This window comes from Rhodococcus sp. BE178 (assembly GCF_050433545.1).
GTDB lineage: Bacteria > Actinomycetota > Actinomycetes > Mycobacteriales > Mycobacteriaceae > Prescottella.
On the sequence record NZ_JBNPXA010000004.1, the window covers coordinates 1 to 230,686 of the forward strand.

Genomic DNA, 230,686 nt, shown 5'->3' on the forward strand with positions numbered 1-230,686 from the left:
GGCCGCGCCCAGGGCACCTGCTCGGTGCGGACCCCGCAGTTCGGGCAGGCCACCCGCCGGATCTGGTAGACGAGCCAGAGCCGTCGGGTGCCCAGATCGAGGTGGCGCCAGCGGCGGCGGGCGCGGTCGTAGCCGGCGGCTCCGGTGTGACCGCAGGGGCAGGTCGAGCGGCGGGCTCTCAGGCGTAGTTCGACCTCGACATCGGTTTCGGTGATGGACACCGCAGCAACCGATGCGCCGGGAATTTCGAGCAGCCTGTTAAATGCAGTATTGACGCGCACGTGTAGCGGAGCCCCTGGGTTGAGGTTGGTGTGGTAACCCCGAAACCTAGAGGTGCTGCACGTGCGCGTCTTCTATCTCACCGGCGAAACGCCGATCAATGCGTCCAACAACACAACCCGCCCTGAACAGGGGAAAGGCGCCCACGCAAACCCGAGGAGCGCCACATCAGTTCGAACTAGACTGGCAGTATGAATCCGGGGGGAATCATCGAATCAGGCGCAGCTGCCTTACCGCTGCACGCCGAGGACGTGCGCGCGCTCCCCGAATCCGAGCTCCTGGCCGCCGCGGTCGCCATCTCCCGCGAGATCGAACGCCTCGAAACACTCCGCGTCGCCGCGGTCGCCGAAATCGACGAGCGCGCAGTCTCGTTCGACGCGATCGGCTTCCGCACCGTCAAACTCTGGCTCGCATCGACGACCCTGCTCGAAGTACCCGCCGCCGCACGGATCCTCGCCCTCGGTAAAGCCCTCCGACGCCAACCCGAGATCGCCGACGCCTACGACAATCTGTGCATCTCCGCCGACCACGCCGGTTTGATCGCCAAGTTCTGCGAGACGCCGCCCCGCGGCATGCCCGACGAAGCCCTCGATTCATGCCGAAACGTGCTGCTGGACTGCGCCACCGGACCCGCCGCCACCACCGACACCGTCCGCGGCGCGATAGCGAAACTCGAGCGGATCTTCGAATCCGACGACCTGCCCGCCAGCGAAGACACCGACCGCAACGAACTCCACGCCTCCAAGACTTTGAAACGGGCGCGTCGCCGTCAAAGGCGACTTCGACTCCGTCACAGGCGAAATGCTCCTCACCGCACTATCGGCCCTCACCAAACCGAGGAACCCGGTCGACGACCCCGCCGGCATGCGCATGCGCACCCCCGGACAACGACGCGCCGAAGCATTCACCAAGATCCTGCGCCACTACCTCAACTCCGGCGACGCCCCCGCCGAAGGCGGCGAACGCCCGCACCTGTCACTACACGTGAACGCCCGCGACCTCGCCCGCACCGAGCCGAACACTGACGACCACGCCGACACAGGCAGCAGCACGCCCACCGATCACGCGGACATGGCGGGAGACAAGGACGTCGCCTGGATGCCGTGGATGGGACCGCTCACCATCGCAACCGCCCGCCGCATCGCCTGCGACTGCGACCTCACCCCCGTCGTCATGGACGACGGCGTACCACTCGACCTCGGCCGCACCACCCGCACCGTATCCAAGAAACAACGCCGAGCCCTCGCCGCCCGCGACAACGGCTGCGCCTTCCCCGGCTGCGGCGAACCACCCGCCCACTGCGAAGGCCACCATATAGAACACTGGGCAGACGGCGGACCCACCGACCTCGACAACCTCGTACTCCTGTGCCGCTACCACCACCGACTACTCCACCACTCGCACTGGGAAGTCGAGATCGGCACCGACCGCCACCCGTGGTTCACCCCACCGAGTTCGGTCGACCCGTACAAGAAGCCGATACCAGCGCACAATCGCGCAGGACCACTCGCCGCGTAGGAGCGGGAGAGACGTTCTAGTCCTCTGTGTCCGCGAGCCGACGCCGCAGGTGCTCGCGCTCGGGTTCGGTCCCGGCCAGTTCGAGGGCGCGGCGGTACGCCTCGGCGGCCTCCTCGCGTCGTCCGACCCGGGCCAACAGTTCCGCGCGCGCCGCGGCGTACGGATGGTGGTCGCGCAGACGCGGTTCGTCGGCCAGATCGTCGAGCAGCGCGAGACCCGCCTCCGGCCCGTCCCGCATCGCGACCGCCACTGCCCGGTTGAGCGCGACGACCGGAGACGGAGTGAGCGCGAGCAACACGTCGTAGAGCCCCACGATCTGCGGCCAGTCGGTGCTCGCGACATCAGCGGCCTCGTCGTGCAGCGCGGCGATCGCGGCCTGCACGCCGTACGGTCCGGGCCGTCCCCCGGTGAGAGACACCAACACCAGGGCGCTGCCTTCCTCGATCATCACGCGATCCCACCGGTCACGGTCCTGATCTTCGAGCAGCACCTGCGCACCGCCGGGCCCCGTGCGGGCGTCGCGACGGGCGTGGGTCAGCAGCATCAGCGCGAGGAGACCGGACACCTCACGCTGGTCCGGCATCAGCCGGTGCAGGATCCGCGTCAGGCGGATCGCCTCGTCTGCGACGTCGACACGCTGCAGGTTCTCCCCGGCGCTGGCGGCGTAGCCCTCGGTGAAGATCGAGTACAGGACCTGCAGGACACCCGGAAGGCGCTGCGGCAGCTCGTCGGCGCCGGGAACCCGGAACGGGATCCGTGCCTGCCGAATCTTCTTCTTGGCCCGAACGATCCGCTGCGCCATGGTGGCGGTGGGGACGAGGAACGCCCGCGCAACCTCACCGGTGGTGAGCCCGGCGAGGCACCGCAGGGTCAGGGCCGTCCGATCCTCGGCCGGCAGCGCCGGGTGCGCGCACGTGAAGAACAGTTGCAGCCGGTCGTCGGGAAGTTCGCTGCCGACGTCCGGCGGTGGCGTGGAAGCTGCGCGATCCGCCTCGACCTGGAGGACCGCGACACGGGCGGCGAGCGCCTGGTCGCGCCGCAACCGGTCGACGGCCTTGCGCCGCGCCGTCGTCAACAGCCAGGCACCGGGCTTGGACGGCACCCCGTCCACCGGCCAGTGCCGCAGCGCCGACTCGATCGCGTCGGAAGTTATCTCCTCCGCCAGGTCGAGATCACCGAATCGGCTCACCAGCGCGGCGAGCAGGCGGCCGCGTTCCTCCCGGAAGACCGCCTCGACGGACGCATCCGCGCCGGAGGCCTCCTGGTCGGCCCCGCGGCCACCTGCCTGCCCGTCCATCGACGGTCAGTTCCCGAAGTCGGCGATCGGACGCACCACGATCCGGCCGCCGCCGCGCGAGCCCGGGCAGCGGGCCGCCCAGTCGAGCGCGACGTCGAGGTCCGGCACGTCGATCACGTAGAAGCCGCCCAGGACCTCCCGTGTTTCCGCGAACGGGCCGTCGGTGGTGATCGTGCGGTCGCCGCCCCGCCCCACCTGCACGCTCGTCGCGGTGGTGAGATCGGCCAACGACTCCCCCGAGACGAAGATGCCGGCGTCCTTGACCTCCTTGTCGTAGACCATCCAGTCCTCGGGGGTGCAGCCGGCGGCACCGGCGTCGGCGGATTCGGCGTTGATCAGCAGCAGGTACTTCATGGTTGTGGCTCCTTCGTTTCGAGGCGGGTTGAATGCCGTACACCGTGACGACGAACGGACCGCGGCCGAATCGACAGGTCCTCCGAGATTCTCCGAACTTTCTCCCCCGGTCGGTCAGTCGAGCCCCGCCAGGAATTCGAGCATCGCTGCGTTGACGCGTTCCGGCGCCTCCATCTGCACGAAATGTCCGACGTCCGGGATCACGTGGGTGGACACGAGGCCGGGGACCATCCGGCTCATCGTCTCGAACGGATCCTGGCCCATCATCTCGAGCACCGGGTCCTTCGCGCCTGCCACGAACGTGACGGGGACGGTGATCGGACGATCGTGCAGCTCCTCGTTCTGCTCCCACACGTAGTCGTCGGCGCGATACCAGTTCAGTCCGCCGGTGAAACCGGTCCGCGTGAACTCCCGTACGTAGTAGTCGAACTCGTCTTCACTGAGCCACGACCACGGCAGTGCGGGCGGCTCGGGCAGCACGTCGAGGTACCCGTTGCCCTCGGACGGGAAGTCCCAGCAGTCGAGATAGCGGTAGGCACCGCTGAGCGCGTGGAAGATCTTGGCGAGGAACGCCTTCGGGTTGCCTCCGAGCTCGCGGTCGGCCGGGCCGTGCTCCTGGAAGTAGTGCAGGTGCACGAAGTGCTGGGAGGCGAGGTACCGGAATCCGATCGTCGGCTGGATCGGCTGGCGCGGCATGCGCGGCACGCTGAGCTGCATGAGCGCCCGCACGCGGCCGGGCGCCCACGTGGGCAGGTCCCACACCAGCTGCGCACCGAAGTCGTGGCCCGCGAAGACCGCGTCCTCGATCCCGAGGGCGTCGAGGAGCCCGACCATGTCATCGACGGTGTGCCGGCGATCGTACGAACGCGGATCCGACGGCGCGTCGGTGCGGCCGTAGCCGCGCATGTCGGGGGCGATCACCCGGTAGCCCGCCGCGGCGAGCGCGGGCAACTGATGCCGCCAGCTGTACCAGAGACCCGGGAAGCCGTGACACAGCACGACGGGTGGGCCCTCCCCCTGCTCGGCGATATGCATGTCGATGTCGCCGACGCGAACGCTCCGGTGGCTGAGTGCGCTGACAGGATCGGTCATTTCGGGATATTACGTCACCTGCAGGCGCGGGCGGAGCCAATCGACGACGTCGTCGAGCACCTTCTCCTGTTCGGGCTCGTTGAACACCTCGTGGTACAGACCGTCGTACGCCTTGAACGTCAAGTCCTTCGATCCGGTGCGAGAGGCGATCATCCGACTGCCGGAAATGTCGGCGAGATGATCCTCGGTGCCGTGCATGACGAGCATCGGCAGGGTCAGAGACGGCAACCGGGCCGGGAAACTCTCGGCGGCGATGATCATCCCGCGTGCGATGCCCGCCTTGACCTTTCCGTGATAAACCAGCGGGTCGGACTCGTACGCCGCGACCACGGCAGGGTCGCGCGAGACCGCCTTCGCATCGAGGGTCTCGACGGGTACACCGGGGGCGAAGCGTCCGAGGAGCTTCCCGATCTCGATCACGACCTTGGGCTTACCCGTGGCGACGTCGACCGCCGGCGCCGACAGGATCAGACCCGCCAGCTCGTCCTGATGGTCGAGCGCATACGACAGCGAAATGGCGCCACCCATGCTGTGGCCCAGCAGGAATCGGTCGAGGCCCGGATTCTCGGTGATCGCGATCGCGGACAACCGGTGGAGATCGTCGGTGAATTCCGACCACTCGCGCAGCTCGATCGGCCTGCCACCCGACCGGCCGTGACCGCGATGGTCGGGCGCGTACACCACCAGACCCAGCCCGGTGAGCCGCGCGACCACGTGGTCGTACCGGCGAGCGTGCTCGCCCAGACCGTGCGCGAGCAGGAGGATGCCGGTCGGCGGGCCGTCCGGCCGCCAGACGTCGTACACGATGCGGGTGCCGTGCACCCCGGTGAATTCCGACTCTGTGTGCTGCACGAATGCGAGTGTAGGTCGGTCGACGCCGACATGGGGCGCTTGTCAGTCGCCGGTTCGGCCGGGCACGATGAAAATGTCCCCGAGGAGTGGCGATGAGTGCAATCGATGCGCCCTGCCTGCGGTACACCGACCAGACGGGGTGTCCGCGCGAGTTGACGCTGTCCGTGGATACCCCGCGGGTGACGGTGGGCCGCTCGTCCGAAGCGGACGTGGCGCTGGTGTCGGATCCGGAGGTGTCGCGGCTGCACGCGACGATCGAATGGATCGGCACCGACTGGACGATCGCCGACGACGGCCTGTCCCGCAACGGCACCTTCGTCAATGGTGAACGCATCTCAGGCCGACGACGGCTACGCAACGGCGACAGCATCCGGATCGGCAACTCGGCGTTCGTGTTCCGCGACCTGTCCGGGCAGGGTGGGGACCCGACGCGCATCGCCGTGGACATTCCGACCGTCCGTTCTCTGACGCAGACGCAACGGACCATCCTGGTCGCCCTGTGCCGGCCGTACAAGCACAACGCGGCGTTCGCGAACCCGGCGTCCAATCAGCAGATCGCCGACGAGGTGTTCCTCAGCGTGGATGCGGTCAAGACACACCTGCGGGCCCTGTTCGCCAAGTTCGGCGTCGAGAAGCTGCCGCAGAACCAGAAGCGACTCCGGCTGGTCGAGAAGGCACTGCACAGCGGCGTGATCACCGAGCACGATCTGTGAGGGGCTCAGGCCGCCGGTTCCACGACCCGGGGTGACTGCGCCCGGAGTCGGCCGAGTGCGCGGTGCTGCGCGATCCGGACCGCCCCCGCCGTCGTGCCGAGGGCCGCCGCGGTCTCCGCCGCCGACATCCCCCACATCACCCGCATCACCACGACCTCGCGGTACCGCTCCGGCAGCGAGTCGACGAGCGCGCGGGCATGCGCGCCGCGTTCGGAGGCGATTGCCCGCTCCGCGGGGCCGGCGTCCGGGCAGACAGGGTCGGTGGCCTCGTCGAGCGGGTCGCAGGTTCGTCCGGCGGCGCGGCGTGCGTCCACCACCTTGTGCCCGGCGATCGCGTACACGTAGGTCAGGAACGACGCGCCCTGCTCCCGGTACCGCGGCAGCGCCGTCAACACGGCGACGCAGACCTCGTGAGCGACGTCCTCGGCGACCTCGCGCAGCGCCCCACGCCCCAACCTGGCGTAGCAGTAGCGGCGCACCAGGGGGTAGACCACGGCGAGTACTTCCGAACGCGCTTCGTCGTCGCCTTCGACGGCGCTGGGCACCCAGTCCTCCAGGACCTCGCGGGCCCGAGCGGCGGTGATCTCACCGATCCGCTTCGTGTTGCAGACGATCCCGTACATGTCGTTCTCCCTCGCCGGGCGGCACGGTCGACCGCTCCATACATTCGATCCTCGGCGCGTCGCGGCCGTCCCGACAGACACCCTCGGGTGGGAGTCGCACACCCCGCCGACGTCGAGCTGTTCCGCTTGTCGGGGGGCGCCACTAGGGTTCGGGACATGACCGTTGAGCAGAGCGTCGACGACCAATTCCTCGCTGCCGCAGATCCTTACCGGCGCGAACTACTGGCGCACTGCTACCGGATGATGGGGTCGATCCACGACGCCGAGGACCTGCTGCAAGAGACGCTCGTGCGAGCGTGGCGTGGGTACGGCAACTTCGACGGCCGGTCGTCGATCCGCACGTGGCTGCACCGGATCGCGACCAACACGTGCCTGACGGCGCTCGAGGGCCGGGCCCGCCGCCCGCTGCCGACCGGCCTGGGCGCGCCCAGTTCCGACCCGTCCGACGACCTGATCGAGCGCGGCGAGGTGCCGTGGCTCGAGCCGATTCCGGATTCGATGGTGTGGGGCGATTCGGGCCGGGGTGCGGACGATCCCGCGACCGTCGTGGCGGAACGCGAATCGGTGCGGCTGGCGTTCGTCGCGGCGCTGCAGCACCTGTCGGCCCGTCAGCGCGCGGTGCTGGTGCTGCGGGACGTGCTGCAGTGGAAGGCCGCCGAAGTGGCCGCCGCCCTGGACACGTCCACGGCGGCGGTGAACAGTCTGTTGCAGCGGGCCCGAGCACAACTGTCCGAGGCGACGCCCACCCCGGACACCCTGGTCGAACCCGAGTCGGACGAGACCCGCGAACTGCTGCGCCGGTACGTCGACGGATTCGAACGGTACGACATCGACGGGCTGGTGGAGATGTTCACCCGCGACGCCGTGTGGGAGATGCCGCCATTCGTCGGGTGGTACGTCGGTGGTGCCGACATCGCGCGCCTCATCAAGGAGAAGTGCCCCGCTCAGGGCGCCGGCGACATGCGGCTGCTCCCGACGTCGGCGAACGGGCAACCCGCGCTCGGCCTGTACATGCGGGACGAGGACGGCATCCACCGACCGTTCCAACTGCATGTCCTGGACGTCACCGAGCACGGGGTCGCGCACGTCACGTGCTTCTTCGACACCGAACTGTTCGACAGATTCGGCCTGCCCGCCCACCCCTGACGGCTACTGCCCGGTCGCGGCCGGATCCATCCACATGACCTCCCACACGTGGTTGTCGAGGTCGCGGAAGGACCGCCCGTACATGAACCCGTGATCCTGCGGGTCCATCCACTTCGTTCCGCCGGCCGCGATGGCGGCGTCGACCAGCGAGTCCACACCCTCGCGGCTGTCGGCGGAGATGCACGTGAGCACCTCGCGGCTCTTCGTGGTGTCGCAGATGTCGTCGGCGATGAAGTCGCGGAAGCGGCTCTCCTGCAGCAGCATGATCCACGCCGAGTCATTGACGGCCATGCACGCGGTGCTCTCGTCGCAGAACTGCTCGTTGAACTCGAAGCCGAGGTCCCCGAAGAACTTCCGGGTGGCAGCGACGTTCTCGACCGGCAGGTTCACGAAGATCAATCGGGACATCGGGGGTCTCCTGACTCGAGGGGGATGTTCGGGTGGGGTGAGCCTGCGAGATGCTCACACCAGGACAGACCTGTGCCGCGCGAAAAACTCATCGCACGCACCGGACGGACCAGGGAAAGGGGTATGCACACCGGCGTCGCGGTGGTGTCATGGATTCATGAGTGAGGACAAGCGCCACTTCGTAGCAAACCGACTCGACGGCATCATCCACACGCTCGAGCTGAACGCACCGACCGAGGACGAGCCGTCGCCGGTGCCCACCGCGAACGGCTTCACCGGATCGCTCGCCGAGGCACAACGCCACCGCGCCGAGCTGGAATCCGCGACCCCCGAGCGGGTGGACCAGATCGCCGCGGGCTACCCGGAGATCGCGACGGACTGGGCGCAGAAACAACCGACCTGACGGCCGCGACACGGCAGTCGGTACCCCCAAGTCAGTACCCCAGGCCGTCCGGCAGTCCGAGATCGTCGAGTCTCTTGATCCGGCGGTGCTCACGCAGGACCAGTACCGGCCCGACCACCAGGCTCACCGCGCAGATCGTCCCGGCGATCCACGCCCAGCCCTGGAACCCGTAGCCTGCCGCGACCAACGCCATACCGAGCGTCACGATCCCGATCCCGACCAGCGCGTAACCGGGCCAGTTGCGGGTGTCCTCGATCGCTTCGCCCGGATGTTCGTGCACCCGGCCGGAGGAGTTCCGCGGGTCGTCTTCGAAGTAGTTCACAAAAGCCTCCCGGTCCGACGTTCCGTTTGCGCTCTCGTACTGCACTCGTGGTGATTGTCCCCCTGCACCGGAACTCTGCGCACGATTACCGACAGTTCGACAACCCACCCGAGGTGTCCGCCTCCGCCACCTCGGTGAGTCCGCGCCATCCCCCGGGCCACTGTCCGCACCGCGCCCCACCCACGAGATTGGTAGATACACACCACCTCGACCCGGGAGGGCGTCATGACCACGAAGCGCAGCACCGACGCCGACCACGGTCGTCGGCACATCGTGCAGTCCGAGGACGGGGTGGCGCTCGCGGTACGTGAGTACGGGCCGTCCGACGCACCGGTGACCGCGGTGTTCGTGCACGGGCACTGCCTGCACTCGCATTCGTGGGCGCGACTGCGCTCGCACCTGGTCCGCGAGTGGGGTCCGTCGGTCCGGATGGTCTTCTACGATCACCGCGGCCACGGCGCGTCGGGCAGCGCGCCCGCCCACACGTACACGATCGACCAACTGGGACGCGACCTCGACGCGGTGATCCGGGCGACCGTTCCGACCGGGCCCGTCGTGCTGGTGGGTCACTCGATGGGCGGCATGGCCGCGCTGGCCTACACCCGTCAGAACCCGGCCGCGGTCGGCTCGCGCGTCGTGGGCGTCGGCCTGCTGTCGACCGCCGCGAGCGACATCACCCGCTCCGGGCTCGGCCGGTTCCTGCGGCACCCGGTGATGTCGCTGTTCCAGTTCGGTGTCGAACGGGTGCCCCGGCTGATGCAACGCGTCCTGACGCACACCCTCGACAACCAGACATCGGTCGTGACGATGTACGGATTCCTCCGGTCGTTCGTCGGACTGGACGAGTCCGGTTCCCTCGCGGCGCTGCGCACCATCCCGTCGCTCGTGCTCGGCGGCACGGCCGATCTGCTGACACCGTTCGAACATTCGGTGGCGATCGCGGCCGATCTACCGTCCGCCGAACTGGTGCGGCTGGACGACGCGGGGCATTCGGTGATCCTGGACCAGGCCGCCGACGTCGCGCACGCGCTGGTCCGGCTCGTCGCCCGGGCCGGCGACCACTACGCGGCCGCACCGTCCACGACACGGCTCTCGGCGGTCGTGTGACGGCCCCGCGACGTCGCCTCGAGTGCGTCGGATTCGGCACAGTCCCTGAGCAATTCGGACCGGTAGTACTCACCGGGTTCGTCGGCGCACGCACACTGCTCGACGCCCTTCGCGAGCTTCCCGCCGGACGACCGCGGAAGCTCGTCCACGACCACGAGATGCTCGGGGTGGAGCTCCTTGGAGACGGCGGGATGGGTCTCGACTTCCTGCCCCACCTGCGGTGCCGAGATGTTCTTGCCTCCAGGCCTTCGCCGCCGGCACACAGGTCGCATGGCTCGCGGAACTGTTCGCCACCAAGTCGCGCGCCGCGGGCATCGGCATCGCGGTCTCGCTCGCGGCCGCGATTTTCGGCGGCACCGCGCCGTATCTCAATTCGTGGCTGACGTCCCGTGGCATCCCCGACCTCTTCACGTGGCATGTCGTCACGCTCGCCCTGTGCGTCGCGCTTGCAGCCTTCTTCACCCGCGAGACCAAGGGCGTGTTGCTGACCGCGATCGAGTCCCCCGAACAGGTCCCTCACACCTCCTGAACCGCGTCGGCGATTCCCCGCCTGCACCCGGAGGGTTGTGGAAGTATTTACTTGACGTGCACGTGGCCTCGAATTGTGGTCACGTGCACGTTCAGGGTTTCGTGGGGGCACGATTCCGACCATCGACGAATGTCGGTGGACGACTGGGGGTGTGTGAGTGGGACCGCAATACGAACAACCGAGTCCGGGCCGACAGCGCGACCGTGCACGAAGATTCCTGCTCGATCGCCCTCGGCTGTTCGCGCTGATATCGGAACTACCCGCCTTGACCGTTGTTCGTGGGCCCCGCGGCGCAGGGAAGACCGCCTTCGCGACGACCTGGATCGCATCCGCGCAGCGCCCGTCGGGGCCGATCGTGATGATGGACACCCCCGCACCACACACCGCACCGGACGACTACTGGAACACCGTGGCGGCCCGCGTCGACGCGGCACTCGAATCCACTCCCGCGGCGGCCTCCGACCCCGTCGTACTCGTCCTCGACGACATCGATCGTCTGCATGATCCGGCGGCCGAACTCCGCATTCTCGGACTCCTCGACCTGGATCCGCGGTTGCACGTCGTCGCGACGACGCGGGATTCGTGCGTCTTCAGCGACGCGATGCTCGACGTCGACCATGTCGCGATCTCACCCACCGATCTGCTGTTCACGCTCGACGAATCACGTGCGGTGCTGTGTGCGCACGGCACCGAAGCGGCACCGCACCTTCTGGCGATGGTGCAGGACCTCACCGGGGGCTTCCCGCCCCTCGTGCAGGCCGCCGTGGCCGTCGTCCGCCCGTTCGGCATCGACTTCGAGCAGAGCCGAGAACTCGCCCTGAGCGCCCTCGAACGATCGATCGACCGCTTTGTCGATCGGGAGATCCTGCGCGACGAGGAGCTCTCGGAACTGCGGGACTTCATGCTCACGACGTCGGCGGCGAAAACCCTCACCGCCGAGATCGCCGCGATGCTGACCGCGGACCACACCGCCCACGACATGCTTCGGGAACTCGAAGCAGCCGGCGTGCTCGTCCGCCTGCCGTGGCCGAAGGACACCGAGTGGCAGTACCCACCGCCGATCCGGGAGTCCCTGATGCGCGATGTCCGCAACGAGGCCCCGGAAGGTCCGCTGCGCGCATCGAGCGACCTGGCTCGATGGTTCCTTCAGCAGGACGATGTCGCTCAGGCACTCGTCTACGCCGTCGAGGGGCGGGACTGGGACCAGGCGGTGTCGATTCTCAAGGCCAACTGGGTGGTGCTGATCTCGCGGCACTTCCGCCTGGTCCGCGAAAGCCTGGCGGCGCTGCCCGAACACGCGGTCGCCGACGACCTCACGATCCGAGCGGGCCGGGAGCTGTTCCTGCGGTTCGGCGCCGACTCGGCGCAGCTGCCCGATCTCGCGCCGCCGACCGTCGATGTCGATACGGCGGCGCGCGGCCCGGCGATCGCGGACGTGCTCGCGGTGAGCAGCGTGCAGTCGTTCATCCTGCGGATCGCCGGCAATCTCACGCAGGCGTCCGAGCTGACCGTGCGCATGTCGGAACTCGGTGATCGCGCGCTCGAGTTGCAGCCCGACACGGTGTCCGCGTTCCTTCCCCTGCTGCGGCTGCAGTGGGGTATCACGCAGCAGTTGCACGGCGACCTTTCCCGATCCTCTGCCGAACTCCGCCGTGCCTACAACAGCAACCGTCCGGCCGGAACCGACTTCGTCGCCCGCAACGCCGCCGGAAGCCTCGCACTCAACTACGCCCTGATCGGCGAGTTGGGCCACGCCGAGACCTGGCTCGAGCGGGAACGCCGACACGAGGACGCCGCGGCCTGGGTCACCGCGATGGTTCGGGTCGGCGGGCTCGTAGCAGGCGCGCTGGTCGCCCTGGACCGGATGGAGCTCGACGTCGCCGCCAAGATCCTCGCCGAACTGGGCGACCTGCCGGACGACGAGGAGCTGTGGGCGTTCGCGCTGTACGCGCACTGCCAGCTGGAACTCGTGAGCGGGCAGGCCGGAGCGGGACTCGACCGGATGCACCGGGCGAGCGCGGTCTACGAGCGGTGGTTCACTCCGGGATCGATCGCGGCGGCGCTGCTCACGGCGACCGAGGCCGACCTGTACTCGGCGCTGGGGCGAGGCAACGAGGCGTGGCGGACCGTCGAGAAGACACCCGGCCGAGGACCGTGGACGTCGATGGCCCGTGCACGCATGAACCTCTCGAGCGGACACCCGGCAGCGGCACTGGCCGACTGCGTGCGGCCGACGGTCACGGACTGTGCCCATCCGCGGATCCGGATGGAGTCGGCCCTGGTCCAAGCCGCTGCACATCTCGAGTTGTCGCACGAGCCCCAGGCCCAGGCGATGCTGCAGCGGGCCGTCGCACTGTTCGACCAGACCGGGTTGGTCCGACCGTTCGCGTCCCTGCCGGTCGGTCGCATCGCGCAGATGTCGACGCTGGGCGTGGCGCTGCCGGAGAAATGGCTGGCTGCGGTTCCGCCTCCGGAGTCGGGGGTCTTCCCGGACCGAATCCGGTTGGTGGATCTGAGCGACCGCGAGTCCGCGGTGCTGAACGTCCTGGCGTCCACGTCGTCGGTCGCCGAAATCGCCACCACGCTGTTCGTCTCTCAGAACACCGTCAAGACGCAGCTGCGGAGCGTCTACCGCAAACTGGGCGTCCATTCGCGGGCCGACGCGCTCCTCACAGCGGCCCGGCTCGGGCTCATCGGTCCCCCACCCGGCACGGCAGGCTGACCCAGGGGCTGGTCTCGGGGCCGATCTTCGCTACGCCCCGACCGGGTGGGGAATAGATCCGTTCGTGCGGTGTTGAGCTACGGTGAACTAGTTGAATCCTCAACTAATAGATCCGAGGAGGGCTCCATGCCTGCCGTGACCGTCGACAACATCCTCGCGCTGCCCCGCATCGAGGCGGCCGACCCGACTGCGGTCGACCGTCCCGTTCTGGGCATCGCCACCGCTCCGGTCGGATACGAGGGCGAGGGCTTCCCCGTCCGCCGCGCATTCGCCGGGATCGACCTGGCCCACCTCGACCCGTTCATCCACATGGACCAGATGGGCGAGGTCGACTACGCACCGGGCGAGCCCAAGGGCACCCCGTGGCACCCGCACCGCGGCTTCGAGACCGTCACCTACATGATCGACGGGATCATGGAGCACCAGGACTCCAACGGGGGTGGCGGCACCATCGGCGGCGGCGACACCCAGTGGATGACCGCCGGCGGCGGCATCCTCCACATCGAGACCCCGCCCGAACACCTCGTGATGAGCGGCGGCCTGTTCCACGGCGTGCAGCTGTGGGTCAACCTCCCCAAGAGCAACAAGATGGCCGCGCCCCGCTACCAGGACATCACCGGCAGCAAGGTCGCGCTCCTCTCGAGTCACGACGGCGGCGCACTGATCCGGGTCATCGCGGGCGAGATCGCCGGGCACCAGGGCCCGGGTTCGACGTACACCCCGATCGCGCTGTCGCACACGACCGTCGCACCGGGCGCGAGCGTCACCCTGCCGTGGAACCGCGACTTCAACGCGATCGTCTACGTGCTCGCGGGCGACGGATACGTCGGCGCCGATCGCCGACCGATCTCGTCCGGCCAGACCGCGGTCTTCGGCCGCGGGGACTCGATCACGATCGCGGCGGCCGGCACCCAGGACTCGCGCACCGAGGCGTTGGAGGTGTTCGTTCTCGGTGGCCAGCCCATCCGCGAACCCATCGCGATGGCCGGTCCGTTCGTCATGAACACCAAGGCAGAGGTCATGCAGGCGTTCGAGGATTTCCAGGCCGGTCGACTCGGCTCGATCCCCGCCGCGCACGAATCACTCGGCTGAGTCGACAGACCGACACCAAAACGACTGGCGGGCAACCGATCACGAATGACGGCGATTTCCTCGCCGTCGTGATCGGTTCGCCCGTCACTCGTCCGTGAACACTCCGAGACCGATTCGACACCACTGATTCGGCGCCGACGGGTTCCACTTCGTACGCTGGTGACGCGACAGCGCGAAAGCCCCGAACGCGACTGTCACCGAGGAGGACCGCATGCCAGCTCTCACCACGCCCCACATCGACGTCCACCGCTCGGGCGACCGCCTGAAGACCCGGATCCAGTGGTTGGACTCGAAGCACTCGTTCTCGTTCGGCCATCACTACGACCCGGACAACACCCATCACGGACTGCTGCTGGTGAACAACGACGACATCGTCCAGCCTGGGCAGGGCTTCGACACCCACCCCCACAAGGACATGGAGATCGTCACCTGGGTGCTGCGGGGATCGCTGGTGCATCAGGACTCCATCGGCCACTCCGGCGTCATCTATCCCGGCCTCGCCCAGCGGATGAGCGCGGGCACGGGAATCCTGCACTCGGAGAAGAACGACTCGTGGCGGCTGCAGGGTGACGAGCACACCGAGCCGGTGCACTTCGTCCAGATGTGGGTCGCGCCCGACGAGCCTGGGATCACCCCCGGGTACGAACAGCTCGAGATCGACGACGAACTGCTGTCCGGCGGGCTGGTACCGGTGGCGTCGGGCATGCCGCAGCATCGGGACCACGCGGCGATCCGCATCAAGAACAAGTACGCGTCGCTGCACGCCGCCCGCCTCCAGCCGGGCAAGGCGGTGCGGATCCCGGAGGCGCCCTTCGTGCACGTGTTCGTGGCGCAGGGCACCGCGGAGATGGAGGGCGTCGGGACGCTCTACGAGGGTGACGCCGTCCGGCTCAGCTCGTCCGGCGGGCAGACGATCTCCTCCGAGATCGGCGCGGAGATCCTGGTGTGGGAGATGCACGCCCGTCTCGGCGGCTGAGATTCCGACGGTCCCGCATGCCTCCGCTTGGTGACGAGGAGGGTATGACACCGGTGGCCCGCACCACCCACCTCGATCTCGAGACCGGGACCGGCATCACCACCGGCGAGGTCTGGGACTCGGCGGGGCAGGAGACGCACTACGGCCCGACGGCCCCGACATCACCGTCACGTCCGAGGTGGTCCGGGCGGGACGGCGTCTGGCCCTGATCGAAACCCGGCTCACGACGCCGACGGCAGCCTGCTCGTGTCGGCTCGCGCGAGCGCGCAGGTGGGATAGCGGTTCGGCACCGTCGAGCGTTGGTGGTACACAGGACCGATGACCGCGACAGCCGACGACCTCCACACCCGCAAGCCCGCCCCCGAGCGGGTCGACCGGCTCAACCTGTTCATGGGAGTCGGGGCGCGGGAGATCCGGCGCGGGCATCTCGTGCTTGCCCAGGAAGTCGGCGCCCGCTTCCACGACCACCGCGGGCAGACGATTCTCGGCTCGGTCGGTGTGCTCGCCGACGCCTGCCCCGGCGGCGCGCTGGGCAACTCGATGCCCTCCGACGCCGGCATGGTGCTCTCGCAGATCTCCGCGACGCTGGCCGCGCCGATGCCGGCCCACGGAATGGTCGTCTCGACCGGTGACGTCGTCAACCTCGACGTCGACGCCGGCATCGGACTCGCGGCCGGTGCCATGCGCGACGGCGACGGCAACATCGTCGCCGTCCTGCAGTCGCGCGGCGTCTTCGTCACGCGCCCCCGCGCGAACGCCGACGCGGTGCTGAGCGGCGAACGCCTCCCCGTGCCCGCACCCGAGCCGTGCGCGGCACCGGACGAACTGGCCGGACGTGCCGGCCTGGACATCGTCGACGGCATCGCATCGGAGCGGATCGCGCGCGGCCCCCTCGCCGGGCTGCTCGACGTCCGCCTCACCGACGTCGAGCGGGGCAGCCTCACCGCGACGTTCGCGCCGCGGGACTGGATGAGCAACTACCTGGGTTCGATCCAGGGCGGCATCCTGATCACCGCGGCCGACCTGGTCAACGGCCTTGTCGCCCAGACTCTCACCGCGATCGACCAGCAGTACCGGATCCTGGACCTGCGCATCGACTTCGTCCGCTCCCCCGCCACCGACGGCCCCGACATCCGGGCCGAGGCGGAGGTAGTCCGCGCCGGGCGACGGCTGGCGCTCATCGAGTCCCGGCTGGTCGACGACTCGGGCCAGGTCCTGATCCGGGCCGCCGCGAGCGCGCAGCTGCTGTAACGCTCACAGCCGACTCCCAGCTGGTATCCAGCCTCACGGCAGTCGTCCGACGCACGATGATTCTCGAAGCAACCGCAGCGAGGAGGATCTCGAGTGAACAAAGACGTGGAACTGAGCCGCCAACGGATCAGCCGGCGACGGGCGCTCGCCCTGGGCGGGACGATCAGCCTGGGCGGGCTGATCGCCGCGTGCAGTAACGGCGGCGGCTCCGGCTCCTCTGCCACCGCCCCCGCGACCGCCCCCGCGACCGCTGCCGCGTCGGGCGGCACTGTCGACGCCCAGTTGCTGGCGCTGCTCGACCAGGCACCGCGGTGCGTCATGGCGGTCGAGGAGACGCAGGGCCCGTACTGTTCGACGTCGACTCCATCCGCAACGACATCCGTGAGGACCGTCCCGGTCTGGAGCTGAACCTCGCGATGCGCGTCCAGGATCTGACGAACTGCAGCCCGGACGGCAGTGCGACCGGTGTCGCGAACGCCGTCGTCGAGATCTGGCACTGCGACGCCGGCGGCGTCTACTCCGGTTTCGAGTCCGGCTCGCAGGCCGCCAACCAGGGCGGCGGCATGGGTGGCGCCATGGGTGGCGCCATGGGCCGGCCGCCGCAGGGCGGCCCGGGCGGCGGTATGGGCATGGGCGGTTCCGGCGAGACGTCCGACGGCTCGTACAGCGTCGGCGATCAGGAGGCCACCACCACCGACGACGGCACCTACCTGCGCGGCGCCCAGACCACCGATGCCGACGGGATCGTCCAGTTCACGACCGTCTTCCCCGGCTGGTACACGGGCCGGACCGTGCACATCCACCTCAAGGTGCACATCGACAAGAAAACGGTGCTCACCACCCAGCTGTTCTTCGACGACACCTTCACCGACGAGATCCTCTCCACCGTCTCGCCGTACGCCGACCACACCGGTCGCGACACCCGCAACGCCTCCGACGGCATCTTCGACGAGGCCGGTCTGATGGCCACGTCGCGGCAGTCCGATCGGGTCCTCGCCGCGATCAACCTCGGTATCGACGCCTGATCCCCTCGCCCCGCCTCCGGCAGGACCGGCCACGCGCTCGCGGTCGGTGTAAAGATGGAGCGATGACGACTGCGCAGCATTCCGGCATCGACCTCACCCATCTCGACCCGGGCACCCGCCCGCAGGACGACCTGTTCGTGCACGTCAACGGCAAGTGGCTGGACGAGTACGAGATCCCCGCCGACCGGGCGGTGGACGGCGCGTTCCGCACGCTGTACGACAAGGCGGAGGAGGACGTGCGGACGCTGATCCAGGAGGCGTCCGCGTCCGGCGCGGCGCCCGGCACCGACGCGCAGAAGATCGGTGACCTGTACTCGAGCTTCATGGACGCCGACGCCGCCGAGGCGGCCGGGATCGCCCCGATCGCCGACGAACTGGCCTCCGTCGCGAACGCCGCGAACCTGAGCGAGCTCGCCGGGATCGTCGGACGCCTGCAGCGCACGGGTGTCGGCGGCGCGATCGGCCAGTACGTCGACACCGATGCCAAGAACTCGGCCCGGTACCTGGTGCACTTCACACAGTCCGGGATCGGGTTGCCCGACGAGTCGTACTACCGCGAGGACAACTACGCCGAGGTGCGCGACGCGTACCTCGCGCACATCCGGAAGATGTTCGAACTCGCCGGTGTCGAGTACGACGCGCAGCGCGTCTTCGACCTCGAGACCAAGCTCGCGGCCGGACACTGGGACGTCGTCAAGCGCCGCGACGCCGAGCTCAGCTACAACCTCGTCACGCGCAGCGACCTGCAGTCCCGGCACGGCGGATTCGACTGGGCCGCCTGGATTTCCGGCCTCGAGGCCACCCCCGAGCAGCTGGCCGAGATCGTCGTCCGCCAGCCCAGCTTCGTCGAGGCGCTCACCGAGCTGTGGACGTCGCAGCCGATCGAGGACTGGAAGGCGTGGGCCACGTGGCGCGTCCTGCACTCGCGGGCCCCGTACCTGACCGAGGCCATCGTGGCGGAGGACTTCGCGTTCTACGGCAAGACGCTCAGCGGCACGCAGGAGAATCGTGAGCGTTGGAAGCGCGGCGTCTCGCTGGTACAGGACCTCCTCGGCGAGGCGGTCGGCAAGCTGTACGTCGAGCGGCACTTCCCGCCGGAGTCCAAGGCCCGGATGCAGGAGTTGGTCGCGAACCTGCAGGAGGCGTACCGCCGCAACATCTCCGACCTCGAGTGGATGAGCCCGCAGACCCGGCAGGCCGCGCTGGCGAAGCTCGAGAAGTTCACCCCGAAGATCGGCTACCCGGACAAGTGGCGGGACTACTCGGCCGTCGAGATCGACCCGGCGGATCTGGTGGGCAACTATCGCAGCGGGTACGCCGCGGACCACGACCGCGACATCGCCAAGCTCGGCGGCCCCGTGGACCGCGACGAGTGGTTCATGACGCCGCAGACGGTCAACGCGTACTACAACCCGGGCATGAACGAGATCGTCTTCCCCGCAGCGATTCTGCAGCCGCCGTTCTTCGACGCCGACGCCGACGACGCCGCCAACTACGGTGGCATCGGCGCCGTCATCGGACACGAGATCGGCCACGGCTTCGACGACCAGGGCGCCAAGTACGACGGCGACGGCAACATGGTCGACTGGTGGACCGACGACGACCGCACCGAGTTCGGCAAGCGCACCAAGGCACTCATCGAGCAGTACAACGAGTTCGAGCCCAAGGACCTGCCCGGCCATCACGTCAACGGCGAGTTCACGATCGGCGAGAACATCGGCGACCTCGGCGGTCTGTCGATCGCGCTCGCGGCCTACCGGATCGCGACCGAGGGCGCCGACGCCCCCGTGCTCGACGAGCTCACCGGCCTGCAGCGCGTGTTCTTCGGCTGGGCGCAGGTGTGGCGGACCAAGGCCCGCAACGAGGAAGCGATCCGACGGCTGGCCGTCGATCCGCACTCGCCGCCGGAGTTCCGCTGCAACGGCGTGATCCGCAACCTGGACAGCTTCCACGAGGCGTTCGACGTCAAGCCCGGTGACGAGCTGTACCTGGATCCGGACAAGCGCGTCAAGATCTGGTAGGCGGCTTCGCCGCCTGTGCGCCTTTCTGGTGGACCGACCAGAAAGGCGCACGGGCGCGCAGCGGCTACCGCGCGTACATGATCACGCCGACGCCGCACAGGCAGATCGCCGCGCCGATGATGTCGTACCGGTCGGGGCGGAACCCGTCCATCACCACCGCCCACAGCAGCGACCCGGCGACGAACACGCCGCCGTATGCGGCCAGGATGCGCCCGAAGTTGGCGTCGGGCTGCAGCGTCGCGACGAGTCCGTAGATGCCGAGCGCCACCATGCCGGCGCCCACCCACAACCAGCCGCGATGCTCGCGGATCCCCTGCCACACCAGCCAGGCGCCGCCGATCTCGAATAGCGCGGCCAGGACGAACAGCAGGATCGAACGGGTCACGGTCATGGGACGGATTATGCGCGAGCCGTCAGCGCAGCCGCTCGCCCGAGTACGCCGAGAAGAACCGGATCTCGTCGAGCTTCGGCAGCAGATGCAGCCGCTCGCCGGCGCTCACCGACACCTTCCGGTCCACGCGGACGACGACCCGTCCGCCCTTGCTGGACCAGGTCTCGTCAGTGGGGTCGGCGTTCACCGCGTGGACGAACGATTCGGCGCCGAGTTCCTCGAACAACTCCGCGACCACCGTGAGCGAGCCCTTGCGCCACTCCCCCACCAGGGTCCACGACTCCGGGCGCACCCCGACGACGACGCGGTCCTCCCCTCGCGCCGACGCCGGCAGCGGCACGCGCAGATCCCCGAGCACCGCGGTGGTCCCCTCGACCGGCGCCTCGAGCAGACTCATCCCGGGTGATCCGATGAAACCGGCGACGAACGTGTTGACCGGATCGTCGTACAGCTCGCGCGGGCGGGCGATCTGCTGCAGTCGGCCGTCGCACATCACCGCCACCCGATCGCCCATCGTCATCGCCTCGACCTGGTCGTGGGTGACGTAGACGGTCGTCGTACCCAGCCGGCGCTGCAGCCCGGAGATCTGGGCGCGGGTGCTCACCCGGAGCTTCGCGTCGAGATTGGACAGCGGCTCGTCCATGCAGAACACCGCCGGGTGCCGGACGATCGCCCGCCCCATCGCGACGCGCTGCCGCTGCCCGCCCGACAGCTTGGCGGGCTTGCGGCCCAGCAGCGGCTCGAGTTCGAGCATCCGCGCGGCTTCGAGGACGCGCGCGGTGCGCTCGGTCTTGTTCACCCCGGCGTTGCGCAGCGCGAAGCCCATGTTCTCGGCGACGGTCATGTTCGGGTAGAGCGCATAGTTCTGGAAGACCATGGCGACATCGCGCGCTTTCGGCGCCAGCCCCGTCACGTCCGCACCGCCGATGCGGATGTGGCCCGTCTCGACGGATTCGAGACCGGCGAGCATCCGCAGGCTCGTGGATTTTCCGCACCCGGACGGTCCGACGAGGACGACGAACTCGCCGTCGGCGATGTCGAGGTCGAGTCGGTCCACTGCGGGCCGCTCGCCGCCCGGGTAGCGGTGGGTGACCGCCGAGAACTGCACGTGTGCCATGGTCTTCCTTCTGTCGTCCTGCTACTGGGGCAGCTTCGGGGCGATCTGCCGGTCGATCGTCTGCTGCAGCTGCGCTGCGACGGACGCGAACGTGGACTTCACGTCGGCGTTCTGCAGCGCGATCTGCTCGAGTCCGGTGCCGATGACCTGGTCGCCACCCGGGACGAACACGCGGGCGTAGTCCTGCGACCGCGTGTGCGCCAACTGTTCGACGGCCGTGCGCGAGTTGGGGTTCGCATCGAGGAACGCCTTCATCGACGGCTCCTCCACGGACGACTTGCGCACCGGCATGTAGCCGACGTTCTGCGAGAAGTACGCCGTGTTCTCGGTGTTGGTGATGAAGTCGATGAACTTCAGCGCGTTCTTCTTCCGGTCGTCGGAGATGCGCGACGGGATCGCCAGCCCGGCACCGCCCGTGGGGCAGCCGGGTCGGCCGTCGGACGCCGGCAGGAACGCGGTGCCGAAGTCGAACGCCGCGGTCTTCTTGATGCCCGACAGGTCACCGGTCGACGCGATCGTCGAGGCGAGGATCCCGGCGGCGAACTCGTTCGCGATGTCACTCGACACCGCTGCATACTTCTTGCCGAAGACCATGTCGCGCAGGAAGTTCCCGGCCTCGATCGTCCTGGGATCGTCGAACTTCAGCGTCCACTGATCGGAGTAGGCACCACCGAAGGTCCAGATCGGGCCCTCGTACGTCCAGCCCAGGTAGTTCTTGGCGTCGCCCCACCCGTGCGCGAGCTTGCCGCCACCCACCACACGCTGCAGTTCGGGGCCCCACTGGTCGAACTCCTGCCACGTCGCGGGACCGCGGTCGGGCAGCCCGGCCTGCGACCAGATCTGCTTGTTGTAGTAGAAGATCGGGGTGGAACGGGCGTACGGCAGCGCGTAGTGCTTGCCCTGGAACAGGTAGTCGGCGAGCAGCGAGTCGACGTAGTCGGACGTGTTCACGCCCACCTCGCCGAACAGCGGATCGAGCGGCTCGATCGCCCCGGTCAGCGCGTAGTTGAACCACCAGACGTCGGACAGCACGACGACGTCCGGAAGCGCACCGCCCGACAGTGCGGCGTTGAACTTCTGCGAGACCTCCTCGTAGTTCTTGCCGCCGTCCACGAGATCGACCTTCAGGTCGGGGTACTTCGCCTCGAAGCGCTTGATCAGTTCCCGCTCCACGTCCTGCGACTTGCCGGGATGGTTGGACCAGAACGTGATCGTGTTCGTCCCGCCCGACCCGGACGCGCTCGAATCCGACGAGCCGGAACCCGATCCCGAACCCGCGCACGCGGTGAGGGCGGCCCCGGCCGCGAGTGCCCCGGTCAGTCCGAGGAATCCGCGACGGTTGATGTGTGCCATGTCTTCGTGCCTTTCCATGCCTGGTCCGAAATATCGTCAGCCCTTGACCGCACCGGAGGTGAGGCCCTTGATCATGTGTCGTTGCAGCAGAAGGAAGATCACGAGGATCGGCAGCATGGCCAGCACGGTGGCGGCCATGACCGGTCCCCAGTTGGTGAGCCCGTCGTTGTTCTGCAGCTGGGTCAGCCCGATCGGCAGCGGGGCGACCGAGGCGTCGTCGGACATGAGGAACGGCCAGAGATACTCGTTCCACTCGTTGACGACGGTGATGATCGCGAACGCGACCATCGTCGGCCCCGACACCGGCAGCACCACCCGCCACAGCAACCGGACGTGCCCCGCGCCGTCCATCCGCGCCGCCTCGATGATCTCCGACGGAATCGACAGGAAGTGGTTGCGCATCAGGAACGTCCCGAAGGCGACGCCGGCGAGGGGAACGATGATGCCCTGGAAGGTGTTCCGCCACCCCCACTCCGCGACCAGCGCGTAGTTCGAGATCACCGTGATCTGGTTGGGCACCATGAGCGCCGCGATGATCGCCAGGAACACGAAGTTCTTACCCGGGAACCGCAGGAACACCAGCCCGTACGCGCTGAGGACACCGAGCACGAACTTGATCGCCGCCAGCGCGGTCGTGATGATCACCGAGTTGCGCAGGAACGTCGTGAACGGCACCGACGTGAGCGCCTCCCGGTAGTTCTCGGGATGGAACGTGCTGGGCCACCACGTGACCGGCTGGATGTAGATGTCCGGCCGTTCCTTGAACGACGTCATGACGATCCAGAACAGTGGCAGCGCCACCATGACGAGTGCACACACCATCGCCGCGTACCCGAGGGTGGTCAGCACGCGTTCGCGACGACGCTGTGCCCGCGCGGCCGGGGCGACGATCTCCGTCGGCAGCGACGGGGCGACCACATGCTCCTCGAGCGCGGTCACGACCGCTCACCCCGATCCATCACGCGCACCTGGTAGACGGTGACGGCGAGCAGGACGAGGAACATGACGGTCGCGACGGTCGCACCGTAACCGGCCCGGAAGTTGCGGAACGACTCGTTGTAGACCTGGTAGACCATCGTGGTCGTTCCGGTCCCGAGCGGGCCTCCGCGGGTCATCACGTTGATGATGTCGAACACCTGCAGGGAATTGAGCATCACCGTGATCGACAGGAAGAAGGTGGTGGGTCGCAACTGGGGCAACAGGACTCGGCGGAATCGGGTCCATCCGCTCGCGCCGTCGATCTCGGCGGCCTCCGACAGCTCGGGACGAAGGCCCTGCAGCGCGGCCAGGTAGATGACGAACGTGTAGCCGAGGTTCTTCCACATGTACGTGACCGTCACCATGAACAGCGCCCAGCCGGGCTCCTGGTAGAAGTCCGGCACCGAGGTGAACCCGATGCGGTGCAGCAGGTCCTGGACGAGGCCGAAGTTGGGATCGAACACGAACTGGAACGCGACGCCGATCGCGGCACCCGAGATCACGAACGGCGCGAAGATCGCCGAGCGAACCAGGTTGCGCCCCACGAGCTTGCGGTCGAGCAGCAGCGCCAGCGCCAGGCCGAGCACCATCGATCCGACCACCGTCGCCAGGGTGAACACGACCGTGTTGGTGACGATCTGCCAGGTGTCGTCGCGGCTCCACCATTCCCGGTAGTTCTCGAACCCGATGAAGGTCGCCACCGGATCCGAGATGTTCCAGTCGAAGAACGAGAGCCGGATGTTGTCCATCAGTGGCCGGTACGTGAACACCGCCAGCAGCACCAGGTTGGGTCCCACCAGGACCGCGAAGAGTGCGTAGTCACGCCACGGGCGGCCGAGCAGTCCGCGGCCCGGTGGCTGCGGCAGGGTTCTCTCCGGACTCGATGTCACCGCAGCAGTGTTACCGCCGACTGCGAATGGCCGGTGAATGCGCGCGAGATGGGATCTGAACGTCGCGAGGCGATCGGAATCGCAACTGTTTGCGCACGAAAAAGGCGCTGCGCGAGTGGTTCTCGCGCAGCGCCTTCGGGTCCGGTCGGGTCAGCGGTTCCAGTCACCCAGTCCGTCGCTGCCACTGAGGATGCCGCCGGCGGTGTTCTGCACGATCACCGGGTCACCCTTCTTCGCGTTCTCGTAGAACCACTTGCCGTCCTCGGTGCTGACGTTGAGGCAGCCGTGGCTGACATTGCTGTGTCCCTGCTGTTGCACCGACCACGGCGCCGCGTGAACGAAGATGCCGCTGTAGGAGATTCGGGTCGCGTACTCGACGTACGTGCGGTAGCCCTCGGGGGCGTCGATCGGCACACCGTACGTGGACGAGTCCATGTACATGTCGCGGAACTTCTCGCCCACGATGTACGTGCCGTTCGGCGTCTCGTGACCGGGCTTGCCGAGCGACGTCGGCATCGTCTTGACCACCTCACCGTTGCGGGTGACGGTGATCTGCTTGGTGTTGTCGTCCGCGACGGTGACCAGGGCGTCGCCGATCGAGAACGTCGAGTGCGAATCACCGGCGTCGACGCTCACCTGGATGTTCGCCGGCCAGAACTGTTCCGGCTTCCACCGCACCTGGCTGTCGTTGATCCAGTAGAAGTGTCCGGCAACCGGCGGATTCGTGGTGACCCGGATGGCCCGCTCGGCGACGGCGCGGTCGCCGACGGCCTCGTTGAACCGGATGATGATCGGTTGCGCGATGCCCACCACCTCACCCGGTGCGGGATTGAGCGACGGCGCCGAGAAGTTCGCCGGACCGATCGGAGCGAGCGCGGGCGTGGCCGGCATGAGCGAGCCCGGGGGCAGCGCCGCCCGCACCTCCGGCGGCAGGTCGAATCCGGGCGGGAGCTGCAGAGGCGGCGTCGGGATCTGGGGCAGCTCCACCCGCGGCAGCTCGAAGGTCGGCATCTGGAATCCCGGGATCTCGGGTCCGCCGGGGAACAGCGGCGCGGCCTGCGCCGGCCCCACCAGCGCGGCACCTGCTGCGGTCGCTCCCACGACGAGGGCTGCGGCCCGGGCGAACCAGCGCCGGGTCCTCGAACCGTGTCCTGCGATCGACTTCCCGGTCATGCGCCCATCCCCTCGTTCGACGACACCGTGTCACGGGCACCACCGCGATCGGCGGACGCCCGATACATCTTATTTAGACATATCGGGCGGTCACCGACAACACCGACCCGCCGTCAGCCGGCCGCACCCTCGCCGCGGGCGGCGTCGAGCATCGCGGCCAGATCGACGATCTTGGTGCGGGAACGTCCGCTCTCCGCTCCGAGCGCGCGTTCCTTCTTGTCGATACGCTGCCAGCCCTGGAAGTCGATGACGTCGGGCTGGCGCCCGCCGATCAGCTCACCGAGCTGCTCGCGGTCGCTGCCGGGCTGCCCGAGCAGTCCGGCGGAGAAGTCCGACACCAGCATCTCCACGGTGGCCGCGGAGCAGTGCTTGTTGGTGCCGATGACGCCGGTGGGTCCGCGCTTGATCCAGCCCGCGACATAGACGCCAGGGATCGGCGTACCGGTCTCCGGGTCGATGACGCGACCGTTCTCGTTCGGAACGACGCCGCGGCGCTCGTCGAACGGCAGGTCGGCGACGGGCAGGCCCTTGTAGCCGATGGACCGCAGCACCAGACCGGTCGACAGTGTCTCGGTCCGGTCGGTCGCGTGCGCGGACAGCTTGCCGGCATCGTCGGCGACCAGTTCGTTGCGCACCAGGCGCAACTCCTCGACACGGCCGTCGCCGCTGATCTCCGCGGGCGAGGCCAGGTACCGCAGCACGATCCGCTTGCGACCGTCGGAGGTGGTCCGCTTCGCGAACTCCTCGACCTGACGTACCTTCAGCTTCTCGGACGGCTCGGAGTCCGGCCCGTCGACCCACGCCCGGCTGGCGGCGTCCAGGATCGCCTCGTCCGGGTCCACGACGATGTCGACGTCGGCCATCTGGCCGAGCGCGATCAGCTCGGGGTTGGTGTACGCGGCCTGCGCGGGTCCACGACGGCCGACGATGACGACCTCGCGAATGTTGCTGTGCCGCAGCGCCTCCACGGCATGCTCCGCCATGTCTGTCTTGGCCAGCTCGTCCGGATCGGTGACGAGGATGCGGGCGACGTCCAGCGCGACGTTGCCGTTGCCGATGATGACCGCACGCTCACCCGACAGGTCGAACGTGTGGTTCGCGTAGTCGGGGTGGCCGTTGTACCAGGCGACGAACTCGGTGGCGGCGTGCGAACCGGGCAGGTCCTCACCGGGGACCCCGAGACGACGGTCGCTGGCCGCGCCCACCGCGTAGATGACGGCGTGGTGGTGCGCGAGGAGTTCGTCGTGGCTGACATGCTGCCCGACCTCGACGTTGAAATGGCACTGCACGGTGCGCTTGCTCATCGCCGACCGGAAGACGTCCGCGACACCCTTGGTGCCCGGATGGTCGGGGGCGACGCCGGCACGGACGAGGCCGTAGGGGGTGGGCAGGCGGTCGAACATGTCGACCTCGACGCGCGGGCGGGCGGTGAGTTCGATCGCGGCGTAGCAGGCGGCGGGACCGGAACCGACGATCGCGACGCGCAGCGTCCCCAGCGCCGGGTCCAGCGGCTTGGGCTGGGTCAGCTCGGGCCAGTCCGGACCGATGGGGTGCTTCTCGAAGTACGCGGCGTTGATCTCCGGGTACAGCGCGTGCGCCTCGCTGAGCTCGTTCTCACCGAAGATCGCGTCGACGGGGCACTCGTCGACACACGCGCCGCAGTCGATGCACGTCTGCGGATCGATGTAGAGCATCTCCGTCGTGGCGAACTCCGGCTCGTCCGGAGTCGGATGAATGCAGTTGACGGGACAGACGTCCACACACGATGCGTCGTTGCAGCATGCCTGCGTAATCACATAAGCCACAGTTCTTCCCTACCTGTGAGTGCCCGGACCGAAATCTCTCGATCTCGACCCAAGACTATAACGTGTTTCAGTTTGGGTCGAGGCTCCGTTGTACCGGAAAACGATCGGGTGTGCCCCCGGGGTCGCTCGAGTTCATTCCAGCCGGAAACCGACCTTGAGCGTCACCTGCGTGTGCGCTACGACCCCGCCCTCGATGTGACCGCGGGTCTCGACGACCTCGAACCATTCGAGATTGCGCATCGTCTCGTGCGCGCGACCGACGGCGTTCGCGATCGCGGCGTCGACACCGTCGGGCGACGATCCGACGATCTCGATCACCCGGTAGACGTGATTGCTCATCGCCAGTCCTCCTTCACGAACGCATGATCGCCTGTGCCTCGGCGCCCAGCTTGGCCAGTCGCAGATCTCCGAGCGCGGAGACCGCGTTGCCGAGTCTGTTGGTCACGAACGCCAAGGCCAGACCGGTCTCGGGGTCCGCGTACGCGCCCGATCCGCCCACCCCGTAGTGACCGAGGCCGCGGGTGGGCTGCGTGCGACTGGCCAGGATCGGAGGGTGGTAGCCCAGGCGCCAGCCGAGCTTGACGCCGAGCACGTAGTCGCGGTCCCGGGTCTGCACGGCCCCCATCTGTTCGAGGGTCTCGGGCTTCAGGAACCGGGCGCCGTCGATGACGCCTCCGTTCGCGATGGCCGCGTACATCCGGGCGAGGGATCGGGCGCTGAACACGCCGTTCCATCCGGGCATGACGGCGTCGTGCACCGCGGGGTTCCGCACGAGCTCGTCGAAGCCGTCCGGCATCGCGGCCTCGGCGAGTCCCCGCAGGGGACCCACCCGGGACAGGACCGACGCCGTGAGCTGCCAGTCCAGTCCGCCGGGGTTGATGTGCGGGAACAGCTTCGCGATCCGCGGTCTCTGGGCCTGCGGGACCTGGTACCAGAACTCGTCGATCCCGAGGGGTTCGGCGATCTCCTCGCGGACGATGTCGACGAACGGTTTGCCGGTGGCGCGCGAGACCGTCTCCGCGACCAGCCATCCGAACGTCACGGCGTGGTAGCCGGGCCCGCGCAGACGACGCGGATCCGGTGCCGCCGCGGCGAGTGCCTCGACGACGGTGTCGTAGTCGAGCAGACCGAGGCGGCCGGGAACCAGTCCACGGACCTTGTGCAGACCGGTGCGGTGGGTCAGCACGTCGCGGATGGTGATCGCTTCCTTACCCGCCGCCGCGAACTCCGGCCAGTACGTGGCGACGGGGGCGTCGTAGTCGACGATGCCCCGCTCGGCCAACCGGTGCGTGACCGTGCTCGCGACACCCTTGCCGGTGGAGAAGGACAGCGAGACGGTGTCCCGGTTCCAGCGACGATCCCGGTCCGCGTAGCCGGCCCAGATGTCGAGGACCTTCTCGCCGTGCACGTAGGCGACCAGCGCACCGCCACCGTTGTGGGGCTGGCGGTACATCGAGAAGAAGCGGTCGGCGAGCGGCAGGAACCGCGGGTCCACCACCATCTCGGTGCGTGCGTGCGCGGTTGCCGGCGTGCCTGCCGCCGGCGCCACCGGGACGCGTTCGGGGGCTCCCACCGCCGCGCGCGATCCGCTTCCACGCTCCACCTGGATCGTCATCGCGACCTCCGATCCCACTCCTCACACCATTGTGATTGGCGCAGCCTACGGGCGGAAGAGGCCGCCGCGCGGAGAAACAGACATTCGAGATAAGCGGGGCTCGAAAACGTCCTGGTCAAACGCTCGAATTGGTCCATATCTGCTGTCCTCACCTTGTGCCCGGGTCTCAATGGTTGATCACACGGAACTGCAGGAACTCGTCGACGGCGCGGCCACCGATCATTCCGAATCCGCTCGCTGCCACCATTTCGAACGGCGATGTCGCGTCGGTGACCTCGTGTCGATTCACCGACACGGATTGGGCATCGACACGTTCGGCGACCTTGGCCGCTCGGTCGATGTCGGTCCCCCATACCGATGCGCTGAGAGCGTGTGGTGGTTCGCCGATCCACCCGAGGACCCGGTCGAGGTCGTCGAAGCCGACGACGGTGAACACCGGCCCCGCGGCCGCCGTCTCGACCGCGGCACCCGGGACACCCGCATCGCGGATCTCACGCAGCAGCGTCGGTTCGAGGAAGTGCCCGGGGAGGTCGGTGCCCCGCCCGCCGCCGTGGACGAGAGTCGACCCCGCGGCCACGGACCGGGCGAGGAAGTCCTCGACCACCCTCAACTGACGCGCACTGTGGAGCGGACCGATCGACGTCTCCGGGCTCGACCCGTCGCCGACGGTCAGCATGCGCATGTTTTCCGCGAGCGCGTCGCAGAACTCATCCACCATCCCGGTCGGCACGTACGCGCGCGAGGGGCCACCGAGAGTCTGCCCCGCATTGAGGAATGCGCTGCCCGCCAAGGAGGTTGCTGTCGCGTCGACGTGCGCATCCGGGAGAACCACCGCCGCACCGCCGCCCCCGGTCGTCGTCGCGACGGGCGTCAGGAGCCGAGCGGCCTTGCTGATGATCTTCCGGGCACCTCCTCGGGAGCCCACATAGGAGACCCGACCGATCCCGGGATGGCCCACCAGGGAGCTTCCGGTGTCGTCGTGGCCGACGGATGTGCCGAGGACCCCGTCCGGCAGCACAGCCTCGAGGACATCGACCACTCGCGTGACCGACAGCGCCACGGTGGGCGGCGTCTCGACGATGACCGTGTTGCCGGCAACCAGGGCGGGGGCGATCTTCGCGACCATGCGGAGGATCGGCAGGTCCCACGGGATCAGTACCGCGACGACTCCGACCGGCCTGTATTCGATGACCGCCGTGCGGTTTCGGCCGGCGCACACGGGAGCGTCGTCATCCCAATCGATCCGGGCCGTGTCGGCAAGGAACTTCGCGGCCGCCCGGATCTCACCGGCGGACTCGTCGAGGGGCTTGCCGTGTTCCATCGTGAGCAAAGGGGCGAGGGCGTCCGCGACACCGAAGAGTTCGCGCGAGCAGATCGCGAGGAGCTTCTGTCGCGCGTCACGGTCACCGCGCCATGTCGCGAATGCGCGCTGCGCCCGCGAGACCAGGCCGTCGATCTGTCGGGCCGTAGCGATCTGGACACTACCGATCGATTCCAGGGTCGCCGGGTTGACGCAGACCCGAGCCTGCGGCCCGGGGCACACCCGGGCTTGCGTGAGAATCGTCGAGACGCGGCCCGTCTCGCGCTGGTACGCCACCCGACCGAACCTGTCGCCGTCCTCGCGCGGTGCGGGGAATCTGGTCGTGTCTCGATTGTTCATCGTGCACTCCTTGTGCATTCACCCGCAGCAGCGCGAGCACCGGACGAGAAGAAACCGGGTAGGACCCCTCGGATCGGGCGATTCGAAACGGCCTCACGATTAACGTAACGGGTTACTATGTAATAGTGAAGTCTGAGATTTCCGCCCGCACAGGGCGTCCTCGCGACCCGGGCAAGGACCAAGCCGTGCTCGCCGCGACCCGTCGCCTGCTGGCGACGGTCGGCTATCAGCAGACGACGATCTCCGCGATCGCCCGAGCCTCCGAAGTGAACACGCCCGCCATCTATCGACGGTGGCCGTCCCGTGAGGCGCTGATCGAGGAGGCCGTGCACGGCACCGGCGGGCATCCGCTACCCGAGGAGACCGGGGACCTGCGGGCCGATCTGGCCACGTGGGTGCGCATCTTCCTGGCCCGCGCTGCGCGTCCGGCGGCCCGTGCCGGCGTCCCGGGCCTGTTGGCCGACTCGCGGTCCGAGGACGCGCGCAGACGCCTCCTCGCCATCGGAGCCCCCGTACGCAAGGCCTTCTCCGACCTACTCGAAGGGGCGGTCACCCGCGGGGAGATAGCCCCGGGGGCGGACCCGATGTTCCTGTTCGACCTGATGTCGGGCACCACGATGATGCGCGGACTCATGCAAGGCGCCGAGGGCGCCGATACCTTCGTCGATTCGCTCGCCGACGCCCTGTACGTCCTGGCGCGCACGCAACCGAATCGGCGGGCACCAGCTAGCACCACCGGCACCTGACGGGCCACCTACTCCAGGAGAACTCGATGGCACTACCGATCGATGACGATCAGCGCGCTCTTGCAGACTCGGTCGCGGCCTTTGCCCGCCGCACCGCGCCGATTGCCAGTACCCGCAACCAGTTCGACGCCTTCTCCACCGGTACCGGCCCGGACCCGGTGTGGGATGCGGTGGTGCGACAGGGCCTGCACAACATGCATCTTCCGGAGTCCGTGGGCGGCTCGGATTGCGGGCTGCCGGCGCTGACCGTCGTGGTCGAGGAGTTCGGCAGGGCCCTGTTCCCCGGACCGTACGTTCCCACCGTGCTCGCCAGTGCCACAGCGTCGACGGCCTCGACCGGTGCCGACGATCTGCTCGCCGCCTTCGACGGCGGCGCCACCGGCGCTCTCGTCGCCGGGAACCGGCTGACGGCCAGGGCTGTGGACGGGGGGTGGGAGGTCGAGGGGACCTCCGATCCCACGCTGGGGCTGCCGGGCGCCGACCGAGTCCTCGTGCGTGCCGCGCTGGCGGACACACCCGGCGAGGACCTGTGGTTCTGGCTCGACCGAACCGAACTCGACGGGTCCACGACCACGGCGAAGGTGGCGTCCTGCGAGGCAGTCGATCTGACGCGATCCGTGGGACGGCTCGAACTCGCCCGCCACCGGATCGGCCACGACCGGGCCCTGTCCGGACTCGACCCGGACCGGGTCGATCTCGTCGTCGCCTCGCTGTTGGGAGCGGAGGCCGGCGGGATCGCCGCGTGGTGCCTGGAGACGGCCGTCGAGTACGTACGCGCCCGCCACCAGTTCGGGCGCCCGGTCGGCAGCTTCCAGGCAGTCCAGCACAAGGCCGCACTGATGCTGGTCCGCGCCCAGGTCGCCTGCGCGGCCGTGTGGGATGCGGCCCGTGCCGCCGACGGCGCTTCCGACCAGCAGCGTCTCGTTGCGGCGCAGGCGGCGCTCACCGCGGCCCCGGCGGGCGTCGACCAGGCACTCGACTGCATCAGCCTGCTCGGCGGTATCGGATTCACCTGGGAGCACGACGCGCACCTGTACTGGCGGCGGGCGGTCTCCGTCGCCTCCGCGGTGGGTACCGAGGACGCCTGGTCGACTCGACTGGGAGAAGCCGCGCTGCACACTCGGCGCGACTTCTCGTTCATCGACGCGGACTCGCTACCGGAGGTGCGAGCACGGGTCTCGGGTGTGCTCGACGACGTTCTCGCACTTCCCGAGGACGAGATTCCGACGGAAGGGTGGGCACCGTCCCGGGGCGGCGCCCGCCGGGCCCGACTGGCGGCCGAGGGCCTGACCGCACCCCACTACCCGGAGCCGTACGGCCTCGATGCGGGCCCGGTGGAGCAGGCGGTGATCGCCGACGAGTTCGCCCGGCGCGGACTTGCCCAGCCCGACACGGGAATTGCGGAGTGGGTGCTTCCCACCCTCATCGCCCACGGCAGCGAGGAGCAGCAGAAGCGATTCGTGCCCACGACCCTTCGCGGTGAACTCGTCTGGTGTCAGCTGTTTTCCGAGCCGGGTGCCGGATCGGATCTCGCGGGCCTGTCCACCCGGGCCCGCAAGGTCGACGGGGGCTGGGTGCTCTCGGGACAGAAGGTGTGGAACTCGCAGGCGCGGGAGGCGGACTGGGGCGTGTGCCTCGCCCGGACCGACTCGGACGTACCCAAGCACGCCGGCCTGACCTATTTCCTCATCGACATGAACAGCACGGGCGTCGACGTGCGTCCGCTTCGCCAGGTCACGGGAATCTGGGAGTTCAACGAGGTCTTCCTCGACGAGGTGTTCGTGCCCGACGACTGTGTCGTCGCCGGCCCCGGTGACGGATGGCGGTTGGCCGTCACCACCTTGTCGAACGAGCGACTCAAGATGGGCACCGCCAAGTTCGGCCACGGTTCCGCGGACATGGTCCGCCGGTTGCTCGACGGGGGCGAGTACGGCAGCAGCCGGGACGAGGTTGTCCGAGTGCTCGGCCGCAACACCGCACGCGAGCTCTCGGTGGGAGCGATGAACCTGAAGACCGTGCTGCAACGGCTGCACGGGTCCGAGGACGCCACCGGGTCGGCGACCAGCGTGCAGAAGGTGTTCCACGCGATCGCCCAACGCGAAGGCTCCCGCGCGCTGGTCGCGTTGCTCGGCCCGCTCGGTTGTGTGGGCAGCCCGGAAGAGCCGTATGTTCAGGACTACCTGGGAGTCCCGGCCGTCCTGATCGGCGGCGGCACCATCGAGATCCAGCTCAACGTCATCGCACAACGCGTGCTGGGACTCCCGCGCTGATCGCTGTTTCGCCGTTCTGGAAGGAGCTCTACCGATGACAACCCGCGATGACATCGTCGCCCGACTCACCGCTCCCGGCCAACCGTTCGAGATCGGGATCGAGGACGTGCTCGGTCAGCCGCTTCCCGTCTATACCCGTCGGCACCGCTCGCTCGGCGAACTGCTGCACGCATCAGCGAAGTTCGGGGACCGCGACTACCTGGTGACGCGGGAGAGCCGACTCACGTTCGAAGAGCACCGGTGTCGCGTCGCCGCGCTGGCCGCGGCGCTTCGCACCGAGTACGACGTACGCCCCGGCGACCGGGTGGCGATCTGCGCCGCCAACAGCCCGGAGTGGATCGTCACCTTCTGGGCCGCCGTCTCACTCGGCGCCGTCGCGGTCGGCATGAACTCGCTGTGGACCGGACCGGAGATGGCCCACGCGCTCGCACTGACCGAACCCAAGGTTCTCGTCGCGGATCGCATTCGGATGGATCGAGTCGGTGACAGCGGTGTGCCGACGCTGTCGGTCGAGACTGACCTGGACCCGATCTTCGTCGCTCACGCCACGGATCGCCTGCCCGATCACGTTGCCGCCGAAGACGATCCGGCGGTAATCCTGTTCACCAGCGGCACCACGGGACACCCGAAGGGCGCGACGCACTCGCATCGCAATGTCCTCACGGCGCTCTGGTTCCATCTTCTCAACGACGCGGTCGCCACCGAACTCGGTGCGGCGCCGGCGAATCGCAGGTTCCTCCTGGCGACGCCGCTGTTCCACATCGCCGCGCTGCACAACCTCGCGGTGGTGCGTCTCGTTGTCGGCGACACCGCGGTGATCCACCAGGGGCGGTTCGACGCCGACACGGTTCTCGGTCTGATCGAACAGGAACGGGTCACGAACTGGGGCGCCGTCCCGACGATGCTCTCGCGGATTCTCGAGGGTGACCTGAGTCGGTACGACCTGTCGTCGTTGCGCACGGTCACGGTGAACAGTGCGCCCTCGTCGCAGGCGCTGCGGGAGAAGTTGCGTGCAGCGCTGCCCGAGGCGGGCCGATCACTCGGCACCAGCTACGGAATGACCGAGTCCTCCACCGCTGCGACGATCGCGTCCCCCGCGGAACTGCTCGCCGATCCCGCAACCGTCGGGCGTCCCATCCTGACGATGCAGGTCGAGGTTCGTGACGCCGACGGCAACCGGGTCCCCGACGGCGTCGAAGGCGAGATCTGTCTGCGCGGGCCGGGAATCATGCTCGGGTACTGGAAGAATCCCGAGGCGACCGAGCAGGCGACCGCCCCGCACGGCTGGTACCGCACCGGAGATCTCGGCACCATGAACGGCGAATACCTGAGCGTGTCGAGTCGGCGTTCGGATCTGATCCTCCGTGGCGGCGAGAACGTCTACCCCGCCGAGATCGAGAATCGGCTCGCCCTGCATCCCGAGATCCGCGAGTGTGTGGTGCTCGGGGTCGATCACGAGGACCTGGGGCAGGAAGTCGCGGCCATCGTCGTGGTCGCGGATCGCAGCACCGTCACCGAGGCCGAGTTGACGGAGTTCACCGGCGCCGCACTGGCGCGCTACAAGGTGCCGACCCGTTGGACGATCAGCACGGAGGATCTACCGCGCAACGCCACCGGGAAGGTCATCCGCGCACAGGTCGAGTCGAGGGTATGACCGTCGAACTGATCGCCGACGGCCTCGGTTTCACCGAGGGCCCGGTCTATCTGCCCGACGACCGGGTGGCCGTGGTGTCCATGAGTCGCGGATCGGTGATCGTGCTCGATCGGGACGGAACCATCGTGGTCGAGCACCGGGTGGGAGGCGGCCCGAACGGCCTCGCGATCGGCCCCGACGGCGCACTCTATGTCGCCCAGAACGGTGGGATCTGGGCCGCCCAGAGCACCGCCGAACCTGGGGTCCAGGTGATCCGCGATGGCGAGGTGGGGTACCTGGCGAAGGGGATGGGGGCACCCAACGACCTGGTCTTCGGACCGGACGGGCGGCTGTGGGTCACCGACTCGCGCGAACAGTTCGACTTCTCCCGACCCGATCGGGCACTGCCCGGTCGGGTCTGGGCCGTCGACATCGTCAGCGGGGACAGCGAACTGCTCATCGAGGGGCCGATCTTCGTGAACGGCATCGGATTCGACACCGATCGAACGCACCTCTATCTGACGGAGACCGTCAGCGCCGACATCACGAAATACGATGTCGTGGGTAATCATCCGGAGGGTGGAGCCCTTCTACGGACCCTGCCCGATGCGAACCCGGACGGGTTTGCGGTCGATGCCTCCGATCGTCTCTGGGTCGCGACCACGAGCGGCGACCGGATCGACGTCGTCGGCCCGGACGGCACCGTCGAGGCAAGCCACCCGCTGCCCAAGGGCAGCATGCCCACCAATGTCTGTCGCGGACACCCTGACACGGACGAATTCTTCGTCACCGCGGCCGGCGCGGGGGCCGTCCTCAGGCTCACCCGCCGCCGACCGAGTCGACGCACTCGGTGATCCGCCTGGGAAGGATCGAAGATGGTTCGTGACGCCGTGCGCCGTGCGCGCGAGCTGCTGGCGGCAGGTGATCAGGAGCTCGCGCACGAAATCCTGACTCTGGCGCTGGACGCGCAGAGGTTTGCCGCTCAGGACGTGGAGGCGATAGCGGTGGCTGAGGCGACCGGGATGATCGTCCGGATCGAGGCGCCGTCCGGACCACGCGATGCCGTCGAGCGGCGTATCGCGAGGATGGCCGAACTCACGGACGGCTTCGACGCCGACGCCGTCCGGGAGGCGCGCGCGTTCGCTGAGCTCGAGGCGATCGAGTGGGTCCACCTGTACGAGCCCGATGATGCGATCGTGCTGGTCGATGTGATGCGAGCGGCGGAGTCGTTCGCATCGCGTCACATCGGGGAGGATCAACCGCTCGGTGTGCGGCAGGCACGAGGGGAGGCGATGTACACCGCCGAGATCTTGCGACGGCACCTCGGACGAGATCGCCATCAGGTGGCGGTCGGACTCGAGACGCTGGCGCTCACGCTCACCGCGGAATCCGACGAGCGGTTGCGTCACTTGCGTATTGCAGCGCTCTATCAGGCGGCGCAGATCCGCTACGACAGCGACGATGACGTGGAGTCCGCGATCGCGCTGATGCACCGCGTCATCGCCGAGTCCGAGTCTCTCCCCTCGGCGCGGGCGCTCCTGCATGCCGCATCTCTCCGTCTGGTCGACGACGAGATCGGCCGCGGGGTACCGGCGGCGACGGCGATTGCCCACGGCCTGCGCGCCCTGGATCTGCCCGTCGAGCCCGGCTTCGAGACGGTCACCGAACAGGCCCGGCATCTCGACCGGGTGCTCGAGCGGCTTCCCGACACCGAGCGCGACCTCGCCGCCGTCGAGCACTCCGCCACACTGGTGGACCGGTATGCCACCTGTGCGTCCGAGGATGCGCGTGAGGCGATCCTGTGGTGGGTACTCAGGCGTGTTCGCGAGGACGCGGGGACCGCGGCCGATCGACAGGTCCTCGCCCACACCGACCACGCGTTCGCCACCGACACGAGTCCGGCCACGACGGCGGCACGGGTTCGCGTGGCGTCACGGCTCGCCGAGTTGACCTCGCGCCTCGGGGACCCCGAGAGTGCCGTGCGACTCTATGAACAGCTCGATGCGCGATTCCCTGGGCACGAGCACGACGAGCGTCTCGTCGTGCCGCTCGCCCTGGCGATGGTCGACCGGGCACTTCGTCTCGCCGACATCGGACGTCGCGACGACGCACTCGCTGCGCTGGCGAAGGTGCCGCACCGCTACGCAACTGCCGCCGGTGTGCCCGGAGTCCCGGCCGCGATCGCCCAGGCGATGTACTGGCGAGGACGTCTACTGCGGGAGGCAGGCGAGCTCGTCGCGTCTCGTCGCGTCATCAACGACACCGTGGATCGCGCGGCCCCCGACACCGACGCCGACGTGCGCCTGTGGGCGGCCAACTCACTCTTCTCCGTGTGGCAGTCACCCGGGCTCAATCCGACCGAGATCGATAGTGCCCTGAATCGTTTCGCGGACCTGTTTGCCAACGATCCGGACGTGCGCATCCGCCGCCTGGACGCCCGGCGCCGCCTCACTCAGTCGACACGCGCGGCAGAACGAGGCGAACGCGAGATGGCGGCGACCCTGCTGCAGGGGCTGGTGGCCGCCCACGCCGACAGCGACGACCCGGACGTCCGCGACACTGTCGAACTCGCGACCGAGAATCAACGGATCCTCGCGATCTCCTCCCCCACCGATGCGGTCCCCGCCTCGGCGGGAGAGGCCCGCTACCGCGATCTGCGCGAACGCCTGTACGAGGCCGACAGGGCGGTCGACGACGGGAAACCCGCGGAGGCCGAAAGGATCCTCGCGGCGATTGCGGCCGACACCGGCGCGGACCCCGACGAGAACATCGTCATGCTCGGGCTCGCGGCGTTGGACGTGCTCGGAGGTCTGCTGCTCGACGCCGGGCGGTGGGAGGAGCTCGTTGCCGTGGCACGCAGCGCGGCCCTGCGCCGTCCCGGTCTCGACACCCGGGCACGCCGGGTGCACGCACGCGGTCACCTGCGACTCGGCATTGCGCTCGGCCGGCTCGGCGAGGAGCATGCAGCGATCGAGGCCTACGAGGCGCTCGAACGGCTCGCCGACGGAGCGACCGACGGCGACATCGTGAACGCCCGCGAGGTGGCCGCCTACAACCGCGCCGTCATGGTCGACGGACTGGGCGACCCGGTCGCCGCGATCGCCGCCTACGACCACGTCCTCCGGATCCACGACCTGTCCGTCGACTCCGCCGAACGCCGGCTCCGCCGCGTCAAGACACTGCGCAACAAAGCGCTACTCCTGACCGGTCTCGGACGCCTACCCGAGTCGATCCACGCCCACCGACTGATCCTCGACATCGCGGGCGCCTTCCCGGACGCCGAGATCGCCGAACGAGGCCGCAAGTCTGCCTTCGATCTGGCGGCCTGCTACACGCAACTCCGCGAGTATCGTGCCGCGTCGGACCTCTACACCTGGATGCGATCCGCCCATCACCTCGGATTCGCCCGAGACGAACTCGCGAGCATCACAAGATCCGCCAAGACGGCAGCCCGCGCAGCCAGACGCGCACGTCAGTGAGCGCATTCAGCTCGTGGTACAGCGCCGGCCCGCAGAGTGCCGGACCCGCGGAGGTCCCATCCGAGCTGCACCGGCCATCTGTAAAAATTCCCCAGCGCCCTCCCCTGAACCGTGGCACACTGGGCGGCCGGCCACACGACCAGGAAGGGGAACACTCGGATGCACACCACCTCATACCCGCAGCGCATGTCGCAGCCGATGATCCGAATCCTGGATCGGACTGCCGAAAACCCCGGCAACACAGCCGGATTCAGCGTCCCCTGACGCCCCTCCTCTCGGGGCGCACCTGCCCCGAAACCTCGGTCGCCATGAGGTGACCTGCCGGCCGACCGGCCACCACGGGCCGTTCGCACCCCGAGAACCCGCCACTCCCCCTGGGAGAGAACGAGGTTGTCGATTGCCATGGCCCGCCCATCCACCACCGCCGTCACCACCCGAACCTGGATGAACACCCGTGTGCGCGTGCTCAACGCCACCTACGAGGACTTCGACCTCGTACCCGCCGCCCGCGCGGTTGTGACGCTCGCCGCGGAACTCGCCGTCACCTTGGTCGAACACACCCCGCGGTTCCTGGTGCGTTCCCAGCACATCGCGATCCCACTGCCGCGCACGATCCAGCTGCTCGAGTACGTTCACACGCCGCCGCGGCCGGGCGTCGACGACGACACCCGAGCAACGTTCCCAGCGATCCTGGCGCGCGACCACCACCGGTGCGCGTACTGCGGTGGCCGGGGCGCGAACACCGTCGACCACGTTTACCCGCGCAGTCGTGGCGGCGGCGACACCTACGGCAATCTCGTCGCCGCCTGCGCGGACTGCAACGGCCGCAAGACCGACCGGACACCGGAGGAGGCCGACATGCCGCTGCTGTGGATCCCCCGAGCTCCGCGGGATGACGTCAAACGGCAGCGCGCGATCTGGCGCGACCTGGCCCCGACACCGTGAATCGTCTTGAAAGGAGGCACAACCGATGACCATCATGATGACCTTGGCCGAGCTGCTGCCGGCCACCGACGGAAGCACCGACTGGGACGAGGCCGCCTGCCGGGGTGATCGTCACCCCGACCGCTGGTTCCCGGACCCGAGCGAGCCCTTCGACTACGCCGCCCTCGTCTGCGCCCGCTGCCCGATCGCCGCGGCCTGCGGCGAGTACGCCGCCGGCACCCGCCAGTCCGGTGTGTGGGGCGGACACGAGTACCTCCGCGGCAAGCTGATCCGGTAAGCCGGAGGGCATTTCACGACGGGACACCAGTGAGCCGAGTCCGCCGAAGCACCACACCTGGGACGCAGTCTACAAACCGCGCAGAACTACGAAACCGAGTCGAACTCGCTGCGGTCGACCGAGACCAGCAGGACCAACGAGTCGGCGGTGCGGGCACAGAACGCATCGGCGTCGACGAGTCCGTTGGTGAGGCCGCGCACGATGGTGGCGGAGACCAACAGGTCGAAGGCGGCGTCCGCCGCCGCGGCCGTCTCGTCGGCGGACCGGTCGGGGAACTCGGCGGCCACGCGTTCCGCGAGAGTCACGCGTACCGGATCCTCGGCGCTGAGTATCAGACGCTCGTACGCCCCGTGATCGTGGAGATAGGCGGAGAGCAGGCCCGGAATGGCTGCGCGGGCAGCAGGTTCGGCGATCTGATTGAGGAACAGCCTGGTCCACGCCAGCAGGTCGTCACGCAGGCTCGCGGTGGCCGCGGGCAGCGAGGCGTCGGGCCCCCCGAAGACGGCATCCTCGACGATCGATTCCTTCGTGGCCCAGCGGCGGTAGATCGCCGACGTACCAACCTTCGCGCGTCGGGCGATCGCGGTGATCGTGGTCTTCTGGTACCCGCTCTCCACGAGCACTTCCCTGGTTGCAGCGAGAATGGACCGGTCGACTTGAGGGTCCCGGGGCCGGCCCACACCGACCACTCCGGGCCGGCGATCGCTGCTCGTCTTCACACAACCGGACAGTACCGGACGAGTTTCGCCGAATCTATTACGTTGCAGAGCGCTCCGTAATAGATTCCGGGTAGGTCAGCCAGCCATCCACCGAAAGGACGACTCCCGATGATCACCCCGCACGACGAACTGCTCATCCACCAGCTCCCCACCACCCTCGACCACGTCTCGCAGAGCGACCTGCGCTGGACCGAGCGCATCGTGATGTACGGCTTCGACAAGTCCGGCGAGATCAGCATCATGACCGGCCTGGCGAAGTACCCGAACCGCAACGTTCTCGACGCCTACGCGATGGTCACCCGCAAGGGCGAACGGGCCCGCGTCGTCCGGATGTCGACCGAGCTGAACCCGCAGACCGGCGCCCTGAACGCATGGAGCGTCGGGCCGTACACGTACGAGATCGTCGAGCCGTTGCGCAAGGTGCGCTCCACCGTCGAGTCCAACGAGCACGGCCTGAGCCTGCAGCTCGACTTCACCGGCGACTTCCCGGTGTACGAGCAGACCGCAGCCTTCCACCGCAGCCGTGGCCGGGTCCGCGAGGACGCCCGCCGCTTCTACCAGAACGGCACCATCACCGGCTGGATCGAGATCGACGGCGAGCGCATCGAGATCGACCCCGACAACTGGTGGTTCGGCCGCGACCACTCCTGGGGCGTGCGCCACGGCGGCGGTGGCGGCAGCCTGCCCGAGGGCGGCAACATGCAGCCCTCGGAGGTGCCCGCCGGCGTCTTCTACTACATGGGCATCTTCCAGTTCGAGGACGAGGTGGTGCACTTCGCGCAGCGCGAGACGCACACCGGAGAGCGCTGGCAGTTCGAGGGCGAGGTGCTGTTCCCGATCGACTCGGGCAAGGACCCGCTGCCGATCATCGACGTCGAGCACGACCTGGATTTCCGCGACGACCTCCGCGTCGTCAAGTCCGGCACGTTCACCGTGCACCGCGCCGACCGCAGCACCGACGTCATCGAGGTCAATCCGGTGTGCGACTTCTGGCCGGGCCTGGCCGGCTACGACGAGTACAACGGCTACGCGTCGGGCATGTACCGCGGCAAGGACTTCAGTGACAGCTTCGACGTCGACATCACCGACGTCGACGAGATCCGCAAGGTCAGCATGCTCAGCGAGACGCTCTGCGAGGTCCGGATGGGCGACAAGGTCGGGCACGGGCTGGTCGAGATGGTGTTCATGGGCGTGAATCCGCGCTACGGCTACACCGACTGGAGCGCCAACCGATCCGGTGCGAACAATGGCTGAGCGCGTCGCCGCGGAAGACCTGGCGGCGGCCCTCGAGCCCATTGTCCGGCAGCGCATTCCGGGCGCGCAGAACGCGAAGATCGTCAACTGGATGCGCACCGAGCGCGGGTTCTCCACCGAGACCTACCTGTTCGACCTCGAAGGTGCCGAGCACGAGTCGGCCGGGTACGTCTTCCGACGCCCGCCCGAGGTCTCGCTGTTCCCCGACTACGACCTCCGGCGCCAGTACCTGGTCTCGGAGCGGCTCGCACCGACCGATCTCCCGGTCCCCGCCGTCCGGTGGATCGACGCCGGCGACAACCCGCTCGGCACCCCGTACTACGTGATGGACCGCATCGGAAATGCCGAGGCGCCCAGCGACTTCCCCTCGTACCACACCGCCGGCAACTACTTCGAGGCCGACGAGCAGGGTCGGGCGAAGATGTGGTGGGAGTGCGTGGAGACGATGGCGCGGGTGCATCTCCTGGACCCCGACGAGCTCCGGCTCGGGTTCCTCGCGATGCCCGAGTTCGGGGACAAGCCGGTCGAGCAGATCGTGAACTACCTCGACTGGGCCGTGCGCTGGGCGGCACCGGAACTGCCGCCGGTGATGGAGAAGGCACTGACCTGGCTCGGAGCCAATCTCTACGACCCGGAGCACGTGACGTTGGTCTGGGGCGACGCCCGCATGTCGAACATCCTGTACACGCCGGACCTGTCGGTCGCCGGCGTACTCGACTGGGAGATGGCGTATCTGGGTGACCACGAGGCCGACCTGGCCTGGGTGCTGTTCCTGGACTGGGCGTGCAGCGAGTACGAGGGACACCCGAGCCTGCCCGGCACCCCGACGCGGGAGGAGACCATCGCCCGCTACGAGCAACTGACCGGCTGGAAGGTGCAGAACCTGCTGTTCAACGAGGTGCTCGCGGCGGTGCTGCTGTCCGTGCCCCTGTTGCGTCTGTCCACCCATCTGAACCTCGGCGACAACGTGAGCATCACCGGGTTCTGCATGGCGCGCCTCGAACAACTGCTGAACGCCGACTGACGGTCCCCGGCGAGTAGGTCGAGCCCGGCCGGTCAGTCCTTCTTCAGGTCCCGGTCGCGGCTCGGCTGCACCCGCTTGGGCTCGCCCGGCATCTTCGGATAGTTCGGCGGGTACGGCATGTCACCCAGCCCGGCCGCGAGGTCACGCTCGGCCATCTCGAGCAGCCCGTCGAGCGAATGGGCGACGTCGTCCAGCGTCGCCATCGGGTCACCGCGACCCGCGAGCAACGCCGGCACCGTCGCGATGGTGAAGTCGTCGGGCTCGACGGACGCCAGTTCGTCCCACGTCACCGGGGTGGACACCGTCCCGATCGGGGTGCGGCGGGCCGAGTACGCGGACGCGACGGTCTTGTCCCGGGCGTTCTGATTGAAATCGAGGAAGATGCGCCTGCCGCGTTCCTCCTTCCACCACTTCGTGGTCGCCCGGTCGCCGCTGCGCCGCTCGACCTCCCGGCACAACGCGATTCCGGCGCGCCGTACCTCCACGAAGTCCCACCGCTGTTCGATCCGGATGTACACGTGCAGTCCGCGTCCGCCCGACGTCTTCGGGAACCCGATCAGGCCCAGTTCATCGAGAAGCGGATGCAGGACGTCGAGCGCGACGCGACGGGCGTCGTCGAAGTCGGTGCCGGGCTGCGGGTCCAGGTCGATCCGCAACTCGTCGGGATGCTCGACGTCCGGGCAGCGCACCGCCCACGGGTGGAACGTGACGGTGCCGAGGTTCGCGGCCCACACGATGTCGGCGGCGCTGCGCACCCGCAGCACGTCCGCGGTGCGGCCCGACGGGAACGTCACCTCGCACGAGTCGACATGCTCGGGCCGTTTCGCCGGCACCCGCTTCTGGTAGATGTCCTCGCCCTCGACGCCATCCGGGAAGCGCTGGATGTGGGTCGGCCGGTCCCGCAGCGCGCGCAGCAACTCCCCGCCCGTCGCGACCCTGCGGTAGTACTCGACGAGGTGCCGCTTGGTGCCGCCTTCCGCGCCGAGCCGCGGGTAGTAGATCTTGTCCGGATTCGACAGCCGGACGGCCACGCCGTCGACGTCGAGCTCCTCTGCCGGAGAACGCTTGGTGGCAGCCATGGTTCAGCCCTCCCCTGTCAGGACGTCGGCGAGGTCGTAGCGGAGCGGAACCTCGAGTTGCTCGAACGTGCACGACTCCGGCGCCCGGTCGGGGCGCCACCGCAGGAACCGCGCCGCGTGCCGGAACCGCACCCCGGCCTGGCTGCCGCGTTCGCCGAGCCCGCCCTCCATCTGGTCGTACGCCACCTCGAGGACGCGCTCGGGGCGGAGCGGAATCCAGCTGCGGTCGGCGCTCGAGCGCCAGCGGGTGGCCTCCCCCTCGGCCACGACGTCGTCGCCGACCCGCAACGGTTCGAGTTCGGCGAACAGCTCGACGCGACGCTTCGCGGTGAAGGCCGACGCGCCGCCGACCATGTGCAGCTCGCCGCCGTCGTACAGCCCCAACAGGATCGATCCTATGCCCGGCTGACTCTTGTGCGGCCGGTAGCCGATCGCGACGACGTCGGCGGTTCGAGAGTGCTTGACCTTCACCATCTCCCGCTTGTTCGGCAGATAGTGGCCGTCGAGCCTCTTGGCGACGACGCCGTCGAGTCCCGCTCCCTCGAACGTCTCGAACCAGCGCTGCGCGGTGGCACTGTCGAGGGTGGCCGCCGTGACGTGACAGCTCGGTCCGCCGCCGACCGCATCGAGCAGTGCGTTGCGGCGTTCGGCGAACGGGCGCGCGGTGAAGTCGTCGTCGCCGAGCGCCAGCAGATCGAATCCGATGAACTGCGCCGGGGTCTGCTCCGCGAGCAGCTTCACCCGGCTGTCGGCCGGGTGGATGCGCTCGGAGAGCGAGCCCCAGTCCAGCCGGGTCCGGCCGCCGATCTCCCGGGGGACCACCAGCTCGCCGTCGACGACGCAGCGTGGCGGCAGTTCGGCCCGCACCGCCTCGACCATCTCGGGGAAGTACCGGGCCAGGTCCTTGCCGCCACGCGAGCCGAGCACCACGTCGTCGCCGTCGCGGAACACGATGGCGCGGAATCCGTCCCATTTGGGCTCGTACGACCAGACGGATTCACCGGCCGGTTGTTCGGGCACTCCGGACGCGGCCTTGGCCAGCATCGGCTGCAGCGGTGGTGCGATAGGCAGGTCCACGGCGTCCATAGTGACACCCGCACCCGCTGTTCGCGCGCTGTTCGCCGCGGCCGGTGCCCCCGATCAGCCGTTTGCGGCGGGCGTCTCGAGGACCGAGGTGACCGGAGTGGGGTTACGCGTCAGGTCCAGAACAGGGCAGTGCGCCTCGGCCGCCTCGTGCAGTTCGAGGTAGCGCTCCCGCGACTCCGGGCCGGTGACGTTCACGACGACGCGGACCTCGCCGAAGCCGGGCCGCACGGTCTCGTCGAACCCGAAGAAGCCCCGCACGTCGAGGTCGCCCTCGGCGCGGGCGGTGATGTCGTCGACCCGGATACCGAGCTTCTCGGCCCAGAACCGGTACGTCACGACGTGGCACGACAGCAGCGAGGCCAGGTAGTACTCCACCGGGTTGGGGGCGGAGTTCTCGCCGCCGAGCGCCGGCGGCTCGTCCACCTCGACCGTGTACTTACCGAGCGAGACGGTGCTGGCAACGGCGTCGTGGGCCCGGGCCGACGCGCGGAAGACGACGTTCGCCTTCGCTGCGTCCCGGGAGACCGCGTCGGCGGTGGCGGAGACGATCGAGGACAGGTGTGAAACGGATGCAGTGGTCACGGGTGAGATCCCATCGTTCGTGTGCGTGAATGCCGAGTGCGTGATCACGGCGCGTGCGATGACGGCGCGCGTGAAGTGATCCCGGCGGCGAGACACTCGCGCCGGGGGGCGGGTCGGATCAGACCCGCCGACACCCGGACGTACACACGTGCGCGAAATCGACATGGCGGCGCCGCGTCAGCAGCTCACCGGAGTCGATCGCGCGAAGTGAGGTCACGCCTGAGACTGTAGCCGGACCGCCCGGCCCGGTCTACAGCCAGCCGCGACGCTTGAAGATCGTGTACAGCCCGGTACAGGTGAGCACCATGAGCATCAACGCGAACGGATACCCGCCGGCCCAGTGCAATTCGGGCATGTTGTCGAAGTTCATGCCGTACACGGTGCCGATCAGGGTGGGCGCGAACAGGATTGCTGCCCACGCCGAGACCTTCTTGATCTCCTCGTTCTGCGCGTAGCTGGCCTCGGTCATGTTGCGCATCTCTTCGTTCTGCGCCTGCGAGACCAGCGTCGCGTTCAGCGCGAGGATGCTGCCGAGCAACTCCCGGAAGCCGTCGACCCGTTCGACCACCGTCGTCGCGTGGTCGGTCACGTCCCGCAGGTACTTCTGCAGTTCCTCGTCGGTGTTGTACTTGTCGAAGCCCGCGGACAGTGCGCGCAGCATGCCGAGCAGCGGCTTGGTGGCGCGCTGGAACTCGACCACCTCTCGGGAGAGTTCGTAGATACGCCGGGACACCATGGGGTCGCCGCTGAAGACCTCGGTCTCGATCTCGTCGATGTCGTTCTGCAGACCCGCGACGACGGGCGCGTAGCCGTCGACCACGGCGTCGAGGATCGCGTACAGCACCGCCTCGGGCCCCAGCTTGAGCAGTTCCGGGTCGCCCTCCATGCGGTCCCGGACGGCCGACAGGTCCGGGGACTCGCTGTGCCGGACGGTGAGCACGAACGTCGGGCCGCAGAAGATGTGCAGTTCGCCGAAGTCGACGCTCTCCGATTCGTCGAGGTACCGCGCGGCGCGCAGCACGACGAACAGCGTGTCGCCGTACCGCTCGAGCTTGGGCCGCTGGTGCGCGACGATCGCATCCTCGACCGCGAGCTCGTGCAGGTCGAATTGCTCTGCCGCAGCGTTCAGTTGAGCGTCGTCCGGACGGTAGAGACCGATCCAGGCCATCGACGACTCGTCGGGCAGGCTCGCGAGTGCTTCCGCGAGGGTCGCCGGCGAGGAGATCCGGCGGCCGTCGCGGTAGACCGCGCTGTTGACGACGCTGGACTCCACGACGCCGGATTGGGCCGCGGCCGGTGGCGTCTGCCCCGGGTGTCGCGGTGCCATCGAATGCTCGGGCGAGACCACGTCGTCGGCGGTACCGGCGGCGCGGCGAGGGAGGATCGAGCGAATCGGACGCTTTTCACGCATACGAATACAGCTTTCGGGAAGGTCCGCGATCCGGACCGCCGATCGCGGTCCCACGGACACCAGTCGAACGCCATCGGAGTGGATGGCGTGGATTGTCCTGTTTAACTGGTACTCGGAGGTTGGCTACTCATTACTAGCCCCACCTCCTCTTCCTCGAACCCCGCAGATCCGCGGGCGCGGGTCGACCCGAACGACGACACCCTACTCCGGCAGCACCGGACGCGACAACCGGAGCGGTCAGTCGATGCGCTCCATGTCCGACCGATACCGCGCCGCGTTGGCCACGTACGTGGCGACACCGCGACGCAACCCCTCCGCGAAGGCGTCCGGATCAGGATGCGGCGCAACGGTTGCCGGTGCGCCGAGCACTCTCGATCGGGGCGGGACGACGGTGCCCTCGGTGAGCAGCGCGGTCGCGCCGACGAGGGTGCCCGTGCCCACCACCACACGCTGCAGGCTCGTGGACATCGATCCGATGAGGCACCGGTCCTCGACCACCGCGCCCTCGATGTGCGCGTTGTGCCCGACGACGCAGTCCGCACCGGGACGCCTCGGCGCCGATCGTCACGGCCCCGACCACCACGACGTCGGGATGCACGAAGGCGGTGGGATGGATGTCGGGAACCAGGTCGCCCAGTCGGTAGATCGCCACGCGGCAAACACCTTTCGTCTCGGGGATGTCTGTCCCGAGTGCATCTACCCGCTGTTCGACGGACCTGCCACATCGGCCTGCCGCTCGCGCACCGCGGCGACGAACAGGTCGAGGTAGCCGCAGGCACCGTGCCCGGCGCGTGACTCGTCGCGTCGCTCGATGGCCTCGACCACCCGCTCGTGGTGGGCCGCGCCGAGTGCGGGTTCGTGGACGCCGTCGGTGAAGTCGTAGGTGGCCCGCAGCGGCTCGGCGATGCCTGCGAACAGCTCGTCCAGCACGGGGTTGTGGGCGGCCGCGACGACGGCGACGTGGAAGGCCAGATCCGCGTCGGCAAAGTCGGCGCCGTCGCCGGTGCGTCCGGTCCGATCCCGGAGGTCGAGTGCCTCGCGCAGGCGTCGGACGTCGTCGTCGGTGCGGCGCAGGCACGCCAGTCGCACCGCCTCGAGCTCGAGCGCGCGGCGCACCTCGTAGACGTGGAGCATCTCGGATACCGCGACCTGGCGGGTGAGCAGGCCACCGATGTCGGTACGGGCGCGGACGAACGTGCCCGACCCGCGACGGATCTCGAGCATGCCGGTGGACGTGAGGCACTTGATCGCCTCGCGGAGCGTGTTGCGGCCGACACCGAGCAGGGTCGCCAGCTCCGGCTCCGTCGGGATGCGCTGGTCCATCGGCCAGTCTCCGGTCGAGATCCGGGCACGCATCCAGTCGAGCGCCTGCTGATACGCCGATTCCTTCTGCACCACCGTCACCGGTTCATCCTCACACGAGCCGCGGACACCTTCCCCGTCCAGCATACATAGGACGTCCTACGTAGGATGTCCTCGTGCGCCCAGCCACCGACCTCCGAACGCCGCCCGTGACCGACCCGACCGACCGCGCGACGAGATCCGCCCGACGGTGGCCGGCGCGGCACTTCCACGGGCTCGGGTACGTGCTGGTGATCCTGCTGGTGGGGGCGAACATGCCGACCGCGCTCTACGGCGTCTACCGCACCGAGTTCGGGTTCAGCCCGGTCACGCAGACGGCGATCTTCGCGGTCTACGCCGCCGCCCTCGTGCCGGCGCTCTTCTTCTTCGGCCCGTTGTCGGACCGGATCGGGCGCCGTCCGGTCCTGATCGCGGCACTCGCCTCGGGCCTCGGGGGCATCGCCGTCCTCGCGTTCGCGGAGTCGACGGCGTGGCTGTTCGTCGGCCGCATCCTGCAGGGCCTCTCCGTGGGTGCGTGCTCGGCCGCCGGGACGGCGGCACTGCTCGAGCACGTGCCCGGCCACAACCCCGTGCGGGCCGCCCGTGCCGCGACGGCGAGCACGGCGGCCGGCGCGGCCCTCGGCCCCCTGATCGCCGGCGCCGTCGCCGAGTACCTGCCGCATCCACTCGTCCTCCCCTACACACTGTTCGGACTCGCGCTGATCCCGGGACTCGTCGCGCTGCTGGTACTGCCGACACCCGAACGCGCCGAGCCGTCGGCCGCCTCGCCGCACCCACCGCGGCGGCGTCTGATCGAGATGCCACGGATTCCACGCGCGATCCGGTCCGTCTTCTTGCTGGCAACGGTCCCGGCCGCGATCGCGTGGGCGGCGGTGGGCCTGTTCCAGTCGGTGGTGCCGTCCTGGATCGCGGAGATGCTCGGCATGTCGAACCTGCTGGTCGGGGCGGCCACGGCCGCGCTGGTGATGTCGTGCTCGGTGGTGGCGCAGCTGGGCATGCGTGGCCTCGACCCCCTCGTCGCCCAGCGCCTCGGCCTCGGCCTGATGTGTGCCGGGATGCTGGGGCTGTCGGTCGTCGACCGCGTGCCGAGCCTGGCCCTGCTCCTCGTCGTGACCGCCGGCGTCGGCATCGGACACGGACTGGCGTTCACCGGCGGCATGCAGCGCGTCAGTACCGCGGTCGCCCTGCACGCCCGCGAGTCCAGTGGCGCGGTCCTGGCCGCGTTCTTCACGCTCACGTATGTCGGGCTCGGCGTGCCCGCGATCGCCGCGGGTCTCCTCGTCACCTACCAGGGCATGTCGACCGCGGTGGCCGAGTTCTCCCTCGTTGCCGCCGTCAGCTGCCTGATCGCGTTGGCGCTGAACATGATCCGACGGTCCGACGACGCTACGGGATGAGCCCCTGCCGCCGTGCCTCGACCACGGCCTCGTGCCGGCTGCGGACCTCGAGCTTGGTCATGATGTTGCGCATGTAGCTCTTGACGGTGTCGAGGCGCAGACCCAACCGCTCGCCGATCTCCGCGTTGCGGCAGCCGAGCGCGACGTGGACGAGTACCTCGAACTCGCGGGGCGACAGCGTCACCCTCGCGGGCTCGGTCGCCCCGACGGTGAGCCCGCGCAGCTTTCCTTCCACCGCCCTGACCTCGGCGCCGAGGGCGTCGTCGTCGAGGCGGTCCGCGATCGCCCGCAGAGCCAGGTAACTCTCGGTGATGCCCGCCGAGATCTTCGGGTCCCGGTACGCGTCCGGTGCCGTGCGCGCATTCTCGATCATCGCGACCCGGCGGTCGACCTCGTCGCGGATCTCGATCTCGTGGGCGAGTTTGCGCGCCGACCGCATCACCGATTCGGCCATCACGTCACCGATCGGCAGGTTGGCGCGCAGGCCGCCGTACACCGCGGCGCGGGTGGTCCCGCGCACCACGACCGGCGCCGCGAGCAGCGACTCGATCCCCTCGCTGGCCACCTCGTGGTCGTAGTCGTGGGTGATGTGCCGGGAGTTCGCGTAGTCCTGGACCGCACCGGGCCGCTGTTCGGCGATCACCCGACCGCCCAGTCCGCATTCGGTGTCGATCACGAGATCACGCAGCATCGCACCGCGGGTCCCGACGAAGCCCGACAGCCGCATGCTGGGCCCGTCGACCATGCCTCCGAACAGCACCGGCAGCGTCGTGCTGGTGCGCAGATATCGGAGTTCGGCGCGGATCGCGTCCTCGTCGCTCGGCCTCAGGATGTCGGTCATCAGTTCGTTCGGTGCGCTGTTCGTCGGAATTCCGGGCACCCACCGCGGATACCCACTTCAGAGGGTAGCGGCCGCCGGACTGTGCCCCATAGCGTCGGATCCGGCGGTGTGTAACGCCCGTCACTTGCGATCACCACGGAGGTACTCGTGTCCGAACTGTCCGCCTCGGCGAACCACACACCGCTCAGTCCGCTGCGCTTCCTGGACCGCTCGGCATCGGTGTTCCCCGACAAGACCGCGATCATCCACGGGGACCGCCGCTACACGTATCGCGAGTTCGCGAACGAGGTGGCGCAGCTCGCACGGGTGCTGCGCAGCCGCATCGAACCGGGCGACCGGGTCGCCTACCTGTGCCCCAACACCCCCGAGATGCTGATGGCGCACTTCGCGGTGCCGCTGGCCGGCGGTGTGCTGATCGCCCTCAACTCGCGACTGGCCGGACCCGAGCTCGAGTACATCCTCGACCACGCCGGGGCCCGGATCCTGTTCGTGGACTCCGAGCTGGTGGGCTCGGTGCGCACCGTGCGGGAGAACGTCGGCAGCGTCGCCGAGATCGTCGAGATACCGGACTCGACGATCCCGCGCCCCGACGTCCCCGCCGGTGTGACGACCGCGCAGTACGACGAGTTCCTGCGCAGCCGCGACGGCCTGTCCGACGAGCCACTCCGCTGGGGCGTCGACGACGAGCAGCAGGTCATCGCCATCAACTACACGTCCGGCACCACCGGAAAGCCCAAGGGCGTCATGTACTCCCACCGCGGCGCCTACCTGAACTCGCTCGGCGAGACGTTCCACAACGGCTTCGACGGCAACACCAAGTACCTGTGGACGCTGCCGATGTTCCACTGCAACGGCTGGTGCACGCCGTGGGCCGTGACCGCCGCGGCCGGCACCCACGTGTGCCTGCGGGCGGTGCGTGCCGACGCCATCTGGGACGCGATCGACGACCTCGGAATCACCAACCTGTGCGGCGCCCCCGCCGTGTGCACCACGATCGCCGGCGCCGAGCAGGCGCACCCGGTGGACGCGCTGCGGATCACGACCGCCGGCGCTCCCCCGTCGCCGACCGTCATCGCGCAGCTCGAGACCCTCGGCGTGACCGTCGTGCACGTGTACGGCCTCACGGAGGTGTACGGGCCGTACACGATCTGCGAATTCCAGGAGTCGTGGAACGACCGGTCGCCCGAGGAGCGGGCCGCGCTGATCTCCCGGCAGGGTGTCGGCATGCTGCAGGCCGAGAACGCCCGCATCGTCGACGACAACATGGCGGACGTGCCCGCCGACGGCGAGACGATGGGCGAGATCGTGTTGCGCGGCAACAACGTCATGCTCGGCTACTACCGCGATCCGGAGGCCACCGCGCAGGCGTTTGCCGGGGGCTGGTTCCACACCGGCGACCTGGGCGTCATGCACCCGGACGGCTACATCCAGCTCAAGGACCGCGCGAAGGACATCGTCATCTCGGGCGGCGAGAACATCTCGACGGTCGAGGTGGAGCAGGCGATCATCGCGCATCCCGCCGTGCTGGATGTCGCCGTCGTCGGTGTGCCGCACGAGAAGTGGGGCGAGCGACCCAAGGCGTTCGTCATCGTCAAGCCGGGACACACGGTGACCGCCGAGGAGATCGTCGAGCACACCCGCGCGCTGCTCGCGCGGTACAAGGTGCCCGAGGAGATCGTCTTCCCGCTCGACCTGCCGCGCACCCCGACCGGCAAGGTGCTCAAGTTCGAGCTGCGGAAGTCGCACAGCTGACACGGGTGGTGCCCCGCCGGTCCACCCGGCGGGGCACCACTCGACCGGGAACCACACTGTGCCGCGGAGAAAATCTGTACGGAGTGCGAGGTTTTGTACAAAACGGCGGACCACGGAATTCTGTCTGTCCGGCGCGATCCCCCGTTCGGTGGCCTACGGTCCCGGTCGAGTCGGTCAGCCCCGCCGCTCGAGATATCGCGCCAGCGCGGGACCGATCACCGCGACCGAGTCCGGTTCGATCATGTCGTTGTGCCCGCAGTCGACGGGGCACTCCTCGATGTCGCCGGTGACGAGTGGCCTCCACTCCCCCGCGGACCGGTCGCCGCCGCCGTCCTGCCCGCGGGCCGCCGGGAACACCAACAGGTCTCCGTCGAACACACCGGGCACGAATCGGTGCACCAGCAGCCGCGAGTTGGCGTATCCGTCGTTGATCCGTTCGAGGTGATCGGCAGTGACAGCATCGGCGGTCCCGAAGTGGGAGTTGAGCATTCGCGCGGCGCCCGCATAGTCGATCGCATGCTCCGAAGCCGGGAGTTCGAAGCCCAGACCGCGCAGCAGGTCAGCCAGATCGAGCCGGCCGAGAAGGGGATCCGAACCGTCGTCGGGATAGGCGTCCATGACCGCCAGCGCCGCGACGGACCTCCCCCGCCGCTGCAGTTCGACGGCCATCGCGTGGGCGATCACGCCGCCCAGCGACCAGCCGAGCAGGTCGTACGGCCCGTCCGGCGCGACGGCGGTCATCTCGTCGACGTACCGCGCGGCCAGCTCCTCGAGCGAGTCGTACTGCGGCCCGCCGGCGATCACCGGCAACTGCAGTCCGAAGACCGGCCGCTCCGACGGCAGGTACTGCACCAGTCCCGTATACCCCCACGACAGCCCGATTCCGGGATGCACACAGAACAGCGGGCGCCCGGACCCCGTGCCCCGCAGCGGGATCAGGGGGCGAAGGGCGTCATCCACCCCGCCGGAGGTGGTGTCGGCGATCCGTCCGGCGAGACCCGCCGGCGTCGGATCGAGGAACAGTGCCTGCAACGCGACGGTGGGTCCCAGGCGGGTCCGCAGCTCGGTGACGACCTTCGTCGCGAGCAGCGAGGTCCCGCCGAGATCGAAGAAGCTGTCGTCCAACCCGATCCGCTCGACGCCGAGGACGTCGGCGAACGTGTCCACCACCGCCGTCTCGATCGGGCCGCTCGGCTCGCGGAACACCGTCGCCGGCGACATGAACTGGGGCGGCGGCAGCGCGGTGCGGTCGAGTTTGCCCGTCGGTGTCAGTGGGATCCGGTCGAGGACGGTCACCGACGCGGGAACCATGTGCGCGGGCAGGTGACGCCCCACGTCGCGGCGCAGATCGTCGGCGTCGACGTGGGCGTTCTCGACCGGGCGCACGTACGAGCACAGCAGTGTGTTGCCGGCCGGTCCGGGACGCGCGAGCGTGACGGCGAATCCGACGTTCGGCTGCGCAGTGAGCACCGCGTCGACCTCGCCCGGCTCGATCCGGAAGCCGCGGACCTTGACCTGGAAGTCGCTGCGCCCGATGTACTCGAGGGTGCCGTCCCCGCGCCATCGGACGAGATCGCCGGTGCGGTAGATTCGCCCGCCGCTCCGACCGAACGGGTCGGCGACGAAGCGGCCGGCCGTGAGCCCGGGCCGCCGGTGGTAACCGCGGGCCAGCGCGGAGCCGGCGATGTACAACTCGCCGACGACCCCGCGCGGGACCGGGTGCAGACGCGGGTCGAGGACCAGCTCGGTGACACCGCGGATCGGACCGCCGAACGTGACCGGCTCGCCCGGCCGCATCCGTGCGCTGATGTTCGCCATGATCGTGGTCTCGGTGGGGCCGTACGCATTGAGCATCGTGCGTCCCGGAGCCCAGCGCATCACCAACTCCGGCGGGCACGGTTCCCCCGCCACCACGAGCGTCCGCAGACTCTCGAGCCCGACGGGGTCCACCGAGGCCAGCGCGGTCGGTGTGACGAATCCGTGTGTCACAAGATCGGTTTCGAGCAGCGAGGCGAACTCGGTGCCGCCGTACACGTCGGAGGGGACGACGACCATCGCGGCGCCCGCGCTCAGGGCCATCACCGTCTCGAACACCGACGCGTCGAAGCTCGGTGACGCGAAGTGCAGGGTCCGCGCCTGCGGCGTCACGCCCAGGCGTTCCCGCTCCTCGGCCGCCAGGTTGGCCAGCCCCCGGTGCGTGAGCACGACACCCTTCGGCGTGCCGGTCGAGCCCGAGGTGTAGATCAGGTACGCGGGGTGATCGGCACGAAGCGGGTGGATCCGCTCGGTGTCGGAGATCGGTGTGGCCGACTCGGCCGCGACGGCGGCCGCGACCTCGGGATCGTCGAGGACCAACCAGTCGACCGAATCCGGCAGTCGCTCCCGGCACGACCGCACCGTCACACCCACTCCGGCACCGGAATCGGTGAGCATCCGCTCGATGCGCTCCGTCGGGTAGCCCGGGTCCACCGGCACGAACGCCGCACCCGTCCTCGCCACTGCCCACACCGCGAGCACCGACGACACCGAACGTGACAGCCCCAGCGCGACATATGTTTCCGGGCCCGCTCCCATGGCGATCAGGAGCCGGGCCAGCCGATTCGACTCGTCGTCGAGTTGCCGGTACGTCACTTCACGGCCGTCGCACACGACCGCGACGGCGTCGGCGTTTCGCGCCGCGGACTCGAGCAGATCGGCGAGCAGGATCGTCGGCGCATCCGGCCCGCCTCGCGCGGGGGCCAGCCCCGCCAGCTCGTGCGGGTGCAGGATCTCGAGGTCACCGACGGGCCGGCCCGGATCTGCCAGCGCGGTCTCGAGGATCCGCACGAAACGCTCGGCGAAGCCTTGCACGGTGTCGCGGTCGAAGAGATCGGTCGCGAACGCGATGCCCCCGGAGATCCCCGCGGGCGCACCGTCGCCGTCGAGCAGTTCACCGAGCACGAACTCGAGGTCCTCCTTGACCATCCCGGCGCCGATCGACAATCCCTCGAGCGTCAGCCCGGACAGCTCGAGTCGGGCGCTCTCGAGATTCTGGAACTCGAGCGCGACCTGGAACAGCGGTGAGTACGCGGTGGATCGGGCCGGATCGAGCTTCTCGACCACCCGCTCGAACGGCACGTCGGCGTGTGCGAAGGCTCCGAGATCGATGTCCCGGACCGTCGCCAGAAGCTCCGAGAACGATTGCCGTGCAGCGATCCTGGTGCGCAGCGCGAGTGTTCCGACGAACATTCCCACCAGCTCGTCCAGTGCGCGCTCGCCGCGCCCGGCGATGGGGGTGCCCACCACGATGTCATCGGTGTCACCCAACCGGGCGAGCAGCACCGCGAGGGCCGCGTGGATCGTCATGAACAGGCTTGTTCCGTGGTCACGTGCGAAGGTCAGGAGTCGTCGGTGCAGCCCAGGGTCGAGCGCGAACTCGACACGGTCGCCACGGAAGGACTGCTGAATCGGCCGCGGTCGGTCCGTCGGCAGCCCCAGCAGGTCGGGCGCCCCGGACAGCGTCTCGGTCCAGTAACCGAGCTGCCGGGACTGGACCGATCCGGGATCGTCCTCGGCGCCCAGAAGGGCCCGCTGCCACAGCGTGTAGTCGGCGTACTGCACCGGCAGAGGATCCCAGTCCGGACCGTGCCCGACGGTGCGTGCGACGTAGGCACGCATCAGATCACGCGCCAACGGCCCCAGCGAGTAGCCGTCGATCACGATGTGGTGCGCCACGAGAACCAGCACGTGCACGTCGGACCCCACCTCGAGCAGCGCCCCCTCCACCGGAACCCGCTCGGTCACATCGAATCCCGTGGACACCATGGCACGGGTGCGGTCCCGCAGTTCGGCCTCGCCCGCGACCACGACCGGGTCGAGAACGACCGCGACCTCGGCGACCGGACGGACGTCCTGGATCGGCCCGGCGGCGCCGACCGGGAACCGCGTGCGCAACGACTCGTGCCGCGACAGGACGTCGTCGATCGCCGCTCTCAGCGCGGGCGCGTCGAGGGCACCGGTCAGGCGCACCGCCAGCGGCACGTTGTACGCGGGCGACGACGGGTCGAACTGGTTGATGAACCACATGCGCTGCTGCGCCGCCGACAGCGGGATCTCCGCCGGGCGCGGCGCCACCTCGAGCACCGGGCGACCGGAGGGGCCGGTGTCGGCGTGTTCGATCCGCTCGGCGAGCGCGGCCGCCGTGGGTGCCTCGAACAGCGCCCGCACACCGAGGTCGATGCCGAGGGATTCGTCGAGTCGCGCCACGGCCCGCGTCGCGGACAACGAGTTGCCCCCGATGTCGAAGAAGCTGTCGCCGGTGCCCACCCGGTCGACTCCGAGGACCTCCGCGAACACCGCCGTGATCGCCTCCTCGACGGGATCGGTCGGGGCGCGGAACACCGTGGTGGTGAAACCGAACTCGGGTTCGGGCAGCGCGCGGCGGTCGAGCTTGCCGACCGGGGTGAGCGGGATGTCGTCGAGCACGACGAACGCCGTCGGCACCATGTACTCCGGTACCCGCTCGGCCAGCCGCGCCCGCAGATCGTCGATGTCGATCCGGCGGCCGTCGTGCGCGACGACGTAGCTCACCAGCACCGTGTCGCCGCCCGGCCCGCGGCGGCCGAGGGTGGCCGCGAACCGCACATCGGGATGCCCCGTCAGGACGGCGTCGATCTCGCCCAGCTCGATCCGGAAGCCGCGGACCTTGACCTGGAAGTCGCTGCGCCCGCGATACTCCAGCTTGCCGTCGGCCGTCCACGCACCGATGTCCCCGGTGCGGTACATCCGCTCGCCCGGCGCACCGAACAGGTCGGGCAGGAAGCGGGCCGCCGTCAGTCCCGGGCGCCGATGGTAACCGCGGGCCAGTCCGGGCCCGGCGATGTAGACGTCGCCCGAGACACCGACGGGGACCGGCTGCAGGCGGGAATCGAGCACCGTCTCGGTCACCCCGGCGATGGGCCGGCCCAGGGAATGCGCTGCCTCCTGGTGCGCGACGAACTCCTCACCGTTGACGACGATCGTGGTCTCGGTGGGGCCGTAGACGTTCAGGACGCGGCACTGCGGCAGCCAGTCGTCCACCAGTTCCGGGGGCCAGGCCTCGCCGCCGACCAGCACGCACTCGAGGTCGTCGAGCCCGGACGGATCCACCGACGCGAGCGCGGCCGGGGTGATGAACGCGTGCGTCACCCGCTGCTTCCGCAGCACCGCGGTCAGTTCGGAGCCGCCGTAGACCGTGCGCGGGACGATCACCATCGTCGCGCCGACCGCGAAGCACAGCAGATACTCGAGGACCGAGACGTCGAAGCTGGGCGACGAGAAGTGCAGGGTCCGTGCCTCCGCGGTCACACCGCTGACGTCCCGCTGCGCGTCCGCATAGTTGCCGAGGCCCCGGTGTGTGACGGTGACGGCCTTCGGTCGTCCCGTGGATCCGGACGTGTAGATCAGGTAGGCGGGGCTGTCGAGCCGCAGCGGCGCGGTCCGGTCGGTGTCGGTGACCGGACCGGGGGACGCGTCGGCGCACTCGGCCGCGAACGCCTCGTCGTCGAGGACCAGCCATCGCGGGCCGTCGGGCAGTCGCGCCCGGTGCTTGGTGGTCGTCAGGGCGATGTCGGCGCCCGAGTCGGCGAGCATGGCCGAGACCCGCTCGGCCGGGTAGTCCGGATCGACGGGTACGAACGCGCCGCCCGCACGCGCCACCGCCCACATCGCGACCACCGACTCGATCGATCGCGGTATCCCCAGCACCACCCGCGATTCCGGCCCGACACCGCGGGCGATCAGCGTCCGCGCCAGTCGGTTGGACCACGAATCGAGCTCGCCGTAGGTGACCTCGCGACCGCCGTTGACGAGAGCGGTCACCTCCGGGTCGCGGGCCGCGGCGGCGTCGAGGATCTCGGGGAGCGTGCGGAGTTCGGACCGCGGCCCGCCGCGCACCGGGACCAGGGCGCGACGCTCGACACCGGTCAGGAGGTCGAGGTCCGCGAGCCGTCGCTGCGGATCGTCGGCGAGTTCCGCGAATGCCTGCAGCACCCGCAACAGCCGCGCGGCGATGCCGGCCACCGTCGCGCCGTCGACCAGGTCCGGGCGGAACTTCATCGTCACGTGCAGCCGGTCGGGCGCCGACGCGACGACACTCAGCGGGAAGTGTGCGGAATCGCGAGCCTCCACATCGGTCAGCCGCATCCCGTCGAGGTCGGTGTCCGCCGCCACCGCACCACGGGCCGGGTACGACTCGAACACCGTGAGCGTGTCGAAGATCGAGCCCGGGCCGGCGGCGCGCTGGATCTCGGGCAGCCCGACGTGGTGGTGGTCGAGCATCGCCGACTGCGCGGCCTGGACCCGGTCCAGCAGCTCGCCGAGGCGCGCGTACGGATCCAGCCGGACCCGGACCGGAATCGTGTTGATGAACAGCCCGATCATGGTTTCGATGCCCGCGACGTGCGGCGGGCGGCCCGACACCGTGGCCCCGAAGACCACGTCGTCACGTCCGGTGAGCAGCCCCAGCACGATCCCCCACGACGCCTGGACGACGGTGTTCAGCGTGACGCCACGGGCCCTGGTGAGTTCCCGGAGCCGGTCCGACGTCGCGGCGTCGAGTCGGTACGCGAGGTCACGCGACTCGGTGTACGCCTCGGTGGCCGCGGCGCGGCCCGGCAGCAGCAGCGTGGGGTCGTCGACGTCGGCGACGGCGCGCACCCACGCGTCGACCGCGGCATCCCGGTCCTGCCGGGCCAGCCATTGGAGGTAGCCGCGGTGCGGGCGCGGGCGCGGCAACGCGTCGTCGTCGCCGCCCGTCAGGTACAGCGTGACGAGCTCCTCGAGCAGGAGCGGGGTGGACCATCCGTCGAACAGGATGTGGTGATTGGTGAACACCAACCGGTGCGCGCCACCGGGCATGTGCACCAACATGATTCGCACGAGTGGAGCGACCGTGACGTCGAACGGGGTCGCGCGGTCCTCGTCCAGCAGCTCCGTCAGACGTGTGGCCGCGGCCCGCTCCCCGAGGACGGAGAGGTCGATCTCAGTCCACCGCGCCTCTCCTCCGCTGCCCACCACCTGCACCGCGTCGCCGCTCGGTAGTCGCGTGAAGGCCGTCCGCAGGTTCGGATGGCGGCCCAGCAGCGTCCGGCTCGCGCGGCGCAGACGGGGTCCGTCCACCGCACCCTCGAGGGTCAGGATCAGCTGCACCAGGTACGCGTCCGTGGACTCCTCGGCCAGTTCGGCGTGAAACAGCATGCCGCGCTGCATCGGCGAGAGCGGCCACACGTCGGCCAGGCCCGGGTACCGCTGTTCGAGACGGTCGATCGCCGGTTGCCCCAGTTCCACCAGATCCAGGTCGGACGGGGTCGATCCGCCCGCCCCGGGTGTGCGCGCGTGTGCGGCGAGCGCGTGAGCCGCGCGGCTCCACAGCTGCGCCAACCGCTCCACCTCGCCCGATGTCAGGACGCCCCGCGGGAAGTCCCACGTCGCGGCCAGGCGAGGTCCGTCCGGTCCGGACAGCGTGACGGCGTTGACGTCGATCGCGAACACCACCGGCAGGTCCGGAGCGACGACGCCACGCAGGCCGGAATCCTCGACGGGAAGCCAGGTTCCGATGCCGCGATCGGGGGTACCGGTGTCGAACCGGCCGAGGTAGTTGAAGCTGATGTCCGGCAGACGACGCGGCGCGAGTACGGCCGCCGTCGCGTCGTCCAGGTAGCGGAGCATGCCGAACCCGATGCCGTGATCGGGAATTGCCCGCAGCTGCTCCTTGACCGCCTTCACCGCGGCGCCGATGGCATCGCCGCCGCCGGCCGCCCGGTCGATGTCGATCCCGGCGAGGTCGAATCGCACGGGGTACAGCGACGTGAACCAGCCGACGGTCCGGGACAGGTCGGCACCGGGCACCACCTGCTGCTCCCGGCCATGGCCTTCGAGAGCGACGGTGACCGTGTCGCCGTCACCCCCGCGCTCGCGCCGCCACTGGACCAGCGCGAGGGCCAGTGCGGTGAGCAGCCCGTCGTCGACCGATCCGTGGAAGAGATCGGGCACCGCGGTCGTGAGGGCGCGCGTGACGTCGGCCGGCAGTTCCACCTCGACGCGGTCGAGCGTGGACGCGACGTCCACGTGCGGATCCAGGTCGCGACCGACCGGGCACCGCCCGTCGGCGGCGGTCGCCGATCTCCACAGGTCCAGCTCGGACACCCGAGACGGTGCGGCCGCCGCGAGTCCGTCCGCCCACGTCCGCATCGACGTCCCGACCGGTGGCAGAGCCGGATCGGTGCCCGCCGCCACCGCGGAGCAGGCCGCCGCCAGATCCGGGACCAGGACCCGCCACGACACGCCGTCGATCACCAGGTGGTGAGCCACGATCAGCAGCCGCGCGCCGTCGGCCGCGGCGAACCGCACGAGCTGGATCATGCTGCCGGACAGCGGGTCCAGTCGATCCGCCGCCGAGTCCAGGGCGGTGCGGGCGGCCTCGGTGAAACCGGCACCGGACACCGTATCGACGGGAACGACCCGGACGATCGCGCCGGCGTCGACCGCTCCGGGAGGTCGCACCTCGATCCGCCGGCCGGTACCGGATCGCTCGTCGGGACGCAGCCGGGACCGCAGCATGTCGTGGCGGTCGAGGACCGCGCCCATGCCCCGGGCCAGGACGTCGGCTCCGATGTCGGGCGGAATGTCGAGCAGCACCGACTGCGAGTACCGGCCGAAGTCCCCGCTCCGGTCAGCGAGCCAGTGCACGATCGGAGTGGTGACGACGTCGCCGACCCCGGCACCGGGAAGCTCCGGCAGCGGCGGCGGCCCCTCCCGTTCGGCGAACTCCGCCACCTCGGCGAGACCGGTCACGGTGCGCCGTTCGAAGACGTCCCGCGGCGTCAGCGTCACTCCCGCGGACTTGGCGCGGGCCACCAGCTGGATCGACATGATCGAGTCGCCGCCGAGCCCGAAGAAGGAGTCGTCGGCGCCCACCGATCCGATACCGAGGATCTCCGCGAACAACCCTGCGAGAATCCGCTCGACGTCGGTGGCGGGTGCGCGTCCCGCACCCGCGCTCGGTGCCGGAACCGGTAGTGCGGCGCGATCGACCTTGCCGTTCAACGTCATCGGGAACGCGTCGAGCACCGTGATCGCGGCCGGCACCATGTAGGACGGAAGCCGCTGTCCGACCGCCGTGAGCACCTCTTCCTGGTCCACCACGTGGCCGGCTTCGGGCACCACGTACCCGAACAGCCTCAGACCGCCGGCATCCTCGGCACGGCCGAGCACGACGGCCGTCGCCACGCCCGGCACCGCCAGCAACGCCGACTCCACCTCACCCGGCTCCACCCGGAACCCGCGCAGCTGCACCTGGAAGTCCCTGCGCCCCAGGTACTCGAGCGCCCCGGATGCGGTTCGGCGGACCCGGTCGCCCGAGCGGTACATCCGCTGTCCGGCCGCGAACGGGTCGGCGACGAAGCGGGACGCGGTGAGACCGGCACGACCGCGGTAGCCCCGCGCCACCTGCGGACCGGAGACGTACAGTTCGCCGGCGACGCCGGGCGGCACGGGATGCAGACGATCGTCGAGCACCCGGACGCGGACGCCGGGAAGCCCGACACCGACCGTCGACCCCAGCGGACGCTGCGCCCGGTCGGCGCGCACCGCCGCGGCGTCGATCCGCTGCCAGGTCACGTGCACGCACGTCTCGGTGATGCCGAACATGTTGACCAGGGCGGGGGTCCGGTCGCCGTGGCGCTCGATCCAGTCGGACAGCCGCGCCGCGTCCAGCGCCTCGCCGCCGAACACCACGTGGCGCAGCGCGAGATCGCCCGCGGAATCCGCATCGGCGTCCGCGAGCGGGTAGAAGGCCGACGGGGTCTGGCTGAGCACCGTCACGGACTCGTCCCGCAGCAGTCGCAGCAGCGCGTGCGGGTCGCGCGCGGTGTGGTAGTCCACGACCACCACCCGGCCACCGAATCCGATCGCGCCCCACAGTTCCCACACCGCGAAGTCGAACGCGAACGAGTGGAACATCGTCCACACGTCACCCGGCCCGAGCCCGAGGACGTCCCGGGCACCGGTCAGCAGCGTCGCGACGTTGCGGTGGCTCACCGTCACGCCCTTGGGTCGCCCCGTCGAGCCCGAGGTGTAGATCAGATACGCGGGCGAATCCGGGTGCAGCGGGCGAGTTCGGTCGTCGTCGGTGACGGGCACGGCCGGGTGCCGGTCGATCTCGTCGCGGATGCCGGGCGCGTCGAGGCACACGATCGGGAGGTCGTCGGGCAGCTCGACGTCCACCCGCTCGCGGCGGAACGCCTCGTCCACCACCGCGCACGCGGCCCCGGCGTCCTCGATCACGAACCGGATCCGGTCGGCGGGGTATCCGGGGTCCACGGGGAGGTAGGCTGCGCCGGCGCGCACGATCCCCACCAGGGTCGTGACGAGGTCCGCGGTCCGGCCCATGACGACCGCCACCACCGATTCGGGCCCCACTCCGCGATCGATCAGCCACCGCGCCAGTCGGTTCGAACGCTCGTCGAGTTCCCGGTAGCTGATCCGCTGGGCGGCGGCGACCACCGCGTCGGCGTTCGGCGTGGCGGCCGCGGACGCCGCGAACAGGTCCGCGAGTGTCGTTGCGGCCGCGATCGGCGCCGCGTCCTCGGATGCGGTTCGCGAGGGCGCACCGGTCAGGTCGAGGTCGCCGACCGGTCCCGCCGGGTCGGCCGCGACCGCTGCGAGCAGGCGGGCCGTCAGATCGGCCAGTCCCGCCACCGTCGAGTGGTCGAAGATGTCCGAGGCGTACAGGATTTCACCGGACAGCCCGGCCGCCCCGTCGCCGCCGTCGGAGGTCTCGCCGATCCCGAACTGCAGATCGAACTTCACCTCGCCGGGGTCCACGTCGAGCGCCTCGACGCTGAGACCCGGCAACTGCACTCGTGGTCGATCGACGTTGCGGAACTCGAGCATCACCTGGAACAGCGGCGCGTACGACGTGCTGCGTCCCGCGCCGATGCGTTCGACGAGACGCTCGAACGGCACGTCGGCGTGCGCGAACGCATCGACATCGCCATCGCGGACCACGTCGAGCAGATCCGCGAACGACGCCCCGGGATCGACCTCGGTGCGCAGCGGCAGGGTGTTGACGAACATGCCGACCACATCGTCCAGTTCGGCCTCGCCGCGTCCCGCGACGGGAGTGCCGACCACCACGTCGTGATCGGATCCGATCCGGGACAGCAATGCCACCAGCGCCGCGTGCACCACCATGAAAAGGGTCGAATCATGCTGCCGTGCAATGTCGACCAGGAAGCGGTGGATGTCGGGCCCCACCGTGAACGAGACTCGCCCGCCGTGCGTCGACCGGCGCACACCCCGGGGCCGGTCGAGCGGCAACGCCGACACGGGAGGCGCACCGCTGAGCCGCTCGAGCCACCACGACTCCTGCCGGGCGAGCCGCGACCGAGGCTCGTCGGGCGCCCCGAGGACCTCTCGCTGCCACAGGGCATAGTCGGCGTACTGGATCGGCAACCGATCCCACGCCGGTGCCTCGCCCGTCACCCGGGCCGCGTACGCGGTCGCGACGTCGCGGGCCAGCGGTCCGATCGAGAACCCGTCCGCGACGATGTGGTGCACCACCAGGACCAGCACGTGCACGTCGTCCGCCACCCGAAGCAGCGTCACTCGGACCGGAACCTGCTCCGCCACATCGAAACCAGGACCCACCAGATCAGCGACCCGGGCCGTCACGTCCTCGGCGGCGACGAGCCGGGGAGTGAGGGTCCCCACCACGTCGTCGGCCGGCACCGTCACCTGGGTCGGCCCCGACGCCGACACCGGGAACACCGTCCGCAGCAGCTCCTGCCGCTCCACGACGTCGACGAGCGCGGACCGCAGCGCGGCCACGTCGATCGTCCCCGACAGCCGCAGCGCCATCGGCACGTTGTACGCGGCGGACGCCGGCTCGAACTGGTTGACGAACCACATCCGCTCCTGTGCCCACGACAGCGGAATCCGTTCGGGCCGTACGCCCGCGCGCAGCGTCCGCCGGTCGTCGGCCGCGGCACTGCCCGCGCGGTCGGCGAGCCGGCCGGCGGTGCCGCATTCGAACAGGTCCCGCACGTCGAGCCCCGAGCCGAGGGACCGGTTGATCCGCGCGACCGCCCGGGTCGCGCTGAGCGAGTTGCCGCCGAGCGCGAAGAAGTTGTCGTCCACACCGACTCGCTCGACGTCGGTGACCTCCGAGAAGACCGCCACCACGTGTTCCTCGGCCGGTGTGCTGGGGGCGCGGAACCGCGTCGCCGCCGACGTGAAGTCGGGTTCGGGGAGGGCGTCGCGATCGAGCTTGCCGACGGGTGTCAGCGGGATCTCGTCGAGGACCACAACAGCGTTCGGCAGCAGATGTCCCGGGAGCCGCTGGGCCGCGAAGTCGGTCAGCGCCGACACGTCGATGTCATCGCCCGTACCGGGCACCACGTACGAGACCAGCAGCGGATCCCCGGCGCTGCGCCGGTGCGCCGCCGTCACCGCGTGTGCCACCGCGGGATGCGCGACGAGGACGGCGTCGATCTCGCCCAGTTCGACGCGGAACCCGCGCACCTTGATCTGGAAGTCGCTGCGGCCCAGATAGTCCAGCGCACCGTCCCGGCGTCGGCGCACGACGTCACCGGTGCGGTACATGCGGGTGCCGGGCGGTCCGAACGGACACGCGACGAACCGTGTCGCGGTCAGTCCCTCCCGGCGGTGGTATCCGCGCGCCGTGCCCGCCCCGGACAGATACAGCTCGCCCGGAACCCCGGCCGGGACCCGGCGCAGGAACCCGTCGAGCACGATGGCGTCGGTACCGCGAACGGGTGTGCCGATGGGAATGTCGGCGCCGGGGACCAGCGGTGCGCTGATCGTGGACAGCACCGTCGATTCCGTCGGTCCGTAACCGTCGAGCATGATCCGCCCCGGAGCCCAGTCCGCGACCAACTCCGGGCCCACCGCATCGCCCGCGACGACCAGCACATCGAGGTGGTCGAGGCGCTCGGGTTCGACGGTCGCCAGGGCCGCCGGCGTGATGCACGCGTGAGTGATCCGCTCGCGGCGCAGCAGGTCGCGGAGCGGGTCGCCGCCGTAGACGTCGGGCGGCGCCACCACGAGCGTCGCCCCCGCCGCGAAGGCCTGCAACATCTCGAGCACGGAGACGTCGAAGCTCGGCGAGCAGATGTGCAGGCACCGCGCGTCGGCGGTGATCGGGTAGCGCGTCTGCTGCTCGGCCAGCAGGCTCGCCAGTCCGCGGTGGGTGACGCTCACCCCCTTGGGTCGGCCCGTGGACCCCGACGTGTAGATCAGATAGGCGACGTCGTCCACGAGCATCGGGCGTGAGCGTTCCTCGGCGGAGATCGTTTGCGCGGCAACGCCCTCCGGCGGGTCGTCGAGGACCAGCCACCGCACCGAGTCCGGCAGTTCCGCGCGGTGGGCGCGAACCGTGACACCGACGCTCGCCCCGGAGTCGGTGACCATGTGCTCGATACGCGAGCGCGGGTAGGTCGGGTCGACGGGCACGAACGCCGCGCCGGTCTTCGCCACCGCCCACACCGCCAGCACCGATTCCACCGATCGAGGGAGCGCGCACGCCACCACCGCGCCCGGCGACGCCCCGGCACCGATCAACGTGCGCGCCCATCGGTTCGACAGTTGGTCCAGGTCCCGATACGTCAGGCGGCCGTCGCTCGCGTCCACCGCGACGGCGTCCGGCGCGCCGACGGTGCCCGGGACGGCCGCGGTCAGGAGATCCGGCAACAACCGCGGCGGCAGCGGGGGCCCGCCCCGCGCCGGCACCCGCGTCTCCCGCTCCCGACCGGACAGCAGGTCGATGTCCGCCACCGGACGCGCGACGTCGTGGGCGATCGCCGTGAGAGCGAATCGCAGTCGCGCGCCGATGGACTCGGCCTCGGCCGAGGTGACACTGCCCACGCGGTGCTTCAGGGACACCTGGAGGCGCTCGGTCAGACCCACCATCACGGTCAGCGGGTAGTGCGTGGCATCGAGACCCTCCACCCCGACGACGCGCAGGCCCGCGATGTCGGTGCCGTGTTCGAGCGCCGACCGGTCCACCGGATACGACTCGAACACCGTGAGGGTGTCGAACACCGCGCCCGGTCCGGCCGACTGCTGGATGTCGGCGAGTCCGATGTGGTGATGGTCCAGCAGCGCCGACTGCTCGCCCTGCACGCGGGCCAGCAGATCCCCGATGGTTTCACGTGGATCGAGCCTGACGCGCACCGGCACCGTGTTGATGAACAGGCCGATCATGGTCTCGATGCCGGAAACCGACGGGGCACGGCCGGATACGGTGGCACCGAACACGACGTCCGACCGGCCCGTGAGGACGCCGAGCACGAGCGCCCAGGCCACCTGCACGACGGTGTTGACGGTGACACCGCGTTCCCGCGCCGCGTGCGTGAGCGCCGCGGTCTCGGATGCGCTCAGTGCCACCTCGGTCACCGCGACGTCGTCCGTCTGCTGCTCGTCCGCATCGCCCGGGGGGGACGTCAGCACGGTCGGCTCGGTGGCGCCGGTGAGGGCGGCACGCCACGCCTCGACGGACCCGTCCTGGTCCGCCAGCCACACCAGGTAGTCGCGGTACTCGCCGCCGCGCGGCAACACCGACGCATCGGCCTCGGCCGCGTACAGCGTCAGCAACTGCTGCAGCAGAAGCGGGGTCGACCAGCCGTCCAGCAGGATGTGGTGGTGCGTCACGAGCAGCCGGTACCGCCCGGGAGCGAGGCGCACGAGTGCGAACCGCATCAGCGGGGCGCGGTCCATCGGGAACGGAGTCGCCCGGTCCTCGCTCAGCAGCGCCCGCCAGCGATGCTCGCGCGCGGGCTCGTCCAGCCCGGACAGGTCAATCTCGATCCACGGCACCGCGACGTCCGCCGCGATCACCTGGAGCGTCTCACCCGCACCGTCGTCCACGAAGCACGCGCGCAGGTTCGGGTTCCGATCGAACAGTGCGCGGGCCGACGCGAGGAGCCGTTCCCGATCGGGCTCGCCGCGCAGATCCACGACCAGCTGCACCATGTAGGCGTCCAGGGAGTTCCCCGCCATGCGGGCGTGGAACAGCAGCCCGGCCTGCAACGGCGTGAGGGGCCAGACGTCGACCAGCCCGGGACGCTGCGCCTCGAGGGCGTCGATGGAACGCTGGTCGAGGTGGACCAGTGGGAGGTCGGACGGCGTGAGCCCGCCGGCGTCGGGCGATCGCGCGTACTCGGCGAGCGCCCCGAGCGCGTCCCGCCACAGCTGTGCGAGCCGGCGGACGTCGGTCTCGGCGAACACCCCCGTCGCGAACGACCACGACGACTGCAACGCGGGACCGCCGGGGCCCGAGCCGATCCCGGCGGAGATGTCGAGCGGCGCCGCCACCGGCATGTTCGGATCCTGCGCACCGCCGAGTCCGTCGCCCTCGACCGGCATCCATATCCGCGATCCGGTGCTGTCCCCGGCGGCGAGACGGCCGAGGTAGTTGACGACGATCTGCGGCGAGCACCGGAGCCGAGTGCCCGCCTCGCCGTCGAGCTCGGTGAGCAGTCCGTAACCGATGCCGCGGTCTGGGATGGACCGCAGGTGCTCCTTGACGAGTTTGACCGCGCTGCCCGCGGCGGGCCCCCCGCCGAACGCGTCGTCCAGGTCGATCGACGACAGAGCGGGCCGCGCCGGGTGGATCGACGTGAACCAGCCCACCGTGCGACTCAGGTCGACGCCCGGTACGACCGTCTCCTCCCGCCCGTGACCCTCGATGCCGAAGAGGGGATCGATTGCGGCGCGGCCGCGTTCGGTGTTCCATCGGCCCACCGCCATCGCGAGGGCGGCAAGCAGGACGTCGACCGCGGTGCCGTGGATCGCGGTCGGCAGCGCCGTGAGTAACGGGGCGGTGAGGTCGGCGGGGAGGTCGACCGGCAGCACCTCGACCGTCGCATGGACGTCGCGGCCGGGATCCGCGGCACGCCGGCCCAGTGGCGGATCGCCCGCGCCGACGATGCCCTCCCACAACGGAGTCTCCCGGCGTCGGCGCTCCGCGACGGACAACAGTGCGTGGGCCCACCGGCGCATCGACGTGCCCACCGACTCCAGTGCGGGGGTGCGGCCGCTCGCGGCCTGTGCCCACGCGGACGCCAGATCCGGCACGATCACCCGCCAGGACACCCCGTCCACGACGGTGTGGTGCACCACCACCAGCAGCCGGCCGCCACCCGCCGGTCCGTCGAACCACACGACCCCGACCATCCGCCCCGCCCCCGGGTCGAGTCGGTCGGCGGCGGCGGCGAGTGCGGCGCCCGCGAGGCTCCCGAGGGTGTCCCCGTCGGACGACGCCACCGGGATCCGGGTGAACGTGTCCTCCGCGCGGATGCTCCCGATCGGGAGAACCTCCATCCGCCAGCCTGTTTCGTCACCCGAATCACGGGTCAGCCGAGCACGCAGCATGTCGTGACGATCCAGTACCGCCTGCACCGCGTCGACGAGGTCGCTCTCCCGCACGTTCGGCGGCAGGTTCAGCAGCACCGACTGGGAGAACCGGCCGATCCGGTGGCCCGCACGCCGCAGCAGCCACGCGAGGACGGGGGTCAGCGGCACCTCGCCGATCCCCGCGCCGTCGAGTTCCTCGACCGTGTCGGCCTCGGCGCCGCCCCGCGCGGCAGCGACTGCGGCGAGCGCGGCGACCGACCGGTGGTCGAAGACGTCGCGCGGTGTGACCGACAGCCCCGCGGACTTCGCCCGGGTAACCAGCTGGATCGACATGATGCTGTCGCCCCCGAGGGCGAAGAACGAATCCTCCACGCCGACCGCGTCCAGCCCCAGCACGTCGGCGAACAGGCGGGACAGGGTCGCCTCGGTGTCGGTCGCGGGTGCTCGCCCGGTCGACACCTCGGCGCCGAAATCGGGGTCCGGGAGCGCGCCGCGATCGAGTTTGCCGTGCACGGTCATCGGGAGTTCGGGCACCACGGTGATGTGCGCCGGCACCATGTACGACGGTAGCCGCGCGGCGAGCACGTCGTGCAGGTCCGCGGTGTCGATGTCGGCGCCGGCCGCGGGCACCACGTAGGCGATCAGGCGCTCCCCGATCCGCCCCACCCGGCGGACGTCCACGACGGCGTGCCCCACGATCGGCTGTTCGGTCAGGGCGGCCTCGACCTCCCCGGGATCGATCCGATAGCCGCGTAGCTTGATCTGCCGATCCGCGCGTCCCAGGTACATCAGCGAGCCCGAACCGATCCAACGCACCAGATCCCCGGTGCGGTAGAGCCGTTCACCGTCGCGTCCGCTCGGATCGGCCACGAACCGGGACGCGGTGAGCGCGGGGCGTCGGTGGTATCCGCGGGCCAGCGCCGGACCCGCGAGGTACAGCTCGCCCGGCGCGCCCACCGGCACCGGCTGCAGTCGCGGGTCGAGGACCAGCGCGTGGAATCCGGGGGCCGGACCGCCGATCGTCACGGGACCGTCCGGCACCAGGCGATCGCTGATGCTGCCCACGACGGTGGTCTCGGTGGGACCGTACGCGTTGTACATGACGCGGTCCGGTGCCCAGCGCGCGACCACGTCGGTCGGACACACCTCGCCGCCGGCCAGCACGCACCCGAGATCGGTGAGCCCACCCGGGTCGGTGGCCGCCAGCGCCGTCGGGGTCATCAGGCAGTGCGTGACGCGCTCGGCCGCGAGCAGCGTGCGCAGTTCGCCGCCGCCGTACACCGTGGGCGGGGCGATCACCATGGTCGCGCCGGCGCCGACCGCGAGGACCAGTTCGAGGATCGACGCATCGAAACTGGGCGACGCGAGGTGCAGGACGCGGGACGAACACGTCGCCGCGCAACGCGCCTGCAGGTGGGCGGCGAAGTCCACGATCCCCCGGTGGGTGACGGCCACCCCCTTGGGAACTCCGGTGGATCCGGACGTGTAGATCAGATACGCGACATCGTCGAGACGCACCGGCGAGACCCGCTCGGCATCCCCGACGGGCCCGTCCGACCACACCGAGAGGTCGTCGCCGTCGAGCAGCCACCACGGCACGGACCCGGCGAGTTCGGTCCGCACGTCCCGGTCGGTGAGTCCGAGGCGGGCCTGGGAGTCGGCGAGCATCAACGCGATTCGCTCGGGTGGGTGCGCGGGATCCACCGGCAGGAACGCGGCGCCGGTCTTCGCGACCGCCCACAGTGCGATCTGGTAGTCGGGTCCGCGCGGCATGCCGAGCGCCACGACCGAGCCGGGTCCGATACCCGCGCCGATCATCCTGTGGGCCAGCCTGTTCGACCGGCGATCGAGATCGCCGTAGGAGAGGTCGACGCCCCGGTAGCGGATCGCCGGCCGCTCCGGGTCGGGCGCGGCGGCCGTCGCGAGCAGCGCGGCGAGCGTCCGCGGCACGGCGCCGGGCGAGCCGCGGACCGGTGCCAGCGCGGCGCGTTCGGACGGATCGAGGATGTCGATGTCCCCGACGATCACGTCGGCCGAGGTCGCCGCGGCCCGCAGGATCCGCACCAGCCGGTCGGCCAGGCCGCGGACCGTCTCGACGTCGAACACGTCGGTCGCGAAGACGAACCCGGCCGACATGCCCGCGGGATCGCCGACCGGGTCGAACTCCTCCGCCACGCTCAGCTGGAGATCGAAGTTGGCGACCTCGTCGCCGTGATCGAGCGCGCGGACCCGCAGCCCGGGCAGTTCGACGTCCGGGCGCGCGATGGTCCGGAACTCGAGCATCACCTGGAACAGCGGGGAATGCGCGGTGGACCGCGGCGGGTCGATCGCCTCGACCACCCGCTCGAAGGGGGTGTCGCCGTGCATGAACGCGCTCAGGTCGGCCTCCCGGACCCGGCGCAACAGTTCCGCGAACGAACAACTCCCGCCGACGTCGCAGCGCAGGACGAGGGTGTTGACGAACATGCCGACCATGTCGTCCAGTGCCGCCGCGCCACGGCCCGCGATGGGCGTGCCGACGGCGATGTCGTCGGTCCCGCCGACCCGCGCCAGCAGCGTGGCCAGCGCCGCGTGCATCACCATGAACACGCTCGAATCGTGTTCGCGGGCGAGTTCGACGATGCGCCCGTGCAGATCGGCCGGGAGCTCGAGCTCGACGCGGCCGCCCTGCTGGGACCGCACGTCGGGTCGGGGCCGATCGCACGGCAGGTCCAGCACGGCCGGCAGGCCCGCCAAGGTCGTGGTCCAGTAGTCCAGCTGGCGGGCGAGCGGCGAGTCCGGGTCGTCGGCGTCGCCCAACCAGTCCGATTGCCACAACGCGTAGTCCGCGTACTGCACGTCGAGCGGCGTCCACGACGGTGTGCCCGTGGAGATCCGGGCCGCGTAGGCCGCCGCGAGATCCCGCGCGAGCACCCCGAGCGAGAACCCGTCGGACAGGATGTGATGCAGGACCACGGTGAGCACATGCTCGGAGTCGCCGATCCGGAACAGACCGGCGCGCAGCGGCGTCCGCACCGTGACGTCGAACCCCCGCGACATCACCGCACGCATCCGCCGCCGGAGATCGTCCTCGTCGCCCACGTCCTCGCTGTCGACCGCGAGATCCAGCCGGTCGACGGGTAACACCTCCTGGCGCGGACCGGCGTCGTCGAGCGGATAGATCGTCCGCAGCGACTCGTGCCGCGCTACCACGTCACCGATCGCCGCGACGAGCGCATCGCGGTCGAGCGCCCCGGACAGTTGCAGGGAGAGCGAGATGTTGTACGCCGGCGAGTCCGTGTCGAACTGGTTGACGAACCAGATCCGCTGCTGGGCCGGCGAGAGTGGAATACGCGCGGGCCGCGGCCGGGCGACGAGCGGTGGGCGGGTCCGCGGGCCCGCCGTCGCATCGGTCTCGCGGGCCCGGCGTGCCAGCCCCGCGACGGTGGGCGCGTCGAACACGTCCCGGATGCCGAGGTCGGCGCCCGTCGCGTCGCCGACGCGCGCCGCCAACTGCGCGGCCACCAGCGAATTGCCGCCGAGTGCGAAGAAGTCGTCGTCGACACCGACCCACTCGAGTCCCAGCAGGGCGCCGACCGCCGACGCGACGGCCTCCTCGACGGGATCACGGGGCGCGATGCGCGTGCGCTCGGCGTCCTCGGGTGCGGGTAGCGCCGCGCGGTCGAGCTTGCCGTGGGCCGTGGTCGGCAGCCGGTCCAGGACGGTGACCGCCGACGGCACCATGTAGCCCGGGAGCGATCGCGCCGCAGCATCTTTCACCGCGACCGGATCGATCGGCGCCCCGTCCGACGCCACCACGTACCCGAGGATCCGGATGCCGGCCGGACCGTCGTCTGCGATCGCGACGGCGGAGCCGACCCCCGGCGCCGCGGCCAGCACCGACTCCACCTCGCCCAGTTCCACCCGGTACCCGCGCACCTGCACCTGGGCGTCGGCTCGTCCGGCGAATCGCAGCGTGCCGTCGGTAGTCCAGGTGCCCAGGTCGCCCGTCCGATACATCCGGGTCCCGACCGCGAACGGATCCGGCACGAACCGGCCCGCGGTCAGTCCCGGGCGGTCGAGGTAGCCGCGCGACAGTTGGGCACCGGCCACGTACAGTTCGCCGACGATGCCGGGCGGCAGGGGGTGCAGGCGCCCGTCGAGCACCCGAACCGCCATCCCGGGCAGCGGGTATCCGATCGAGCCCGGGATCCCGTGTGTGGCCGAATCGGCGGTGACCGGGACGTGGGTGACGTGCACGCACGTCTCGGTGATCCCGTACATGTTCGACAGCCGCGGAGTGACGTCGCCGCGGCGCTCGAACCACGCCGACAGCTGCGACGGATCCAACACCTCACCACCGAGGATCACCTGCCGCAGCCGCAGCGCCCGCTCCCCGTCGCCCGACCCCCGGTCCGCGTCGATCAGCTGACGGAAGGCGCCGGGAGTCTGGTTCAGGATCGTCACCGCCTCGTCCCGCAACAGCGCGAGGAAGTCGCGGGGGGACCGGGCCGTGTCGCGGTCGACCACCACGACGGTCGCGCCGTGCAGCAGCGCGCCCCACAGTTCCCACACCGCGAAATCGAAGGCGTACGAATGGAACATCGTCCATACGTCGGTCGCGTCGAAGCCGAAGAGCGGCTGCGTACGCTCGAACAGCGTGACCACGCTGCGGTGCGGGACCGCGACGCCCTTGGGCCGGCCCGTCGAGCCGGACGTGTAGATCACGTACACGGTCGCGTCGGGCCGCAGTGGCGCGGTGCGGTCGGAGTCGGTGACCGGGTCCGGCGACATCTCGGCGACCCCGGTGCGAACCGAGGCGTCGTCGAGATCCACGAGCGGGACGTCGACCGGCACCGACGACAGCCGCCGGGCACCGGCGAAGTCGACGAGGACGCACGCCGGGCGGGCGTCGGCGAGCAGGAACGCGATGCGCTCGTCGGGGTAGTCGACGTCCACGGGCACGTGGGCGGCCCCCGCGCCGACGACCGCGGCGAGAACCACGGGTAAGTCCACCGACCGCGTCATCGCGACGGCCACCCGGGTCTCCGGTCCGACCCCGCGCTCGATCAGCCAGCGGGACAACCGGTTCGCGCGTTCGGACAGCTCCCGGTACGTCAGCCGTGTCGGACCCGCGACGACGGCGACCGCAGCCGGATCCGCCGCGGCCGCCCGAGCCAGCAGGTCCGGCAGCGTCGCGGCGACGCCGAGCACGTCCGGTGGCAGCGCGGACAGCGCGCGTTGGGATTCGTCGGCGATCTCGAGGTCGCCGACGACCGCGTCACCGTTCGCGGCGACCGTCACGAGGATGCGCTGCAGGCGCTCGGCGAAGCCCGCGATCGTCTCGCGATCGAACAGGTCGCACGCGAAATGCAATGCGGCCGAAAGGCCCTGCGGATGCCCACCCTCGTCGACATACTCCCGCACGCTCAGCTGCAGTTCGAACTTCGCGACGCCGGTGTCCACCTCCCGCACGTCGGCGAGGACGCCCGGCAGCTCCACCGCCGTCGTCTCGGGATTCTGCAGTTCGAGCATCACCTGGACGAGCGGCGCGTGCGCCGGCGAGCGGTCGGTCGCCAGTTCCTCGACGAGCCGCTCGAACGGAAGCTCCGCGTGGGCGAGCGCACCCAGATCGGTGTCGCGGACGTGCGCCAGCACCTCGACGAACGTGGACGCGGGATCGACGTCGCTGCGCAGGACGAGAGTGTTGACGAACATGCCGACCAGGTCGTCGAGTTCGGCGGCGGCGCGTCCGGCCACGGGGGTGCCGATCGCGATGTCACGACCGGCGCCGAGGCGCGAGAGCAGCACCGCGAAGGCGGCATGGAGCACCATGAACAGCGTGCAGTCGCGTTCGCGGCCCAGCTCGAGCAGCCGCAGGTGCGTGTCCGGGGCGATCTCGAACGTGACCGCCCCGCCCGCCGTCGACACCGTCGGTGGGCGCGGACGGTCGTGCGGCAGTGCGATCGCGGGGGGCAGGTCCGCCAACCGGGCCGTCCAGAACCGCAGTTGTCGGGCTGCGATCGAGTCGTGGTCGCACTCGTCGCCGAGCATCTCCCGTTGCCACAGGGCGTAGTCGGCGTACTGGACCGGCAGCGAGGTCCAGGTCGTCGGCCCGCCGGACCGACGTGCGCCGTACGCGACCATCACGTCGCGCGCCAGCGGCAGCACCGACTGCCCGTCCGCCGCGATGTGGTGGACGACCACCGCCAGGACGTACTCGTCCGCTCCGATCCGGAACAGCCGGATGCGCAGCGGAAGCTGTTCGCGCACATCGAACCCCACGACGGCATCCGCCCGGATGGCGTCCCACACGTCGTCGCGTCCCGCCGCGATCGGGGTCACGTCCGCCGCGGCGGACTCGGCGGGCACGATCACCTGGTGCGGGCCGCCGACGTCCGCCGGGAACAACGTGCGCAACGCCTCGTGGCGCTCGACGACGTCGGCGATCGCGGCACGCAGGGCCTCGGTGTCGAGCTCCCCGGTCAACGTCACCGCGAACGCGATGTTGTAGACCGGCGAATCGGTGTCGAGCTGGTTGACGAACCACATCCGCTGCTGCGCCGGCGAAAGCGGCAGCCGATCCGGTCGATCACCGCGGGCAGGTACCGGCACCGGCGCCGGACCGGTCGGCGATCCGTCCGGTCCGACCAGCGTGCCGACGTGTTGCGCGAGGCCGCGCGCCGTGGGCATCTCGAACAGGTCCCGCACCGTCAGCGTCACATGCAGCGCCGCGTTCAGGCGGGCCACCACCTTCGTGGCCACCAGCGAGTCGCCGCCGAGATCGAAGAAGCTGTCCTCGGGAAGGACCGGTCGGGGTGTCCCCAGGACCACGGTGAACACGTCCGCGATCACCTGTGTGGTCCGGCCGTCGGCGGCCTGCGGGGACGTGCCGGGCAGTTCGGTTTCCGTGTCGAGGATCGGCGACGGAGCGGACGCCTCCGCCACCGGGGACGGCACCGCGGCGACGTGCACGTCCGTGACGGGCGACCGCGGGTCGGTGGCGACGAACTGCTCGAGGAACTCCAGGAAGCGTCGATGGTAGGACGCCTCGACCTCCTCCGGGTACCGGTGCGGGTTCGCCCGGAAGTCGACGAAAGTTCGGACCGGCGTTCCGGATTGGTAGACGTTGACCAGTAGGTCGTCTACCGGCCCGGACGTGATGATGTGGAACTCGGTCGCGAGCGGACCCATCACGATCTCGGGATGGAAGAACATGACGTTGACGATCGGCGCCGCGACGTCGCCACCGCGGTCGCGCTGGATGTCGGCGCGGCTGCAACGCTGATGACGCAGTGCTGCAACCATTTCGAGCTGCACTCGATCGGCGAGGTCACCGATCGTGTCGTCGTCGCGGATCTCGACCGGAAGCGGCAACAGGTTGACGGTCATCCCGCCCGACCGCCGCAGCACGGCGGTGGTGCGGGCGGAGACCGGGATGTTCACGACCACGTCGCGGCGGCCCGTCGTCCGGCTCAGGAAACACGCGAAGGCGGCGACGATCCGAGCCGCCGCGGACGCGTCGGCCCCCTGCGGTGCCGCCGTCCGTTCGAGTCGCCGCATCGTCGCATCGGACAATGCTGCAGTCGCGAGCCGACTTTCGGCCACCGCGGGCGCGCCCGAACCGATGAGTGCCACGCCGCGCACGCCGTCGAGCCGGTGCGCCCAGTACGCGCGATCGGTGTCGTGACGGCCCGACGCCCGGTAGCGTTCGTCGATCTCGTGAAGGGTGTGCAGGTCGACCGCGGCGGGCGGATCCGGCTCGCGCCCCTCCACCGCCGCCGTATAGAGGTGAGCGATGCGGTAGAGCATGGTCGCAGCGCCGTAACCGTCGAGCGCGATGTGATGACTTCTGCTGTACCACAGGAAATGTCGGTCACCCACCCGCAGGATCACAGTCTGGACGAGGCGGTCGACCGACAGGTCGAGCGGTGTCGCCACCTCTCGCTGCATCCACGCGTGCGCGGACGCGACCGGGTCGGCCTCGGCGCGCAGGTCCATCAGCGTGATCGACGTGTCCCGCGCCGGGTCGACGTACTGCATGGGCTCGCCGTCGACGGTGACGACGCACAGGAACGGTGACTGGAACTCCCGGGCCGCGCGAACGTTCGCCGCGCGCAGCACGTCGATGTCGAGCGGGCCGTCGATCTCCACGTACTGCGCGATGAACAGCGGGACGTCGGGCACGAGCTGCTGCGCGAACCACAGGGCACGCTGTGCCTCCGACAGTGGAAACCGGTCAGGGAACCGATCGCCGGACCGGCCGGCAGGGCACGCCGGGCCCGATCGTGAGGTAGCGCTCGACTCAGTGCGGGGTTCTGGGTGAGGTTCAGCAGAATCCACGTATCGCCCCCAAGAGAGGTTGGTTCGCCGCGGCGGCTCGCGCCGTCGTCGTCGTCGAACAAACACTCCCTGGGCGGAAGCCGTCCCACGACGGGCAGCGCCTATGTGCAGTATCCGCCCGCCGCGTGGCTGCGGTCCAGATCGGCAGGTCAGAGAAGGTGGACGGACCGGCCGGGAGTGCAGGTGGACGATCGGCCGGGCCGGATCGGGCATGGATACTGGCACGCATGAGTGAGCGCGTCGAGGGCACCGGACCCGACAGCAACGGCGATCCTGCGGACTTCCGAGTCCATGTCGCGACCCAGGCCATCCGGCTCTTCGCCGAGCACGGCTACGAGGCCACCACGGTCGACCAGATCGCCGCTGCGGCGGGCGTCTCGCGGCGCACGTTCTTCCGGCAGTTCCGGTCGAAGGAGGACGTGATCTTCGCCGATCACGAATCACTGCTCGAGCAGGCCGCCGACTACCTCTCGGGCACCACCGAGGATCCGTGGATGGCGGTGTGCGAGGCCGCCCGCCTGGTCTTCAACCGGTTCCGTGAGAACCGCGAGCTGTCGGTGCGCCGCTACCAGGTGGTCCAGCGGGTGCCCGCGCTCCGCGACCGGGAACTCGTCACCGGCTACCGCTACGAGCGCCTGTTCACCGACCACCTGCGTGGCGCCGTCCCGTCCGCGAAGCCGCTGGACGTCGTCGGGTTCGCGGCGAGCGTGACGGCGTGCCACAACTATCTGCTGCGAGCGATGATCCGCGGCGACGAGAATGCAACCTCCGAGGAACTGCAGCGCGCGCTGCTCGAGATCCGGCGCAAATTCGGAGCCGGCACGCGCGACACGACCGCCACCGCCGTGACGTCGACGGACTCGACGAATACCCGCCCGACCGACGCCGTGACGGTGGTGACCTATCCGCCGGGAACGCCGCCCGCAGAGGTGGCCCGTCGGGTGCGCCTGCAGCTCGAGGCCACCGAGACCGGACCCTCACCCACCAACCCTTGACTGGCACTTAGTGCCATGCTTGACTGGGGTCATTCGTGGACCCACGTGCGCGATCGGCTGAAACATGCCGAGAGGTACGCCACAGCACGACGACGCGAACCTGGCACTGAGTGCCCCAGTCACTCGGTGCCAGCCGACCGTCCCAACCGACCGTCCCGCACAACCGAGGAGCGTCCCCATGGCCGGCAATCCCGATTTCCCCCTCTTCCAGCTGAACGAGGAGCACGACGAGCTGCGGGCCGCGATCCGCGCTCTCTCCGAGAAGGAGATCGCGCCGTACGCGAAGGAAGTCGACGAGAAGGCCCGCTTCCCCGAAGAAGCTCTGGCAGCCCTCGTCGCATCGGGATTCAATGCCATCCACGTCCCCGAGGCGTACGACGGCCAGGGCGCCGATTCGGTCGCCGCGTGCATCGTGATCGAGGAAGTCGCCCGCGTCTGTGGTTCGTCCTCGCTGATCCCCGCGGTCAACAAGCTCGGCACGATGGGCCTGATCCTCAAGGGTTCCGAGGAGCTCAAGCAGCAGGTGCTCCCGGACATCGCCGGCGGCAAGATGGCGTCGTACGCACTGTCCGAGCGTGAGGCCGGCTCCGATGCCGCCGCGATGCGTACCCGCGCGAAGGCGGACGGCGACAGCTGGATCCTCAACGGCTCCAAGTGCTGGATCACCAACGGCGGTCAGTCCACCTGGTACACCGTCATGGCCGTGACCGACCCCGACAAGGGCGCCAACGGCATCTCCGCGTTCATGGTGCACAAGGACGACGAGGGCTTCGTCGTGGGACCGCTCGAGCACAAGCTGGGTATCAAGGGCTCCCCCACGGCCGAGCTGTACTTCGAGAACTGCCGCATCCCGGGTGACCGCATCATCGGCGAGCCCGGCACCGGCTTCAAGACCGCGCTCGAGACCCTCGACCACACGCGTCCCACGATCGGTGCGCAGGCGCTCGGTCTCGCGCAGGGCGCGTTCGATGCCGCGTTGGCATACACCAAGGACCGCAAGCAGTTCGGCACGTCCATCGCGTCGTTCCAGAACACGCAGTTCATGCTCGCCGACATGGCGATGAAGATCGAGTCGGCCCGCCTCATGGTCTACACCGCGGCGGCTCGCGCCGAGCGCGGCGAGAAGAACCTCGGCTTCATCTCCGCGGCCGCGAAGTGCCTCGCGTCGGACGTCGCGATGGAGGTCACCACCAACGCTGTCCAGCTGTTCGGTGGCGCCGGCTACACCACCGACTTCCCGGTCGAGCGCATGATGCGCGACGCCAAGATCACCCAGATCTACGAGGGCACCAACCAGATCCAGCGCGTCGTGATGTCACGCGCACTGCTCAAATAACGAACGGTTTCGCTGCGACGGTTCCACAGCTCGAGGTCCCCGGCGTTCAATGAGGGTGTAGCACCTGGGGTGCCGCAGTAGGTGACAGCACGGTTCGATCCGGGATCTGCAGTAGGCAGGCCGTTCGGGGGCCGGTGCCGTGGCCGACGCAGAGGAGTTGGTACACATGGGATCGATCAGCATTCTCGGGGATCTGGTGGACGTGTTGGCCCAGTTGATGGCCCTCATGGGCGGTCAGGGAGGCGGCGGGACCGGCGGTCTGGGCGGCCTCGGAGGTGGCGGCCTCGGAGGTGGTGGCCTCGGAGGTGGCAGCCTCGGCAGCTGACGGTTCGACGACACCCACGACATCCGTCACCCCGGCATCGGTGCTTCCGACGCCGGGGTGACGGATGCGGGGTGACCGATCCGGGTCCCCGGATAGCAGAATGATCCTCGACAGCACGTCGCCCGTCGGGCGTCGTGAAGAGACGACAGTGGAGATTCAACTGTGGAGCTAGTTGGTGTAATCGGCGGCGGCACGATGGGTGCCGGCATTGCCGAGGTTTGTGCCAAGGCCGGAAGCTCGGTCCTGATTCTCGAGACCAAGCAGGAGTTCGCCGAGGCCGCCCAGGCCCGGATCGCGACCTCGATCAACCGCGGCGTCGCCCGCGGCAAGATCACCCAGGAGGAGGCGGACGCCGCCATCGCACGGGTGCGCGTGACCCTCGACATCGAGGAGTTCGCGGACCGCGATCTGGTGATCGAGGCTGCCCCGGAGATCGAGGCGCTCAAGGCCGAGATCTTCGGCAAGCTCGACAAGATCGTGAAGCCGTCGGGCATCCTCGCGACCAACACCTCCTCGATCCCGGTCATCAAGATCGCGAACGCCACGCAGCGTCCGTCGCAGGTCGTCGGTGTCCACTTCTTCAACCCGGTGCCGGTCATGCCGCTGGTGGAGATCGTGGTCAGCCTGGTCACGTCCGAAGAGACCGTCGCGGCCGTCACGGATTACGCCCGTAACACCCTGGGCAAGAAGGCCGTCCGGGCCGGTGACCGCGCGGGCTTCATCGTCAACGCGCTGCTCATCCCGTACCTGTGCGACGCCGTCCGCATGCTCGAGTCGGGCTACGCGACCGCCGAGGACATCGACGACGCGATGAAGGGTGGCTGCGGCTACCCGATGGGCCCGCTGACGCTGCTCGACACCGTCGGCCTGGACGTCGCACTGGCCGCCGCCGAGTCGCTGTACGCCGAGTTCGGACAGCCGAACTACGCGCCGCCGGCCCTGCTGCGCCGCAAGGTCGACGCCGGGCACCTGGGCAAGAAGGTCGGACAGGGCTTCTACAGCTACAAGTAGTCCCTGACCCGATCACGGCAAAGCGCCCCGTCGTCTCCAAGACGATGGGGCGCTTTCTGTTTCCGTCCGAGCGACAGCGGCAGCGGCTGTCAGGACAAATGCCGACAACCTCCGTCCACCCCCGGCGACTCGGCCGGGGTGTGGAACGGAGGTCTGGTTCGACAGTCGTTCAGCTGAAGGCGTTCAGCGCGCCGACCAGGCCGAGGACTGCGGCAACGCCCGAAAGAAGGCCACCGATGCCGCTGACGACCGGCTGGATCTGCTTGATCAGGGCGAGATCAGCGTCGGAAGAACCCATGTCAAAACTCCTCACAGTGAATGTGTATGTACGCGCTCTTTGCGCGTCCGATGTGCTGCACGGCGCTCACGAGAGTACGCAAGACATCCGGGCAGAGATTCTGCAAGACAGTCGATTTCGCTTCCGACCAGCTCGAATCTCTGTGAGTAATATTCACGTGACCCGGCAACGATCCGAGAACGGCAAGGTGTCCGGCAGGAAAACAGTAGCGGTCGGTTCTGGTCGGTCGACCGGCCGCACTGTCGCTGACGAGATCACGTGTGCCCGGGCCGGTGATCCGGCCCGGGCGCACGAGATCACTCGTCGACGACGGAGATCCGCCCCTCGACGGCCGCGCGGGCGATGGAGTCCTGCATCGCCGGGCAGCTACACGCCAGCGATGCCGGATCGGTGGCACCGCCACCCAGTTCCCGACACGCCGCCCGCGCCTCGGCGGTCCACTGGACCGAAGTGTGCTGCCAGCTGTTCTTCGTCACGAGGACATGGCAACCGCATCGGTCGCAGTCGACGGGCTCCACCGCTACACCGTTTCCGCAGCGGCGCGGCGGGCGAGGTTGTCGGCGACTTCGAGCTTCCATGCCTCGACGGGCTTGGTGGTGTCGAGTTCGAACTCGAAGCGGTCCACCATGTCCGGGGTGACGTCGGCGACGTCGACGTAGAACTGCTCGTACCACCGGCGCAGCTGGTAGACCGGGCCGTCTTCGTTGGTCAGGAGCGGGTTGTCGATGCGGGTCTTGTTCTTCCAGATCTCGATGTCCTGCTCGAACCCGATGCCGATGTAGCCGATCATCGCGTCGACCAGTTGGTCGGCGATCTCGGCCGGGACCTGCTCGGTCTTCTTCACCGAGATGCCGTACATGAGTACGAACTGGTTCGGGGAGATCGGGTAGTGGCAGTTGATCAGCACGGACTCGACGTCGTACTTGTCGTAGTGGTAGACGAGGTCGTCGATCATGAACGACGGCCCGTGGTACGCGGCCACGGAGGTGTTGCCCACCAGCTTCGGGACATCCGGGTCGGTCCACTCGGTGACGTCGTCGCGGCCGACGCCCTTCTGTTCCTGGATCGCGACGTGGCCCTCGAAGATGTTCTTGAAGTAGGTGGGGAACGAGTAGTGCACGTAGAAGAAGTGCGCCATGTCCACGACGTTGTCGACGATCTCGCGGCAGTTGGTGTCGATGACGATCGACTTCCACTGCCACGCGGTCCACTCGGCGTCACCGGTGCGCATCGCGGGGATCGCGATCTCCGGCGGCGGCGGGTTGCCCTCGGGGTCGTTCCACACGAACAGCAGGTCGTCCTGCTCCGTGGTGGTCCAGGCGCGGGTCTTGGCGACCGGCGGCACCCGGCGGGCGTAGGGGATGTCGGTGCACTTGCCGTTGCCGGCCCAGCGCCAGTCGTGGAACGGGCACGCGACGGTGTCGCCCTTGATCTCGCCCTGGCTCAGGTCGCCGCCCATGTGGCGGCAGTACGCGTCGAGGATCTTCAGATCGCCCTTGCTGTCGGCGAACACGACGAGCTTGGTGCCGAAGGCCTGCACGGAGTGCGGCTTGCCGTCCTTGAAGTCGGCGACGAGACCGAGGCAGTGCCAGCCGCGGGCGAATCGCGCCGGGGGCGCTCCCGTCTCGATGATTCGGATCTCGTCGGTGGTGTCGGCGTCCACTGAGGACACTGAGGTCATGGTGAGTCCTTTCGTTCTGCGGGGCACGTATGCGGGCTGTACATGTGCCCCCGCTCGACCCTCCAATCTCGCGCCGCGAAAGCTGCTGTTCCAGAGGCCCTCCCGTTGAACGGTCATTCGATCGACGAGTCTTGATCCAGGGATTCGTCCCTGGTCCGCTCGACGATCCAAGCCGCGATCTGCGTCCGTGAGGTGAAGCCGAGCTTGGTCAGCACGTGCTCGACGTGCCCCTGGGCGGTGCGCGGAGAGATGACCAACTGCTCGGCTATCGCCTTGTTGGTGAGCCCCTGCGCCACCAGATCGGCGACCTGTCGCTCGCGTCGGGTCAGACTCGTCGCTGTGGCGGCGGGCTCGGGTTCGACGGCCGCGGGCTCTTCCCGGAGTGCGAATGAAACCGCGCCCTCGAAAGTCAGTTCCCGGCCGCGGTGAAGCGCCGCCTCGTACCCTCGCTCGCCGATCGCACCGACGATCTGGCGCCGGCACTCGTCGCGGTGAACGAGCAGGCTGGGAAATCTGACCGTCGGACCGTCCACGATCTGCCACATCGCCATGGCCGCCCCCCTCAGCGTGGCGGCACGCCCGAACTCCTGGGCCGCGGCAGCGATCCATGCCATCACGTCCAGGAACCACGCGGCGCTCAGCGGATCGTCCACCGACCGGGTCAATCGCAGACCCTCCTCGAACAACGCGACCGCGTGCGCGGGGTCGCCCCGCTGCAACTCCGCCATGCCCGTGGCCCACAACGAGTAGGTCCGGAAGACCGCCTCACCACAGGGTTCGGTGATGGCGAGCACCTCGGCGTGCCACGCCGCCGCCCGCTCCGCCTCACCGAGCAATGCAGTGGCCAACCCGAGACCCGCCAGGTCCTCGACGATCTGCATCCGCATGCCCTCCGAACGGAAGACCTCGAGACTCGCTTCCAAACACGCGACCCCCCGATCGAAGTCACCGGCCGCGAGTGCCAGCAGTCCCTCGACATGTGTGATGAAGGCATCCGACACGGCATCGTCGTGCCCCAGGTTGAGTTCGCGCCCCTCCTGCACGCGGGCCATCCCGCCCTCGACATCGCCCTGCATCGCGGCGAGAGCGCTGCACGCGTACAGCGCCCTGGCACGATCCGCCGTCTCGGCCGCGGTCGGGCGCGCCAGCGCGCGCTCGAGCCAGCGCCGTCCCTCGCTGAGCCGACCGCGGGAGAGCCAGAACGGATACAACGCGGTGGCCATCCGCAGCCCGGCGGCGGCGTCCTCCTCGTTCCCGGCGATGCTGAACGTCAGCGCGTCGCGCAGGTTCGGCTGCTCGCGTTCGAGCCGGGCGATCCACTCCACCTGATGGGGACTGATCCACTCGTCCGCGGCCCGCGACACGAGCCGCTCGTACCAGTCCCGGTGCCTCCGCACGAACGCCAGATGCTCGCCGGACTCACGTAGTTTCTCCTGTCCGTAGTCGCGGATCGTTTCCAACAGCCGGTACCTCACGGCAATGCCCGGCTCTTCCCGGATCAAGATCGACTTGTCGACCAGGGACGCCACGCCGTCCAACAGCTCGTCCTCGGCGGAGCCCTCGGAGCAGATGCCCTCGGCTGCGTCCAACTCGAAGCTGCCTGCGAAAACCGCCAACCGGCGCCACAGCATCTGATCCTGCTCCGAGCACAGGTCGTGGCTCCAGTCGACACACGCACGCAGCGACTGCTGTCGAGTCGGCGCCGAACGGCTGCCCCTGTTCAACAACCGGTAGCGGTCGGTCAGCCGGTCCAGGATCTGCGCCGCGGACATCGCCCGCAATCGCGCCGCTGCCAGTTCGATCGGTAACGGCAGACCCTCCAGCTGCCGGCAGATCCCGACGACGTCGCCCCGGTTCTCCTCGGTGAGCCGGAACTCGGGAACGGCGGCCGTGGCGCGCTCGACGAACAACGTGACCGCCTCGTACTGGGGAAGCCCGTCCAACGGTGGTGCGCGCTGCGGATCCGGGACCGTCAACGGCGGAACCCGCAGGATCGCCTCCCCGCCGATTCCCAGGGGTTCGCGACTCGTCGCCAGAATCCGAAGCTGGGAACACCTCCGCAACAGCGCCTCGCACAGCGCCGCGACCGCCCCCACCAGATGCTCGCAGTTGTCCATCACCAACAGGAGCCGACGCGAGGCCAGGTACTCGACCAGCATGTCCAGCGGCGGCCGTGCGGCGCGGACCCGCAACCCGACGGCAATCGCGACCGTATCCTTCAGCGACTCCGGGTCGTGGACCTCGGCGAGTTCGACCAGCCGCACACCGTCACCGAAGGCCCTTCGCGAATCCTCGGCCACCCGCAGCGCGAGCCTGGTCTTACCGACCCCGCCGATCCCGGTCAGTGTCACCAGGCGCGCGGTGGACAGCAGCCGCCGCGCCTCGCTCGCCTCGCGACGACGGCCGACGAAACTGGTCAGCGCCATGGGCAGGTTCCCGACCATGCCACGTACGGCGAGCGTCATCGAACCGTCACTTCCGTCACCCTGCCCCGACATTTTCACGGTACGCCGGGAGGGATGCCGTCGAGCGCGTGTCAGATCACCCGCCCCGACGATTCCGAGATGTTCTCGCCGGTCACCCGCAGGCGGGTGATGTCAGCCCAGCCACGCTCACGATGCTGCACGCGCTGTCCTGCGACAGCTTCCAGACTCCGTCCTCCGCCACGAAGTTCATGACGCTCTCCGGGGTGGGCTGACCGTCGAGGCGCATGGCCACCGTCCCGACCACCGAACCGTCGCCGAGATCCGTCACGTCGACGACCTCGACCTCCGCCTTGTTCGCCTTCGCGGCCGCCACCACCTGGTCGATCAGTTGCGGATCGGCCGCTGCGCCCTGGACGAGCGGGATCTTGTCGGCCGCCGGGATGCCGGCATCGAACGCGCGGGCGAGGTTGGCGTTCAGCTCCGCCGGCGTGGGTGCGGTGAGCGGCGGCTGTGTCCATGCCACCGGGGTGGTCGTGATCGGTGCGGGCGGCTCCGGGTCCGTCTCGCCGGAACACGACGAGAGCAGAAGAGCCGCAATACACATCGTTCCGGCTGCCGCCGCTCGCCCGACCCGCTTCGCTTCGCCCCACGTCGAGTACATGCCGTTCCCCCTCGTTCGTCTGTGAATCCGATCGGGGCACGGTAGCCCGACACACACACCGAACAAGGCGATCCGGGCGGGTGACCGGCGAACTCTCACAGTCCCCTCATGAACCGCGGCCATCGGTCGGGGGTTCCCGTCACCCCGATCAGAGGCGCACCATCGAAGACATGACCGCTCCGGCGCTTCACCTGAAGTCGGCGCGGGGCCGGTGGGTCGTGACGGCCACCGTCCTCGGATCCTCGCTCGCGATGCTCGACGGCACCGTCGTCAATGTCGCGCTGCCACGCATCGCCGAGGACCTCGGGGCCGAGGTCGCGGGCGTGCAGTGGACGCTCAGCGGCTACACCCTCACACTCGCGTCGCTGATCCTGCTCGGCGGCGCACTCGGCGACCGATGGGGACGTCGTCGCGTATTCATCTGGGGAACAGTATGGTTCGCGGTCGCCTCGGGGCTGTGCGCGCTGGCTCCGGACGTCACGACGCTCGTCGCGGCCCGGCTCCTGCAGGGATTCGGTGCAGCGCTGCTGACACCGGGCAGTCTCGCGATCATCTCGGCATCGTTCGAGGACGACGACCAGGGTGCCGCGATCGGAATGTGGTCGGGGCTCGGCGGGGTGGCGGCCGCCGTCGGACCGCTGCTGGGCGGGTGGCTGGTCCAGGTCGCGGGCTGGCGGTCGGTGTTCCTCATCAACCTCCCGCTCGCGGTCGCGGTCGTGTGGGTCTCGGCGCGGCACGTTCCGGAGACCCGGGACCCGCACCCGCCCGAGCGACTCGACTTCGCAGGATCGATTCTGGCGGCGCTCGCGCTCGGCGCCCTCACGTACGGGCTGATCGAGAAGACGGCGTGGATGAGCGTCGCCGGGATCGCGCTGTTCGCGGCGTTCGTGCTCGTCGAGCGCCACGCCCGGTATCCCCTCGTGCCGAGTTCACTGTTCGCGTCGCGGGTGTTCGTGGCCGCCAACCTCGTGACCTTCGCGGTGTACGCCGCGCTCGGGGGCGTGTTCTTCCTGCTGCTGCTGCAGCTGCAGATCGTGTCCGGGTACTCCCCGCTGGCGGCGGGTGTCGCATCGCTCCCGATCACGATCCTGATGCTGCTGCTGTCGTCGCGGGCCGGCCGGTGGGCGCAGGTCCACGGGCCACGGATCCCGATGACCGTGGGTCCGCTGCTGGCCGCCGCCGGGTTGCTGCTGATGCTGCGGATCGGCCCCGACGCGTCGTATCCGACGCAGGTCCTGCCCGCCGTCCTGGTGTTCGGCCTGGGCCTGGCCGCGCTCGTCGCGCCCCTCACCGCGGCCGTGCTCGGCTCGGTGTCGTCGGACCAGGCAGGGATCGCGTCGGGCGTGAACAACGCGGTGGCCCGCACGAGTCAACTGCTCGCGGTCGCAGCCCTGCCCGGACTCGCCGGCATCGGCACCGAGGCGCTCACCGATCCCGCCGCGTTCGGGTCGGGCTTCCGGATCGCGATGCTGATCTGCGCCGCACTACTGCTGATCGGTGCCGCGATCTCGGCAGTGATGATCCCCCGCCGCACGGTGGCCGAGGAACCGGCAGCGGAGGAGGCGGGCGAGTCCGTCGCGTGCCAACCGCACTGTGACGTCACCGCGCCCGCCGTCCAGCCGCCGCCCGACTGACCGCCGGTCAGTCCTGGACCGCGGGCCACACCGGGGCGGTGTTCCACGGGTACGCCGCCTCGAGTTGCGACGCGATCCGGATCAGCAGATCCTCACGCCCGTGCGCGGCCACCAGTTGGGCACCGAGCGGCAGACCCGTCGAATCCTTGCCCAGCGGGAGCGAGATCGCGGGCTGACCACCGCTGTTGAACGGCGATGTCAGCGCACCGTAGATGCCGGCGTGCTTCCACATGGCCTCGAGATTCATCGCGTCGAGCAGGCCCAGCGGCGGGGTGGGAGCCCCGAGCGACGGAGTGAGCAGCAGGTCGTACTCGGTGAAGAACCGGCCGATGTCCCGCGCCGTCCGCTCGAGTTCGGTGTACGCGAACGCGAGATCGGTCGCGGAGTCCGACTTGCAGCGGTCGTACTGCACGCGGGCCATCGTCTCGAGATCGTCGTCGCGCAGTTCCCGGCCGAGTTCGGCCAGACGCTGGTCGATCTCGACCGCCATCGGAGCGGACATGAGGTACTGCATGGCCGCCGCGAGCGCGTCCGGGTGGAACACGGGGGCGGCGGTCTCGACGCTGTGCCCCAGCTTCTCCAGCAGAACGCCGACATCGGAGGCGACGGCCGCGCAATCCGGGTGCACCGGTTCACCGTTCGGCATGACCGTGGTGATCCCGATGCGGAGCCTGCCGGGATCGGCACCGACTTCCTGCACGTACGGGCGTGCGGGCGGAGCAATGCCGAACGGCGCACCCACGGCGGGACCGCACGTGAGATCGAGCAGCAGCGCGGTATCGCGCACGCTGCGCGTCACCGCGTGCTCCACCGACAGCGGCCCCGCGAGCGGCGAGCCCGACGGCATCCGCCCGCGCGACGGCTTGAGGCCCACGAGTCCGTTGGCGGACGCCGGAATTCGGATCGAGCCGCCGCCGTCGCTGGCGTGCGCGGCGGGCGCGATGCCCACCGCGACCGCCGCGGCCGCGCCGCCCGACGAACCACCCACCCCGTGCGTGAGGCGGCGGGGGTTGCGCGTCGGCCCGAACAGGACCGGTTCGGTGCTCGCGTTCTGGCCGAACTCCGGGGTGTTGGTCTTGCCGATGACGACGAGGCCGGCCCGGCGGTAGCGGGCAACGAGTTCGGTGTCGCGCTGCGCGACGCGTCCCGCGAACAGTCGCGAGCCGTTGCTGGTCGGCAGGCCCGCCACATCGGCGTGAAGATCCTTGATCAGGAACGGGATCCCGCGCAGCGGGCCGTCCGGAAGACCGGCGTCGACCTCGGCCAGGGCCGCCTCGGCGCGCTCGCTGACCACCGCATTGACCGCAGGGTTGCGCTCCGCGAGGCGGCTGATCGAGAACTCCACGACCTCACGAGCCGAGACGTCCCCGTCCCGGATCGACGCCGCCAGTCCGGTCATGTCCTGGTCGTCGAACAAGTTCTCCATACAATCCTCCAAGCGTTCGCCTGTCGCCCAGACCGCGGTGTCAGACGTTGTGGCAAGCGACGTAATGGTTTTCGCCGACATTTCGCAGCTGGGGCTCCTCCGCGGCGCAACGCTCGGTGGCGAGCGGGCAGCGCGTCCGGAATCGGCATCCGGACGGGGGATTCAGCGGCGAGGGCAGGTCGCCCTCGATCTGCTCGATCGTCTCGACGTCGTCCCGGTGCCGATCGGGGTCCGGGATGGAGGCGAGCAGCAACTTCGAGTACGGGTGCAGCGCAATGTTCTCCATGTCGGAGGACGGCGAGACCTCGCAGACCTTCCCCAGGTACATCACCATCACCCGGTCGCTGATGTTCTTCACCACCGCCATGTTGTGCGCGATGAAGATCATCGTGAACTCGAACCGCTTCTTGGTGGCCTCGAGCAGGTTGAGGATCTGTGCCTGCACCGACACGTCGAGACTGGACACCGGCTCGTCGCAGATCAGCAGCTTCGGCTCGAGCATCATCGCCCGTGCGATGCAGACGCGCTGGCACTGGCCACCGGACAGCTCTCCCGGCAGCCGATCCCACACCATCTCCGGGTCGAGTCCCACTGCCGTGAGCAGGTTCCGCGCGCGTTCCTCGAGCTTCGCGCGGTCCCTCGAACCCCAGATGCGCGGCCCCTCGGTCACCAGGTGCTTCACCTTGCGGCGCGGGTTCAGCGACGAGATGGGGTCCTGCATGATCATCTGCATCTGGGCCCGCACCTTGCGCAGCTCCGACGCGCTGAGCGCCGTCAGCTCGGTCCCGTCGAGCCGGACGCTCCCCGACTTCGGCTTGGGCAGCTGTAGGACCGCGCGTCCCGCGGTCGACTTGCCGCAGCCCGACTCGCCGACGATGCCGAGGGTCTCGCCCGCCACGAGGTCGAAGCTGATCCCCGACACCGCGTGCACCGTCTGGTTGCGGCCGGCCGGGAACTCGACCACCAGATCCTCGACCGCCAGGACCGGCTTCCGCTCCGTCCGCGCCTGCGCAACTCCGCTTGCCGTCATCAGATGCTCTCCACTCTCACCTTGGTGCCCGACGCGGCACCGGCGTCCGCCTGGGTGTCCGCGGTGTCCTGCGCCTCGGGGCCGCCGAGCGGGAAGTGGCACGCCACCTCGTGCGGGTGCCGCGCACCCGCGGTGTCGGCGCACACCGTCAGCTCGGGAACCACCTCGAGGCACTTCTGCTGTGCGTAGCGGCAGCGGGACGCGAACGAGCACCCCTGCTGCGGCTTCGTCATGTCCGGCAGGCCACCCTCGATCGATTCGAGAGTGGTGTGCGGCTCCTGCTCGAGCCGAGGCACCGCGGCCAGCAACGCCTCGGTGTACGGATGCCGCGGGCTGCCGAACAGCTGCCGGGTGGGCGCCGTCTCGACGATCCGTCCGGCATACATGACCGCGACCCGATCCGTCTGCCCGGCAACCACGCCCAGGTCGTGACTGACGAGGATTCCGGCCATGCCCAACTCGACACGCAACGATTCGAGCAGCTCGAGGATCTGCTTCTGAACCGTCACGTCGAGCGCGGTCGTCGGCTCGTCGGCGATCGTCAGTTTCGGGTCGCACGCCAGCGCCATCGCGATCACCACGCGCTGACGCATGCCGCCGGACAGCTCGTGCGGGTACTGATCCATCCGTCGCTCGGGTTCGGGGATCCGGACCTTGCGCAGGAGTTCGATCGCCCGCGCCCGAGCCTCGTCCTTGCCGAGGCCCAGGTGCGCGCGGAGGGACTCCGTGACATGGGTTCCGATGCGCTTGAACGGGTTGAGCGCCGACATCGGATCCTGGAACACCATCGCGATGTCCTTGCCCCACAGCTGCTGCTGCTCCTTGCGGGTCAGGGACTGCATGTCCCGGCCCATGAAGCGCACACTGCCGGTCACCTTGGCGGGCCCGTCGGTCGACACCAGCCCCATGATGGTCTGGCCCAGAACCGATTTGCCGGACCCGGACTCGCCGACCAGCCCGAGGGTCTCGCCGGCGTCGAGCCGGAGCGAGACGCCGTCCACGGCGCGGAGCTGTCCGCGCTTGGTGCGGAACCTGGTGTACACGTTGTCCACCGTCAACAATGGCTCGTTGCTACTCACAGCTTCACCTCCCGTGTTCCGCCCGTGCGCTTCTGGGCCTTCTCGCCGACCAGGTTGAAGGAGAACACCGTCAGGAACAGGAACAGGCCCGGCACCAGAACGATGTACGGATGCTGCTCGAACACCTTGCCCTGACCCTCGGAGATCATGTTTCCCCAGGTCGGTGACGGCGGCTGGATGCCCAGCCCCAGGAAGCTCAGGGATGCCTCCGCGACGATCATCACCGAGATCATCACCATGCCCAACGAGAGGAGCGGCAGCGCGACGTTGGGCGCGATCTCTCGCACCATGACCCGCCACTTCGTGGCTCCCATCGCCCTTGCGGCCAGCACGAATTCACGTTGCGAGAACACCAGGGTGTTGGCACGAGCGATGCGGACCATGCTGGGTATCGCGAGCACGGCCAGCGCGAAGGAGATGTTGCGCAGGTTCGGCTCGAGGACCGACGCGAGTGCGATCAGCAGGATCAGCGCGGGCACCGCGAGCAACGAGTTCGTGAACACCCCGATGATCCGGTCGACCTTGCCGCCGAAGTAGCCGGCGATGATGCCGATCGCCCCACCCACGAGGATGCCGATCAGGACCGCGGCAACCGCGACGATCAGCGAGGAACGTGCTCCATAGATGGACCGGGCCAGCATGTCGAGGCCGAAGTTGTTGGTGCCGAGTGGATGCGCCGAGAACAGGCTCGGTTCGGCGTAGCTCTTGGCGCTGAGGGTCTTGGTGGTGTCCTCGTGTTCGGCCAGCGGCAGGAGCGGCGCGATCACCGCGGCCACGATGAGCACCGTCAGCCACGCGCACGACAGGATGAAGGTCAGATCGAAGTCGGATCCGAAGCGGGCCAGTCCGAGGCGGCGCACGCCCATGTAGAGCGCCACGAGCCCGACCGCGAAGATCGCGAGGCGTGCTCCCATCACCACTCCCGCGGCCCCGAGTCCGACACCGGCGGCGATCAGGCCCACCACGGTGAGGATCGCACCGACCCGGTACAGGTTGCGGCGCTCGGCGAGATCCGATGCGTTCGCCAGCTCCTCCGCGTTCGCGTCGTCGAGTGCCCGGCCGGTGATGGCCGGCATTTCGATGTCGTCGGTCGTCGTGTCAGACATGGGCTCGTCGGCTCCTTGGGTCGAGGTATCCGTACGCGATGTCGATGACGCCGTTGGCGACCACGTAGACGAGAGCGATCACCAGGACCGCCCCCTGCACCATCGGCATGTCGCCCTGCTGTGCGGCGCGGACGATCAGCGACCCCATGCCCGGCAACGAGAACAGCGTCTCGACGATCACGGTGCTGCCGATCATCGAACCGAGGACGATGCCGAGCATCGTGATGAGCGAGAACGACGACGGCCGCAACGCATCACTGAAGAGCAGTCGGGCATTCGACATGCCCTTCGCCTTGGCGACGAGGATGAAGTTCTCCTTCAACGTCATGACCAGGTCGCTGCGCAGGATGCGGATGAACATCGCCATCTCCAGCAGGCTGATCGTGATCGCCGGAAGGATTGCGTGGTAGAGGTTCTGGCCGAGTCCCTCCGATACCCGCACCCACTGCGACCGCGGGAACCAGCCGAGATAGTTGACCATGACCATGATCAGCAGCAGGCCCGACAGGAAGCTGGGGATCGAGAGCACACCGAACGTGCAGGCGCTGATCGCACGGTCGATCCAGCCGCCCTGGTGACGGGCGGACCACATCGCCAGCGGCACCGCGACGACGATCGCGATGAACAGGCCCATGACGGCGAGCTGGACACTCACCGGCATTGCGGCGCTGATGCTCTCGGTCACCGGCCCTTGCGGCGGCACCATCGACTGCCCCAGGTCGCCCTGCAGTGCACCGGACAACCAGTGCCAGTATCGCGTGAGGAAGGGGTCGTCGAGACCCATGTCCGCCCGCGCCTGCGCGTACTCCTCGGGTGTGTGCCCCTCGCCCAGCATCGCGACGGACGGATCACCCGGGATGAGTGACACGAGCGCAAACGTACCGAGACTGACGACGAAGAGCACGACGATCAACTCGACGATCTTATCGATCACTGTTCTCGCCATCTCCGCACCGCCTCCTTCCTGAATCCATGAGCATCCCTGCTGTCCGTGTGGGCAGATCGCCGGCTAGGAAGCCGAATCCGCGGTGAGCCAAGCATTTCCGAAAAGCATGATGCCGTCGGCGCTGGGCGTGATCCCGTGGACGTTCTTGCTCCACGGGATGAAGAACTTGCCGGTGCTGACCGTGACCATCGGCGAGGTCTCGTTCACGAGGGTCTGCATTTCCTCGACGACCCCGAGTCGGGCCTCGTCCGTGGGAGCGGTCTGCAGGTTGCCGAGCAGTGCGTCCATCTCCGGGTTCTTGTACCCGAGGACGTTCGAGGCCGAACCGCTGAAGAAGTTGCCGTACAGGCGCACGAACGGCGACTCGTCGAGGACGTTGAACGCCGAGTACGAGATGTCGTAGTCGAACTGCGCGTATGTCTTCTTCACGAGATCGTTGATGCTCGTCGCGTAGACGATGTCGACGGTGAATCCGACCGCCTGCAGCATCGACTGGAAGGCCAGGGCGCTGCGCTGGGTCTGCGGATCGTTGAGCCCGACGTAGGTGAGCTTGCCGTCGTATCCGTCGGCCTTGGCCTCCGCGAGGTACTTCTTCGCCGCCTCCGGGTCGTAGCCGGTGCCGGCCACATCACCGTGCCACTTGGACCCCGTCTGGAACATGTCGCTGCCGGGCAGGCCCTGCCCGCCCTCGACGCGCTCGTTGAAGGTGTCGGGGTTGACCCCGGCCACGATCGCCTTGCGAACCCGCTCGTCGGCGCCCGCTCGACCCTCACGCTGGTTGATGAGGCCGACTCCACCCATGTTGAAGGTGTAGACGAAACCGGTGTCGCCTGAGTCGAGGGCGCTGTGAACTGCCTCCGCACCACGCAGATACGCGACCTGGACGCCACCCGTGTGCAGGGCGTCGAGCTTGCCCTGCTCACTGACGATGGCCGGGAAGCGCAGCTTGTCCAGGTGCGGCTTGCCGTCCCAGTACGACGGGCTCGCCGTCAGGACGAGCTCGTCCTGGGAGGCGAACTTCTCGACCCGGAACGGGCCGGCGCCGACCGGGGCGAAGGTGCCGGTCGCCATCGACGAGGGCGCCACGATCATGCCCGGTCCGGTGGTGAGCATGATCGGAAACTCGTTCCACGCCTGCTTGAGCGTGAACACCACGGTGGCCGGATCGGGCGAGGCGACGTCGGCGACGGTGGCCTTCCACACCTGGGTGTGGGTGCCCTTCTTCTCCAGGTAGTGGTTGATGCTCCACTGCACCGCCGCGGCATCGACCGGGGTGGCGTCACTGAACTTCGCGTCCGGCCGGAGCTTCAACGTCCACACCGTGTTGTCGGCGTTCGCGGTCAGCGACTGCGCGAGTTGTGGCTGATACTCCTTGCTTTCGGAGTCGTAGCGCATCAACAGGTCGTAGATCGCCGCCATCTCGCTGCCACCGGTGGCGCCGCCGTCCTGGCGGTCGGCCGGATCGAGACTGCTCACACCGTTGTAGGTGGCGTACGAGACCGTGCCGCCGGACTGCGGATCGCCGCCGTCCGGCTGCTCCCCCACGATCCCGGACCTCACATCGGACGCGTCGGTCGACGAACCCGACCCGCCGCTCGCGCAACCGGCCAGCATTGCGGTGGCGGTTGCCAGCGAGGTGAGCCAGATACCGGCCCGCGCGAGTGCGTGACGTTTCATTCGAACCTACTTTCAGGAAGTGATTGCAGGGCTATGGGGAAACTGGGGAAGCTGGGGAAACGCAGCTGAGTCTCTCGGCCGCGTACACGACGTCGCCGCCGACGACGGTCGCGAGAACTGGAATGTCCTTGATCGCGAGGGGATCACAGGTCAGCGGGTCGTCCCCGAGGACGACGAAGTCGGCGAACAGGCCGGGGCGGATCGATCCCTTGACATCGGATTCGCCGCCGATCCGAGCAGCCGACGCGGTGTATCCGCCCACGGCGGTCAGCGCCTCGACCCGCTGCTGCGGGCCGAGGACGTCGGCCTCACGGGTGATTCGGTTCACGGCCGTGTGGATCGTGAACAAAGGATCGACCGGGGTGACGGGGCTGTCGCAGTGCAGCGCGAAGGGCACCTCGGCCGCGGCGATCGAGGCCACCGGACTGATCCTGCTGCCGCGCTCCGGACCCAGGAAGCGGTCGCGGTGCCGGTCGCCCCAGTAGTAGACGTGATTGACGAACACCGAGGCAGCGACGCCGAGTTCGCGCATGCGCTGGATCTGGTCCTCACGAATCGTCTGGACGTGCTCCAATCGGTGCTGCAGACCCGCGTGCGGGAGGCCGGCGCTCCCGGACGCTGCGAACGCCTTCTCGATCGCATCGAGTGCGAGGTCGATTGCGCGGTCACCGTTGGTGTGGATCGCGACCTGACGTCCGGCGCCGTGGCATCGCGCCACCATCTCGTCCAAGTCGCTGGAGGGAATCGCCATCTCGCCGCAATGGCACTCACCGAGATCGTGGTACGGCTCCGAGAGTGCGCCCGTATGCAGCTGGATCGAGCCGTCCGAGATCAGCTTCACACCGCCCACACCCAGGAAATCGTCGGCATCCCAACCGCCGTCGGTGTCGACGGCGAAGCCGTCCAGAGTGCCGAAGCCGGCGTACAGGCGCCCCCGCAGCGTGAGCTCGCCCGAATCACGAAGACGTCGATAGGACTCGATCATGGGGGGTGTCACGAACATGTCGTGGAAGCTCGTCACACCGGCGGAGGCCATCTTCTCGAGCGCACAACGCAGCGCGGCGTCGAGGTCGTCGCCGGACGGCATGCTCTCGCCCGGACCGACCACCAGTCGCATGGCGGGAATCTCACGGAACTCGCCGGTCGGGTTACCCGACGCGTCGCGCACGATCACTCCGCCCTCGGGATCCGGGGTGGAACGATCGATGCCATTGCTCCGCAGCATGAACGAGTTGACGTACACGCCGTGTCCCGACAGGTGTCGGACGACGACCGGCCGATCCCCCGCGGCACGATCCAGATCGTCGACGGTGAGGCCACGGTCCTCGGCGACCAGACTGTCGTCGAAACCGGACGCCACCACAGGCAATCCGGCTGCGGTGGTCGCCGCGCGCGTCGACAGAGCCTCGACGAGTGTCCCGATGTCCGGGCACGAATCCACTCCGGCGTCCACGGTCGTGCCGTTCATCCCCGACATGTGCGGGTGCACGTGCGTCTCGATGAAGCCGGGAAGAACCGTGCGCCCCCGGAGGTCCACGATCTCGGTACCGGGGCCGCCCAGCGCGCGAATCTCCGAGTCGGTACCGACCGCGACGAAACGGCCGTTCGAGATCGCGAACGCCGTCGCGCCGTCGGCACCTGTCATGGACCGAACCACACCGCCGACATAGACACGGTCGGGGCCGGATCCGTCCATGGGCGATCCCGTCGCCGAGCTGCTGCCGAGCACTGAACCCCCTAGATGAGATGTGCGTCACACCCTGTTTCGAAGAGGCTAACGCACAATAGAATTCATGTCAGTACCCGGGGTCAAAGTACCGCCGAGTAGCTTTTCCGACCGGGCATCGGACGCCCGGCGAGGTGCGCGGGACGTCAGTCGGCGGCGAGCTGCGAGCCAACCGACGTTGCGACGCGATAGCGATCCGCCGGATGGATGTGGACCCCTACTGCCTCGAGAACGTCACTCGAGTCGAAATACCGATGCACGACAACCAGTGCGGCGCTTCCACTCTCCACATCGAGCGCCTCGGAGACCGCACCCGCGAGGCGCGTGGCACTCACTTCCTGCTCGATGCGCTGCCGCACGAGGTTGGCGATGTCGAACTTGGCGGTGAGCAGCATGTCCCGATACGGCAGATCCGCCCGCAGGTACAGCTCACTCCAACAGATGGGCGGAAGATCCGACTCACGGATCACGCGTGGACCCTTGACGCAGAACCACTCGGTACCCGCGGGCAGACCCGTCAGCGCGGCCAACTCACGTTCCACCACAACACTATTGGTCGCCGGGTGCCGAATTCGAGTGTGCCGAACGAACGACAACATGCCGGCCCTGCTCGTGACGAACGCCTGGTGTCCGCCCATCGCGACCGGGGAGGACACAGTGGTCCCGGCACCGCGGCGCCGACTGATCATCCCGGCATCCTCGAGGTGCTTGAGCGCTTGACGCACCGTGCCGCGGGCAAGGGATCGGCTTTCGCACAATTCGTGCTCCGTCGGCAGCTTGTCTCCGACGCTGAACTCCCCCGACTGGATCCGGGCGATCAGCTCCTGCGCCAGCAGGACGTGCTGAGGGTCGGTCACGGGACGGCGGTTCTCCACACGTTCCGGAACACATCCAACACACCTATTACCTGGTACATCGAGAGAATCCCTCCCGCCTGGTGCTGCCGCCGATGGTCACGCGGACCACCGACCGGAACCGGCCGCAAGCCCGCGCAGCAGGACGAGAACTTTGTCTATACAAACCTGCGCCTCGCCAATCTAGGATGCATTTCTCAATTGCACAAGACCTGACGCGATTCGGTTTTGCCGAGCCGGTCGAACGTTTCATTTGCCCCGCAGCGCGGGCGCAAACAGTCCACTCCTCCACTGCGGCCCTACCGTGTGCACAGCTCACGAATTTCTCTGCGACACACTGAGATGGCGGTTCTGCATTTCATTCTTGTTCAGCGGTGTCGGGCCAGCTAGAGTCCGTGTCGCAATGGACCGAGTGGATTGGAACACCCTCCGTCCAGCACTCGGCGGCCGGGCTCATAGCCCTGCCGAGTCCCGAGATTCAACTCGATCATGCGGACGCGTCACCTGGCTCGTACCGGCGGGCAGGCGTCAACCCCAAAAGCGTGGAGGTTGGTTCATGAGTAAGTATTCGAGAAGGCTCGGCCGCACGCTGGCGGTCGCGGTCGCCGGCGCGGTCGCACTCGCCGGCTGCGCGAGTGCGGAAGGGTCCGACGACAACGGATCGTCCGGAACGACGACCACGGCCTACGGCATCCTGGGCGACCAGGGCGACGGCGGGACGCCGGTGTCGGGCGGTACGGTCAGCTTCGCGTCGTACGCCCCCGTGACGAGTCTCGACCCGACGGTGACCCAGCCGGCCGGCGCGACCGGCGGCACCGAGATGGCGGCGGTCTACGACGTCCTGATGCGGTACGACACACAGTCGAAGGACTTCCAGCCACAGCTGGCCAAGTCGTTCGACGAGAGCGCCGACCACCTGACGTGGACGCTCGAGCTTCGCGACAACGTAACCTTCAGCGACGGAACACCGTTGGATGCGAACGCGGTCGTCGCCAGCATCGACCGGTACAACCAGCGTCGCGGCGCCAACTCGCAGGTCTACACGCAGATGGTGCAGAGCAACGTCGCGCAGGATCCCTCGACGGTGGTCTTCACGCTGAAGCAGCCGTGGCGGACCTTCCCCGCGATGCTCGCCTACGGGCACGGCATGATCGTCGCGCCCGCGTCCCAGCAGGGCGACAAGTTCACCCCGATCGGCGCCGGCCCGTTCACGGTGGTCAGTCTCCAGCCGCAGCAGGAGCTCCAGCTGAAGGCCCGAGCCGACTACTGGGGCGGCGCACCGAACCTCGAAGGCCTGAAGTTCGTCGCCATCGCGGGCGAACAGCCCAAGGTCGACGCGCTGAAGACCGACGGCGTCGACATGATCTACCTCCGCAATGCGCAGACCGTCAACGCCGCCAAGGCCGAGTTCCCGGGCTACGTCGAGACCACGAGCATGTCGATGGTCGGCCAGCTCAACGGCGCGCCGGGACGTCCCGCTGCGGATCCACGCGTCCGCCAGGCGATCGCGTACGCAGTCGATCCCGAGGTCCTCAACCAGCGCGTGCGCGCCGGCGAGGGCATGCCGGGCACCGACATGTTCCAGCCGTGGTCCGAGTGGTTCGGTGACGTCAGCGGCGTGAGCCCCGATGCCGCCAAGGCGAAGGAACTGCTCGACCAGGCGAAGGCCGACGGCTTCGACGGCAAGCTCACCTATGTCGGCGTCAACGACCCCGATGCACAGCAGCTCGCGCTCGCCGTTCAGGCACAGATGAACTCGGTCGGCTTCGACGTGGCGCTGGAGTACACCAGCAGCATCACCGACATGGTCAAGCGTCTCTACATCGACCGCAACTTCGACATGAGTTACGGCGCCTACAGCATCGCGGACGTCGCGCCCGAGATCCGGCTGTACAGCTCGCTGTCGAGCACCTCGACGAACAACATTCTGAGCTACAAGAATCCGCAGATGGACGAGCTGCTCAGCAAGGTGCTCTCGGCTCCCGACGAGACCGCCAAGCGGGCCGCGATCGTGGACATCCAGAAGCTCGTGAACACCGACCAGCCGTTCCTCTCGTGGGGTGCCGGGGCCAACTACGTCGCGTGGTCGCCCGACGTGTATCGGGCCAATCCGACCGTCGACGGAATCATCCTGTTCGACAAGGCTTTCAAGTCCAACTGACCCCCTCCGGTTCCACCCGGTCCCCGAACGGGAAGTCCCCGTCACTCCGCGGAGTGACGGGGACTTCCCCGCTTCAGGAGGCGCCGGCCGCGTCCGGAGCGGGCTGGGCGCCGCGCACCAGCCGTCCGGGTAGCGCGCCCGTGTGCTCCCCGTTCTCGAATACGATCTCACCGGCGACGACGGTCGCGACGTACCCCGACGCGGTCTGCATCAGCCGCCGGCCTCCGGTCGGCAGGTCGTAGAGCACCTCGGGACGATCCGCCTGCAACCTGTCGAAGTCGATGACGTTGAGGTCGGCACGGTACCCGGCCCGTACCTGACCGCGATCCAGCAATCCCACTACGGCGGCGGTGTCGACGGTGTGCCGCTTGACGAGCCACTCGATCGGGAACAGCCCGCCGGCCTTACGGTCTCGCCCCCAGTGCGTGAGCAGGGTCGTGGGGAAGCTCGCGTCGCAGATCGCGCCGCAGTGGGCGCCGCCGTCGCCGAGCGCCGGCACCGTGTCGGTGCGGGCGATCATCTCCCGCACCGCGTCGAGATTGCCGGCCGCGTAGTTGAGCATCGGGAAGTACAGCAGTCCCCGCCCGCCGCACTCCATCATCGCGTCGTATGCCACCTCGGCGGGCGCCACACCGTTGCGCTCGGCCAGCGCCGCAACGGATTCATTCGGTCCGGGTTCGTAATTGGGCGGATCGCCGAGCAGGTAGACCTGATCGAACCTGGTGGAGAGCCGCTCGACGAACTCGCTGTCCGTCACCGGCCGTTCGGCCAGAATCGTGGCCCGGACCTCCGGACGGCGCAGCCGCGCCACCCGCTCCTCGCGCGGCAGGTCGGCGAGCGCCGCGTAGCTGGGGTAGGCCATGAAGGGGTGCCAGCTCAGCTCCCAGCCGAGCATCACGCCGACCGCCCGGGGCGCCACCTGACCGGTGATCGGAATGTTCTGCTTCGCAGAGATTTCCGACAGACCGTCGAGCAGCGAACGCCACTTGTCCGGGGCCCGGTCGCTCTGCACGATCGACACCGACATCGGCCGCTGGGCCGCTTCGACGATCGCGCTCACGAACTCCATCTCCTCGGGCTCGTCCATGAAGTCCGAGATGAAGTCGATGACACCGCCACCGGCCTTCGCGAGGCCGAGCGCGAGTCCGGTCAGTTCCTCGCGCGACGCGGTGAGGCTGGGCGTCGGCTCACCGTTGGACGTCTTGTGCACCGCGGACCGCGACGTCGACCAGCCCAGCGCGCCGGCCTCGACCGCCTCGGCCACGAGGTCGCGCATCCGCTCCATCTCCTCGTCGGTGGGCCGGGCGAGATGGTCACCGCCCCGACGGCCCATGACGTACGTGCGGAGCGCGCCGTGCGGTAGCTGCGCCGCGAAGTCGATCGCGTGCGGCGTGTCGATCGCGTCGAGATAGTCGGGGAAGGTCTCCCAGTTCCATGTCATCCCTTCCGCGAGAACACTTCCGGGAATGTCCTCGACACCCTCCAACAGGCTGATCAACCAGTGACGTTGTTCCGGTACGACGGGTGCGAACCCCACGCCACAGTTGCCCATCACCACCGTCGTCACACCGTGCAGCGACGACGGCGTCAGCAGTGGGTCCCAGGTGACCTGGCCGTCGTAGTGGGTGTGGATGTCGACGAAGCCGGGCGTGACGAGCCGACCCGCGGCGTCGATCTCGCGGCGTCCCCGCTCGGTGACGTCACCGACCAGGGTGATGCGGCCGGCGTCGACGGCCACGTCCGCTGCACGAGGCTCGGTCCCGGTTCCGTCGACGACGAGGCCCCCACGGATCACCAGATCATGCATGTTCGTCTCCGACGGTCGAGTTCACTTTGCTGGCACCGGTTTCGAGCAGCCGAGCGGCAGCGGAGGCAATCCGGTCCGCCGCGGTGCGCGCGGTACCCGAGACGGCGGTGAACTGGAGGAACCCGTGCGGAAGCGACGGGTAGTCCAGCAGGTCCACGGCGACGCCGGAGGCCGCGAGTCGTTCGGCGTACTCGACCCCCTCGTCGAGCAGCGGATCGTGACCGCCCACGACCACCACCGCGGGAGCAGTGGTCGAGAGGTCCGCGGCACGGATCGGGGCGAGCAGCGGCGACGTCCGCTCGGCGGGGTCCGGGCAGTAGTGGTCGAGGAACCACCGCATCTCCCGGGCGCCGAGGAACACACCCGAATTGGCGTCGTACGACGCGCGGGTGAGATCGGAATCCAGGACCGGATAGACGAGTACCTGCCCGACGACGTCGATGTCACCGTCGGCGCCGACGAGGTTGGCGCACACCGCAGCCAGGTTGCCGCCGGCGCTGTCGCCGGTGACGACGATCCGCGGCTCCAGGCCCTCCGCGGCGCCGGCCACCCAGCGCAGGGCCGTCATGGCGTCGTCGATCGCGGCCGGGAACGGATGCTCGGGTGCGAGGCGATAGTCCACACTCACGACCGCGGCACCGGTGGCGTCCGCCATGAGCCGGCAGAAGGCATCGGCGTAGTCGAGATCCCCCGTGACCCAACCACCGCCGTGGAAGTGGACGATCGTCCCCGCGACCCGGGGTTCCCCGGGGCGGTAGAGCCGGACCGTGACGTACTCGTCCACCGCGTGCGTCGTGACCGAGGCGACCTCGGGTCCGGCGGCACACGACTGCAGCGCGCCCCGGATCCGGAGGCGCGCGTCGTCCGGGCCCAACTCCACCATCGGCGGGAGCCCGGCGCCGGCAACCGCGTTCGCGACGGCCTGGAGCGCGGGATCCAATTCAGTTCGGTTGTCCTGCACCACTCTTGTCATGAACTAGAATCTAACTCTAGTCTATAGCTATGACAACGATCACACCGGAACCGGTGACTACCCGTTCGGCGGAAGCGGCTCAGCGCGCCGTCGCGGGCGGAAAGATCATGTCGACCGTGCGGTCGAGCAGTCGGTGGACCTCGGCGACGTCCTGGCGCCCGAGCCCGAACAGGATCAGCTCGTGTGCGAGCACCGCGGTCACGACCGCGACGACGTCCGCGGCGTCCTCGTCCGGCAGATCGAACAACTGCTCGCGGTACGAGTCGAGCACCTGCGCCGAGAACTCGGCGAACAACGCACACACGACCGGATCGGCCGACTGGCGCAACACGTTCTGCAGGCGCAGATACGTCGGGTACTCCTCGAACCGGTGGACCGAGTGGTGCAGGCGAATCCGGATCCGTTCGGCCGGGGGCAGTGCCGGATCGGGTGCGCCGCCGTGCTTGATCGGATCGGTCGCCGACCAGTCTCGCAGGACGGCGGCGTACAGGTGGTCCTTGGACGTGAAGTACCGGTACACGGTCCCGAGGGCGACGCCCGACCGTTCCGCGACGTCGCGGATCTGGATGCGCTCGAAGTCGTCGTCGACGAGCAGTTCACCGGCCGCATCGATGATCCGTTGACGGCGCTCCCGCTGCCCCTTCGGCAGCGACGCGGGGTCCTGCAGCGACGGCTTACCCAGCCGATCCGGCACCCCTGCATCCACGTTCGCACGCCTCCCGTCGCACCCGCCTGATCAGCGGGACACCCGCACCGATGCTACTGGCACCCCTCCCAACCACCACGAAACGAGGTCGACCGCGATGCCCGACAGCACGTCCCGAGAATCCCGAGAATCCACTGCGTCCTCCACACCCACCTACGACGCCGTCGTCGTCGGTGCCGGGTTCGCGGGCCTGTACACGCTGCACAGCCTGCGCCGGCGCGGTCTGACCGTTCGACTGTTCGAGGCCGGCGATGGTGTGGGCGGCACGTGGTTCTGGAATCGGTACCCGGGGGCGCGGTGCGATGTCGACAGCGCCGACTACTCGTACTCGTTCGACGACGACCTGCAGCAGGACTGGGTGTGGACCGAGCGTTTCCCCGCCCAGCCGGAGATCCTGCGCTATCTCGAGCACGTCGCCGACCGGTTCGGTCTGCGTGAGGACATCACCTTCGGCTCTCGCGTGACGTCGGCGCACTTCGACGACGCGAGCGGGCTGTGGACGGTCACCACCGACAGCGGCGACACCGTCACGGCCCGCTGGACCGTCATGGCCACCGGACCGCTGTCGTCGGCCCGGATTCCCGACATCGCAGGCCTGGCCACGTTCACCGGCGAGATCCACCACACCGCGAACTGGCCCGAGCAGGGCGTCGACTTCGGCGGCAAGCGCGTCGGCGTGATCGGCACCGGCTCGTCGGGAGTCCAGGCGATTCCGGTCATCGCGGAACAGGCGGCGGAGCTGACGGTGTTCCAGCGGACTCCGGGATTCGTTCTTCCGGCACGCAACCGGCCGCTCGGGCCCGGCGAACTCGCCGAGATCAAGGCCGACTACCCCGCGCGCCGGCAACTGCAGCGGCAATCGCACGGCGGCTGGATCCTCCCGCCGCCGGTCGGACTCGCACTCGAGACCGCACCGGATGTTCGGATCAAGGAGTACGAGACCCGCTGGGCCGCGGGCGGGCTCGCCTTCCAGACCACGTTCGGCGACGTCATGACGGATGCCGCCGCGAACGAGACCGCCGCCGAGTTCGTGCGCTCGAAAATTCGTGAGACGGTCACCGATCCCGTCACCGCGGAAGTGCTGTGCCCCAAGGGCTATCCGCTGGGATCCAAGCGGGTGTGTGTCGGCACCGACTACTACGAGACCTTCAACCGCGGCAACGTCGAGCTGGTCGACCTGCGTGCCACCCCGATCGAGGAGATCGTGTCCGAGGGCATCCGCACGGACGCCGGCGTCCACGAACTCGACGCGATCGTCTTCGCCACCGGGTTCGACGCCATGACCGGCGCGCTCGGCGCCATCGACATCCGTGGACGGGACGGGGTGACGCTGCGCGACACGTGGGAGGCGGGCCCGCGCACCTACCTCGGCCTTTCGGTGGCCGGGTTCCCCAATCTGTTCGTGCTCGCCGGGCCGGGTAGTCCGTCGGTCCTCTCGAACGTCGTGGTGTCGATCGAACAGCACGTGGAGTGGGTGATCGGCTACCTCGACCACATGCGCAGCACCGGTGCCCGGTTCGCGGAGGCCACGCTCGAGGCGCAGGACGAGTGGGTGGAGCACGTGACGGGCATCGCCGTCGGCAGCCTCTACATGCAGGCGGACTCGTGGTACCTCGGTGCCAACGTCCCCGGGAAGCCGCGCATCTTCATGCCGTATCTCGGCGGCGTCGGCAACTACCGGAACCTGTGCGCGCAGATCGCCGCGGACGGCTACCGAGGGTTCTCCACAACCACCGAACTCGGATAGATGCAGCGTGGTTACATGGACGAAAGCACCGCCATCCGTGACGATCGATCGTTGGGAGAAGCGCCGTGACCACTTCGAAGGATTCCGCAGGACCGGACATCAAGCCGCGCAGCCGGGACGTCACGGACGGCCTCGAGAAGACCGCCGCCCGCGGCATGCTGCGGGCGGTGGGCATGGGCGACGACGACTGGGACAAGCCACAGATCGGGATCGGGTCGTCGTGGAACGAGATCACCCCGTGCAACCTGTCGCTGGACCGACTGGCCGACGCGTGCAAGGACGGCGTGTTCGCGGCCGGCGGCTACCCGCTCGAGTTCGGCACCATCTCGGTCTCGGACGGCATCTCGATGGGCCACGAGGGCATGCACTTCTCGCTGGTCTCCCGTGAGGTGATCGCGGACAGCGTCGAGACGGTGATGCAGGCCGAGCGACTCGACGGTTCGGTGCTGCTCGCCGGCTGCGACAAGTCGCTGCCCGGCATGCTGATGGCGGCCGCGCGACTGAACCTGGCCAACGTCTTCCTCTACGCCGGCTCGATCCTGCCGGGCATCGCGAAGCTGTCCGACGGCACCGAGAAGGAAGTCACCATCATCGACGCGTTCGAGGCCGTCGGGGCCTGCTCGCGCGGACTGATGAGCCGAGAGGACGTCGACGCGATCGAACGCGCGATCTGTCCCGGCGAGGGCGCGTGCGGCGGCATGTACACCGCCAACACGATGGCGTGCGCGGCCGAGGCGCTGGGGATGTCACTGCCCGGCAGCGCCGCACCGCCGGCCACCGACCGCCGCCGCGACGGGTTCGCCCGGCGCAGCGGACAGGCCGTGGTCGAGTTGCTGCGCCGCGGGATCACCACGTCGGACATCCTGACGAAGGAGGCGTTCGAGAACGCGATCGCCGTCGTCATGGCGTTCGGCGGCTCCACCAACGCGGTACTGCACCTGCTGGCGATCGCACACGAGGCCGAGGTGGCGCTCACGCTCGACGACTTCGCTCGCGTCGGGGCGCGCGTCCCGCACCTGGCCGACGTCAAACCGTTCGGCCGTCACGTCATGATCGACGTCGACCGGATCGGCGGCGTCCCGGTGATCATGAAGTCCCTGCTCGACGCCGGACTGCTGCACGGCGACTGCCTCACCGTCACCGGCCGCACACTCGCCGAGAACCTCGCCGAGATCGCTCCCCCGGACCCGGACGGCAAGGTCCTGCGCGCGCTCAGCTCACCGATCCATCCCACGGGCGGCATCACGATCCTCGAGGGCACGCTCGCGCCGGGCGGCGCGGTGGTGAAGTCGGCCGGGTTCGATTCGTCCGTATTCGAGGGAACCGCACGCGTTTTCGATCGTGAGCGTGCGGCGATGGATGCGCTCGAGGACGGGACGATCACGGCCGGCGACGTCGTCGTGATCCGCTACGAGGGCCCCAAGGGCGGACCCGGGATGCGGGAGATGCTGGCGATCACCGCCGCGATCAAGGGCGCCGGCCTCGGCAAGGACGTGCTGCTGCTGACGGACGGCCGGTTCTCCGGGGGTACGACGGGACTGTGCGTCGGGCACGTCGCGCCGGAGGCCGTCGACGCCGGGCCGATCGCATTCGTCCGCGACGGCGACCGGATCAGCCTGGACGTCGCCAACGGGGTGCTCGATCTCCTGGTGGACGAGAAGGAGCTCGCCACCCGCCGGAGCGGATGGGAGCCCCTGCCTCCCCGTTACACCCGTGGCGTGCTGGCGAAGTACACCAAGCTCGTCGGGTCGGCGTCCGACGGTGCCGTGTGCGGCTGACACCGTCGGCCGGAATCTAGACGTTCTCGAGTCGGATTCCCTTGGTCTCCCTCATGAACAGGCACGCGACACCGGTGAAGACGCAGAGCACCATGATGTAGACGCTGAAGGCCCACCCGATCCCCTGCCCTACCAGGAGTTGGTTCAGGTAGGGCGAGGAACCACCGAACACCGCGACGGAGATCGAATACGCGAATCCGATCGCCTGTGTGCGGAGCTTGGTCGGGAAGCTCTCCGACAGCGTCGCGGACAGGACCGACGCGGGAATCGAGACGACCAGGAGCGCGACGGTCGTCGCCACGAGCAGCGTCCACCCCGACGACGTGATCATCGCGGTGAGCGGGAACTGCAGCACGAACATCAGCCCCGCGAACGCGAACAACATGGGCCGGCGACCGATCCGGTCCGAGAGCAGCCCCCAGAAGGGAAGCGAGACGAGCGCGATCAGCTGTGCGATGACGAGCATCCAGTAGGCGGTGTCGGGATTCATGCCCTCCTGGGTGATCGCATAGGTCGAGATGTACGACGTCCAGGTGTAGTGCGCGGCGGTGATGCCGGACGTCATACCGATCATGAGCAGCACGGCACGGACCACGGTCCGTCGAGGAATGCGGGTGTCGTCCGAGTTGTCCTGCGCGTCGAACACCTCGCTCTCCTCCATGCTCCGGCGAAGGTACAGCGCTGCCAGCGCCAGAACCGCACCGATGAGGAAGGGGATACGCCAACCCCACTGCGCGACCGCGCTCTCCGACAGCGTCGAGGTCACGACACCACCCACCGAATAGGCCAGCACGGACCCACCGAAGATCGCGATGAAGGCGACACTGCCCCACATGCCTCGACGGTTCGGCGGTGCGATCTCGCTGACGTACGAGTACGCGGTCGCGGACTCGCCACCGTGCGCAAATCCCTGAACAACGCGGGCCGCCAACAGAATCACCGAGGCCCAGACGCCGACGGACTCGTACGTGGGCATGATGCCGATCACCAGGCTGCCACCGGCCATCATGAGCATGGTGGTGATCAGGACGAATTTCCGTCCCCGCCGGTCGGCGATCCGCCCGAACACGATGCCGCCGAGCGGGCGCATCAGGAACCCGACGGCAAAAACGGCGAGCGTGGACAGCAGGGCCGACACCGGATTCGAGTTGTCGAAGACAACCGCGGCGATGAACGGCGCGAACACTGCGTAGGCGCTCCATTCGTACCACTCCAGCACGTTCCCGACCGCACTCGCCAGGAGCGACTTCTTCTTCGAGCCGATGCCCGTAGCGTTCGCCTGCCCGGGGCGTTCTCTCTCGGCAACTTCAGATGTCACGATTCTTCAGCTTTCGTCAGAATTGGTTTGCTGTGGAACGGAACTCACATCGTGGCGCCGGCGCGGCCACGGAGTTCGGTTCGGCGGATCTTGCCGGTGAGTGTCTTGGGAATGGAGTCGACGACGTGCACCTGCCGCGGCCGCTTGTAGGCCGCCAACCGGTCACCGACGAACGCGACGAGCTCGCTCTCCGACACGTGGGCGCCGGGGTTGAGCGACACGTACGCAACGACCCTCTCGCCCTGATAGTCGTCCGGCTCGCCGGTGACACCTGCCTCGTAGACGGCCGGGTGTTCGTGCAACACACCTTCGACCTCACGTGGCCACACCTTGTAGCCGGACACGTTGATCTGGTCCTTGAGCCGGTCGACCAGGTAGACCCATCCGTGCTCGTCCATGATCGCCACGTCGCCGGTGTGGAGCCGGCCGCAGGGAAAGGTCTTCGCCGTGTCCTCCGGCCGACCCAGATATCCCGCGATGATCTGAGGCCCGGCGAGGGTCAGTTCGCCTGCCGTCCCGGCGAGGACCGGTTCGCCGTCGGCACTCACGACACGAGCGTCCAGCAGCGGTAGCGGGATCCCGATCGACAACGACCCGCTGGCCGGATCGACCGGTGCGCGGGCACCGGGAGGAACCGCGATCACCCCGGACGACGTCTCCGTCATCCCGAACGCGTTGTGGATGTAGTGCCCGAACCGCTCCTCGAACTTCCGGACGGTCGCCGGCGGGATCGGAGCACCGCCCGAGTAGAGCGCCTTGACCGATGCGAAGTGCTCCGGGGAGGCGTCGGGCACCCGGTAGAGGGCGTTGAAGACGGTGATGGATCCGATCGTGAACGTGACCCGGTGCTCGACGAACGTCTCGAGCGTCACCTCGGGGTGGAACCGATTCGCGAAGACGAGTGTGCAGTCACGAATCAAGGCGACGACCGCGTTGATCACTGCACCGGTGATGTGGAACAGCGGCGCGATCGCGAAGACGACGTCGCCGTCGGCGGTGCCGACGAAGTCACCGAATGTCGTGGCGACGGCGAGCACGTTCGCATGCGTGTTGAGGCTGGCCTTGGGAGTGCCCGTCGTTCCGGAGGTGTAGGCGACGATCGCCGTATCGTCGCCCGAGACGTCCGGTCGCGGGGGACGCGCACCGCGATGGCGGGCCACGACGTTCACGAGGTCCTCACCCACCCGGCTCGTCGCCCGGACCGGATCGGCAAACACCCTCGGGTCCGACCTGTTCTGGAAGTCGAGGTCGCTCGTGGTGATCAGCCATCGGACCGAGCTGCCCCGCAACGTGTCCGCCGTTTCCTCCGCAGAACGATCCGAACAGATGACACCGACGGTGCCCGCGTCGTCGACCAGGTGCCGCAGTTCAGCTCCGCGATACATCGGGTTGAGGAGCAGGGCGGCCGCACCGATCTTCCACAGGGCCACCATCGAGATGGCGTACTGCGGGATGTTCTGCAGGTAGATCCCGACACGGTCACCCCGCCGGACCCCCTTCTCCGACAACCCGACCGCGAGCGCGTCGGACTGTTCGTCGACCTCGGCGGCGGTGAGCACACCGTCGAAGTAGCGCAGGGCCACACCATCGGGATTCGCCGCGACGCGGGCATTCCAGGCATCGACGAGCGACGCGAACGGGATCGACGGATCCGTGACCGTTCCACTCGGATACAGCGACATCCAAGGGCGTGCGTCGGGCATGGCACCAGCCCCCTTTCGGCAGTTGACAACAGGGCAACAGCAGGACTCGGGACGCGAGTGGGGGGACCACCCCGGCGAACCCGCCAAACTGAACAGACCGACCGATCGCTCGTTCGGGTACAGGGAGTGTTGCCTGTCACACCTGGCGTGTCAAGTGGGAGCGGGCGGCCCGGGTATCGCACATGCACCGACACAGCGGGAAACCTTGAAGGACGACGTGGTCCGCCCACGAGAATGTGCCGGACCCTCGACGAGGATCCGGCACATCGGCGAAACGGGAACTACACCTAGATCGGTCTGTAGCCGGCGCCGGGGCCACCGGTCGCGTTGATGCTGTCGATGATCGACGTCATGTTGGTGCCGAGTTCGGGACCGAGGCAGGCGACGCCGAGATAGGCATTCACCATCGCGACCAGCGTCGTCCCGACGACGACCGGTGAGCCCGAATCGCCCTCGATGACGCACATCTGCGTCCACGTCTCCTGCGATTGGAGCACGTCCCCGTACACGACGCCGCATGTGTGACCGGTGGTCCGCCCCTGCTTGCACGCGACCGCCGGGAACTGCGCCGGTGTACCGATCCCGGTGATGGTGACCTCGCCGATCGTGTTCACCGGCGCGACCTTCGCGGGATCGAATTCGATCACGGCGTAGTCGTAGTCGTGGTTGGACACCGCGAAGTGCCCCACCACCCCGGCGTCGGGTGCGGACTCCGGCACCACCGCCGCCCCGGCCTCACCGCAGTGCCCCGCCGTGATGCCGACCAGCCTGCCGGCGTTGTCGTGCCCGATGGTGGTGAGCGTGCATTCGTACATGTTGTCGATCACGATTCCGGACCCACCGCCGAGAACCGCCTTCGGCGGTGCGGCGGTGGCGGTGCCGACTCCGAGCATGGCGGCGATCACCGCCAACGCCGCGAAGATCAAGGAAAGTCGCTTGAGCATGTTGCCCTCCCGGTTGGCGCTACGAATGTGCCATCGGTCGATCACCGCCACATGCCTGCGCACTACCCTGCATGCACGCCCTCGCCGCGATCATGCGCGCGCGAGTCGGCGGGACACTCTATCGGCAACCTTCCCACCTCCGTCGATGCCGACGGGCCTCGTTGACCCGATCGTCACCGAATCGCCGACTAGGTGGTCGAGCCCAACGCTTCGAGCGCCCGTCGCGCATCCTCGAGTTCCTTGCTCAATGCCTCGATCCGCTGTTCCGCAGCCTCACGAGCAGCGGAGATGACCGATTGGACGGCCTCGAGCGCGACGGGCTCCCCGAGTTCGCGGACGGCGCGATCCACCGCGTCCGGACTGACCGGAACCGCCTTGCTCGGGCGCTTCGCACCATGCGCGACGGTGACCGTCCACTCGTTCTCGGGGCCGGCGTGAATCGTCACGCTCACGCTGCCCGCCGCGACCTTCTTGGTTCGGCGGGGTGCAGGCGCGGCGCTGGGTGCCGGTGCGGGAACCGCGGGAACGGACACCGACTCGGCCTTCGCAGCCGGCGCTGCCGCGCGCACCGGCGCGGGTGCCGCGGCCGGCGTGGGTCGCGCCGCGGGACGCGGGGTGGAGACCTGGGCGGGCACCGGAGCCGGGGCCGGGGTCGGGGCGACCTTGCGCGCGGTCGCGGGCTTGGCTGCAGCCTTGGCGGGGGGCTCGGGCGCCGTGCGCGTCATGCGCAGTTCCTCCGCCTCGAACGGCAGTTCGTCGTTGACTCCCTTGGGGCGGATGATGACCGTATTTCCTTCCACGGAAACAACTTTGGCCGAGCATCCCGCCTCGATACCGAGGCTGGGCGTGGCTTCGCGGAGGTACACGGTGGCGCGCTTCCCCTCGGCGACGGCCGCGGCCAGTGCCTCGAGGTTCTCCGCGGTGAGGTGTTCCGGTGACGAGCCTGATCCGGAACGTCTGCGGGGCGGCATGATGTGGATCCTCCTGAATACCTACAAGAACACTGAAACCAAGAACACTGAAACCAAGAACGCTGAAACCTACCCCGCTACTCTGGCACAGCCCACCGACAGCCCCACCGACCCGCAGGTCGGTGGAAGCGACCACTCGTCCCGGATCGGTGATTCACTCTTGGGGCAATTCGTCGCGAAAGGGGCCTGCCGTGGAGCTCTCCGAGAACCTCGATGCCGGTGTGCTCGGCGTCATCCAGTCGGAGGTCGAGCAGACGCTGCTCGGTGGCCCGCGGCGATACACCCGGGACCAGATTGCCGAGCTCTCCGATGTGCCCCTCGAGCGGGCGCAGCGGTTGTGGGTGTCGATGGGATTCGCGATCGACGCGGATCCGGACGCCGTGATGTTCACCGACAGCGACGTCGCCGCCCTGCGCGCCCTGGTGGGTTTCGTGGACGGTGGCGCGCTGGCCCCCGATGCCGCGGTCGCCGCCACCCGGGCGCTGGGGCAGTCCATGTCCCGGCTGGCCGAGTGGCAGGTTGCGGTACTGAACTCGCACCTGGCCGACGAGCTGGCCACCGCCCACGCACAGTCCGGCACGCTCGACGAGCAAGCCCTGCGGACCGCGGTCGGGTCGCTCACATCGCAACTGCTGCCCACCGTCGAAGCACTGCAGTCGTATGTGTGGCGGCGGCATCTGGCGGCGGCCACCGCGCGCCGGTCCGGCAGTGTCGGCGAGGACACCAGCCACCGGGCACTCGTCGTGGGGTTCGCGGACATGGTCGGGTACACGAGTCTGACGCGTCGGATCCGCGTCGACGACCTGAGTTCACTGCTCGAGGAGTTCGAATCGCAGACGACGTCGATCATCACGCAGGGCGGCGGGTGGGTGGTCAAGAACGTCGGCGACGAAGTGATGTTCGCGGCGGAGAAGGCGGCCGACGCGGCGCGGATCGCGCTGGCGCTGCAGTACGCGGCGCACACCGACACGGATCGACCCGACCTTCGGGTGGGGCTCGCGGCGGGATCGGTGCTCATGCGGTTCGGCGACCTGTTCGGCGAGGCGGTCAACATCGCGGCACGACTGACGAGCGCAGCCCGGCCGGGAACCGTCCTGGTGGACGCGGAACTGGCGGCGATGCTCGCCGACGACGACGGCGTCACGCTCAGGTCGTTGCGGCCGCTCCGGGTCCGCGGGTACTCGCGGCTGCGCGCGTTCGCGCTGCGGCCCGGCCGCGGTCCGGACGGTCCGTGACGCGGGTCAACTGCCGTCCGACGGGGTGTCCGCCGCCGGCTGCGAACCTCGGGCCGCGAGGAAGTCGTCGACGATCCGCACACAGGCGTCCGGCCCCAGCGGTGCGAGGGTTGCCAGCTTGGTGAAGACGAGCGGTCCGACCAGTTGCGCGAGGGCGAGGTCGTAGTCGAAATCACCCAGGGACCGGCGCGCCTCGTCGGTGCCGAGCACGCGATCGAACGCGGTGCGGTACTGCACGACGACATGCTCGCGCAGCGACCTGAGTTCCGGCTTGTCCGCGTGGGGATGGTCGACCCCCTCCAGATCCGACGCGCTCGAGTAGTCGTCGAGCGCCGGCCCCATTCCCAGCCAGCACAGCGCGGTCACGTGCATCGGCGCCTCTTCGATCAGCCGGGCCTGGCTCACCATCAACTCGACCAGTTGCGTCCGCAGATCGCCCGACAACGGGACCGCGGGGGCGGGCGGGATGAGCCGTCCGAAGGCCGCCGCCACCAGTTCGGTACCGCTGTCGAAATGCCGGTAGAGCGTCGCCCGCGCCACCTTCGCGAGTTTCGTGACGGCATCGATCGTGACGGCGTCGGTGCCCCCCTTCGCGAGAAGCGTGGTCGCGGCGTCGAGCAACCGCGCACGTGAACGCGCCTTTCGCGGATCCTGCTCCGACTCCGCCACTTCCGCTACGTCACCAGCCATCCGTCATCACCTCTTGTGGAACCGTCAGTTCACCTACGATACTGACAGTCTTGTTTCGTACGGGGAGGCCCGCATGGCTGGAAAGTACACCGGAAACGCGGAGCGGATGACGTGGGGCCAGATCTGGACCCTCACCGTGTCGTGCGCAGCGGTGGCCCTCGTCGTGGCGGCAATGGCAGCCCTCAACACCGCGCTGCCCGACCTCGCCCGCGACACCGGGGCCACCCAGTCCCAGCTCACCTGGATCGTCGACGGCTACACCCTCACCCTCGCGTGCCTGCTGCTGCCGGCCGGCGCGCTGGGCGATCACTACGGCCGCCGTGGGGTGCTGGTGTTCGGCCTGTTCGTGTTCGGGGTCGCCTCCGCCCTGCCGACCCTGGTCGACTCCCCCGCCTGGCTGATCGGCGCCCGCGCGGCCTCGGGCATCGGCGCGGCGTTCGTCATGCCGGCGACACTGTCCATCCTGACCGCGAGTTTCCCGGCCGCGCAGCGTTCCAAGGCCGTCGGCATCTGGTCCGGCGTCGCAGGATCCGGTGGTATCGCCGGTCTCATCGGCTCCGGACTGCTGCTCGAGCAGTGGTCCTGGCACTCGATCTTCGTCGGGCTCGCGGCCGTCTCGGCCGTGCTGTTCGCGCTGTCCTTCACGATCCCGTCGTCCCGCGACGAACACCCGTCGGCGTTCGATATCCGTGGCGGCGTGCTCATCGCCGGGGCGATCGGGGTGTTCGTGCTCGGCATCATCGAGGCACCGCAACGCGGGTGGCTCGACCCGCTCGTGCTCGCGGCCATCGTCGGTGGGCTCGCCGCGGCCGCTGTGTTCGCGATGGTCGAACTCCGCGTGGCGCACCCCCTCCTCGACGTCCGACTGTTCCGCAACCGTACCTTCGGTGTGGGATCGACTTCCCTTCTGCTGCAGTTCTTCGCGACGTTCGGTCTGTTCTTCCTCATCGTCCAGCACCTGCAGTTGGTCCTGGACTACTCGCCGCTGCAGTCGGCCCTCGCACTGGCCCCGATCGCCGTCGTGGTGCTCGCGCTGTCGGTGCTGGCACCGCTGCTCATTCCGCTGCTGGGGCTGCGGGCGATGACGTTCGGAGGTCTCACGGTCATGGCTGTGTCGCTGGTCCTGCTGGGTCGGCTCGACGAGACCAGTTCGTACCCGGATGTCGCCGTGCCGCTCGTGGTCGCCGCCTTCGGGCTGGGGCTGTGCACCGCGCCCGCGACCACGGCCATCGTGCAGAACACCCCGACCGCCAATCAGGGTGTCGCGTCCGCGGTCAACGACGCCACCCGCGAGATCGGCGCCGCGATCGGCGTGGCACTGGCGGGCAGCATCCTCGCAGCCGGTTACGGACGGCACATCCAGCCCGCGGTCGATGCCGTCCCCGAGCAGGCCGAGCAGCCCGTCGGCGACTCGCTCGCGGCCGCGCTCGAGGTCTCCAAACTCGCGGGCCCGCAGGGGGATCAGCTGGCCGAGTTCGCGAAGGAGTCCTTCCTGCACGGTATGCAGGAGGCCTCGTTCGTACTCGCCGGGGTCCTGTTCGTCACCGCAGTCGTGCTCGGTGTGTGGGCGCCGGGCGGACGCGGCATCGCCACCGCACCCGAACCGGAGAACGCCGACGTGCTCGCCGAGGTCGACTGATCGGACGGGCGTCCGGCGGTCAGTGGGTGGCGGCCCGCGCCGACACCTTGCCGGTCGCATCGGCGTGGAAGAGTGCGTCGTTGTAGTGACATCCCGGAGGCACCCACTCGAACGTCTTCTCTTCCGAGAACTTGTAGTAGAGGGCGCGCCGACCCGCATTCCGGCCGACGGGTGGTGGGGTGCTGTGCATGAGGTCGCCGAAGTGGAGGGTGAGGTCACCCGGCTCGGTCTCGAGCCTGACGACGGGCAGGTTGCCCTCCTCACCCCACTGCAGCCAGTGGTTGGTGTACCGGTGCGAGCCCGCCAGGACCATGAGCTGACCGTTCTCGGGATCGGCGTGGTCGAGCTGGATTCCGGCCTGGATGAGCGGGCACAGAACCGGGTGGCCACCGATGCCGTCATCGGTGTGCCAGCCGAGATCGCCGTCACCCTTGACGACGTCGGAGGACTTGACGAAGACCATCGGCCCGTCGAGACGGTCATCGCACACGCGGAAGGCAGGGTTGCCCAGGCGCGCGAATTCGGTCATCCGAGGTTCGAAACAGAGTTCCTGCAACACCTCCGAATGGCGACCGAGGTAATTGATGCGGGTGACCACTTCGTCACCGTCGGCATTGAGCGACCACCACGAGTACGGATCGCCCGGGGTCGTCCGGGACCGGACGAACTCGACCTCTTCGCGGAACGTCGCAATCTCTTCCGGGGAATACACCCCCTTGATGTGCAGGAATCCCGCAGTGCCGAGGAAATGACGCATCTCGTCGCGATCACCGTCGACCGGGAAGCGACGAAGCAGGTCGAGGGGCTCGCCGTCGAGCCCGACGAGCGTGTCCCGCACGGCATCGGTGTAGATCGGCCGGCCCGAGATCAGGGACCGTGTGGCCGGCTGCCATCGCTTCCAGCCGTCGAGGCTGCCCCGCACCACCGTCGCGCGCTCGGTGCGAACGGAACCGCTCGCCGTCAACAGCTCGTTCAGGTACGACGAGAACGTCGTCTCGTCGAGTTCGACGAGCGTCTCGGCGTTCTGCTCGCCCTCCACCACCCGGATGCCGTCAGCCGTGGCGGCCCAGGTGAACGCCCGGCCGCCGGGAACCCGGAAGCCCAGCGGTGGCACACCCGCGAGATCATCGACCAGCAGCACGGCGTTTCGGGCGTTCAGTGCCGGCAGCTGGATCGTGTGGAACTCGTCGAACGAATACCGCGGGAAGGAACCCGCGATTGCCTCGACCCAGGGAAGACCTGTTCCTCGCGTATCGGTGCCCATTCCACACTCCTCCGACGTTTCTTGTTCTCTCCAGATGGTCCACGGAACGAGCCGATTTCGATCTCCAACGCGCCGAGCGGCGCGGATCAGCCCACGCGCGCCGATCGTGGGATCGGGATCGGGATGGCCTCCAACAGCTTCCGGGTGTAGTCCTCCCGCGGATGGTCGTAGATGTCGCTGACGGTGCCGGTCTCGACGACCTCGCCGGCTCTCATCACCATCACCCGGTCGGCGATCACCTCGATGAGCGCCAGGTCGTGGCACACGAACAGGTAGGCCAGGCCGAGTTCCTCCTGCAGGTCCCGCAGCAGGTTGAGGACCTGCGCGCGAACCGAGACATCTAGCGCGGCAACGGGTTCGTCGCAGACAATCATCTTCGGTTCGAGCGTCAACGCCCTCGCGATCGCGACACGCTGGAGCTGACCGCCGGACAACTCGGCCGGATACCGTCCGAGGTAGCGGGAGCCGATTCCGACCTTGTCGAGCAACTCGCGGACGCGTTGTGTGCGGGCGACGCGATCGAGGTCGGAGTGCACGAGCAGCGGTTCGGCGACCGCGTCGGCCACGGTCATCCGGGGGTCGAGGGAGGAATGCGGGTCCTGGAAGATCATCTGCATGCCGCGGCGCATCTCGCGCAGCCGGGCCGGTTTCGCCGCCCGAACGTCCTCGCCGTCGAAGGTGACGGTGCCGGAATCGGGTTCGATCAGGCGCAGCACCATCCGACCGACGGTGGACTTGCCGGCCCCGGATTCTCCGACGACAGCGAGACATTCGCCGGCATCGAGCGTGAACGAGACATCCCGCACCGCATGGGTCCACCCGGTTCTCCGGCCGAGGAAGTCCCGACGGGTGGAGAACGATTTGGTCAGGTTCGTGACCTCGAGCAGGCTCATGGGGCCTCCACTCCTTGCAGTTGCAGATCCGTCACACGCAGGCAGCGCGCTGCCCGGCCCGCGGTCGTGTCGGTCAGCGCGGGATGCGTGGTGTCGCACAAACCGGCGCGGGCGTGGGTGCAGCGGTCGTGGAAGTGGCAGCCCACCGGCCACTCGCCGGCAGCGGGGATCCGGCCCGGGATCGCGGCGAGGCGTCTGTCGACGCCCCGGCCCGGACGCGGGATCGAGGCGAGCAAGCCGGACGTGTAGGGGTGCTGCGGGCGGAAGAACACCTCGGCGGCGCGGCCGTCCTCGATCACCTCGCCCGCGTACATCACCACGACTCGCTCGCACAGTTCCGCGACGACGCCGAGGTCGTGGGTGACGAACAGCAGCGCGACCCCGGTCTGCTCCTGCAGGTCCCGGAGCAGATCCAGGATCGTTTCCTGCACAGTCACATCCAGCGCGGTGGTGGGCTCGTCCGCGATCAACAGCCTCGGGTTGCAGGCCATGACCATCGCGATCATCACCCGCTGGCACATGCCGCCGCTGAACGCGTGCGGATACTCCCGCACCCGCTCTGCGGCCCGCGGAATCTGGACCAACTCGAGCATCTCGACCGCACGCGCCATCGCGGCCTTGCGGTCCAGCCCCAGGTGCTTACGCACCGACTCGGCGATCTGATCGCCCACCGTGTAGGCGGGATTGAGGCTGCGGATGGGCTGCTGGAAGATCATCCCCATCCCGGTGCCCCGCAGCTTGCGCCACTCCTTGGCGGGCAGCGCCGTCAGGTCCCGCCCGTCGAACTCGACGCTGCCGTTCGAGACCCGCCCACCGGTGTCCGGGGTCAACCCCATCACCGCGAGTGAGGAGACCGTCTTGCCCGATCCCGATTCACCCACCAGTGCAACGGATTCACCCGCGGCGACGTCGAACGACACATCCTGGACCGCGGTGACCCAGTCCTTGCGGCCGGCGCGGAACTGCACCGTGAGGTCGCGCACCCGCAGCAGGGGCGCGGTGGGATCGGCTCCCGGGTTCAGCGGACGGGTGAGGGTGTCAGTTGCTGCCATTGCGACTCCTCGTCAGGGCGCGGCGCACACCGTCGCCGAGGTAGGTGAACGCGAGCACGGTCAGGAAGATCATCACGCCGGGCGGCCACACCAGGTAGGGCGCGAGCTGCATGTTCGACGCGGCCGTGGACAGCATCGACCCCCAACTCGCGGCCGGCGCCTTCGCGCCGAGACCGAGGAAGCTCAGACTCGCCTCCGCCGCCACGGCGGTGCCGAGCGAGACCGAGATGACCAGCACGATCGGCGGCATCACGTTCGGCAGGATGTGCCGGACGATGGTGCGGGACGTGGTGCAGCCCAACGCGACCGATGCCTCGATGTAGGTGTCGCCCCGCACGTCCATCGTCGATGCCCGGGCGACACGGAAGAACCGCGGGGCCATCACCAGACCGACCGCGAGCATCGCATTGGTGATCCCCGAACCGAGGACCGCGACGATCGTGATCGCCAGGACCAGCGACGGCGCACTCATCAGTGCGTCCATGATCCGGGTCAGGACGGTATCGACCCAGCCCCCGCTGTAGCCGGCGATCACACCCAACGGCAGACCCAGCACCAGCGCGAGCGCCACCGCCTGCAACGACGCCTGCAACGAGATCCGGGCACCGTAGATCAACCGGCTCAACACGTCCCGGCCGTAGTCATCAGTCCCCAACCAGTGCGCCGACGACGGTGGCTGCAGCCGTGCGAGCAGATCCTGCGCATACGGATCGTAGGGCGCCAGCAGCGGCGCGAAGACCGCCATGACCACCAACAGCAGCACGAACGCCCCCGCCACCGTCGCCGCGGGGCGGCGACGCACGAAACCCCAGACTCGGCCGGCGACGCCGGGAGTGCTGTCGCCGAGCGCTTCGGTAGGCAATGTCGATGTCATGCGCGCACCTTCGGATTGAAGTAGCCGTACGAGATGTCGACCAACAGATTCACGATCACCACCACACACGTGGTGAACAGCACGAACCCGAGCAGCACCGGCACGTCATGGTTCTGCACACTGTTGACCGCGAGCGATCCCATGCCCGGCATGCTGTAGATGATCTCGATCGTCACCGCACCGCCGAGCACCTCGGCGACCCGGAATCCGAGCACGGTCACCACCGGGATACACGCGTTCTTGAGCCCGTGTTTGAGGACGACGCTCGCCTGACCCAACCCGCGTGCCTTCGCGTTGAGGATGTAGTCGCTGCCCATCACCTGCCCGAGGGACGACCGCAACTGCAACGTCACCTCCGCGGCGGGCAGCAGCGCCAACGCGACACCCGGTAGCACCAGATGCTGGAACCACGGCACCACACCGTCCGAGAGCGGCGCGTAGCCGAATGCGGGGAAGATCTGGTTCGACACCGCGAACAGCGACACCAGGACCAGGCCGAACCAGAATGCCGGGATCGCGATCGCAACAGACGCGATCACGTTGATACCGCGGTCGACCACGCCACCCGGACGCAGCGATCCCAGCACCCCGAGAATCACACCGATCACGACGGCCAGCACCATTGCGAACCCGACCAGCGAGAGCGTGGTCGCCATGCGCCGGAACAGAAGTTCGGCCACCGACTGGTCCGACAGCAGCGACACCCCGAGATCACCGCGCAGCACCGACCCGACCCAGTCCAGATACCGCACGAACACGTTCTGATCCAGATTCAGGGTGGCCCGCAACTGCTCGAGCCGCTCCGGGGTCGGGTCCTCCCCCGCGAGGATCACCGCCGGATCACCCGGTGCCAGATCGATCAACAGAAAAATCAACAACGGTACGACCAACAGCAGCGGAATCGCCGCCAGCAACCGTTTTCCGGCATAGCGCAGCATCTTCGGCCTCTCGGCAGGTGTCGGTGTTCGGTGCGACTACTTGGTGATGCCCACGTGACGGACGTCGAAGATGCCCAGATTCACCCAGGGCATGTTCTCGGTGCCGACGACCTTCGCAGTGGAGATGGTCGCGTTCGTCTGGTTGCAGATCGGCACGAACATCGCCTCCTTCAACGTCAGGTCCCAGATCTCGTGATACATCGGGGCCCGCTCGTCCTGCGACAGAGTCGGATTCGCAGCCTTCGCGGCAAGCTCCGCGATCTGCGGGTTGCCGTTGGCCAGGTCGTACGGGCCGGTCACGAAGGTGTTGACCGTCTCGGCGGGATCCACCTTGGGGCTGAAGCTGTTGGAGACCATCGACTGGAAGTCACCGGCGATGTAGCGGGGTTCGTTCTGCGTGTTGGGGACCGGGTTCAGTTCCGCGTCGATGCCGGCCTGCGACAGCGTCGACTGGATGACGTTCGCCGGCTTCTCGGTGTTGGTGCCCGCCGCGAAGGTCAGCGTGACCTTGGCTCCGCCGGCCGCCTGCACCAGGCTCTTCGCCTTCTCGAGATCGAACTGGTACGGGTACTGGTAGGACGGGTCGGCCGCCCAGCTACCGGCCGGATACAGCTGACGGTTCGGGGTGCAGGTGTCGGAGAACAACGCGCTGATCGCCGCGGGATCGATCGCCGACGCCACCGCCTGCCGCAACTCGGGCTTCGCGAGATCACCCTGCGCCCGCATGAACACGCCCAGGACGTTCCGGAAGGGAACCTCGGTGACGTCCAGCGTGCCACTCTTGGACAACGAGTTCGCCTCGACGATCTCGTTGGCGGAACTCACCCAGCTCAGATCGGTGGCGCCGGTCTTGAGCCCGTTGAGTCGGGTACTCGCGTCGGAGATCCACTTGAACTCCATGCCCGCGACCTTCCCGGCCTCGGGGTCCCAGTTCGTACCGTCCGCACGGGCCAGGGTGACCGACTCCTCGGGCACGTAGGCCGTCACGACGTACGCACCGGATCCGCTCTGGCCCGGGTTGTTACGCAGATCGGCCTTCGCCTCGATGGCCTTCGGGCTGACCATCATTCCGACGTTGCTGCTGAACACACCGGGTAGTTCCACACCGGTACCGGGTGCCAACTGCAGACGGACGGTGCTGTCGTCGACCACGTCGACCGAGGTGATGTTCTTCAGCGCGGCGACGACCGTGCTGCCCTCCATGGTCTTGCCGCGCTCGATGTTCGCGGCCACCGCCGCCGCATCGAACGGAGCGCCGTCGTGGAAGGCGACGCCCTGGCGCAGCTTCAGCTCGAGGTAGGAACCGTCCGGAGCGAACTCCCACGACTCGGCCAGGGCCGGCTGGAGATCGCCGTTTTCGTCCACCACCGTCAGCCGGTCGAAAACCGGTGTGAGGTAGCCCCATCCGCCGTAGCTGGTCTGCATGTACGGGTCCAGGTTGCGGGTGGGCGCGCTCGCCGTGACCCGCAGGATCGCGGTGGGGTCGAGGTCACCGGATGCATCGGACGTCGTCGAAGACGAAGCCCCACCACCACATCCGGCGAGAACCGCGGCGGCCGTAGCCAGCACAGCCAGGTTCCTCGACCTGCGAAGCCACTTGTCCATCATGCAATGCCTCCTGAAAATCCACGACGAATCGGCTCGTCCCGCACGCGTGATCACGCTTTCCTTCGCGCGCGGCTGGAATCGGACCACCTGCCCGACCGGTCGGGTCGACTCGGACGGTTCGCGCCATCATCGGAGCTACTGGGGAGTAGCCCGAAAAAGTTGCAGCAAAGGATGTTTCGGACCTTTGCCGCCGCCGAATGGGACCCTAGCAGGCCGCGGCATTCAGCGTGCGGCAAATCACACCGGAGTGGAATCGTGGATTCTGCAGACCCGGCCGTGCTCGTTCCGAGCAGCCGGAACGGGCACACGACAGAACGTCGTGCGCCTTCCGAAGACATTGCATGGCAATGGTGTTCACATAGTTCAGATCCGCTCGACGATCGCCCCGGACGCCATCGCCCCGCCGGCGCAGACGGCGACCAGCGCACGTTCACCGTCACGGCGCTCGAGCTCGTCCATCACCGCGGCAATCAGTCGCACGCCCGACGACCCGACAGGATGGCCCAGAGCGATGGCTCCGCCGTTGACGTTGAGACGGTCCTCGTCGACGCCGTGCACCCGGGCCATGGACATGGGCACCGCCGCGAAGGCCTCGTTGACCTCGAAGAGATCGATATCCTTGACGGACAGGCCTGCTCGGTCGAGCAGGTACTCGGTGGCCTGCACCGGACCGTCCAGGAGGAAGTGCGTCTCCGCGCCGATGAGGCACTGCGCGACGATCCGGGCACGCGGGCGCAACCCGAACTCCCGGGCGACGTTCTCGTCCATCAGCACCGCGGCCGCGGCGCCGTCGGAGATCTGCGACGAGGTCCCCGCGGTGTGCAGCCCGCCCTCGAGAACGGGGTTCAGGCGCGCGAGCGCCTCCATCGACGTCTCCCGCAGGCCCTGGTCACGGGACACCGCGGTGGGCGCCTGCCCGTCCGCGCCGGGAACCTTCACGGGGATGATCTGGCCGTCGAATCGACGGTCCTCCCACGCAGCGGCCGCACGCTGCTGCGACCGTAGGCCGAACGCGTCGAGGTCCTCGCGCGTGAATCCCCGTCGCCTCGCGATTCGGTCGGCGCCCTCGAACTGGGCCGGGATGTCCACACTCCAGCCCGGCGGCTTGGGGCTGCCGAAGTCGCCGCTGATGTTGGACAGCAGAGGCACCCGGGACATCGCCTCGACGCCGCACGCCATGCCCGCATCGATGACGCCGGCAGCGATCTGGGCCGCGATCAGATTCACCGACTGCTGACCGGAACCGCACTGCGAGTCGATCGTCGTCACGCCCGTCCGCTCCGGCAGGCCCGCGTGCAGCCACGCGTTGCGACTGACGTTCGACGCCTGCTCGCCCGCCTGGGTGACGCAGCCGCCGATCACCTGCTCGATGATGTTCGGATCGAGATTCAGACGCTCGAGCAGTCCCGACTGGACCGCACCCAGAAGTTGCGCGGCATGCAGGCCGGACAGCCAGCCACCACGTCGACCGATCGGCGACCTGGCCGCATCGACAATCACCGGTGTACCCATTGCAGTCCTCCTCGAGCAGCGCGAACGTCTGGAACGTGATTCTTGATACCGAGGAATCCGCGGCAGTTGTGGCGCAAGTCTCACTGGGTGGTAACGGTCGACATTCCAATCTCGTCCCGCTCGCCGCCGCGCACGGGACGCACGTGTGATCGGTCGAGATCCCGGATGTCGCGCACACCGAGGAGCGTCAGACCCCGCTCGATCTCCGACTTCAGGATCGTCAGCACGTGCTCGACGCCGCGGTCGCCTGCCACCGCCATCCCGTACAGGCACGGTCTGCCGATCAGCACCGCGTCCGCGCCGAGTGCGAGCGCCTTGAGCACGTCCGTGCCGCGCCGGATCCCGCCGTCGAGGAGCACCTCGGCCCGCCCGGCGACCGCGTCGGCCACCGCCGGCAGCGCCGACACCGACGGCACACAGCCGTCCAGTTGGCGGCCACCGTGATTCGACACGACGACGCCGTCGAGACCGAGGTCGACAGCGCGGACGGCATCCTCGGCGCGCAGCACCCCCTTGATGTAGAGGCGGCCGTGCCAGTTGTCCCGCATCCAGGCCAGGTCGTCCCAGTTCAACCGCGACTGCACGAGGTGCCGCTCCTGGATCTCGATCGAGGCGAGCGCCGCGGTCACGCCGTCGCCGGACGCGAGGTTGCGGCCGCCGATCCGCCGATGCCGTACGACGTCGTAGGCCCATCTCGGGTGCCGGGAGACGTCGAGCAGTCGGCGTGGCGTCAGGACGGGCGGCACGCCCATCCCTTCGCGCTTCTCGCCCTCGCGGTTGCCGACGGTCGGGACGTCGACCGTGACGAACAGTGACCGGAAGCCGGCGGCCCACGCGCGGCGCATCAGGGCCGCGGCCACCCCGCCCGCACCGGGGTACAGCTGGAACGCGTGCGACTCGGTGGCCGCGTCGGCGACCTCCTCGACCGACCACGTCGATGCCGTGCTCACGACACAGCGGGTTCCCACGCGCTCCGCCGCGCGGATCGCGTCGAGGTCTCCGCTCCACCGGGTGAGGCCGTTGAAGCCGGTGGGCGCGGTGAGCACCGGCATCGAGAGCGGCAGCCCGGCCACCTCGGTGGCGAGGTCGTGGGTGTCGTGGCCGGCCAGGACACTCGGCACGAGCCACCAGTCGTCGAACGCCGAACGGTTGCCCGCGACGGTGCGCAGGTCGTCGGCCCCGCCCTCGACATAGGTCCACACCATGCGCGGCAGACGTCGTCGCGCGGCACGGCGGTAGTCCTCGACGTTGAGCAACTCGTCGGAGTCCTGCCAACGCCAGTCGAACCCGAACGCCTTCATCGGGACACCGCCACACGGGATCCGTCGGTTCCGTCGGCGTACGCCGCGATCTTCCGCACCGCGGCGGCCCAACAGCGGTCGCGGACGTCGTCGGTGATGCCCGCCGCGTGCGGTGTCACCACCACCCCCGGTGCGGTCCAGAGACCGTGATCGGCGGGCAGCGGTTCGGGATCGGTGACATCGAGGATCGCGTACACGCGCTCCTCGCGGGTTGCCGCGAGCAGTGCCTCCGTGTCCACGAGCTCGCCGCGTCCTGCATTGACCAGCACCGCACCGTCCTTCATCGTCGCGAGGAACACCGCATCCACGAGGTGCACCGTCGAATCGTCGAGCGGCAGCGCCAGGATCACGACGTCCTGGTCACCGAGTTCGGCCCGGCCGCGTTCGACGTCCATGACTCCCGCACGCGCCGTCCGTCCGACCAGGGTGACCGTACAACCGAACGGTTCGAGTCGTCGGCGAAGGTTCTCGCCGATGTCGCCCGCCCCGAACACGAGCACGCGCTTGTCCGACAACGTCCCGGTGGGGTGCGCCTGCCACCGCTGCTCCTGCTGCTTGATCCGGTAGCCCGCCAGATCGCGGACGTGGGCGAGCAATTGCGCGACGACCCACTCGGCCACCGCCCCGCCGTGCGCCCGGTCCGCGTTCGACACGCGCACGCCGTCGGGCACGACGTTCGTCCAGCGCTCGACGCCCGAACTGAACAACTGCACCATCCGCAGCCGGGGCAGCTGCGCGAAGAGGGGGCCGGCGTCCGCGGGATCGAATCGGTGCGCCACCAGAACCTCCGCGTCGCACGCGATGTCCGGCAGCCGACGGCTCTCCGGGTCGTACACGACGGCGCAGACGTTCGGCACCTGCGCGAGGGCCGACACGCCGCGCTCCTCGGGAACGAGCACCAGGATCGGCGTCATCGGACGATCTCCGCGCCCTCGGCCCTCCGCGCCGCCACCCGCGCGAGGATGTCGGCCGGCCAGATCGGCCGCGCATGCTGGCGATAGTGCTCCCAGGTCGCCTCGAGTACCTCGGATTCGGTACAGCCGCCCAGCAACTCGGCCCAGTAGTACTCGTCGAGGCGTTCGCCGGGTGCACGCCGCTCGATCCCGGAGATGATCCGGATGACCTCGCGGCACGTGAAGATGTCCGCCGCTCGTTCCGCCGAGGCGGGACGGACCTCGGCCGGGCCCGCTCCCGTCCCCTCCGCGATCGATGGCACGGTCATCGCGGCCTGGACAGGATCTTCTCGGCGAGAACCGGATCCGCCCGCAGCCCCGAACGCACCGCCGCCTCCCAGAAGCCGTGGTACCCGTTGCCGTCGTTCTTCAGTTGCCGGTCGAGCCACCAGTCCGGGAGCGACGTCTTGTCGGGACCGCCGGCCACCCGCACCATCCATGCGTTCTTGCAGCGTTGCTCGAGGGCGACCGCACGGAGGAACACTGCCCGCGCGGTGTCCGCGATGACGAAGACGCCGTGTCCACCCAGCAGCGCCCGATCCGCGTCGCCGATCGCGCGGACCGCCTTCTCGGCGGCCTCCATGCTGTTGACGGCGCCGTCGTACTCGTCGACGAGAACCAGCTCACCCCCGCCGAGGCTGGAGCTCTGGTCGTACGCCGGCGGCACCTCCTTGATGTCGCCCCACACCGTGCCGTACTCGGAGTGGTTGTGCAGTGCGTACACCACGTCCGGGCGGGCGTTGTGCAGCGCCAGGTGCAGCGGGATGCCGAGTGGTACCGGCCAGGATCCTTCGATCAGGTTGCCCTGCAGATCGATTCGGAGAATGTCCTCGGGGTACATCTCCTCCCACGTCAGCAGCCACGGATTGCACAGCAGCGTGCCGTCGCCGAGGTTGTAGGTGATGTGACCGGCCAGGTGGTCGCGGTATCCCTCGTTCCAGAGGGTGCGGCCGAGCATCACGATCTCCTCCCGGGGATCGAGTTCAGGGATCAGGCGATCTGCGGTCGGTGTGAAGGTCATTGACGTTTCTCCTCTCGGTCCCGAGGCGGGCCGGCCTCGGGTGGTGCTGGGCCTGGGTGTCGGGTTCAGGCGAGTCGCCCGCACCGCCAGGGCTCGAGGAACTCCCCGACGGCCCTCACGACATCGGCGGGCGAGTCGTCGATGAAGAAGTGCCCTCCCGGAATCGGTTCCCCAGTCACGTTGTGCGCGAATCTCTTCCATACGTTGAGCGGATGCTCACGCCGGGCGAGCAGACCCCGGTCGCCCCACAGGACGAGGACGGGGCAGGTGATCCGGCGGCCGGCGTCGAGCGCGTCGTGTTCGAGGTCGACCGACGCGCCGGCTCGATAGTCCTCGCACGTCGCGTGGACCACGGCCGGATCCCGGAAGTAGCTCTTGTAATGTTCCACGTCCTCGTCCGACATCGAGGTCGGTGCCCCTCCGGCCAGACCCAGCACGTTCTCCATCCAGGCATCCGGGTTTCCGTCGATGAGCTGCTCGGCGAGCCGGTGCGGCCGGATCAGGAAGAACCAGTGGAAGTACGCCGTGGCCAGCTGCCGATCGGTGGTCGCGTAGACCTCCGAGGTCGGCAGGATGTCCAGCAGCGCCGCCTGTGCCACCTTCTCCGGATGATCCAGACACATGCGATGCACGATCCGGGCACCCCGATCGTGGCCGGCGACCGCAAATCTCTCGAAGCCCAATCTGCGCATGACTTCCACCTGGTCGCCGGCCATCGACCGCTTGGAATACGTCGCATGGGCGTCGTCGCCCGCCGGCTTGCTGCTCTCGCCGTAACCACGAAGATCGGTGGTGACGACCGTGAAACGGTCGGCGAGGTCATCGGCAACCCGCTGCCAGACTCGCCGCGTCTGCGGGTAACCGTGCAGCAGCAACAGCGGCGGCCCCGAGCCCACCACCCGAGTGGCGATCTCCACGTCACCCACGTCGACGAGCAAGCCCCTCCCCCTCAGCCTCGGGGAAGGACGATCTCGGGCAGCGGATGCCGGTACAGCTTGGCGGCGTTCTCGCTGCACATCATTCGCAGGTCCTTCGCGGGGAACCCGCCCCAGTACTGCTCGACGACGCTCTGCGTGTGCGGCCACGTGCCGTCCCCGTGCGGGTAGTCGGTCTCGAGCATGATGTTCTCGACTCCGATCACGTCGCGCAGCGCGATCGTCGACGGGTCGTCGAGCGTGCAGAACCAGAAGTTGCGGCGCAGGATGTCCGCCGGACGGTCGGCCCAGCCCAGGCCGTAGCCCGATCGGTCGATGATGTTGTCCAGTCGGTCGATCAGCATCGGCACCCACCCGATCCCACCCTCGCTCATCGCGATCTTGAGCGTGGGGTGGTCCTTGGGATAGCCCGACCACAGCCACTCGCTGCAGGCGGCGAGGGAGAGCTGCCCGAACATCGTGGCGCCCAACTGGAGTCCGGGCGCACCCTGCGGGTACTGGTACATGCCGGAGCTGCCCACGTGCAGGGAGATGACGGTGTCGGTGTCGACGCACGCCTGGATGATCGGGTCCCAGTGGTCGCGATCCCACAGGGAGGGAAGCCCGATCGCGTGCGGACGCTCGGGGAAGGTCACCGAGGTGAAGCCGCGCTCGGCGTTGCGCTCGATCTCCTTGACGGCCTCGACCTGATCGGTGAGATAGGTGATGCCGCCGGGGATCACACGGGTCGGATACTCGAGGTACCACTCGTTGTAGAGCCAGTCGTTCCATGCGCGCACCGCCGCGATGCCGACCTCCTTGTCGGAGGCATGCGCGAATACACGGCCGCAGAACCCGGTGATCTGGGACGGGAAGTTGAGCATCGCCCAGATGCCGCCGAGATCCATGTCCTTGACGCGCGCATGGATGTCGTAGCAGCCCGGCCGCATCTGGTCGAAGCGGAACGGCTCGTACTTGACGGATTCCTTGCGTCGGCCGGCGACCGCGTTCATGCCGACCTGGGAGTAGATGTTGCCGTCGAACTCCCAGACCTGCGCGCCCTGTTCGTTCTCGAGGATCTTCGGTCCACGGTCCTTCAACGCCGCGGGCATCCAGGTCTCGAACAGGTGCGCCGGCTCCACCACGTGGTCGTCGACGGAGATGACCGTGTACTTGACCTCGGCCTGCTCGGGCTCGGGGTTGAAGAGGGCGGGATCGAGTTCCTGATTGACAGCCGTCACGGAAATCTCCTTCGTCGAATCGCGGTGCAGCGCAGCCCCTTGCGGAGGTAGTATCGATATGCGATACTCGCTATCACTTTCAGATACACACAGTAGGAGTGATCCAGATCGCAGTCAAGACACTCGGCACACTCGCGCGCGGTCTTCGTGTCGTCGAGGCGGTTGCCGCGCACCAGCCCATCGGTCTCACTGCGCTGTGCCAGGAACTCGGCGAGGACAAGAGCGCCATGCAGCGCACGCTCGCGACGCTGCACGAGGCCGGCTGGATCCGCCCACTGGCGGATGCGCCGCCACGGTGGGAACTGTCGACCAAGCCGTTGGTCGTCGCCGGTCGCGCACTCGACACGTCACCCCTGCCCGCACGCGCCCGCCCACTGCTGGCTTCCATCCGCGACGAGACGGGCGAGACCGCGCACCTCGCGCTGCTCGACGGAACGACGATCGTCGTCGTCGACGTCGCCGAGGGCCGGCAGATGGTCCGCACCGCACTGCATGTCGGCGCGGTCCACCCGCCGGAAACCAGCGCCGCAGGACGCGCCATCTTTGCCCACCTCACCCCCGAGGGGCGCACAGATCTGGCGGACGCCCCCGGCATGCTGCTCACGGATGCCGAGTACGACGAGATCCGCGAGCGCGGCTGGTCGCTGTGCGAGGGCGCCGTCCAGCAGGGATCGACAAGCATCGCCTCGGCAGTCACGGACCTGAGCGGGAAACCGTTGGGCGCACTCGTGGTCAGCGGGCCCGACAGTCGGCTCACCCCCGAGAAGTACGCCGCGGCCGGAACTCTGCTCCGGAACGCGGTCGCCGAACTCGGCGGAGGGCGCCACTAGGGCATAGCGGGACGTGCCGACGGATTTTGTTCCGTGGCAGACGATCTGGAAGCGTCACCGCCGCTACGCCGGCGACGGGACCTGGGACACGATCTTGACTGCGCTACTCGCACACGCCGATGCGAACGGGCTGGTCGACTGGACCGCGTCGGTGGACTCGACGGCTTGTCGAGCCCACACGCACGGCTCGAACCTCGCGCGCGACACAGGAGACACGCTCGAGGGGGTCGCCGATCCAGACGGTGTCATCCAGGGGACGCGTTGTAGCCGGGTGCGTGGTCATCCGATCCTGGAGATGAGGCCGGCCTCGCGGCGGCCTGAGAGCAGCGCCCCGTGGACGGTGGAGGCTTCGGTGGCATGCGTGGCCTCACCGGCGAAGAAGACTCGGTTACCGATCGGTTCGGCGACGATGGCTCGGTCGTCGGGTGTGGAGTCGATTCCGGGGTACGAGTAGGAGCCGCGGGCGTAGGGATCGGTCGACCAGCGAGTCAGCCGGTAGGCACGGGGCTCGGGCACACTCTCGCCGTACATGGCACGCAGGCCACGCATCCCCTCGGCGACGGTCGCGGTGTCATCGAGGTTTTCGATGCGGCGCGCTACCGACCCGCCGCGTAGCGCCACGATCACCGGCACACCGGTGACGGAATGGAGCGGATACCACGCGGCCATCGACTCGTTCGGCAGGCCGAACTGGGCGATGACCTCGGCGTCGTCCCAGAACTGGGTGTCGAAGCGCAGGTACAGCTTGTTGTAGACGCCCATGCCGAGGCGCCCGATCGCCTCCTGTTTCGCCGCGGGCAGCGGCGGGTCGAAGGCGACGGCACCGGCCTGCAACACACCCAACGGCAGGGTGACAACCACGTGGTCGGCGGCGAAGACACCGCGGTCGGTGTGCACCCGGACGCCGGCGGCGTCGTGGGCGATGCGATCGACGACGTGACCCACGCGCACGTCCAGGCCCTCGGCGAGCCCGGTCGCGATCTCGTCGTAGCCGCGGGGGAAGACCACCTCGTCGCCGCCGTAACCGTCTTCATACCGCGCGATCCACAGCGGGACCTGGCCGGCGTCGGCGCCGAAGGCGTCCTGGATGAACTGTTGGACGGTGTCCCGGACGTGGTCGGCGCGGATCCCGGTCAGGCCCAGCTGCGTCAGGACCGGGTCGACGGCGGCCGCGAAGGAGGTGTTCGCGAACGCCGGCTGTGCGGACATGTCCTGAATCGCGGCCATGGCCGCCTCGACGTCGGTGCCGTACTCGGTCATCGCGGCCGGGTCCAGGTGTCGGCTGCCACTGTAGGTGGTGATCTCGTCCGTATTGAGCACCACGGTGGGAAGACCGAACTCGTCGCGCAGCTCTGTGACGGGGTTGCCGTCCACGCCGTGGATCCAGGATGCGCCCAGATCCAGAGGCATGTCCTGCCAGGTGCGATCGGTCGACAGTCGGCCTCCCACACGGTCGCGTGCTTCGATCACCGTGACCTGACGCCCGTCCCGGACCAGGTCGCGCGCCGCGGTGAGTCCCGCGATCCCGGCTCCGATCACCAGAACCGAACCGGTGGGCTGCGTGGATGCATCGGCACTCCGGCACATCCGGCCTGCGGTGGACGCGTTTGCGCGGATTTTGGACGGGCCATTCGGACTCATAATGGTTCCTTCCTCGAGGGACGTTCGATGCGGGTTGCCCCCCGCCACGCTCCAGGGTCATCGCCTCGACCACGTCGGCGCGTTGTCGGCTCAGCGGTCTTCGGGGCGCGGGATTTCAGTGGGCGGGATCTCGGTGACACTCCAGCCCGTGAAGAATCGGCGGGCATTCACGAGATAGTTCCGCAGATGCCGGAAGAGCGCCGTTACCTCCCAAAACTGCATATTCATACCCGATGGTCTCATATGCTCCGGAAGCGCAGCGTGTTCGTCCCGTTTCGCCTGACCTCCGGTAGCCCACCAAAATGCAGGGCTGCGGTGCGGGGGTCGCAACGGCCTCCCCTGCACGCTCGGCAATCGCCATGCGTCACAGTGGAAGCGGCCGGTGCATATGGTCCGCGTATGGGGAAATCACCGAATCGCGTGCGCCCATCCTGGAGAGTGCTGGTTGGATTCGGCGTGGCGTTCGTACTCGCCACGAGCCGGCTGCTGCTCACAGCACCCGGGCAGCTGCCGTCGTACTTCGACGGGTCCGGAGAGATCACCGAATGGACACTCCGCGGCGCTACTGGTGGGCGTGACGCGAATGCGCGCAGGCTGACCGCGATGACGGTCGAGATGCAGCGAGGATGGGCGGGACACACCGCGCTATTTTGACCGATCCCGGAGACGTCGTAGCTACTCGCTTGAAGTCGTCCTTCACCGGACTACCCAGCCAGATAGCTGATCCGCGTTGCCGGCAGAGTGGTCCGGGGCAGGAAATCACACAGAAATGATGTTCGCGGTGGGGCGAAGCACGTTGCTTACCTGGGACTGCACGCGAAGCCGCTAGCCTCGGGTTCCATGCCACTAGTCTCGGACGAAGTGCTGGCCCCTACCTCCGACATCCACGTTGCTGATTCTCGGACGTTCCGGCGGGCGTTCCAGGATCTGAGGGAGGGGTTCACTCAGCGGGAACTGTGGCTCGCCCTCGGGTGGCAGGACATCAAACAGAGGTACCGTCGTTCGGTGATCGGCCCGTTCTGGGTCACCATCGCCACTGGCGTGCAGGCGACTGCGATGGGCCTGCTCTACGCCGGTTTGCTTCATATTCCTCTGAACTTCCTCCTTCCCTACGTCACCGTCGGATTGATCGTGTGGAACCTGATCAACGCATCAATCCTGGAGGGCTCCGAGGTCTTCGTTGCCAACGAGGGTCTGATCAAGCAGTTGCCGTCGGCCCTGAGCGTGCATGTCTATCGCCTGGTGTGGAGGCAGGTGCTGCTCTTCGCCCACACTCTGGTGGTGTACGTGGTTTTGCTGTTCGCATTCGGGGTGTGGCACAACATGCACTGGACTGCGGTAGCGGCCATCCCCGCATTTGCGCTGCTCGTCCTCAACTCGCTGTGGGTATCGATCGTGTTCGGCATCTTCGCCACCCGCTACCGCGACATCGCACCGATCCTCGGCAGCCTGACGCTGCTGCTGTTCGTGCTCACTCCGGTCATGTGGACCACGCAGGCTCTCGGCGACCGGGCCGGAGAACGTGCACGCATCGCGGAGATCAACCCGCTCTACCACTATCTCGAGATCATCCGGGCGCCGCTGCTCGGACAGGACCAGCGGGCGTACCACTGGTACATCGTGCTGGGCTTCACCGCCGCCGGGTGGGCACTCGCGATCTACGCCCTCCGCAAGTATCGGGCTCGTGTGCCTTACTGGGTGTGACTCGCTGACAACAGCGAGCCGAGTCCGTCACCGAGGCCCTGACCTATCCGTAGAAGAGGGGGCTCGTGGGTCGAGTCCCAGCAAACGAGGCCTGCAGCGGCGGGCGCCAGCATTGCCCCGGGACCTGGGCCATCGGCTAAGCGCCAGGCGCCGCGCCCTCCGGAACGACGTCGCCCTCATCAACACTCAGCACTGCACCGGTCTCCGCGTCGATGAGAACGGACGTGACCTTCGACGACATCAGAAGCTCCCTTTCCTCGTCCGAAATCCGATCCAGCGAACCCGAGTTGGGGTCCTGAGCACCCCGCTGAGGGCAACCTCGGGGGTGCTTCCCCTCGCGCATCCGAAAGCAGTCCCCGGAACAGCGAGGACTGCTGGCCCGACATCACGATGGGGGCAGTCAGCGGTTGGCACGGATGGCGCGGATGTCGCCACGGCTCAACTCACGGGCTGCCGGCCTGTTCCGATAGGCCCCGAAGGCAAGCCACACCAAGAACCCGAACCCGACCGTCACGTAGAGAGTGCCGAATCCGTGCTGCCACAGGGCCCAGTCGAGCTCGCGATCCCCGGCCGTCGGCAACAGGTGTTGCGGGCCGATCAGGAAGAGTGCACCGATACCGGTGGCGGCGACGGCATTCCATGCAGAAGGCGCGCGCACCACCGCGAGCGCCAGGACCAGCAGCGCTGGGGCTGCCCACACCCAGTGGTGCGACCACGACACAGGCGAGGCCAACAGGACTGCCGTCGCGTTCGCGATCAACGCAACGACCAGATCGTCGTGGTCGATTGCGCGGCGGATCGCGATCACCGCGACCACCAGCATCACGACGACTGCGACCAACCACAGGACCGACCCGAGGTGCTCGGGCGGCCCGAATCGCGAGATGACCGCCTTGAAGGACGCGTTGTTGGCGAAGTAGGCCGGGCCGATCCGGCCCGTATCCGGGAGGGTCTGCAACCAGTATTTCGTGGACGCCTCGGGCATCACGGCGAAAGCCAGCGCGGTGAATCCGAGGGCCGCGACGACGATGCGGCCACTGGTCCGCCAATCGCGTTTGAGCAGGAAGAGCAGCAGGAAAGCTATGGGGGTCAGTTTGATCGCGGCCGCGAGCCCGATCAGTAGCCCGCGTGGCCATTTCGGCTTCTCCGTCAGCACATCGACTGCGACCAATGCCATCAGAACCATGTTGATCTGCCCGAAGCTGATGGTTTCGCGAACGGGCTCGAGTTGCAGTGCGACGGCGACCGCGACAGCAGTCATGGTCCACGAGGCCCGCGCGCCCACATCCGGCCTCACACGTGCAAGGACCATCCGTAGTGTCACCGCCAGCGCGGCGACAGATACAAGGGTGAACACGAGCTTGCCGAGCCCGAGGGGCATCAGCGCGAGCGGGACGAACAACATTGCCGCGAGCGGCGGGTACGTGAACGGCAGCCCGAAATCGCCGACCACGGGCGGCAACGCGCCGTAGATGTCTCCGCCGTCGAGCAGCACCCTCGCGCCCATGCGGTAGACGAGCAGGTCTATGTAGTCGTTCCCTGCGAGGAAGCTGACGGTCAGGCCGGCCGAAATGGCCAACGCCGCCACCGCAACAGCGGCGCCTGCACGGCTGCGGAAGAACAGTTCAGATGATGTCAGACCGACTCGGTTTTGCCCTGAATGCCGCACTAGACAAACCTAACAGCCGGTATTCAAATATTCGGCGACATGCCGATCGGGCCGCGGGCGGCGGGTTGACACCACACCGCGCGGCCTGCCGGGCCGTCAGAGAGCGGCCGCACCTAGGGGTCCCAGGCGAGCAAGGGCGTGATAGTTCGAGCCAGGGCCTACTCGCCTTCCACAGATTCGGCAGATGACGTCCACGGCGGCACGGTAGGCAGGCTCAACGTGCGCGAGCTTCGGCAAGGACGTCATCGACAGTCGTCGATGCACTGGTCAGGCGCCCGACAGTTGCACTTCCCGCGCTCGCCCCCCGGCATCGCCGATAGCTCTGTTTGAAGGGCGGTCCAGTGATCGAACACTCCCCAGGCGGAGCACCCCCGTGTACATTCGGATGCTAGCAACATTCGGATGATTACAGCATTTGAAATGGGATGAATCAGAGGGAGGGGAGGAATCGGAGCGATGGCGCGGCTGACGAGGGTCCAGCAGCAAGAGCTCAACCGGCGCAGGGTGCTCGCGGCAGCCCGAGCCGAATTCTCCGAGCGCGGCTTCCGCAAAGCGACCGTGGACGACATCGCCATCCGCTCGGACCTCACCCGGGGCGCGGTGTATTCCAACTTTCCCGGCAAGCGTGCCCTGTATCTAGCGGTCCTCGCGGAGGAGGCGGAGAACGCCGGCGAAGTCCTGAACACTTATGCAGATGACCCGGAGGGCGCGCTGGCGGTGTTCGCGAGCACTTGGGTGGATCGACTGCCCCGGACCAACAACTACGAGTATCAGGGATCAGTTCAGCTCACCTCTCCGATGCTCGGCGTGGACCTTATCCCCGAAATCCTCACTGACGAACGGTTTCAGCGGCCGTTCGCCCAGTTGGTGAAGCTCGATGCCATACTTCTCGGCTTGGCCCTCGAGGGACTTTCCCGGGCCGCCGAGCGCATGGTCGGCGTCGCCGAATCCGTGCTCACCGTTCTGTACGGTGCAAGCGAATTATCCTTCGTTGCACCCGATTTCGTGGATCACTCCAAGGTGATCGCAACCTGTCGACACATCACTGGAATCGTCATCGACGATCCGTGGATTCTTCCGGCAACTGACGTCGCTGTGAATTCCGTCGACGAGGAGTGGGCCGTCGCCAGGGCAACCGATGTTGTTCGCGGCAAGCCGACGGCGATCGACGACGGAATCGTTGCCGTAGTCGGGATGAACCGGCTCGAGTGCATCGAGCACCTGGTCCGTACAGCACCCCGTGAATCGCCAGTCACCGCTGTTCTCGTAACCGCTGACATCGCCGAGCTAGCGCCACTGGCACGATTGGCACTCGCCGATATGTGCCGGTCGCTGCGCCAAGCCTTCCCCTCCGCCGCGTGGCCGCGCGTGCAGGTGATGGTCGACCCCAACGGTGAGATCGCCGCAGCCTGCGGGTTGTCGAACGTCGATGACGACACCGAGGGTGCCGTCTCCATCTCCGATGGACGCATCACCTCGCGCAGCATCGGCCCCGGTGCCTGCGCACGCGCCGACGCCCTCACCGCACGAACTCGAGACCACTGACGCGCACATTTCACCCACCCATCAGCGTTGACGAGGAGTGAGACATGGCACAGATCAGCGATAGCGGTGGCCTGTTGAAATGCTCGTTTTGCGGCAAGGGCCAGAAGCACGTGCGGAAGCTGATTGCCGGCCCCGGCGTCTACGTCTGCGACGAGTGCATCGACCTGTGCAACGAGATCCTGGAAGAAGAGTTGGCCGAACCCGGAATTCTCGAACGCGAAGGCATGCCCACCCCGGCCGAAATCTGCGCTCACCTCGACCAATACGTCATCGGTCAGCACGCTGCCAAGCGGTCGCTCGCTGTCGCCGTCTACAACCACTACAAGCGAATCCGCGCCGCGCGCGACAGCAGCGAGGCCTCCGACGGTGACACTGTCGAACTCACGAAATCGAACGTCCTGATGCTCGGGCCGACAGGCTGTGGAAAAACCTATCTCGCACAAACTCTCGCCCGCATGCTCAAAGTCCCCTTCACGATCGCCGATGCCACGGCCCTCACCGAAGCCGGCTACGTCGGCGAGGACGTCGAGAACATCCTCCTCAACCTGATCCAGGCCGCGGACTTCGACGTTCATCGAGCCCAGACCGGGATCATCTACATCGACGAAATCGACAAGGTCGCCCGCAAGAGCGAGAACCCGTCGATCACCCGCGACGTCTCGGGCGAAGGCGTCCAACAAGCTCTCCTGAAAATCCTCGAAGGAACCCAAGCAAGCGTTCCCCCACAAGGCGGCCGCAAACACCCGCACCAAGACTTCATACAGATCGACACCACAAACATTCTCTTCGTCGTCTCCGGAGCCTTCGCAGGGCTCGAGAAGATCGTTGCCAACCGAGTCGGTCACCACGGCATCGGGTTCGGCGCCGAGATCCGATCCAGAGACACCGACACCCCAGACGACCTCGACGACGTGATGCCCGATGACCTTCACAAGTTCGGCCTCATCCCCGAGTTCATCGGCCGCCTTCCGATTGTGACGGCAGTGCGCCCCCTCGACAAAGATGCGCTCGTCAAGATCCTCACCGAGCCGAAGAACGCGCTCGTCAAGCAATACGCACGCCTCTTCGAAATCGACGGCGTCACACTCACCTTCACGGCCGATGCTCTCGATGCGATCGCCTCCCAAGCGATCATCCGAGGAACCGGCGCCCGGGGCCTGCGAGCCATCATGGAAGAAGTGCTCCAGCACTTCATGTACGACATCCCCAGCCGCGACGACATCGCAGACGTGGTCATCGACGAAGACATCGTCCGCGCCAACACCAACCCATCCATCGCCGAACAGCGCCGCGACCGAAGCAACGTAACGCACGACACCACCGGCCGCGAAGCAGGCTGATCCAGCACCCCAGCACGGCTCGGGCAATCCATCTACATTGACCACGATCGACGCTGTCCTCGACATGGTTGTTGTCACACCGCAGGTCAGAGCCCCGGGAAATGACAACTCCGGTGGCGATTCACAGCCCGCCAGCCCGACGACCGACGGACCCGGCCGGCGGCGGGCTACCGCGACGGCCGGGCTTCGTCGATCAGCGTGGTCCGAACGAACCACACAATGCGCTCGGTCACATCGAAGTCGTATGTGACGCCGATTCGTAAGCGGTCGGTGATGGTCCTGTGCGGTGATCGCAGTCCAGTCGTGCTGAGGGCAGCAGCACCACCGAGAGCTGTCACGGTGATGACCATCGTGGCGAAGAACTGGTGCCGGCGGATCCATTGCGCCACAGTCGTCCTCGGAAGCACCCGCTGCTGCAGGTGTTCGAGGGTCGACTGTGGCGTGGACCGCGTGATGATCCGGGAGGTCGAGCCGTTGACGGTGTTGATGAGCACGTCGAAGTCGTAGACCTGTCCGACTACCAGGCTGTCGATGATCGCGCCGGTCTGCGGGGTCGACAGAGTCCCGCAGGTCGTGCCGATCTTCGCCGATTCCTTGCCGCGGAACCATCCAGGTTTCCGGATCGAGAGCACTTCGCAGCCTTCGGCGTGCCCGGTGCTTGTGGTCCGGTCAGTGGTGGACACGAGGCCGACGATCAACAACGGCGCCGGCACGGCGATCATGGCGGCCGCGCAGATCATCGCGATCCGCGCGCCCCGCACACTCCACATGCCCTGACTGTCGGCCAACTCCCCCTCCTGCACTTCCAGATCCTCCACCCCTGGGCACGTCCTCGACCCGGAGCACATCCCCGGGATCAATCGTAGGCGCCAGAAGCCGACAGACCGGACAGCTGTGGTGTCCCGAGGCCACGGTCGGCTGCCGCCGCTGACGAGCCGACGCTGCGCTGAAATGGTCAGCACAAGAGCCACTTTCCTCGGATTCGTGTGCCGCCGCGATTACACCCTCAGCGATCGTCCGAGGAACCGGCTCCCGCGGACTGCACGTCATCCTGGGCTAAGTGCTCCAACATCTCTCGTAGCCGAACGACGAGCGCGATCAGGAAGCCGGCAAGCTCATCCCCCGCCAGATCGGCCACCTGCTCGACCTTGCAAGCGCTTCGAGCCTGCGGTCGACATCGCCTGCCACGCAGAAGAACCGGCTGTCGACCTGCGCACACGCGCTACAGCGGCGCGGTTATCGGCGCCTCCGGGACGCGCGTGACGGTGGTGGCCCCGGTCAGCAGGTAGTCCGTGATCGCTGTGTCGACCGTGGTGTTGCCGCCTTGGATGGCGGCGCCGTGGTCCCCGCCTTCCACGGTGACCAGGTGCGCGTTCATGTCGCGGGCATGTCGGACACCCCCGTCGTAGGGCGTCTGCGGGTCCCGCAATCCCTGCAGCACGAGGGGCGCCGTGGCCAAACCGTGGTTGCCGATCTCCGGTAGCGCGGTCACCGGCGGCGCCCCTGCGCACCCCGGACCTGCGCTGTAGCCGTAGCCGATGGCGTCGAACAGGTCGCCCGTGACGAACGTCGAGAAGAGCCAGCCCGGGAGCCGCTCTGGCCGCGGCGCGACCGCGTTCTCGTTGCAAAGCACGATCGCCTGCATCATCTGGGCCTGGACAATCGAGTTGAGTTGGTCCTCGGTGACGTCGCTGGGCACACCCTCGGGAAGTGCCCCGAGGCCGTCCCGGATGACGCGGGCGACCATCGGCCAGCTGTTCCGAGCGGGAAGCACTTGGCGTGTGAGGGCATAGATACTCGACGCGGACTGAGCGTGAGCGGGATCGGCGAGACGACGCAAGAACGCCTCGAACTGGACCCGGGCGGGCCCGGTGAGGTCGACACCGGCCCGGTACGCATCGGCGACATTCTCCAGGCCGGGTGGGACGTCGCCGATCTGGGCCGGTGGGGGCGCGAGGGTGGGGTTGCCCCCCGCTTCCCCGACGATACGGTCGGACCAGCGCTGGTACACCTGCAGCGGAGTGCCGCCGAGGCCGTAGATCGCGTCGTTCGCCGCGATCCAGTCCATGAGGTCATAGAAGCGCGCCTTGTAGCCGTCGTTCTGGTGCCACAGGACGTCGTTCCACAGCCACTCGCGATCGACCGCCGAGTCGAGCACCATCCGTCCCGTGTGCCGCGGGAACAGTGTCGCGTACGTCGAGGCGAGGATCGTGCCGTACGAAAGGCCGTAGACGTCGATCACGTCGACACCGAGCGCGATCCGCACCTGTTCCCAGTCTCGGGCGGTGTTCTCCGTCGTGATGTGCGCGGTGGCGCCGGGTGCCGCACCGTCGCACGCCAGCCGCGCTGCCCCGCCCGCGAAGCCGACGTTCATTGCGGCCAAAAGCTCCGGGGTGACGGCACATTCGACCGCCCCAGCATGCGCGAGACCCCGGGGCTGCACACCGATGAAGTCCCACTGCCGGCGGATCTGCTCGGGAAGCGCCTGCGCGAACATGCCGTTGGACGCGATCGCGTCGCCGCCGGGCCCGCCGGGGTTGGTGAACAGCACGCCCCGGCGCGCGGCCGGGTCCTCGGCGCTGTGACGGGTGACGAGGACGTCGATCGATCCGGCACCGGGATTCGCATAGTCACGCGGCACCGTGACGGTGCCGCACTGGTCGGTGTCCGGATCGAGCGCGTACTCGGCGGGGCACGGGCCCCAGGCCAGCTCCCCGCCCGCTGGGTCGGCGGCAGCCGACGGTACGGCGACGGAAGCGAATCCGACCGTCAACCCGACCGCGACGGCACCGAGGCGAGCCTTCCGGCCGGTGTGGGACTGCGACTTCCGAATACTGTTCCCCGAGTTCAGCACATCCACGACAGTAGTGCGCGCGAGCACTTTCCGCCGAATCGGAGCTGCCCGCACCGGACTACCTGCGGTGCGAACGCATCACGAGCCAGCCGCCGATACCGCACAGAGCGACCACTGCTGCGGCGACTGCGATCGTGACGCCCGTGGTCGAACTCGTTCCAAAGCCGGTCCGTCCGCTGTGTCGGTGTAGGTGCCCCAGTCACCTGGGCCATGCACGTGAGCTGGGCGCGGGCCGCGCTGTCGACCGCGAAACCGATCGCGTGCATCACCGAATCGACGCCCTGGGTCTTCAATTCCCTGGCAACTTCACAGGGATCGGGTGGCGAACAGTTGTACTCGCCATCGGAGACCAGCACGATCGAGCGCGGTCCCGAGCTCGGCATGGCTGCGGCAGCTTCTCGCAGCGCGTTGCCCATCATCGGCGTCCAGCCGCTCTCTTTGACGCCGTCGACCGCACTGCCGAGTGCGTCCCTGTCGAGAGTATCTACCTTGTGCAACACCTGGATGTCACGGCAGCCCGTAGCCTTTTCGGCCTCGTCACTGCCTGTGCCGGTGCCCCACGACGGCCGCTCCTCCGTCGCCCGCCCGTCCAGCCACGAGAAATCCCACCCAGACACCGACACCACCTCGCGGCCACCAGATCCTGGACCCCAGGCCCCCATGCCGATCACCCATTGCAGAACGACGCGGACCGAGCAAACGAAGTTGATGACCGCCTCGATCAGAAGGAGAGGGGATCGAGCGTCGCCGGGCAGGTCCTGGGTCGTCAGTCTCGCAGACCGTAGGCGTTTGTCCGTCGTTACCCGAGGACTTGGGGCTGGTCGATCACCCACAACCAGCTGCCATCCGGCTGCTGGCGAGCTACTTCGACGGTGGCACCACCGTCAGCGAGGTGCACCGATGTCATCGCCAGATCACCGACTCGGAGAGCGGGCCGTGTCTCGCCCGGGGCAAACACCGGGGCGCCCGCGACAAGCTGCTCATAGGCAGCCCGGATCTCGGAAGATCCGGTCGCGACCCGACCATCCGGCAAGGAAAGCACCGCGTCAGGCTCGTACAGTGCGACCAACCCATCCACGTCGCCGGCATTCAGTCGCTCCACAATCAGCCGGTTCAGATCCTCAGGCTCCGCGGCCCGTGTTGTCGTTGTTCCGCTCATAACGTGCAAGCTCCTTGTCAGATTGATCCACTGATGTCGCAAGACGTCTCGTGATTGTGGCAGCCCGGTACGACACAGAAGCACTCACGGTGTTCACGCCAGCGAGGTGATTCGGTCGGTGGTGGACCTGACGTTTCGACTAAGGCTTCGTCGCACAACCTAGCCGCTGACGGGCCGCTCGGTTCACCCGCGCACGTTTGAGTGGCACACTCGGATCAGAGGGGAGGTCGGTCATGCAGCAGAAGCGCAATACCCGGTCTGGGGAGACGTCCGCCAACAAGCCGTACAGGTTCAAATATAAGGACATCACCGCAGCGGCCGGCGCAGGTGCCGCGCTGCTGGGAGGCGACTCACCTGAGCTGGCCGTCGGGAAGGGTGTCGCTGCCCGAGGGTTCGCCGGGGCGACTCAGGCCAGCTACCACGACCAGCTGCGTTGGCGCGCCAAGGTCGCCAACACACACGGGTTCTGGCGGAAGCTAAAGGTCATCGTCATCGGATAGCCCGCTCAGACGACGAAAGGCCCGCCCTGTCGGGGCGGGCCTTCCCATTTCGGTCACTCGTAGTGGTAGAACGCCACGCGCTCGGGATGGTGCAGCGGCCCGAAGATCTGCACGGCGGCACCGCCGTTCCCGCGTGTGGCAGCCAGGTCGATGGACCGCTGGACTGCGTCGCCCGTGCGGAGCTCGGGTCCAAACGTGCTCGTCAGATGCGGGTACAACGGATTCAGCAGCGGACCCGCAATGCGGACCTGCGAGAGCGTCACGGCCTCACCGTGATTGACGTGGATCTCAGTGCCGCCCGCGATCGACTGCACCGTGAACGCCGATGCCGTGCCGGCGCCGAGAGCCAAAGTGGCACACGCGCCCGCCGCCGCGGCCGCGATCTTCACTGCTGCCTTCATGGTCACCACTGCTGGATGACGTCGAAGCGGCTACCCCAGATGGCGGGATCGTTCACGCTGAACTGCATGTAGCCGCCGCGAGCGACGGTCTCGTCGATCACCTGCTGGATCGTCGCGTCCACCCACGTCGGGTGCGTGTCGTAGATCGAGCCGTCGCCGAGGTAGAAGCCGAGCCAATCCCGCGGCACCACGGCGTCCATCGCGTTGCCCGCGCCTAGATCCCGCAGAACACGAGTCTCGCTGTGGTCGAACGAGATTCCCTGGTACCCTTCCCCTGAGTAGAGATGAGCTGCCGATGCCGTGCCGGCGCCGAGTGCCAAAGTGGCGCACGCGCCCGCCGCCGCGGCCGCGACCTTCGCTGCTGTCTTCATGGTCCCCACCTGGGAATCCTCCCTATCCCCGCCGCCGCGAATCGACGGCGATGCCTCGACATCAGCACGCCGCCGAAACGAAAAGCAATCTGACAAGCCGGTTTGTGAGTGATGCCACGAAAATGGGGGAATCGACCGAGCCGATCATGTCGAACGGCTCAGGCCGCGGACCGGTTGCAGGCGGCCCTGCGCCTTCGGGCGACCGCCTCCCCCGCGTTCTCGGCAATCACCCTGCGTCACAGTGGAAGCTGCCGGTGAGTATGGTCCGCGCATGGGGAAATCACCGAATCGCGTGCGCCCATCATCGTGTGCGCTCGTCGGATCCGGCGTGGCGTTCGTACTCGCCACGAGCTGGCTGCTACTCACAGCACCCGGCCAGCTGCCATCGCACTTCGAGGGATCCGGAGAGATCACCGAATGGATGAGCCTCGGCCAGTACGTCACCATCACCTGCGCCTTCGCCCTCGGCACAGCACTGATCTGTGGTGGCGCTCGGTGGTACATCCCCAAGATCCCCGACCGCGCCTTCAATGTGGCCGGACCGCACTCGAACTACTGGACACGGCCCGAGAACAGGAACGAGTTCAACACCAAGTTCATCGCTGACCTCGAGTGGATCGGCGTCCTTGTCACCCTCATCATCGTCGGGGTCACATGCCTATCAGGCATCACCGCCGCCGGAGTACACGTCCCGTTCTGGATCAGGCCGACCGTCACCGTGCTCCCGATACTGACGCTGCTCGGATACGCCGGATACATCGCCTACTCACGTCGATACAGCCCACCACCGCCGACACCCCGCCACCCAAGACCATGACCGACCCGCCGACCGCCCCGTGCGGGTCCGGACTCCACCAGGCCATGTCATCAGCGCACGGAGTGACAGCGGACCTTCGCTCGCCTGGCGCTTGATACGGCGACGGTCGGGAGTGGACGAGGGCGACGCATGCGGCAACCGACCTGGCGGGGAATGACTTTCACGGAGATCATCCGAACCTGGATCCGCTATCAGCGAGCGCGCCTCGCCTGGAGCATCCCCATCCTCACGTTCGTGGCCGTCATGGTCTATATCAACCTGCCCATCAACTAGACACACCGCGCGCCCGGAAACGCCGTGTCTACAGCTAGGGATGATGGAGCGCCTGACCACACCGGTGGACACCTCGATCGACGCTCCGGCCGCGGTATTTCTGCCCGTCGGGACGAACGATATCGGTATGGGCAGGTCCCCCGACCGGGTCGCTGCCGATATGCGGCGGCTGGTCGGCGCGGTGCGCGACCGCGCACCCGAAGTGCCCTTGTTCGTGCAGACCGTGGTGCCCCGGCAACGCCGGTACGCCGGGCGGATCCGCGAACTCAATGGCGCGTACCGGGACATCGCCGAACAGTCCGATGCCGTCTACATCGACCTGTGGCCCGCGCTCGCCGATGAGAACGGCGGCCTGCGAGCCGACTTCACCCGTGATCGCCTCCATCTGGGCGGCGCTGGCTACGCCGCATGGGTCGAGGTGCTCCGGTCGTACACCCATTCGCTGCCCGCTCTAGCAGGCAAAACTCGACGCGGCCGCCGAGTGACCGTTGCCATTGTGACAATGCCCATTGTATGGTTCAGCTAACAGTAACCAGCAGTCACACACAGATGGCTTGCCGCGACTGCGGCCGTGACACGAACGAGGGGTAGTCATGACCACTGCGACTCCGTCGACTCGCACAGCTCTGTCGGTATCCGACCGTGAGGAGACCGCACGTCGGCTGCTCGCGTCGTCGGCACGCAAGTCCTACGACCCGATGGTCGAGGTCGACTGGGACGCCCCGGTCCCCACCGACAAGTTCGGCCTCACCCCCGAGTGGAGCACGCTCTACGGCACCGCACTGTGGGACGAGATGAGCGACGAGCAGAAGATCGAGCTCACCAAGCACGAGGCGGCGAGCGTGTCGAGCGTCGGCCTGTGGTTCGAGATCCTGCTCATGCAGATGCTGCTGCGCGACGTCTACGGCCGCGACAAGCATTCGCGCCACGTGCAGTTCGCGCTCACCGAGGTGGCCGACGAATGCCGCCATTCGGTGATGTTCGCCCGCGCCGGCGAGCGCCTCGGGATGCCCGACTACGGCCCGATCCCGTTCATCCACAAGGCAGGTCGCCTGTGGGGCGGCTTCTTCCGCGGCGCCAACGCATACGCCAGCGTGATGGCGGCCGAGGAGATCCTCGACATGATGCAGCGTGACTTCATGAAGGACGAACGCGTCCAGCCGGTCACCCGCACCGTCAGCAAGATCCACGTACTCGAGGAGGCGCGGCACATCCGGTTCGCCCGCGAGGAGGTCGGACGCCGACTGCAGGGCGCGAGCCGCGCCCGGTTGGCCGTCGAACGCGTCAACACCGCCGCGGTCGTCTACTTCGTCATGAAGAGCATGATTCATCCCGACGTCTACGCGAACGCCGGTCTCGACAAGGAGCGCGCACTCGAGGCGGCCCGCACCAACACCCACCACCACGACATGATCCGCACGTCGGGCTCCAAGCTGATGAGCTTCCTCGACAGCGTCGGCCTCGTCGGCGGCCCGTCGAAGTTGCTCTACAAGAAGGTCCACCTGCTCTGACGGCGGGTCGGAACGATCCATGCCCCGGTCGCCGAGAGACCTGCGACCGGCGCGTGTCGCTGCCTCGACCCTAGAGTCACCGAAGCGTCCAGAGCGGCGCCTCGCCGCGGCACACCCGCGCCACGTTCTGCGCCACCATCTCGAACATCCGGGCGCGAGCGGTGGAACTGCCGCCGGCGATGTGCGGGCTGAGCAGGACGCCGTCGAGTTCGCGCAGCGGACTGTCGGGCTCGAGCGGTTCGTGCGCGAACACGTCCAGTGCCGCTCCCGCCACTGCGCCCGATCGGATGGCGTCGGCGAGCGCGATCTCGTCCACCACCGGTCCGCGGGAAACGTTGACCACCAACGCTTCCGGCGGCAGCAGCGCCAGTTCCCGGTCGGAGATCAGTCCGCGGGTCTGCGGGGTGAGTGGGACCGCCACCACCAGCACGTCCGACTCCGCGAGCAGGTCGCCCAGCGACCGGTAGGGCAGCGCGGACCCCGGATCCGGCCGTCGCGAGTGATACGCGACATCGCACCCGAACGCCTGGAACAGGGCGGCGCAGCGACGGTTGATGTCGCCGAATCCGACGAGGCCCACCCGACGTTCGCCGAGATCGCGGCAGTCGCGCTGCAGGATCGACGCCTGCGGCCAACGGCCGGAACGCATCTCGGCATCCGCCCAGCCGAGGGACCGGCACAGGTTCGCGGTGGCGGCCACCGCCCACTCGGCGACCGAGGCCGCGTTACCGCCGGGCGTGTTCGCCACCGGGACACCGGTTTCCGCCCACGCGTCGAGGTCGATGTAGGCGATGCCGACGCCGGGCTGCTGGATCAGCTCGAGGTGTCGACCCACCGCGGCCTCGGCGGCGCCGAGCGGCAGGCGTCCGCTCCAGTCCGCGACCACGACGTCGACCCCGGGCAGCAGCGCCCGCACCTCCTCGGAGGTGCGGGCACCCGGGCGCACGATCGCGACGGCGGCACCGGCGGCCGCGCGGATCGCCTTCTCGATGCCCGGATCCTCCGTGAGGATCAGGACCCGGTCTGCCGCCGTGCGCGTCGTCACCATGTCAGCCCCAGCGAGACTGCCCGCCGTCGAGCGGAATGGTTGCGCCGGTGAGGTAGCCGGCGTCGTCGCCGACGAGGAACACCACGGCGCGGCCGATGTCGCTCTCGGCGTCACCGATGCGACGCAGCGGGATACCGGCCTTGAACGCCTCCGCCTCCTCGGGGAACCGCTCGATCCAGCCCTCGAGCGCGGGCGACATCGCGTGCGGCGCGATGGAGTTGACGCGGATGCCGTCGATGCCCCACTCGCAGGCCGCGGCGCGGGTCAGCGAGCGCATACCCTCCTTGATCGAACCGTAGGCGCCGTAGTTGCTCGCGTCCCAGCGGACCGCCGCCGACGTGACGAGGTTGACGATCGATCCGCCGCCACGCTCCTTCATCGACGGGTAGCACGCGCGCATCAGGCGCAGCGTCGCGAGCGGTCCGGTCGCGAACGACCGCTCGAAGTCCTCGTCCTTGACCGACAGCAGCGGCCCGGGGCCGCAGTCGTTGGCGTTGTTGACGAGGATGTCGACACCGCCGAAGAACCCGACGGTCCGCTCGACGGCGGCCTCGATGTCGGCCGCGTCGCTCACGTCGCACCGGACAGGTAACGCCTTGCCGCCGTAGGCCTCGATCTGCTCGACCGTCGTGACCAGCTTGGACTCGGTGCGCCCCGCGACCGCGATCGACACACCCTCCTTCGCCAGCGCGTGCGCGATGCCCTGGCCGATGCCCTGCCCGGCGCCCGTGATGAGTGCGACCTTGCCGTCAAGCTTGCCCATGTGTACCTGCTCTCGGTATGTCGTGAGAAACGCGGAGACCTGGTGCTACAACCCTCCAGTCGGATATTCTTAACCAAGCATTTGCTTGTCCGCAGCGTTTTCGCGAAATTCGCGACGAAAGATTCTGAGCCCCACGGATCCTCGTGGGGACGGGCACTCCGCTACAACCGCTGCGCCACACAGAAAGGCAGTTCGCGTGAACTACCCCAACCCTGTCGACTTCACCGGCCGGTCCGTGGTCGTCACCGGCGGAACCAAGGGCATCGGCTTCGCCATCGCCGAACACTTCCTGCGGGCCGGCGCCGACGTGCTGGTGTGTGCCCGCAACGAGCCGGAGAACCTGCCCTCGGTCGACGGCCGCACCGCGGCCTTCCGCGCCGTCGACGTCCGCGACCCCGCCGACGCCACGGCCCTGATCCAGGATGCGGTCGATCGCTTCGGGCGCCTCGACGTGCTGGTCAACAACGCCGGCGGCTCGCCGGACGCCGATGCCGCCACGGTGTCGCCGCGTTTCGTGGAGAGGATTGTCGCACTCAACCTGCTGGCGCCGTACTACATGGCGCAGGCCGCGAATCTCGTCATGCGCGAGCAGGAGACGGGCGGCGCGATCGTGAACATCGGCAGCGTCTCCGCGCATCAGCCGCAGCCCGGCACCGCGGCGTACACCGCGGCGAAGGCCGGCCTGCTGGCACTCACGAAGGCCCTGGCTCTCGAATGGGCACCCAAGGTGCGCATCAACCACATCACCACCGGGCTGATCCGCACCGAGGCCGCGGCATCGGTGTACGGCGAGGACGGCGGCGCCGCCGTCACCCGCACGCTGCCGATCGAGCGCATGGCGGTTCCGTCGGACATCGCGAAGGCCTGCCTGTTCCTGGGCAGCGACCTGTCGTCGTACGTCAACGGCGCCGATCTGGCCGTCCACGGCGGCGGCGAGTACCCGGCCCGCTACATGGCCACACACCCCGAGATCTGACGCATCGCGAGTCGGCGGAATGAAAACAGCTGCGGGAGCACGATTTCGTCGAGTGCTCCCGCAGCTGAAGTCGTGGCCGAATGTCACATGCGTTCAATCTGATTGAACGCATGTGACATTCGGTCGTTGCGGGCTACTTGGTGAAGACCGCGTAACCGCCGGAGATCGCAGCCTTGCCCTCGCGGACGAGCTCGAACGACAGACCCGACGCGTCGCCCCATGCCTGCAGATCCGCGGTGTCACCGGGGAACATCGGCGCGGCGAAGCGGCCCTGCAGCTCGGTCAGGTCGGCCGGGTGCACCCCGAGCTCCTTCGCGAGCGGCAACGTCGACGCGGCGAGCGTGCACAGTCCGTGCATGATCGGGCGCGGCTGTCCGATGCCGGCGGCGGCCGCCGGATCGATGTGAATGTGGTGGCGGTCGCCGGTGAGGCGGTACAGCGCGGCCACGTTGAACGCGGTCTCGAGCTGGGCCGTCACGTTGGCGTCACCCTCCGGCGCCGGCGGCTTGGACGGGCCACGCTCGCCACCGAATCCGCCTGCGCCCGGGGCGAACAGGGACCAGGTCGCCACGAAGTACTCGCACTCGACCTTGACCTCGAACACCGCCGCGGCGCCCTTGTCCCAGACCTCGCCGACACTGGCCTTCAGCGTGACCTCACCGCTGCGGGGCAGCGGTGCGAGCACCTTCAGCTCCTGCGAGCCGTGCAGCGCGGTCTTCATGTCGAAGGCGCCGCGCTGGCCCAGCTCGTCGGGGGCCCACTGGGCCAGGGTCAACGCGAACGTCGGCAGCACCCGCAGCCGGTCCTCCATCACGAGGTCCAGATCGGTGGCCTTCGCACCCACGGCGAGCGCGTACAGGATCGCGTCGCGCTCGTCGTAGCTCACCGTGCGGGTGCCGAGGTCGACCCCACGCCACGCGCCGGCCGGCTTCTGCTCCACTGCCGTCATTCTTCGGTCCTTCCAGGTAATTCGGTCAGGCGACGCCGAGAATCAGGCCGGACGTGGGAACCGCGGTTCCCGCCGTGACGAGCATGTTCTCGACGTTCTCGGGCTGGTTGGTGGACGTGCCCCGCAGCACCCGGACCGCCTCGGCGATGCCGTTGACGCCGTGCAGGTACGCCTCACCGACCTGGCCGCCGTGCGTGTTGCTCGGCAGCCGTCCACCGATCTCCAGATTGCCCTCGCGGATGAAGTCCTTGGCCTCGCCGGGACGGCAGAAACCGAGTTCCTCGAGCTGCGGGAGCACCAGAGGGGTGAAGTGGTCGTAGAGGATCGCCGCATTGATGTCGTCCGGCGTCAGACCGGCCTGCGCGTACAGCTGGCGGCCGACCAGACCCATCTCCGGGATGCCGGTGATGTCGGGACGGTAGTAGCTCGCCATCATGTGCTGGTCCTTGCCCGAACCCTGCGCGGCACCCTTGATGATCGCGGGCTTGTTGCGCAGGTCCTTGGCGCGCTCGGCCGAGACGATGACGAGGGCCTGACCGCCGTCGGTCTCCTGGCAGCAGTCGAGCAGGTGCAGCGGTTCGGCGATCCACCGGGAGTTCTGGTGGTCCTCGAGCGTGATGGGCTTGCCGTAGAACCACGCCTTCGGGTTGTTCGCAGCATGCTTGCGCGCCACGACAGCAACCCGACCGAAATCCTCACTCGTGGCACCGTACTGGTACATGTACCGGCGAGCGAACATCGCGACCCACTGGGCGGGAGTCGACAGTCCCTGCGGGGTCAGCCATGCGTACGCTGCGCGGTCGGCGGTGCTGTCCATCGGGCGGTCGTGCTGGCCCGCGCCGAAGCGCATTCCGGAGCGTTCGTTGAACGCACGGTAGACCACCACGACGTCGGCGATGCCGGTCGCGACGGCCATCGCCGCCTGCTGCACCGACGCGCACGCCGCGCCGCCGCCGTAACCGATCCGGGAGAAGAACTTGAGCTCCCCGAGCCCGCAGTTGCGGGCCACGAGGATCTCGCCGTTGGTCTCCATCGTGAAGGTGGTCAGACCGTCGACCTCGGACGGGTCGATACCGGCGTCCGCGAGCGCGGCCGTGACGGCCTCGCACGCGAGCTGCAGCTCGGAGCGGCCGGACTTCTTCGAGAACTCGGTGGCGCCGATACCGACGATCGCGGCGGCACCCGAGAGCGGGCTGACGGCCATCAGGCGTCCTTTCCTTCGCTGGCAGCGGGGTACGCGACCGTGACGGTGCCGGCGAGGTGGTTGCCGAGGCTGTTCGCGCCCTGCACCTTCACCTCGACGAGGCCGTTCTCCTTCGAGACGACCTCACCGGTCATGGTCATGGTGTCGCCCGGGTAGTTCGGGGCGCCCAGACGGATCTTCACCCGACGCACCGTCGCGAACGGTCCGGCCCAGTCCGTCACGAACCGCCCCGCCAGCCCGTTGCTGGTGAGGATGTTCATGAACACGTCCTTGGAGCCGCGCTCGCGCGCCAGCTCGGGATCGTGATGCACGTCCTGGAAGTCGCGCGTCGCGATCGCGGTGGACACGATGAGCGTGCGGGTCAACGGGATTGCCAGCTCGGGCAGCACCTCGCCGACCGCGATGTCGTCGTAGCTGCGCCCGGTCAGCGCGGGCACGGTGGTGGTCATGCGACCACCTCGACACCGGCGGCGAGCTGCTCGCCGAGACGGGCGAGGTCGGACGCCGAGCCACCGAGGGTGGCGCCGATCTGCTTGCCCCACAGCAGGTGCCGGTGCACCGGGTAGTCGGTGTCGACACCCATGCCGCCGTGGACGTGCGTGGTGCGGTGCACCACGCGCTGGCCGCCGTCGGTGGCCCACCACTTCGCGACGAGCACCGACGTGCCGGGTTCCTGGTCCTCGGCGAGCAGCCACGCGGCCTGCCACAGCGTCACGCGCATCGCTTCGAGGTCGATGTAGCAATCGGCCAGCTGGTGGTTGACGGCCTGGAACGTCGCGAGCGGACGCCCGAACTGCATGCGGCCGTTGAGGTACGTGACGGCCTGCTGCACGGCACCGGAGCCGACGCCGAGCTGGATCGCGGCGAGAGCGAGCTCGACGCGGTCGAGCAGCCACTGGGCGGTGTTGCCGTCTGCGGGGCCGAGCAGCTCCGCGGGAGCCGACTCGAGCGTGACGTTGCCGCAGATCTCCCAGTTGGTGGAGTGCGTCTGCTCCACCGTGACACCGTCGGCCGCCAGGTCGACGACGAACAGCGCCGCACCGGACGGCGTGGTGGCCGAGACGATCGCGCGGTCCGCGACGTGCGTGATCGGGACGACGGCCTTGGCGCCGGTCAGCGTCCACTGGCCGCCGGCCTCGGTGGCCGTGGTCTGCGGGTCGCCCGCGACGTACGGGCCGAACTCCTCGAGACCGATCGTCAGGAAGCTCGTGCCCTCGGCGACACCGGGAACCAGCGCGGTGCGCTGGGCGTCGGAGCCGAACTCGGCGACCGCGAGGGCCGCGAGGGCCGACTGCCAGATCGGCACGGGCGCAACGTGGTGGCCCTGCTGCTCGAGCAGCACGTACAGCTCCGACAGGCCCATGCCGCCGCCGCCGAGATCCTCGGGCAGCGCGATGCCGAGCAGGCCCGTGTTCGCGAGTTCGCGCCACAGGTCGCGGTCGATGCGCTCGTCGCTCAGTTCGACCTGCTTGACCCGGTCGATGTCGGCCTTGCTGGTGAAGACCTCGTCGGCGAGGTTGCGAATCGCCTCTTGCTCTTCGCTGAAGTTGAAGTCCATCAGGAGTCCTCCCGTGCGGCCGGCCGGAACGCGGGCAGCGTCAGATCCGGGTCGGCGTCGATCCAGTCCAGTTCCACCGGCATGCCGATCTCGACGTCGTCCGGCGCGACGCCGGTCATGTTCGCGATCAGGCGGGTGCCCTCTTCGAGTTCGATGGTCGCCACGACGAGCGGGTACTCGAACCCGGGGATCTGCGGATGGTGGTTGACAACAAAGCTGTAGACGATGCCGCGGCCCGAGGCGTCGACGGTGTCCCAGTCGAGCGACTGGCACGCACCGCACATCGGTCCGGTGGGATGGCGCAGCACACCGCAGTTCGCGCAGCGCTGGATCACCAGGCGGTGCTCCTTGGCGGCCTCGAACCAGAAGGCGTTGTCGGCGTTGAGCGCCGGACGCGGGCGCAGGCCCGGGATCGCCCCCGAGGACTTCCCTGCCTTCTCCGCCTTCTCTGCCGGCTTCTCGACGGGCTTCTCGCTGCCCTTCGGCTTGAACCGCAGGGTGCGCCAGCGCTGCGTCGCGACGACCTCGTCGTCACCGTTGCGGTATGTCTTCAGCGTCGTGACGAAGTGCCCGACACCGAGGCCCGTCTTCTTCTCCTCCGAGATCGACTCGATCACCTCGGTGAGCGAAACCCGGTCGCCGGGACGCAGTTCCACGAAGAACTCGAAGTCCGAGTCGGTCGCGACGACGGACGTGAAGCCCGCCTCGTCGAGCGTGGCGATCAGGTCGGTCCACACCTGCGACGGGTCGTTGTTCGCCATCTTGTCGTTGAAGGTGCGCATGGTCCACACCTGCGCCATCAGCGCGGGCGCGACCGCGCCGTCACGCCCGGTGGCGCGCGCGGCGTCATCGTCAAGGTAGATGGGGCTGGTGTCGCCCATCGTCTCGACCCAGTGACGGATCATCGGGGTGTTGACCTCGTCCGGGCCCCACGTCGTGGGCGTCAGGACCTGACCCTCGAATGCCCCGAGCTTGGTGAGGAATTCGCTCACTTGACCCTCTTCTCTCGCACCAGGCCCAGGCCCATCGTGCCGACCATGTCGCGCAGCACCTCGTTGACGCCGCCACCGAACGTGTTGACCATGCCCTGCCGAGAGATCTGCTCGATCTGACCGGCCAGCAGCGCACCCGGCGACTCGGGGCGGATGCGACCCGCGGCGCCGAGGATGCCGAGCAGCATGCGGTACACGTCGATGTGGGTCTCGGTGCCGTAGGCCTTGGTGGCACCGGCGTCCGCGCCGGACAGCTTGTCCGCCGCGACGGCCGCCGTCATCTTCCAGTTGAGCAGGCGCATCGCCTCGAGCTTGGCGTGCGTGCGTGCGAACTCCTGCTGCACCCACGGGATCTCGATGGTGCCGTTCGCCTTGGCCCAGTCCAGAACCTGGTGCCACAGGCCGTAGGTGCGGCCGCCGATCGCTGCGAGGCCGATGCGCTCGTGGTTGAGCTGCGCGGCGATCAGCTGCCAGCCGCCGTTGACCTCACCGATGACGTCCTTCTGCGGCACCCGGATGCCGCTGTAGTACGTCGAGGTGACCATCAGGCCACCGACCGTGTTGATGGGCGACCACGAGAAGCCGGGGTCGTCGGTGGGCACGACGAGGATCGAGATGCCCTTGTGCTTGGGGGCCTCGGGATCGGTGCGGCACGCGAGCCACACGTAGTCGGCGGTGTTGGCGCCGGAGGTGAAGATCTTGTTGCCGTCGACCACCCACTCCTCGCCGTCGAGGACGGCGCGGGTCTTGAGCGACGCGAGGTCGGTGCCGGCCTCGGGCTCGGTGTAGCCGATCGCGAAGACGATGTCGCCCGCGAGGATCCCCGGCAGGAAGCGTTCCTTCTGCTCCTCGGTCCCGTACTTCATCAGCGTCGGGCCGACGGTGTTCACCGTGACGAACGGGAACGGCAGACCGGCGCGCTGCACCTCGTCGAAGAACACGAACTGTTCCTCGATGGAACGCCCCTGTCCGCCGTACTCCTCGGGCCAGCCGATGCCGAGCCAGCCGTCCTGGCCGAGCAGCTTGACGACCTCACGGAAGTACTCGCCGCCCACGCCCTGCTCACCGGCCGCGCGGCGCTTCTCCGCAGGCAGCAGGTTCGCGAAGTACTCGCGCAGCTCCTTGCGGAGCGCGAGCTGCTCGGGGGATTCCCTCAAATCCATCGTTACTCCTCTAATACCGAACGACGTCGTTTACCAAAGGCAGACAGTCGCCGGGTTCCGGGCGACTGTCTGCCTGCGTTGTCCCGGACGCTAGCGACCGAGCCGAATCCTCGGGTCACACATCTCGCACAGCGGGAATCGCGACCCAACCTGCACTCGGGCGACTCCGAGACGCCCGGTCAGGGCGCGGTGGAATCAGTGAAATCATTCACCAGCTTGGGCGCCCAGACCACCCTTCCGAGAAAACGCTCGGCGTCGGGTGCGGTGGCCAGCCACACGGCCGCCGCGGCGGGCACGGTCGCCGGAACCGAGTCGAAACCGGCGTCCTCGATCTTGTCGGTACCGCCACGCGCCTTGCCGGACTCGGTGACGACGAACCCGGGGCTGAGGTTGAACGCGCGGATGCCACGTCCGCGGTACTCCGCGTTGACCGCACCGGCGAGGCGGCCGAACGCCGCCTTCGACGCGGCGTACGCCACGCCCCAACCGCCCTCGCCGGGCGCCGCCGGCGGATCGGTGGTCGCCGAACCGGACACCAGATTGACGATCACGCCGTCACCGCCGTCGACCATCGACGGCAGCACCCGCTGGATCAGCGCCAACTGGTGCAGGTAGTTTCCCCGCACCATCACCTCGGCGTCGTCGAGGCGAAGGTCGAGGATGCGCTCCATGTGACCGGCAGTCTGGGCGTAGGCGTTGTTGACGAGGACATCAACACGGCCCCACTCGCGCAGCACCTCGTCGGCGGCGCCGACAACCGAATCCCGATCGAGCAGATCCATCGGGATCGGCAACGCCCGGGCCCCGCACGCCTCGATCTCCGCGGACGTGGTCTCGAGGCTGCCCGGCACCGCGAGCAGACCCTCGCCCTCCGCGCGGGTGCGGGGCGTCACCGCACCCTCTCCCTCGCGGACCGTACGGGCGGTGATCGCAACGTCGAAACCCTTGCGCGCGAACGCGAGCGCGATCTCGCGGCCGATGCCGCGGCTCGCCCCGGTGACGAGGGCAACCTTGCGTGTCGTCATCTCACACGCCCAGGAAACGCGTCCGGCCGAACTCGACGAACTCGGCCTCGAGCGCGGTCTTGTCCTCGTCGGTCATCTGCGTGTAGACCGGCGCGCCGCGGCCCACCCAACGGTAGACCGGCTCGTCGGTGCGCCACAGTTCGGCCTGCAGCTCACGCTTGAGGACCTTGTTGGAGCCGGTGATCGGCAGGTTCGTCGACACCCGGATGAAGCGCGGAGTCGCCTTGGAACCCAGATCGTCCTGGACGGCAAGGTATTCCGCGAAATTCACGGGGTCGAAGGTGTCGAGCGAATCCACCTCGATCGCAGCCATCACCTGGTCGCCGGACCGCGAGTCGGGGATCGCGTACACGCCCGTCGCGATGACCTCGGGGTGGCGACGCAGGACACGCTCGATCATCAGGGCGGAGGTGTTCTCGCCGTCGACGCGGATCCAGTCACCCTTGCGGCCCGCGAAGTAGATGAAGCCGGCCTCGTCGACGTAGCCGAGGTCGCCGGTCCAGTACCAACCGTGCTTGATTCGGTCGGCGTCGGCGACGTCGTTCTTGTAGTAGCCCTCGAACGCGCGAGCGCCCTCCTTGTTGATCATCTCGCCGATGGCCTCGTCCGGGTTCAGCACCCGGCCGTGCTCGTCGAGGATCGCGCGCACGCACTCCTCCCGCGTCTCGGGGTTGACGACGGCGATGCCCGCGTGTGCGGGACGGCCGAGCGCGCCCTCCGGGGCCTCCGGATCGAGCTTGACCGAACCGGCACCCTCCGACGAACCGTAGCCCTCGAACAACTCCGCACCGAAGCGGCGCACGAACTCGACCTTGTCCTCGGGCGACGCCTCGGTGCCGAAGCCGCGCTCGAGCTTGTTGTCCTTGTCGTCGGGCTGCTCCGGGGTCGCCATCAGGTAGGCCAACGCCTTACCGACGTACGTGAAGAACGTGGCACCGAAGAACTTCACGTCGGGCAGGAAGCCCGACGCCGAGAACTTGCGGGCCTCGGGCAGGCAGACGGTGGCACCGTTCGCCAGCGCCGGGGCCCACAGCGCCATCAGCGCGTTACCGTGGAACAGCGGCATGCAGCAGTAGTCGACGTCGTCGCGGTGGTGCCCGTACTTCGCGGTGTTCGCGTACGCGAGGCGGGAGAGCCGGCCCTGGCTGCACTTGACGCCCTTGGACATGCCGGTGGTGCCCGACGTGAACAGCAGCAGGAACAGGTTGTCCTCGTCGATGCCGTCCGCGATCGCGGGCTCGACCCGGTGGGCGTCGAGGCGGTCCTGGTAGTCCGGGGCGTCGATCAGAATGAACCTGTCGTCGGCCAGGCCGAGGTCGAGGCCCTTCAGCTTCGCCATGCCCTCGGCGTCGGTAACGATCAACTGGCAGTCCACGTAACGGATCTCGGCCTCGAGTTCCGCCGAGCCGCGGGTGGGGTTGATGCCGACGACCGTGCCGCCGGTGAGGGCCGCGCCGCCGAGCCAGAACAGGAAGTCCGGCACGTTCTCGAGGAGGATGCCGATGTGGAACGGGCCGTCCACGCGCAGCGACTGCGCGAGAGCGCCGCGCGCGGCGCTCTCGCGGACCACCTCGTCCCACGTCCAGTTCTGCTCACGGGTACGGACACCGAGCTGCTGGTCACCGAGGCGATCGAGGAGCATCTCGGCAATCGTCGTGCGTTCCAACTCATTCTCTCCTGTCGCAGCGCCGGTAGGCGCGTTGCTTCTGACTGCGGGCTGTGTAGGCGGGTCAGCCATCCGTGGGCCGGCCGCGGACCGGACCTTCCGGTTCGATCCACCAGCCATGTTCCTTTCGCGAAAAGTAGCCTCGGGCTGTCGCGCAGATCACCGTTAGTCTCGCTGAGTGGTAACTCGTCCCGCCGAACCTTCCCGACATGAGAAATTGCCGTGAGAAACCCGTCACACCCCATGTCCCGAGCCTGGCACCTGGGCGTTCACGCGCAGGCAGTGACAGGAACGACACTGTGACACGGACGAAAGGTCACTCATGACTGCCCCCGCAGATCCGCAACTGCACCTGGACCAGGTCATGTCTCGTCTGATCGGTCCCGGCGGACCGTTCGAGATCGTCGAGGAAGAGGTCCTCGGCACCCGGATGCCGGTCATGAAGAACCGCAGCAAGGCCGTGGGCGATCTGCTCGCCGACTCGGTCAAGTGGGGCGACCGCGATTACCTCGTCACCGAGGACCGCCGGGTCTCGTACACCCAGCACGCCGCCGACGCGTACGCACTGGCCGCGGCCCTGAGCGAGCGCTACGGCGTCACCAAGGGCGACCGCGTCGGGATCCTCGCCGCCAACACCCCGGAGTGGGTGAGCACCTTCTGGGCAACGCAGGCGCTCGGCGCCATCACCGTCGGCCTCAACGGCTGGTGGGTGCCGCGCGAGATCGAGTACGGCCTGCAGCACAGCACCCCGAAGGTCGTGGTCGTCGACGCCAAGCGCGCGGATGCCCTCGCCGGGCTCGACACCTCCGGCGTCACCGTGCTGACCATGGAGGAGGACCTGCCGCGGCTCATCGCCGAGTTCGCCGGCGCGGCCCGCCCCGTCGTGGACATCGACGAGGACGATCCGTCGGTCATCCTCTACACGTCCGGCACCAGCGGACGCCCCAAGGGCGCGCTGCACTCGCACCGCAACCTGCTGGCGGTGGTCGACTACCACCGTTTCAGCGACTCGATCATGGCCGCGTTCACGGGCAAGCCCAGCGACCCGAACGCCCCCAGCGACCTGCGCTATCTGCTCACCTCGCCGCTGTTCCACATCGCGAGCCTGCACAACCTCGTGGTCCCGCGCCTCGCGACCGGCAGCGCCGTCGTCATGAACCAGGGCCCGTTCGACGTCGATCGGATCCTCGGTCTCATCGAGCGGGAGCGGGTGACGAACTGGGGCGCCGTCCCGACGATGGCTTCCCGACTCCTCGAGCACGGCAATCTGGACAAGTACGACCTGTCCTCGCTGACCTCGTTCTCGCTGGCCTCTGCGCCGTCGTCGATCGCGTTCAAGGACCGGCTCCGCGAGCAGGTTCCCTTCGCCCGCAACGCCCTCGTCGACAGCTACGGCCTCACCGAGTGCAGCACCGCGATCGCCGTCGCCAGCTCCGCCGAGCTCGAGGAGTACCCGGGCACGCTGGGCCGGCCGATCATCACGGTCAGCATGGAGATCCGCGACCCGTTCGGCGAGTGGCTGCCGGACGGCCTCGAGGGCGAGGTGTGCGTCCGCAGCCCGTTCGTGATGCTCGGCTACTGGAACGACCCCGACGCGACCGCGGCCTCGATCACCTCCGATCGCTGGCTGCGGACCGGCGACTACGGCGTCGTCGAGAACGGTCGCCTGCGGCTCACCGGGCGTCGCTCGGACCTGATCCTGCGGGGCGGCGAGAACGTGTACCCCACGGAGATCGAGCAGACCCTCGACGAGCACCCCGCCGTCCAGGAGTGCGCGGTGATCGGCACGCCGCATCCCGATCTGGGCCAGGAGGTCTCGGCCGTGGTCGTGGTCGCCGAGGGCCACACGGTCACCGAGGAGGAACTGCGCGAGTTCGCATCCGAGCGGCTGTCGTACTTCAAGGTGCCGACCAAGTGGCGCCTCACGACGGACCTGTTGCCGCGCAACGCGACCGGCAAGATGATCCGACGAGAGATCAGCGTGCAGTGACCCCCTACACGCTCGAGCGACTGGGCGCTGTCGAGGCGGTCCGCGATCTCGCTCACCGGTACACGCACCTCATCGACGAGGGACGGCTGGAGGAGGTCGCGGAGCTCTTCACGCGGGCGGTGTACGGACAATGCGACGGTGACGGGACCCCGGTGGGGTCGGTGCGTGACTCCGACCCCGCCGGCGTGCTGGCCGCGTGCCGCGGCTTCATCCGGATGCACGGCACGCCGCCGCGTCCGGGCACCAAGCACGTCGTCACCAACCTGCGGGTCGACGTCGCCGACGACTACCGCACCGCGACCTCCCTCTCGTACTTCACGGTGCTGCAGGCGACGGAAGCGCTCCCCCTGCAGCCGATCCTGGCGGGCCGGTACTTCGACGCCTTCGCCGTCCGCGACGGCGAGTGGGTGTTCACGCAGCGGCTCACGTGCATCGACCTGGTCGGGGATCTCGGCGAGCACGCGAAGCGCACTCTGTGAGAATCTCTCCCCTCAATTGATCTCGACGAGGAAGACTCCATGTTCAAAGCTGTAGCCCTGCTCGCGCGTAAGTCCGAACTGACCCGCGAGCAGTTCGTCGAGCACTACGAGACCGTCCATGTCCCGCTGATCCTGCGGTCGTTCCCGCAGATCAAGAAGTACCGCCGCAACTTCGTCGACCTCACCGACAGCGTGCGGGCTCCGGGCGTGGCCGATCCGAGCTTCGACGTCATCACCGAGATGTGGTTCGAGGACCGCGCCGGCTACGACGCGATGCTCGCCGCGCACGCCGATCCCGCGATCGGCGGGCCGGTCGCCGAGGACGCGAACCTCTTCCTCGACATGTCGAGGACCCTTCAGTTCATCGTCGATGAACGCTAGCCGAGCGCGAGCTGCGCAGGAGTAGCCGCGAGAACAGGAGCACCATGCAGGTCGGTCTGAACATTCTCGGCGCCGAGAATCTCTACGGCGGGCAGATCCGCCCGGTGCTCCGGCTGGCGGCGGACGCGGACCGCGCGGGAGTCGACGTGATCTCCACCGGTGATCACATCGGCTTCAACGCGGCCGCGCACGCGCAGCGCGTCGAGACCAACGGCTTTCCCTTCCCGCTGGAGCACGATTGGTACGAGCCGCTTTCGCTGCTCTCCTCCGTCGCCGCGGTCACCGATCGAGTGCTGCTCAATGTCTCGGTCCTGATCGCGACCGTCCGCCCACCGGTACTGCTCGCCAAGCAGATCGCCACGCTCGACGCCATCTCCGGCGGCCGTGCCGCGATCGGGATGGGCGTCGGCTGGCAGGAGGCCGAATACACCGCCACCAACATGCCGTTCGATGCCCGCTTCGGCCGCATGGAGGACACCGTCCGCGCGTGCCGCGAGCTGTGGACCAAGGCTCCGGCGAACTTCCAGGGCCGCGAGTTCTCGTTCGCGGACTTCCACTCGCTGCCGTTCCCGGTCCAGGAGCGGGTGCCGGTGATCTTCGGGTTCGGTCCCAGCCGGCGCAACTTCGACCGCATCGCCCGCGTCGCCGACGGGTGGACCGTCAATCCCGCAGACATGCAGACGTTCTCGCAGAGCGTCTCCCTGCTGCGCGACACGTTCGCCGAGCACGGCCGCGACCCCGACTCCGCCGTCGTCCAGGTCTCGGTCGCACCCGAACGCCGCGACGACGGAACCGTGGACCTCGACGCGACCGCGGACAAGACCCACGCCTGGCACGACGCGGGCGCCACCGTCGCGGTGTTCCGTCCCGCGACATTCTGCACAGCGGGAGAAGAGGTTCCGCAGCTGATCGACTGGGCGGTAGGACTGAAGTCCACGACCGACGACACCCGGGAGGGCCAGTGACTACGACGGACCAGGCTGTAGCCGAACTGCTCGACAAGCAGGCCATCTACGAGGTGGTCATGCGCTACTGCCGCGGCATCGACCGACTCGATTTCGACCTGGTCCGCGACGCCTACCACCCGGACGCGATCGACCACCACACCGGATTCGACGGCAGCGTCGAGGATTTCATCACCTGGGTGCAGCCGAAGCTGCGGGCTATCGGCGGCACGATGCACCACATCGGCAACCACCTCGTGGAACTGCACGGCGACTACGCGGTGAGCGAGGCGTACTCGACGGCGGCGCACTGGGGCGGTGGCGACGGGATCGGCATGGTCAACTTCACCAGCGGCTGCCGCTACGTGGACCTCATGGAACGCCGTGACGGTAGGTGGGCCATCGCCGAGCGTTGGGCGGTCCGCGAATGGACCCGCTCCGACGCCGGCCGCCTGACGCTGCCGGAGAGCGACGGCCCCCGCGGGCGTCGCGACGGTACCGATCCGCTCGACGCCCTGCGCAGCCGGCTGGGCTGAGCCTGTCACCCACCCGTGCTGTACTGGCGTCGTGTACAGCGAGCATGCATCACCGGCGGTTCCCGGGGCGGTCGTGTGGCGCACTGTGCGCACCGCCGACGGGTCCGTGCTGCCGGACGGCTGCATGGACCTGGTGTGGCGGGACGGCGACGTCGTGGTGGCGGGTCCCGACACGCACCCGTTCACGGTGACCGCGTCGGCGGTGCCCGGTGTCGGCCTGCGCTTTCCGCCCGGCATGCTCCCCCACCTGCTCGGCGTGCCGGCCGCGCATCTGCGCGACCGGCGGGTCCCGCTCGCCGACGTGATCGGCCGCGGCCGCTCGACGAGATTGCGCGGGCTCGATCCCGCCGAGGCGTCGGGCGCCTTCGAGTCGTTCGGTCGGGCACGGCTGGCGGAGGTGGGGCCGCCGGATCCGGTGGTGACGACCACCGCACGACTGCTCGCGTCCGGCCGAACCGTCGCCGACGCCGCGGACACGGTCGGATTGTCCGCCCGCGCGCTGCACCGGCTCGGTACCCGTTCCTTCGGCTACGGGCCCAAGACGCTGGCCGGGATCCTGCGGCTGCAGCGGGCACGCGACCTCGCCGGGCTCGGGATCCCGTCCGCCGACGTCGCCGTGCGGTGCGGCTACGTGGACCAGGCGCACCTGATCCGGGAGTCGCGGCGGATCACCGGTCGTTCGTTCGGTGAGCTGACCGGCCGGGATCAGCCTGGCAGCGACGCGAACAGGTCGACGCCGTTGCCGTCGGGATCCTTGACCGTGGCGTAGCGCTGCCCCCACGGGGCGTCGAACGGTTCGACTCCGCCGTGCCCCGCCGCCGCGAGCCGCGCCCACACCTCGTCCACCTGGGCGGGGTCGTCGCACTCGAACGCGAGCGAGACGCGGGAGTCGCCCGTGGGCGGCGTGTACGGTCCGCCGAACGACTCGACCACCTCGACGGTGTCCCACATCAGCCGGACACCTCCGGCGTTCGTCTCGACGTGCGGTTGGCTCTCGGCATCGGCCGGAATCTCGAGGCCGAGGAGCCGGTAGAAGCGCAGCGACGCCGTGAGGTCCGTCGTCACCAGGCCGATCGCGTTCAGCTGAGGTTTCATACCGATCAGGCTAGGCGCGCCTCACCCACCAGGATTGGATCTTTCGGACAGCCCCGCCGATCGACGCCCGTCAGTCCGGCGTCCCACCTCGAACCGATGTCGCTGCCGTTCTCGGTGACGACCGTGACCGACCGGACAACCCGCGCCGCATACGGACACTTCCGGCGTTTCGCGCGAAAGAACCCTGATGCGAACGCCGTTGCTTGGCCGAGCCATGCGACGGTATGGGACGGGGCCTCTCGTGGTCCGAAACCGAGTTCAGCCAAACACCCACATTCGCGTGAGGATGCCCTGCAAGAGGGACTGCACCGCTCCCGCACCCACTCCGGTTGAGCGATCGCTGAATACCCAGATACCCGCGTTGAACGTGTACCCATGATCGCGACGTAGGGTGAACTCGAGTTCAGGGCCTGTGATCGGGTGGTTCTCCTGCCCACCTGACGATGATTCGTCTGGGTTGAACAAGCTTGAACCAACCCTGCTCCGCCATAGCTTCCGACTGGCACCCGTCAAGAACTTCCCGTCCTCGAATACCGTGAGCTCGAAACCGCCTTCGGACGTCGCGTTCGCCCCCACCCCGACTGCTCGGAGCTGAAACGTGAAGCGACCCGGATTGAGGACTGCGTGAGGAAATCTTTGCCCCGTGGTGTCCGATCTGAGGAAGACTCCAAATCCTGCATGCGCGTTCACAAACCCCGATGCTCCACCCGGTAGCGCGCCGGATCGGGCATCAAGTCCGAGGGTGCCGCTGGAACGATTTTGGAGAATGCTCTTCGGCGGATGACCGGCAGAATCGTGCCACGCCCATTGGAAATCGTATGGCGGTACAAATCCCACAGAGCCTGCGCGAACTGTTCCTAGATCTTCAGGCGAATACGGCATACCGGCCGCCACCGGTACGCCATGACCCATCGCGTCGATTACGTCGGGTTGCACGATCTGCTTGGTACGCAGCCCCGCAATTGCGTCGTCGGCGTGCAGATCTTCGCCAATCGGCTTGGCAATAGAACCACTGATCGATCTGGTCGCTTCAACTATCTCCGCCTCAGTGGAACGACGCTGCGCGACCGCCCCTGCAGAACGCTCCACCATTGCGGCGACCGATTGCTCTGCGATCTGCCGATCGGCGCTCGTCACACCATCACGAAACGAGAGTTGAAGCTCCGCTGAAGATGTCTTCGCCCTTGACCGTTCCGCTGTATCTGTCATGATCTCGTCCCCAATCACCCGGCTGGCGATATCTGGGTACCAGTCATCCGGTCCTGCGATTCCAAGCAGCCGGGACTCTCTGCCAGTATCCGTGATTGCATCGCAGTTGTCAGCGATCATGTGGCTACCAAACGACATGCGGCTCGGACCGACAGTCGACTGGGTTCACCCGCAGTGGTGGCGCCGTTCAGGTGTGGGGAGGCAGGGGCGGGTGGCGCGACCGATGCAAAGTCCGCAGCCGACATAGGCTGCAACAGTAAAACTCTGGAATCGAAGAGCGTTCGCGGCGTCAGCTCTTCTGGCCCACTGCATCATCCAGTTGCGCATTCGGTACAGCAGCAGCGCGCCACTCCGCCGCCGACGGCTGCGGACTTCGTTCGAAGCCCGTCGGCGATTTATCCCTTCGTCAGGTACCAAGATCCGCAGCGGCAGTGGCACGACTTGATGGCATCGTACGGGCGGGCGTCGCTGCATGCTTTGATCTTTTGGCTCCATTCTCGGTCAGGCTCTGCCCCACGCATGAGTGCGGACTCAGCGGAATCGCGGTCGACTACGCGCCCACCTTCATCGGCCCGACACTGCAAGTCGGTACCGCCGGGATCCTGCCCGGCAGCACCGTCATCGAGACGAAAGGTGCCGTCGCGGCGATTCTCCAACTGCTCGGTACCGACACAGGAAGCCTGGGCAGCTGAGGCCCGCGAACGATTCCCGCACAACAAACAACCGGAACGAATCCGTCCGTTCTCACCACCGGCAGCCCTCTCATCGTGTTCTATACGTCCAAACATCGACAGAAGGAGCTCGGAACATGGTGGTGCAGGACCTGACGACACGGCAGTCCACGACGAACCGGTCGCGCGTGCGGACAGTACTCGGGTCCGTCGTGGTGGCCGCGGGAACGGCGACGCTGATCGCTTTCGCCCCGGGCACTGCCGGCGCTACCCCGCTGCTGCCCGAGCCGACCCCGATCGGCTCGCTCGGGAGCGCCTTCATCGACCTGTCCGGCGGGATGCAAACGCTTCTCGGGCAGTTCGGCGGCGACACCGGGAGCCTGGGAAGCGTGCGCATCGGAGGCCAGCCCACCACCGGCAGCCTCGGCAGCTCCACCGGCAGCCTCGGCAGCACATCCACCGGCAGCCTGGGCAGCTCCGCGACCGGCAGCTTCGGCAGTTCCTTCGGCAGCGTGGTCGACTCCCCCTTCAACTGATCGGGGGGAGCCGTCGCGGGACGCCGCGCGGTCAGTCCACCTCCGGTGCCCACTGGACACCGTTGATGTGGCCACCGCCGTCGACGAACAGCGTGTTGCCGGTGACGTAGCGTGAGTCGTCACTCGCGAGGAAGGTGGCGACCGGCCCGATGTCGTCGAGGGGGTCGCCGATGCGGCCCATCGGGTTGGCCGACGCCATCGACGCCGCCATCTGCGGATTGGCCTCCGCGACCCGGCGGTACGCCTCGCTCTGTGCACCCGGACAGATCACGTTGCAGCACACCTGCTTCGGCGCCCATTCCCGGGCGGCGGTGCGGGTGAGGCTGCGCAGGCCCTCCTTGGCGGCGTTGTAGTGCACCGAGTACATGTGCGCGTTCACGCCGTTGAGGCTCGCCAGGTTGATGACTCGGCCGGTGCCGCGCTTCTCGAGCTCGGGCAGGGCGCGCTGCATCGCCCAGAACGCGGCCATCACGGCCATGTCGAACCCACCGCGCAACTGCTCGTCCGTCATGTTCTCGAACCGCGCGAAGCCCGTACTGCGCCAAGCATTGTTGACGAGGATGTCGAGTCGGCCGAACTGCGCGACGGCGCCGTCGACCATCGCGTGCACCTGATTCTTGTCGGTGATGTCGGTGCGCTGGAACTCGGCCTTGACGCCCCACTCCTCGCGGAGCCACTGCGCGGTCGATTCACCTGCGGCCTCGTCGATCTCGGCGACCAGCACGTTCGCGCCCTCGCGGGCGAACGCACCCGCGATGCCGCGGCCGATACCCATACCCGCGCCGGTGACGATCGCGGTCCTACCTTCGAGCTTTCCCATACCAGTTCTCCTCAAAGAAGCGCCCGCGACCGAACCGCATCCCGGCCGAATGTCACATACGCTCAGTCCAACTGAACGTATGTGACATTCGGCCAAGGAAGGGGAATCAACGCGGACGCGGGACCGATGCGTCGATGAACAGCCCCTGCACCGAGACGCACACGTCGCCGGCGGCGTTCTTGATGTCGCCGACCGTGTGGATCTTGCGGCCCTCCACCGACTCCTGCCTGCCGGTGATGGTCAACTCCTCGAACAGCGGCGTCGGACGGTGGTAGCGCACGTTGAGCTGCGCGGTCATGCCTGCCTGGCCACCCCACGCGTTCGCGACACCGAGCACGTGGTCGAGAAGCAGCGCCGAGACGCCGCCGTGCACGCACCCGGGAGGACCCTGGTACGGCAGGTTCAGCGTGACGACACCCTGGACCGAGCCGTCGTCGAGTCCCTCGAGCACGAGCGGCGGTGCGATCGCGTTCTCCGGACCGGTGATCGGGTCGTGCCGGGTGACGCCCTCACCGCTCCACATGTCGACCATCCGCTCGGCCACCTCGGGAGCGTGCTCCTCGAGATGATCGGCGATGCTGTTCAGTTCCTCCGCGACACGATCCAGATTCGCGTTGCCCCGATCGGTCCGCAGCATCGCGTCGATCACGCGACGGGCCGCGGCGGTCGCACGGTCCACCGGCGCATCCTGCGGCGCCGACGTCAGCACGGTGCCGTGCGGGTGGGTGTGGGTGGTGGGATGGTCCCCGGTCTTCACGAACGAACCTCCATGGTCGCGTGGGTCAGCACCGGCTGGCCCTCGCGCTCGGGACACGCGGCGAGCAGTGTCAGTGTGTCCCCGTCCTGCCAGACGGAGGTCTCGATCGTCTCACCCGGGTAGATCGAGCCGGCGAACCGGACCGAGAAGCTCTGCACCCGAGCCGGATCGCCACCGAGAACGCCGTCCACGACGGCCTTGCAGACGACGCCGTACGACGCGAGTCCGTGCAGGATGGGGCGGTCGAAGCCGGCCATCTGCGCGAACGCCGGGTCGGCGTGCAACGGGTTCATGTCGGCGCTGAGCCGGTACACGAGGGCCTGCTGCGTGCTGGTCGGCGAGACCAGCACCTTGTCGGCCTCGCGCTCGGGAACCGCGGTGGTGACCTCGGGTCCGGCATCGCCGCCGAATCCGCCCTCACCGCGGGCCCAGATCTGCATTCCCGTGGTCCACAACGGGTTTCCGTCGAGATCGGTGGCCGACTGCTCGAGCACGATGACCGCGGCCTTGCCCTTGTCCCACACGTCGGCGACGCGCGAGGAGATGCGCGCCGAGCCCGACGTGGGGATGGGAGCGTGCAGCGTCAGCGACTGGCCGCCGTGCAGGATCTTGCGCAGGTCGATGTCGATGCCGGGCATGTTCATCCCGGCCGGCTTCAGGGTGCCGGCCGAGACGCCCTGGCCCGCGACCATCGCGAACGTCGGCAGAACCCGCAGGCCCTTCTCGTACACCCAGCCGAGCTCGGCCGGATCGAGCGAGTTCACCCCGGCACCGAGGCCCAGGTGGTACAGCAGGACGTCACGCTCGGTCCAATTGGCCTCGCGCACCGTCGGTTCGGCCGACAGTGCGGCCTTGACGTCGATCGGCATAGTGTTACGACTCCTTCGAGATGGTCCCGGCCCGGTACAGCGTGACCACGCACGCACCACCGAGGCCGAGGTTGTGCTGCAGACCCACGCGGGCACCGTCGACCTGGCGGGCGTCGGCCTTGCCGCGCAGCTGCCAGGTCAGCTCGGCGCACTGCGCCAGGCCGGTCGCACCGAGCGGATGGCCCTTCGAGATGAGACCGCCGGACGGGTTGACGACCCACCGGCCGCCGTACGTGGTGGCACCGGACTCGACGAGCTTGCCGCCCTCGCCCGCACCGCACAGGCCGAGGCCCTCGTACGTGATGATCTCGTTGATCGCGAAGCAGTCGTGCAACTCGATGACGTCGACGTCCCCGATCGTGAGACCGGACTCGGCGAACACCTGCTCGGCCGCGGCCCGCGTCATCGGGGCACCGACGACGTCGATCATCGACTGGTCGGCGAACGCCTCGGCGGTGTCCGTGGTGAGGGCCTGCGCGACGATCTCGATCGCCTGGTCCTCGAGGCCGTGCTCGCGGACGAACCGCTCGCTGACGACGATCGCGGCGCCCGCGCCGTCCGAGGTGGGTGAGCACTGCGAACGGGTGAGCGGCGCGTGGATCATCTTGTCGTCCAACACCTGCTGCAGCGTGTACTCGTCACGGAACTGCGCGTAGGGGTTGTTCACCGAGTGCTTGTGGTTCTTGACCGCGACGGACGCGATCTGCTCGACCGTGGTGCCGTAGCGCTCCATGTGCTCGAGCGCGGCGTTGCCGAACAGCTGGGCCGTCATGGGGCCGCGACCCCACTCGTGCTTGGCCGTCATCACCTTCAGGTGGTCGTCGAGCGTGGAGACCTTGGGCATCTCACCGGTGCCGGTGAGCGCGGTCTTGGTCATCTTCTCGAAGCCCACCGCGAGTGCGACGTCGACGATGCCGCCCTGCACCCACTCGCGCGCCATCATCAGCGCCGACGAACCGGTGGCGCAGTTGTTGTTGACGTTGACGATCGGGATGCCGGTCAGACCCGTCTCGTAGAGCGCGCGCTGGCCGGCGGCCGACGGCTGGAAGACGTAGCCGACCGCGGCGCGCTGCACCTGGTCGTACGAGATCCCGGCGTCTGCGAGCGCGGTACCCACGGCCTCGGAGACCATGTCCGGGTACTCCCAGTCCCGAGACTCGATCTTCTCGAACTTGGTCATGCCGACGCCGACGACGAAGGTGCGATTCATGCTGTGCAACTCACTTTCCGGGCTCGGGGTCACGCGGGAGCCCGAGGATCCGCTCGCCGATGATGTTCAGCTGAACATTGGTGGTACCACCTGCGATCGACATGCACTGCGAATTGAGGAACATCTGCGTTGCCGAACGGCGATGCTGATCCCCGAGCAGCGAGCGCGGGCCGGCCCAGTCCATCGCGACCTCCCACACCTGCTGGATGTGTTCGACACCGAGGAGCTTGGCGATCGAGGACTCCGCGCCGGGCTGCGCGCCGGTGAGCGAGCGGAGCGTGGTCCGCAGACCCATCAGCCCACCCGACTGCGCGTCGCACAGCACCTTTCCGAGCACCGTCAGCTGCTCGTCGTCGAGCCCGCCGGGAAGTTCGGCCGCCAGGTCGAGCAGTGCCTCGCCACCCGAACCGAGGGACGAGTCGTGCGACAGCGAGACGCGTTCGTTGGCGAGGGTGGTGCGGGCCAGCTTCCAACCGTCTCCCGGCTCGCCGACCAGGCACTCGTCGGGCACGAACACGTCGTCGAGGAACACCTCGTTGAACAGCGCCTCGCCGGTGATCTCACGCAGTGGACGGATGTCGAGGCCGCTGTTCTTGATGTCGATCAGGAAGTACGACAGACCCTTGTGCTTGGCGACGTCACCGTCGGTGCGCGCCAGGCAGATTCCCCAGTCCGCTTCGCGGGCCATGGACGTCCACACCTTCTGGCCCTGCAACTTCCAACCACCGTCGACCTTGGTGGCCTTCGTGGACAGACCCGCCAGGTCGGAGCCGGCACCGGGCTCGGAGAACAGCTGGCACCACACGATGTCGCCGCGCAGCGACTGCGGCACGAAGCGCTCGATCTGCTCGGAGTTGCCGTGCGCGATCAGCGTGGGGATGACCCAGTTGCCGATGATCATGTCGTGCGGAACGAGCTCCGTGCTGCGCAGCTCTTCGGCAATGACCAACTGGGTCACGGCGTCGGCGCCCTTGCCCCACGGAGCGGGCAGGTGCGGCGAGGTGTAGCCGCGCTCGGCCAGGTACGCCTTCTGCTCGGCTCCCGCGAGCTCGAGGGCGGGATTCAGCTCGGCCCGGACGTCGGCGCGGATCTGCTCCGCCTCCGGCGGCAGGTCGATGCTCAGCACACGGCGGGCACCCTCGAGCGTGAGGTTCGCGACCCGGCGCTTCCAGGAAGCGGTGGAGCCCAGCAGGATCCGCAGCGACTGCGCGCGACGCATGTACAGGTGCGCGTCGTGCTCCCACGTGAACCCGATGCCGCCGAGGACCTGGATGCAGTCCTTGGTGACCTGGAACGCGGACTCGAGGGCGACCGATGCGGCCACCGCGACGGCCAGCGACGCCTCCGCCGACGGGACGTCCTCGCCCAGCGCGCGGGCGGCGTCCCACGCGGTGACGCGGGCCTGCTCGGTGAGGCTGAACATGCGGGCGGCCTTGTGCTTGACACCCTGGAACTGGCCGATGACGCGGCCGAACTGCTGCCGCACGCGGGCGTAGTCGGCTGCCGTCGTGGTGGCCCAGTCGGCGAGACCCGCGGCCTCGGCGGAGAACAGCGTCGCCGCGATGTCGAGCACGCGCTGCGAATCGAGTTCCAGCACATCGCCGTCGGCCAGCTCGAGACCGTCGACGACGACCTCGGCGTTGCGCCGCACGACGTCGTGGCTCGGCAGTTCGGTGACGTCGAGGCGACCGCGCTCGACCACCACGAACGCGAGCTCACCGGAAGCGTCCGCCGCCAGCAGGAACAGGTCGCCCACCTGGCCGCCGAGGATGTAGCTCGACGTGCCCGACAGCGTCGCCTTGCCAGCCTCGCGCACCAGCTTCAGCCCGCCGGGCTGCAGCGAAACGGCACCGAACAGGGTGCCGTCTGCCAGACCGGGCAGCTCGGCCGTGCGGCCGGCCTCGTTCAGCACCGTCGACACGACCGCGGTCGACAGGAACGGACCGGGCACCATCGAGCGTCCGAGTTCCTCGGTGACGATGGCGAGTTCGACCAGACCGTAGCCGGCGCCGCCGACCTCCTCCGGCAGGTGCAGGCCCAGCATGCCCAGCTCGGCCAGCGAGCCCCAGTACGCGGGACGCGTCTCTGCCTTGGCCTCGACGGCCTCCCGGATCACCGTCGGCGTCGCGTGGCGCGCGGCCCAGCCACGCACGGAATCGCGGAGTTCGCGGTCTTCGTCACTCAATCCAATGGTCATCGAATATTCCTCGGAAGTAGAAGCAGCTCTAGGGAAACGGGTCAGATGCGCTCGATGACGGTGGCGGTCGACAGCGCACCGCCCGCGCACATCGTGATCAGGGCCGTCGAACGGTCCGAGCGCTCGAGCTCGTGCAGCGCCGTGGTGATCAGGCGCGAGCCGGTGGACCCGACGGGGTGGCCGAGCGCGATCGCGCCGCCGTTGACGTTGACCTTGCTCATGTCGGCCTCGAGGACCTGCGCCCACGACAGCACGACGGCCGCGAAGGCCTCGTTGATCTCGACGATGTCGATGTCGCCCAACGACATTCCGGCCTTGGCCAGCACGTGGCGGGTGGCGTCGATCGGTCCGTCGAGGTGGTAGTACGGGTCGGAGCCGACCATGCCGGACGAGACGATCCGCGCACGCGGACGCAGCCCCAGCGCGGCGGCCTTCTCCTCGCTCATCAGCATCACGGCGGCGGCACCGTCGCTGATCTGCGACGACGAACCGGCGGTGTGGATGCCACCGTCCATGACCGGCTCGAGTGCGGCGAGGCCCTCGGCGTTGGTCTCCCGCAGGCCGCCGTCGCGGGAGACGGTCGCGATCTCGCCGGTGGGCTCGCCCTCCTTGGTCACGACCGGAGCCTCGACGGGCACGATCTCGCGATCGAACCGGCCCTCGGCCCACGCCTGCGCGGCGCGGCGCTGCGACTCGAGGCCGAAGGCGTCGGTGTCGCCACGCTTCAGGCCGCGGTGGGCGGCGATGCGCTCGGCGGAGGTGAACTGGTCGCCGAGGTCGACGGTCCAGTCGTCCGGGTACGGAATGCCGGTGCCGGGCGCGAGCGCCTGGCCGAGGAAGACGCGGCTCATGGACTCGACACCGCACGCGATGCCGGCGTCGATCTGACCGGATGCGATGAGGCCCGCCACCATGTGCACGGCCTGCTGCGACGACCCGCACGCGCAGTCGATCGTGGTGGCTGCGGTGGTGTACGGCAGTCCCGCGTGCAGCCAGGCGTTGCGGGCGACGTTGTTGGACTGCTCGCCGGCCTGCGTCACGACGCCACCGACGATCTGGCCGATCTCCTCGGGCGCGACCCCGGTCCTGTCCAGCACCGCGCGCTGCGCGGCGCCGAGCAGCGTCGTGGGATGCAGGCCGGCCAGCGCGCCACGGCGGCGGCCGATCGGAGTACGGGCGGCCTCGACGATGACGACGTTGGTCATGGACAACTCCTCGACAGATCTGTGCAGTAAGGACGGGTCACCGAACCCTCCATCGGGAACTGCAACTCGTTCATTTTTGGAATGTATTCTACTTTCGTTCCGAGGGCAATGGATCCGACGAATCGGATCGAGCGGACGCCGAGGTTCGCGGCCGGCGCCGCATACAGTGCAAAGAGTGAACTATTGAGAATCGCCGAACGAGTCGTCGGCGAGGGTGCCCGCGGCACGCGTCATCGACACGGCGATCGACCGGGACCGATCGAACTAGAATTCATTTCAGTTCTTGCCTGCCGCCCAGGTGGCGGGCGGCCGGTCAGCCGCCCGCAGGCACCTGCGCGTTGGACAGGTCGGCCAGCAACAGGCGGCACGCGATTCGCAGGTCGGCTTCGGCGTCCGGGACGGAGACCCGCCCGTTGAGGCACGACTGGATGATGCCGAACCACGCCGACACCAGCACGCGGACGAGGACCGAATCGCTCTCCGTCACCTGCTCGAGCCCGGCGGCGTCGAACAGCACGTCGCGGAACAGCCGGTCCACCCGAGCGACGTCGGGAATCGCCGTCACCTTGGCGGTACTCGTCGACTGGATCATCGCGTTCGCGAGCAACGGCCGGCGCAGTAGCGCGCGGGTGGCCCGCAGCAGGGTCTCGAAGATCTCGTCCTGCGGGGTGGCGGCCGGATGCGCCCGGCGCGCGAAGCCCTCGCTCATCTGGTCGATCTGGTCGACCATCACCGCGACGAACAGGTGCGTCTTCGACGGGAAGTAGCGGTACAGGGTGCCGATGGCGACGCCGGCGAGCTTGGCGACCTCGTGCATCTGGACGCGCTCGAGATCCTTCTCGGTGCCCAGCTGCGCCGCCGCGTCGAGCATGCGCGCGAACCGTGCCCGCTGCTCGGCCGAACTCGGTTCGGCTGCGTCCCGCGCCTCGGCGACTCTCGGCACAGTCGACCCCCTACTTGCTCGTCCGTGCATCGCAGGGTGCGACACACACTGGAATGCTCCCACCCGGCATCGGAACAGTCGATGCTTCCGCTGAGTGGGAGTCACGCTGTCCCCCGGTGGGCACCTGCGATTGCGTTCAACATCGAACCCGAAATCGATGGAGGATACAACCATGCAGGATTGGACAACCGAGTGCGACGTGGTCGTGATCGGCTCCGGTGGCGGCGCCCTGACCGGCGCGTACACCGCTGCATCGCAGGGGCTGAGCACGATCGTTCTGGAGAAGACCGACCTCTTCGGCGGCACCTCCTCGTACTCCGGAGCCTCCATCTGGCTGCCCGGAACGCAGGTCCAGGAGCGCGCCGGCCTGCAGGACTCGACCGAGAACGCCCGCACCTACCTGCGGAACCTGCTCGGCGACACCGAGAGCGTGCGGCAGGACGCGTACGTCGACACCGCACCCGTCGTCGTGGCACTGCTCGAGAAGGACCCGAACATCGAGTTCGAGTACCGCGCCTTCCCGGACTACTACAAGGCCGAGGGTCGGATGGACTCCGGCCGCTCGATCAACCCGCTCGACCTGGACCCCGCCGACATCGGTGACCTCGCCGGCAAGATCCGCCCCGAGCTGGACCAGGACCGTACCGGCCAGGGTCACGCGCCCGGCAAGCTCATCGGCGGTCGCGCGCTGATCGGTCGCCTGCTCGCCGCCGTGCAGGGCACCGGCAACGCCGAGCTGCGCACCGGCACCGCCCTCACCGAACTGGTGGTCGAGGACGGCCGCGTCGTCGGCGTCGTCGCCGAGGCGAACGGCGAGCAGATCCGCATCAAGGCCAACCGCGGCGTGCTGCTGGCGGCCGGTGGCATCGAGGGCAACGCCGAGATGCGCGAGCAGGCCGGTACCCCCGGCAAGGCGGACTGGAGCATGGGCCCGTTCGGCGCCAACACCGGCACCGCGATCGCCGCGGGTGTCGCGGTCGGCGGCGCCACCGCGCTGCTGGATCAGGCGTGGTTCTGCCCCGGCGTCGCGCAGCCCGACCGCTCGGCGGCATTCATGGTCGGCGTGCGCGGCGGCCTCCTCGTCGACGCACAGGGCCGGCGCTACCTGAACGAGTCGCTGCCCTACGACCAGTTCGGTCGCGGGATGGACGCGCACGACAAGGCGACCACCGCGGCGAGCCGCGAAGATGGCGGGGCCGGCAGTTGCGCCATCCCGTCGTACCTGATCTTCGACTCCCGCGAGGGCGGCGGGCTGCCCGCGATCTGCATCCCGAACACCGCGCCCGCGAAGCACCTCGAGGCCGGCACCTGGGCGTCGTCGGACACGCTCGAGGGCCTGGCCGAGAAGACCGGCATCCCCGCGGACGCCCTGCGCGCCACCGTCGAGCAGTTCAACGACTACGCCAAGCACGGCGTCGACGAGCAGTTCCACCGCGGCGAGGACCCCTACGATGCGTTCTTCTGCCCGCCCAACGGTGGCCCCAACAACGCTCTGACGGCGATCGAGAGCGGCCCGTTCTACGCGGCGAAGATCGTGCTGAGCGACCTCGGCACCAAGGGCGGTCTGGTCACCGATGCCGACGCCCGCGTCCTCACCGCCGACGGCACCCCCGTCGAGGGCCTGTACGCGGCCGGCAACACCGGCGCCTCGGTCAGTGGCGCGTTCTACCCGGGTCCGGGCGTGCCGCTCGGTACCGCGATGGTGTTCTCGTACCGTGCCGTCCAGAACATGCTGGGCAACTGAACAATTCGGCCCTGAGGTGACCTGGTCCGGCTAGACCAGGTTGTCCTCGACCGGCAATCCGAACGCGCCCCTGCCGTACATGGCGAGGGCGCGTTCGGCGTCGTTGGCCACGTGCACGCTGCCGGCGTGGGCGTCGCGCCACGCGCGCTCGATCGGATTGCCCCGGGTCAGCGAGTTGCCGCCGGCGGTCTTGAACAGCAGGTCGATCGCCTCGAGGGCCCGCTCGGTGCCGCGGACCTGATCGCGCCGGACCCGCAGCCGCATGCTCATCGGCAGCGGCTCCCCCGCCTCCGCGAGCTCGAGCAGTTCGCGGATGTTGCGGTCCATCTGCAGGATCGCCGCGTCGATCTCCGACGATGCCCGGGCGACCGCGACCTGAGCGAACTGGTCCTCGGCGAACCGTCCGCCGCCGAGGCTCAGGCGGACCCGGTCGCGCATCGCCGACAGGTAGGTCTCGTAGCACCCCGCGACGGTGCCGATCACCGGCGCGGCGACCGTGCTGGTGAAGATCGCCGCGAACGGGAGCTTGAACAGCGGCGCCGCGTTGACCTTGTGGCCGGGGGCACGCAGCTGCGCGGCCTCGTAGTTGCGCAGCGTCCGGTGCTCGGGCACGAACGCCCTCTCCACCGTGATCTCGTTACTCGCGGTTCCGCGCAGGCCGACGACGTCCCACACGTCCTTGATCCGGTAGTCGGTCCGCGGCACCACGACGGTCATGAAGTCGACGGGCCGCCCCTCGGCACCGACGACCAACGCGCCCAGCAGCGCCCACGACGCGTGGTCGCAGCCCGACGAGAACCGCCAGCTCCCCGACAGCTCGTAGCCGCCTTCCACCGGAATCAGTTCCCCGACCGGCGCATACGCCGACGACACGAGCGTGGTGCTGTCCTGACCCCACACCTCGTCCTGGACGCGGACGTCGAACAGGCCCAGATGCCACGGGTGCACCCCCAGCACCGACGTCACCCACCCGGTGGACCCGCACACCCCGGAGATGGCCCGCACCACTTCGTAGAACTCGACCGGGCTGCACTCGGTTCCGCCGTAGCGGGCCGGCTGCAGCATCCGGAAGACGCCGGCGGCCGTCAGGTCGCGGATCGACTGGTCGGACACGCGGCGCGATTCGTCGACAGTCTGTGCGCGCTCGGCGATGGCGGGCAGCAACTCGCGAACCGACCGCAGAACCTCGTGGGCCATGGGGTGCTCCTCGACGACCCCGGGCGGGGTCGGATGTCGGGACAGGGGGTACCCGCATGGTAGGGCGAGATTCCTCTTGTCCGTTTCGCGGGAGTCTCCATTGGGGTTCCGGCGGCCTCGAGACTTCCGGTCCGGACGGTCCCGCCCAGTGGGACTCCCGGATGCCGGGTGATCCGTCTCACCTAGCGTGACCCTCAATGCCACAGGTGCATCCTCCGCCAGGAACCGATGCCCCGCGGCCAGCGCTCGATTTTCGAACGCGTCTGAACTCGAATTGCATTTCCCTGAAAGGACGGACGAAGTGACCCTCAATCAGTCCGAAGAAGCCGAAGTCCGCGAGATCGTCGCCGGTGCCGCCCCCACGCGCTTCGCCCGTGGTTGGCACTGCCTGGGCCTGTCCGAGTCGTTCAAGGACGGAAAGCCGCACTCGGTCCACGCGTTCGGCACCAAGCTGGTTGTGTTCGCCGACAGCAAGGGCGAGCTGAACATTCTCGACGCGTACTGCCGTCACATGGGTGGCGACCTGAGCCAGGGCGAGATCAAGGGCGACTCCGTGGCGTGCCCGTTCCACGACTGGCGCTGGAACGGCAAGGGCCGTTGCACCGACATTCCTTACGCTCGCCGTGTCCCCCCGGTCGCCAAGACCCGCGCGTGGCACACCCTCGACCAGGACGGCATGCTGTTCGTCTGGCACGACCCCGAGGGCAAGGCGCCGTCCGAGACGGACATGTACATCCCGCGTATCGAGGGTGCGCTCAGCGACGAGTGGTCCGACTGGGTCTGGTACACCACCGAGGTCGACACCAACTGCCGCGAGATCGTCGACAACATCGTCGACATGGCGCACTTCTTCTACGTGCACTACTCGTTCCCGACGTTCTTCAAGAACGTCTTCGAGGGACAGGTGGCGAGCCAGTTCATGCGTGGCCAGGCCCGCGAGGACATGCGTCCGCACGCGAGCGGTCAGCCGAAGATGCTGGGCAGCCGCTCCGACGCGTCGTACTTCGGTCCGTCGTTCATGATCGACGACCTGACCTACCAGTACGAGGGCTACGACGTCGACTCCGTCCTCATCAACTGCCACTACCCGGTCAGCCCCGACAAGTTCGTGCTGATGTACGGCATCATCGTCAAGAAGTCGGACCGCTTCCAGGGCGACGCCGCCGACGAGATCGCCAAGGGCTTCGGCACGTTCATCGCCAAGGGCTTCGAGCAGGACATCGAGATCTGGAAGAACAAGACCCGCATCGAGAACCCGCTCCTGTGCGAGGAGGACGGCCCGGTCTACCAGCTGCGCCGCTGGTACGACCAGTTCTACGTGGACCGCGCGGACATTCAGCCCGAGATGGTCGAGCGCTTCGAGCACGAGATGGACACCACCAAGGCCGTCGCCGCCTGGCGCAAGGAAGTCGAAGCGAACATCGAGGAGAAGGCACGCGAGAATGCAGCCGCTGGAGTGTGACCGCTGCGGGGCCTGCGTACAGGTCCAGAAGCACAGCTGGGAGCACACCGCGGTGCAGTGGAACGAGGCCGCCCAGGAGGCGTGCCAGGAGATCCACACCTGGGTGGGCCGTGAGGGCCGCCCGGGCGCACCGGTCATGCGTTGTGAGGCGTTGAGCGCGGCGATCCAGGTCGCCGCGCTCGACGGCCGCCTCGCCATCACCGACGAGTCTCCTGTCCCCACCCCGCAGGTCGCCGGCCACTGAGCCACGTCATTCGACGTCATCTCTCTCGACGAAAAGGATCGTTCATGATCGACAAGAACCAGTACGGCCCGTGGGCCGTCATCGCCGGCGGCTCCGAGGGTGTCGGCGCAGGTTTCGCCGACGAGCTCGCGCAGGCCGGCCTGAACCTCGTGCTCATCGCCCGCAAACCGGGCCCGCTCGAGGAGACCGCGGAGAAGGTCCGCTCGCACGGTGTCGAGGTTCGTACCCTCGCGCTGGATCTGCTCGCCGACGACGCGATGGACCAGATCCGCAAGGTCACCGACGACGTCGAGGTGGGCCTGCTGATCTTCAACGCCGGCGCCAACAGCTACGGCCACGAGTTCGTCACCGGCGACCTCGACGGGTTCAACCGGGTGATCAACCTCAACATCACCAAGCAGCTGGAGCTGTCGCACCACTTCGGCGCGAAGATGAAGGACCGCGGTCGCGGCGGCATCATGCTGCTCGGCTCGCTGGCCGGCTACATGGGCTCCGAGCACCAGAGCATCTACGCGTCGTCGAAGGCGTTCAGTCGCGTGTTCGCCGAGAGCCTGTGGCTCGAGCTGGCGCCGTTCAACGTCCACGTCGTGGAGTTCATCCTGGGCGTCACCCGCACTCCCGCGATGATCCGCGCCGGACTCAACTTCGACATCCCCGGCATGCTCGTCCAGGAGCCCGAGGACGCGGCCCGCGAGGGCCTCGAGCACCTCACCGACGGCCCGGTGTGGGTCGCGGGCGGCAACTACGAGGCAGCGCAGAAGCGCAGCGGCTTCCCCCGCGACAAGATGGTCAAGGGTGCGGCCGAGGCGATGCGCAAGCTGCTCAACCGCAAGTAGAAGTTCATCTCGACCGGCTGTGGCTGCGACCGAAAGGTCGCAGCCACAGCTGTATTCGCACCTGCCACCCGAGCCTGGAGGGAACGTCGATGGACCTGGAGTTGCTACTGGCCGAGCGGGAGATCGCCCGCGCCGTCATCCGTTTCGCTCGCGCGATGGACGACCGCGACTGGCCGGTCCTGCACGAGATCATGCTGCCCGACGCGACCGCGGAACTCGGCACCGGAACTCTCCACGGCCCCGGCGGAGTGGAGGCCTCGATCCGCTCGTTCCTCGACGACTGCGGCCCCACCCAGCACCTGCTCGGCAACATGCTCATCGACGTGGACCTCGCAGCCGGCACGGCCACCAGCCGGACCTACGTGACCGACCTGCACCTCGGTGTCGGCGACAAGCAGGGCCTGAGCTTCTCCACCCTCGGCGACTACCACGACGAGTGGCGGCTGACCGACGGCGCGTGGCGAATGAGCCACCGCACCAAGCACATGCGCGGCACCCAGGGCGACATCAGCGTCCTCGGTGCCGGGCCCGGTCACTGGGACGGCGGGCGGTCGCCCGTGGACCCGCGTACCGCGGCCGCGGACATCGAGGCGATCAAGCAGCTCAAGGCCGGCTACTTCCGGCTCATGGACACGAAGGACTGGGACGGTCTGGCCGCGGTCTTCACCCCCGACGCCGAGATCGACATGACCGAAACCGGCGGTGGGATCACCCATTCCGTCGAGGATTACATGCCGTTCCTGCGGGCCAGCATCGAGAACGTCGCGACCGTCCACCACGGCCACACCCCCGAGATCACCCTCACCTCCCCCACCACCGCGACCGGGACGTGGGCGATGGAGGACAGGCTGTGGTGGCCCGACGGCGCCCCGGTGCGCAGCCTCCACGGCTACGGGCACTACGTCGAGGAGTACCGGAAGACGGAGGCGGGCTGGAAGATCGCTGCGATGCGCCTGAGTCGGTTGCGGACCGACACGGCGTAACGCTCGACCGATTTGCCCGATACCGTCTGCACAGGCGACCGGAACTCCGGTGCGCAACGGGGAGGGAACATGTCGAGGCATCGGGTCGCCGTGCTGGGGATCGTCACACTGCTGGGCATCGCCGGATGCGGAACCACGGACGCGACTCCCCCTGCGAGCGGGGCCGATCTGCGGGCAAGTCTGCTGCCCGACGCGTCGGAACTTCCCGCGGGGGCGGTAACCCAACCGCTGCCCGGCGAGGAGGAGATGGTGCTCAACCTCGAGCTCGACGCCCCGAGCACCGGCACCGGGCTGGAAACGACGCCGACGTTCGATCCGCCCGGGTGCGAGGCCGAGAACATCTACTCGGACGGGGCTCGGATCGGGTTGATCGAGAACGGCTCCGCCACCGGCGCGCTTCTCGGGGATGAACGCGCCTACATCATGCTGGTCAGTGAGACCGACCTGGATGTGCAGCGAATAGCGAACTCCCACACTGGAGCCTGCTCGACCTACACGGTCACCTACGACGACCCCCGCGCATCGGCCCGTACAGTGCGTACCGAACGCCTCGACCTCCCGCCGGCTCTCGCGGCGGAGGACGCCGTCGTCCGGTCCGAGGTCACCGACCCCGACAACCCGAACTGGACCGACGACGAAATTCTCCTGGGATACGCGGCCGTCGACGGATACACCGTGATGGTCCTCGGATACCAGGGCAAGGACTCTCGCGCCGAGTTCGACGAAGTGTTCACGCGGGTCGTCGAGAAGGTTCGCCGGCGGTCCTGAGTCCCTTACGTGGAACGCCCACAGCAAGATTCGCGGCTCCATGTATTCCGACATCACCCTTCCAACCGGGGCCTGGCGAGGCGGGGTCGTCCGGCGCCGTGACGCACTGTGCGATCGGCGTGATCAACGCGGACGACCTCGACAGTATCGAACTCTCGCGGCGTCACACTGCGACAGTGCTTGCTATACCAGCAGCTTCGGTGGGCCAGGTGTTCAAGGGATTGACGTGTTCGCCGTCAGTGCAGTGAGCTTGCGCAAGCCTGCCGGGTAGAGACGCTTGCCGGCGACCAGTGCGACGATCGCGCCGAGGTAGACCAGCGGGGAGAGTTGCAGAGCCCCGAGCAGCCCGAGACGATCGGCAAGGACACCGACGACGAATGGCCCCAGTGCCATGCCCAGCAGGTTGTAGGCAACGGCGAGAGTACCCATTGCAGAGGCTCGGACAGAAGAGTGCGTGAGGTTCGCTACCATCGCCGCGGACGGTCCGGACGCCCCGCCGGAGAAGAAGGCGCCGATTCCGATCAGGACCATCTGCGCGGCCCCGGTACCGACGCGAAATCCTATCGTCAAGAATACGAGCGACATTACGCAGAAGGCGATGGCGGCGGTCCACTTGCGGCTCGTGTCGGTACGACCGACCCGGTCAGTGATGATGCCGCAGATCACCATGCCACTGCCCACGAGCAACACGAAGAGTGACGCCATCAGCCCGGCTTCGGCCGGAGCAAGGCCGTAGTAGCGGTTGAAGAAGCTCGGGAGCCAAGACAGCAACACTCCGGCGGTGAACAGATGAAGTCCGCCACCGATGTAGGCGCACAAGACGGCCGGATTGGTAAACAGACTCGACACCGGGGCGCGGTAACCCACCGGCGGCGCAGCAGCGACCGCGGACACGTCATCGGCGGCGTGCTGGGCCAGCTTGTGGTCGGTGATCAGGGCACGGTAGAGCGCGACCAAGATCAGACCGAAGACAGCCATACCAGCGAACGACCAGCGCCAACTCAAGTGGACGGCGATGACACCACCGAATGCGACACCGATCACCGACCCGAACGATCCGCCGGCCAGAAAGGCCCCGCTGAGAGTGGCGTGCAGTCGGGGCGCGAAGACGCTGAGCACGACGGCGATACCGACGCTCGAATAGGCGGCCTCACCGACTCCGACGAGGAAGCGGGCGCCGAGCATCTGTTCGTAACTGGTGGCCAGCGCGCACAACAGGGTGGCGACGCTCCACAGAACAGCCATGAGGATCAGGCTCTTGACTCGACCCCACCGGTCTGCCAGCAAGGACAACGGCAGGGTGAGCAGGCCGACCATTAGCGCCACGACGCTGGAGAGCGAGGCAAGCTGGGAATCAGACAGCGCCCATTCGGTTTTCAAGAACGGGAAGACTGCACTGAGAACCTGTCGGGACATATAGTCCGAGAGCAGCAGTCCGAAGGTCAGGGCGAACACTATCCACGGATACCTGCTCGACCGGGCAACTGGTGTGTCAGCCGGGTCTTCACTGGAAGTGGTGGGTAGCACCATGTGTGCTCCTAATCTAATGACCGGATGCAGTCGAGGGCATGTCCTGGCAAGAATCACCGGCCGCGTCGGACAACGAACTGCCGAGCTGCGCGCGAAGGAACGGCAGCACAATTTCGTTGACCTTCTCGGGCTCATCCAGCCAGGGCCAGTGCCCGGTCCCCGGCACGATTTCGACCCGCGCGCCTGGGAAACTCTGCATCTGCTGGCGGGCGAGATCGGAGGGAACGAACGGATCGTCCTCGCCCCAGACGACTAGGGTGGGAGTAGTCAGGTCGCGCAGCGGGCCTGTCAGCGCCCTCTCGAGCGCAGCAAGATCGAGGGAACGGTACATCTGCAGCACTGCTCGCTTGGTCCCGCTGGGAGCCATGTGGCCCACAATTTGCTCCAGCCACTGATCGGGCAACGCGGGATTCTTGCGGCGAATAATTGATCGGTTGATCCGGGGCCTCAGCATCAGCTGCACCAGTTCGCCCGCAATCGCTGTACGCCACAGGCGCGCAAGACCATGCCAATGCGACTCCCGGTTGATGCCGGTATCGATGAGGGTGATACTCGCGACCTGCTCCGGATGGTTGATTGCCCAGGTCAGGCCCCATGGACCTCCGAAATCGTGTAGGACGAGATGTGCACGCTCGACGCCCAACTGATCGATGATTCCACCAAGATGCGCTGCCTGGGAGGGCACGGTGTAGTCCTGGTCCGCACGCTGCTCTGCATCGCCGAAGCCCGGCATATCGGGCGCAATCACTCGCGCAAAGTCGGCGACCTTCGTCAGTAGTGGGGCCCAGTCGTTGCTTGCCCCTGGATTACCGTGCACGAAGACCACAGCCTCATCGGAGTCGGATCTGTTAGTTACGACCGGTGAGCGAACGTCTCGGACAACGATTTGCAATTCGTCAAGCATGGCTTGCTCCTAAATGGTTTGCTGACCGAACCGGTAGCGATCGGAATGGCGCTGCGACTAGGCGCCCACCGCAGGCCGGCCGGCACGCATTTGTTCGGCTTCAGGCGAGGCTGCGCTTGAGGATCTTTCCGGTGGCGGTCATCGGCAATGACGCGACAAACTCGACCAGACGCGGGTACTTGTAGGCGGCCATCTGCGTCTTGGTCCAGTCGATCAACTGCCCTTCGGAGATTTCGGCATCCTTGTCGAGGATGACGAACGCCTTGACCTCCTCGCCGTGACTTTCGTGCGGTACGCCGACCACTGCCGCCAGGGAGACGGCCTCGTGCGCCATGAGCACTTCCTCGATCTCTCGCGGGTACACGTTGAACCCACCGCGGAGGATCATGTCCTTTGCCCGGTCGACAATGTAGTAGAAGCCGTCCTCGTCGCGGCGGGCGAGATCCCCGCTGCGGAACCAGCCGTCGCACATCACCTCTTCGGTTGCCGCGGGCCGGTTGTAGTATCCCTTCATCACGTTGTGTCCACGAATTGCAATCTCTCCCACTGAATTTGATTCGGCCACAGTGTTCCATTGCTCATCCACCAGGCGGACCTGGACGCCCCATACCGGCGTGCCGATGGACCCGGGTCGCGGATCCCGCTCGGAGTCGCTGAACACCGCCAGCGGTGACGTCTCCGAGAGCCCGTAACCTTCGAGGATCTGAACTCCGAATCGTTCGTTGAACTGCTTGAGAATCTCGACCGGCATCGACGCCCCGCCCGAGATCGCCCTGCGAAGATTCTTGGCGATCCGTTCGACATCGATCCCGTCGTCGAGCGTATCGATGGCCTCGAGCAAACCCCAGTACATGGTCGGTACGCCCGCAAAGACGGTCACGTCCTGTTCGTTCATGATCCGCAGTGCGGACTGAGCGTCGAACCGCGGCAACAAGATCAACGTCGCGGCCATCGAGAACGCCGAATTCATGTTCACGGTCTGACCGAAGGTGTGGAAGAGCGGTAGGGCCGTCAGGTGCGTGTCGTGCCGGCTGGGCCGCGAGTCGAACAGTCGGTTAGCCGTCAGCGCATTCAGCACCATGTTCGAGTGTGTCAGCTCGGCGCCTTTGGGCTGGCCGGTGGTGCCGCTGGTGTACAGGACCACCGCGGTGTCGGTGGCCTCGCACAGCAGACTCTCGAACTCGCTGGGCTGATCCACGAGCGCTTGCGCCAGCTGGGCAATGCCCTCGGCGGTAGGCGCTCGGTCTGCGCCAACGACGAACAGGTGCTCGCAGGTCGGGGCGTCTCCGTAGCCCTCCCGGGCAAACTCGGCAATCGGCAGGTCCGATGTACCCTCGAAGCAAAAGTACGCTTTGGCGTCCGAATCGGCTAAGTGATAGGCGATCTCACGGCCCTTGAGCAGAATATTCAGTGGCACCACGACCGCGCCGGCCTTGAGGATTCCGTAGTAGAGAATCGGAAACCATGGCACGTTCGGGAGAGAAAGTGCCACCTTGTCGCCTGGCCGGATCCCGCTCGAGACGAGAAGGTTGGCTACCTGGTTCGAGACGGCATCCACCTGGGCATAGGTGAACCGCTGTTCGCCCTGGACGAGCGCGTCACGGTCCGGATACCGACGAGCGGAATCCTCCAGGAGCATGGACAGATTGAGCATGTGGCTTCTCTCTCAGTTTCGTGGTGCGGTCGTAGCGAACGCAGTGCGGGATCGGAACATGTTGTGGCGTCCAATAATTCGGCAGAATCAGCAGGCCGCAGAGCCAGCTCATGTATCGCGGCCAGCGGCGGATCTGCGGGTTCACCGTTTCCCCGGGGGCATAACCGCGCCGGTCGACCGAACTAGTCGACCGAGCCTTCACAAGCCCCCACCCGAATTGACCCGATATCGGAAAGCGGAGTCCCGTGAACCCACCGGATCACCGCAGACACCATGTGTTCGACGGCACTTAATGCCGCAGTTATGTTGCACATCACGCTATAGGGACTGCGCCACATTCGATTGACGCTGCGTTACGGCTGGATTGACATACTGTTGCACTGCGTCTGCCGCCAAGCGCTCTCCGCTGATCGGACGCTCCGGGCACCGGCCTAAGCCCCCATCACCCGAGGACCGCCGACCATTCGGACCCCTCGACCGTGAATGTGCAGTGCCCGCCGCGACCGGTGATGCACTCAGTGGTCCCGCGCCGACAGTGCACAGGCCCGACGACCAACACCTGCTCTAAAGTGCAGCCCTCCAGGCCGTTGGACTGGACCCGAACTCGGTTCGAAACCAGCGCGAGAACGCAGATAGTTCGGAAAACCCAAGCAGACCAGCAACATCCGTTAGGGAACGCGTCCGCTGTGTGACATATATCCGAGCCAAATCCACCCGGGTGGTATTGAGGATCTCCGAGAATGATGTGTTCGATCTGGCAAGAAGCCGATGGACCGTGACGCGGTTGACTCCCAGCGTCTTCGCGACATGCTGCAGCGAGCACCGCCCCGTCGGCAGCGTGGTTTCGATCAGTTCACGAATGCGGTCGAGATCGTCGACGGGTCGCGGGCTGGCGATCGTGTCGATATACTCCTTCGCGAACGGCTGAAATGAAGGGTCGAACAGGCTATTGGGGATATCAAGATCGCCAGCGTAGAACCCGAAGCCATTGAAATTCTCGCCAAATCGGATCGAATTTCCCAAGGTACGGCGGTGAAGCGTCAGGGCGTCCGGTGCGTCGTGCGTAAAACAAACGGTTGCCGGTGTCCAACGGCCTCCGGAAACGATCTTGATCAGCCGAAGAAGTGCCCCTACGATCATCTCGGAGAACTGCCGCGAGGCGCTGGCAGGGACTATGTCGAAGTCAAGCCTAACCTTTACGAGGTCATCAGTTTCAGCTATCCGAACGTTGATAGCCTCGCTGCGTAGGTGCTGATAGCGACTGAGCATCATCAGCACACTGCGCATATCCGGTTCGCCCTGCGCGGCTACACTGATCGGGCCCAGATTGGAGAACTTTCGGTTCTCGGCCAGGCGCAATCCGAAACCTTCGAGACCGGTTGCGACCGCAGAGATCTCGAGGAGTCGGGCGGCGGCGTCGATGGCGATCCACTGATTCGGCATGGCCAGGTCGGCTACCTGGAGCCCGACAGACCTGAGCAACGGAAGTGGGTCGACTTCCCGAGAACGAATGAGCTCCAGGTATCCCGTCAGCGTTGCGTTACGGACAAGCCGGGTCATCGAAGCCTCCTTTCGATTGCCTTCGAGCGTCCGTCAGCTTGGCCGGCATCACCCGGCAGATGCCTTTGGCGGTCGGCTCGAGGGCGAGATCCCATTCCAATACTGCTCGGTCGGGATCCACAGCAGCTTCACCATCCTCGACACCGGACCACGCTCGTGCCCCGCTCCTACCCTACATTCGACCGGGCGTATAGCGGCTCCGGCCAACAGGATTGGAAACCCAGATACCCGCCTCCCCGCGGAAGTTGCAGGACAGGCGGGTAGCAATCGTCGCCGCCGCAACGGGTGCGGGAGCGCACGGAAACCGAATCCGATATCCGATGCGCCGGTAGGGCGTTCACGTAGCCCCTCCCCCATCGGTAACCCTGCGGGCGGAGCAATAGCGCGTCAAGCAAGGTGCAACGTGAGGTCAATTTCCTGCCGGGACTGGGCGCTAGAGTTTCGACATCTGACGGTGCGGATCCATGCTTCACCGGACCGCAAATGAAGAGCACCCAACGAGCGAACCTGTCGCCCTCCGGCCGAGCTGGCCGAGTACCCCTCTCCCCCGAAATCAAAGGAGTGACACCCATGCACGCCGTTCAAATCGAGGAGCCATCGCAAGCCGGGAATTCCTTGATCAAGGTGAAGCAACTGACCCGACATATCGGGGCCGAACTGCTCGACATACAGATTCCTGACATCACCCGCGATGATGCCCTCTTCGCCGAGGTGAAGTCGCTTCTCCTGAAGCACAAAGTGCTATTTCTCCGAAACCAGGAAATGACACGCATCCAACACGTGGCCTTCGCCAAGAAGTTCGGACCGCTGGAAGATGGCCACCCAAACACCGACGATGATTCCGGTGTTGTTCTCCTGTATAAGGATACGTCGAGCGAGGGCCACTACGAGAATTCCTACCACAGCGATACGAGTTGGCGGGAGAGCCCCTCAATGGCGTCCGTACTGCGTTGTGTGGAACCGGCTGAAATTGGTGGCGACACCATTTGGGTCAACATGGTCGAGGCATACCGCGAACTTCCGGATCACGTCAAGGATCAGGTCAAATCCTTGCGTGCCCGGCACAGCTTCGAGGCAGTCTTCGGCGCCTCGAAGCCGATAGAAGTACGGCACGAACTGAAAGAGAGCTTCCCCGATGCCGAGCATCCGGTGGTTCGCACGCATCCTGAGACGGGGGAAGAGATCCTCTATGTGAATGTTTTCACGACGCACATTACCAACTTCCACACCCCGGACCGAGTGCGTTACGGCGCCGATTACTCGCCCGGCGCGAGCGATTTGCTCAACCATCTGAAGAGTCGGGCAGCGATCCCCGAGTACCAGGTCCGCTGGACCTGGACGAAGGATTGCGTCGCGATTTGGGACAACCGATCTACGCAGCATTACGCGGTTCAGGACTACTGGCCGGCCGTCCGGAAAATGGAGCGCGCGACGATCGCGGGCGACAGGCCATTCTGAAATATCCCCTACCGACATATGCGCTTCGGGGCTTGCCCTCGAAAAGCCCACGCCCCAATTTCAGATCCTGAAAGGAAACAGTGATGAGTAGATTCGACGTCACCGAGACGAATATCGCGGTCGCGCAGCTGATCGAGCGGACCGTCAACCCGCGGCACCTTTACCTGCTGCATGCTTACAACCGGCACCGCAACCTGGAGGTCGCCGGTCGCTGGGAGGAAATCTTCGCGCCCGACATGATGGTCGAGGAACCCGTCTACAATTTCAACACTTTCGGTCGCACGATCAGGCTCGAGGGCGCCGACGCGATCAAGAGTGTCTACAGCGAATGGGCTGGCACCGGGGAGTGCATCTTTTACGTCGAAGACGAGAAGATCGCTGTCGGCGACAATCTGATCTGTACCGACTTTGTTCTCTACCAGCAGACTCCAGGAGCCGCGCTCGTGGCGGAGGGCATCGATGTCGACCCGCAGGCCACGTACCTGATGAAGAATCGGCAGTACATGAACTGGCCCTACGACGACCAGGGTCGACTCATCGGTGAGGATGTGTGGGAGGTCGACCCATCCACACGCGAGTACATCCGACTCGACCCGTCCGAGGTGCTCACCTGTGCACAGTCGGCACCCCTACTCGAACACTTGATCAAGCCACTTCCGGCGCGCCCCTTCTAGGAAGTTCCTCAGCGGCAAAGGGTTGGTCCAGGAGTTCGCGGTGATTCACCGACAGCCCTGTCCGACCTCGACCGCCACCGCGGCCCGGCGGCGATCTCCTGGTCACCGCTGGGCCGCTCCAGCACAGCCTTATGTACCGCGGAGGTCTGGGTCTAGGCATTCGGTCTCGCCGCCGAAATCGTCGCATCGCAGTCCGCATTCGACATCGGCGGGTTCGGACCCTCTGACTGCGGACTCATACGCCAGCAATCCTCCGTGTTCGCCGACGCTCACGAATCCCTGAACCTGATGCAGCCATCTCAGCTCACCCGAGACGGTTCAACAGTGCAATCGCGTCGAACGTCCAGTCACGACTTGACTTTCGCACACTACGCGTGGCGCTTCTCGGAGTCGATTATCTTTGGCGGTTCCGGCACTAGGTTGCCGCGCTGATGGCGTGCGGCTGACGTTCGGTTGCTGTGTCACGAGGGGGAATGGACATGCGCGAGGTGGAACTATCGGCGGGACCTATCGAGTACGAAGACACCGGTGGCGATGGTCCGGTCCTGATGTTCATTCACGGATTGATCATGGACGGTTCGGTGTGGCGGAACGTTGTCGCCGAACTACGCGACCGGTACCGATGCATCGTTCCCACCTGGCCGTTGGGCGGGCACCGGAAGCAGATGCACCCTGAAGAAGCTGACCGCGGCGATCTCGGATTTCCTGGAAGCAACGCGTACCTGACGCCGCCACAGGACGGTTGGAAGGCCAGGTAGTGGATATCCGAACATGTGTCCCGCACGCGGAACTTTTCTGCCAATACCCGGTAAACGTCGTCGACATTTCGAAGCAGATACCCGGACGTGACGCTATCGAACGCCTCGTCCGGGAACGGCAGGTCGTTGGCGTCGGCAACTTGCCACGAGATGGCATCGCCGATTGCTCTGGTAGCCGCGGCGGCAAGCATGCGCTCCGAGAAGTCTGCAGCGGTGATCGCGGCGTGCGGATACAAGGACCGCGCGGCGAGAGCGATCTCACCAGTGCCGGTGTCGCCCCAAGGTCATCACGCGATTCATCCGGTCGTAGTACAACGCGACGGAATCGAAAGTTTCCTTGACACCGGACTTATCCATCGGACCCCATCTCGTGGGAAGGCTGCGTCCGTACATCCGGATCGCTCGGTTGATTCCACTTCACTGGATTTACTTCGACTCCTGTCAACTTACGACAAGCCGGACACGACGCGCCGATCGCCTGTATCTCGTTCACCGCGCGACAGTGCCCGGATCGGACGTAGCCGTCCCGGTTACCCGAGACGGTCCAACAGTGCCATCGCATCGAACGGCGCGTAGCCCTTCATGTCGTTGTCGAAGTACACGAACGCGTCCCTGCCGTCCTGCTGCCACCCGCGCACCTTCTCGGCCCATCCGTCGAGGGCCTCGTCGGTGTAACCGCTCGCGTACAGCTCGGCGTCGCCGTGCAACCGCGCGTAGGCGAAATCGGCGGTCGTCTCGTCGATCCGCGGGTACTTCCCGGCCGTGTCGGCGAGGACCAGTGCGACGCCGTGCTCTCGGGCGATCGTCACCACCTGGGGCACGGCGAAACTCGCGTGCCGCACCTCGAGCGCGTGCCGGATGGGACGCTCGGCGTCGGTGACGACCAGGACCCGGTCGTCGGGCAGCTTGTCGTCGCGGCGCTCCGCGAGGGCGCAGGCGGCGGTGGTGGTCCGCGGCAGCAGCGCGAGGAACGCGTCGAGCCGGTCGGCGTCGAACTGCATGTTCGGAGGCAGCTGCCACAGGATCGGACCGAGCTTGTCGCGCAGTGCCAGGACCCCCGCCGCGAAGAAGTTGGCCAGCGGGATCTCGACGTCGAGCAGCCTGCGCACGTGCGTGATGTAGCGGCCACCCTTGACCGCGAACACGAAGCCGTCGGGCGTCTCGTCCCGCCACTTCGCGAAGCTGGACGGCTTCTGCAACGCGTAGAACGACCCGTTGATCTCGATCGACGTCAGGTGCGCGGAGGCGTACGCCAACTCCTCGCGATGTACGAGCCCCTCGGGATAGAAGCCACCGCGCCACCCCGGGTACACCCACCCGGAGATGCCCACGCGGACGTCCGCCATGCCGCCGGAGTGTAGACCGGTCGAGCGAGGTCCGACGTCCGGTTCTGCGTAACTCGGGGACGCGTGTCGGTGCGGCGGAGTACCGTCAGATCGCTCTATCCATGACTTCTGGGGGTTTTCTCGATGTGGGGTTCCGATCCGACGTGCGCACCGGCGCGCAGGCTTCGACGCGGGTTGCTCGGCCTGTCGCTCGCCGCACTGGTGGCGCTGCCGCTGGCGGGTGAGGCCGCGGCGGCGCCCGGGAGCAGCGGAAGCACCGGAAGCACCGGAAGCTCCGAGGACTCGGGCAGCGCCGGCAGCCTGGGCAGCGCCAGCAACGCGGGGAGCGCGGCGACCGCCGGCAGCTCGACCGGCAGCGGCGAAAACGGGGGCAGCGTCAGCGCCGGATCGGTCATCCCCGGTCCACTCCAGAACGAACGGCCGCCGCTACCGCCGCTGCGCGACGACATCACCGTCGCCGCCATCGTGGGCGAGGAGCAGAAGACCGAGCAGATGGTCCGCTTCACGGTGGCCTCGCCCGCGCTGCGCCGCGAGGTCGGTGTGGAAGTGCTTCTTCCCAAGGACAACTCGGTGCCGCGACCGTCGATCTACGCGCTCGAGGGTGTCGACGCGGGCGAGGACACCAGCGGGTGGGCCACCATCGGCGGGGCCCCCGCCTTCTTCGCGGACAAGAACGTCAACGTCGTGATGATCAACGGCGGCGTGTCCGGCCTGTACACCGACTGGGACCGGGTCGATTCGGGTGTCGGCCTGCACAAGTGGGAAACGTTCATCACCGAGGAGTTGCCGCCGCTGCTGGACACGCGCCTGCACACCAACGGCGACAAGTCGCTGCTCGGTATCTCGATGGGCTCGCAGGGCGCGATGATGCTCGCGCACCGGAATCCCGGGATGTACCGCGGCATCGCGGTGTTCAGCGGGTGCTACTCGACGACGGACGACCTGGGCCGGGCCAGCGTGCAGGCGACGGTGTCGTCGCGCGGCGGAGACCCGGGCAACCTGTGGGGCGAGGTCGGCGGTCCCGAGTGGGCCGCCCACGACACGGTCCGCAACGCGGAGCAGCTGCGCGGCATGGACATCTACGTCTCGGTGTCGACCGGCATCCCGGGTAAGTACGAGGAACTGGGCTCCCCGGACTTCGTCGACCGGGTGTTCATCGGCGGCCCCATGGAGGCCGTCGCGAACGCCTGCACCCACCGGCTCGACGCCCGGCTCGACAAGCTGAAGATCCCCGCCACCTTCGACTACGAGGCCGTCGGCATCCACGGATGGTCGTACTGGCGGGACCGACTGCCCAAGGCGTGGCCGACGCTGGCGCGCTCACTCGACCTGCCCGCCTGACACCGCACCGTCCAACGACGAACGGGCCCCGCACGGACGAATCCGTGCGGGGCCCGTCCCGTCTCTACCGGACGATCATGCCTTGGGGATGAACGCCTTCAGCGGCTCCGAGGCCGACCAGTCGTGGCCCCAGTAGCTGTCCGCCGTGATTTCCTCGGCGGTGTAGAAGGTCTCGTCGACCGCCATGCCCTCGGTACCGAACTCGAGGTCCCAGCCGCCGGGTGCGCGCACGTAGAACGACACCATCTTGTCGTTCGTGTGGCGACCCAGGGTCGAGGAGATCGTGAAGCCGTTCTTCGCGACACGGTCCAGCGCCTGGCCGACGGCGTCGAGGGTGTCGACCTCCGTCATCAGGTGCACTAGGCCGGGCTCGTCGGTCGGCGGTGCCGGGCACAGCGCCAGGCTGTGGTGGCGCTCGTTGACACCGAGGAAGCGGACGCGCGAGACGCCGTCCGCGAGCCGGATGGCACCGCGCGGGAGGAAGCCGAGCACCTCGGTGTAGAAGGCGTACGACTCCGCGAACTTCGCGGTCGGCAGCACGACGTGGCCGAGGCCCTGCGTGCCGGTGACCCACTTGCCGCCGTGCGGCGTGACGACCGGGCTGTGGTCGAGAACCGGACCGAAGAAGACCTCGATGCGGGTGCCGGCCGGGTCGTCGAACGCGATGACCTTCTCGGCGTCGCGGTAGATGGATTCCTCGTGCGAGAGAACCTCGACCTCGATGCCGGACTTCTCGACAGCTTCCTGGACGCGCTGCAGAGCGAACTCGTCACGCACCTCCCAGCCGACCGCGAGAGCCTTGTCGGATTCGCCCGGCAGGACGGCCAAGCGCGCACGGCGCTCGTCGACCCGCAGGTACAGGCCATCCTCTTCGGGTCCCGTGCCGATTGCCATGCCGAGGCCGTCGACGAGCAGTTCCCGCCAACGAGCGATGTCCTGAGTCTGGATCCTGAGGTAGCCGAGACCCCGAATTTCCGTCATATCAATCCGTCCCTGAGTAAGGAATGCAGGTGGGTTCGAACTAGATCATCGAGCGGTGAATGCCCTGCGGCTCACCACCGAGCTGGGTCAGTGCCGAGGCATGGTTGATCGAGCCGGGCACGTGGATCGCGTGGGTCAGGCCGACGTGCGCGTCACGCCAGAAGCGCTGCAGCGGAAGCGTCACCTTCATCGCACCGCCGCCGGCGCGAGCGAAGATCTCGTCGAGGGCGCTCACGGCACGCCACGCGGCGTTGGTCTGGGTGCGGCGGCCGATCGCACGCTCCTCGAAGGTGACCTCCTGGCCCTTCTCCGTCTTGTCCCAGAAGCGGTCGACGGTCTCGAGGATCGACACGCGCGCAGCGTTGATCTCGTCGGCGGCCTGACCGATGGCGTAGAGGACGTACGGGTCCTCCTTGATCGGGACACCGGTGACCGCGACACGCTCCTTCTGCGCGTTGATGTACAGCGCGAGACCGCCCTGGCACATGCCGATCAGCGACGAGGAGATGCCGAGCGGGAAGATGCACGAGAACGGGAACTTGTACAGCGTCTCGTCACGGCCGGCGTGCTTGGCACCGTTGCCGCTGAGGACGATCTCGGAGTCGATCGTGCGGTACTCGGGGATGAAGGCGTCCTTGACGGTGAAGTCCTTCGAACCGGTGCCACGGAGGCCGACGACGTTCCAGCTGTCGTGGTCGACGGTGTAGTCCGCCTTCGGAACCAGCACGTGCAGGATCTTGCCGGTGGGGACACCCTTCTGGTCACCGACGAGAGCACCGATCATGACCCACTCGCAGTGGTCGTTGCCGGTGGAGAACGACCAGCGGCCGTTCAGGATGTAGCCGCCGTCGACCGGCACCGCGACACCCATGGGGGCGTACGGCGACGCGATCCAGGTGTCGACGTCCTCGCCCCAGACCTCGTGCTGCGCCTTGGGATCGAAGAAAGCCATCTCCCACGGGTGGACACCGACGATGCCGGAGACCCAGCCGGTCGAGCCGTCGACGGCGCCCAGGGCCATCGCCGTCTCGGCGAACTCACGCGGGTGCGCCTCGAGGCCGCCGAACTCCTTCGGCTGCAGCATCCGGATGACGCCGGCGTCGCGCACACGCTTCGCGTTGCCGTCCGACAGGCGCATCAGCTTCTCGCCCTCGATGCCACCCTCGCGGATCTCGTCCGCGAACTGCATGATGTTGTCCAAAACCTGACCCATAGCTATCAGCTCTCTCTCTGCGATCCCACGGCGACGCGGGTCAATTCTTAGCGGCAGACCGACTGCGGTCTAGAGCAATTGGTCTACCTGTCCTCCGGCAAGCTCGGGCGACCGGCCTCGACGAAAATCGCGGTTCGGATGCGCCGTGGCGCTTGGCATGCTCGTCGGCATGCTCGAGGAAGCTGGGGTGAGCACCGGCGCGGCCCATCGTCGGCGACAGACGATCGAGCATCGCGCCCTCCTGGTGCGAGTGGGGACCAACGCTCTTCGACCGCGCTGATCGTGTAGGTGGAACGGTCCCAGGAACGGCGCCTGGAGAACAAAACATCTCCCGCTCAGCGGGACTGGAATTCGGCCACGTCAGAGCCTGTTTCCCAGTCCCGCTGAGTGATCACTCGGGACCCTGTGCGTGCTACTTCGTGTCGGACGCGGCGGTGCGGTCCGAGGCGGTATCGGCGACGTGGTTTGCGGCCACGTAACCGAACACCATCGAGGGGCCGATCGTCGCGCCGGCACCGGCGTACTCGTTGCCCATGACGGACGCGGACGTGTTGCCCGTCGCGTACAGGCCGTCGATGACCGAGCCGTCCTCGCGCAGCACGCGAGCCTCGGCGTCGGTGACCAGACCACCCTTGGTGCCGAGGTCGCCGGCCTCGATGCGGACCGCGTAGAAGGGGCCCTTGACGATCTCGTCCATCGCCGGGTTCTTCATCGTCGGATCGCCGTAGTACTGGTCGTACGCGCTGTCGCCGCGACCGAACTCCTCGTCCTTGCCGGTGCGGGCGTAGCCGTTGAACCGGTCGACGGTCTCGAGCAGGTTCTGCGCCGGGACGCCGATCTTGCCGGCCAGCTCGCTCAGCGAGTTCGCCTTGTGCACGATGCCCTTGTCGTAGAAGCCCTGCGGGAACGGAGCACCGGGCAGCACCTGCGCGAACGGGTACCGCGAACGAGCCTTGCTGTCCATGATGAAGTACGCCGGGACGTGTCCCCCGTCGAGCTGGTCGTGCACGAAGTTCACGTACGGCGACGACTCGTTGGTGAAGCGCTTGCCGTCCTGGTTGACGATGACGGCCGGCGGGATGGACCGCTCGGACACCAGCGGGATCACCGCACCCATCGGGTGCATGACCGACGGCATCCACCACGCGTCGTCCATGAGATCGACGGCGGCACCGAGCTTCTGGCCCGCGAGGATGCCGTCACCGAGGTTCTCGCGTGCACCGGCGCTGATGTTCGGGGCGCCGTGCTCGGGCAGGTACTGCGCGCGCATCTCGTTGTTGTGGTCGAAACCGCCGGTGGCGAGCAGGACACCCTTGCGGGCGCCGATCCGCACCAGCTTGCCCTCGCGCTCCGCGGTGATGCCGACGACGGCACCCTTCGAGTCGACGATGAGTTCCTTCATCGACGTCTGCAGCCACAGCGGGACGCCGGCGTCCTTGAGCGCCATGCGCATACGGGCGACCAGCGCGCGGCCACCGGTCGCCATGTGGCGGCGACGGATGACGTTCGACGACACACGCCACGCCGCGATGAGCGATGCCCGGCGTCCACGCCACGTGCGCTTGACCATCGCCAGGTCGCGGTAGTCCTTCGACGTGATCCACAGGCCGAGCGGGCCCTTGAGGCTGTTGGGACGCTGGTACTTCTCGTCCTCGCCGAGCTTGCGGGTGTCGAACGGCGTGCACTCGGTGGTGCGGCCGAGGGGGCGTCCGCCCTCCTCCTCGGGGTGGTAGTCCGAGTAGCCCTTCACCCAGTAGAACTCGATGTGCGGGCTGCGCTCGAGCAGTTCCATCATCGGCGGGCCGTTGTCGACGTAGGCGTCGAGACGCTCGTCGGACACCTTGCCGTCGGTGACGACGTCGAGGTAGCGACGGACCGACTCACGGGAGTCGCCGGCGCCCTTGCGCACCAGCACGGGCGCGTTGGGGATCCAGATGCCGCCACCGGAGATCGCGGTGGAGCCGCCGTAGGTCTTGCCCTTGTCGATGATCAGGGCCGACATACCGCGATCCGCCGCGGTGATGCCGGCAGCCATGCCACCGCCGCCACTGCCGACGATCAGGAAATCGACGACAGTGTCGAAGCTCTCGGTGCCGGCTTTCTTGTCTGCCATTGGGTTTCGCCTACTTCTCGTCACGCAGAAGGAAGGCCAGGACCGTCGAGACCCAAGCGTCGCGCGCCTCGATCATGGTCCAGTGGCCACAGTTGGGGAACACGTGGAATTCCGCGTTCGGGATGTCGCGCATCGGCAGCAGGCCCATGTCGACCGGGCTCACGCGGTCGTCACGACCCCAGGTGAGCAGGGTGGGGGCCTTGATCTTGCCGAACTGCGCCCAGTAGGGGGTGCCGTCGGCCTGCGCGTTCGCCGCAGCCATCGCCGCGAATGCCTTGGAGCTGTACATGCGGCGGGCGATCTCGAGGGTCTTGGGCTCGGTCGCGAGCGCCCAGCGCTCCTCGATGAGCTGCTCGGTCACGATCGCGGGGTCGTAGACCATGGACTGCAGCCAGCGGATGAGGCTCTCGCGGGTCGGGTTGTCCGTGAACTCCATGAGCAGCTTGATGCCCTCGCCCGGGTTGGACGAGAGGACGTTCTTGCCCATGCCGCCGATCGAGACCAGCTTGTTGACACGCTCGGGCTGGGCGATCGCGATCCGGGTGGCGACGACACCACCCATCGAGTTGCCGATCATGTCGACGGCGCCCAGGCCGAGACCGTCGAGGAAGGTCGGCACTGCGTTGATCGCCTCGACCATCGGGTGGCCGTCGCACGGATCGGACACGCCGAATCCGGGGAACTCGAGCACGTAGCAGTGGAAGTGCTCCGCGAAGTCGGCGAGGACGCCGCGGTAGTTGCGCCAGCCCGTGACTCCCGGACCCGAACCGTGCAGCAGGAGCAGCGGCGGACCGTCGCCGGCCTCGTGGTATCGGAGCACACCCCCATCGGTGTGCAGCTCCCTCAGAGTTCCCTCGTAACTCAACTCAGCAGTCATCGTTGCCTCTGTCCCTCATGTGTCATCCGGGTCACAGCCCATTCGGGTGGCAGGCTGCCAGTCCGCGCCGAGGTGGGCCATATCTCATCCCGATGAGCGAGACCATAAGTTCCCTGTCTGCGCCTGTCAGGGGTGGTTCCGCTGACCGAGACAGCAGTTCAGGGCCACGAACGTGCCGCCATACGCTCGCCAACATCAACTTCGGCGCGCTGGGCGCCGATCGATCACACCGAATCGGAGGTGGCCCCATGCCCACAGAGGTGATTGCACACGAGAGCTCGGTGGGAGCGCCGACTCCGGCCGACATGCGCCGGGTCATGGGCCAGTTCGCGACCGGCGTGACGATCGTGACGGGTCTCGACGACGACGGGCCGGTCGGGTTCGCCTGCCAGTCGTTCGCGTCGGTGTCGCTCGAGCCGCCGCTGATCCTGATCTGCGCGGACCATCGCGGCCGGGCGTGGCCGCGGATCCGTGAGACCGGCCGCTTCTGCGTCAACGTCCTGCACGAGGAGCAGTCCGACCTGTGCTCGCGCTTCGGTTCCAGCCGGGGCCGCAAGTACGAGGATCTCGACTGGGAGCTGTCGCGGTGGAACACGCCGTCGCTACCGGACGTCCTGATGCGCGTCCACGCCGAGGTCGAGAACGTCCACGTCGCCGGCGACCACGACGTCATCGTCGCCCGCGTCCTCGAACTGGACACCGTCTGCGAGGAGCGCCCGATGGTGTTCTTCCGCGGCCAGTTCGGCATCGAGGGCCCCGCGCCGATCGCGATTCCCGATCCCGCGCAGGCGGCGCGCTAGATCCCGCTAGATCCACTGCCCGCTCTGGATGGACAGCAGGCGGTCCATCGCGTCGGCGGACCAGGTGTTCGCGGGCGTCTCGGGTGCACGACGGCCACGCCGGGGCGCGCCGAGTTCGGGGTAGAGCGTGCGCGACACCTCGCGGGCCGCGTCCACCACGAGCGGCGCGACGCGCTCGAGTTGCGCGGTGCGCGCGTCGCCGCACAGCGAGATGCCGGCGACGGGGCCGTCGTGACCGCGGATCGCGACCCCGACACACGCCACGCCGCGAACGGATTCGCCGCGCTCGAAGGCCAGCCCGCGACGCTGCCGGATCCGGTTGAGCTCCTGGTGCAGCGTCGGGATGTCGGTGATCGTGCGGTCGGTGCAGCGGCTCAGGCGCGCCTCGTACAGGCTGTCGACCCGCTCGGGGTCGAGCCACGCGAGCATCGACTTGCCACCGGCGGTCGAGTAGGCGGGACCGCGTCCGCCGACGCGCGACGGCAGCGACGCCGCGAAGCGCCCACCGACCTTGTCGAGGTAGACGCTCTCGCTCCCGTCGAGGACCGCGAGGTGCACGACCATCCCGGTCTGCATGTGCAGTTCGTGCAGCAACGGCGCTGCCGCGGCACGGATCTCGCTGTGGCCGCCGTCGCCGCCGCCGAGTCCGAGTGCCCGCCGACCCAGGCAGTAGCCGAACGAGGCGTGCTCCACCCAGTTCAGCCGAACGAGTTGGTCGAGGATGCGGTGGACCGTCGAGCGCGGCAGCTGCGTACGGCAGGCCACTTCCTCGAGGGTCAAGCGCGATGCGCGGCCGTCGAACGCGTCGAGGATCAGCGTCATCCGTTCGACCATGGACGGCGGCAGATCGCGCCGCGGCGCGGGAGCATCGACCGACTCATGTGAATCGACGACAGTCATCGACACCTCCAAACAACATCCGCGCCCCTGATCAGCGGGGCGAACCGGTGCAAAACTGAAATCAATTCTGTCAGGCTAGCAGGTGCATCCCGCTGGGCGGGACCGATATCGATTGATTATTTGCCCGAAATCGGACATCGACATCATGCCGCCAGACGCCCTGGCAAGCGCGCGGACGCACCGGGCGCCGACAAACTCCCGGTCACCGGAAAACCTGCGGCGCCCGTCATGGTGCTCGGGTAGAACGAATCGACAATGGCCGATCCAGCAACGGAGCTGTAGGGATGCATATCGGAATCGTCTCCCCCGTCGTGGTGCTGCACCCCGGCGCCCACTCGGAGTGGGAGCGTGGCGGCGGAATCTCCGACCTCGCCCGGGTGGCCGAATGCGCGGATCGTCTCGGCTTCCACCACCTGACCTGCAGTGAACACGTCGCAGTCCCGGTCGAGGTGGCTGAGGCCCGCGGCGGAACGTACTGGGATCCGCTCGCGACGTTCGGCTACCTCGCCGCCCGCACCACCCGGATCCGCCTCGCGACCCAGGTCCTCGTGCTCGGCTACCACCACCCGCTCGAGATCGCCAAGCGCTACGGCACCCTCGACGTCGTGAGCGGTGGACGACTGGTCCTCGGGCTCGGCGTCGGAACGCTGAAGGAAGAGTTCGACCTGTTGGGTGCGGCGTTCGAGGATCGCGGCGCCCGCGCCGACGATGCGCTCGCCGCGCTGCGCGCCGCGCTGTCCCGGAGCGTGCCCGAGTACCGCGGAACCTACTACGAATTCCAGGACCTCCTCGTCGAACCGCACGCCGTCCAGGACCGGGTGCCGCTGTGGATCGGCGGGCGCACGATGCGGTCGCTGCGCCGGGCCACCGAACACGGCGACGGATGGGTCCCGTTCGGGCTGAGCGTCGACGAGCTCGCGACCATGCTCGGCAAGGTCGATGTCCCCGACCAGTTCGACGTCGTCCTGAGCGCCGGCGCGCCCCTCGATCCCTTGGGGGCGCGCGAGCGCACCGTCCGCGCCCTCGAACGTCGACGCGACGCGGGCGCCACGATCACCAGCGCGTCCATCGCCGCGACGGGCAGCGCGCACTACTGCGAACAGCTCGAGGCGCTGCGCGAGCTCGGCGTCGGCCTCGGCCTCGAGTTCGATCCCGCGCGCAGCTGACGCGGCGCCGAAGAACAGCCGTTACACCCGATTTGCTGGACAAACATTTTGAAGGAGATCCGATGACCGATACCGCCGCGCTCGTCCAGTCCCTCGTCGAGCGGGTTCAGCTGCTCGAAGACAAGATCGCCATCCAGGAGATCATGACGGCCTACGGTCCGGCGGTCGACTCCGGCGACGCCGACCGGGTGGGCGCACTGTTCGCCGAGGACGGCGTGTACGACGTCGACATGCGCATCATGCGCGGCCGCGCCGAGATCATGGAGATGGTCCGCACCCGCCCGCACCAGGACTACATCGGCGGCGGCTGCGGTCACCTGCTCGACCCGATGAACATCCGCGTCGAGGGCGACACCGCGGTCGCGACCTGCCATTCGCAGCTCATCATGAACGACGACAACTCGGACGGGTTCCGCGTCTGGCGTGTGACCGCGAACCGCTGGGAGTTCGCCCGGATCGACGGCCGCTGGCAGATCACGTACCGCACGGGTCGGGTGCTCGACGGCCGCCCCGAGGCACGCGACCTGCTGGCCCGCGCCGGTAGCTGACCTCCCGAACGACGAAACGGCCCGCTCCCCGAAAGGGAGCGGGCCGTTGCCGTCAGGACCGGAACGTCAGTCGGCGGCTTCGAGAGTCGCCTTCGCCCAACGGTAGTCGGCCTTGCCCGCGGGCGACCGGACGACCTCGGGGACCACGACGAGGGTGCGCGGCACCTTGTAGCCCGCGATCCGGGTCCGGCAGTGCGCGGTCACGTCGTTCTCGTCGAGATCGTCGACGCCGGCGCGGGCCGAGATGACGGCCGAGACCCGCTGCCCGTACGTGGGATCCGGGATCCCGGCGACGAGCGCGTCCAGCACGTCGGGGTGACTCTTGAGCGCCTCCTCGACCTCCTCGGCGTACACCTTCTCGCCGCCGGTGTTGATGCACGACGATCCACGGCCGAGCACGATGATGGTTCCGTCCGCCTCGACGCGCGCGAGGTCGCCGAGAACCGACAGCCGCACACCGTCGACGACGGGGAACGTCGCGGCCGTCTTCTCGGGGTCGCCGAAGTAGCCGAGCGGCACGTGTCCGGCGCGGGCGAGGTAACCGACGGTGTCCGAGCCGGGTTCGATCGTGGAGAAGTCGGTGTCGACCACGCGCGCCTTGGGCGACGGCGCCATCCGCAACAGGCCGTCCTCATCCTTCTTCAGTTCGCCGTCGTTGCCGGACTCCGACGAGCCGAACGCGTCCCGGAGGTAGACGTTCGGCAGCAGCTTGCCCAGCTTCTCGCGGACACTGGCGGACCACAACGCGCCGCCGGAACCGATGATCCACAGCGAGCTGAGGTCGAACCGTTCACCGTGCTCCTCGATCGCGTCGGAGAGCGGACGGGCGATCGCATCGCCGACCACCATCACGGTGTTGATCTTGTGCTGGTCGACCAGTTCGAGGGCATCGACCGGGTCGTACTTGGACATGAGGACCTGCTTGGAACCCATGAACATGCAGGTGAACAGCGAGTACGACGCGGCTCCGTGCATCAGGGGTGCAGTGATCAGGTACGACATCGCGAACTGGTTCGCGGCCGCAGCGGCACCGAGCTCGGCGGGCGAGAGGATCGGATCGCCGCCCATGATGGCGCCGCCTGCGAGTGCGGCGTGGTAGAAGTCCTCGTGCCGCCACATCACGCCCTTGGGCATGCCGGTGGTGCCGCCGGTGTAGATGATGTACAGGTCGTCGTTGCTGCGCTCGGGGAAGTCGCGCTCGGGCGACTGGTCCGCGACGGCCTTGTGGAAGTCGGCGACCGAGATGGTGGTCTCCGCGGCGGCAGCGGCCTCCGAGAGCGCGGGTCCGGCGGCCTCACCGATGAGCACGATGTGGCGCACCGTGGGGCACTTGGGAAGCACGTCGGCGATGACATCGCTGAACTCGCCGTCCGCGATCACCGCCGCGAGCTGAGCGTCGTTGTATAGGTACGTCAGCTCGGCGTCGACGTAGCGGAAGTTGACGTTCACCGGGACGGCACGGATCTTGAGGCAGCCGAGCAGCGACTCGACGAACTCGATGCTGTTGCGGGCGTGGAGACCGACGTGGTCGCCGGGCCGGACGCCCTGAGCAGCGAGGTGGTGCGCGATACGGTTCGCGCCGGCGTCGAACTCGGCGAATGTCCGCGACTCGTCGCCGCACACGAGCGCGACCTTCTCGGGGATGGCGTCGATGACAGCTTCGGTCAGGTCCGCAAGGTTGAGTGACATGGGTGGCCCTTCATGGAGAATCGCACAACGAGCAAGAGTGCGTTCTACCACATAACACGCCCCCGTGTGCCTGAGATCACAACATACCGAGTAGAACATATTTCGATATGCCGATCAATAGCCCCGCGAAGAGTTCCCGGGCCCGCCCCGGCGTCTACCGGATCCCGCGCTGATCAGCGGAAGCAGGGTGTCGCACGCGCGCGATCAAAATCCGCCAGACCCTTGTGAAAAAACTAGAATGAATACTAGTTTGGGGACATCGCATAGAAGGTAAGGAGCCTGACATGGTGGAATCCCTCAGCTTGGCCGGCCGCACGGCCATCGTCACGGGAGCGGGAGCGGGACTCGGTCGCGCCGAGGCGCTCGCACTCGCCGAGGCCGGCGCAGCGGTGATCGTGAACGACATGGGCTCGGCCGCCCACGACGTCGTGGACGAGATCAAGGCCGCGGGCGGACAGGCCCTCGCGATCACCGGCGATGTCTCCGACTGGTCGCTCGGCGCACGCATGGTCGAGGAGGCCGTCACGAACTTCGGTTCGATGGACATTCTGGTCAACAACGCGGGCATCCTGCGCGACAAGATGATCTTCAACCTGTCCGAGTCCGACTGGGACGACGTCATCCGCGTGCACCTCAAGGGGCACGCCGCGACGTCGCGCGCGGCGGCCGTGCACTGGCGCCAGGCCAGCAAGGACGCCGGCGGCCCGATCTTCGGTCGCGTCGTCAACACCTCGTCCGAGGCATTCCTGTTCGGTTCCGCCGGGCAGCCCAACTACTCCGCGGCGAAGGCCGGCATCACCGCGCTGACGCTGTCGACCGCGGCGGGCCTGTCCCGCTACGGCGTGCGCGCCAACGCGATCTGCCCCCGCGCACGGACGGCGATGACGGCCGAGGCGTTCGGTGACGACAACACCGCGACGCAGGGTCTGGATCCGCTGGCTCCCGAGCGCGTCGCGACCCTGGTCCGCTACCTCGCCTCCCCCGAGTCCGACGAGATCAACGGCCAGGTGTTCGTGGTCTACGGCAAGATGGTCGCCCTCATGGCCGCGCCGCAGGTCGAGAACCGTTTCGACGCCGCCGGTTCCGAGTTCTCGGTCGAGGAGCTCGCCGGGCAGCTCACCCCGTACTTCTCGGGCCGCGGGCCGTACGAGACCTACGCCGCCTACAGCGTCGCGGGCCTCGAGAAGATCGCCCTGGCCACCGACGCGCCCGCCGGCGTCTGATCCGGCAGCGGGGGTTCGTCATGAGACTGCAGGGCAAGGTCGCGATCGTCACCGGTGGCGCGGGCGGCATCGGCCGCGCGATCACCCGCGTTTTCTCCCGTGAGGGCGCGAAGGTGCTGTTCGTCGACATCAGCGATGAGAACGGCTTCGCGCTCGAGAAGGAGATCGCGGACGCCGGGGGCGAGGCGAAGTTTCTGGGCGTCGATATCTCGCAGCCGGATTCGGCGACGGCGATCCGTGACGCGGCGGTCGCCGCGTTCGGCGGCATCGACGTGCTGGTGAACAACGCGCACGCGTCGCGGCAGGCCCCACTGCTGGAGCAGACCCAGGAGATGTTCGACATCTCGTTCAACACGGGCTTCTATCCGACGGTGCACCTGATGCAGGCCTGCTACGAGGAGCTGAAGAAGTCGCAGGGCTCGATCATCAACTTCGGGTCCAGCTCCGGCCTCGAGGGCATGCCGACGCAGACGTCGTACGCGGCCGCCAAGGAGGCCATCCGCGGCGTCAGCCGGGTGGCCGCCAACGAGTGGGCCGCGGACCAGATCCGCGTCAACGTGCTCTGCCCGTTCGCGGCGACCGAGGGAGTCGTGGCCTGGCAGAAGGCATTTCCCGAGCGCGCGGCCGCGTCCGTCGCGAAGGTCCCGCTGCAGCGGATCGGCGATCCCGAGACCGACATCGCGCCCGTCGCGCTGTTCCTCGCGAGCGACGATTCGAAGTACATGACAGGCCAGACCCTCATGGCGGACGGCGGCAGCCTGAAGCTGCGCTGATCACTTTCTCGACAGCGGAGCTGAGAATGTCCCGGCTGTACCAATTTTCCGGTACCGCCTCGTAGCCTCCTCTGTCGGCGGTATAACCCTGGCAGCTTGCTGTGTGATGCAAGCCACCCAACAAACCGTCGACAGAGGAGTTCCATGACCGATAGCCGGGCGAACAGAGCCGCTGCAACTCGGGGGGTTGCAAATGTCTCACGCCGCCGATTCCTTGCCGGTACGGGCCTGACCGCGGGAGCGCTGCTGCTCTCGTCGATGTCGACGTCCGCTTCCGCGTCCCCCCGCCGAGCCATCGCCGACGGCGACCGGATCCCGGCACTCGTCATCGGCAGTGGGTACGGCGGCGCGGTCGCCGCGCTGAGGCTGACGCAGGCCGGCATCCCCACCCAGATCGTCGAGATGGGCCGCAGCTGGGACACCCCCGGCCCCGACGGCAAGATCTTCTGCGGCATGCTCAACGCCGACAAGCGCTCGATGTGGCTGTCCGACACCACCGATCAGCCCGTCAGCAACTTCATGGGCTTCGGCATCAACAAGAGCATCGACAAGTACGTCGGCGTGCTCGACTCCGAGCGGTTCTCCGGCGTCAAGGTCTATCAGGGTCGCGGCGTCGGCGGCGGCTCGCTCGTCAACGGCGGCATGGCCGTCACCCCGAAGCGCAACTACTTCGAGGAGATCCTGCCCTCGGTGAACTCCACCGAGATGTACGACAAGTTCTTTCCGCGTGCGAACGCCGGTCTGGGCGTAAACAACATCGACCAGGCCTGGTTCGAGTCGACGCCGTGGTACCAGTTCGCGCGCACGGGCCGCAAGACCGCTCAACGGTCCGGCTTCTCAACGACTTTCGTGCCGAACGTGTACGACTTCGAGTACATGAAGCAGGAGGCCGCGGGCCAGGTCACCAAGTCGGGTCTCGGCGGCGAGGTCATCTACGGCAACAACGCCGGCAAGAAGTCGCTCGACAAGACCTATCTGGCGCAGGCCGCGGCCACCGGCAAGCTGACGATCACGACACTGCACCAGGTCACCAAGGTCGCCCCGGCGTCCGGCGGCGGCTACAGCGTCACGATGGATCAGATCGACGAGCAGGGCAACAAGATCGCGACCAAGGTCGTCACCGCCGACCGGGTGTTCTTCGCCGCCGGCAGCGTCGGCACCAGCAAGCTGCTGGTCTCGATGAAGGCGCAGGGGCATCTGCCGAACCTCTCCTCGCAGGTCGGCGAGGGCTGGGGCAACAACGGCAACGTCATGGTCGGCCGCGCCAACCACATGTGGGACGCCACCGGCTCCCAGCAGGCGACCATCCCGACGATGGGCATCGACAACTGGTCGGATCCGACCGCGCCGATCTTCGCCGAGATCGCACCGCTCCCCGCAGGCCTCGAGACGTACGCGAGCCTGTACCTGGCGATCACGAAGAACCCCGAACGCGCTCGCTTCCAGTTCAATTCGAGCACGGGCAAGGTCGATCTCTCCTGGTCGGTGTCGCAGAACCAGCAGAGCATCGACATGGCCAAGAAGGTCTTCGACAAGATCAACAAGAAGGAAGGCACGATCTACCGGACCGACCTGTTCGGGGTCTACAAGACCTGGGGCGACGACTTCACGTACCACCCGCTGGGCGGCTGCCTGCTGAACAAGGCCACCGACAACTACGGGCGCCTGCCCGAGTACCCCGGCCTGTACGTGGTCGACGGCTCGCTCGTCCCCGGCAATGTCGGCGTCAACCCGTTCGTCACGATCACCGCGCTGGCCGAGCGGAACATGGAGAAGATCATCTCGACCGATCTCGTCTAGGCGCCCTGCTCGCGTCCCCTCGAATGCCTCACAGGGACGCGAGCAGGCCCTTTCTGCGATAGCCTTTCAGCATGCTCGACCGCGTGTCGCAGCGGTCTCCGGACGGACCATGTCCGTTCTCTCCCTACATCTCATCGGCGGCAGGCGGCCCGAGTCGACCGTGACCGGTCGACTGTGAATGAGGTGAATGAGAGGACATCGCGATGTCGACACGTTCGAGTTACGTCGAGGGCACACCCGCTTGGGTCGATCTGCAGACCTCCGATCAGCCGGCGGCGAAGGACTTCTATGCCGCACTGTTCGGCTGGTCGTACGACGACCGTCCGATGCTGGACGACGCCGTCTACTCCATCGCCACCCTGCGGGGCGAACGGGTCGCGGCGATCGCCCCACTCCCCGCCGGATCGTCACCCTCCGAGACCCCTTCCCGATGGAACACCTTCCTCGCGGTGGCCGACGCTGACGCGTCGGCCGCGAAGGTGGAACCCGCCGGAGGTCGGCTCCTGCTCCCGGCCTTCGACGTCGGGGAGGCGGGGCGGATGGCGCTGGTCGCCGACCCCACCGGCGCCGAGGTGGGGCTGTGGCAGGCCCGCGAACATGTCGGCGCGACCCTGGTCAACGAGACGGGCACCCTGATCTGGGACGAGCTGATCACGGACCAGCCGTCGACCGCCCTCCCCTTCTACGCCGCCGTGGTGGGGCTGGGCAGTGCCACGATGCCGATGCCCGACGGCGACTACACCGTCCTCCAGGTGCAGGGCGACGGCGTCGGCGGCTGTGCGCCGCCGCCGCGTCCCGACGTCCCCAACCACTGGCACGTCTACTTCTGCACCGACGACACCGACGCCACCGTCGCGAAGGCCGCCGCGGAGGGTGGCGCGCTCATGGCCGAACCGTTCGACATGAAGACCGTCGGACGGATGGCGGTGCTCACGGACCCGCAGGGGGCGGTGTTCAGCGTGATGCAGCCGGAACCGGCGTCCTGATCCGGTCCCGGCCGCGGCCTCGTCAGGAGAGGTCGAACAGCTTCGTCGCGTTGTGGTGGACCACCGCGCGCACCCAGTCGTCGCCGAGGTCGAAGCGTTCCAGCGCGTCGAGCGCGTCGCGGTACGAGTACGGGATGTTGGGGTAGTCGCTGCCGAAGAGGATGCGTTCGCCCAGGTCCCGCAGCCGCGACACCTCTCCGCGCGGGAATGCGACCTGCGCCTCGGTGAAGTCGGTGAATGCCATCGTCGTGTCGAGATACACGCTCGGATAGCGGTCCGCCAGGTCGAGGAACTCCGAGTACTCCGGCATCCCCATGTGCGCGATCACCAGCGCCAGCCGGGGGTGCCGGGCGAGCAGCCTCGCGATGCGGTCGGGCCCGGTGAACCGGCCCGGCGCCGGCCCCGATCCGCAGTGGATGACGATCGGGGTGCCGCTGTCCTCGAGCAGTCCCCACACGGGATCGAGCAGCGGGTCGCCCGGGTCGTATTCGCCCACCTGGATGTGCGACTTGAACACCCGGGTCCCGGCGTCGAGCGCCGCGGTGACGTACTCCGGCGCCGATTCCTCCGGGTAGAAGGTGGCGGTGTGCAGGCAGTCGGGTGTGCGGGCCGCGAAGTCCGCGGCCCACTGGTTGAGCCAGGCCGCCATGTCCGGCTTGTGCGGGTACAGCATGGACGTGAAGTGGCTGACGCCGAACGCGCGCAGATGCTCGACGCGAGAGTCCTCCTCCATTCGGTACCGGATCGGCCACTCCCGGCCGATGAGCGGGCCGGCGGAGTCGAAGTAGGCCCACACCTTGTCCATCACCCGCTTCGGCATGAAATGGGTGTGGACGTCGATCAGCGACGGCAATCCCAGGCGCTCCCGGAACGCGATCACGTCCGCGGCGTCGGACTCCCAGTCCTGTTCCACCCGATCAGCGGATTCACACACGCACTGCCCCTCTCGCCGGCCTGCTGTCCGGGGTGACGCCGGACACTCCAGACGACCCTAGTCCCGAGCGTTTGCGCTGAGTGAGACCTGGGTTTGACGCGGGCCGAAAGGGCCTGAAAATCTACCTAACACTTGCTTGGTTTCCCACGGCTCTCGAGAAGGCATTGACGACATGACCAGTTCATCTCCCCTGTTCCAGCCGCTGAAGGTTCGGTCGCTCGAGCTCGCGAACCGCATCGTGATGTCGCCGATGACACGCTCCTACTCGATCGACGGGGTCCCCGGCGACGACGTCGCCGGCTACTACCGCCGCCGCGCCGAGGGCGGCACCGGGCTGATCGTCACCGAGGGCGTCGCGATCGACCACGAGACCTCGGTAGACAACTCGCGCGTGCCCCGCCTGTTCGGAGATGACGCCCTCGCGGGCTGGCGCAAGGTCGTCGACGGCGTCCACGAGGCCGGCGGCAAGATCATCCCGCAGCTGTGGCACGTGGGACCGTTGTGGGGCGCGATGAGCAAGGTCGACCCGGCCCTCAAGCCGATGCGCCCGTCCGGCGAGTGGGGCCCGCTCGGCACCACCTCGTACCCGGATTCGTACGTCGAGTGGGCGCAGCAGACCACCGAGGCGATGACCGAGCAGGACATCCAGGACGTCATCTCCGCGTTCGCCCGCGCCGCCCGTAACGCGATCGACGTCGGCTTCGACGGCATCGCCCTGCACGGCGGCCACGGCTACCTGCTGGACTCGTTCCTGTGGGCCGGCACCAACAAGCGTGACGACGAGTGGGGCGGCGACCTCGAGCGCCGCACCCGCTTCCCCGTCGCCGTCGTCGAGGCGATCCGTGCCGAGATCGGCGAGGACTACCCGATCTTCTACCGCTTCTCGCAGCACAAGCAGCAGAACTACACCGCGCGCATCGCCGAGACCCCCGACGAGCTGAAGGTCGTCCTCGGCGCGCTGGCCGACGCCGGCGTCGACGTGTTCGACGCCAGCATCCGCCGCTTCGACTTCCCCGCCTTCGAGGGCAGCGACCTGTCGCTGGCCGGCTGGGCCAAGGAAGTCACCGGCGCGATCACCATGGCCGTCGGCAGCGTCGGCATCGGTAAGTCGCTCCGCGACAGCCGCATCGAAGGCTCGGCGCCGGTCGTCGACAACATCCCCGAGCTCGAGAAGCGCATCGGCGGCGGCGAGTTCGACCTCATCGCGATCGGTCGCCTGCACCTCGCCGATCCGGCACTGGCCTCGCGCCTGCGCGCCGGCGACCCGCTGCCCGAGTTCGTCCGCGACGTGCACGAGGCCTCGCTGACGTAAGCCCCCCGCTCGACGTCGCCCACAGGGTCGTCGCGCCTCCTCTCGCCGAGGAGTTGCGACGACCCTGTCGTCTTTCGGTGGCGCCGACCGCCGGCGCACGAATAGACTCGGCGCGGTGCTCGTATGGATCAATGGCGCGTTCGGTGCAGGAAGGACGCAGACTGCCTTCGAGTTGAATCGACGTGTCCCCCACTCCCACATCACCGCCTGGCCGCCGAAGACGTTGATGTCAGGCACTTCTCGCTGACCGCCTCGCCCGAGACCCTCCAACGTAGGCTGCGGACGCGCAGTGGCTACTGACTGGGCCGGGCCGTCGGGCGAGACGAAACCTGGGCGATGCAACAGATCGACCGCTGCGTCGCAGCACTGGCCGAGGCCAGATTCACCGAACACATCGCCACCGACGATCGCACCATCGACGACGTCGTCGAAGACATCGCAGCGCGCACAGGGCTGCAGCTCGCCCGGGGCCGCCTGACCCCCGCCCGCTATCAGCTTCGACGAGCCGCGGTCGGCATCCGCCACATCAGGACCTGAACGGGGACGCGCGGCTGCTCGTGCAGAGAGATGTCACGTTCGCCGGGAATGCGACGCCCGGCCCGACATAGTGTCCCAGCAATCAGGAGCGCTACGGAACCTTTCGATGTCGTTGCAGTGGAACAGATATCGCTCCTCCCTCAGACGGAAGTGGTAGCGCGGGCTCGGATGTGTCCTTTCGCGACAGAAGGAACGGGGTCGCAAGGAGGAGGACACCGGCGATTCCGATGGCGATGCGGGCGTCAGTGATGACAGCGAGCACGCCCCACAGAGCGGTCAGTACGGCGATAGCACCGGTACCGGTCACGTTCCAGGCCACCATCACCCGGCCGATCCTCTCGGCGGGAACGCGCTGCAGCCGCTCGGTGGCAAACAGAGGGTTGAACACTCCCATGCAGGTGATGAGCGCCAGTTCGACGACGATGACGAGGACGACGCCGGCCGGGCCGGGCATCACGAGGATCAGCCCCACCGGCCACACTGCGCGGAGCGCACCGGAGACGCCGAGGACGCGGCGGCGCCCGTACTGGGCCTCCAGCCGGGGAGCTATCCGAGCGCCGACGAACCCACCGATACAGGGGAGCCCGAATGCGAGTCCGTACTGCCAGGCCTCCCAGCCCAAGTCCCTGAGCAGCAGGACGGCGAGCAGGGGTTCGGTGGCCATGATCAGCGCGTTGACGGCCACCGTGTTCCAGAACAGCGGGCGCAGCCGCCGGTCGGCGTTGATGAACCTCCAGCCCTCGACCACGTCCGTGGTTCGGAACGCCGAGGCCTTCTCGCGGATCGGCTCGGGTTCTCGCTCGCGGATCATCCCGATACTCAGCGCCGACAGGAGGAACCCGGTGGCGTTGGCGATCACCGTGACCACGGGACCGAGAACGCTGATGGCTCCGCCGCCCACGGTGGGGCCGACCGCGGTGGCGGTCCAGGTGGTCGACTCGAACCGGCCGTTGGCCACCAACAGCTGATCCGGTCGCACGATCTGCTTCAGGTAGGCGCCGCTGGCGGCAGCGAACGCGATGTTCGACGCGGTGCTCACGACCGAGACCACCAGTAGCTGCGTATAGGTCAGCATTCCCAGCATGTAGGTGACCGGGATGGTCAGCAGGGCTGCGAAACGGACGACGTCGGCGACGATCATGACCGGCTTCTTGCGGTGGGCCTCGACCCACGGCCCCAGCGGAACGGCCAGCACCGCCCCCACCAGCAGGCCGGCCGCCGCCAGGACGGAGACCGCCGCGGCGCCGACATCGAGGACCAGGATCGCGATCAGGGGGAACGCGCCGAATCCCAACCAGGTGCCGGCCGTCGAGGCGGCGAACGCCGACCAGAGCCATCCGAACGAACGCCCCAGATTCTCCCGAGCCATGAAAACCCCTCCCCCACAACCGATCATCGACAGCGAGGATTCGACCAACCAGGCGGACGCGAAGCAAACAACGAGCGGACCCGCGAGTCACAACCGGGGGTTGTATCCGTAGGGTCTGGGCGGTGGACATCGAAGCCGTGCGCACCTTCGTCGCCGTCGCGGACGCCGGACAGTTCCAGGAAGCCGCCGTCGACCTGCGAATTACCCAGCAGGCCGTCTCCAAGCGGATCGCAAACCTCGAACGCGTGCTCGGGGTGAGATTGTTCGCCCGCACCGCGCGCGGGGCACGGCTGTCGCTGGACGGGCAGGCATTTCTTCCGCACGCTCGCGACGTTCTGCGGGCGGTGGACCGTGCGGCAGCGTCGGTACGTCCGGGCGAACGCACGTTGCGGGTCGATGTCCTCAACCGGCGCATCGCCCCAGCCCTCGCCCTGCAGAGTTTTTACCAGGCTCATCCGGGGATCGATCTGGACGTCGTCACGCTGCCGGATGCCAACGCGCCCAACGCGATCGAGGCCGTGCTCGCCGGCTCGATCGACGCGACATTCCGCTCGGTTCCAGTGTCCCCACGCGACCTGCCCGACCGCATCGTGGCCGAGCGAGTCCTGGACGATCCGTTGCAGCTGTTGGTAGGACCGGAGCACCCGCTCGCCTCGGCGCCATCTCTTAGTCCGGAAGACCTGACCGGGCACCGCATCTGGATCCCGGGGATCAAGCAGGGCACCGAGTGGGCCGCGTTCTACGACGAGCTCACCGAAGCTTTCGACCTGCGCATCGATGCCGTCGGGCCCGACTTCGGGGCAGAGGCGCTGATGGACGCCATCGCGGGTTCGTCCGCCCTGTCGACCCTGGTCGGTTCCGGTGACCGATACGTGTGGCCCGCGAATCACGGCCTGCGGCGAATCCCGATCATGGATCCGACGCCGGTCTATCCGCACTCGTTCGTGTACCGGAGCGGAAACCCGCATCCAGCCCTGACCGCGCTGCGTCGGCACCTACTCGAATCGCGACCCACCCCACCTGACAACCTCTGGACACCGAGCTGGGCCAGCTGAAGGGATGACACGACATCCCGACCGGACGACGACTGCCACCCTGGCCGAATGCAGACGCCGCTCGGTAGGTTCGTCAGGGAGCTTCGGGACCCGGCGCGTCCGGGCACGGCGGGTTCAGGAACGGCAGACTCGGGAACGGCACATTCAGGAACGGCACATTCGGAGGCGGCTCGTTCGAGCATCGTGTGCCCGCGCCCGGCTGGTACGGAGTGCTCAGCGCCCAGGCGCCCAATGCCCCCAACGCGCCCAACGACCCCAACGACCCCAACCCCAAGGATCCCAGCGATCCCACGGCCAGCGGTCCCAGACCCAACGATCCCAGTGCCGGTGGCAGGATTCCGCTGCCGGCGAAGTCGCTCCGGCAGGCTGTGAGGACCCTTGTCGACGCCGGCGCCGATGTGACCGCATTCTGCTGTGGATCGACACCGGTCGCCCTGGCCGTGTTGTCGATGAAGCAGGCGCCCTGATCGGCGTCGGTCACGTCGTACGTGGCGGTACAGGTCACCGACGCCCCCGGCTGGAGCGTCCCCGACGGGCATGTGGCATCGGGCGCCGGATCGGAACCCGTGAATGCGACTTCATCCACGGCGACGTCGGAGACCGGAGTTCCACCGGTGTTGGTCACCACGAACGTGTAGGTGACCGTGTCGCCCGATTGGAGGCCGACCGCCGGAGAGCCCGACTTCGCGAGCGAGAGGCCGTCTGCAGCCGGCTGGGCGATGCCGGTCGGCCCGAAGGCCAGTGTCGTCAGTGCAACCAGGCCTGTGAGCACTGCGATAACCAGAATCCGGAAAGTTGCACCGAAATTACGCACGCTGGATACTCCTTTTCGCCACATACAGGACAAATCGGGTTTTCGAACTCAGGTGCCGCGCAATACAAGCGTTTCGGAAGTTACTGGATATTCGCGATGAATACGTGCGAATGAGCGGTAAGCCCGCGTCGCACCATCGACCTGTCGCCGAGCGGGCCCAGGAAGCCACCGGCGCGATCACGCCGGCCGTCGGCAGCGTCGGTATCGGAAAGTCGCTGCGCGACAGTCGCATCGAAGGTTCGGCGACCGGGTCGCCTGTGGGACAATGCACCGCGAACCTACTCGAAGAAGGCAGATCCTTGACGAAGTACGACGATGCCGACTGGCACTACGGCGGCATCTTTCCCGACGACCTGCCGAACGCGGCCGGCGGCACCCACATCGGCATGTTCGTGGCATGGTGCCTGCTGTCCGGTTTCGCGGGCGAGGACATCGCCGACGAGCTCGAGCCGCTCGAGTCGCGAGAGTCGACGCCCGGCGCCTTCCTGATGGACGTGCTCGACGAGAAGTTCGTCAGCGACGACCTCACCGCCGACGGCAACGCCTTCGCGGTCGCGTACTACGCGGGCGAGCACGACGACTCCTGCTATCTCGTCGACTACCTGGATGCGTTCGGTACGACCCCGACCGAGATCTACCGGGTCGAGGACAGCTGGGAGACCTACGACGTCATCGCGGACCGGATCGGCGCCCGCTTCCACGCCTGGCTGGACGCGGGGCGGCCGCAATTCGTCTCCGCACGGTAGACCGGACCGGCGTCGGGAAGTACACCGCGATCCTCAGAACAGCGTGAGCAGTGGTTCCGGATCGCGGGCGGGCGCGGAGGCCACGACGGACGGGCGCGGGTCCGGGCCGTGGGAGGCGAGACCTGCCCACGGCCGCGCCCGCTCCGGATCGGACGCGACGGCGCGGGCGGCCTCACCGGCCAGCTTGTCCGCCAGCTCGTTGAAGTGGTTGCCGACGTGCCCGCGGACCCAGCGGAACCGCACCGGCCCGGTCCGTTCGGTGATCGCCCGGTCGATGTCCTGCACCAGCTCGAGGTTCTTGACCGGCCCGCCGGACGCCGTCTTCCACCCCTTGCGCTTCCAGCCGGGCAGCCACTCGGAGGCGCACTTGATGGCGTACTGGGAATCGGACTCGATGAGCAGCGGATCGGGACCGGGATGCGCCACGATGGCCTCGACGAGCGCCCACAGCTCCGCGATCTGGTTGGTGCCGGAGACCGCGCCGCCCGACCGGCTGGGACCCTCGTGATCGACCCACGCCCACCCGATGGCGCCACCGGGATTCTTCAGACACGAACCGTCGGTACTCACGATGATCATGGCTTCGGACAATACGTGCTCCCCCCGACATGCCTCGGTTCGGTCTCGGCGCGGCGGCGATAGGCTGCCGGGGATGACCGGTATGGCCTCCGAAGTGCAGTTCGAGGTGTCGACGCGACGTCCCGTGGATCTCGCGTCGACGCTCGCGCCGCTGAGCCGTGGGCGCTTCGATCCGTGTCACCGCCGCGAGTCCGACGGGACCGTGTGGCGCACGTCGCTGCTGCCGTCCGGTGCCGTCACCTACCGCCTCCGTCAGCGCGGCCCGAGCGTCGTCGGCGTCCAGGCATGGGGACCCGGCGCCGCGGAACTCGAGATGTACGTGCCCGGCCTCGTCGGCGAGGACGACGTCGACGGGTCCGCCGACTTCGCGCCCACCCACCCGAAGCTGGTCGACGCGCACCGCCGGTTCCCGAACCTGCGGATCGTGCGGACCGCGCGGGTCATGGAGTCCCTGGTGCCGGCGATCCTCGAACAGCGCGTGCACACCGTCGCCGCGCACACGTCGTGGCGGCGGCTCGTCCAGAAATTCGGCACCGCCGCGCCCGGGCCGGCCCCCGACGGGATGCGGGTGCCGCCGAGTGCGGAGGCGTGGCGGCGGATCCCGTCGTGGGAGTTCCACCGCGCGGGCGTCGATCCGCGGCGTGCGCAGACCGTCGTCGCGTGCGCTCGCGTCGCGGACCGCCTCGAGGAGACCGTCGGGATGGATCACGAGGCGGCGTACCGCCGGTTGCGGGCCGTCCCCGGCGTCGGGCTGTGGACCGCCGCCGAGGTGGCCCAGCGCGCGCTCGGCGACGCCGACGCCCTCTCCGTCGGCGACTTCCACCTGTCGGCGATCGTCGGCTGGACGCTGCTGGGTCGGCCCCTCGACGACGACGCGATGGTCGAGTACCTCGCCGACCTGCGCCCGCACCGCTACCGCGCGATCCGCCTGCTCGAGGTCAGCGGCCAGGCCCGCAAACCCAAGTTCGGACCGCGCACGCCGCTCGTCGACCATCGGTGGCACTAGGCCTGAGCGCCCACTCCTCGCCCGGATCGGCGGGAACCCGCTCGCGACCGGAAGGAATGGGCGCTCAGGCCGACGGCGCTAGCCGTGCAACTTGGTGAAGTTCGGGTAGTTGGAGATCTCCCAGCCGCCGTCGACCATGAGGCTCGTGCCGGTGATGTAGTCGGCATCGTCGCTCGCGAGATACAGGCACGGCGCCGCGATCTGCTCGGGAGTGGCCGGACGCCCCATCGGGATCCGGTCGACGAACGCCTGCAGCAGCGGCTCGTACCCGGTCACGGCGGACACCAGCGGGGTGTCGACCAGACCGGGCAGCACGGTGTTGACGCGGATACCGTGCGGCGCGAGTTCGAGCGCGGCGTTCTTGCCGAACATCTCGACGCCCGCCTTACCGGTGACGTACGGGCTGCCGCCGACCATCGGGACCCGCGCGTTGAGCGAGGCGACGTTGACGATCGCACCGCCGCGGCCGTTCGTCGTCATGTGCCGGGCCTCGTGCTTGGTGCACAGGAACACGCCCTTCTGCACGAGGTCGACGGTGAAGTCCCAGTCCGACTCCTCGAGGTCGAGGATCGGGCCGCCGCGGGCGGCACCGGCCACGTTGAACGCCAGATCCAGCGCGCCGAATCGCTCCACCGCGACCGCGACCGCGGCGGCGACGGCGTCCTCCACCGTGACGTCGGCGACCGCCCCGACGAAGGCCTCGCCGAGGTCCTTCTCCATCACCTCGAGCGCATCGGCGGAGATGTCGATGCCGACCACCGACGCCCCCTCCGCGACCAGACGCGTCGCGACGGCCGCGCCGATGCCCGACGCCGCTCCGGTCACGACCGCGACCCTGCCGTCGAACCTGTTGCCCATCGACTCACGCTCAGCCATGTCCCACCTCCACGAGTACCTTCATGCGCCGGCCGGCGGACGCCGCCTGCACACCTTCCTCCACCACGTCGGCGAGCGGGACGCATTCGACCCATTCGTCGAGCGGGTACGCCCCGGCCGCCATCCGGTCGATGACGGCGGCGAACTCCTCGCGCGAGTACGCCAGCGACGCCATCAGCCGCGTCTCGGTGAACATCAGCGCGTACGTGGCGAGCGGCACCTCCTCCTTGTAGGTGGCGACCAGGACCACCGCACCGCGGGCCCGCGCGGCCCAGAGTGCGGTCTGCACTGCCGCGGCCACCCCGGCACATTCGAACACGGTGTCCGCCCCGATGCCGTGGGTCCGCTCGGCGACGGCCGCCACGGGATCCTGCGCGGCGGGATCGATCACGTCGAATCCCATTCCCGCGGCCACGGCCCGACGCGATTCGGACGGCTCGCTCAGCAGGATCCGGTCGACGCCCCCGGCCCGCAGGTTGAGTGCCGTCGCGATGCCGATCGGACCCGCCCCGATCACCAGCGCGAACTGCCCCGGCTCGACACCGCCCAACTCGACGGCGTGCAGCGTCACGGCCAGCGGCTCGACCACCGCGGCCTGCAGCAGGCTCACACCGTCCGGGATCTTGTGCACGTTGCCCGCCGGGACCACCGTGCGCTCCGACATGCCACCGCCGTCGGAGTTGAGTCCGTGGAAGGCGATGACCTGACACAGGTGCTCGAGTCCGGCGGCGCAGCGCACGCACGTGCCGCAGCTGTAGTTCGGCTGCACCACCACGCGGTCCCCGACGGACAGATCCTCGACCCCGGCACCGACCTCGCGCACCACTCCGGAGAACTCGTGACCGAGGATCTGCGGTCCGCAGGCCCCGGTGAGCGGATGCGGATGCTCCGAGATGCCGAACGAGTGGATCATCCCGAGGTCGGATCCGCAGATTCCGTTGTACGCCACGTCGATCAGGACGTGGCCGTCGCGCAGTTCCGGCTCGGGGACGTCCTCGACCCGCAGGTCGCCGACGCCGTGCAGAACGGCGGCCCTCATCGCTTGGCCGCCAGTTCGTCCTCGTACTTCTTCGTCATGTGCGCGATCGCGTCGTGCTGCGCCTGGTTGTGACCCTCGCGCACCTTCCCGGCGCGGGTCGCCGCGTCCAGCAGCGGCTGGGACTGCCCCTGGAAGTGCGGCGCCACCTGCTGCGCGATCAACTCGAACGAGCGTCGGGTCGCGGCCGGGTTGGCCCAGTCGGTGCCCATGATCAGCATCGAACCGAAGCCGCCGGACTGGTCGATGAGCTTCTGGATAAGTTCGCGCGCCTGCGCGGGCGTTCCGATGATGCCCATGCCGGAGTGGTTCATGTACGCGATCATCTGCTCCATGGAAGCGCCACCGGAGCCGAAGTGCGGGAACGCCGCGACCTTGCCGAAGTAGTCGATCCACTCGCCGAGCCCGAACCGCACGTCCTGCTGGGCCTGCTCCTCGGTCTCCGCAATGTGCATGGGGCACACCAGCCGCCACTGATTGCGGTCCACGGTGGTCCCGAACTCGGCGGCCCGCTCCTCCATGATGCCGAAGTGGTGACCGAGGGCGTCGAAGCCCTCGGGGGTGAGGGTCGCGCCGATCGACAGCAGGCCCAAGCCGTGCTTGCCGGCCAACCGCGGTCCGGTGGGCGAGGCCACGCCGGCGACGACGATGTCGAACATCGGATGCGAGTACGGCCGCATCTGCAGCTGGGCGTCGACCAGGTTGTGCGTCTTGGTCTTCGCCGTGACCCGCTCACCGTTCAGCAGCCGCATCACGATGTCGAGGTTGTCGTCGAGCAGTTCGCGGCACTCGGTGGGGTTGAGCCCGATCATCGACGAGTCGGTGGGCAGCGAACCCGGGCCGACGCCCAGCATCACGCGGCCACGGGTGAGGTGGTCGAGCAGCACCATCCGATCCGCGGCCCACAAGGGATTGTGGTAGCTCAGCGAGGTGACGCCCGTGCCGAGCTTGATGCGCTTGGTGCGTTCGGCCGCCGCGGCGATGAAGATCTCGGGGCTGCCGATGATCTCGCTGCCCGCCGAGTGGTGTTCACCGATCCACACCTCGTCGAAGTCGAGGCGGTCGAGATGCTCCACCAGTTCGAGGTCGCGCTGCAACGCGACGGTCGGATTCTGCCCTGCCGCGTGATGGGGTGCGACGAACGCACCGAACCGTAGCCTGCCCATGCGAGTACTCCTCTGAAATCGATGAAACGACGTACCCTCCGACGCTAGAATTCGTTCCGCCCTACCGGCAGTGCACTTTGGTGGACACTTTCCGATCCGCATCGAACTGGTGGTGAGAAGAATTGACCGAGGTCGCGTTGCGCACCGCCGACTACGAGCGCGTGTTCACGGTCCTGGAGCGGTGCGAGGACGTACGGACCGTGTCGGAGTTCCGCACCCGCATCGTCGCGGCCATGACGGAGGCGTTCCCGGTGCGTGTGGCGACGTGTTTCGTCGGCGACACCTACGAGAGGCAGTTCGACGACCCTGATGCCACCGTGGAGGGATCCGGCTCGTGGGAGGGCATACGCACTGTCTACCAAGAGATCTGGTCGCACCACGACGTCTTCGCGACGCCGGAGGCGCGGCGCCGACTCGAATCGACCCGGGTGGCGTCCCTGACCGATCTCCGCGAGCTCCCGGCGGAGTCCGAGGCCTACGTCCGGGACTACCTGCACGCGCAGCGCATGCACTCGGTCAACGCGATACACCTCGATCTGCCGGACGGGGCGCGGGCTCTCGTCGGCCTGTACGACGCGGACGAGTCCGCACTCGGGCCCCGGGACTACGCGGCCCTGCGCCTCCTGGCCCGGCAACTGTCCGTACTCACCCGCGGCCTCGACACCTCGGAGCACCGGGACGTGCTGGCCGATCTGACCGGGCGGCAGCGTCAGGTGGCCCGACTGGTGGCCGACGGGTTGAGCAACGCCGCGATCGCCCGGCAGTTGACGCTCACCCAGGACACCGTCAAGAAGTACGTCAGCCGCATCCTCGCCGCGACCGGATGCGGCTCGCGCACCCGGCTCGCGATCGAGGTGCAGCGTCAGGCCTTCGGACCGCCCGCCACGTAGATCACCTGTCCCGAAACGAATCCCGCACCCTCACTTACGAGGAACGACGCGGTGTGCGCGATGTCCTCGGGCAGCCCGACACGGCGGACCGGGGTTTCCGCGGCGACCCCGGCCTTGAAGTCGTCGAACGACACCCCCATCCGTTCGGCGGTCGCGGCGGTCATCTCGGTGACGATGAAGCCGGGCGCGATCGCGTTGGCGGTGACGCCGAACGGGCCGAGTTCGAACGCGAGCGTCTTGGTCAGACCCTGCATGCCCGCCTTCGCGGCCGAGTAGTTCGACTGGCCGCGGTTGCCGAGCGCGGAGATACTCGAGAGGTTCACGATCCGGCCCCACTTCTGTTCCACCATGTACTTCTGCGCGGCCCGGGTCAGCAGGAAGGCCCCGCGCAGGTGCACGTTCATGACGGCGTCCCAGTCGTCGACGGTCATCTTGAACAGCAGGTTGTCGCGGGTGATCCCGGCGTTGTTCACGACGACGGTGGGCGCGCCCAACTCGCCGGCGATCCTCGTCACGGCCGTCTCCACCGAGGCCTCGTCGGACACGTCCGCCCCGACGGCGAGCGCGCGGCCGCCGGCGTCGCGGATCGCGGCAACGGTGTCACCGCACGCCGATTCGTCGAGATCGAGCACGGCGACCGCCAGCCCGTCGGACGCGAGTCGCTTCGCGATGGCCGCGCCGATGCCCCGCGCAGCACCCGAGACCACTGCCACCCGCTGGTTGCCGTCCGTCATGTCCGCTACCTCCCACTCACCGGTGATGTTCGCCGGTGACGCTACGCGTCAGGACAGCGCGACCGGTCGGATATCGGCGACGATCCGGTCGATGGCGCCGTTCTCGAGTTCGAAACTCTCGACGATCTCGACGGTCATCAGGCGCGCGTCGCCGACCCCGGCGTCGAGCAGGTAGGTGGTGCGGACGGTGTCGCCGTCCTCGGTCATCGTCAGGTTCCGCACGCCCTGGATGACGGCGTACTGCATGCCGTGGTTGAGATCGTTCGTCAACTGCGGCCCGTTGAAACCGGTCTGCATACCCACCTCGACGCGGGTGGCGTTCGCAGTGAACAGCACGCCACCGGCGTCGTGACTGACGAGTGCGTCGATGTACGCGCGGGCCATCGCTCGGTTCGGGGTGTCGGCGGGGTTCGGTGCGGCAGTAGCGACCGCGGGTGCGGTGATCGCGACAGCCGCCGCGGCGAGGAGCGACAACGAGGCAGTCTTGGCAATTCGCATGCCGCATCGTAGCTATAACCTGTTTCACATTCAGGCGAAACGGGTCCGCGCACCGATCGCCACAGAGTCGGAGGTCCCATCGATCCGGGTACCTCCTACCGGGATTCCCGCCGCCCGACGGGGCCGTTCGACCCCTTCTCCGAGACACGCTCCCGGTCATCGAGACGGCCCGCTGTAACGCCGGACACAGCTCGTTAGCGTCGTGACATCGGCAACGACAGGAGTTACCCCATGAGCGAGCACGTCACCGACACGGCAACCATCGCGACGCTTCCCCAGATCCTGGAAGCCCAGAAACGCGCTGCGGCCGAACAGGGAACGCCCTCGGCCGACGTGCGCCGCGACCGGATCCAGCGGATGATCGACCTCCTGGTCCGTCACCACAAGCCGCTCACCGAGGCCATCGACGCCGACTTCGGCGGGCGCCTCGTCGCGTTCTCGATCATGAACGACATCCTCGGTTCACTCACGTCGCTCAAGCACACTCGCGACTCGCTCCAGTCCTGGATGGCCGACGAGGAGCGCCCGCCGTACCCGCCGTACGACCAGCTCGGCGCGAAGGCCTACATCCAGTACCAGCCCAAGGGATCGGTCGGCATCATCGGCACGTGGAACGCTCCGCTGTTCACGCTGCTGAGCCCGCTCGCGTGCGCCCTGGGCGCCGGCAACCGGGCGATCCTCAAGCCGTCCGAGGTGGTGCCGCGCACCGCGCAGGTCCTCGCGGATGCCGTCGCGGAGATGTTCGATCCGTCCGAGATCGCGGTCGTCACCGGCGGCCCCGAGCTCGCCGACGCCTTCACGTCCCTGCCGTTCGACCATCTCGTGTTCACCGGCAGCACCGAGGTCGGCAAGCTGGTCATGGCCAACGCCGCCAAGAACCTCGTGCCGGTCACGCTCGAACTCGGCGGCAAGTCGCCGACCATCGTCGGCCGCAGCGCGGACTTCGACGACGCCGCGAGCAAGATCGCGATCGCCAAGTCCACCAACTCGGGCCAGATCTGTGTGTCCCCGGACGTCGTCTACGTGCCCCGAGAGGAGCTGGACAGCTTCGTCGGCGCCCTGGAGAAGTCGTACGCCGCGCTGCTGCCGACCATCACCGACAACCCGGACGTCGTCGCGGTCGTCAGCGACCGGCACCTGGCACGGGTCGAGGCCCTCGTCGCCGACGCCCGTGATCGTGGCGCCCTGATCGTCGCGACCCCGGTCGAGGAGAGCGAACGGGTCGACGGGGAGCGCAAGCGGCCGCTGCGCCTGGTGATCGCACCGCGGGCCGACTCCAAGATCATGCAGGAGGAGATCTTCGGCCCCGCCATCATCCTGCTGCCGTACGACCAGACCGAAGAGGTCATCGCGGACATCAACGGCAGACCGAAGCCGTTGGCGCTGTACTACTTCGGCACCGATCCGGCGGAGCAGCAGGCGGTCCTGACCCGCACCTGGTCGGGCGGCGTGACCGTCAACGACATCATGATGCACCCGGGCATGAACGACGCACCGTTCGGTGGCGTGGGCGCTTCGGGCATGGGCCACTACCACGGGCGCGAGGGATTCCTCGAATTCAGCCACGCTCGTACGGTTTTCGAGGCTCCCGAGCACGATCCGCGCGGCGAGTGGGGCACGCTGCCACCGTACGGTGACGGCTTCCTCGCCGCGATGGAAGCACAGGTCACTCCGTAGCCGCTCGATTACCGATGAGCGAGAAGTCTTCCTGCCGATCCTCCGATCGGCAGGAAGAATGCCGGGTATGAGCCGAGAACTCGCAGACCGCCTTGCCCTGTCCGACCTCGTTGCGCAGTACGCGATCGCCGTCGATCGCCGAGACGAGATCGCACTGACGGCACTCTTCGCCACCGACGCCCAACTGGTGCAACCGGCCGGGCTGGTCCGCCGGGGCAAGAGTGCCGTCCTGTCGGGGTCCGGCGCCGTCGCCCAGGGCGTGCTCGGCGCGGTCGCCCACCTCCACTCGACCCGGCACGTGGTGAACCAGCAGATCGTCGACGTGGCCGGCGACCAGGCCCGCGGCGAGGTGTACGGCGAGGCGCACCACGTGTACGCCACCGAGGACGGGCACCGCGACTACGTCGTGGCGATCCGCTACCAGGACGAATACGTCCGGGCGGACGGCATGTGGCGCATCGCCCGCCGCGAGCTGATCGTCGATCTCACCTACGACCGCAAGGTCGAGCTCCTCGCGTGAGCCGGGGCCCGACCAAACGCCGTTAGGGCGGCGCTGGGCGGCGCCACGGCCCCGGGTTCGCACCGAGGATACCGATCCCGTCGCAGGTCTACCCAGTTCAGACACATTTTGCTGAGCGGAACAACTCTTCCCGAAACACTCCGGACGCACCTATAGTCCGACCAAGCGATTGTTTGGTCGGTACGGGAGGGCCTCGAAGTGACGGAATCCACCAAACGGCGGCGCGAGATCCTCGACGCGGCCGCCGAGTTGTTCGCCCGCAAGGGCGTGGGGGCCACGACCATCCGGGAGATCGCGGATCGCGTCGGGGTCGTGGCGGGCGCCCTGTACCACCACTTCCCGTCCAAGCGGGCCATCGTCGACGAGTTGGTCACGGGTTATCTCGAGGGGCTGCACGAGCGCTACCGCTCGATCGAGACCCGGAATCTGACCCCCAGGGCGCGGTTGCAGGCGATCGTCGACGCCTCACTGGACCGCGGCCCACGAGGAGCCGCACGCGACCGCCGTCTACCAGGACGAATACCCGCATCTGCGCGAGGAGGCGAACCTTTCCCGCGCATCCGAACTCGCCGATGCGGTCCAGCGTCCGTGGCTGGACGCGATCGAGGACGGCAAGCGGCAGGGCGCTTTCCGGGACGATCTGCCGGCGGGCGTGTTCCACCGATTCATTCGCGACTGCGTCTGGCTGTCGATCAAGTGGCACCACGCCGACGACTCGTACTCGACCGCTCGCCTCGCCGAGGACTGCGTGTCGATCTTCCTCGACGGCTTCGCGGTCGACCACCGCTGCTCCCATGCGGATTCGCTGCCCGCGACCTCCCCCTCGGTCGCGGCCTGACGCGCAGATCGGCGGCGGATCGGGGACGGGTGGAGGAGGAACTTCCGCTGCCCGGAAATCCCGCCGATTCCGGCACAGATCCTGGATATGCTGAGAACCGATCAACTGCTTGTTTAACCCACTTCGCCCGCCCTGGAGGTTGAACCATGAGCACCGCCCACGAATCCACCCCGCCCGTGACGCTCGCTGCCGCCGAGCAACTACTGGCCATCGAGGAGATCAAGCGGGTGTTCGCGGCGCGACTGCGCATCATGGACACCAAGCAGTGGGACCTCTACGGCACCTTCCACACCGACGACGTCGTCAGCGAGTCGTGGGGCGCCGGCTCCCGAGCGGTCGGCCCGGAAGCGCTCACGGCCGCGATCCGGAACACGCTGGACGGCAACACCTTCGTGACGACGGCGCATCACGGCCACACCCCCGAGATCACCCTCACCTCCGACACCACGGCCACCGGCATCTGGGCCATGGAGGACGAACTGTGGTGGACCAACGGCGACGACGAGGAACACCTCCACGGCTACGGCCACTACCACGAGGAATACCGCAAGGTCGAGGACGAGTGGCTGATCAGCTACCGCACCCTGACCCGCCTGCACGAGATCCACACCCCCAACTTCTTCGACTACCGCCAGGCGGCCAAGCCCGGCCGCTAGCTATGCTGTGCCCCACGTCACCAAAGCAATCGCTTGATTGACTGTTTGAACCGTTTCGACAGAGAGGTCCACGCCATGGCTGAGCCCACCGGTGCACTGACGATGACCGCAGCCGAGCAGCTGCTCGCTATCGAAGAGATCAAGCGGGTGTTCGCGGCGCGACTGCGCATCATGGACACCAAGCAGTGGGATCTCTACGGCAGCTTCCACACCGAGGACGTCGTCAGCGAGTCGTGGGGCGGGCTGCCCGACGACAAGCAGCCGCAGACCGACGGCGCGTCGGGCCGCGTCATCGGCCGCGAACCGCTCACCAAGGCGATCAGCGGCATGCTCGGCAACTCCACCTATGTGACCACCGCGCACCATGCGCACACCCCGGAGATCACCCTCACCTCCGACACCACGGCCACCGGCATCTGGGCCATGGAAGACGAACTGTGGTGGACCAACGGCGATGTCGAGGAACACCTTCACGGCTACGGGCATTACCACGAGGAGTACCGCAAGGTCGAGGGCAAGTGGCTGATCAGCTACCGCAAGCTCACCCGCCTGCGCGAGATCCACACCCCCAACTTCTTCGACTACATGGCAGCACTGTGACCACTGAGATGACGGAAACTACGGAGTCCACGGAACCCGCAGCCCTGACGGCCGCACTGTTCGAACCGATCACCATCCGGTCTCTGGAGCTGCGCAACCGGATCGCGATGTCCCCCATGACCCGTCACGGCTCGCCCGGCGGCGTGCCCACCGATGAGGTCGTGGCCTACTACCGTCGGCGTGCCGAGGGCGGCACCGGCCTCATCGTCACCGAGGGCACCGCGATCGAGCACCCCTCGGCCGTGGACGCCGACACCGTGCCGGTGATGTACGGCGAAGCGGCACTGGAAGGTTGGCGCAAGGTCGTCGACGCGGTCCACGGTGCCGGCGGCAAGATCGTGCCGCAGCTGTGGCACGTCGGACCGCTCTTCGGTGCGATGGGCCCGGTCGGTGACGTCCACCCCATGCGTCCGTCGGGACACTGGGGATCGGTCGGCAACACCATGTACTCCGACGAGTACGTCGAGCAGATGCGTCCGGTGACCGCCGCGATGACCGAGCGGGACATCGCCGACGTGATCGCCGCCTACGCGGCGGCGGCCCGCAACGCGATCGACGTCGGCTTCGACGGCATTGCCCTGCACGGCGGCCACGGCTACCTGCTCGACGCGTTCCTGTGGGAGCCGAGCAACCAGCGCGACGACGAGTGGGGCGGAGATTTGCAGCGCCGCACCCGGTTCCCCGCCGAGGTGGTCAAGGCCATCCGGAAGGAGATCGGCGACGACTACCCGATCATCTTCCGGTTCTCGCAGCACAAGCAGCAGGACTTCGCGTCGAAGATCGCCCAGACGCCCGAGGAGCTGGGCGTGGTCCTGAACGCCCTCGTCGACGCCGGCGTCGACGTGCTCGACGCGAGCATCCGCCGGTTCTATGCGCCGGCGTTCGAGGGCAGCGACCTGTCCCTCGCGGGATGGGCCAAGAAGCTGACCGGCGCCACCGTGATGGCCGTCGGCAGCGTCGGACTCGACAGCGCGCTCAACGAGCGGGTCATCGTCGGGCTGCCGACCATGACGGACAACCTCCCGGACCTGATGCGCCGGAAACACGAGGGCGAGTTCGACCTCGTCGCGATCGGCCGCCTCCACATGGCCGATCCGGCGATCTCGCGGCGACTGCGCGACGGCGATCCCATGCCGGAGTTCGATCGGGCCCTGCACGAGGGCCGGCTGTACTGAGCCTCTCGATGCCGAATGCCGCGTTCCCCCTTTGCGGGAACGCGGCATTCGTGTGTCGGCCTTACGGTACGAGGATCGCCCGACCCTTGATCTTCCCGGCCTCGAGCGCGTCGAACGCCGCCACCCCGTCCTCGAGCGGGAAGGTCTCGGTCTCGATCGTGACGAGTCCGCGCTGCGCCAGAGCGATCACCGCGCGCTGGTCGGCGCGGGTGCCCGCGTAGCTGGTTCGCAACGTGGCTCCCCACGGCAGCGCGAAACCGGTCCACTCGATCCGGCCGCCACCGAGCCCGAGGACGCGCACCGCACCGTCACGACCGACCACCTGCGCGGCGATGTCGACGGTCTCCTGCACTCCGACGCAGTCGAACACGGCGTCGACACCGATGCCGTCGGTGAGCTCGAGGATCTTCGCGGCGCAGGAGCTGTCGCTGACGAACGCGTGATCCGCTCCCAGCGTGGTCGCCAGCTCGAGCTTGTCCTCCGCCGAATCCACCGCGATGATGCGGGCAGAGGTTGTCGCAGCCAGGATCTGGACGGCCGCGTGCCCGAGTCCGCCGATGCCGAGCACGACCGCAGTCGAGCCCGGGCCCAACCGGTCCCGCGCGCCGTCGATTGCGTGGTAGGTGGTGAGCCCGGCGTCGGCGAGCGGCCCGGCGGTCACCGGATCGAGGTCACCGAGCGGCTCCACGAACCTCGCGTCGACCTTCATGAACTCGGCCATTCCGCCGTTCGCGGCCAGACCGGGACACAGCGGCACGCCCTGCCGACCGCCCGGTGAACGCTCACAGGAGTTCTCGCGACCCTGCACGCACGCGCGACAGGTGCCGCAACTCCACACCAGGAACACCAGCACCGCGTCGCCCACCGACAGGGACTCGACTCCCTCGCCCAGCGCCGCGATCCGCCCGGCGGTCTCGTGTCCGAGGGTCATCGGCGGTGGAATCATCGAGATCGGCGAGTGCCGGACGTGAACGTCCGAGTGGCACAGCCCCGCACCGGCAACCTCGACGAGCACCTCGCCCGGACCGATCTCCGGGACGTCGGTGTCCGTGACCGCGATCCGGCCGTGCTCAACCAGCTGCAACGCGCGCATGTGCGTCCTCCTCGATCGTTGCCGCGGTCGCCACCGCGAGATGCCTACGCAGGAAAAGAATCTGATGTTCGAGCGCGCGGTCGTGCCACCGCTTGCCCGGATACACGTCGAAGTGATCGCACGGGTAATGCCGCACGTCGGCCCGGCCCTGCTCCGCCGCCTTCGCCGCGGCGTGCGGCGGGGCGCTGCGGTCGAGGTCGCCGATCTGGACCAACAGCGGTGCGGTGATCTTGTCCGCGTCCTTGATCGGTCGGTACGAACCGATTTCGAGGAACGATCGCGCGCTGACCTCGTTGCGCCACGTCGGACCGGCGATGGACAGGTAGTCCTCGTAGACGCCGGGCAGCGCGAGGGCCGCGACCTCGCCGGGCCGTCCCGCCAGGCGAATCGTCACACCGGCGCCGCCGCGCGCTGCGGCGGCCTTGTCCCGGATCGCAGCCCACGAACTCTTCGCCAGATGGCCGGCGCTGTACTGGCGCATCGATGCCGTGGACGCCGCTCGCGCGTCGACCGCCGGGGTGAGCGCGATGAGCGCGGCCAGGCGCGGGTCGCTCGCGCCCAGGCTGAGGACGTGCCCGCCGGCCAGCGAGACGCCCCACGCGACGATCCGGGTGGGATCGACGCCGTCGGTTCCCCGAGCGGTCGCGATCGCGGCGGCGTAGTCCTCGAGCTGGCCGCGGATCGAGACCGTCTGGCGCATGTCGCCGCCGCTGGAACCGAATCCGCGGTAGTCGAACAGCAGGACGTCGAGGCCCGCGCGGGCGAAGCCCTCCGCGAATCCCTCGAGACCCGAATCCTTGGTACCACCGAATCCGTGCGCCATGACGACGCAGGGACGGCCGGCCTCGGTGCGGAAGTCGTCGCCTTCGCCCCGGTAGTGCCACGCCGAACAGGTACTGCCCTGCACCGCGAAGGTCACATCGGTGCGTGTCACATCGGTTGGTGTCACAGTTTGCTCCCATAGATGGTGTTGAGCCACACCGAAGCCAGAGCCTCGTGAGCGGTTTCCGGATCCAGAGATCCGGGGCCACCCCGTGAGAGACTCTCGACGGCACGGTCGTTCATGTCGAGAAGGACGATGGCGAGTGCCCGGCTGTCGGTGCCCTCGGCCGCGCGTCCTGCCTTGCGTTCGGCATCGATCATCGATGCCACCGGATCGATGAAACTCAGCCGGTCGAAATCCCACGTCTCGCGCACGGCGGGATCGGAGTCGCGCGCATCCCGCAGCGCCCGATACAGATTGGGATGGCGCGCCCAGGTCCCGATCACCTCGGCGATGAGGCCGTCGACCATCTCCCGCGGGCTGCCCTCGCGGGCGAAGTACGTCCTCGTCCCGTCGCTGATCTCGCCGTAGAAGGTGCGCGAGAGCGCCGCTACGGCCTGGGCCTTGTTCTCGAAGTAGAAGTAGAACGCCGATCGCGTCACCCCTGCCGCGCGGGAGATGTCGACGATGCCGATCTCGTCCAGGCTGTGTTCGTCGAGCAGCGTCTCGAGCGCACCGAGAATCGCGGCTCGCCGCTCCTCTCCCTTGTTCGCCTTCCGGTGCTGTACCGCGGAAGTGGGGTCTGCGCTTCGGCTGCTCATGTGTCGCTTTCGGATCGGCTACGGCGTACGGGTGGCCATCATGCCGGGACCAGGTTCCACCGCACCGGCCCGTCCCTCTGTACGCGCTGCAGACCGGCCGGCAACTCCTTGGTCCGCATTTCGTGCTCGTAGATGTAGTAGTCGACCTGCTGCGTGTGCCGGGGACGATTGTTGAAGTGCCCCACGAACCGCTCCTCGTCGGCCTTGATGACGCGCTCCATCTCGGGGACCGTCGGCGGCCGGTACGTCCCGGCCAGGTAGGCCGCGAGCGTGCGCGCCTGGCACTCCACGAAGGGGAAGAGCGTCGGCGCCGACTGTGCGAACCCGATGAACGTGAGATCGTCGATGCCCGGCTTGAACATTCGCTTGTAGAGCGGGAACTGGTTGCTGGGTGCGCTCAGGAAGTCCTCGTCGAAGAACGGGAACGTGATGTTGTATCCCGTCGCGTAGATGATGACGTCGTACTCCCGGCTGGTGCCGTCGACGAAGTGGACGTCGGAGCCGTCGAGGCGTTCGATGTTGGGCTTGACGTCGATGTCGCCGGATCCCAACCGCACCAACAGTTCCTGGGACTGCGTCGGGTGAGCCTCGCCGAAGTGGTGGTCGGGCGTGGGGAGTCCGAAGTTCTCCGGACGACCCGACAGGAAGATCGGTCCGCGACGACCCAGGCGACGCTGCCACGACAGCGGAATCTGCGGGTACGTCTGGATCAGCGTGTCGGCGGGCACGCCGAACGCGTACTTCGGCACGATCCACGCCCCGGACCGGGTGGACAGCGTCACCTTGTTGCGCTGCGAACGCTGAGACAGTTCGACCGCGATGTCGGCGGCGCTGTTGCCGATGCCGACGATCAGGATGCGCTTGTCCCGCAGGTGCAGCGGAGTCTCCGGGTCGATGTACGCGTGCGAGTGGATGGACTCGCCGGTGAACTCTCCCGGGAAGTCCGGCAGGCGCGGATCCCAGTGGTGACCGTTGGCGACCACCAGGAAGTCGAAGCGGCGGCTCTCCCCGTCCTGGGTGAGGATCTCCCATCCCCCGCCGGGCAGGCGCTCCGCGTGCTCGACGCCGTTCTCGAATCGGATCCGGTCGAGCAGCGAGAACGCCGACGCGTAGTCGTCGAGGTACCGCTTGATGTCGGTGTGGTGCGGAAAGTCGGGAAGCTCCTCCGGCATCGGAAAGTCCTTGAACGACAGGCGCTTCTTGGACGTGTCGATGTGCAGGGACCGGTAGGCGCTCGAGTGGCCGTTCGGGTTTCCGAACGCCCAGTTGCCGCCGATCCGATCCGAGCTCTCGAAGCACTCGTAGGGGATGTCGTAGTCGGTGAGCATCTTGCCGGCCGTCAGACCGCTGATGCCGGCTCCGATGATGCATGTCGTGGGGTTGGCCATCGTGCTCCGTTCGATGTCGATCTGCTGCGCGGGGACGCGGAGAGCGCCGAATGTAGGCGCTCACCCCCGAAGATCGTGAGGTGGCTCACACGCTAAGCGCGGAATTGACACGTGTCAATAGTTATTTGACACGTGTCAATAGCCGGGAGGGAGCATCGCCGACCAGGGGCGGACCCCTAGCGTGACCACTGCTGCAGCGCAGCGTTCTTCCGGAAGTCCCAGCTGACCACCTCGTCGGCCGCGATCCGCAGCCACGCGTGCCGGCCGTCGGCCGTGAAGTGATCGCCACCCATGTATTTGCGCGCGAACAGCAGTTCCGCGGCCGCAACCCGGCTGTCGGGCGTGGCGGTTCGCGGAACCTCGCCCACCATCTCCGCGACACCGCTGATCTCCACGCCGCGCAGTTCGTGGAACTGCTCGCCTGCATCGATCACGACCGCGACCCGCGGATCACGACGCAGATCGGACCAGCGCCTGCTGCGCACGATCGAGTTGAGCCACAGGGATTCTCCGTCCCACACGAACCAGAGCGGAGCCACGTGGGGGTGCCCGTCCGGCGCTGTGGTCGCGACCCGGCACGTCCGCTCGTTCGCGAGGAACTCGGCCACCTCCTCGCCGCTCATCGCGATGGCCTTACCCCGGCGCTGCGTCATCGTTGCCTCTTCCGAGAAACCCCAGCGCCCCTCGGTCACCGCCCACCCCTGCACGTCCGCCGCCGCGCCGAGCGCCTGGACGGCCCGCAGGCTCTCGCGGACCGCAACGGGAGACGCGTCGCAGATCTCGTCCGCCATCACGAGCGCCTCCCGCAGTGCCGCACCGGGTTCGGTGACGGCATTGACCACGCCCAAGTGATACGCCCGCTGCGCGTCGAGCATCCGGCCGGTGATCAGCAGCTCGCGAGCGACGTTCACCGGCAGCGCGCGTGGGGCGCGGAACAGCGCACCGGAGCTCGCGACGAGGCCCCGTCTCACCTCGGGGAGACCGAAGCGCGCGGCAGCCGAGGCGACGATCAGGTCGCAGGCCAGCGCGAGTTCGAACCCGCCTCCGAGCGCGTACCCCTCCACCGCGGCGATCAGCGGCTTGCTCCGCACCCGACGGATCAGTCCGTACTCGCCGCCCCGCGGCATCCGCAGGTCTGCGCGCTCCCTGATGTCGGTGCCCGCCGAGAACACGGTCGGGGTACCGGTCAGGACGCCGGCCCAGAGCTCGGGGTCGTCGTCGAGAAGGTCGAACGCCGCTTCCAGCCCCATCGCCGTCTCACGATCGATCGCGTTGCGCCGGCTCTCGCGCTCGATGCGCACGACCAGCACCGACCCCTTCCGCTCCCACGACACCGTCGGCGTTCCGTCCACCCCGACCACCTCCGCTCACAAACTTGGACTCGAAGCTAAAGATAGATGTGGGTCTAGATTTCGGAGGACGATTCGGCGATATTCGAAACCGGGCGGTCGTACGACGGCACGGAGCGGTTGCCGTGGACCGAAGCCGCAGGCAGATAGGGTCGAAGTGGAGCAACAGCGGACAGCGGGGTCACGGA

193 protein-coding genes and 5 pseudogenes are annotated in these 230,686 nt (G+C 68.1%); 81 read left to right on the plus strand and 117 right to left on the minus strand.

Translation table 11 applies throughout. The features are described from left to right. Window positions 1-281 (minus strand): transposase family protein (locus tag J2X34_RS09375; RefSeq protein ID WP_429516785.1); only part of this gene is annotated, 281 nt, incomplete at its 3' end. A 189-nt stretch (window positions 282-470) separates the two neighbouring features. On the opposite strand from J2X34_RS09375, the pseudogene J2X34_RS09380 reads away from it, so the two are divergent. Then, window positions 471-1,797: pseudogene (locus J2X34_RS09380) on the plus strand (DUF222 domain-containing protein). A gap of 16 nt (window positions 1,798-1,813) precedes the next feature. Here J2X34_RS09380 and J2X34_RS09385 read toward each other — a convergent pair. From J2X34_RS09385 to J2X34_RS09400, 4 genes are all read right to left on the minus strand, one after another. Next, the gene (locus tag J2X34_RS09385) at window positions 1,814-3,094 is read right to left on the minus strand and encodes an RNA polymerase sigma factor (RefSeq protein ID WP_429516787.1); all 1,281 of its coding nucleotides are present in this window, start codon (window positions 3,092-3,094) and stop codon (window positions 1,814-1,816) included. A 6-nt stretch (window positions 3,095-3,100) separates the two neighbouring features. Further along, window positions 3,101-3,448, minus strand: a complete 348-nt coding sequence (locus J2X34_RS09390; RefSeq protein ID WP_114722061.1) for a YciI family protein — start codon at window positions 3,446-3,448, stop codon at window positions 3,101-3,103. Between the two features lie 114 nt (window positions 3,449-3,562). Beyond that, complete coding sequence (locus J2X34_RS09395) at window positions 3,563-4,540, minus strand: alpha/beta fold hydrolase (protein WP_429516789.1); 978 nt, start codon at window positions 4,538-4,540, stop codon at window positions 3,563-3,565. 9 nt (window positions 4,541-4,549) lie between these two features. After that, window positions 4,550-5,392: a lysophospholipase gene (locus J2X34_RS09400; protein WP_429516791.1), complete on the minus strand. Its 843-nt coding sequence runs from the start codon at window positions 5,390-5,392 to the stop codon at window positions 4,550-4,552. 92 nt (window positions 5,393-5,484) lie between these two features. On the opposite strand from J2X34_RS09400, the gene J2X34_RS09405 reads away from it, so the two are divergent. Then, window positions 5,485-6,105, plus strand: coding sequence for an FHA domain-containing protein (locus J2X34_RS09405; protein WP_114722158.1), 621 nt, complete (start codon window positions 5,485-5,487; stop codon window positions 6,103-6,105). Window positions 6,106-6,110: 5 nt separating this feature from the next. On the opposite strand, the gene shbA is transcribed toward J2X34_RS09405, so the two are convergent. After that, on the minus strand, window positions 6,111-6,728 hold the full coding sequence (shbA, locus tag J2X34_RS09410) for an RNA polymerase sigma factor ShbA (RefSeq protein WP_114722064.1): 618 nt from the start codon (window positions 6,726-6,728) through the stop codon (window positions 6,111-6,113). Window positions 6,729-6,884: 156 nt separating this feature from the next. On the opposite strand from shbA, the gene J2X34_RS09415 reads away from it, so the two are divergent. Continuing rightward, on the plus strand, window positions 6,885-7,874 hold the full coding sequence (locus J2X34_RS09415; RefSeq protein WP_114722065.1) for a sigma-70 family RNA polymerase sigma factor: 990 nt from the start codon (window positions 6,885-6,887) through the stop codon (window positions 7,872-7,874). 3 nt (window positions 7,875-7,877) lie between these two features. Here the strand turns inward: J2X34_RS09415 and J2X34_RS09420 are convergent, their stop codons facing one another. Next, a complete protein-coding gene (locus J2X34_RS09420; protein WP_114722066.1) occupies window positions 7,878-8,282 on the minus strand; it encodes a VOC family protein in 405 nt (134 codons plus the stop codon). 157 nt (window positions 8,283-8,439) lie between these two features. On the opposite strand from J2X34_RS09420, the gene J2X34_RS09425 reads away from it, so the two are divergent. Beyond that, the gene (locus J2X34_RS09425) at window positions 8,440-8,685 is read left to right on the plus strand and encodes a hypothetical protein (RefSeq protein WP_114722067.1); all 246 of its coding nucleotides are present in this window, start codon (window positions 8,440-8,442) and stop codon (window positions 8,683-8,685) included. Between the two features lie 31 nt (window positions 8,686-8,716). On the opposite strand, the gene J2X34_RS09430 is transcribed toward J2X34_RS09425, so the two are convergent. Next, window positions 8,717-9,007: a hypothetical protein gene (locus J2X34_RS09430; protein ID WP_114722068.1), complete on the minus strand. Its 291-nt coding sequence runs from the start codon at window positions 9,005-9,007 to the stop codon at window positions 8,717-8,719. A 225-nt stretch (window positions 9,008-9,232) separates the two neighbouring features. Here J2X34_RS09430 and J2X34_RS09435 point away from each other — a divergent pair, with 225 nt between their 5' ends. Further along, the gene (locus J2X34_RS09435) at window positions 9,233-10,114 is read left to right on the plus strand and encodes an alpha/beta fold hydrolase (protein ID WP_114722069.1); all 882 of its coding nucleotides are present in this window, start codon (window positions 9,233-9,235) and stop codon (window positions 10,112-10,114) included. On the opposite strand, the gene J2X34_RS09440 is transcribed toward J2X34_RS09435, so the two are convergent. Beyond that, window positions 10,069-10,329 carry a hypothetical protein gene (locus J2X34_RS09440; protein ID WP_429517198.1) on the minus strand — a complete coding sequence of 87 codons (261 nt, stop codon included), beginning with the start codon at window positions 10,327-10,329 and terminating at the stop codon, window positions 10,069-10,071. The two genes, J2X34_RS09435 and J2X34_RS09440, sit on opposite strands and share 46 nt — an antisense overlap. Before the next feature lie 5 nt (window positions 10,330-10,334). Here J2X34_RS09440 and J2X34_RS09445 point away from each other — a divergent pair, with 5 nt between their 5' ends. The 8 genes and pseudogenes from J2X34_RS09445 (at window position 10,335) to J2X34_RS09480 (ending at window position 19,730) form a co-directional block, all read left to right on the plus strand. Next, window positions 10,335-10,643 (plus strand): hypothetical protein, encoded by a 309-nt coding sequence (locus J2X34_RS09445; protein ID WP_429516795.1) that lies wholly within the window; start codon window positions 10,335-10,337, stop codon window positions 10,641-10,643. Window positions 10,644-10,908: 265 nt separating this feature from the next. After that, the gene (locus tag J2X34_RS09450) at window positions 10,909-13,365 is read left to right on the plus strand and encodes a LuxR C-terminal-related transcriptional regulator (protein ID WP_429516797.1); all 2,457 of its coding nucleotides are present in this window, start codon (window positions 10,909-10,911) and stop codon (window positions 13,363-13,365) included. Window positions 13,366-13,491: 126 nt separating this feature from the next. After that, complete coding sequence (locus J2X34_RS09455) at window positions 13,492-14,457, plus strand: pirin family protein (RefSeq protein ID WP_114722071.1); 966 nt, start codon at window positions 13,492-13,494, stop codon at window positions 14,455-14,457. 211 nt (window positions 14,458-14,668) lie between these two features. Next, entirely contained in the window at window positions 14,669-15,433 is a 765-nt protein-coding gene (locus J2X34_RS09460; RefSeq protein ID WP_114722072.1) for a pirin family protein, read from the plus strand. A 44-nt stretch (window positions 15,434-15,477) separates the two neighbouring features. Beyond that, window positions 15,478-15,642, plus strand: a complete 165-nt coding sequence (locus J2X34_RS09465; protein WP_181818781.1) for a hypothetical protein — start codon at window positions 15,478-15,480, stop codon at window positions 15,640-15,642. 109 nt (window positions 15,643-15,751) lie between these two features. Then, complete coding sequence (locus J2X34_RS09470; RefSeq protein WP_429516801.1) at window positions 15,752-16,684, plus strand: PaaI family thioesterase; 933 nt, start codon at window positions 15,752-15,754, stop codon at window positions 16,682-16,684. Between the two features lie 93 nt (window positions 16,685-16,777). Continuing rightward, window positions 16,778-17,709: pseudogene (locus tag J2X34_RS09475) on the plus strand (protocatechuate dioxygenase). A 62-nt stretch (window positions 17,710-17,771) separates the two neighbouring features. Further along, window positions 17,772-19,730: a M13 family metallopeptidase gene (locus J2X34_RS09480; RefSeq protein WP_429516803.1), complete on the plus strand. Its 1,959-nt coding sequence runs from the start codon at window positions 17,772-17,774 to the stop codon at window positions 19,728-19,730. A gap of 64 nt (window positions 19,731-19,794) precedes the next feature. Here J2X34_RS09480 and J2X34_RS09485 read toward each other — a convergent pair whose 3' ends face one another. The 10 genes from J2X34_RS09485 to J2X34_RS09530 form a co-directional block, all read right to left on the minus strand. Then, complete coding sequence (locus J2X34_RS09485; RefSeq protein WP_174913547.1) at window positions 19,795-20,121, minus strand: YnfA family protein; 327 nt, start codon at window positions 20,119-20,121, stop codon at window positions 19,795-19,797. Between the two features lie 22 nt (window positions 20,122-20,143). After that, on the minus strand, window positions 20,144-21,238 hold the full coding sequence (locus tag J2X34_RS09490; protein WP_114722076.1) for an ABC transporter ATP-binding protein: 1,095 nt from the start codon (window positions 21,236-21,238) through the stop codon (window positions 20,144-20,146). A 21-nt stretch (window positions 21,239-21,259) separates the two neighbouring features. Then, window positions 21,260-22,591: an ABC transporter substrate-binding protein gene (locus J2X34_RS09495; protein ID WP_174913550.1), complete on the minus strand. Its 1,332-nt coding sequence runs from the start codon at window positions 22,589-22,591 to the stop codon at window positions 21,260-21,262. 36 nt (window positions 22,592-22,627) lie between these two features. Further along, window positions 22,628-23,530 carry a carbohydrate ABC transporter permease gene (locus J2X34_RS09500; protein ID WP_429516806.1) on the minus strand — a complete coding sequence of 301 codons (903 nt, stop codon included), beginning with the start codon at window positions 23,528-23,530 and terminating at the stop codon, window positions 22,628-22,630. Beyond that, window positions 23,527-24,459 carry a carbohydrate ABC transporter permease gene (locus J2X34_RS09505; protein WP_114722078.1) on the minus strand — a complete coding sequence of 311 codons (933 nt, stop codon included), beginning with the start codon at window positions 24,457-24,459 and terminating at the stop codon, window positions 23,527-23,529. The genes J2X34_RS09500 and J2X34_RS09505 overlap by 4 nt, the downstream gene beginning before the upstream one ends. 150 nt (window positions 24,460-24,609) lie before the next feature. Beyond that, complete coding sequence (locus J2X34_RS09510; RefSeq protein WP_429516809.1) at window positions 24,610-25,632, minus strand: L,D-transpeptidase; 1,023 nt, start codon at window positions 25,630-25,632, stop codon at window positions 24,610-24,612. Between the two features lie 113 nt (window positions 25,633-25,745). Further along, window positions 25,746-27,437: an FAD-dependent oxidoreductase gene (locus J2X34_RS09515; protein WP_429516811.1), complete on the minus strand. Its 1,692-nt coding sequence runs from the start codon at window positions 27,435-27,437 to the stop codon at window positions 25,746-25,748. Window positions 27,438-27,569: 132 nt separating this feature from the next. After that, window positions 27,570-27,776 carry a dodecin gene (locus J2X34_RS09520; protein WP_114722081.1) on the minus strand — a complete coding sequence of 69 codons (207 nt, stop codon included), beginning with the start codon at window positions 27,774-27,776 and terminating at the stop codon, window positions 27,570-27,572. A 13-nt stretch (window positions 27,777-27,789) separates the two neighbouring features. Then, window positions 27,790-28,938, minus strand: coding sequence for a serine hydrolase domain-containing protein (locus J2X34_RS09525; RefSeq protein WP_254623049.1), 1,149 nt, complete (start codon window positions 28,936-28,938; stop codon window positions 27,790-27,792). A gap of 280 nt (window positions 28,939-29,218) precedes the next feature. Continuing rightward, window positions 29,219-30,712: an aldehyde dehydrogenase family protein gene (locus J2X34_RS09530; protein WP_429516813.1), complete on the minus strand. Its 1,494-nt coding sequence runs from the start codon at window positions 30,710-30,712 to the stop codon at window positions 29,219-29,221. A gap of 125 nt (window positions 30,713-30,837) precedes the next feature. Here J2X34_RS09530 and J2X34_RS09535 point away from each other — a divergent pair, with 125 nt between their 5' ends. The 7 genes from J2X34_RS09535 (at window position 30,838) to J2X34_RS09565 (ending at window position 40,062) form a co-directional block, all read left to right on the plus strand. Then, window positions 30,838-31,458: a TetR/AcrR family transcriptional regulator gene (locus J2X34_RS09535; protein WP_429516815.1), complete on the plus strand. Its 621-nt coding sequence runs from the start codon at window positions 30,838-30,840 to the stop codon at window positions 31,456-31,458. A gap of 26 nt (window positions 31,459-31,484) precedes the next feature. Further along, window positions 31,485-33,728 (plus strand): acyl-CoA dehydrogenase, encoded by a 2,244-nt coding sequence (locus J2X34_RS09540; RefSeq protein WP_429516817.1) that lies wholly within the window; start codon window positions 31,485-31,487, stop codon window positions 33,726-33,728. Between the two features lie 34 nt (window positions 33,729-33,762). Next, entirely contained in the window at window positions 33,763-35,382 is a 1,620-nt protein-coding gene (locus tag J2X34_RS09545; RefSeq protein ID WP_174913566.1) for a class I adenylate-forming enzyme family protein, read from the plus strand. Continuing rightward, entirely contained in the window at window positions 35,379-36,215 is an 837-nt protein-coding gene (locus J2X34_RS09550) for an SMP-30/gluconolactonase/LRE family protein (protein ID WP_114722086.1), read from the plus strand. Before J2X34_RS09545 ends, J2X34_RS09550 begins: the two co-directional genes overlap by 4 nt. Before the next feature lie 21 nt (window positions 36,216-36,236). Next, entirely contained in the window at window positions 36,237-38,840 is a 2,604-nt protein-coding gene (locus J2X34_RS09555) for a hypothetical protein (RefSeq protein WP_429516819.1), read from the plus strand. Window positions 38,841-39,242: 402 nt separating this feature from the next. After that, window positions 39,243-39,785 carry an HNH endonuclease gene (locus J2X34_RS09560; protein ID WP_114722088.1) on the plus strand — a complete coding sequence of 181 codons (543 nt, stop codon included), beginning with the start codon at window positions 39,243-39,245 and terminating at the stop codon, window positions 39,783-39,785. 25 nt (window positions 39,786-39,810) lie between these two features. Further along, on the plus strand, window positions 39,811-40,062 hold the full coding sequence (locus tag J2X34_RS09565; protein ID WP_114722089.1) for a WhiB family transcriptional regulator: 252 nt from the start codon (window positions 39,811-39,813) through the stop codon (window positions 40,060-40,062). A gap of 86 nt (window positions 40,063-40,148) precedes the next feature. On the opposite strand, the gene J2X34_RS09570 is transcribed toward J2X34_RS09565, so the two are convergent. Beyond that, the gene (locus J2X34_RS09570) at window positions 40,149-40,781 is read right to left on the minus strand and encodes a TetR/AcrR family transcriptional regulator (protein ID WP_429516822.1); all 633 of its coding nucleotides are present in this window, start codon (window positions 40,779-40,781) and stop codon (window positions 40,149-40,151) included. 108 nt (window positions 40,782-40,889) lie between these two features. Here J2X34_RS09570 and J2X34_RS09575 point away from each other — a divergent pair, with 108 nt between their 5' ends. Then, entirely contained in the window at window positions 40,890-42,035 is a 1,146-nt protein-coding gene (locus J2X34_RS09575; protein ID WP_114722090.1) for a hypothetical protein, read from the plus strand. Continuing rightward, entirely contained in the window at window positions 42,028-43,059 is a 1,032-nt protein-coding gene (locus tag J2X34_RS09580; protein WP_429516824.1) for a phosphotransferase family protein, read from the plus strand. Before J2X34_RS09575 ends, J2X34_RS09580 begins: the two co-directional genes overlap by 8 nt. A 32-nt stretch (window positions 43,060-43,091) precedes the next feature. Here J2X34_RS09580 and J2X34_RS09585 read toward each other — a convergent pair whose 3' ends face one another. From J2X34_RS09585 to J2X34_RS09610, 6 genes and pseudogenes are all read right to left on the minus strand, one after another. Continuing rightward, a complete protein-coding gene (locus tag J2X34_RS09585; protein ID WP_429516826.1) occupies window positions 43,092-44,138 on the minus strand; it encodes a DNA polymerase domain-containing protein in 1,047 nt (348 codons plus the stop codon). Window positions 44,139-44,141: 3 nt separating this feature from the next. Then, the gene (locus J2X34_RS09590) at window positions 44,142-45,215 is read right to left on the minus strand and encodes an ATP-dependent DNA ligase (protein WP_429516828.1); all 1,074 of its coding nucleotides are present in this window, start codon (window positions 45,213-45,215) and stop codon (window positions 44,142-44,144) included. Window positions 45,216-45,278: 63 nt separating this feature from the next. Further along, window positions 45,279-45,806 carry an OsmC family protein gene (locus J2X34_RS09595; RefSeq protein ID WP_429516830.1) on the minus strand — a complete coding sequence of 176 codons (528 nt, stop codon included), beginning with the start codon at window positions 45,804-45,806 and terminating at the stop codon, window positions 45,279-45,281. Between the two features lie 250 nt (window positions 45,807-46,056). Then, window positions 46,057-47,217, minus strand: a complete 1,161-nt coding sequence (locus J2X34_RS09600; RefSeq protein ID WP_174913586.1) for a magnesium and cobalt transport protein CorA — start codon at window positions 47,215-47,217, stop codon at window positions 46,057-46,059. Window positions 47,218-47,454: 237 nt separating this feature from the next. Then, window positions 47,455-47,869, minus strand: a pseudogene (locus J2X34_RS09605) (gamma carbonic anhydrase family protein). 44 nt (window positions 47,870-47,913) lie between these two features. Beyond that, window positions 47,914-48,621 (minus strand): FadR/GntR family transcriptional regulator, encoded by a 708-nt coding sequence (locus tag J2X34_RS09610; RefSeq protein ID WP_429516832.1) that lies wholly within the window; start codon window positions 48,619-48,621, stop codon window positions 47,914-47,916. Window positions 48,622-48,695: 74 nt separating this feature from the next. On the opposite strand from J2X34_RS09610, the gene J2X34_RS09615 reads away from it, so the two are divergent. Next, window positions 48,696-49,976 carry an MFS transporter gene (locus tag J2X34_RS09615; protein WP_258557906.1) on the plus strand — a complete coding sequence of 427 codons (1,281 nt, stop codon included), beginning with the start codon at window positions 48,696-48,698 and terminating at the stop codon, window positions 49,974-49,976. Here the strand turns inward: J2X34_RS09615 and J2X34_RS09620 are convergent. Next, window positions 49,966-50,817 (minus strand): helix-turn-helix transcriptional regulator, encoded by an 852-nt coding sequence (locus J2X34_RS09620; RefSeq protein WP_114722166.1) that lies wholly within the window; start codon window positions 50,815-50,817, stop codon window positions 49,966-49,968. The genes J2X34_RS09615 and J2X34_RS09620 overlap by 11 nt on opposite strands. A gap of 147 nt (window positions 50,818-50,964) precedes the next feature. Here J2X34_RS09620 and J2X34_RS09625 point away from each other — a divergent pair, with 147 nt between their 5' ends. Beyond that, entirely contained in the window at window positions 50,965-52,569 is a 1,605-nt protein-coding gene (locus J2X34_RS09625; protein ID WP_114722094.1) for an acyl--CoA ligase family protein, read from the plus strand. 174 nt (window positions 52,570-52,743) lie between these two features. On the opposite strand, the gene J2X34_RS09630 is transcribed toward J2X34_RS09625, so the two are convergent. Further along, entirely contained in the window at window positions 52,744-77,283 is a 24,540-nt protein-coding gene (locus tag J2X34_RS09630) for a non-ribosomal peptide synthase/polyketide synthase (RefSeq protein WP_429516835.1), read from the minus strand. A gap of 227 nt (window positions 77,284-77,510) precedes the next feature. On the opposite strand from J2X34_RS09630, the gene J2X34_RS09635 reads away from it, so the two are divergent. From J2X34_RS09635 to J2X34_RS09650, 4 genes are all read left to right on the plus strand, one after another. Beyond that, on the plus strand, window positions 77,511-78,278 hold the full coding sequence (locus J2X34_RS09635; protein WP_114722096.1) for a TetR family transcriptional regulator: 768 nt from the start codon (window positions 77,511-77,513) through the stop codon (window positions 78,276-78,278). A 178-nt stretch (window positions 78,279-78,456) separates the two neighbouring features. Further along, window positions 78,457-79,614 carry an acyl-CoA dehydrogenase gene (locus J2X34_RS09640; protein ID WP_114722097.1) on the plus strand — a complete coding sequence of 386 codons (1,158 nt, stop codon included), beginning with the start codon at window positions 78,457-78,459 and terminating at the stop codon, window positions 79,612-79,614. A 166-nt stretch (window positions 79,615-79,780) separates the two neighbouring features. Then, window positions 79,781-79,939 carry a hypothetical protein gene (locus J2X34_RS09645; RefSeq protein ID WP_429516837.1) on the plus strand — a complete coding sequence of 53 codons (159 nt, stop codon included), beginning with the start codon at window positions 79,781-79,783 and terminating at the stop codon, window positions 79,937-79,939. 162 nt (window positions 79,940-80,101) lie between these two features. Further along, a complete protein-coding gene (locus J2X34_RS09650) occupies window positions 80,102-80,950 on the plus strand; it encodes a 3-hydroxybutyryl-CoA dehydrogenase (RefSeq protein WP_114722098.1) in 849 nt (282 codons plus the stop codon). A gap of 169 nt (window positions 80,951-81,119) precedes the next feature. On the opposite strand, the gene J2X34_RS09655 is transcribed toward J2X34_RS09650, so the two are convergent. The 5 genes from J2X34_RS09655 to J2X34_RS09675 all read right to left on the minus strand — a co-directional run bounded on the left by J2X34_RS09655 (window position 81,120) and on the right by J2X34_RS09675 (window position 85,878). Continuing rightward, window positions 81,120-81,248: a hypothetical protein gene (locus J2X34_RS09655; RefSeq protein ID WP_258557907.1), complete on the minus strand. Its 129-nt coding sequence runs from the start codon at window positions 81,246-81,248 to the stop codon at window positions 81,120-81,122. 296 nt (window positions 81,249-81,544) lie between these two features. Then, window positions 81,545-81,724, minus strand: a complete 180-nt coding sequence (locus J2X34_RS09660; protein WP_258557908.1) for a hypothetical protein — start codon at window positions 81,722-81,724, stop codon at window positions 81,545-81,547. A gap of 44 nt (window positions 81,725-81,768) precedes the next feature. Continuing rightward, on the minus strand, window positions 81,769-82,929 hold the full coding sequence (locus J2X34_RS09665; protein WP_114722100.1) for a Rieske 2Fe-2S domain-containing protein: 1,161 nt from the start codon (window positions 82,927-82,929) through the stop codon (window positions 81,769-81,771). Window positions 82,930-83,042: 113 nt separating this feature from the next. Further along, complete coding sequence (locus J2X34_RS09670; protein ID WP_429516840.1) at window positions 83,043-85,394, minus strand: ATP-binding protein; 2,352 nt, start codon at window positions 85,392-85,394, stop codon at window positions 83,043-83,045. Between the two features lie 112 nt (window positions 85,395-85,506). Then, window positions 85,507-85,878: a hypothetical protein gene (locus J2X34_RS09675; RefSeq protein WP_429516842.1), complete on the minus strand. Its 372-nt coding sequence runs from the start codon at window positions 85,876-85,878 to the stop codon at window positions 85,507-85,509. 308 nt (window positions 85,879-86,186) lie between these two features. Between J2X34_RS09675 and J2X34_RS09680 the strand changes: the two genes are divergently transcribed. Then, window positions 86,187-87,650 (plus strand): MFS transporter, encoded by a 1,464-nt coding sequence (locus J2X34_RS09680; protein WP_429516844.1) that lies wholly within the window; start codon window positions 86,187-86,189, stop codon window positions 87,648-87,650. 7 nt (window positions 87,651-87,657) lie between these two features. On the opposite strand, the gene J2X34_RS09685 is transcribed toward J2X34_RS09680, so the two are convergent. From J2X34_RS09685 to J2X34_RS09720, 8 genes are all read right to left on the minus strand, one after another. Next, entirely contained in the window at window positions 87,658-89,076 is a 1,419-nt protein-coding gene (locus J2X34_RS09685; RefSeq protein WP_114722103.1) for an amidase, read from the minus strand. Between the two features lie 40 nt (window positions 89,077-89,116). Then, entirely contained in the window at window positions 89,117-90,106 is a 990-nt protein-coding gene (locus J2X34_RS09690; RefSeq protein ID WP_114722104.1) for an ABC transporter ATP-binding protein, read from the minus strand. Beyond that, window positions 90,106-91,185, minus strand: a complete 1,080-nt coding sequence (locus tag J2X34_RS09695; protein ID WP_114722105.1) for an ABC transporter ATP-binding protein — start codon at window positions 91,183-91,185, stop codon at window positions 90,106-90,108. Before J2X34_RS09695 ends, J2X34_RS09690 begins: the two co-directional genes overlap by 1 nt. Further along, the gene (locus tag J2X34_RS09700; protein WP_114722106.1) at window positions 91,182-92,291 is read right to left on the minus strand and encodes an ABC transporter permease; all 1,110 of its coding nucleotides are present in this window, start codon (window positions 92,289-92,291) and stop codon (window positions 91,182-91,184) included. The genes J2X34_RS09695 and J2X34_RS09700 overlap by 4 nt, the downstream gene beginning before the upstream one ends. Next, a complete protein-coding gene (locus J2X34_RS09705) occupies window positions 92,284-93,225 on the minus strand; it encodes an ABC transporter permease (RefSeq protein WP_429516848.1) in 942 nt (313 codons plus the stop codon). The genes J2X34_RS09700 and J2X34_RS09705 overlap by 8 nt, the downstream gene beginning before the upstream one ends. A 75-nt stretch (window positions 93,226-93,300) precedes the next feature. Further along, entirely contained in the window at window positions 93,301-94,914 is a 1,614-nt protein-coding gene (locus J2X34_RS09710; protein WP_114722108.1) for an ABC transporter substrate-binding protein, read from the minus strand. A gap of 31 nt (window positions 94,915-94,945) precedes the next feature. Next, complete coding sequence (locus tag J2X34_RS09715; RefSeq protein WP_429516850.1) at window positions 94,946-96,559, minus strand: amidohydrolase; 1,614 nt, start codon at window positions 96,557-96,559, stop codon at window positions 94,946-94,948. A 227-nt stretch (window positions 96,560-96,786) separates the two neighbouring features. Next, a complete protein-coding gene (locus J2X34_RS09720) occupies window positions 96,787-97,497 on the minus strand; it encodes a GntR family transcriptional regulator (protein WP_114722168.1) in 711 nt (236 codons plus the stop codon). A gap of 553 nt (window positions 97,498-98,050) precedes the next feature. Between J2X34_RS09720 and J2X34_RS09725 the strand changes: the two genes are divergently transcribed. After that, the gene (locus tag J2X34_RS09725) at window positions 98,051-99,655 is read left to right on the plus strand and encodes an ABC transporter substrate-binding protein (protein ID WP_429516853.1); all 1,605 of its coding nucleotides are present in this window, start codon (window positions 98,051-98,053) and stop codon (window positions 99,653-99,655) included. Between the two features lie 73 nt (window positions 99,656-99,728). Here J2X34_RS09725 and J2X34_RS09730 read toward each other — a convergent pair whose 3' ends face one another. The 3 genes from J2X34_RS09730 to J2X34_RS09740 form a co-directional block, all read right to left on the minus strand. Further along, window positions 99,729-101,462: an N-acyl-D-amino-acid deacylase family protein gene (locus J2X34_RS09730; RefSeq protein ID WP_429516854.1), complete on the minus strand. Its 1,734-nt coding sequence runs from the start codon at window positions 101,460-101,462 to the stop codon at window positions 99,729-99,731. Next, window positions 101,455-102,435, minus strand: coding sequence for an alpha/beta hydrolase (locus tag J2X34_RS09735; RefSeq protein ID WP_429516856.1), 981 nt, complete (start codon window positions 102,433-102,435; stop codon window positions 101,455-101,457). The genes J2X34_RS09730 and J2X34_RS09735 overlap by 8 nt, the downstream gene beginning before the upstream one ends. 79 nt (window positions 102,436-102,514) lie before the next feature. Continuing rightward, window positions 102,515-103,141, minus strand: coding sequence for a TetR/AcrR family transcriptional regulator (locus tag J2X34_RS09740; RefSeq protein WP_429516858.1), 627 nt, complete (start codon window positions 103,139-103,141; stop codon window positions 102,515-102,517). A gap of 97 nt (window positions 103,142-103,238) precedes the next feature. On the opposite strand from J2X34_RS09740, the gene J2X34_RS09745 reads away from it, so the two are divergent. Then, entirely contained in the window at window positions 103,239-104,888 is a 1,650-nt protein-coding gene (locus tag J2X34_RS09745) for a flavin-containing monooxygenase (RefSeq protein WP_174913639.1), read from the plus strand. 65 nt (window positions 104,889-104,953) lie between these two features. Continuing rightward, a complete protein-coding gene (gene ilvD / locus J2X34_RS09750; protein WP_174913642.1) occupies window positions 104,954-106,666 on the plus strand; it encodes a dihydroxy-acid dehydratase in 1,713 nt (570 codons plus the stop codon). A 16-nt stretch (window positions 106,667-106,682) separates the two neighbouring features. Here ilvD and J2X34_RS09755 read toward each other — a convergent pair whose 3' ends face one another. From J2X34_RS09755 to J2X34_RS09770, 4 genes are all read right to left on the minus strand, one after another. Beyond that, window positions 106,683-107,984 carry an MFS transporter gene (locus J2X34_RS09755; RefSeq protein WP_114722115.1) on the minus strand — a complete coding sequence of 434 codons (1,302 nt, stop codon included), beginning with the start codon at window positions 107,982-107,984 and terminating at the stop codon, window positions 106,683-106,685. Window positions 107,985-108,028: 44 nt separating this feature from the next. Then, the gene (locus J2X34_RS09760) at window positions 108,029-109,666 is read right to left on the minus strand and encodes a class I adenylate-forming enzyme family protein (protein WP_254623051.1); all 1,638 of its coding nucleotides are present in this window, start codon (window positions 109,664-109,666) and stop codon (window positions 108,029-108,031) included. A 308-nt stretch (window positions 109,667-109,974) separates the two neighbouring features. Then, on the minus strand, window positions 109,975-110,631 hold the full coding sequence (locus J2X34_RS09765) for a S1 family peptidase (protein WP_174913645.1): 657 nt from the start codon (window positions 110,629-110,631) through the stop codon (window positions 109,975-109,977). A gap of 188 nt (window positions 110,632-110,819) precedes the next feature. Continuing rightward, window positions 110,820-111,602 carry a DUF6319 family protein gene (locus J2X34_RS09770; protein WP_114722118.1) on the minus strand — a complete coding sequence of 261 codons (783 nt, stop codon included), beginning with the start codon at window positions 111,600-111,602 and terminating at the stop codon, window positions 110,820-110,822. 191 nt (window positions 111,603-111,793) lie between these two features. Between J2X34_RS09770 and J2X34_RS09775 the strand changes: the two genes are divergently transcribed. Beyond that, window positions 111,794-112,837 (plus strand): adenylate/guanylate cyclase domain-containing protein, encoded by a 1,044-nt coding sequence (locus tag J2X34_RS09775; protein ID WP_429516862.1) that lies wholly within the window; start codon window positions 111,794-111,796, stop codon window positions 112,835-112,837. A gap of 6 nt (window positions 112,838-112,843) precedes the next feature. Here the strand turns inward: J2X34_RS09775 and J2X34_RS09780 are convergent, their stop codons facing one another. Next, window positions 112,844-113,527, minus strand: coding sequence for a TetR/AcrR family transcriptional regulator (locus tag J2X34_RS09780; RefSeq protein WP_429516864.1), 684 nt, complete (start codon window positions 113,525-113,527; stop codon window positions 112,844-112,846). 73 nt (window positions 113,528-113,600) lie between these two features. Between J2X34_RS09780 and J2X34_RS09785 the strand changes: the two genes are divergently transcribed. Beyond that, complete coding sequence (locus J2X34_RS09785; RefSeq protein ID WP_429516866.1) at window positions 113,601-115,166, plus strand: MFS transporter; 1,566 nt, start codon at window positions 113,601-113,603, stop codon at window positions 115,164-115,166. 19 nt (window positions 115,167-115,185) lie between these two features. Here the strand turns inward: J2X34_RS09785 and J2X34_RS09790 are convergent, their stop codons facing one another. The 13 genes from J2X34_RS09790 to J2X34_RS09850 all read right to left on the minus strand — a co-directional run bounded on the left by J2X34_RS09790 (window position 115,186) and on the right by J2X34_RS09850 (window position 128,737). Further along, a complete protein-coding gene (locus tag J2X34_RS09790) occupies window positions 115,186-116,430 on the minus strand; it encodes a phytanoyl-CoA dioxygenase family protein (RefSeq protein WP_429516868.1) in 1,245 nt (414 codons plus the stop codon). An 86-nt stretch (window positions 116,431-116,516) separates the two neighbouring features. Continuing rightward, on the minus strand, window positions 116,517-117,323 hold the full coding sequence (locus J2X34_RS09795) for an ATP-binding cassette domain-containing protein (RefSeq protein ID WP_114722122.1): 807 nt from the start codon (window positions 117,321-117,323) through the stop codon (window positions 116,517-116,519). Next, window positions 117,320-118,375 carry an ABC transporter ATP-binding protein gene (locus J2X34_RS09800; RefSeq protein ID WP_114722123.1) on the minus strand — a complete coding sequence of 352 codons (1,056 nt, stop codon included), beginning with the start codon at window positions 118,373-118,375 and terminating at the stop codon, window positions 117,320-117,322. The genes J2X34_RS09795 and J2X34_RS09800 overlap by 4 nt, the downstream gene beginning before the upstream one ends. Further along, on the minus strand, window positions 118,362-119,249 hold the full coding sequence (locus J2X34_RS09805; protein WP_258557912.1) for an ABC transporter permease: 888 nt from the start codon (window positions 119,247-119,249) through the stop codon (window positions 118,362-118,364). Before J2X34_RS09805 ends, J2X34_RS09800 begins: the two co-directional genes overlap by 14 nt. Next, on the minus strand, window positions 119,246-120,187 hold the full coding sequence (locus J2X34_RS09810) for an ABC transporter permease (RefSeq protein WP_114722124.1): 942 nt from the start codon (window positions 120,185-120,187) through the stop codon (window positions 119,246-119,248). Before J2X34_RS09810 ends, J2X34_RS09805 begins: the two co-directional genes overlap by 4 nt. A 36-nt stretch (window positions 120,188-120,223) precedes the next feature. After that, a complete protein-coding gene (locus tag J2X34_RS09815; RefSeq protein ID WP_429516871.1) occupies window positions 120,224-121,756 on the minus strand; it encodes an ABC transporter substrate-binding protein in 1,533 nt (510 codons plus the stop codon). A gap of 402 nt (window positions 121,757-122,158) precedes the next feature. After that, the gene (locus tag J2X34_RS09820; protein ID WP_429516873.1) at window positions 122,159-123,307 is read right to left on the minus strand and encodes a steroid 3-ketoacyl-CoA thiolase; all 1,149 of its coding nucleotides are present in this window, start codon (window positions 123,305-123,307) and stop codon (window positions 122,159-122,161) included. Window positions 123,308-123,387: 80 nt separating this feature from the next. After that, a complete protein-coding gene (locus tag J2X34_RS09825; RefSeq protein ID WP_429516875.1) occupies window positions 123,388-124,608 on the minus strand; it encodes an alpha-hydroxy acid oxidase in 1,221 nt (406 codons plus the stop codon). After that, window positions 124,605-125,522, minus strand: a complete 918-nt coding sequence (locus J2X34_RS09830) for an NAD(P)-dependent oxidoreductase (RefSeq protein WP_429516877.1) — start codon at window positions 125,520-125,522, stop codon at window positions 124,605-124,607. The genes J2X34_RS09825 and J2X34_RS09830 overlap by 4 nt, the downstream gene beginning before the upstream one ends. Next, a complete protein-coding gene (locus tag J2X34_RS09835) occupies window positions 125,519-125,830 on the minus strand; it encodes a galactose-1-phosphate uridylyltransferase (protein WP_429516878.1) in 312 nt (103 codons plus the stop codon). The genes J2X34_RS09830 and J2X34_RS09835 overlap by 4 nt, the downstream gene beginning before the upstream one ends. Continuing rightward, window positions 125,827-126,582, minus strand: a complete 756-nt coding sequence (locus tag J2X34_RS09840; RefSeq protein WP_429516880.1) for a class II aldolase/adducin family protein — start codon at window positions 126,580-126,582, stop codon at window positions 125,827-125,829. The genes J2X34_RS09835 and J2X34_RS09840 overlap by 4 nt, the downstream gene beginning before the upstream one ends. A gap of 65 nt (window positions 126,583-126,647) precedes the next feature. Next, the gene (locus J2X34_RS09845) at window positions 126,648-127,520 is read right to left on the minus strand and encodes an alpha/beta fold hydrolase (protein WP_429516882.1); all 873 of its coding nucleotides are present in this window, start codon (window positions 127,518-127,520) and stop codon (window positions 126,648-126,650) included. Window positions 127,521-127,531: 11 nt separating this feature from the next. After that, the gene (locus J2X34_RS09850; RefSeq protein WP_429516884.1) at window positions 127,532-128,737 is read right to left on the minus strand and encodes an amidohydrolase family protein; all 1,206 of its coding nucleotides are present in this window, start codon (window positions 128,735-128,737) and stop codon (window positions 127,532-127,534) included. A 98-nt stretch (window positions 128,738-128,835) separates the two neighbouring features. Here J2X34_RS09850 and J2X34_RS09855 point away from each other — a divergent pair, with 98 nt between their 5' ends. Next, window positions 128,836-129,567, plus strand: coding sequence for an IclR family transcriptional regulator (locus J2X34_RS09855; RefSeq protein ID WP_429516886.1), 732 nt, complete (start codon window positions 128,836-128,838; stop codon window positions 129,565-129,567). A gap of 279 nt (window positions 129,568-129,846) precedes the next feature. Here the strand turns inward: J2X34_RS09855 and J2X34_RS09860 are convergent, their stop codons facing one another. Further along, window positions 129,847-131,208 (minus strand): flavin monoamine oxidase family protein, encoded by a 1,362-nt coding sequence (locus J2X34_RS09860; protein WP_429516888.1) that lies wholly within the window; start codon window positions 131,206-131,208, stop codon window positions 129,847-129,849. A 456-nt stretch (window positions 131,209-131,664) separates the two neighbouring features. On the opposite strand from J2X34_RS09860, the gene J2X34_RS09865 reads away from it, so the two are divergent. Next, complete coding sequence (locus J2X34_RS09865; protein WP_147283514.1) at window positions 131,665-131,862, plus strand: hypothetical protein; 198 nt, start codon at window positions 131,665-131,667, stop codon at window positions 131,860-131,862. Window positions 131,863-132,048: 186 nt separating this feature from the next. After that, window positions 132,049-132,912: a galactan export ABC transporter permease subunit Wzm/RfbD gene (wzm, locus tag J2X34_RS09870; protein WP_429516891.1), complete on the plus strand. Its 864-nt coding sequence runs from the start codon at window positions 132,049-132,051 to the stop codon at window positions 132,910-132,912. 400 nt (window positions 132,913-133,312) lie between these two features. Here wzm and J2X34_RS09875 read toward each other — a convergent pair whose 3' ends face one another. Then, entirely contained in the window at window positions 133,313-134,500 is a 1,188-nt protein-coding gene (locus J2X34_RS09875) for a glycosyltransferase 87 family protein (protein WP_429516893.1), read from the minus strand. A 537-nt stretch (window positions 134,501-135,037) separates the two neighbouring features. On the opposite strand from J2X34_RS09875, the gene J2X34_RS09880 reads away from it, so the two are divergent. Further along, the gene (locus J2X34_RS09880; protein WP_429516895.1) at window positions 135,038-136,126 is read left to right on the plus strand and encodes a TetR/AcrR family transcriptional regulator; all 1,089 of its coding nucleotides are present in this window, start codon (window positions 135,038-135,040) and stop codon (window positions 136,124-136,126) included. Window positions 136,127-136,170: 44 nt separating this feature from the next. Further along, window positions 136,171-137,466 carry an ATP-dependent Clp protease ATP-binding subunit ClpX gene (clpX, locus tag J2X34_RS09885; RefSeq protein WP_429516897.1) on the plus strand — a complete coding sequence of 432 codons (1,296 nt, stop codon included), beginning with the start codon at window positions 136,171-136,173 and terminating at the stop codon, window positions 137,464-137,466. Between the two features lie 167 nt (window positions 137,467-137,633). Here clpX and J2X34_RS09890 read toward each other — a convergent pair whose 3' ends face one another. From J2X34_RS09890 to J2X34_RS09910, 5 genes are all read right to left on the minus strand, one after another. Continuing rightward, window positions 137,634-138,284 (minus strand): hypothetical protein, encoded by a 651-nt coding sequence (locus J2X34_RS09890; protein WP_429516899.1) that lies wholly within the window; start codon window positions 138,282-138,284, stop codon window positions 137,634-137,636. Window positions 138,285-138,472: 188 nt separating this feature from the next. Continuing rightward, on the minus strand, window positions 138,473-138,604 hold the full coding sequence (locus J2X34_RS09895) for a hypothetical protein (protein ID WP_302675466.1): 132 nt from the start codon (window positions 138,602-138,604) through the stop codon (window positions 138,473-138,475). Window positions 138,605-138,688: 84 nt separating this feature from the next. Then, window positions 138,689-140,299 carry an alpha/beta hydrolase gene (locus J2X34_RS09900; RefSeq protein WP_429517183.1) on the minus strand — a complete coding sequence of 537 codons (1,611 nt, stop codon included), beginning with the start codon at window positions 140,297-140,299 and terminating at the stop codon, window positions 138,689-138,691. Window positions 140,300-140,313: 14 nt separating this feature from the next. Continuing rightward, on the minus strand, window positions 140,314-140,982 hold the full coding sequence (locus J2X34_RS09905; protein ID WP_429517185.1) for a vWA domain-containing protein: 669 nt from the start codon (window positions 140,980-140,982) through the stop codon (window positions 140,314-140,316). Between the two features lie 137 nt (window positions 140,983-141,119). After that, the gene (locus J2X34_RS09910; protein WP_174913701.1) at window positions 141,120-141,479 is read right to left on the minus strand and encodes a YybH family protein; all 360 of its coding nucleotides are present in this window, start codon (window positions 141,477-141,479) and stop codon (window positions 141,120-141,122) included. A 233-nt stretch (window positions 141,480-141,712) separates the two neighbouring features. Between J2X34_RS09910 and J2X34_RS09915 the strand changes: the two genes are divergently transcribed. Further along, window positions 141,713-141,979 (plus strand): hypothetical protein, encoded by a 267-nt coding sequence (locus tag J2X34_RS09915; protein ID WP_174913704.1) that lies wholly within the window; start codon window positions 141,713-141,715, stop codon window positions 141,977-141,979. Between the two features lie 53 nt (window positions 141,980-142,032). Here the strand turns inward: J2X34_RS09915 and J2X34_RS09920 are convergent, their stop codons facing one another. Together J2X34_RS09920 and J2X34_RS09925 are read right to left on the minus strand one after the other, a co-directional pair. After that, window positions 142,033-142,380, minus strand: a complete 348-nt coding sequence (locus tag J2X34_RS09920; protein ID WP_174913706.1) for a hypothetical protein — start codon at window positions 142,378-142,380, stop codon at window positions 142,033-142,035. A 2-nt stretch (window positions 142,381-142,382) separates the two neighbouring features. Next, entirely contained in the window at window positions 142,383-142,751 is a 369-nt protein-coding gene (locus J2X34_RS09925; protein ID WP_174913709.1) for a hypothetical protein, read from the minus strand. 328 nt (window positions 142,752-143,079) lie between these two features. On the opposite strand from J2X34_RS09925, the gene J2X34_RS09930 reads away from it, so the two are divergent. The 4 genes from J2X34_RS09930 to J2X34_RS09945 all read left to right on the plus strand — a co-directional run bounded on the left by J2X34_RS09930 (window position 143,080) and on the right by J2X34_RS09945 (window position 145,352). Further along, window positions 143,080-143,568, plus strand: coding sequence for a hypothetical protein (locus J2X34_RS09930; protein WP_429516902.1), 489 nt, complete (start codon window positions 143,080-143,082; stop codon window positions 143,566-143,568). Between the two features lie 129 nt (window positions 143,569-143,697). Then, window positions 143,698-143,841, plus strand: a complete 144-nt coding sequence (locus J2X34_RS09935) for a hypothetical protein (RefSeq protein WP_174913712.1) — start codon at window positions 143,698-143,700, stop codon at window positions 143,839-143,841. Window positions 143,842-143,881: 40 nt separating this feature from the next. After that, complete coding sequence (locus J2X34_RS09940; RefSeq protein WP_429516904.1) at window positions 143,882-144,367, plus strand: GDSL-type esterase/lipase family protein; 486 nt, start codon at window positions 143,882-143,884, stop codon at window positions 144,365-144,367. 67 nt (window positions 144,368-144,434) lie between these two features. After that, the gene (locus J2X34_RS09945; RefSeq protein ID WP_429516905.1) at window positions 144,435-145,352 is read left to right on the plus strand and encodes an AurF N-oxygenase family protein; all 918 of its coding nucleotides are present in this window, start codon (window positions 144,435-144,437) and stop codon (window positions 145,350-145,352) included. 76 nt (window positions 145,353-145,428) lie between these two features. Here the strand turns inward: J2X34_RS09945 and J2X34_RS09950 are convergent, their stop codons facing one another. Further along, window positions 145,429-146,400, minus strand: a complete 972-nt coding sequence (locus tag J2X34_RS09950; protein WP_429516906.1) for a 2-hydroxyacid dehydrogenase — start codon at window positions 146,398-146,400, stop codon at window positions 145,429-145,431. A gap of 1 nt (window position 146,401) precedes the next feature. Next, entirely contained in the window at window positions 146,402-147,163 is a 762-nt protein-coding gene (locus J2X34_RS09955; protein ID WP_114722146.1) for an SDR family NAD(P)-dependent oxidoreductase, read from the minus strand. A 196-nt stretch (window positions 147,164-147,359) separates the two neighbouring features. On the opposite strand from J2X34_RS09955, the gene J2X34_RS09960 reads away from it, so the two are divergent. Then, a complete protein-coding gene (locus J2X34_RS09960; RefSeq protein ID WP_429516908.1) occupies window positions 147,360-148,139 on the plus strand; it encodes an SDR family oxidoreductase in 780 nt (259 codons plus the stop codon). Between the two features lie 133 nt (window positions 148,140-148,272). Here J2X34_RS09960 and J2X34_RS09965 read toward each other — a convergent pair whose 3' ends face one another. From J2X34_RS09965 to J2X34_RS10000, 8 genes are all read right to left on the minus strand, one after another. Beyond that, window positions 148,273-149,088 (minus strand): MaoC/PaaZ C-terminal domain-containing protein, encoded by an 816-nt coding sequence (locus J2X34_RS09965; protein ID WP_114722148.1) that lies wholly within the window; start codon window positions 149,086-149,088, stop codon window positions 148,273-148,275. A gap of 25 nt (window positions 149,089-149,113) precedes the next feature. Beyond that, the gene (locus J2X34_RS09970) at window positions 149,114-150,292 is read right to left on the minus strand and encodes a lipid-transfer protein (protein ID WP_114722149.1); all 1,179 of its coding nucleotides are present in this window, start codon (window positions 150,290-150,292) and stop codon (window positions 149,114-149,116) included. Further along, entirely contained in the window at window positions 150,292-150,741 is a 450-nt protein-coding gene (locus J2X34_RS09975; RefSeq protein ID WP_114722150.1) for a MaoC family dehydratase, read from the minus strand. Before J2X34_RS09975 ends, J2X34_RS09970 begins: the two co-directional genes overlap by 1 nt. Continuing rightward, window positions 150,738-151,850 (minus strand): acyl-CoA dehydrogenase family protein, encoded by a 1,113-nt coding sequence (locus J2X34_RS09980; protein WP_429516911.1) that lies wholly within the window; start codon window positions 151,848-151,850, stop codon window positions 150,738-150,740. The genes J2X34_RS09975 and J2X34_RS09980 overlap by 4 nt, the downstream gene beginning before the upstream one ends. Beyond that, window positions 151,850-152,842: a bifunctional MaoC family dehydratase N-terminal/OB-fold nucleic acid binding domain-containing protein gene (locus J2X34_RS09985; protein WP_429516913.1), complete on the minus strand. Its 993-nt coding sequence runs from the start codon at window positions 152,840-152,842 to the stop codon at window positions 151,850-151,852. The genes J2X34_RS09980 and J2X34_RS09985 overlap by 1 nt, the downstream gene beginning before the upstream one ends. Then, window positions 152,839-154,005 (minus strand): acyl-CoA dehydrogenase family protein, encoded by a 1,167-nt coding sequence (locus J2X34_RS09990; RefSeq protein WP_429516915.1) that lies wholly within the window; start codon window positions 154,003-154,005, stop codon window positions 152,839-152,841. Before J2X34_RS09990 ends, J2X34_RS09985 begins: the two co-directional genes overlap by 4 nt. A 179-nt stretch (window positions 154,006-154,184) precedes the next feature. Next, window positions 154,185-155,030 (minus strand): SDR family NAD(P)-dependent oxidoreductase, encoded by an 846-nt coding sequence (locus J2X34_RS09995; RefSeq protein WP_429516917.1) that lies wholly within the window; start codon window positions 155,028-155,030, stop codon window positions 154,185-154,187. A gap of 1 nt (window position 155,031) precedes the next feature. Next, entirely contained in the window at window positions 155,032-156,672 is a 1,641-nt protein-coding gene (locus J2X34_RS10000) for an AMP-binding protein (protein ID WP_429517187.1), read from the minus strand. 346 nt (window positions 156,673-157,018) lie between these two features. Here J2X34_RS10000 and J2X34_RS10005 point away from each other — a divergent pair, with 346 nt between their 5' ends. Genes J2X34_RS10005 through J2X34_RS10030 form a run of 6 tightly spaced genes read left to right on the plus strand, consistent with a single transcriptional unit; the run spans window position 157,019 to window position 161,795 of the window. After that, window positions 157,019-158,686, plus strand: a complete 1,668-nt coding sequence (locus J2X34_RS10005; protein ID WP_114723149.1) for a class I adenylate-forming enzyme family protein — start codon at window positions 157,019-157,021, stop codon at window positions 158,684-158,686. Then, the gene (locus tag J2X34_RS10010) at window positions 158,683-159,165 is read left to right on the plus strand and encodes a nuclear transport factor 2 family protein (protein ID WP_429516920.1); all 483 of its coding nucleotides are present in this window, start codon (window positions 158,683-158,685) and stop codon (window positions 159,163-159,165) included. The genes J2X34_RS10005 and J2X34_RS10010 overlap by 4 nt, the downstream gene beginning before the upstream one ends. Window positions 159,166-159,204: 39 nt before the next feature. Further along, the gene (locus J2X34_RS10015; RefSeq protein WP_429516922.1) at window positions 159,205-159,546 is read left to right on the plus strand and encodes an EthD domain-containing protein; all 342 of its coding nucleotides are present in this window, start codon (window positions 159,205-159,207) and stop codon (window positions 159,544-159,546) included. A 44-nt stretch (window positions 159,547-159,590) separates the two neighbouring features. After that, window positions 159,591-160,511 (plus strand): TIGR03619 family F420-dependent LLM class oxidoreductase, encoded by a 921-nt coding sequence (locus tag J2X34_RS10020; protein ID WP_429516924.1) that lies wholly within the window; start codon window positions 159,591-159,593, stop codon window positions 160,509-160,511. After that, window positions 160,508-161,026: a nuclear transport factor 2 family protein gene (locus J2X34_RS10025; protein ID WP_258558035.1), complete on the plus strand. Its 519-nt coding sequence runs from the start codon at window positions 160,508-160,510 to the stop codon at window positions 161,024-161,026. The genes J2X34_RS10020 and J2X34_RS10025 overlap by 4 nt, the downstream gene beginning before the upstream one ends. 31 nt (window positions 161,027-161,057) lie before the next feature. After that, window positions 161,058-161,795 (plus strand): helix-turn-helix domain-containing protein, encoded by a 738-nt coding sequence (locus J2X34_RS10030; RefSeq protein ID WP_114723153.1) that lies wholly within the window; start codon window positions 161,058-161,060, stop codon window positions 161,793-161,795. Here the strand turns inward: J2X34_RS10030 and J2X34_RS10035 are convergent. Both J2X34_RS10035 and J2X34_RS10040 read right to left on the minus strand, forming a co-directional pair. Next, complete coding sequence (locus tag J2X34_RS10035) at window positions 161,732-162,121, minus strand: VOC family protein (protein WP_429516926.1); 390 nt, start codon at window positions 162,119-162,121, stop codon at window positions 161,732-161,734. The genes J2X34_RS10030 and J2X34_RS10035 overlap by 64 nt on opposite strands. A gap of 258 nt (window positions 162,122-162,379) precedes the next feature. Continuing rightward, entirely contained in the window at window positions 162,380-163,450 is a 1,071-nt protein-coding gene (locus J2X34_RS10040) for a hypothetical protein (protein WP_429516928.1), read from the minus strand. 311 nt (window positions 163,451-163,761) lie between these two features. On the opposite strand from J2X34_RS10040, the gene J2X34_RS10045 reads away from it, so the two are divergent. After that, window positions 163,762-164,022 (plus strand): hypothetical protein, encoded by a 261-nt coding sequence (locus tag J2X34_RS10045; protein ID WP_147283551.1) that lies wholly within the window; start codon window positions 163,762-163,764, stop codon window positions 164,020-164,022. Between the two features lie 116 nt (window positions 164,023-164,138). After that, window positions 164,139-164,537 carry a hypothetical protein gene (locus J2X34_RS10050; RefSeq protein WP_429516930.1) on the plus strand — a complete coding sequence of 133 codons (399 nt, stop codon included), beginning with the start codon at window positions 164,139-164,141 and terminating at the stop codon, window positions 164,535-164,537. Window positions 164,538-164,568: 31 nt separating this feature from the next. Here J2X34_RS10050 and J2X34_RS10055 read toward each other — a convergent pair whose 3' ends face one another. From J2X34_RS10055 to J2X34_RS10085, 7 genes are all read right to left on the minus strand, one after another. Further along, window positions 164,569-165,357, minus strand: coding sequence for an SDR family NAD(P)-dependent oxidoreductase (locus J2X34_RS10055; protein WP_114723157.1), 789 nt, complete (start codon window positions 165,355-165,357; stop codon window positions 164,569-164,571). Window positions 165,358-165,463: 106 nt separating this feature from the next. Further along, window positions 165,464-166,114 carry a PaaI family thioesterase gene (locus J2X34_RS10060; RefSeq protein ID WP_114723158.1) on the minus strand — a complete coding sequence of 217 codons (651 nt, stop codon included), beginning with the start codon at window positions 166,112-166,114 and terminating at the stop codon, window positions 165,464-165,466. Beyond that, window positions 166,111-166,983: a MaoC/PaaZ C-terminal domain-containing protein gene (locus tag J2X34_RS10065; RefSeq protein ID WP_114723159.1), complete on the minus strand. Its 873-nt coding sequence runs from the start codon at window positions 166,981-166,983 to the stop codon at window positions 166,111-166,113. The genes J2X34_RS10060 and J2X34_RS10065 overlap by 4 nt, the downstream gene beginning before the upstream one ends. A gap of 4 nt (window positions 166,984-166,987) precedes the next feature. Then, on the minus strand, window positions 166,988-168,193 hold the full coding sequence (locus tag J2X34_RS10070) for a lipid-transfer protein (RefSeq protein ID WP_114723248.1): 1,206 nt from the start codon (window positions 168,191-168,193) through the stop codon (window positions 166,988-166,990). Between the two features lie 10 nt (window positions 168,194-168,203). Continuing rightward, window positions 168,204-170,390, minus strand: a complete 2,187-nt coding sequence (locus tag J2X34_RS10075; RefSeq protein ID WP_114723160.1) for an acyl-CoA dehydrogenase — start codon at window positions 170,388-170,390, stop codon at window positions 168,204-168,206. Between the two features lie 41 nt (window positions 170,391-170,431). After that, window positions 170,432-171,595, minus strand: a complete 1,164-nt coding sequence (locus J2X34_RS10080; RefSeq protein WP_429516934.1) for a steroid 3-ketoacyl-CoA thiolase — start codon at window positions 171,593-171,595, stop codon at window positions 170,432-170,434. A gap of 313 nt (window positions 171,596-171,908) precedes the next feature. Beyond that, on the minus strand, window positions 171,909-172,538 hold the full coding sequence (locus tag J2X34_RS10085; protein WP_181818868.1) for a TetR family transcriptional regulator: 630 nt from the start codon (window positions 172,536-172,538) through the stop codon (window positions 171,909-171,911). A 172-nt stretch (window positions 172,539-172,710) separates the two neighbouring features. Here J2X34_RS10085 and J2X34_RS10090 point away from each other — a divergent pair, with 172 nt between their 5' ends. Then, complete coding sequence (locus J2X34_RS10090) at window positions 172,711-174,282, plus strand: FAD-dependent oxidoreductase (RefSeq protein WP_114723162.1); 1,572 nt, start codon at window positions 172,711-172,713, stop codon at window positions 174,280-174,282. A 30-nt stretch (window positions 174,283-174,312) separates the two neighbouring features. Here the strand turns inward: J2X34_RS10090 and hsaA are convergent, their stop codons facing one another. Then, window positions 174,313-175,479, minus strand: a complete 1,167-nt coding sequence (gene hsaA, locus J2X34_RS10095; RefSeq protein ID WP_114723163.1) for a 3-hydroxy-9,10-secoandrosta-1,3,5(10)-triene-9,17-dione monooxygenase oxygenase subunit — start codon at window positions 175,477-175,479, stop codon at window positions 174,313-174,315. A gap of 301 nt (window positions 175,480-175,780) precedes the next feature. Here hsaA and J2X34_RS10100 point away from each other — a divergent pair, with 301 nt between their 5' ends. The 5 genes from J2X34_RS10100 (at window position 175,781) to J2X34_RS10120 (ending at window position 179,772) form a co-directional block, all read left to right on the plus strand. Beyond that, entirely contained in the window at window positions 175,781-176,941 is a 1,161-nt protein-coding gene (locus tag J2X34_RS10100; protein WP_429516937.1) for a Rieske 2Fe-2S domain-containing protein, read from the plus strand. Next, entirely contained in the window at window positions 176,922-177,185 is a 264-nt protein-coding gene (locus tag J2X34_RS10105) for a hypothetical protein (RefSeq protein ID WP_429516939.1), read from the plus strand. The genes J2X34_RS10100 and J2X34_RS10105 overlap by 20 nt, the downstream gene beginning before the upstream one ends. Before the next feature lie 44 nt (window positions 177,186-177,229). Then, entirely contained in the window at window positions 177,230-178,021 is a 792-nt protein-coding gene (locus tag J2X34_RS10110) for an SDR family NAD(P)-dependent oxidoreductase (RefSeq protein WP_114723166.1), read from the plus strand. An 89-nt stretch (window positions 178,022-178,110) separates the two neighbouring features. Further along, window positions 178,111-179,004: a nuclear transport factor 2 family protein gene (locus J2X34_RS10115; RefSeq protein ID WP_429516942.1), complete on the plus strand. Its 894-nt coding sequence runs from the start codon at window positions 178,111-178,113 to the stop codon at window positions 179,002-179,004. A gap of 69 nt (window positions 179,005-179,073) precedes the next feature. Then, window positions 179,074-179,772 (plus strand): hypothetical protein, encoded by a 699-nt coding sequence (locus J2X34_RS10120; RefSeq protein ID WP_429516944.1) that lies wholly within the window; start codon window positions 179,074-179,076, stop codon window positions 179,770-179,772. Window positions 179,773-179,985: 213 nt separating this feature from the next. Here J2X34_RS10120 and J2X34_RS10125 read toward each other — a convergent pair whose 3' ends face one another. The 4 genes from J2X34_RS10125 to J2X34_RS10140 all read right to left on the minus strand — a co-directional run bounded on the left by J2X34_RS10125 (window position 179,986) and on the right by J2X34_RS10140 (window position 185,420). Beyond that, window positions 179,986-181,302, minus strand: coding sequence for an MFS transporter (locus J2X34_RS10125; protein WP_114723169.1), 1,317 nt, complete (start codon window positions 181,300-181,302; stop codon window positions 179,986-179,988). Between the two features lie 13 nt (window positions 181,303-181,315). Continuing rightward, a complete protein-coding gene (locus J2X34_RS10130) occupies window positions 181,316-182,206 on the minus strand; it encodes an alpha/beta fold hydrolase (RefSeq protein ID WP_429516946.1) in 891 nt (296 codons plus the stop codon). Window positions 182,207-182,306: 100 nt separating this feature from the next. Next, window positions 182,307-183,860, minus strand: a complete 1,554-nt coding sequence (locus tag J2X34_RS10135) for a long-chain-fatty-acid--CoA ligase (protein ID WP_429516948.1) — start codon at window positions 183,858-183,860, stop codon at window positions 182,307-182,309. 564 nt (window positions 183,861-184,424) lie between these two features. Next, entirely contained in the window at window positions 184,425-185,420 is a 996-nt protein-coding gene (locus J2X34_RS10140) for an AraC family transcriptional regulator (RefSeq protein WP_114723172.1), read from the minus strand. A gap of 570 nt (window positions 185,421-185,990) precedes the next feature. On the opposite strand from J2X34_RS10140, the gene J2X34_RS10145 reads away from it, so the two are divergent. Together J2X34_RS10145 and J2X34_RS10150 are read left to right on the plus strand one after the other, a co-directional pair. After that, complete coding sequence (locus J2X34_RS10145) at window positions 185,991-186,878, plus strand: TauD/TfdA dioxygenase family protein (RefSeq protein ID WP_114723173.1); 888 nt, start codon at window positions 185,991-185,993, stop codon at window positions 186,876-186,878. Between the two features lie 83 nt (window positions 186,879-186,961). Then, a complete protein-coding gene (locus J2X34_RS10150) occupies window positions 186,962-187,552 on the plus strand; it encodes a hypothetical protein (RefSeq protein WP_114723174.1) in 591 nt (196 codons plus the stop codon). Between the two features lie 556 nt (window positions 187,553-188,108). Here the strand turns inward: J2X34_RS10150 and J2X34_RS10155 are convergent. Together J2X34_RS10155 and J2X34_RS10160 are read right to left on the minus strand one after the other, a co-directional pair. Next, window positions 188,109-188,703: pseudogene (locus J2X34_RS10155) on the minus strand (class I SAM-dependent methyltransferase). Between the two features lie 137 nt (window positions 188,704-188,840). After that, window positions 188,841-189,656, minus strand: coding sequence for a DUF72 domain-containing protein (locus J2X34_RS10160; RefSeq protein ID WP_429516951.1), 816 nt, complete (start codon window positions 189,654-189,656; stop codon window positions 188,841-188,843). 123 nt (window positions 189,657-189,779) lie between these two features. Between J2X34_RS10160 and J2X34_RS10165 the strand changes: the two genes are divergently transcribed. Further along, window positions 189,780-190,997: an alpha/beta hydrolase gene (locus J2X34_RS10165; RefSeq protein ID WP_429516953.1), complete on the plus strand. Its 1,218-nt coding sequence runs from the start codon at window positions 189,780-189,782 to the stop codon at window positions 190,995-190,997. 75 nt (window positions 190,998-191,072) lie between these two features. Here J2X34_RS10165 and bphC read toward each other — a convergent pair whose 3' ends face one another. From bphC to J2X34_RS10185, 4 genes are all read right to left on the minus strand, one after another. Continuing rightward, window positions 191,073-191,978: a biphenyl-2,3-diol 1,2-dioxygenase gene (bphC, locus tag J2X34_RS10170; protein ID WP_114723178.1), complete on the minus strand. Its 906-nt coding sequence runs from the start codon at window positions 191,976-191,978 to the stop codon at window positions 191,073-191,075. A gap of 40 nt (window positions 191,979-192,018) precedes the next feature. Continuing rightward, complete coding sequence (locus J2X34_RS10175; RefSeq protein ID WP_429516955.1) at window positions 192,019-193,191, minus strand: hydroxylase; 1,173 nt, start codon at window positions 193,189-193,191, stop codon at window positions 192,019-192,021. 412 nt (window positions 193,192-193,603) lie between these two features. Further along, the gene (locus J2X34_RS10180) at window positions 193,604-195,304 is read right to left on the minus strand and encodes an FAD-binding protein (RefSeq protein WP_114723180.1); all 1,701 of its coding nucleotides are present in this window, start codon (window positions 195,302-195,304) and stop codon (window positions 193,604-193,606) included. A gap of 10 nt (window positions 195,305-195,314) precedes the next feature. Beyond that, a complete protein-coding gene (locus tag J2X34_RS10185) occupies window positions 195,315-196,181 on the minus strand; it encodes an alpha/beta fold hydrolase (RefSeq protein ID WP_114723181.1) in 867 nt (288 codons plus the stop codon). Between the two features lie 248 nt (window positions 196,182-196,429). Here J2X34_RS10185 and J2X34_RS10190 point away from each other — a divergent pair, with 248 nt between their 5' ends. Beyond that, window positions 196,430-196,981: a flavin reductase family protein gene (locus tag J2X34_RS10190; protein ID WP_114723182.1), complete on the plus strand. Its 552-nt coding sequence runs from the start codon at window positions 196,430-196,432 to the stop codon at window positions 196,979-196,981. A 6-nt stretch (window positions 196,982-196,987) separates the two neighbouring features. Here the strand turns inward: J2X34_RS10190 and J2X34_RS10195 are convergent, their stop codons facing one another. Then, window positions 196,988-197,881, minus strand: a complete 894-nt coding sequence (locus tag J2X34_RS10195; protein WP_114723251.1) for an IclR family transcriptional regulator — start codon at window positions 197,879-197,881, stop codon at window positions 196,988-196,990. 284 nt (window positions 197,882-198,165) lie between these two features. On the opposite strand from J2X34_RS10195, the gene J2X34_RS10200 reads away from it, so the two are divergent. Both J2X34_RS10200 and J2X34_RS10205 read left to right on the plus strand, forming a co-directional pair. Continuing rightward, a complete protein-coding gene (locus J2X34_RS10200; RefSeq protein ID WP_114723183.1) occupies window positions 198,166-199,047 on the plus strand; it encodes a TIGR03619 family F420-dependent LLM class oxidoreductase in 882 nt (293 codons plus the stop codon). A 62-nt stretch (window positions 199,048-199,109) separates the two neighbouring features. Continuing rightward, window positions 199,110-199,595, plus strand: coding sequence for a nuclear transport factor 2 family protein (locus tag J2X34_RS10205; RefSeq protein ID WP_114723184.1), 486 nt, complete (start codon window positions 199,110-199,112; stop codon window positions 199,593-199,595). A gap of 66 nt (window positions 199,596-199,661) precedes the next feature. Here J2X34_RS10205 and J2X34_RS10210 read toward each other — a convergent pair whose 3' ends face one another. Further along, entirely contained in the window at window positions 199,662-201,284 is a 1,623-nt protein-coding gene (locus J2X34_RS10210; protein ID WP_429516959.1) for an acyl-CoA synthetase, read from the minus strand. 284 nt (window positions 201,285-201,568) lie between these two features. On the opposite strand from J2X34_RS10210, the gene J2X34_RS10215 reads away from it, so the two are divergent. From J2X34_RS10215 to J2X34_RS10230, 4 genes are all read left to right on the plus strand, one after another. Next, window positions 201,569-202,507, plus strand: coding sequence for a 3-oxoacyl-ACP reductase (locus J2X34_RS10215; protein ID WP_114723186.1), 939 nt, complete (start codon window positions 201,569-201,571; stop codon window positions 202,505-202,507). 20 nt (window positions 202,508-202,527) lie between these two features. Further along, window positions 202,528-203,280 carry an SDR family NAD(P)-dependent oxidoreductase gene (locus J2X34_RS10220; protein ID WP_114723187.1) on the plus strand — a complete coding sequence of 251 codons (753 nt, stop codon included), beginning with the start codon at window positions 202,528-202,530 and terminating at the stop codon, window positions 203,278-203,280. Window positions 203,281-203,424: 144 nt separating this feature from the next. Beyond that, on the plus strand, window positions 203,425-205,080 hold the full coding sequence (locus J2X34_RS10225) for a GMC family oxidoreductase N-terminal domain-containing protein (RefSeq protein ID WP_114723188.1): 1,656 nt from the start codon (window positions 203,425-203,427) through the stop codon (window positions 205,078-205,080). Between the two features lie 203 nt (window positions 205,081-205,283). Then, window positions 205,284-206,066 carry a VOC family protein gene (locus J2X34_RS10230; protein ID WP_114723189.1) on the plus strand — a complete coding sequence of 261 codons (783 nt, stop codon included), beginning with the start codon at window positions 205,284-205,286 and terminating at the stop codon, window positions 206,064-206,066. A 22-nt stretch (window positions 206,067-206,088) separates the two neighbouring features. On the opposite strand, the gene J2X34_RS10235 is transcribed toward J2X34_RS10230, so the two are convergent. Continuing rightward, window positions 206,089-206,979 carry an amidohydrolase family protein gene (locus tag J2X34_RS10235; RefSeq protein WP_397484738.1) on the minus strand — a complete coding sequence of 297 codons (891 nt, stop codon included), beginning with the start codon at window positions 206,977-206,979 and terminating at the stop codon, window positions 206,089-206,091. A gap of 193 nt (window positions 206,980-207,172) precedes the next feature. On the opposite strand from J2X34_RS10235, the gene J2X34_RS10240 reads away from it, so the two are divergent. After that, window positions 207,173-208,312 (plus strand): NADH:flavin oxidoreductase, encoded by a 1,140-nt coding sequence (locus J2X34_RS10240; RefSeq protein ID WP_429516963.1) that lies wholly within the window; start codon window positions 207,173-207,175, stop codon window positions 208,310-208,312. Window positions 208,313-208,648: 336 nt separating this feature from the next. Then, window positions 208,649-208,849: a hypothetical protein gene (locus J2X34_RS10245; RefSeq protein WP_429516965.1), complete on the plus strand. Its 201-nt coding sequence runs from the start codon at window positions 208,649-208,651 to the stop codon at window positions 208,847-208,849. Between the two features lie 91 nt (window positions 208,850-208,940). Here the strand turns inward: J2X34_RS10245 and J2X34_RS10250 are convergent, their stop codons facing one another. Then, complete coding sequence (locus J2X34_RS10250; protein WP_429516967.1) at window positions 208,941-210,218, minus strand: MFS transporter; 1,278 nt, start codon at window positions 210,216-210,218, stop codon at window positions 208,941-208,943. A gap of 122 nt (window positions 210,219-210,340) precedes the next feature. Between J2X34_RS10250 and J2X34_RS10255 the strand changes: the two genes are divergently transcribed. Next, a complete protein-coding gene (locus J2X34_RS10255) occupies window positions 210,341-211,273 on the plus strand; it encodes a LysR family transcriptional regulator (protein WP_429516969.1) in 933 nt (310 codons plus the stop codon). A 73-nt stretch (window positions 211,274-211,346) separates the two neighbouring features. On the opposite strand, the gene J2X34_RS10260 is transcribed toward J2X34_RS10255, so the two are convergent. Continuing rightward, window positions 211,347-212,087, minus strand: coding sequence for a DUF7507 domain-containing protein (locus tag J2X34_RS10260; protein ID WP_429516971.1), 741 nt, complete (start codon window positions 212,085-212,087; stop codon window positions 211,347-211,349). 110 nt (window positions 212,088-212,197) lie between these two features. Here J2X34_RS10260 and J2X34_RS10265 point away from each other — a divergent pair, with 110 nt between their 5' ends. Beyond that, window positions 212,198-212,833, plus strand: coding sequence for a hypothetical protein (locus J2X34_RS10265; RefSeq protein WP_429516973.1), 636 nt, complete (start codon window positions 212,198-212,200; stop codon window positions 212,831-212,833). 33 nt (window positions 212,834-212,866) lie between these two features. On the opposite strand, the gene J2X34_RS10270 is transcribed toward J2X34_RS10265, so the two are convergent. Continuing rightward, window positions 212,867-213,412: a ribonuclease H family protein gene (locus J2X34_RS10270; RefSeq protein ID WP_114723195.1), complete on the minus strand. Its 546-nt coding sequence runs from the start codon at window positions 213,410-213,412 to the stop codon at window positions 212,867-212,869. A 73-nt stretch (window positions 213,413-213,485) separates the two neighbouring features. On the opposite strand from J2X34_RS10270, the gene J2X34_RS10275 reads away from it, so the two are divergent. Beyond that, window positions 213,486-214,418, plus strand: a complete 933-nt coding sequence (locus tag J2X34_RS10275) for a DNA-3-methyladenine glycosylase family protein (protein WP_429516975.1) — start codon at window positions 213,486-213,488, stop codon at window positions 214,416-214,418. A gap of 78 nt (window positions 214,419-214,496) precedes the next feature. Here the strand turns inward: J2X34_RS10275 and J2X34_RS10280 are convergent, their stop codons facing one another. From J2X34_RS10280 to J2X34_RS10290, 3 genes are read right to left on the minus strand one after another with little or no spacing between them, the layout of a single operon-like run. Beyond that, window positions 214,497-215,294, minus strand: coding sequence for an SDR family NAD(P)-dependent oxidoreductase (locus J2X34_RS10280; protein ID WP_429516977.1), 798 nt, complete (start codon window positions 215,292-215,294; stop codon window positions 214,497-214,499). After that, entirely contained in the window at window positions 215,287-216,333 is a 1,047-nt protein-coding gene (locus J2X34_RS10285) for a 2,3-butanediol dehydrogenase (RefSeq protein ID WP_114723198.1), read from the minus strand. Before J2X34_RS10285 ends, J2X34_RS10280 begins: the two co-directional genes overlap by 8 nt. Then, window positions 216,330-217,496, minus strand: coding sequence for an LLM class flavin-dependent oxidoreductase (locus J2X34_RS10290; protein ID WP_114723199.1), 1,167 nt, complete (start codon window positions 217,494-217,496; stop codon window positions 216,330-216,332). Before J2X34_RS10290 ends, J2X34_RS10285 begins: the two co-directional genes overlap by 4 nt. Before the next feature lie 122 nt (window positions 217,497-217,618). Here J2X34_RS10290 and J2X34_RS10295 point away from each other — a divergent pair, with 122 nt between their 5' ends. Next, window positions 217,619-218,386 (plus strand): response regulator transcription factor, encoded by a 768-nt coding sequence (locus J2X34_RS10295; protein ID WP_429516980.1) that lies wholly within the window; start codon window positions 217,619-217,621, stop codon window positions 218,384-218,386. Here J2X34_RS10295 and fabG read toward each other — a convergent pair. After that, entirely contained in the window at window positions 218,359-219,120 is a 762-nt protein-coding gene (gene fabG / locus J2X34_RS10300; protein WP_429516983.1) for a 3-oxoacyl-ACP reductase FabG, read from the minus strand. The genes J2X34_RS10295 and fabG overlap by 28 nt on opposite strands. A gap of 48 nt (window positions 219,121-219,168) precedes the next feature. Next, on the minus strand, window positions 219,169-219,618 hold the full coding sequence (locus J2X34_RS10305; RefSeq protein WP_429516985.1) for a hypothetical protein: 450 nt from the start codon (window positions 219,616-219,618) through the stop codon (window positions 219,169-219,171). Window positions 219,619-219,849: 231 nt separating this feature from the next. Here J2X34_RS10305 and J2X34_RS10310 point away from each other — a divergent pair, with 231 nt between their 5' ends. From J2X34_RS10310 to J2X34_RS10335, 6 genes and pseudogenes are all read left to right on the plus strand, one after another. Further along, window positions 219,850-221,295, plus strand: a complete 1,446-nt coding sequence (locus J2X34_RS10310; RefSeq protein WP_429516986.1) for a coniferyl aldehyde dehydrogenase — start codon at window positions 219,850-219,852, stop codon at window positions 221,293-221,295. A 67-nt stretch (window positions 221,296-221,362) separates the two neighbouring features. After that, entirely contained in the window at window positions 221,363-221,815 is a 453-nt protein-coding gene (locus J2X34_RS10315) for a nuclear transport factor 2 family protein (RefSeq protein ID WP_429516988.1), read from the plus strand. 526 nt (window positions 221,816-222,341) lie between these two features. Next, window positions 222,342-222,653 (plus strand): annotated as a pseudogene (locus J2X34_RS10320) (TetR/AcrR family transcriptional regulator); the annotation flags it as partial. A 146-nt stretch (window positions 222,654-222,799) separates the two neighbouring features. Beyond that, window positions 222,800-223,309, plus strand: a complete 510-nt coding sequence (locus J2X34_RS10325) for a nuclear transport factor 2 family protein (protein ID WP_429516990.1) — start codon at window positions 222,800-222,802, stop codon at window positions 223,307-223,309. Window positions 223,310-223,384: 75 nt separating this feature from the next. After that, on the plus strand, window positions 223,385-223,909 hold the full coding sequence (locus J2X34_RS10330) for a nuclear transport factor 2 family protein (RefSeq protein WP_114723207.1): 525 nt from the start codon (window positions 223,385-223,387) through the stop codon (window positions 223,907-223,909). Window positions 223,910-223,917: 8 nt separating this feature from the next. Then, window positions 223,918-225,084, plus strand: a complete 1,167-nt coding sequence (locus J2X34_RS10335) for a 12-oxophytodienoate reductase (protein ID WP_429516992.1) — start codon at window positions 223,918-223,920, stop codon at window positions 225,082-225,084. A 61-nt stretch (window positions 225,085-225,145) separates the two neighbouring features. Here the strand turns inward: J2X34_RS10335 and J2X34_RS10340 are convergent, their stop codons facing one another. The 5 genes from J2X34_RS10340 to J2X34_RS10360 form a co-directional block, all read right to left on the minus strand. Next, window positions 225,146-226,177 (minus strand): NAD(P)-dependent alcohol dehydrogenase, encoded by a 1,032-nt coding sequence (locus tag J2X34_RS10340; protein ID WP_114723208.1) that lies wholly within the window; start codon window positions 226,175-226,177, stop codon window positions 225,146-225,148. Beyond that, window positions 226,155-227,126 (minus strand): alpha/beta hydrolase, encoded by a 972-nt coding sequence (locus J2X34_RS10345; RefSeq protein WP_397484737.1) that lies wholly within the window; start codon window positions 227,124-227,126, stop codon window positions 226,155-226,157. Before J2X34_RS10345 ends, J2X34_RS10340 begins: the two co-directional genes overlap by 23 nt. Beyond that, window positions 227,123-227,761 (minus strand): TetR/AcrR family transcriptional regulator, encoded by a 639-nt coding sequence (locus tag J2X34_RS10350; RefSeq protein ID WP_429516994.1) that lies wholly within the window; start codon window positions 227,759-227,761, stop codon window positions 227,123-227,125. The genes J2X34_RS10345 and J2X34_RS10350 overlap by 4 nt, the downstream gene beginning before the upstream one ends. A 38-nt stretch (window positions 227,762-227,799) precedes the next feature. After that, the gene (locus J2X34_RS10355) at window positions 227,800-229,149 is read right to left on the minus strand and encodes a flavin-containing monooxygenase (RefSeq protein ID WP_429516996.1); all 1,350 of its coding nucleotides are present in this window, start codon (window positions 229,147-229,149) and stop codon (window positions 227,800-227,802) included. Window positions 229,150-229,325: 176 nt separating this feature from the next. Continuing rightward, complete coding sequence (locus tag J2X34_RS10360; RefSeq protein WP_429516998.1) at window positions 229,326-230,501, minus strand: enoyl-CoA hydratase-related protein; 1,176 nt, start codon at window positions 230,499-230,501, stop codon at window positions 229,326-229,328. Window positions 230,502-230,686 lie beyond the last annotated feature (185 nt).

What these genes read in the sequence shown, in the direction of transcription:
- J2X34_RS10120 (WP_429516944.1), top strand. Translation starts at nt 179,074, where the DNA reads ATGTCGAGGCATCGGGTCGCCGTGCTGGGGATCGTCACACTGCTGGGC.
- J2X34_RS10190 (WP_114723182.1), top strand. Translation starts at nt 196,430, where the DNA reads ATGCCCACAGAGGTGATTGCACACGAGAGCTCGGTGGGAGCGCCGACT.
- J2X34_RS10280 (WP_429516977.1), bottom strand. Translation starts at nt 215,294, where the DNA reads ATGGCTGAGCGTGAGTCGATGGGCAACAGGTTCGACGGCAGGGTCGCG.
- J2X34_RS10195 (WP_114723251.1), bottom strand. Translation starts at nt 197,881, where the DNA reads ATGACTGTCGTCGATTCACATGAGTCGGTCGATGCTCCCGCGCCGCGG.
- J2X34_RS09795 (WP_114722122.1), bottom strand. Translation starts at nt 117,323, where the DNA reads ATGAGCCTGCTCGAGGTCACGAACCTGACCAAATCGTTCTCCACCCGT.
- J2X34_RS10115 (WP_429516942.1), top strand. Translation starts at nt 178,111, where the DNA reads ATGGACCTGGAGTTGCTACTGGCCGAGCGGGAGATCGCCCGCGCCGTC.
- J2X34_RS09780 (WP_429516864.1), bottom strand. Translation starts at nt 113,527, where the DNA reads ATGGCTGGTGACGTAGCGGAAGTGGCGGAGTCGGAGCAGGATCCGCGA.
- J2X34_RS10125 (WP_114723169.1), bottom strand. Translation starts at nt 181,302, where the DNA reads ATGGTGCTACCCACCACTTCCAGTGAAGACCCGGCTGACACACCAGTT.
- J2X34_RS09760 (WP_254623051.1), bottom strand. Translation starts at nt 109,666, where the DNA reads ATGTCGCTGTATCCGAGTGGAACGGTCACGGATCCGTCGATCCCGTTC.
- J2X34_RS10205 (WP_114723184.1), top strand. Translation starts at nt 199,110, where the DNA reads ATGACCGATACCGCCGCGCTCGTCCAGTCCCTCGTCGAGCGGGTTCAG.
- J2X34_RS10015 (WP_429516922.1), top strand. Translation starts at nt 159,205, where the DNA reads ATGTTCAAAGCTGTAGCCCTGCTCGCGCGTAAGTCCGAACTGACCCGC.
- J2X34_RS09510 (WP_429516809.1), bottom strand. Translation starts at nt 25,632, where the DNA reads ATGACCGGGAAGTCGATCGCAGGACACGGTTCGAGGACCCGGCGCTGG.
- J2X34_RS10245 (WP_429516965.1), top strand. Translation starts at nt 208,649, where the DNA reads ATGCAACAGATCGACCGCTGCGTCGCAGCACTGGCCGAGGCCAGATTC.
- J2X34_RS09395 (WP_429516789.1), bottom strand. Translation starts at nt 4,540, where the DNA reads ATGACCGATCCTGTCAGCGCACTCAGCCACCGGAGCGTTCGCGTCGGC.
- J2X34_RS09575 (WP_114722090.1), top strand. Translation starts at nt 40,890, where the DNA reads ATGATCACCCCGCACGACGAACTGCTCATCCACCAGCTCCCCACCACC.
- J2X34_RS10275 (WP_429516975.1), top strand. Translation starts at nt 213,486, where the DNA reads ATGACCGGTATGGCCTCCGAAGTGCAGTTCGAGGTGTCGACGCGACGT.
- J2X34_RS09465 (WP_181818781.1), top strand. Translation starts at nt 15,478, where the DNA reads ATGACACCGGTGGCCCGCACCACCCACCTCGATCTCGAGACCGGGACC.
- J2X34_RS09670 (WP_429516840.1), bottom strand. Translation starts at nt 85,394, where the DNA reads ATGACGCTCGCCGTACGTGGCATGGTCGGGAACCTGCCCATGGCGCTG.
- J2X34_RS09680 (WP_429516844.1), top strand. Translation starts at nt 86,187, where the DNA reads ATGACCGCTCCGGCGCTTCACCTGAAGTCGGCGCGGGGCCGGTGGGTC.
- J2X34_RS09525 (WP_254623049.1), bottom strand. Translation starts at nt 28,938, where the DNA reads ATGGTGGTGGACCCGCGGTTCCTGCCGCTCGCCGACCGCTTCTTCTCG.
- J2X34_RS10200 (WP_114723183.1), top strand. Translation starts at nt 198,166, where the DNA reads ATGCATATCGGAATCGTCTCCCCCGTCGTGGTGCTGCACCCCGGCGCC.
- J2X34_RS10035 (WP_429516926.1), bottom strand. Translation starts at nt 162,121, where the DNA reads ATGAAACCTCAGCTGAACGCGATCGGCCTGGTGACGACGGACCTCACG.
- J2X34_RS09790 (WP_429516868.1), bottom strand. Translation starts at nt 116,430, where the DNA reads ATGGGCACCGATACGCGAGGAACAGGTCTTCCCTGGGTCGAGGCAATC.
- J2X34_RS09825 (WP_429516875.1), bottom strand. Translation starts at nt 124,608, where the DNA reads ATGAAGGCGTTCGGGTTCGACTGGCGTTGGCAGGACTCCGACGAGTTG.
- J2X34_RS10290 (WP_114723199.1), bottom strand. Translation starts at nt 217,496, where the DNA reads ATGGGCAGGCTACGGTTCGGTGCGTTCGTCGCACCCCATCACGCGGCA.
- J2X34_RS09980 (WP_429516911.1), bottom strand. Translation starts at nt 151,850, where the DNA reads ATGGACTTCAACTTCAGCGAAGAGCAAGAGGCGATTCGCAACCTCGCC.
- J2X34_RS09770 (WP_114722118.1), bottom strand. Translation starts at nt 111,602, where the DNA reads ATGCCGCCCCGCAGACGTTCCGGATCAGGCTCGTCACCGGAACACCTC.
- J2X34_RS10215 (WP_114723186.1), top strand. Translation starts at nt 201,569, where the DNA reads ATGGTGGAATCCCTCAGCTTGGCCGGCCGCACGGCCATCGTCACGGGA.
- J2X34_RS09485 (WP_174913547.1), bottom strand. Translation starts at nt 20,121, where the DNA reads ATGACCGTGACCCGTTCGATCCTGCTGTTCGTCCTGGCCGCGCTATTC.
- J2X34_RS09800 (WP_114722123.1), bottom strand. Translation starts at nt 118,375, where the DNA reads ATGGCAGCAACTGACACCCTCACCCGTCCGCTGAACCCGGGAGCCGAT.
- J2X34_RS10000 (WP_429517187.1), bottom strand. Translation starts at nt 156,672, where the DNA reads ATGCTCCTCGATCGCCTCGGTGACCAGCAGCTCGGTGTCCGTACCCGT.
- J2X34_RS09710 (WP_114722108.1), bottom strand. Translation starts at nt 94,914, where the DNA reads ATGAAACGTCACGCACTCGCGCGGGCCGGTATCTGGCTCACCTCGCTG.
- J2X34_RS09655 (WP_258557907.1), bottom strand. Translation starts at nt 81,248, where the DNA reads ATGGGTTCTTCCGACGCTGATCTCGCCCTGATCAAGCAGATCCAGCCG.
- J2X34_RS10055 (WP_114723157.1), bottom strand. Translation starts at nt 165,357, where the DNA reads ATGGGAAAGCTCGAAGGTAGGACCGCGATCGTCACCGGCGCGGGTATG.
- J2X34_RS09495 (WP_174913550.1), bottom strand. Translation starts at nt 22,591, where the DNA reads ATGGCACACATCAACCGTCGCGGATTCCTCGGACTGACCGGGGCACTC.
- J2X34_RS09460 (WP_114722072.1), top strand. Translation starts at nt 14,669, where the DNA reads ATGCCAGCTCTCACCACGCCCCACATCGACGTCCACCGCTCGGGCGAC.
- J2X34_RS09945 (WP_429516905.1), top strand. Translation starts at nt 144,435, where the DNA reads ATGACCACTGCGACTCCGTCGACTCGCACAGCTCTGTCGGTATCCGAC.
- J2X34_RS10220 (WP_114723187.1), top strand. Translation starts at nt 202,528, where the DNA reads ATGAGACTGCAGGGCAAGGTCGCGATCGTCACCGGTGGCGCGGGCGGC.
- J2X34_RS09975 (WP_114722150.1), bottom strand. Translation starts at nt 150,741, where the DNA reads ATGACCACCACCGTGCCCGCGCTGACCGGGCGCAGCTACGACGACATC.
- J2X34_RS09415 (WP_114722065.1), top strand. Translation starts at nt 6,885, where the DNA reads ATGACCGTTGAGCAGAGCGTCGACGACCAATTCCTCGCTGCCGCAGAT.
- J2X34_RS09520 (WP_114722081.1), bottom strand. Translation starts at nt 27,776, where the DNA reads ATGAGCAATCACGTCTACCGGGTGATCGAGATCGTCGGATCGTCGCCC.
- J2X34_RS09555 (WP_429516819.1), top strand. Translation starts at nt 36,237, where the DNA reads ATGGTTCGTGACGCCGTGCGCCGTGCGCGCGAGCTGCTGGCGGCAGGT.
- clpX (WP_429516897.1), top strand. Translation starts at nt 136,171, where the DNA reads ATGGCACAGATCAGCGATAGCGGTGGCCTGTTGAAATGCTCGTTTTGC.
- J2X34_RS10250 (WP_429516967.1), bottom strand. Translation starts at nt 210,218, where the DNA reads ATGGCTCGGGAGAATCTGGGGCGTTCGTTCGGATGGCTCTGGTCGGCG.
- J2X34_RS09955 (WP_114722146.1), bottom strand. Translation starts at nt 147,163, where the DNA reads ATGGGCAAGCTTGACGGCAAGGTCGCACTCATCACGGGCGCCGGGCAG.
- J2X34_RS10230 (WP_114723189.1), top strand. Translation starts at nt 205,284, where the DNA reads ATGTCGACACGTTCGAGTTACGTCGAGGGCACACCCGCTTGGGTCGAT.
- J2X34_RS10185 (WP_114723181.1), bottom strand. Translation starts at nt 196,181, where the DNA reads ATGACTGCTGAGTTGAGTTACGAGGGAACTCTGAGGGAGCTGCACACC.
- J2X34_RS10350 (WP_429516994.1), bottom strand. Translation starts at nt 227,761, where the DNA reads ATGAGCAGCCGAAGCGCAGACCCCACTTCCGCGGTACAGCACCGGAAG.
- J2X34_RS09385 (WP_429516787.1), bottom strand. Translation starts at nt 3,094, where the DNA reads ATGGACGGGCAGGCAGGTGGCCGCGGGGCCGACCAGGAGGCCTCCGGC.
- J2X34_RS09435 (WP_114722069.1), top strand. Translation starts at nt 9,233, where the DNA reads ATGACCACGAAGCGCAGCACCGACGCCGACCACGGTCGTCGGCACATC.
- J2X34_RS10135 (WP_429516948.1), bottom strand. Translation starts at nt 183,860, where the DNA reads ATGCTCAATCTGTCCATGCTCCTGGAGGATTCCGCTCGTCGGTATCCG.
- J2X34_RS10270 (WP_114723195.1), bottom strand. Translation starts at nt 213,412, where the DNA reads ATGATCATCGTGAGTACCGACGGTTCGTGTCTGAAGAATCCCGGTGGC.
- J2X34_RS10110 (WP_114723166.1), top strand. Translation starts at nt 177,230, where the DNA reads ATGATCGACAAGAACCAGTACGGCCCGTGGGCCGTCATCGCCGGCGGC.
- shbA (WP_114722064.1), bottom strand. Translation starts at nt 6,728, where the DNA reads ATGTACGGGATCGTCTGCAACACGAAGCGGATCGGTGAGATCACCGCC.
- J2X34_RS10285 (WP_114723198.1), bottom strand. Translation starts at nt 216,333, where the DNA reads ATGAGGGCCGCCGTTCTGCACGGCGTCGGCGACCTGCGGGTCGAGGAC.
- J2X34_RS09550 (WP_114722086.1), top strand. Translation starts at nt 35,379, where the DNA reads ATGACCGTCGAACTGATCGCCGACGGCCTCGGTTTCACCGAGGGCCCG.
- J2X34_RS09470 (WP_429516801.1), top strand. Translation starts at nt 15,752, where the DNA reads ATGACCGCGACAGCCGACGACCTCCACACCCGCAAGCCCGCCCCCGAG.
- J2X34_RS10105 (WP_429516939.1), top strand. Translation starts at nt 176,922, where the DNA reads ATGCAGCCGCTGGAGTGTGACCGCTGCGGGGCCTGCGTACAGGTCCAG.
- J2X34_RS09565 (WP_114722089.1), top strand. Translation starts at nt 39,811, where the DNA reads ATGACCATCATGATGACCTTGGCCGAGCTGCTGCCGGCCACCGACGGA.
- J2X34_RS10225 (WP_114723188.1), top strand. Translation starts at nt 203,425, where the DNA reads ATGACCGATAGCCGGGCGAACAGAGCCGCTGCAACTCGGGGGGTTGCA.
- J2X34_RS10160 (WP_429516951.1), bottom strand. Translation starts at nt 189,656, where the DNA reads ATGGCGGACGTCCGCGTGGGCATCTCCGGGTGGGTGTACCCGGGGTGG.
- J2X34_RS09820 (WP_429516873.1), bottom strand. Translation starts at nt 123,307, where the DNA reads ATGGGTACACCGGTGATTGTCGATGCGGCCAGGTCGCCGATCGGTCGA.
- J2X34_RS09965 (WP_114722148.1), bottom strand. Translation starts at nt 149,088, where the DNA reads ATGACGGCAGTGGAGCAGAAGCCGGCCGGCGCGTGGCGTGGGGTCGAC.
- J2X34_RS09925 (WP_174913709.1), bottom strand. Translation starts at nt 142,751, where the DNA reads ATGAAGACAGCAGCGAAGGTCGCGGCCGCGGCGGCGGGCGCGTGCGCC.
- J2X34_RS10150 (WP_114723174.1), top strand. Translation starts at nt 186,962, where the DNA reads ATGAGTAGATTCGACGTCACCGAGACGAATATCGCGGTCGCGCAGCTG.
- J2X34_RS10140 (WP_114723172.1), bottom strand. Translation starts at nt 185,420, where the DNA reads ATGACCCGGCTTGTCCGTAACGCAACGCTGACGGGATACCTGGAGCTC.
- J2X34_RS10265 (WP_429516973.1), top strand. Translation starts at nt 212,198, where the DNA reads ATGAGCGGTAAGCCCGCGTCGCACCATCGACCTGTCGCCGAGCGGGCC.
- bphC (WP_114723178.1), bottom strand. Translation starts at nt 191,978, where the DNA reads ATGACGGAAATTCGGGGTCTCGGCTACCTCAGGATCCAGACTCAGGAC.
- J2X34_RS10330 (WP_114723207.1), top strand. Translation starts at nt 223,385, where the DNA reads ATGGCTGAGCCCACCGGTGCACTGACGATGACCGCAGCCGAGCAGCTG.
- J2X34_RS09950 (WP_429516906.1), bottom strand. Translation starts at nt 146,400, where the DNA reads ATGGTGACGACGCGCACGGCGGCAGACCGGGTCCTGATCCTCACGGAG.
- wzm (WP_429516891.1), top strand. Translation starts at nt 132,049, where the DNA reads ATGCCACTAGTCTCGGACGAAGTGCTGGCCCCTACCTCCGACATCCAC.
- fabG (WP_429516983.1), bottom strand. Translation starts at nt 219,120, where the DNA reads ATGACGGACGGCAACCAGCGGGTGGCAGTGGTCTCGGGTGCTGCGCGG.
- J2X34_RS10070 (WP_114723248.1), bottom strand. Translation starts at nt 168,193, where the DNA reads ATGAATCGCACCTTCGTCGTCGGCGTCGGCATGACCAAGTTCGAGAAG.
- J2X34_RS09905 (WP_429517185.1), bottom strand. Translation starts at nt 140,982, where the DNA reads ATGGGGGCCTGGGGTCCAGGATCTGGTGGCCGCGAGGTGGTGTCGGTG.
- J2X34_RS09725 (WP_429516853.1), top strand. Translation starts at nt 98,051, where the DNA reads ATGAGTAAGTATTCGAGAAGGCTCGGCCGCACGCTGGCGGTCGCGGTC.
- J2X34_RS09805 (WP_258557912.1), bottom strand. Translation starts at nt 119,249, where the DNA reads ATGACATCGACATTGCCTACCGAAGCGCTCGGCGACAGCACTCCCGGC.
- J2X34_RS10310 (WP_429516986.1), top strand. Translation starts at nt 219,850, where the DNA reads ATGAGCGAGCACGTCACCGACACGGCAACCATCGCGACGCTTCCCCAG.
- J2X34_RS09530 (WP_429516813.1), bottom strand. Translation starts at nt 30,712, where the DNA reads ATGAACAATCGAGACACGACCAGATTCCCCGCACCGCGCGAGGACGGC.
- J2X34_RS10175 (WP_429516955.1), bottom strand. Translation starts at nt 193,191, where the DNA reads ATGGGTCAGGTTTTGGACAACATCATGCAGTTCGCGGACGAGATCCGC.
- J2X34_RS09425 (WP_114722067.1), top strand. Translation starts at nt 8,440, where the DNA reads ATGAGTGAGGACAAGCGCCACTTCGTAGCAAACCGACTCGACGGCATC.
- J2X34_RS09915 (WP_174913704.1), top strand. Translation starts at nt 141,713, where the DNA reads ATGCAGCAGAAGCGCAATACCCGGTCTGGGGAGACGTCCGCCAACAAG.
- J2X34_RS09715 (WP_429516850.1), bottom strand. Translation starts at nt 96,559, where the DNA reads ATGACAGGTGCCGACGGCGCGACGGCGTTCGCGATCTCGAACGGCCGT.
- J2X34_RS09580 (WP_429516824.1), top strand. Translation starts at nt 42,028, where the DNA reads ATGGCTGAGCGCGTCGCCGCGGAAGACCTGGCGGCGGCCCTCGAGCCC.
- J2X34_RS09735 (WP_429516856.1), bottom strand. Translation starts at nt 102,435, where the DNA reads ATGACAAGAGTGGTGCAGGACAACCGAACTGAATTGGATCCCGCGCTC.
- J2X34_RS10145 (WP_114723173.1), top strand. Translation starts at nt 185,991, where the DNA reads ATGCACGCCGTTCAAATCGAGGAGCCATCGCAAGCCGGGAATTCCTTG.
- J2X34_RS09910 (WP_174913701.1), bottom strand. Translation starts at nt 141,479, where the DNA reads ATGAGCGGAACAACGACAACACGGGCCGCGGAGCCTGAGGATCTGAAC.
- J2X34_RS10340 (WP_114723208.1), bottom strand. Translation starts at nt 226,177, where the DNA reads ATGCGCGCGTTGCAGCTGGTTGAGCACGGCCGGATCGCGGTCACGGAC.
- J2X34_RS10065 (WP_114723159.1), bottom strand. Translation starts at nt 166,983, where the DNA reads ATGCCGATCGACGTCAAGGCCGCACTGTCGGCCGAACCGACGGTGCGC.
- J2X34_RS09700 (WP_114722106.1), bottom strand. Translation starts at nt 92,291, where the DNA reads ATGTCTGACACGACGACCGACGACATCGAAATGCCGGCCATCACCGGC.
- J2X34_RS09490 (WP_114722076.1), bottom strand. Translation starts at nt 21,238, where the DNA reads ATGGCACACGTGCAGTTCTCGGCGGTCACCCACCGCTACCCGGGCGGC.
- J2X34_RS10080 (WP_429516934.1), bottom strand. Translation starts at nt 171,595, where the DNA reads ATGACCAACGTCGTCATCGTCGAGGCCGCCCGTACTCCGATCGGCCGC.
- J2X34_RS10305 (WP_429516985.1), bottom strand. Translation starts at nt 219,618, where the DNA reads ATGCGAATTGCCAAGACTGCCTCGTTGTCGCTCCTCGCCGCGGCGGCT.
- J2X34_RS10240 (WP_429516963.1), top strand. Translation starts at nt 207,173, where the DNA reads ATGACCAGTTCATCTCCCCTGTTCCAGCCGCTGAAGGTTCGGTCGCTC.
- J2X34_RS10090 (WP_114723162.1), top strand. Translation starts at nt 172,711, where the DNA reads ATGCAGGATTGGACAACCGAGTGCGACGTGGTCGTGATCGGCTCCGGT.
- J2X34_RS09540 (WP_429516817.1), top strand. Translation starts at nt 31,485, where the DNA reads ATGGCACTACCGATCGATGACGATCAGCGCGCTCTTGCAGACTCGGTC.
- J2X34_RS09640 (WP_114722097.1), top strand. Translation starts at nt 78,457, where the DNA reads ATGGCCGGCAATCCCGATTTCCCCCTCTTCCAGCTGAACGAGGAGCAC.
- J2X34_RS09785 (WP_429516866.1), top strand. Translation starts at nt 113,601, where the DNA reads ATGGCTGGAAAGTACACCGGAAACGCGGAGCGGATGACGTGGGGCCAG.
- J2X34_RS09685 (WP_114722103.1), bottom strand. Translation starts at nt 89,076, where the DNA reads ATGGAGAACTTGTTCGACGACCAGGACATGACCGGACTGGCGGCGTCG.
- J2X34_RS10325 (WP_429516990.1), top strand. Translation starts at nt 222,800, where the DNA reads ATGAGCACCGCCCACGAATCCACCCCGCCCGTGACGCTCGCTGCCGCC.
- J2X34_RS10130 (WP_429516946.1), bottom strand. Translation starts at nt 182,206, where the DNA reads ATGCTTGACGAATTGCAAATCGTTGTCCGAGACGTTCGCTCACCGGTC.
- J2X34_RS09880 (WP_429516895.1), top strand. Translation starts at nt 135,038, where the DNA reads ATGGCGCGGCTGACGAGGGTCCAGCAGCAAGAGCTCAACCGGCGCAGG.
- J2X34_RS09970 (WP_114722149.1), bottom strand. Translation starts at nt 150,292, where the DNA reads ATGGCCGTCAGCCCGCTCTCGGGTGCCGCCGCGATCGTCGGTATCGGC.
- J2X34_RS09645 (WP_429516837.1), top strand. Translation starts at nt 79,781, where the DNA reads ATGGGATCGATCAGCATTCTCGGGGATCTGGTGGACGTGTTGGCCCAG.
- J2X34_RS09830 (WP_429516877.1), bottom strand. Translation starts at nt 125,522, where the DNA reads ATGACGCCGATCCTGGTGCTCGTTCCCGAGGAGCGCGGCGTGTCGGCC.
- J2X34_RS10075 (WP_114723160.1), bottom strand. Translation starts at nt 170,390, where the DNA reads ATGACCATTGGATTGAGTGACGAAGACCGCGAACTCCGCGATTCCGTG.
- J2X34_RS09840 (WP_429516880.1), bottom strand. Translation starts at nt 126,582, where the DNA reads ATGACCTTCACACCGACCGCAGATCGCCTGATCCCTGAACTCGATCCC.
- J2X34_RS10050 (WP_429516930.1), top strand. Translation starts at nt 164,139, where the DNA reads ATGGTGGTGCAGGACCTGACGACACGGCAGTCCACGACGAACCGGTCG.
- J2X34_RS09665 (WP_114722100.1), bottom strand. Translation starts at nt 82,929, where the DNA reads ATGACCTCAGTGTCCTCAGTGGACGCCGACACCACCGACGAGATCCGA.
- J2X34_RS09835 (WP_429516878.1), bottom strand. Translation starts at nt 125,830, where the DNA reads ATGACCGTGCCATCGATCGCGGAGGGGACGGGAGCGGGCCCGGCCGAG.
- J2X34_RS09765 (WP_174913645.1), bottom strand. Translation starts at nt 110,631, where the DNA reads ATGCTCAAGCGACTTTCCTTGATCTTCGCGGCGTTGGCGGTGATCGCC.
- J2X34_RS09940 (WP_429516904.1), top strand. Translation starts at nt 143,882, where the DNA reads ATGATGGAGCGCCTGACCACACCGGTGGACACCTCGATCGACGCTCCG.
- J2X34_RS09620 (WP_114722166.1), bottom strand. Translation starts at nt 50,817, where the DNA reads ATGACCGACATCCTGAGGCCGAGCGACGAGGACGCGATCCGCGCCGAA.
- J2X34_RS09730 (WP_429516854.1), bottom strand. Translation starts at nt 101,462, where the DNA reads ATGCATGATCTGGTGATCCGTGGGGGCCTCGTCGTCGACGGAACCGGG.
- J2X34_RS10355 (WP_429516996.1), bottom strand. Translation starts at nt 229,149, where the DNA reads ATGGCCAACCCCACGACATGCATCATCGGAGCCGGCATCAGCGGTCTG.
- J2X34_RS09405 (WP_114722158.1), top strand. Translation starts at nt 5,485, where the DNA reads ATGAGTGCAATCGATGCGCCCTGCCTGCGGTACACCGACCAGACGGGG.
- J2X34_RS09480 (WP_429516803.1), top strand. Translation starts at nt 17,772, where the DNA reads ATGACGACTGCGCAGCATTCCGGCATCGACCTCACCCATCTCGACCCG.
- J2X34_RS09860 (WP_429516888.1), bottom strand. Translation starts at nt 131,208, where the DNA reads ATGAGTCCGAATGGCCCGTCCAAAATCCGCGCAAACGCGTCCACCGCA.
- J2X34_RS09585 (WP_429516826.1), bottom strand. Translation starts at nt 44,138, where the DNA reads ATGGCTGCCACCAAGCGTTCTCCGGCAGAGGAGCTCGACGTCGACGGC.
- J2X34_RS09745 (WP_174913639.1), top strand. Translation starts at nt 103,239, where the DNA reads ATGCCCGACAGCACGTCCCGAGAATCCCGAGAATCCACTGCGTCCTCC.
- J2X34_RS10040 (WP_429516928.1), bottom strand. Translation starts at nt 163,450, where the DNA reads ATGATCGCTGACAACTGCGATGCAATCACGGATACTGGCAGAGAGTCC.
- J2X34_RS09390 (WP_114722061.1), bottom strand. Translation starts at nt 3,448, where the DNA reads ATGAAGTACCTGCTGCTGATCAACGCCGAATCCGCCGACGCCGGTGCC.
- J2X34_RS10210 (WP_429516959.1), bottom strand. Translation starts at nt 201,284, where the DNA reads ATGTCACTCAACCTTGCGGACCTGACCGAAGCTGTCATCGACGCCATC.
- J2X34_RS09690 (WP_114722104.1), bottom strand. Translation starts at nt 90,106, where the DNA reads ATGACGGCAAGCGGAGTTGCGCAGGCGCGGACGGAGCGGAAGCCGGTC.
- J2X34_RS10315 (WP_429516988.1), top strand. Translation starts at nt 221,363, where the DNA reads ATGAGCCGAGAACTCGCAGACCGCCTTGCCCTGTCCGACCTCGTTGCG.
- J2X34_RS10335 (WP_429516992.1), top strand. Translation starts at nt 223,918, where the DNA reads ATGACGGAAACTACGGAGTCCACGGAACCCGCAGCCCTGACGGCCGCA.
- J2X34_RS09635 (WP_114722096.1), top strand. Translation starts at nt 77,511, where the DNA reads ATGAGTGAGCGCGTCGAGGGCACCGGACCCGACAGCAACGGCGATCCT.
- J2X34_RS09455 (WP_114722071.1), top strand. Translation starts at nt 13,492, where the DNA reads ATGCCTGCCGTGACCGTCGACAACATCCTCGCGCTGCCCCGCATCGAG.
- J2X34_RS09935 (WP_174913712.1), top strand. Translation starts at nt 143,698, where the DNA reads ATGCGGCAACCGACCTGGCGGGGAATGACTTTCACGGAGATCATCCGA.
- J2X34_RS09560 (WP_114722088.1), top strand. Translation starts at nt 39,243, where the DNA reads ATGGCCCGCCCATCCACCACCGCCGTCACCACCCGAACCTGGATGAAC.
- J2X34_RS10180 (WP_114723180.1), bottom strand. Translation starts at nt 195,304, where the DNA reads ATGGCAGACAAGAAAGCCGGCACCGAGAGCTTCGACACTGTCGTCGAT.
- J2X34_RS09545 (WP_174913566.1), top strand. Translation starts at nt 33,763, where the DNA reads ATGACAACCCGCGATGACATCGTCGCCCGACTCACCGCTCCCGGCCAA.
- hsaA (WP_114723163.1), bottom strand. Translation starts at nt 175,479, where the DNA reads ATGGCCCACGAGGTTCTGCGGTCGGTTCGCGAGTTGCTGCCCGCCATC.
- J2X34_RS10020 (WP_429516924.1), top strand. Translation starts at nt 159,591, where the DNA reads ATGCAGGTCGGTCTGAACATTCTCGGCGCCGAGAATCTCTACGGCGGG.
- J2X34_RS09810 (WP_114722124.1), bottom strand. Translation starts at nt 120,187, where the DNA reads ATGCTGCGCTATGCCGGAAAACGGTTGCTGGCGGCGATTCCGCTGCTG.
- J2X34_RS10005 (WP_114723149.1), top strand. Translation starts at nt 157,019, where the DNA reads ATGACTGCCCCCGCAGATCCGCAACTGCACCTGGACCAGGTCATGTCT.
- J2X34_RS09995 (WP_429516917.1), bottom strand. Translation starts at nt 155,030, where the DNA reads ATGACGACACGCAAGGTTGCCCTCGTCACCGGGGCGAGCCGCGGCATC.
- J2X34_RS09920 (WP_174913706.1), bottom strand. Translation starts at nt 142,380, where the DNA reads ATGAAGGCAGCAGTGAAGATCGCGGCCGCGGCGGCGGGCGCGTGTGCC.
- J2X34_RS09420 (WP_114722066.1), bottom strand. Translation starts at nt 8,282, where the DNA reads ATGTCCCGATTGATCTTCGTGAACCTGCCGGTCGAGAACGTCGCTGCC.
- J2X34_RS09600 (WP_174913586.1), bottom strand. Translation starts at nt 47,217, where the DNA reads ATGCGTGAAAAGCGTCCGATTCGCTCGATCCTCCCTCGCCGCGCCGCC.
- J2X34_RS10165 (WP_429516953.1), top strand. Translation starts at nt 189,780, where the DNA reads ATGTGGGGTTCCGATCCGACGTGCGCACCGGCGCGCAGGCTTCGACGC.
- J2X34_RS09990 (WP_429516915.1), bottom strand. Translation starts at nt 154,005, where the DNA reads ATGGATTTGAGGGAATCCCCCGAGCAGCTCGCGCTCCGCAAGGAGCTG.